This is a genomic window from Cryobacterium sp. N21 (assembly GCF_002929575.1).
Lineage (GTDB): Bacteria > Actinomycetota > Actinomycetes > Actinomycetales > Microbacteriaceae > Cryobacterium > Cryobacterium flavum.
Window position 1 is genome coordinate 57,195 of sequence record NZ_PJJQ01000036.1, and the last position, 227,691, is coordinate 284,885.

General features: G+C 65.7%; 212 protein-coding genes and 1 pseudogene (2 of these 213 running past the window's edge). 121 read left to right on the top strand and 92 right to left on the bottom strand.

Annotated elements, in window-relative coordinates:
• A protein-coding gene (locus CXY77_RS16920; RefSeq protein WP_104130774.1) for an NYN domain-containing protein crosses the window boundary here: on the bottom strand, nucleotides 1-714 show its 5' portion. The gene continues 294 nt to the left of window position 1, outside the view; the window shows 714 of its 1,008 coding nt (coding positions 1-714); it begins with the start codon at nucleotides 712-714; its stop codon lies off the left edge, out of view.
• Between the two features lie 198 nt (nucleotides 715-912).
• Between CXY77_RS16920 and CXY77_RS16925 the strand changes: the two genes are divergently transcribed.
• Entirely contained in the window at nucleotides 913-1,602 is a 690-nt protein-coding gene (locus tag CXY77_RS16925) for a bifunctional 2-polyprenyl-6-hydroxyphenol methylase/3-demethylubiquinol 3-O-methyltransferase UbiG (RefSeq protein ID WP_104130560.1), read from the top strand.
• A 96-nt stretch (nucleotides 1,603-1,698) separates the two neighbouring features.
• Nucleotides 1,699-2,466 carry an MOSC domain-containing protein gene (locus tag CXY77_RS16930; protein WP_140425567.1) on the top strand — a complete coding sequence of 256 codons (768 nt, stop codon included), beginning with the start codon at nucleotides 1,699-1,701 and terminating at the stop codon, nucleotides 2,464-2,466.
• A 68-nt stretch (nucleotides 2,467-2,534) separates the two neighbouring features.
• On the opposite strand, the gene CXY77_RS16935 is transcribed toward CXY77_RS16930, so the two are convergent.
• On the bottom strand, nucleotides 2,535-3,266 hold the full coding sequence (locus CXY77_RS16935) for an SDR family oxidoreductase (RefSeq protein ID WP_104130561.1): 732 nt from the start codon (nucleotides 3,264-3,266) through the stop codon (nucleotides 2,535-2,537).
• Between the two features lie 260 nt (nucleotides 3,267-3,526).
• Between CXY77_RS16935 and CXY77_RS16940 the strand changes: the two genes are divergently transcribed.
• Nucleotides 3,527-4,405 (top strand): helix-turn-helix transcriptional regulator, encoded by an 879-nt coding sequence (locus CXY77_RS16940; protein WP_092339556.1) that lies wholly within the window; start codon nucleotides 3,527-3,529, stop codon nucleotides 4,403-4,405.
• Between the two features lie 252 nt (nucleotides 4,406-4,657).
• Here the strand turns inward: CXY77_RS16940 and CXY77_RS16945 are convergent, their stop codons facing one another.
• A complete protein-coding gene (locus CXY77_RS16945) occupies nucleotides 4,658-5,725 on the bottom strand; it encodes an NAD(P)-dependent alcohol dehydrogenase (RefSeq protein WP_092339557.1) in 1,068 nt (355 codons plus the stop codon).
• A 312-nt stretch (nucleotides 5,726-6,037) separates the two neighbouring features.
• Between CXY77_RS16945 and CXY77_RS16950 the strand changes: the two genes are divergently transcribed.
• The 7 genes from CXY77_RS16950 to arfB all read left to right on the top strand — a co-directional run bounded on the left by CXY77_RS16950 (nucleotide 6,038) and on the right by arfB (nucleotide 12,468).
• Entirely contained in the window at nucleotides 6,038-7,066 is a 1,029-nt protein-coding gene (locus CXY77_RS16950) for a LacI family DNA-binding transcriptional regulator (RefSeq protein ID WP_104130775.1), read from the top strand.
• Between the two features lies 1 nt (nucleotide 7,067).
• Nucleotides 7,068-8,582, top strand: coding sequence for a sugar ABC transporter ATP-binding protein (locus tag CXY77_RS16955; protein ID WP_104130562.1), 1,515 nt, complete (start codon nucleotides 7,068-7,070; stop codon nucleotides 8,580-8,582).
• 10 nt (nucleotides 8,583-8,592) lie between these two features.
• Nucleotides 8,593-9,564 carry an ABC transporter permease gene (locus tag CXY77_RS16960; RefSeq protein ID WP_104090951.1) on the top strand — a complete coding sequence of 324 codons (972 nt, stop codon included), beginning with the start codon at nucleotides 8,593-8,595 and terminating at the stop codon, nucleotides 9,562-9,564.
• A gap of 55 nt (nucleotides 9,565-9,619) precedes the next feature.
• Nucleotides 9,620-10,561, top strand: a complete 942-nt coding sequence (locus CXY77_RS16965; protein ID WP_104130563.1) for a substrate-binding domain-containing protein — start codon at nucleotides 9,620-9,622, stop codon at nucleotides 10,559-10,561.
• The gene (locus CXY77_RS16970; protein ID WP_104090954.1) at nucleotides 10,558-11,502 is read left to right on the top strand and encodes a ribokinase; all 945 of its coding nucleotides are present in this window, start codon (nucleotides 10,558-10,560) and stop codon (nucleotides 11,500-11,502) included. Before CXY77_RS16965 ends, CXY77_RS16970 begins: the two co-directional genes overlap by 4 nt.
• Nucleotides 11,499-11,882 carry a D-ribose pyranase gene (rbsD, locus tag CXY77_RS16975; RefSeq protein WP_104130564.1) on the top strand — a complete coding sequence of 128 codons (384 nt, stop codon included), beginning with the start codon at nucleotides 11,499-11,501 and terminating at the stop codon, nucleotides 11,880-11,882. The genes CXY77_RS16970 and rbsD overlap by 4 nt, the downstream gene beginning before the upstream one ends.
• A gap of 163 nt (nucleotides 11,883-12,045) precedes the next feature.
• A complete protein-coding gene (gene arfB / locus CXY77_RS16980) occupies nucleotides 12,046-12,468 on the top strand; it encodes an alternative ribosome rescue aminoacyl-tRNA hydrolase ArfB (RefSeq protein ID WP_104130565.1) in 423 nt (140 codons plus the stop codon).
• Nucleotides 12,469-12,500: 32 nt separating this feature from the next.
• Here arfB and CXY77_RS16985 read toward each other — a convergent pair whose 3' ends face one another.
• The gene (locus CXY77_RS16985) at nucleotides 12,501-14,387 is read right to left on the bottom strand and encodes an FAD-binding monooxygenase (RefSeq protein WP_104130566.1); all 1,887 of its coding nucleotides are present in this window, start codon (nucleotides 14,385-14,387) and stop codon (nucleotides 12,501-12,503) included.
• A 147-nt stretch (nucleotides 14,388-14,534) separates the two neighbouring features.
• On the opposite strand from CXY77_RS16985, the gene CXY77_RS16990 reads away from it, so the two are divergent.
• Complete coding sequence (locus CXY77_RS16990) at nucleotides 14,535-14,774, top strand: hypothetical protein (protein WP_369831311.1); 240 nt, start codon at nucleotides 14,535-14,537, stop codon at nucleotides 14,772-14,774.
• On the opposite strand, the gene CXY77_RS16995 is transcribed toward CXY77_RS16990, so the two are convergent.
• From CXY77_RS16995 to CXY77_RS17020, 6 genes are read right to left on the bottom strand one after another with little or no spacing between them, the layout of a single operon-like run.
• Nucleotides 14,748-15,677: a cytochrome b/b6 domain-containing protein gene (locus tag CXY77_RS16995; RefSeq protein WP_104130567.1), complete on the bottom strand. Its 930-nt coding sequence runs from the start codon at nucleotides 15,675-15,677 to the stop codon at nucleotides 14,748-14,750. The two genes, CXY77_RS16990 and CXY77_RS16995, sit on opposite strands and share 27 nt — an antisense overlap.
• Nucleotides 15,674-16,651 (bottom strand): electron transfer flavoprotein subunit alpha/FixB family protein, encoded by a 978-nt coding sequence (locus tag CXY77_RS17000; RefSeq protein ID WP_104130568.1) that lies wholly within the window; start codon nucleotides 16,649-16,651, stop codon nucleotides 15,674-15,676. Before CXY77_RS17000 ends, CXY77_RS16995 begins: the two co-directional genes overlap by 4 nt.
• A gap of 11 nt (nucleotides 16,652-16,662) precedes the next feature.
• The gene (locus tag CXY77_RS17005; protein ID WP_092339565.1) at nucleotides 16,663-17,433 is read right to left on the bottom strand and encodes an electron transfer flavoprotein subunit beta/FixA family protein; all 771 of its coding nucleotides are present in this window, start codon (nucleotides 17,431-17,433) and stop codon (nucleotides 16,663-16,665) included.
• A 43-nt stretch (nucleotides 17,434-17,476) separates the two neighbouring features.
• On the bottom strand, nucleotides 17,477-18,364 hold the full coding sequence (locus tag CXY77_RS17010; protein ID WP_092339566.1) for a 1,4-dihydroxy-2-naphthoyl-CoA synthase: 888 nt from the start codon (nucleotides 18,362-18,364) through the stop codon (nucleotides 17,477-17,479).
• A gap of 9 nt (nucleotides 18,365-18,373) precedes the next feature.
• On the bottom strand, nucleotides 18,374-19,285 hold the full coding sequence (gene mmsB, locus CXY77_RS17015) for a 3-hydroxyisobutyrate dehydrogenase (RefSeq protein WP_092339567.1): 912 nt from the start codon (nucleotides 19,283-19,285) through the stop codon (nucleotides 18,374-18,376).
• Between the two features lie 60 nt (nucleotides 19,286-19,345).
• A complete protein-coding gene (locus CXY77_RS17020) occupies nucleotides 19,346-20,485 on the bottom strand; it encodes an acyl-CoA dehydrogenase family protein (protein WP_092339568.1) in 1,140 nt (379 codons plus the stop codon).
• A gap of 200 nt (nucleotides 20,486-20,685) precedes the next feature.
• On the opposite strand from CXY77_RS17020, the gene CXY77_RS17025 reads away from it, so the two are divergent.
• The 4 genes and pseudogenes from CXY77_RS17025 (at nucleotide 20,686) to CXY77_RS17040 (ending at nucleotide 22,503) form a co-directional block, all read left to right on the top strand.
• Nucleotides 20,686-21,225: a MarR family winged helix-turn-helix transcriptional regulator gene (locus CXY77_RS17025; protein ID WP_092339569.1), complete on the top strand. Its 540-nt coding sequence runs from the start codon at nucleotides 20,686-20,688 to the stop codon at nucleotides 21,223-21,225.
• A gap of 89 nt (nucleotides 21,226-21,314) precedes the next feature.
• A complete protein-coding gene (locus CXY77_RS17030) occupies nucleotides 21,315-21,602 on the top strand; it encodes a hypothetical protein (RefSeq protein WP_199181943.1) in 288 nt (95 codons plus the stop codon).
• Nucleotides 21,603-21,814: 212 nt separating this feature from the next.
• Nucleotides 21,815-22,126, top strand: a pseudogene (locus tag CXY77_RS17035) (MFS transporter); the annotation flags it as partial.
• 98 nt (nucleotides 22,127-22,224) lie between these two features.
• On the top strand, nucleotides 22,225-22,503 hold the full coding sequence (locus tag CXY77_RS17040) for a cupin domain-containing protein (protein WP_104130569.1): 279 nt from the start codon (nucleotides 22,225-22,227) through the stop codon (nucleotides 22,501-22,503).
• Between the two features lie 8 nt (nucleotides 22,504-22,511).
• On the opposite strand, the gene CXY77_RS17045 is transcribed toward CXY77_RS17040, so the two are convergent.
• Nucleotides 22,512-24,092, bottom strand: coding sequence for a helix-turn-helix domain-containing protein (locus CXY77_RS17045; protein WP_233197490.1), 1,581 nt, complete (start codon nucleotides 24,090-24,092; stop codon nucleotides 22,512-22,514).
• A gap of 187 nt (nucleotides 24,093-24,279) precedes the next feature.
• Here CXY77_RS17045 and CXY77_RS17050 point away from each other — a divergent pair, with 187 nt between their 5' ends.
• From CXY77_RS17050 to CXY77_RS17060, 3 genes are all read left to right on the top strand, one after another.
• Nucleotides 24,280-26,316 (top strand): hydantoinase/oxoprolinase family protein, encoded by a 2,037-nt coding sequence (locus tag CXY77_RS17050; protein WP_104090970.1) that lies wholly within the window; start codon nucleotides 24,280-24,282, stop codon nucleotides 26,314-26,316.
• Nucleotides 26,317-28,311 carry a hydantoinase B/oxoprolinase family protein gene (locus CXY77_RS17055; protein WP_104130570.1) on the top strand — a complete coding sequence of 665 codons (1,995 nt, stop codon included), beginning with the start codon at nucleotides 26,317-26,319 and terminating at the stop codon, nucleotides 28,309-28,311.
• Nucleotides 28,312-28,566: 255 nt separating this feature from the next.
• A complete protein-coding gene (locus CXY77_RS17060; RefSeq protein ID WP_104090974.1) occupies nucleotides 28,567-29,955 on the top strand; it encodes a cytosine permease in 1,389 nt (462 codons plus the stop codon).
• 65 nt (nucleotides 29,956-30,020) lie between these two features.
• On the opposite strand, the gene CXY77_RS17065 is transcribed toward CXY77_RS17060, so the two are convergent.
• Nucleotides 30,021-31,487, bottom strand: coding sequence for a PucR family transcriptional regulator (locus CXY77_RS17065; RefSeq protein ID WP_158252866.1), 1,467 nt, complete (start codon nucleotides 31,485-31,487; stop codon nucleotides 30,021-30,023).
• Between the two features lie 98 nt (nucleotides 31,488-31,585).
• Here CXY77_RS17065 and pxpA point away from each other — a divergent pair, with 98 nt between their 5' ends.
• The 6 genes from pxpA (at nucleotide 31,586) to CXY77_RS17095 (ending at nucleotide 37,025) form a co-directional block, all read left to right on the top strand.
• Complete coding sequence (gene pxpA / locus CXY77_RS17070) at nucleotides 31,586-32,323, top strand: 5-oxoprolinase subunit PxpA (protein WP_092339576.1); 738 nt, start codon at nucleotides 31,586-31,588, stop codon at nucleotides 32,321-32,323.
• 43 nt (nucleotides 32,324-32,366) lie between these two features.
• Nucleotides 32,367-32,603, top strand: a complete 237-nt coding sequence (locus CXY77_RS17075; RefSeq protein ID WP_092339577.1) for an acetyl-CoA carboxylase — start codon at nucleotides 32,367-32,369, stop codon at nucleotides 32,601-32,603.
• Nucleotides 32,506-34,044, top strand: coding sequence for an acetyl/propionyl/methylcrotonyl-CoA carboxylase subunit alpha (locus tag CXY77_RS17080; RefSeq protein ID WP_233197491.1), 1,539 nt, complete (start codon nucleotides 32,506-32,508; stop codon nucleotides 34,042-34,044). Before CXY77_RS17075 ends, CXY77_RS17080 begins: the two co-directional genes overlap by 98 nt.
• The gene (locus tag CXY77_RS17085; RefSeq protein WP_104130572.1) at nucleotides 34,041-34,934 is read left to right on the top strand and encodes an allophanate hydrolase subunit 1; all 894 of its coding nucleotides are present in this window, start codon (nucleotides 34,041-34,043) and stop codon (nucleotides 34,932-34,934) included. The genes CXY77_RS17080 and CXY77_RS17085 overlap by 4 nt, the downstream gene beginning before the upstream one ends.
• Nucleotides 34,924-35,889 carry a biotin-dependent carboxyltransferase family protein gene (locus CXY77_RS17090; protein ID WP_092339580.1) on the top strand — a complete coding sequence of 322 codons (966 nt, stop codon included), beginning with the start codon at nucleotides 34,924-34,926 and terminating at the stop codon, nucleotides 35,887-35,889. The genes CXY77_RS17085 and CXY77_RS17090 overlap by 11 nt, the downstream gene beginning before the upstream one ends.
• Before the next feature lie 131 nt (nucleotides 35,890-36,020).
• Nucleotides 36,021-37,025 carry a pirin family protein gene (locus CXY77_RS17095; protein WP_092339581.1) on the top strand — a complete coding sequence of 335 codons (1,005 nt, stop codon included), beginning with the start codon at nucleotides 36,021-36,023 and terminating at the stop codon, nucleotides 37,023-37,025.
• 159 nt (nucleotides 37,026-37,184) lie between these two features.
• On the opposite strand, the gene CXY77_RS17100 is transcribed toward CXY77_RS17095, so the two are convergent.
• The 5 genes from CXY77_RS17100 to CXY77_RS17115 all read right to left on the bottom strand — a co-directional run bounded on the left by CXY77_RS17100 (nucleotide 37,185) and on the right by CXY77_RS17115 (nucleotide 41,066).
• Entirely contained in the window at nucleotides 37,185-38,306 is a 1,122-nt protein-coding gene (locus tag CXY77_RS17100; protein WP_369831321.1) for a DUF222 domain-containing protein, read from the bottom strand.
• Nucleotides 38,303-39,265, bottom strand: coding sequence for a hypothetical protein (locus tag CXY77_RS20750; protein WP_233197492.1), 963 nt, complete (start codon nucleotides 39,263-39,265; stop codon nucleotides 38,303-38,305). Before CXY77_RS20750 ends, CXY77_RS17100 begins: the two co-directional genes overlap by 4 nt.
• Nucleotides 39,266-39,698: 433 nt before the next feature.
• On the bottom strand, nucleotides 39,699-40,187 hold the full coding sequence (locus tag CXY77_RS17105) for an FBP domain-containing protein (RefSeq protein WP_104130574.1): 489 nt from the start codon (nucleotides 40,185-40,187) through the stop codon (nucleotides 39,699-39,701).
• Nucleotides 40,188-40,271: 84 nt separating this feature from the next.
• Nucleotides 40,272-40,562 carry a hypothetical protein gene (locus CXY77_RS17110; protein WP_104090978.1) on the bottom strand — a complete coding sequence of 97 codons (291 nt, stop codon included), beginning with the start codon at nucleotides 40,560-40,562 and terminating at the stop codon, nucleotides 40,272-40,274.
• An 18-nt stretch (nucleotides 40,563-40,580) separates the two neighbouring features.
• Entirely contained in the window at nucleotides 40,581-41,066 is a 486-nt protein-coding gene (locus CXY77_RS17115; RefSeq protein ID WP_104090980.1) for a hypothetical protein, read from the bottom strand.
• A gap of 384 nt (nucleotides 41,067-41,450) precedes the next feature.
• Here CXY77_RS17115 and CXY77_RS17120 point away from each other — a divergent pair, with 384 nt between their 5' ends.
• The gene (locus CXY77_RS17120) at nucleotides 41,451-42,419 is read left to right on the top strand and encodes an NAD(P)-dependent alcohol dehydrogenase (protein ID WP_104130776.1); all 969 of its coding nucleotides are present in this window, start codon (nucleotides 41,451-41,453) and stop codon (nucleotides 42,417-42,419) included.
• Here the strand turns inward: CXY77_RS17120 and CXY77_RS17125 are convergent.
• Nucleotides 42,397-42,981, bottom strand: a complete 585-nt coding sequence (locus CXY77_RS17125) for a CGNR zinc finger domain-containing protein (RefSeq protein ID WP_092339585.1) — start codon at nucleotides 42,979-42,981, stop codon at nucleotides 42,397-42,399. The genes CXY77_RS17120 and CXY77_RS17125 overlap by 23 nt on opposite strands.
• An 85-nt stretch (nucleotides 42,982-43,066) precedes the next feature.
• Between CXY77_RS17125 and CXY77_RS17130 the strand changes: the two genes are divergently transcribed.
• Nucleotides 43,067-44,086, top strand: coding sequence for a DMT family transporter (locus CXY77_RS17130; RefSeq protein ID WP_104130575.1), 1,020 nt, complete (start codon nucleotides 43,067-43,069; stop codon nucleotides 44,084-44,086).
• Here CXY77_RS17130 and CXY77_RS17135 read toward each other — a convergent pair.
• From CXY77_RS17135 to CXY77_RS17145, 3 genes are read right to left on the bottom strand one after another with little or no spacing between them, the layout of a single operon-like run.
• The gene (locus CXY77_RS17135; protein WP_092339587.1) at nucleotides 44,083-44,721 is read right to left on the bottom strand and encodes a hypothetical protein; all 639 of its coding nucleotides are present in this window, start codon (nucleotides 44,719-44,721) and stop codon (nucleotides 44,083-44,085) included. The genes CXY77_RS17130 and CXY77_RS17135 overlap by 4 nt on opposite strands.
• A 44-nt stretch (nucleotides 44,722-44,765) precedes the next feature.
• Entirely contained in the window at nucleotides 44,766-45,431 is a 666-nt protein-coding gene (locus CXY77_RS17140; protein WP_198412851.1) for a response regulator transcription factor, read from the bottom strand.
• On the bottom strand, nucleotides 45,413-46,672 hold the full coding sequence (locus CXY77_RS17145; RefSeq protein WP_104130576.1) for a sensor histidine kinase: 1,260 nt from the start codon (nucleotides 46,670-46,672) through the stop codon (nucleotides 45,413-45,415). Before CXY77_RS17145 ends, CXY77_RS17140 begins: the two co-directional genes overlap by 19 nt.
• A gap of 129 nt (nucleotides 46,673-46,801) precedes the next feature.
• Here CXY77_RS17145 and CXY77_RS17150 point away from each other — a divergent pair, with 129 nt between their 5' ends.
• Nucleotides 46,802-47,698, top strand: a complete 897-nt coding sequence (locus tag CXY77_RS17150; protein ID WP_104130577.1) for an ABC transporter ATP-binding protein — start codon at nucleotides 46,802-46,804, stop codon at nucleotides 47,696-47,698.
• Nucleotides 47,695-48,498 carry an ABC transporter permease gene (locus tag CXY77_RS17155; protein WP_104090989.1) on the top strand — a complete coding sequence of 268 codons (804 nt, stop codon included), beginning with the start codon at nucleotides 47,695-47,697 and terminating at the stop codon, nucleotides 48,496-48,498. Before CXY77_RS17150 ends, CXY77_RS17155 begins: the two co-directional genes overlap by 4 nt.
• Before the next feature lie 168 nt (nucleotides 48,499-48,666).
• Here CXY77_RS17155 and CXY77_RS17160 read toward each other — a convergent pair whose 3' ends face one another.
• Complete coding sequence (locus CXY77_RS17160) at nucleotides 48,667-50,190, bottom strand: hypothetical protein (RefSeq protein ID WP_140425568.1); 1,524 nt, start codon at nucleotides 50,188-50,190, stop codon at nucleotides 48,667-48,669.
• Nucleotides 50,191-50,203: 13 nt separating this feature from the next.
• Complete coding sequence (locus tag CXY77_RS17165; RefSeq protein WP_104130578.1) at nucleotides 50,204-50,836, bottom strand: ABC transporter ATP-binding protein; 633 nt, start codon at nucleotides 50,834-50,836, stop codon at nucleotides 50,204-50,206.
• Between the two features lie 245 nt (nucleotides 50,837-51,081).
• Between CXY77_RS17165 and CXY77_RS17170 the strand changes: the two genes are divergently transcribed.
• Genes CXY77_RS17170 through CXY77_RS17180 form a run of 3 tightly spaced genes read left to right on the top strand, consistent with a single transcriptional unit; the run spans nucleotide 51,082 to nucleotide 53,022 of the window.
• Nucleotides 51,082-51,711 (top strand): DUF1992 domain-containing protein, encoded by a 630-nt coding sequence (locus tag CXY77_RS17170; RefSeq protein WP_233197493.1) that lies wholly within the window; start codon nucleotides 51,082-51,084, stop codon nucleotides 51,709-51,711.
• Between the two features lie 5 nt (nucleotides 51,712-51,716).
• Nucleotides 51,717-51,956 carry a hypothetical protein gene (locus tag CXY77_RS17175; protein WP_174775009.1) on the top strand — a complete coding sequence of 80 codons (240 nt, stop codon included), beginning with the start codon at nucleotides 51,717-51,719 and terminating at the stop codon, nucleotides 51,954-51,956.
• 34 nt (nucleotides 51,957-51,990) lie between these two features.
• Nucleotides 51,991-53,022 carry an NADPH:quinone reductase gene (locus tag CXY77_RS17180; RefSeq protein ID WP_104130579.1) on the top strand — a complete coding sequence of 344 codons (1,032 nt, stop codon included), beginning with the start codon at nucleotides 51,991-51,993 and terminating at the stop codon, nucleotides 53,020-53,022.
• A gap of 176 nt (nucleotides 53,023-53,198) precedes the next feature.
• Here CXY77_RS17180 and CXY77_RS17185 read toward each other — a convergent pair whose 3' ends face one another.
• Nucleotides 53,199-55,067 carry a DEAD/DEAH box helicase gene (locus tag CXY77_RS17185; protein ID WP_104130580.1) on the bottom strand — a complete coding sequence of 623 codons (1,869 nt, stop codon included), beginning with the start codon at nucleotides 55,065-55,067 and terminating at the stop codon, nucleotides 53,199-53,201.
• A 244-nt stretch (nucleotides 55,068-55,311) separates the two neighbouring features.
• On the opposite strand from CXY77_RS17185, the gene CXY77_RS17190 reads away from it, so the two are divergent.
• Nucleotides 55,312-55,743 carry a VOC family protein gene (locus tag CXY77_RS17190; RefSeq protein WP_104130581.1) on the top strand — a complete coding sequence of 144 codons (432 nt, stop codon included), beginning with the start codon at nucleotides 55,312-55,314 and terminating at the stop codon, nucleotides 55,741-55,743.
• Nucleotides 55,744-55,769: 26 nt separating this feature from the next.
• Here CXY77_RS17190 and CXY77_RS17195 read toward each other — a convergent pair whose 3' ends face one another.
• Nucleotides 55,770-56,546 (bottom strand): alpha/beta fold hydrolase, encoded by a 777-nt coding sequence (locus CXY77_RS17195; RefSeq protein WP_104130582.1) that lies wholly within the window; start codon nucleotides 56,544-56,546, stop codon nucleotides 55,770-55,772.
• Nucleotides 56,547-56,651: 105 nt separating this feature from the next.
• Between CXY77_RS17195 and CXY77_RS17200 the strand changes: the two genes are divergently transcribed.
• Nucleotides 56,652-57,053, top strand: coding sequence for an ankyrin repeat domain-containing protein (locus tag CXY77_RS17200; RefSeq protein WP_198412850.1), 402 nt, complete (start codon nucleotides 56,652-56,654; stop codon nucleotides 57,051-57,053).
• A 73-nt stretch (nucleotides 57,054-57,126) separates the two neighbouring features.
• On the opposite strand, the gene CXY77_RS17205 is transcribed toward CXY77_RS17200, so the two are convergent.
• From CXY77_RS17205 to CXY77_RS17215, 3 genes are all read right to left on the bottom strand, one after another.
• Entirely contained in the window at nucleotides 57,127-57,690 is a 564-nt protein-coding gene (locus tag CXY77_RS17205) for a hypothetical protein (RefSeq protein WP_104130583.1), read from the bottom strand.
• A 234-nt stretch (nucleotides 57,691-57,924) separates the two neighbouring features.
• Nucleotides 57,925-58,791 (bottom strand): 3-methyladenine DNA glycosylase, encoded by an 867-nt coding sequence (locus CXY77_RS17210; protein WP_104130584.1) that lies wholly within the window; start codon nucleotides 58,789-58,791, stop codon nucleotides 57,925-57,927.
• Nucleotides 58,788-59,462, bottom strand: coding sequence for a TetR/AcrR family transcriptional regulator (locus CXY77_RS17215; protein ID WP_104130585.1), 675 nt, complete (start codon nucleotides 59,460-59,462; stop codon nucleotides 58,788-58,790). The genes CXY77_RS17210 and CXY77_RS17215 overlap by 4 nt, the downstream gene beginning before the upstream one ends.
• A gap of 118 nt (nucleotides 59,463-59,580) precedes the next feature.
• On the opposite strand from CXY77_RS17215, the gene CXY77_RS17220 reads away from it, so the two are divergent.
• Entirely contained in the window at nucleotides 59,581-61,056 is a 1,476-nt protein-coding gene (locus tag CXY77_RS17220; protein WP_104130586.1) for an MFS transporter, read from the top strand.
• Nucleotides 61,057-61,153: 97 nt separating this feature from the next.
• Here CXY77_RS17220 and CXY77_RS17225 read toward each other — a convergent pair whose 3' ends face one another.
• The 3 genes from CXY77_RS17225 to CXY77_RS17235 form a co-directional block, all read right to left on the bottom strand.
• Nucleotides 61,154-62,143 (bottom strand): dihydrodipicolinate synthase family protein, encoded by a 990-nt coding sequence (locus CXY77_RS17225; protein WP_369831312.1) that lies wholly within the window; start codon nucleotides 62,141-62,143, stop codon nucleotides 61,154-61,156.
• A 178-nt stretch (nucleotides 62,144-62,321) separates the two neighbouring features.
• Nucleotides 62,322-64,265, bottom strand: a complete 1,944-nt coding sequence (locus tag CXY77_RS17230; protein ID WP_158252867.1) for an HNH endonuclease signature motif containing protein — start codon at nucleotides 64,263-64,265, stop codon at nucleotides 62,322-62,324.
• A 466-nt stretch (nucleotides 64,266-64,731) separates the two neighbouring features.
• Nucleotides 64,732-64,926, bottom strand: a complete 195-nt coding sequence (locus CXY77_RS17235; protein WP_104130588.1) for a hypothetical protein — start codon at nucleotides 64,924-64,926, stop codon at nucleotides 64,732-64,734.
• A gap of 285 nt (nucleotides 64,927-65,211) precedes the next feature.
• On the opposite strand from CXY77_RS17235, the gene CXY77_RS17240 reads away from it, so the two are divergent.
• From CXY77_RS17240 to CXY77_RS17250, 3 genes are all read left to right on the top strand, one after another.
• Complete coding sequence (locus tag CXY77_RS17240) at nucleotides 65,212-65,682, top strand: isoprenylcysteine carboxylmethyltransferase family protein (RefSeq protein WP_158252868.1); 471 nt, start codon at nucleotides 65,212-65,214, stop codon at nucleotides 65,680-65,682.
• A gap of 63 nt (nucleotides 65,683-65,745) precedes the next feature.
• Complete coding sequence (locus CXY77_RS17245; protein WP_104130590.1) at nucleotides 65,746-66,744, top strand: LLM class flavin-dependent oxidoreductase; 999 nt, start codon at nucleotides 65,746-65,748, stop codon at nucleotides 66,742-66,744.
• 9 nt (nucleotides 66,745-66,753) lie between these two features.
• Nucleotides 66,754-67,125, top strand: a complete 372-nt coding sequence (locus CXY77_RS17250; protein WP_104090556.1) for an MmcQ/YjbR family DNA-binding protein — start codon at nucleotides 66,754-66,756, stop codon at nucleotides 67,123-67,125.
• On the opposite strand, the gene CXY77_RS17255 is transcribed toward CXY77_RS17250, so the two are convergent.
• Nucleotides 67,082-67,744 carry a histidine phosphatase family protein gene (locus tag CXY77_RS17255; RefSeq protein WP_104090558.1) on the bottom strand — a complete coding sequence of 221 codons (663 nt, stop codon included), beginning with the start codon at nucleotides 67,742-67,744 and terminating at the stop codon, nucleotides 67,082-67,084. The genes CXY77_RS17250 and CXY77_RS17255 overlap by 44 nt on opposite strands.
• A 145-nt stretch (nucleotides 67,745-67,889) precedes the next feature.
• Here CXY77_RS17255 and CXY77_RS17260 point away from each other — a divergent pair, with 145 nt between their 5' ends.
• A complete protein-coding gene (locus tag CXY77_RS17260; protein WP_092339607.1) occupies nucleotides 67,890-68,216 on the top strand; it encodes an antibiotic biosynthesis monooxygenase in 327 nt (108 codons plus the stop codon).
• A gap of 43 nt (nucleotides 68,217-68,259) precedes the next feature.
• Here the strand turns inward: CXY77_RS17260 and CXY77_RS17265 are convergent, their stop codons facing one another.
• From CXY77_RS17265 to CXY77_RS17275, 3 genes are read right to left on the bottom strand one after another with little or no spacing between them, the layout of a single operon-like run.
• On the bottom strand, nucleotides 68,260-68,676 hold the full coding sequence (locus tag CXY77_RS17265) for a hypothetical protein (RefSeq protein WP_233197494.1): 417 nt from the start codon (nucleotides 68,674-68,676) through the stop codon (nucleotides 68,260-68,262).
• Between the two features lie 23 nt (nucleotides 68,677-68,699).
• The gene (locus CXY77_RS17270) at nucleotides 68,700-69,716 is read right to left on the bottom strand and encodes a DUF6545 domain-containing protein (RefSeq protein ID WP_104090560.1); all 1,017 of its coding nucleotides are present in this window, start codon (nucleotides 69,714-69,716) and stop codon (nucleotides 68,700-68,702) included.
• Nucleotides 69,716-70,117 carry a hypothetical protein gene (locus CXY77_RS17275; RefSeq protein ID WP_233197495.1) on the bottom strand — a complete coding sequence of 134 codons (402 nt, stop codon included), beginning with the start codon at nucleotides 70,115-70,117 and terminating at the stop codon, nucleotides 69,716-69,718. The genes CXY77_RS17270 and CXY77_RS17275 overlap by 1 nt, the downstream gene beginning before the upstream one ends.
• A gap of 219 nt (nucleotides 70,118-70,336) precedes the next feature.
• Between CXY77_RS17275 and CXY77_RS19995 the strand changes: the two genes are divergently transcribed.
• From CXY77_RS19995 to CXY77_RS20220, 3 genes are all read left to right on the top strand, one after another.
• On the top strand, nucleotides 70,337-70,999 hold the full coding sequence (locus CXY77_RS19995) for a hypothetical protein (protein ID WP_140425570.1): 663 nt from the start codon (nucleotides 70,337-70,339) through the stop codon (nucleotides 70,997-70,999).
• 53 nt (nucleotides 71,000-71,052) lie between these two features.
• Complete coding sequence (gene metH / locus CXY77_RS17285; RefSeq protein ID WP_104130591.1) at nucleotides 71,053-74,682, top strand: methionine synthase; 3,630 nt, start codon at nucleotides 71,053-71,055, stop codon at nucleotides 74,680-74,682.
• A 111-nt stretch (nucleotides 74,683-74,793) separates the two neighbouring features.
• The gene (locus CXY77_RS20220) at nucleotides 74,794-74,970 is read left to right on the top strand and encodes a hypothetical protein (protein ID WP_158252869.1); all 177 of its coding nucleotides are present in this window, start codon (nucleotides 74,794-74,796) and stop codon (nucleotides 74,968-74,970) included.
• A gap of 237 nt (nucleotides 74,971-75,207) precedes the next feature.
• On the opposite strand, the gene CXY77_RS17295 is transcribed toward CXY77_RS20220, so the two are convergent.
• The 11 genes from CXY77_RS17295 to CXY77_RS17355 form a co-directional block, all read right to left on the bottom strand.
• The gene (locus tag CXY77_RS17295; protein ID WP_104130592.1) at nucleotides 75,208-76,035 is read right to left on the bottom strand and encodes an ECF transporter S component; all 828 of its coding nucleotides are present in this window, start codon (nucleotides 76,033-76,035) and stop codon (nucleotides 75,208-75,210) included.
• Nucleotides 76,032-77,984: an ATP-binding cassette domain-containing protein gene (locus tag CXY77_RS17300; protein ID WP_104130593.1), complete on the bottom strand. Its 1,953-nt coding sequence runs from the start codon at nucleotides 77,982-77,984 to the stop codon at nucleotides 76,032-76,034. The genes CXY77_RS17295 and CXY77_RS17300 overlap by 4 nt, the downstream gene beginning before the upstream one ends.
• Nucleotides 77,984-78,565, bottom strand: coding sequence for a hypothetical protein (locus tag CXY77_RS17305; RefSeq protein ID WP_104130594.1), 582 nt, complete (start codon nucleotides 78,563-78,565; stop codon nucleotides 77,984-77,986). The genes CXY77_RS17300 and CXY77_RS17305 overlap by 1 nt, the downstream gene beginning before the upstream one ends.
• A gap of 20 nt (nucleotides 78,566-78,585) precedes the next feature.
• The gene (locus tag CXY77_RS17310) at nucleotides 78,586-79,953 is read right to left on the bottom strand and encodes an O-acetylhomoserine aminocarboxypropyltransferase/cysteine synthase family protein (protein ID WP_092339617.1); all 1,368 of its coding nucleotides are present in this window, start codon (nucleotides 79,951-79,953) and stop codon (nucleotides 78,586-78,588) included.
• 56 nt (nucleotides 79,954-80,009) lie between these two features.
• Entirely contained in the window at nucleotides 80,010-81,191 is a 1,182-nt protein-coding gene (locus CXY77_RS17315; RefSeq protein WP_104130595.1) for a MalY/PatB family protein, read from the bottom strand.
• A gap of 130 nt (nucleotides 81,192-81,321) precedes the next feature.
• Nucleotides 81,322-81,579 carry a hypothetical protein gene (locus CXY77_RS17320; protein ID WP_369827352.1) on the bottom strand — a complete coding sequence of 86 codons (258 nt, stop codon included), beginning with the start codon at nucleotides 81,577-81,579 and terminating at the stop codon, nucleotides 81,322-81,324.
• Between the two features lie 299 nt (nucleotides 81,580-81,878).
• Nucleotides 81,879-82,142, bottom strand: a complete 264-nt coding sequence (locus CXY77_RS17325) for a type II toxin-antitoxin system RelE/ParE family toxin (RefSeq protein ID WP_092339619.1) — start codon at nucleotides 82,140-82,142, stop codon at nucleotides 81,879-81,881.
• Nucleotides 82,139-82,426, bottom strand: a complete 288-nt coding sequence (locus tag CXY77_RS17330; RefSeq protein ID WP_158252870.1) for a ribbon-helix-helix protein, CopG family — start codon at nucleotides 82,424-82,426, stop codon at nucleotides 82,139-82,141. The genes CXY77_RS17325 and CXY77_RS17330 overlap by 4 nt, the downstream gene beginning before the upstream one ends.
• Nucleotides 82,427-83,389: 963 nt before the next feature.
• Nucleotides 83,390-83,650 carry a Txe/YoeB family addiction module toxin gene (locus tag CXY77_RS17345; RefSeq protein ID WP_092339621.1) on the bottom strand — a complete coding sequence of 87 codons (261 nt, stop codon included), beginning with the start codon at nucleotides 83,648-83,650 and terminating at the stop codon, nucleotides 83,390-83,392.
• Nucleotides 83,647-83,898, bottom strand: a complete 252-nt coding sequence (locus CXY77_RS17350) for a type II toxin-antitoxin system Phd/YefM family antitoxin (RefSeq protein ID WP_092339622.1) — start codon at nucleotides 83,896-83,898, stop codon at nucleotides 83,647-83,649. Before CXY77_RS17350 ends, CXY77_RS17345 begins: the two co-directional genes overlap by 4 nt.
• Before the next feature lie 512 nt (nucleotides 83,899-84,410).
• Nucleotides 84,411-85,145 (bottom strand): phosphotransferase, encoded by a 735-nt coding sequence (locus tag CXY77_RS17355; protein WP_104130596.1) that lies wholly within the window; start codon nucleotides 85,143-85,145, stop codon nucleotides 84,411-84,413.
• Between the two features lie 210 nt (nucleotides 85,146-85,355).
• On the opposite strand from CXY77_RS17355, the gene CXY77_RS17360 reads away from it, so the two are divergent.
• On the top strand, nucleotides 85,356-85,979 hold the full coding sequence (locus CXY77_RS17360) for a Pr6Pr family membrane protein (protein ID WP_104090569.1): 624 nt from the start codon (nucleotides 85,356-85,358) through the stop codon (nucleotides 85,977-85,979).
• Between the two features lie 159 nt (nucleotides 85,980-86,138).
• Here the strand turns inward: CXY77_RS17360 and CXY77_RS17365 are convergent, their stop codons facing one another.
• Both CXY77_RS17365 and CXY77_RS17370 read right to left on the bottom strand, forming a co-directional pair.
• Nucleotides 86,139-87,797: an MFS transporter gene (locus CXY77_RS17365; protein ID WP_104130597.1), complete on the bottom strand. Its 1,659-nt coding sequence runs from the start codon at nucleotides 87,795-87,797 to the stop codon at nucleotides 86,139-86,141.
• Nucleotides 87,794-88,603 (bottom strand): tryptophan-rich sensory protein, encoded by an 810-nt coding sequence (locus CXY77_RS17370; RefSeq protein ID WP_092339626.1) that lies wholly within the window; start codon nucleotides 88,601-88,603, stop codon nucleotides 87,794-87,796. Before CXY77_RS17370 ends, CXY77_RS17365 begins: the two co-directional genes overlap by 4 nt.
• Nucleotides 88,604-88,661: 58 nt before the next feature.
• Here CXY77_RS17370 and CXY77_RS17375 point away from each other — a divergent pair, with 58 nt between their 5' ends.
• The 8 genes from CXY77_RS17375 (at nucleotide 88,662) to CXY77_RS17420 (ending at nucleotide 101,526) form a co-directional block, all read left to right on the top strand.
• On the top strand, nucleotides 88,662-89,135 hold the full coding sequence (locus tag CXY77_RS17375; protein ID WP_233197496.1) for a MarR family winged helix-turn-helix transcriptional regulator: 474 nt from the start codon (nucleotides 88,662-88,664) through the stop codon (nucleotides 89,133-89,135).
• Nucleotides 89,136-89,958: 823 nt separating this feature from the next.
• Nucleotides 89,959-92,202, top strand: a complete 2,244-nt coding sequence (locus CXY77_RS17390; protein ID WP_199181944.1) for a UvrD-helicase domain-containing protein — start codon at nucleotides 89,959-89,961, stop codon at nucleotides 92,200-92,202.
• A 138-nt stretch (nucleotides 92,203-92,340) separates the two neighbouring features.
• Nucleotides 92,341-94,449, top strand: a complete 2,109-nt coding sequence (locus CXY77_RS17395; RefSeq protein ID WP_104130599.1) for a prolyl oligopeptidase family serine peptidase — start codon at nucleotides 92,341-92,343, stop codon at nucleotides 94,447-94,449.
• A 57-nt stretch (nucleotides 94,450-94,506) separates the two neighbouring features.
• Nucleotides 94,507-96,042: a DUF3375 family protein gene (locus tag CXY77_RS17400; RefSeq protein ID WP_158252871.1), complete on the top strand. Its 1,536-nt coding sequence runs from the start codon at nucleotides 94,507-94,509 to the stop codon at nucleotides 96,040-96,042.
• Nucleotides 96,035-96,742, top strand: coding sequence for a DUF4194 domain-containing protein (locus CXY77_RS17405; protein WP_092339632.1), 708 nt, complete (start codon nucleotides 96,035-96,037; stop codon nucleotides 96,740-96,742). Before CXY77_RS17400 ends, CXY77_RS17405 begins: the two co-directional genes overlap by 8 nt.
• On the top strand, nucleotides 96,739-100,107 hold the full coding sequence (locus CXY77_RS20935) for an ATP-binding protein (RefSeq protein WP_104130601.1): 3,369 nt from the start codon (nucleotides 96,739-96,741) through the stop codon (nucleotides 100,105-100,107). The genes CXY77_RS17405 and CXY77_RS20935 overlap by 4 nt, the downstream gene beginning before the upstream one ends.
• A 173-nt stretch (nucleotides 100,108-100,280) precedes the next feature.
• Entirely contained in the window at nucleotides 100,281-100,757 is a 477-nt protein-coding gene (locus CXY77_RS17415; RefSeq protein ID WP_104130602.1) for a DUF2231 domain-containing protein, read from the top strand.
• A gap of 151 nt (nucleotides 100,758-100,908) precedes the next feature.
• Complete coding sequence (locus CXY77_RS17420) at nucleotides 100,909-101,526, top strand: hypothetical protein (protein WP_104130603.1); 618 nt, start codon at nucleotides 100,909-100,911, stop codon at nucleotides 101,524-101,526.
• Here CXY77_RS17420 and CXY77_RS17425 read toward each other — a convergent pair.
• A complete protein-coding gene (locus CXY77_RS17425; protein WP_092339636.1) occupies nucleotides 101,513-101,980 on the bottom strand; it encodes a hypothetical protein in 468 nt (155 codons plus the stop codon). The two genes, CXY77_RS17420 and CXY77_RS17425, sit on opposite strands and share 14 nt — an antisense overlap.
• A 190-nt stretch (nucleotides 101,981-102,170) precedes the next feature.
• Nucleotides 102,171-102,335 (bottom strand): hypothetical protein, encoded by a 165-nt coding sequence (locus CXY77_RS20370; protein WP_092339637.1) that lies wholly within the window; start codon nucleotides 102,333-102,335, stop codon nucleotides 102,171-102,173.
• Between the two features lie 153 nt (nucleotides 102,336-102,488).
• On the opposite strand from CXY77_RS20370, the gene CXY77_RS17430 reads away from it, so the two are divergent.
• Nucleotides 102,489-104,786 carry an FdhF/YdeP family oxidoreductase gene (locus CXY77_RS17430; protein WP_104130604.1) on the top strand — a complete coding sequence of 766 codons (2,298 nt, stop codon included), beginning with the start codon at nucleotides 102,489-102,491 and terminating at the stop codon, nucleotides 104,784-104,786.
• 18 nt (nucleotides 104,787-104,804) lie between these two features.
• On the opposite strand, the gene CXY77_RS17435 is transcribed toward CXY77_RS17430, so the two are convergent.
• From CXY77_RS17435 to CXY77_RS17445, 3 genes are all read right to left on the bottom strand, one after another.
• Nucleotides 104,805-105,122, bottom strand: a complete 318-nt coding sequence (locus CXY77_RS17435) for a DUF6457 domain-containing protein (protein WP_092339639.1) — start codon at nucleotides 105,120-105,122, stop codon at nucleotides 104,805-104,807.
• A gap of 111 nt (nucleotides 105,123-105,233) precedes the next feature.
• Nucleotides 105,234-105,722, bottom strand: coding sequence for a DUF427 domain-containing protein (locus CXY77_RS17440; protein ID WP_092339640.1), 489 nt, complete (start codon nucleotides 105,720-105,722; stop codon nucleotides 105,234-105,236).
• Between the two features lie 30 nt (nucleotides 105,723-105,752).
• Entirely contained in the window at nucleotides 105,753-107,012 is a 1,260-nt protein-coding gene (locus tag CXY77_RS17445; RefSeq protein ID WP_104130605.1) for an MFS transporter, read from the bottom strand.
• A gap of 85 nt (nucleotides 107,013-107,097) precedes the next feature.
• On the opposite strand from CXY77_RS17445, the gene ligD reads away from it, so the two are divergent.
• Nucleotides 107,098-108,120, top strand: a complete 1,023-nt coding sequence (gene ligD, locus CXY77_RS17450; protein WP_104130606.1) for a non-homologous end-joining DNA ligase — start codon at nucleotides 107,098-107,100, stop codon at nucleotides 108,118-108,120.
• A 20-nt stretch (nucleotides 108,121-108,140) separates the two neighbouring features.
• Here ligD and CXY77_RS17455 read toward each other — a convergent pair whose 3' ends face one another.
• Both CXY77_RS17455 and CXY77_RS17460 read right to left on the bottom strand, forming a co-directional pair.
• Nucleotides 108,141-109,142, bottom strand: a complete 1,002-nt coding sequence (locus tag CXY77_RS17455; RefSeq protein ID WP_092339643.1) for a glutathione S-transferase family protein — start codon at nucleotides 109,140-109,142, stop codon at nucleotides 108,141-108,143.
• A gap of 9 nt (nucleotides 109,143-109,151) precedes the next feature.
• On the bottom strand, nucleotides 109,152-109,487 hold the full coding sequence (locus CXY77_RS17460) for a hypothetical protein (RefSeq protein WP_104090587.1): 336 nt from the start codon (nucleotides 109,485-109,487) through the stop codon (nucleotides 109,152-109,154).
• Nucleotides 109,488-109,631: 144 nt separating this feature from the next.
• Between CXY77_RS17460 and CXY77_RS17465 the strand changes: the two genes are divergently transcribed.
• Nucleotides 109,632-110,099 (top strand): VOC family protein, encoded by a 468-nt coding sequence (locus tag CXY77_RS17465; RefSeq protein ID WP_104130607.1) that lies wholly within the window; start codon nucleotides 109,632-109,634, stop codon nucleotides 110,097-110,099.
• On the opposite strand, the gene CXY77_RS17470 is transcribed toward CXY77_RS17465, so the two are convergent.
• Complete coding sequence (locus CXY77_RS17470) at nucleotides 110,073-112,547, bottom strand: ATP-dependent DNA ligase (protein WP_104130608.1); 2,475 nt, start codon at nucleotides 112,545-112,547, stop codon at nucleotides 110,073-110,075. The two genes, CXY77_RS17465 and CXY77_RS17470, sit on opposite strands and share 27 nt — an antisense overlap.
• A gap of 71 nt (nucleotides 112,548-112,618) precedes the next feature.
• Between CXY77_RS17470 and CXY77_RS17475 the strand changes: the two genes are divergently transcribed.
• A complete protein-coding gene (locus tag CXY77_RS17475) occupies nucleotides 112,619-113,458 on the top strand; it encodes a Ku protein (protein WP_092339647.1) in 840 nt (279 codons plus the stop codon).
• 33 nt (nucleotides 113,459-113,491) lie between these two features.
• Here CXY77_RS17475 and CXY77_RS20375 read toward each other — a convergent pair whose 3' ends face one another.
• On the bottom strand, nucleotides 113,492-113,635 hold the full coding sequence (locus CXY77_RS20375; RefSeq protein ID WP_166792444.1) for a hypothetical protein: 144 nt from the start codon (nucleotides 113,633-113,635) through the stop codon (nucleotides 113,492-113,494).
• A 101-nt stretch (nucleotides 113,636-113,736) separates the two neighbouring features.
• On the opposite strand from CXY77_RS20375, the gene CXY77_RS20765 reads away from it, so the two are divergent.
• The 3 genes from CXY77_RS20765 to CXY77_RS17485 are packed head-to-tail and all read left to right on the top strand — an operon-like array spanning nucleotide 113,737 to nucleotide 114,498.
• Nucleotides 113,737-113,907 (top strand): hypothetical protein, encoded by a 171-nt coding sequence (locus CXY77_RS20765; RefSeq protein ID WP_233197497.1) that lies wholly within the window; start codon nucleotides 113,737-113,739, stop codon nucleotides 113,905-113,907.
• The gene (locus CXY77_RS20770; protein ID WP_233197498.1) at nucleotides 113,901-114,050 is read left to right on the top strand and encodes a hypothetical protein; all 150 of its coding nucleotides are present in this window, start codon (nucleotides 113,901-113,903) and stop codon (nucleotides 114,048-114,050) included. Before CXY77_RS20765 ends, CXY77_RS20770 begins: the two co-directional genes overlap by 7 nt.
• 25 nt (nucleotides 114,051-114,075) lie before the next feature.
• Nucleotides 114,076-114,498, top strand: coding sequence for a YbaY family lipoprotein (locus tag CXY77_RS17485; RefSeq protein WP_092339648.1), 423 nt, complete (start codon nucleotides 114,076-114,078; stop codon nucleotides 114,496-114,498).
• A 22-nt stretch (nucleotides 114,499-114,520) separates the two neighbouring features.
• Here CXY77_RS17485 and CXY77_RS20380 read toward each other — a convergent pair whose 3' ends face one another.
• Both CXY77_RS20380 and CXY77_RS17495 read right to left on the bottom strand, forming a co-directional pair.
• Nucleotides 114,521-116,242: a M12 family metallopeptidase gene (locus CXY77_RS20380; protein WP_199181945.1), complete on the bottom strand. Its 1,722-nt coding sequence runs from the start codon at nucleotides 116,240-116,242 to the stop codon at nucleotides 114,521-114,523.
• 132 nt (nucleotides 116,243-116,374) lie between these two features.
• Complete coding sequence (locus tag CXY77_RS17495; RefSeq protein WP_104090595.1) at nucleotides 116,375-117,865, bottom strand: phosphotransferase; 1,491 nt, start codon at nucleotides 117,863-117,865, stop codon at nucleotides 116,375-116,377.
• Nucleotides 117,866-118,133: 268 nt separating this feature from the next.
• Between CXY77_RS17495 and CXY77_RS17500 the strand changes: the two genes are divergently transcribed.
• Complete coding sequence (locus tag CXY77_RS17500) at nucleotides 118,134-118,814, top strand: GntR family transcriptional regulator (RefSeq protein WP_104090597.1); 681 nt, start codon at nucleotides 118,134-118,136, stop codon at nucleotides 118,812-118,814.
• A gap of 17 nt (nucleotides 118,815-118,831) precedes the next feature.
• On the opposite strand, the gene CXY77_RS17505 is transcribed toward CXY77_RS17500, so the two are convergent.
• The 6 genes from CXY77_RS17505 to CXY77_RS17530 all read right to left on the bottom strand — a co-directional run bounded on the left by CXY77_RS17505 (nucleotide 118,832) and on the right by CXY77_RS17530 (nucleotide 128,349).
• Complete coding sequence (locus tag CXY77_RS17505; RefSeq protein ID WP_233197499.1) at nucleotides 118,832-120,067, bottom strand: M20 family metallopeptidase; 1,236 nt, start codon at nucleotides 120,065-120,067, stop codon at nucleotides 118,832-118,834.
• 6 nt (nucleotides 120,068-120,073) lie between these two features.
• Complete coding sequence (locus CXY77_RS17510; RefSeq protein ID WP_233197500.1) at nucleotides 120,074-121,285, bottom strand: PLP-dependent aminotransferase family protein; 1,212 nt, start codon at nucleotides 121,283-121,285, stop codon at nucleotides 120,074-120,076.
• A 58-nt stretch (nucleotides 121,286-121,343) separates the two neighbouring features.
• Nucleotides 121,344-122,516: a M24 family metallopeptidase gene (locus tag CXY77_RS17515; protein ID WP_092339651.1), complete on the bottom strand. Its 1,173-nt coding sequence runs from the start codon at nucleotides 122,514-122,516 to the stop codon at nucleotides 121,344-121,346.
• 79 nt (nucleotides 122,517-122,595) lie between these two features.
• Nucleotides 122,596-124,080 carry an NAD-dependent succinate-semialdehyde dehydrogenase gene (locus tag CXY77_RS17520; protein ID WP_104130609.1) on the bottom strand — a complete coding sequence of 495 codons (1,485 nt, stop codon included), beginning with the start codon at nucleotides 124,078-124,080 and terminating at the stop codon, nucleotides 122,596-122,598.
• Complete coding sequence (locus CXY77_RS17525) at nucleotides 124,077-127,028, bottom strand: FAD-binding and (Fe-S)-binding domain-containing protein (protein ID WP_199181946.1); 2,952 nt, start codon at nucleotides 127,026-127,028, stop codon at nucleotides 124,077-124,079. Before CXY77_RS17525 ends, CXY77_RS17520 begins: the two co-directional genes overlap by 4 nt.
• A gap of 34 nt (nucleotides 127,029-127,062) precedes the next feature.
• A complete protein-coding gene (locus tag CXY77_RS17530; protein ID WP_092339653.1) occupies nucleotides 127,063-128,349 on the bottom strand; it encodes an aspartate aminotransferase family protein in 1,287 nt (428 codons plus the stop codon).
• A gap of 132 nt (nucleotides 128,350-128,481) precedes the next feature.
• Between CXY77_RS17530 and CXY77_RS17535 the strand changes: the two genes are divergently transcribed.
• The 6 genes from CXY77_RS17535 to CXY77_RS17560 all read left to right on the top strand — a co-directional run bounded on the left by CXY77_RS17535 (nucleotide 128,482) and on the right by CXY77_RS17560 (nucleotide 133,670).
• Nucleotides 128,482-129,474, top strand: a complete 993-nt coding sequence (locus tag CXY77_RS17535) for a D-2-hydroxyacid dehydrogenase (protein WP_104130610.1) — start codon at nucleotides 128,482-128,484, stop codon at nucleotides 129,472-129,474.
• A gap of 165 nt (nucleotides 129,475-129,639) precedes the next feature.
• Nucleotides 129,640-130,533 carry an ectoine/hydroxyectoine ABC transporter substrate-binding protein EhuB gene (gene ehuB, locus CXY77_RS17540; protein ID WP_104130780.1) on the top strand — a complete coding sequence of 298 codons (894 nt, stop codon included), beginning with the start codon at nucleotides 129,640-129,642 and terminating at the stop codon, nucleotides 130,531-130,533.
• Nucleotides 130,534-130,632: 99 nt separating this feature from the next.
• Nucleotides 130,633-131,343: an ectoine/hydroxyectoine ABC transporter permease subunit EhuC gene (gene ehuC / locus CXY77_RS17545; RefSeq protein ID WP_104130611.1), complete on the top strand. Its 711-nt coding sequence runs from the start codon at nucleotides 130,633-130,635 to the stop codon at nucleotides 131,341-131,343.
• A complete protein-coding gene (gene ehuD / locus CXY77_RS17550) occupies nucleotides 131,340-131,996 on the top strand; it encodes an ectoine/hydroxyectoine ABC transporter permease subunit EhuD (protein ID WP_092339656.1) in 657 nt (218 codons plus the stop codon). Before ehuC ends, ehuD begins: the two co-directional genes overlap by 4 nt.
• Nucleotides 131,980-132,864 carry an ectoine/hydroxyectoine ABC transporter ATP-binding protein EhuA gene (gene ehuA / locus CXY77_RS17555; protein ID WP_104130612.1) on the top strand — a complete coding sequence of 295 codons (885 nt, stop codon included), beginning with the start codon at nucleotides 131,980-131,982 and terminating at the stop codon, nucleotides 132,862-132,864. Before ehuD ends, ehuA begins: the two co-directional genes overlap by 17 nt.
• Complete coding sequence (locus CXY77_RS17560; RefSeq protein ID WP_158252872.1) at nucleotides 132,864-133,670, top strand: hypothetical protein; 807 nt, start codon at nucleotides 132,864-132,866, stop codon at nucleotides 133,668-133,670. The genes ehuA and CXY77_RS17560 overlap by 1 nt, the downstream gene beginning before the upstream one ends.
• Nucleotides 133,671-133,761: 91 nt before the next feature.
• Here the strand turns inward: CXY77_RS17560 and CXY77_RS17565 are convergent, their stop codons facing one another.
• Entirely contained in the window at nucleotides 133,762-134,496 is a 735-nt protein-coding gene (locus CXY77_RS17565) for a maleate cis-trans isomerase (protein WP_104130613.1), read from the bottom strand.
• 144 nt (nucleotides 134,497-134,640) lie between these two features.
• On the opposite strand from CXY77_RS17565, the gene CXY77_RS17570 reads away from it, so the two are divergent.
• Nucleotides 134,641-136,044, top strand: a complete 1,404-nt coding sequence (locus CXY77_RS17570) for an amidase (RefSeq protein ID WP_104090610.1) — start codon at nucleotides 134,641-134,643, stop codon at nucleotides 136,042-136,044.
• A gap of 8 nt (nucleotides 136,045-136,052) precedes the next feature.
• A complete protein-coding gene (locus CXY77_RS17575; protein ID WP_092339660.1) occupies nucleotides 136,053-136,556 on the top strand; it encodes a DUF3830 family protein in 504 nt (167 codons plus the stop codon).
• Here the strand turns inward: CXY77_RS17575 and CXY77_RS21145 are convergent.
• On the bottom strand, nucleotides 136,553-137,173 hold the full coding sequence (locus tag CXY77_RS21145; RefSeq protein ID WP_369831313.1) for a helix-turn-helix domain-containing protein: 621 nt from the start codon (nucleotides 137,171-137,173) through the stop codon (nucleotides 136,553-136,555). The genes CXY77_RS17575 and CXY77_RS21145 overlap by 4 nt on opposite strands.
• Complete coding sequence (locus CXY77_RS17585) at nucleotides 137,110-138,810, bottom strand: HNH endonuclease signature motif containing protein (protein WP_158252873.1); 1,701 nt, start codon at nucleotides 138,808-138,810, stop codon at nucleotides 137,110-137,112. Before CXY77_RS17585 ends, CXY77_RS21145 begins: the two co-directional genes overlap by 64 nt.
• 898 nt (nucleotides 138,811-139,708) lie before the next feature.
• Between CXY77_RS17585 and CXY77_RS17590 the strand changes: the two genes are divergently transcribed.
• Nucleotides 139,709-140,257, top strand: a complete 549-nt coding sequence (locus CXY77_RS17590) for a DUF1003 domain-containing protein (protein ID WP_369831314.1) — start codon at nucleotides 139,709-139,711, stop codon at nucleotides 140,255-140,257.
• A gap of 11 nt (nucleotides 140,258-140,268) precedes the next feature.
• On the opposite strand, the gene CXY77_RS17595 is transcribed toward CXY77_RS17590, so the two are convergent.
• Complete coding sequence (locus tag CXY77_RS17595) at nucleotides 140,269-140,769, bottom strand: GNAT family N-acetyltransferase (RefSeq protein WP_092339662.1); 501 nt, start codon at nucleotides 140,767-140,769, stop codon at nucleotides 140,269-140,271.
• Between the two features lie 26 nt (nucleotides 140,770-140,795).
• Nucleotides 140,796-141,740: an ornithine cyclodeaminase family protein gene (locus CXY77_RS17600; RefSeq protein WP_199181947.1), complete on the bottom strand. Its 945-nt coding sequence runs from the start codon at nucleotides 141,738-141,740 to the stop codon at nucleotides 140,796-140,798.
• A 100-nt stretch (nucleotides 141,741-141,840) separates the two neighbouring features.
• On the opposite strand from CXY77_RS17600, the gene CXY77_RS17605 reads away from it, so the two are divergent.
• From CXY77_RS17605 to pflA, 3 genes are all read left to right on the top strand, one after another.
• Nucleotides 141,841-143,562 (top strand): AMP-binding protein, encoded by a 1,722-nt coding sequence (locus CXY77_RS17605; RefSeq protein ID WP_104090633.1) that lies wholly within the window; start codon nucleotides 141,841-141,843, stop codon nucleotides 143,560-143,562.
• A 70-nt stretch (nucleotides 143,563-143,632) separates the two neighbouring features.
• Nucleotides 143,633-145,900 carry a formate C-acetyltransferase gene (gene pflB / locus CXY77_RS17610; RefSeq protein WP_104130616.1) on the top strand — a complete coding sequence of 756 codons (2,268 nt, stop codon included), beginning with the start codon at nucleotides 143,633-143,635 and terminating at the stop codon, nucleotides 145,898-145,900.
• A gap of 151 nt (nucleotides 145,901-146,051) precedes the next feature.
• A complete protein-coding gene (pflA, locus tag CXY77_RS17615) occupies nucleotides 146,052-146,864 on the top strand; it encodes a pyruvate formate-lyase-activating protein (RefSeq protein ID WP_233197544.1) in 813 nt (270 codons plus the stop codon).
• Nucleotides 146,865-146,873: 9 nt separating this feature from the next.
• Here the strand turns inward: pflA and CXY77_RS17620 are convergent, their stop codons facing one another.
• Nucleotides 146,874-147,725, bottom strand: coding sequence for a TIGR00645 family protein (locus tag CXY77_RS17620; RefSeq protein ID WP_139165809.1), 852 nt, complete (start codon nucleotides 147,723-147,725; stop codon nucleotides 146,874-146,876).
• A gap of 43 nt (nucleotides 147,726-147,768) precedes the next feature.
• Complete coding sequence (locus tag CXY77_RS17625; RefSeq protein ID WP_092339667.1) at nucleotides 147,769-148,482, bottom strand: bacterial transcriptional activator domain-containing protein; 714 nt, start codon at nucleotides 148,480-148,482, stop codon at nucleotides 147,769-147,771.
• Nucleotides 148,483-148,768: 286 nt separating this feature from the next.
• Here CXY77_RS17625 and CXY77_RS17630 point away from each other — a divergent pair, with 286 nt between their 5' ends.
• Nucleotides 148,769-149,389 carry a caspase family protein gene (locus CXY77_RS17630; RefSeq protein ID WP_104130617.1) on the top strand — a complete coding sequence of 207 codons (621 nt, stop codon included), beginning with the start codon at nucleotides 148,769-148,771 and terminating at the stop codon, nucleotides 149,387-149,389.
• A 3-nt stretch (nucleotides 149,390-149,392) separates the two neighbouring features.
• Here CXY77_RS17630 and CXY77_RS20225 read toward each other — a convergent pair whose 3' ends face one another.
• Nucleotides 149,393-149,857: a hypothetical protein gene (locus tag CXY77_RS20225; RefSeq protein ID WP_158252874.1), complete on the bottom strand. Its 465-nt coding sequence runs from the start codon at nucleotides 149,855-149,857 to the stop codon at nucleotides 149,393-149,395.
• Between CXY77_RS20225 and CXY77_RS17640 the strand changes: the two genes are divergently transcribed.
• Together CXY77_RS17640 and CXY77_RS17645 are read left to right on the top strand one after the other, a co-directional pair.
• Nucleotides 149,832-152,192 (top strand): caspase family protein, encoded by a 2,361-nt coding sequence (locus tag CXY77_RS17640; protein WP_158252875.1) that lies wholly within the window; start codon nucleotides 149,832-149,834, stop codon nucleotides 152,190-152,192. The genes CXY77_RS20225 and CXY77_RS17640 overlap by 26 nt on opposite strands.
• Nucleotides 152,193-152,379: 187 nt before the next feature.
• Nucleotides 152,380-154,053, top strand: a complete 1,674-nt coding sequence (locus CXY77_RS17645) for a flotillin family protein (protein ID WP_158252876.1) — start codon at nucleotides 152,380-152,382, stop codon at nucleotides 154,051-154,053.
• A gap of 55 nt (nucleotides 154,054-154,108) precedes the next feature.
• Here CXY77_RS17645 and CXY77_RS17650 read toward each other — a convergent pair whose 3' ends face one another.
• The 3 genes from CXY77_RS17650 to CXY77_RS20230 all read right to left on the bottom strand — a co-directional run bounded on the left by CXY77_RS17650 (nucleotide 154,109) and on the right by CXY77_RS20230 (nucleotide 156,395).
• Nucleotides 154,109-154,750 carry a PKD domain-containing protein gene (locus CXY77_RS17650; RefSeq protein ID WP_104130621.1) on the bottom strand — a complete coding sequence of 214 codons (642 nt, stop codon included), beginning with the start codon at nucleotides 154,748-154,750 and terminating at the stop codon, nucleotides 154,109-154,111.
• 215 nt (nucleotides 154,751-154,965) lie between these two features.
• The gene (locus CXY77_RS17655; RefSeq protein WP_140425574.1) at nucleotides 154,966-155,562 is read right to left on the bottom strand and encodes a hypothetical protein; all 597 of its coding nucleotides are present in this window, start codon (nucleotides 155,560-155,562) and stop codon (nucleotides 154,966-154,968) included.
• Between the two features lie 80 nt (nucleotides 155,563-155,642).
• On the bottom strand, nucleotides 155,643-156,395 hold the full coding sequence (locus CXY77_RS20230; protein ID WP_233197501.1) for a TetR/AcrR family transcriptional regulator: 753 nt from the start codon (nucleotides 156,393-156,395) through the stop codon (nucleotides 155,643-155,645).
• 117 nt (nucleotides 156,396-156,512) lie between these two features.
• Between CXY77_RS20230 and CXY77_RS20235 the strand changes: the two genes are divergently transcribed.
• On the top strand, nucleotides 156,513-157,367 hold the full coding sequence (locus CXY77_RS20235; protein WP_158252878.1) for a hypothetical protein: 855 nt from the start codon (nucleotides 156,513-156,515) through the stop codon (nucleotides 157,365-157,367).
• Nucleotides 157,368-157,379: 12 nt separating this feature from the next.
• On the top strand, nucleotides 157,380-159,473 hold the full coding sequence (locus tag CXY77_RS17670; RefSeq protein ID WP_233197545.1) for a YhgE/Pip domain-containing protein: 2,094 nt from the start codon (nucleotides 157,380-157,382) through the stop codon (nucleotides 159,471-159,473).
• On the opposite strand, the gene CXY77_RS17675 is transcribed toward CXY77_RS17670, so the two are convergent.
• Nucleotides 159,470-160,033, bottom strand: coding sequence for a glutamate-cysteine ligase family protein (locus CXY77_RS17675; RefSeq protein WP_104130626.1), 564 nt, complete (start codon nucleotides 160,031-160,033; stop codon nucleotides 159,470-159,472). The genes CXY77_RS17670 and CXY77_RS17675 overlap by 4 nt on opposite strands.
• 166 nt (nucleotides 160,034-160,199) lie before the next feature.
• Between CXY77_RS17675 and CXY77_RS17680 the strand changes: the two genes are divergently transcribed.
• Entirely contained in the window at nucleotides 160,200-162,461 is a 2,262-nt protein-coding gene (locus tag CXY77_RS17680; protein ID WP_140425577.1) for a transglycosylase domain-containing protein, read from the top strand.
• 31 nt (nucleotides 162,462-162,492) lie between these two features.
• On the opposite strand, the gene dnaE is transcribed toward CXY77_RS17680, so the two are convergent.
• Both dnaE and CXY77_RS17690 read right to left on the bottom strand, forming a co-directional pair.
• Entirely contained in the window at nucleotides 162,493-165,987 is a 3,495-nt protein-coding gene (gene dnaE, locus CXY77_RS17685; RefSeq protein WP_104090651.1) for a DNA polymerase III subunit alpha, read from the bottom strand.
• A complete protein-coding gene (locus tag CXY77_RS17690; protein WP_092339679.1) occupies nucleotides 165,984-166,256 on the bottom strand; it encodes a hypothetical protein in 273 nt (90 codons plus the stop codon). Before CXY77_RS17690 ends, dnaE begins: the two co-directional genes overlap by 4 nt.
• 223 nt (nucleotides 166,257-166,479) lie before the next feature.
• Here CXY77_RS17690 and CXY77_RS17695 point away from each other — a divergent pair, with 223 nt between their 5' ends.
• From CXY77_RS17695 to fdhD, 7 genes are all read left to right on the top strand, one after another.
• Nucleotides 166,480-167,619 carry a sugar diacid recognition domain-containing protein gene (locus CXY77_RS17695; RefSeq protein ID WP_158252879.1) on the top strand — a complete coding sequence of 380 codons (1,140 nt, stop codon included), beginning with the start codon at nucleotides 166,480-166,482 and terminating at the stop codon, nucleotides 167,617-167,619.
• Between the two features lie 75 nt (nucleotides 167,620-167,694).
• Complete coding sequence (locus CXY77_RS17700) at nucleotides 167,695-168,867, top strand: glycerate kinase (RefSeq protein WP_104130628.1); 1,173 nt, start codon at nucleotides 167,695-167,697, stop codon at nucleotides 168,865-168,867.
• A gap of 29 nt (nucleotides 168,868-168,896) precedes the next feature.
• Nucleotides 168,897-170,255 carry a GntP family permease gene (locus tag CXY77_RS17705; protein ID WP_104090652.1) on the top strand — a complete coding sequence of 453 codons (1,359 nt, stop codon included), beginning with the start codon at nucleotides 168,897-168,899 and terminating at the stop codon, nucleotides 170,253-170,255.
• A 184-nt stretch (nucleotides 170,256-170,439) separates the two neighbouring features.
• Nucleotides 170,440-172,461 (top strand): PhoX family phosphatase, encoded by a 2,022-nt coding sequence (locus CXY77_RS17710; protein WP_233197546.1) that lies wholly within the window; start codon nucleotides 170,440-170,442, stop codon nucleotides 172,459-172,461.
• Nucleotides 172,462-172,642: 181 nt separating this feature from the next.
• On the top strand, nucleotides 172,643-173,860 hold the full coding sequence (gene fdhA, locus CXY77_RS17715) for a formaldehyde dehydrogenase, glutathione-independent (RefSeq protein ID WP_092339684.1): 1,218 nt from the start codon (nucleotides 172,643-172,645) through the stop codon (nucleotides 173,858-173,860).
• Between the two features lie 144 nt (nucleotides 173,861-174,004).
• Entirely contained in the window at nucleotides 174,005-175,123 is a 1,119-nt protein-coding gene (gene moaA / locus CXY77_RS17720) for a GTP 3',8-cyclase MoaA (protein WP_104130630.1), read from the top strand.
• Nucleotides 175,124-175,173: 50 nt separating this feature from the next.
• Nucleotides 175,174-176,025: a formate dehydrogenase accessory sulfurtransferase FdhD gene (gene fdhD, locus CXY77_RS17725; protein ID WP_092339686.1), complete on the top strand. Its 852-nt coding sequence runs from the start codon at nucleotides 175,174-175,176 to the stop codon at nucleotides 176,023-176,025.
• Between the two features lie 6 nt (nucleotides 176,026-176,031).
• Here fdhD and CXY77_RS17730 read toward each other — a convergent pair whose 3' ends face one another.
• Complete coding sequence (locus CXY77_RS17730; RefSeq protein ID WP_104130631.1) at nucleotides 176,032-178,332, bottom strand: FdhF/YdeP family oxidoreductase; 2,301 nt, start codon at nucleotides 178,330-178,332, stop codon at nucleotides 176,032-176,034.
• 207 nt (nucleotides 178,333-178,539) lie between these two features.
• Here CXY77_RS17730 and CXY77_RS17735 point away from each other — a divergent pair, with 207 nt between their 5' ends.
• The 3 genes from CXY77_RS17735 (at nucleotide 178,540) to CXY77_RS17745 (ending at nucleotide 183,995) form a co-directional block, all read left to right on the top strand.
• The gene (locus CXY77_RS17735; RefSeq protein ID WP_104090659.1) at nucleotides 178,540-179,934 is read left to right on the top strand and encodes an OFA family MFS transporter; all 1,395 of its coding nucleotides are present in this window, start codon (nucleotides 178,540-178,542) and stop codon (nucleotides 179,932-179,934) included.
• Nucleotides 179,935-180,366: 432 nt separating this feature from the next.
• A complete protein-coding gene (locus tag CXY77_RS17740) occupies nucleotides 180,367-182,685 on the top strand; it encodes a glycosyltransferase (protein WP_104130782.1) in 2,319 nt (772 codons plus the stop codon).
• Entirely contained in the window at nucleotides 182,682-183,995 is a 1,314-nt protein-coding gene (locus CXY77_RS17745) for a glycosyltransferase (protein ID WP_104130632.1), read from the top strand. Before CXY77_RS17740 ends, CXY77_RS17745 begins: the two co-directional genes overlap by 4 nt.
• An 80-nt stretch (nucleotides 183,996-184,075) precedes the next feature.
• Here CXY77_RS17745 and CXY77_RS17750 read toward each other — a convergent pair whose 3' ends face one another.
• Complete coding sequence (locus CXY77_RS17750) at nucleotides 184,076-184,672, bottom strand: NTP transferase domain-containing protein (RefSeq protein WP_104130783.1); 597 nt, start codon at nucleotides 184,670-184,672, stop codon at nucleotides 184,076-184,078.
• A gap of 220 nt (nucleotides 184,673-184,892) precedes the next feature.
• Between CXY77_RS17750 and CXY77_RS17755 the strand changes: the two genes are divergently transcribed.
• The 7 genes from CXY77_RS17755 to uraH all read left to right on the top strand — a co-directional run bounded on the left by CXY77_RS17755 (nucleotide 184,893) and on the right by uraH (nucleotide 190,581).
• Entirely contained in the window at nucleotides 184,893-185,975 is a 1,083-nt protein-coding gene (locus CXY77_RS17755) for an acetamidase/formamidase family protein (RefSeq protein ID WP_092339689.1), read from the top strand.
• A 4-nt stretch (nucleotides 185,976-185,979) separates the two neighbouring features.
• Complete coding sequence (locus tag CXY77_RS17760; RefSeq protein ID WP_140425578.1) at nucleotides 185,980-187,122, top strand: amidase family protein; 1,143 nt, start codon at nucleotides 185,980-185,982, stop codon at nucleotides 187,120-187,122.
• Between the two features lie 112 nt (nucleotides 187,123-187,234).
• Nucleotides 187,235-187,873, top strand: a complete 639-nt coding sequence (locus CXY77_RS17765; protein WP_104130784.1) for an alanine--glyoxylate aminotransferase family protein — start codon at nucleotides 187,235-187,237, stop codon at nucleotides 187,871-187,873.
• Complete coding sequence (locus CXY77_RS17770; protein WP_104130634.1) at nucleotides 187,870-189,147, top strand: allantoate amidohydrolase; 1,278 nt, start codon at nucleotides 187,870-187,872, stop codon at nucleotides 189,145-189,147. Before CXY77_RS17765 ends, CXY77_RS17770 begins: the two co-directional genes overlap by 4 nt.
• Nucleotides 189,144-189,995 carry a MurR/RpiR family transcriptional regulator gene (locus CXY77_RS17775; RefSeq protein WP_233197503.1) on the top strand — a complete coding sequence of 284 codons (852 nt, stop codon included), beginning with the start codon at nucleotides 189,144-189,146 and terminating at the stop codon, nucleotides 189,993-189,995. The genes CXY77_RS17770 and CXY77_RS17775 overlap by 4 nt, the downstream gene beginning before the upstream one ends.
• 14 nt (nucleotides 189,996-190,009) lie before the next feature.
• Nucleotides 190,010-190,183 (top strand): hypothetical protein, encoded by a 174-nt coding sequence (locus CXY77_RS20240; protein ID WP_158252880.1) that lies wholly within the window; start codon nucleotides 190,010-190,012, stop codon nucleotides 190,181-190,183.
• On the top strand, nucleotides 190,180-190,581 hold the full coding sequence (uraH, locus tag CXY77_RS17785; protein ID WP_104090670.1) for a hydroxyisourate hydrolase: 402 nt from the start codon (nucleotides 190,180-190,182) through the stop codon (nucleotides 190,579-190,581). The genes CXY77_RS20240 and uraH overlap by 4 nt, the downstream gene beginning before the upstream one ends.
• 64 nt (nucleotides 190,582-190,645) lie before the next feature.
• Here the strand turns inward: uraH and CXY77_RS17790 are convergent, their stop codons facing one another.
• The 5 genes from CXY77_RS17790 to CXY77_RS17810 form a co-directional block, all read right to left on the bottom strand.
• Nucleotides 190,646-192,058: an amidohydrolase family protein gene (locus CXY77_RS17790; RefSeq protein WP_104130635.1), complete on the bottom strand. Its 1,413-nt coding sequence runs from the start codon at nucleotides 192,056-192,058 to the stop codon at nucleotides 190,646-190,648.
• Between the two features lie 176 nt (nucleotides 192,059-192,234).
• A complete protein-coding gene (pucL, locus tag CXY77_RS17795) occupies nucleotides 192,235-193,140 on the bottom strand; it encodes a factor-independent urate hydroxylase (protein ID WP_092339694.1) in 906 nt (301 codons plus the stop codon).
• 31 nt (nucleotides 193,141-193,171) lie between these two features.
• A complete protein-coding gene (locus CXY77_RS17800; RefSeq protein ID WP_104130636.1) occupies nucleotides 193,172-193,765 on the bottom strand; it encodes an amidohydrolase family protein in 594 nt (197 codons plus the stop codon).
• A 354-nt stretch (nucleotides 193,766-194,119) separates the two neighbouring features.
• Nucleotides 194,120-196,969 (bottom strand): molybdopterin-dependent oxidoreductase, encoded by a 2,850-nt coding sequence (locus CXY77_RS17805; protein WP_233197504.1) that lies wholly within the window; start codon nucleotides 196,967-196,969, stop codon nucleotides 194,120-194,122.
• Nucleotides 196,966-197,796 (bottom strand): FAD binding domain-containing protein, encoded by an 831-nt coding sequence (locus tag CXY77_RS17810; RefSeq protein WP_233197505.1) that lies wholly within the window; start codon nucleotides 197,794-197,796, stop codon nucleotides 196,966-196,968. The genes CXY77_RS17805 and CXY77_RS17810 overlap by 4 nt, the downstream gene beginning before the upstream one ends.
• Before the next feature lie 237 nt (nucleotides 197,797-198,033).
• Between CXY77_RS17810 and CXY77_RS17815 the strand changes: the two genes are divergently transcribed.
• Nucleotides 198,034-199,527, top strand: coding sequence for an NAD(P)/FAD-dependent oxidoreductase (locus tag CXY77_RS17815; protein WP_233197506.1), 1,494 nt, complete (start codon nucleotides 198,034-198,036; stop codon nucleotides 199,525-199,527).
• Here the strand turns inward: CXY77_RS17815 and CXY77_RS17820 are convergent.
• Entirely contained in the window at nucleotides 199,509-200,054 is a 546-nt protein-coding gene (locus CXY77_RS17820; protein WP_092339697.1) for a DUF2017 family protein, read from the bottom strand. The genes CXY77_RS17815 and CXY77_RS17820 overlap by 19 nt on opposite strands.
• Nucleotides 200,051-200,335: an ATP-dependent Clp protease adapter ClpS gene (gene clpS, locus CXY77_RS20775; protein WP_092339698.1), complete on the bottom strand. Its 285-nt coding sequence runs from the start codon at nucleotides 200,333-200,335 to the stop codon at nucleotides 200,051-200,053. The genes CXY77_RS17820 and clpS overlap by 4 nt, the downstream gene beginning before the upstream one ends.
• A gap of 95 nt (nucleotides 200,336-200,430) precedes the next feature.
• Between clpS and CXY77_RS17830 the strand changes: the two genes are divergently transcribed.
• Together CXY77_RS17830 and sufU are read left to right on the top strand one after the other, a co-directional pair.
• On the top strand, nucleotides 200,431-201,771 hold the full coding sequence (locus CXY77_RS17830; RefSeq protein WP_092339699.1) for an aminotransferase class V-fold PLP-dependent enzyme: 1,341 nt from the start codon (nucleotides 200,431-200,433) through the stop codon (nucleotides 201,769-201,771).
• The gene (gene sufU / locus CXY77_RS17835; RefSeq protein WP_104130639.1) at nucleotides 201,768-202,262 is read left to right on the top strand and encodes a Fe-S cluster assembly sulfur transfer protein SufU; all 495 of its coding nucleotides are present in this window, start codon (nucleotides 201,768-201,770) and stop codon (nucleotides 202,260-202,262) included. The genes CXY77_RS17830 and sufU overlap by 4 nt, the downstream gene beginning before the upstream one ends.
• A gap of 62 nt (nucleotides 202,263-202,324) precedes the next feature.
• Here sufU and CXY77_RS17840 read toward each other — a convergent pair whose 3' ends face one another.
• The 4 genes from CXY77_RS17840 to CXY77_RS17855 are packed head-to-tail and all read right to left on the bottom strand — an operon-like array spanning nucleotide 202,325 to nucleotide 205,636.
• On the bottom strand, nucleotides 202,325-202,723 hold the full coding sequence (locus CXY77_RS17840) for a flagellar assembly protein FliW (RefSeq protein ID WP_092339701.1): 399 nt from the start codon (nucleotides 202,721-202,723) through the stop codon (nucleotides 202,325-202,327).
• On the bottom strand, nucleotides 202,720-203,661 hold the full coding sequence (flgL, locus tag CXY77_RS17845) for a flagellar hook-associated protein FlgL (RefSeq protein ID WP_104130640.1): 942 nt from the start codon (nucleotides 203,659-203,661) through the stop codon (nucleotides 202,720-202,722). Before flgL ends, CXY77_RS17840 begins: the two co-directional genes overlap by 4 nt.
• A 3-nt stretch (nucleotides 203,662-203,664) precedes the next feature.
• Entirely contained in the window at nucleotides 203,665-205,116 is a 1,452-nt protein-coding gene (gene flgK / locus CXY77_RS17850) for a flagellar hook-associated protein FlgK (protein ID WP_104130641.1), read from the bottom strand.
• Between the two features lie 34 nt (nucleotides 205,117-205,150).
• Nucleotides 205,151-205,636 (bottom strand): flagellar protein FlgN, encoded by a 486-nt coding sequence (locus CXY77_RS17855; protein WP_092339704.1) that lies wholly within the window; start codon nucleotides 205,634-205,636, stop codon nucleotides 205,151-205,153.
• A 309-nt stretch (nucleotides 205,637-205,945) separates the two neighbouring features.
• Between CXY77_RS17855 and CXY77_RS17860 the strand changes: the two genes are divergently transcribed.
• The 25 genes from CXY77_RS17860 to CXY77_RS17980 all read left to right on the top strand — a co-directional run.
• Nucleotides 205,946-206,779 (top strand): sigma-70 family RNA polymerase sigma factor, encoded by an 834-nt coding sequence (locus CXY77_RS17860; protein ID WP_104130642.1) that lies wholly within the window; start codon nucleotides 205,946-205,948, stop codon nucleotides 206,777-206,779.
• A 74-nt stretch (nucleotides 206,780-206,853) separates the two neighbouring features.
• Nucleotides 206,854-207,189: a hypothetical protein gene (locus tag CXY77_RS17865; protein WP_140425579.1), complete on the top strand. Its 336-nt coding sequence runs from the start codon at nucleotides 206,854-206,856 to the stop codon at nucleotides 207,187-207,189.
• 182 nt (nucleotides 207,190-207,371) lie between these two features.
• A complete protein-coding gene (locus CXY77_RS17870) occupies nucleotides 207,372-208,508 on the top strand; it encodes a flagellin (protein ID WP_104130644.1) in 1,137 nt (378 codons plus the stop codon).
• Nucleotides 208,509-208,705: 197 nt separating this feature from the next.
• A complete protein-coding gene (locus CXY77_RS21150) occupies nucleotides 208,706-209,995 on the top strand; it encodes a flagellin (RefSeq protein ID WP_369831315.1) in 1,290 nt (429 codons plus the stop codon).
• A gap of 127 nt (nucleotides 209,996-210,122) precedes the next feature.
• Nucleotides 210,123-211,325: a flagellin gene (locus CXY77_RS17880; protein WP_304466269.1), complete on the top strand. Its 1,203-nt coding sequence runs from the start codon at nucleotides 210,123-210,125 to the stop codon at nucleotides 211,323-211,325.
• A gap of 113 nt (nucleotides 211,326-211,438) precedes the next feature.
• Nucleotides 211,439-212,812 (top strand): flagellar filament capping protein FliD, encoded by a 1,374-nt coding sequence (fliD, locus tag CXY77_RS17885; RefSeq protein WP_104130647.1) that lies wholly within the window; start codon nucleotides 211,439-211,441, stop codon nucleotides 212,810-212,812.
• Nucleotides 212,813-212,817: 5 nt separating this feature from the next.
• The gene (fliS, locus tag CXY77_RS17890) at nucleotides 212,818-213,246 is read left to right on the top strand and encodes a flagellar export chaperone FliS (RefSeq protein ID WP_104130648.1); all 429 of its coding nucleotides are present in this window, start codon (nucleotides 212,818-212,820) and stop codon (nucleotides 213,244-213,246) included.
• Nucleotides 213,239-213,550 carry a hypothetical protein gene (locus tag CXY77_RS17895; RefSeq protein ID WP_104130649.1) on the top strand — a complete coding sequence of 104 codons (312 nt, stop codon included), beginning with the start codon at nucleotides 213,239-213,241 and terminating at the stop codon, nucleotides 213,548-213,550. The genes fliS and CXY77_RS17895 overlap by 8 nt, the downstream gene beginning before the upstream one ends.
• A 179-nt stretch (nucleotides 213,551-213,729) precedes the next feature.
• Nucleotides 213,730-214,071 carry a flagellar basal body protein gene (locus CXY77_RS17900; RefSeq protein WP_092110173.1) on the top strand — a complete coding sequence of 114 codons (342 nt, stop codon included), beginning with the start codon at nucleotides 213,730-213,732 and terminating at the stop codon, nucleotides 214,069-214,071.
• Nucleotides 214,068-214,457: a flagellar basal body rod protein FlgC gene (locus CXY77_RS17905; RefSeq protein ID WP_092339712.1), complete on the top strand. Its 390-nt coding sequence runs from the start codon at nucleotides 214,068-214,070 to the stop codon at nucleotides 214,455-214,457. Before CXY77_RS17900 ends, CXY77_RS17905 begins: the two co-directional genes overlap by 4 nt.
• Nucleotides 214,457-214,762 (top strand): flagellar hook-basal body complex protein FliE, encoded by a 306-nt coding sequence (gene fliE / locus CXY77_RS17910; RefSeq protein WP_092339713.1) that lies wholly within the window; start codon nucleotides 214,457-214,459, stop codon nucleotides 214,760-214,762. Before CXY77_RS17905 ends, fliE begins: the two co-directional genes overlap by 1 nt.
• Entirely contained in the window at nucleotides 214,762-216,378 is a 1,617-nt protein-coding gene (gene fliF / locus CXY77_RS17915) for a flagellar basal-body MS-ring/collar protein FliF (protein WP_092339714.1), read from the top strand. The genes fliE and fliF overlap by 1 nt, the downstream gene beginning before the upstream one ends.
• Nucleotides 216,375-217,391, top strand: coding sequence for a flagellar motor switch protein FliG (fliG, locus tag CXY77_RS17920; protein WP_092339715.1), 1,017 nt, complete (start codon nucleotides 216,375-216,377; stop codon nucleotides 217,389-217,391). Before fliF ends, fliG begins: the two co-directional genes overlap by 4 nt.
• Nucleotides 217,381-217,998, top strand: a complete 618-nt coding sequence (locus CXY77_RS17925) for a FliH/SctL family protein (RefSeq protein ID WP_104130650.1) — start codon at nucleotides 217,381-217,383, stop codon at nucleotides 217,996-217,998. The genes fliG and CXY77_RS17925 overlap by 11 nt, the downstream gene beginning before the upstream one ends.
• Nucleotides 217,995-219,332: a FliI/YscN family ATPase gene (locus CXY77_RS17930; protein WP_104130651.1), complete on the top strand. Its 1,338-nt coding sequence runs from the start codon at nucleotides 217,995-217,997 to the stop codon at nucleotides 219,330-219,332. The genes CXY77_RS17925 and CXY77_RS17930 overlap by 4 nt, the downstream gene beginning before the upstream one ends.
• Entirely contained in the window at nucleotides 219,329-219,778 is a 450-nt protein-coding gene (locus CXY77_RS17935; protein ID WP_092339718.1) for a flagellar export protein FliJ, read from the top strand. The genes CXY77_RS17930 and CXY77_RS17935 overlap by 4 nt, the downstream gene beginning before the upstream one ends.
• The gene (locus CXY77_RS17940; RefSeq protein ID WP_104130652.1) at nucleotides 219,775-220,431 is read left to right on the top strand and encodes a C40 family peptidase; all 657 of its coding nucleotides are present in this window, start codon (nucleotides 219,775-219,777) and stop codon (nucleotides 220,429-220,431) included. The genes CXY77_RS17935 and CXY77_RS17940 overlap by 4 nt, the downstream gene beginning before the upstream one ends.
• The gene (locus CXY77_RS17945; protein WP_104130653.1) at nucleotides 220,428-221,894 is read left to right on the top strand and encodes a flagellar hook-length control protein FliK; all 1,467 of its coding nucleotides are present in this window, start codon (nucleotides 220,428-220,430) and stop codon (nucleotides 221,892-221,894) included. The genes CXY77_RS17940 and CXY77_RS17945 overlap by 4 nt, the downstream gene beginning before the upstream one ends.
• A gap of 10 nt (nucleotides 221,895-221,904) precedes the next feature.
• Nucleotides 221,905-222,390 (top strand): flagellar hook capping FlgD N-terminal domain-containing protein, encoded by a 486-nt coding sequence (locus CXY77_RS17950; protein ID WP_369831316.1) that lies wholly within the window; start codon nucleotides 221,905-221,907, stop codon nucleotides 222,388-222,390.
• A 64-nt stretch (nucleotides 222,391-222,454) separates the two neighbouring features.
• On the top strand, nucleotides 222,455-223,663 hold the full coding sequence (locus tag CXY77_RS17955; RefSeq protein WP_104130654.1) for a flagellar hook protein FlgE: 1,209 nt from the start codon (nucleotides 222,455-222,457) through the stop codon (nucleotides 223,661-223,663).
• 115 nt (nucleotides 223,664-223,778) lie between these two features.
• Nucleotides 223,779-224,702, top strand: coding sequence for a hypothetical protein (locus CXY77_RS17960; RefSeq protein WP_104090702.1), 924 nt, complete (start codon nucleotides 223,779-223,781; stop codon nucleotides 224,700-224,702).
• Nucleotides 224,703-224,836: 134 nt separating this feature from the next.
• Nucleotides 224,837-225,070, top strand: coding sequence for a flagellar FlbD family protein (locus tag CXY77_RS17965; protein ID WP_104090704.1), 234 nt, complete (start codon nucleotides 224,837-224,839; stop codon nucleotides 225,068-225,070).
• Complete coding sequence (locus CXY77_RS17970) at nucleotides 225,070-225,936, top strand: motility protein A (RefSeq protein ID WP_092339724.1); 867 nt, start codon at nucleotides 225,070-225,072, stop codon at nucleotides 225,934-225,936. Before CXY77_RS17965 ends, CXY77_RS17970 begins: the two co-directional genes overlap by 1 nt.
• Nucleotides 225,933-226,790, top strand: a complete 858-nt coding sequence (locus CXY77_RS17975; RefSeq protein ID WP_174775006.1) for a flagellar motor protein MotB — start codon at nucleotides 225,933-225,935, stop codon at nucleotides 226,788-226,790. The genes CXY77_RS17970 and CXY77_RS17975 overlap by 4 nt, the downstream gene beginning before the upstream one ends.
• Before the next feature lie 72 nt (nucleotides 226,791-226,862).
• Nucleotides 226,863-227,691 carry the 5' portion of a flagellar motor switch protein FliM gene (locus CXY77_RS17980; RefSeq protein ID WP_174775005.1) on the top strand. It continues 83 nt past the right edge of the window, so the window shows 829 of its 912 coding nt (coding positions 1-829); the start codon lies at nucleotides 226,863-226,865; its stop codon lies off the right edge, out of view.

The following is a 227,691-nucleotide window of genomic DNA, read 5'->3' on the forward strand; positions in this document are numbered from 1 at the left end:
GTCTTCGGTGTGCGAGAACATGGGATTAGTGGCGAAAAGTCGGGCCTGGATGGGCGCCGGGTCGGGTGTAATCTCAACAGTTTCCGGGGTCTTCCTGCTTGACTTGGGCCTCTCCTCAATGGTGGTGACGGTCGTTTTGCCGATTCCGGGCAGCGAGTCGTAGTCCTCAAACTCGTCGCACGCAGCGGCGAGTGAGGTGCTCGTCGAGCCCGCGACCCCGATACCAACGACGAAACGACCCAGCCGCTTTGATTTCTGGGCTAGGGCGATGTAGTCGGAGTCGCCGGCGATGATGATCACGTGGGTGAGGTCGGGCAGGCGAAAGAGGTCTTCGACCACGTCGACGGCCAAACGGATGTCCGCGCCATTTTTGGTTCCGCGGGTGGTGGTGGTGAACAGCTGGGTCAGGTCCACCGCACGAGACATGAGCTGGCGCTGGTAGCTCGCATTGACGGGCACGGACCAGTCGGCGTAGGCGCGGTTGACGACCAGGGTGCCAAAGGACGCGGCAAAGTCGATGATGGCGTTGAAATCCACCGTCGCGGAAGCGAGGCGTGCGGCGATCTCGGGGTCGGCATCCGGGCTCTTCTTATTGAAATCGCGGATGCCGTCGCGCTGGAAGGCGTTGCGCCCGTGCAGCTGCTGATAGCGCGAGATGACGATGTTGTCGAAGTCGATATAGAGGCCGACGCGCGCATCGTTCGGTTCAGTCATGGTGAGCTCCTTAGCCACAGGCGGAAGACTCAGGCGCGATCCGGTATCTCCAGTCTGCGCCGAGCGGCGGGGAGAGAGCAACTCGGCTTCCTCCTTGCACCAGTAATCGACTCCAGCGGGCGCTCTCTGCACCGGGTCATGAAGCGCCGTGGGCCACCAAAATTTGTCGCACACCCGTGAAAGACGGATGCTTGATTCATGGAGCACACGAACGAAACCTCACCCGGCGACACCGACCACGAAGCGGAGGTTGCATCCGCTGTTCCCGCCCCGCGCGATCCCGGCGCGGTCGAAGAATTCTGGGATGAGCGCTACGCCGACACGGCACAGCTGTGGAGCGGGCAGCCGAACGCGACACTCCTGACCGAGATACAAGGATTACCGGCCGGGCGCGTACTTGACGTCGGCTGCGGCGAAGGAGCGGATGCCCTCTGGCTGGCGGAACACGGGTGGCGCGTCACCGCGCTGGACGTGTCGCGGGTAGCACTCGACCGGGCAGTCGCCCAAGCCGCCGTTCGCGGAGTGCAGGTGAACTGGCTACACGCCGGCCTGGTCGAGGCGGCGCTGCCGCCGGCATCCTTCGATCTGGTTTCTGCGCAGTACCCCGCGTTGCTGCGTACCGACGAGAACGTTGCCGAGCACGCGCTGCTTGCCGCTGTCGCGCTCAATGGTGTGCTGCTCTTTGTGCATCACCCCGCTCCGACGGAAGAGGCGGCCGTCGCCCATGGTTTTAATGCCGAGGACTATGTGGGCCCGGCCCAGGTCGCTGCACTGCTGGACGACAGCTGGCGGGTCGAGATCGATGAGACCCGGCCTCGCCACGTAGCCACCGGCGCCGGGTCGCATCACACTCACGACGTTGTCCTGTGGGCTCGACGACTGCGCTGATCGGCCACATTGAGATTGCGGCCGGTGCTCCGCGGCCGCAGCGAGATTTCGCAAGTACTTCGGGCTGCCCCGGCCCGCGAGTAGTCTGCCGATAGGGTGATTATTATTATGCAGATTCGGGACATTGGCCTGTCGGAGCTCAAGGGCGGCCGACACACGACGCGGGAAAACCTGCTGCTCGAAGCGTACGGTCCGGCGGGGGACCGACTCTTCGCGGTCGTTGACCTCGCTAACGGGCGCGTGTTGAAGACCGTTGAGCATCCGTTATTGATCACCTGCCGAGCCCAGTGGCAAGACGGGGTCCTGTCGGTCGACATCGGTGGGCAGCATATTTCCGCGACACCCGAGGTCAACGATCAAAATGTCACACTGGACTACTGGGGTCGCGCCGTTGGTATGCACGTGGTTGCGGGGCCGTGGGCCCGAGCATTCTCTCGTTTGCTCGGCAAGGATGTCGCTCTGGCACAGATCAACGCCCCGGGCGGCGTGGTCTACGGCGACTCCGTCACCATCGTGACAACGAGTTCGCTTCGCCGGCTCGCCGATGAGGCGGCCACGACCGTTGATGCTCGCCGGTTTCGGGCGACGTTCACAATTGACACGGGCGACGCGGCTGCACAGGTGGAAGATTCCTGGGCTGGTCGTGAACTCGACGTGGGGAGCGCACGCCTGCTCGTGGGCGCCGGTATCCCTCGCTGCGCCGTCATCGATCAGGAGCCCGACACCGGCGCTCGCGGAACAAACCTACTGAAGACCCTCGTCCGATTGAACGGGAGTGACATGCCATTCGGCGTCTACGCCCGGGTCATTCACCCGGGAAGGGTCGGCTGCGGCGACCAGGTGCGATTACTCCCCGGTAGCTGATGGGAAGCCGGGCTTACAGCGATTCTGTCCGTGGTTCGTATCGGTGCCGGCCGCAAAGCGGCAGCAGGTCAGGGAGCGATCTGCTTGACCGGGCGCATGAGAATCTCCTGGATGAGTACATTGGCCGGCTGCGCAAAGGCGAAGACCAGCGCCTGGGCTACGTCTTCGGGCTGCATCGCTTCCAGCTGTGTGCGGCGGGTTAGGAGAACATCGCTGACGTTTTCGCCGAACTCGGTCCAGACTGCGCCCGGTTCGAGAACCGAGACGCGGATACCCTCCTCGCCAAGTTCTTTGCGCAGGGCATCGTGAAAACCGACGACGGCATACTTCGTCGCGCTGTACACCGACCAGGTGGCTGCGCCGTAGCGGCCTCCGACGCTCGAAACGGAACAGATCATTGCGCCGGCCCGGCCGCGCATGAGGGGGATGGCCGCCTGGGTGCAGTTCAGCACGCCGTACAAGTTTGCATCGATCATTGACTTCCAGTCAGCGGGGTCGCTGCTCTCAAATGGCGAGCTGATGCCCAGGCCAGCGTTGTTGAAGAGCAGATCCACCCCACCGAAACGGCTCTCGATCGTGGCGAACATGGATGTGACTGCGGCGGCATCCGCGACATCGAGCTGCATAATCGTGGCGGAGTCTCCGAGTTCGGCGGCCAGCTCCTGCAACCGTTCCACGCGCCGGGCGACCAGGATGACGTGGGCTCCCTCTTCGACCAGAAGACGCGCCGCGGCGGCTCCAATTCCGCTCGACGCTCCCGTGATGACAGCGATTTTTGCGGTCAGATCCTGCATTTTCATGTGTGTGGCTCTCTTGCTCGGATGAGGATAGAAGGGCGACCCGGCGCTGATCCATCAGGTTGAGAACACAAAAGGCATGGTGCAGCTTTACACCGGACAGACGCTGGAGAACCCAGACTTGCACGAATTCTCAATTGTACAGTTGATGACACCGGCGAACAGCTGCCCAATCGCAAAAGTGCATATCTGGTGAGCCCCTGGTCGACGACGGGCGGGCCGCACCACAAGTTCGACGCGCACCGGCAAGGGATACTGGAGGCATGGACGACAAAGATACCCTCGCTGATTTTCTGCGCTCAGCCCGGGCACGACTGACGCCAGCTGATGTCGGCCTGCCGGTGAACCCCCACGCGGCCGCACGGCGGGTACCCGGGCTGCGCCGTGACGAAGTAGCCGGGCTGGCCGGCGTGAGCGTGGATTACTACGCGCGCATGGAGCAGGGCCGGGTGACCCAGGCATCCGATGCCGTTGTCAATGCGCTCGCCGGAGTGTTGCACCTGAATGAGGCGGAACGCAGCTACCTGTTCTCACTGTTATCCGCGTCGACCGGCGGCCGCAGCCAGCAGCGGCGGCGCACACACGCGGTTCGACCCTCGGTGCGCACCATAATGGATTCCTTTACCGCACAGCCGGCCTTCGTGCTCGGTGTCGGCATGGATGTGCTGGCCATGAACGACCTCGCCAAGCTGCTGCTGAAAGACTTCACGAAGAGCTCGGGACTCGGGCGCAGCATGGCCCGGTGGACATTCCTCGACCCGTCAGCGCGCACACTCTACTTGGACTGGGAGATTGTGGCGTGCGATGTGGCGGCTATGCTCCGTCACGACGCTCGGTCCCACCCCAACGACTCGGCTCTCAACGAACTGATCGGTGAGTTGACCGTCAAGAGCGACGAATTTCGTGCGTGGTGGAGTCAGCACCGGGTGTGGGAGTGCACCTTCGGCGTGAAGCGCTTCATGCACCCGATCGTGGGCCGGGTCGACGTGGATTACGAGACCTTTCCGGTGCCGGGCGAACCAGACCAGCAACTCTTCGTCTACAGTACCCAGCCGGCGTCCTCCTCAAACGACGCGCTGCGCATCCTGGCCTCCTGGCGCGCAGATCAGACGGATGCCGCGGCGCTCGAGTCTTCTCTCTGACGCAACAAATCCTTCGGGTAAAGATACGGCGCCCCGAGGCGGGCGCGCTTCTCGGCGCTGGGCACGAGATCGAGCAATCCCGAGCGCACCACGCAGCGCAATCCAAGCGTCGCTGTAAGGGGAATGAAGTGGTCGAAGCGGTGCCCGATTAACGACGGATGCCCCGGGCCGCGTTGACAACTGCGGCCCGGGGCGGTTCGTGCCTGGGTTTATTATCGACCTGGGCGGTGTCTATAGCGCCGGTCGGGGAGCCTACGCGTCGGCGCGGGTCTCGTTGGCAAACGTGGCCACGTCGATAACGAAACGGTAGCGCACGTCGCTGCGGATAACACGCTCGTACGCTTCGTTCACCTGATCGACCGAGATGATCTCAATGTCGGCGCCGATTCCGTGAGCGGCACAGAAGTCGAGCATTTCCTGGGTCTGGCGGATGCCACCGATCTTGGAGGCGGCGATGGCGCGACGCTGGGCGGCGAGCCAGACCATCTTCACGCTGTCCGGTTCGGTGGGGATTCCAACGTGCACGAGCGTGCCGTTGAGGGCGAGCAGCTTGAGGTAGCCCTCCAGCTCGAGGTTTGCGGCCACGGTGTTCACGATGAGGTCGAAGTGGTTCTCGAGCTCGGTGAAGGTGGTCGGGTCGCTGGTGGCGTAGTAGTGATCTGCGCCGAAACGCAGCCCGTCTTCCTTCTTGCTGAGGGTCTGGCTGAGCACGGTGACCTCGGCGCCGAGTGCGTGGGCGATCTTCACACCCATGTGTCCGAGGCCGCCCATGCCCAGGATGGCAACCTTCTTGCCGGGGCCGGCTTTCCAGTTCACGAGAGGGGAGTAGAGCGTGATGCCGGCGCAGAGCAGGGGAGCGGCCTCGGAGAGCTCGATGCCGTCGGGGATGCCGAGCACGTAGTTCTCGTCAACAACGATCGCGGTGCTGTAGCCGCCGTTGGTGGGGGTGCCGTCGTGGTTGCGGTCGTTGTAGGTGCCGACCTCGCCTTTCAGGCAGTACTGCTCTTCGCCGGCGAGGCAGTTGGCGCACTCGCGGCAAGAGTCGACGAAGCAGCCGACGCCGACGCGGTCGCCCACCTGGTAGCGGGTGACGTCGCTGCCGACGGCGGAGACGATGCCGGCAATCTCGTGGCCGGGAACCATCGGGAACAGTCCCACGCCCCACTCGTCGCGAGCCTGGTGGATGTCGGAGTGGCAGATGCCGGCGAACTTGATGTCGATCGCCACGTCGTGGGCGCCGGGAGTGCGCAACTCGATTGTGGTGCGAACGAGGGGCTGGTTGGCCGCGGGGGCGGCGAGGGCAGGAATGGTGGTCGTCATAGAAAAATCTTTCTGTGCCGGTGGTGGAATGCGAGGGAACCCCGTGCCGTGGCACGTGTCGACGGTGACATCCGCTCAGCTAACGTTACGCGGTGCCACCGATCTGGTCGAGGCTGGAACGTGGCACTGTCTGACCTACCCACGGCATCCGCTGATCGCGCGGCCAGGAACCGGGCGGGTGCAGGTACGATCCGAAGCCCGGTGCAGGCGTGAGTCCCCGTTACCGGGGCGCATTGACACACGTTCACTTCACGACCTAGTATGGAATCGATTCCATGGAATCGATTCCATAACCACAATGAGGTGAAGAAGATGGCGGACATCACAATCAAGGACGTAGCCGCACTGGCTGGCGTTTCGGCGGCCACCGCTTCCCGCGTTCTCTCTGGCAACCCGGCCACCTCCCCCCAGTCGCGGGACAAGGTCGCCGCGGCAGTCATCGAGCTTGACTATCGGCCCAACGCCCAAGCCAGGGCCCTGCGCTCGACCCGCAGTGATTCCATCGGCCTGCTGGTACCCGACGTACGTAACCCGTTCTTCGCCGATCTCGCCCATACTGTCGAGCAAGCAGCCCTGTCCGAGGGCTATGTCACCCTGCTCGGCAACGCCAACGAGCAGAAGGAACAGCAGGACCGGTACCTGGATACGCTGATCTCTCGGCGGGTAGACGGCATCATCGTGGCGCCACTTGGCGACGGTGGCGGCAGCATCCGTTCCCTGATCGAGCGCGAGATTCCAACGGTCTTCGTGGACCGCACCATCGACGGCATCGACGTGCCGAGCGTGACCACCGATAGTGAGGTCGGCATCCGTCAGACTGTCCAACACCTCGCCGCCCTCGGGCACACCCGGATCGGCTACATCTCCGGCCCGCAGGCGACCTCAACCGGCCGCGACCGGTTTGCAGCCTTCACGGCGGCCGTGGCCGACGCCGGTCTGAGCCAGGACCCCGACCTGGTGTACTTCGGAGACTTCCAGGCGGCGAGTGGCTCGGCCGGCCTGCACGCCTTGCTCGAGTTGCACGACCCGCCGACAGCCTTGCTCGCCGCGGACAGCCTGATGGCCGTCGGCGCGATTGCCATCCTGCACAAGTTAGGTCTGCGCATCGGAACGGACCTCGCGCTGGTCGCCTTCGACGACATCGAATGGTTTGCCCTGCTCGACCCGGCCCTCAGCGTCATCTCCCACAGTGTTGAGGACATGGGCCGGATTGCCGTCGAAATGCTGCTTGAGGTCATCGCTGGCAACTCACCCCAATCGGTGGTGCTGCCCAGCGAACTCGTCATCCGTGGCTCATCGTCGTTGCCCATCCTGCCCGCATCCAGCCGAAGGAAGAACTGACATGACTCAACAACCACTGCTGACCCTGCAGAATGTGGGGAAGGTCTTTGGACCCGTCACGGTCATCCACGACGTCACGGTCAGTGTCTACCCCGGCCAGGTTCAGGTATTGCTCGGGGAGAACGGTGCCGGAAAGTCCACGCTGATCAAGATGATGGCGGGTGTCTACCAGCCGGACTCGGGCCACATCGTCGTTGATGGCAGAACGGTCACCCTGCCAAACACCCGCGCGGCTGAGACGCTGGGTATCGCCACGATCCACCAGGAACTGAACCTGGTGGCCACCATGAGCATTGCCGAGAACGTCATGCTCGGGCGGATGCCGACCAGGCACGGTCTCGTAGACCGTCGCGCCCTGCGCCAGCACGCCCGAGCCGCGCTGGCCTTGATCGGCCTGGATATCGACGTCGACATTCTGGTGGGTGAGCTGGGCATCGCCCGGCAGCAGCTGGTCGAGATCGCCAAGGCGCTGAGCATCAACGCCCGCATTCTCATCCTCGACGAGTCCACCGCTGCACTGACCCGCCACGAAACCGAAAACCTGTTCGCCGTCATGGCCGACCTGCGCCAGCGTGGCGTCGGCATGCTCTTCATCAGCCACCACCTCGACGAGATCGCCGAGGTCGGTGACACAGTCACCGTGCTGCGCGACGGCGAATTCATCGGGGAAGTTCCGGCCTCCACCTCCGAAGACGAACTCGTGAAGCTGATGGTCGGCCGCGGCATTGAGGACCAGTTTCCGCGGGTGCCTGAAAACCTGAGTCAGGCCGCGGAGGTGCTCATCGTGGAGAATCTCACGTCGACCGGGCTGTTCAGTGACATCAGCTTCACCGTCAAGGCGGGCGAAGTGCTCGGCATCGCGGGCCTGGTTGGCGCGGGGCGCACAGAACTCATCCGGGCCATCGCTGGCGCCGACGGATACGCCTCCGGCACGGTCGCCGTGCGCGGCCAGCATCTGCCGAAGGGCAGCATCAAGGCCGCGATCGCGGCGGGTATCGGGCACGTGCCGGAGGACCGCAAGGGACAGGGGCTGGTGCTCGACGCATCCGTCAATAATAATCTCGGCTACGCCACCCTTGCGTCCACCGCGAAGCTGGGACTGGTCGACTTTGCCGGCCAGCGCAGCCGGGCATCCGCGGTCGCGAAGAGACTGCGCATCCGCATGCACACCATCGACCAGCCGATCGGCGCACTCTCCGGCGGCAACCAGCAGAAGGCCGTCTTCGGCCGCTGGATCATCGCCGCTTCGACGATCTTGCTGCTCGACGAGCCAACGCGCGGTGTGGACGTGGGTGCCAAAGTCGAGATCTACGAACTGATGAACACGATTACGGCGGCCGGGGGAGCGATTCTCATGGTGTCCAGCGAACTGCCCGAGATCCTCGGCATGAGCGACCGCATCCTGGTGATGCGCGACGGCCGCATCGCCGGCGAGCTCAGCGCCGCCGAGGCAACCCAAGACGCAGTCATGACACTCGCTGCCCGCGATGTCGACGAGACGCACGAACAGAGATAGGGAAACCATCATGTCCACCACCACCCTGCCGACGCCGCGCCGCGGTATCGACTACAAGAAGTTTCTCGCCAACAACGGCGCCCTGGTCGGTCTCGTCGTTCTCTGCCTCGCCCTCTTCATCGCAACCCCGGACTTTCTGACCGGGCCGAACCTGCTCAACATCGGTATCCAGGTATCCACCGTGGCCGTGCTGGCCTTCGGGATGACCTTCGTCATCGTGGCCGGCGGCATCGACCTGTCGGTGGGCAGCGTGGCGGCACTGTCGGCCATGTCCTCCGGCTGGATGTTCGCCAGTGCCGGCCTCCCCGGCTGGCTCGCCCTCGTGGGCGGTCTGGTAGTCGGAGCGCTCGCCGGAGTTATCAACGGTTTGGCGAATGCCTACGGAAAGCTGCCGTCCTTCATCGCCACCCTCGCCATGCTCAGCGTGGCCCGCGGACTGACCCTGGTGATCTCCGACGGCCGGCCGATCAAGACCGCACCCGAGGTCTCCTTTCTCGGCGGCAGCCTCGGACCGGTGCCGATGCCGATCGTCATTCTCGTGATCGCCGCCCTGGCCGCCTCGTTCCTGCTCAACCGCACCGTGATTGGCCGTTCGATGTATGCCGTCGGCGGCAACGCAGAAGCCGCCCGGCTCTCGGGTCTGCCGGTCAAGCGCATCCTCGTCACCGTCTTCGCCCTGGCCGGCCTGTTCGCCGCCCTCGCCGGGCTGCTGCTCGCCGGGCGTCTCGATTCAGCGCAGCCCCAGGCCGCGGCCGGCTACGAACTCGACGCCATTGCGGCCGTGGTGATCGGCGGCGCCTCGCTCTCTGGTGGCCTCGGCAGAATCTCGGGCACCCTCGTGGGAGCCCTGGTTTTGGTCGTCATTCGCAACGGCCTGAACCTGCTCAACGTCACCTCGTTCTGGCAGCAGGTCGTGATCGGCCTCGTGATCGCCCTGGCCGTTGGCATCGACGTGCTGCGCCGCAAGTCCCGCAACAGCTGACCCACCAGCTTTCAGCAAACTTTCCCCTCCAACCGCCTCATCCAAAGGAAAACCAATGAAGTCATCCTCGTTCCTCAAAATCGCGGCAGTGACCGCAACAGCAGCCCTAATTCTGGTGGGAACCACGGCCTGTGGCCGCGGCGGCGCTGAGGCCTCCGGCGACAAAATCGTCATGGCCATTTCCACCCTGAACAACCCGTTCTTCGTGGAACTGCGCGACGGCGCGGAGGCTGCAGCCAAGGAGGCCGGAGTGCAGCTGAGCATCGTTGATGCCCAGAACGACTCGGCTACGCAGGCCAACCAGCTCGCCACTGCTGCCTCGAGCGGTGCCAAGGCCGTCATCGTGAATCCGGTGGACTCGGATGCCGCCGCCTCGGCAGTGGATGCCTTGATCACCGCCGGAATTCCGGTCATCGGAGTCGACCGCACCGTCACCGACGTTGACCTCGCGTCGCTCGTCGCGAGCGACAACGTCGCCGGCGGTCGTCAGGCAGCCGACGAACTGGCCAAGTCCATGGGCGAAACGGGCACCGTCATCCACTTGCAAGGCGTAGCGGGAACGTCAGCCAGCCGGGAGCGCGGCGCCGGCTTCGACGAGGGCCTGAAGGCCTACCCCGACATCACCGTTGTCGCCACGCAGACGGCCAACTTCGACCGCGCCGCCGCGCTGGATGTCACGACCAACCTGCTGCAGGCCAACCCGGGCGTCACTGGTCTCTTCGCCGAAAACGATGAAATGGCCCTCGGCGCCATCCAGGCGCTGGGCGACAAGGCCGGCTCCGAGGTCTTCGTTGTCGGCTTCGACGGCACGACCGACGGACTCGACGCCATCAAGGCGGGCACCATGGTCGCGACCATCGCGCAGCAGCCGGCCGAACTCGGCAAGCTTGCCGTCGAATTCGCCATCAAGGCCATCAAGGGCGAGACGATCGCGAAGACCGTTCCGGTCGAGGTCGTCTCCGTCACCAAGACGAATGTCGGCGACTTCGCCAAGTGAGTCACCTCGTCAATACGGCCCTCACCACGCCCGGTTCGGTCGTTGTCGTGGGATCCATCAACGTCGATCAGCTGATCCGCGTGCAACGCCACCCGAAGCCGGGCGAGACCCTCATCGGAACATCGATGGAGTTCTTGCCCGGCGGCAAGGGGGCCAACCAGGCCGTGGCGGCCGCCCAGCTCGGTGCCAGCGTGCGCCTGGTCGGTGCGGTCGGTCGGGATTCGCAGGCCACCGTCGCCAGTGCGATCCTGACCAGCGCCGGTGTCGACCAGTCGGCCGTGCGAACGGTCGACGAACCCACTGGGCTGGCCCTGGTCAGCGTGGATGATCACGGTGAGAACACGATCGTGGTCATCCCCGGTGCCAATGCACTCATGGGCGCCGAGGCCGTTCAGGCCAGCGCGGGCATCATCGCCGCCGCTGCTGTAGTGGTTTTGCAGGGTGAGATTCCGGCCGACGGAATCGCCGAGGCTGCGCGGCGGGCCACGGGACGGGTGGTATTGAATCTGGCTCCGGTGATCGAACTGGATGCTGACACGATCCGGCGGGCCGACCCGCTGGTCGTCAACGAGCACGAGGCTGCCCTCGTGCTCGCACAACTGGCACCCCACCGCGGTGTCCCCACCGAGGATGCCGAGTTGGTGAGCCGGCTGCTGGAGGTGGGCGTCGCATCCGTTGTTCTGACGCGCGGCGCCAAGGGTGCTATCTGCGCCGACCGGGACGGCACCAACAGCGTGGCCTCGCCGACGGTCGTCGCGGTGGACAGCGCGGGGGCGGGCGATGCATTCGTGGGAGCGCTGAGCGCGCAGTTGGCCGCGGGCGTGAGCCTTCTTCAGGCCGTTCGCCTGGCTGTGCGGGTCGGGGCGTTCGCGGTGCAGAGCCGCGGAACGCAAACCTCGTATCCGACAGTGGCGAACGTGCTGCCGACGGTGAACGCATGAAGAAGCGGGGCATTCTGAATGCCGAGCTGTCGGGGGCCCTGGCCCGGCTCGGCCATACGGATGTCGTTCTGCTTGCGGATTGTGGCCTGCCGATCCCGCGCGGAGTTGCCGTGGTCGACCTGGCTCTGGTGCACGGTATTCCGCGGTTCGAACAGGTTCTCGACGCCCTGCTCGATGAGATGGTGTTCCAGGGGTGCGTCGCGGCGGAGGAAGCCAAAACCGCCCTCGCTGGAGCCTGGCTGGCCGAACGATTCAACGAAATCGAGTACATCAGCCACGCGGATTTGAAGGCGTTCTCCGCTACCGCGAAGCTGTTCATTCGCACCGGGGAGGCCACACCGTTCGCCAATGCGGCGCTCGTCTGCGGAGTGTCGTTCTGAGAGCGGCCATCTCCTTCGTCCCGGATTCGAATGGCACATTCTCGGGCTACTGCAGGCGATCGTCTGGCCGCTGTTCTGAGATCGCCCTGTTCTGAGAGCCGCAGGGAAAGGTCTGTGATACTTTTCGTGCGCGGGGGATCTTCGGGTGTGTAACGCTAGGGGCATGGATCTTGAGGTGTCGCCGGCGCTGACGATTCCAGAGCGCGAACTCGGCTGGCGGTTCTCCCGGTCGTCGGGCCCGGGCGGCCAGCACGTGAATACCTCTGACAGCCGCGTCGAGCTGTCCTGGAACGTCGCCGAGTCGAGCGTGCTCTCCGACGACGAGCGGATGCTGCTGCTCACCCGGTTCGGGCACCGTCTCGTTTCCGGCGTGGTCACCATCGCAGCCAGCGAGCAGCGCTCCCAGCTGCGCAATCGCGAGATCGCCCTGCGCAAGCTGGCCGACCTGGTGACCGCCGGGCTGGCCGCGGAACCGGCCGAGCGCCGCGCGACCAAACCCACGCGGGGTTCGGCCCGGCGGCACCTTGCGGTCAAGCAGCAGCGCTCAGCGACGAAACGCAACCGGCAGCGGCCCGCGGCCGACTAGGGATGGGGCGCAGTATCCCTTCTCGGTGAGACCTACCGAACCAGCAGCATCTGCCGAAAGTATGCGGCCAGGTCAGCGGTAGCGGTCAGCGGCAGCACGTGCGCGACGTACTGGTCGGGGCGCACGATCACGACGGCGCCGCTCCTGTTGATGCCGCGCTGCTCGAAGATGTCGTGCGTCGGGTCGGCGGCGTAGACCTTCTCGTAGTCGATCAACCCGAACGGGCCGGTTTTCGGCAGGAACGCCGGGTCGACCTGGCCGAGGTTCACCTCGGTGTGCGCCTCCTGGTAGATCACCTTCACGTCGAAGACGCTGTCGATGTCGGTGCCGGCCGGAGTGTGGGCGAGCAGGGGGGAATCGTCAGCGGTGCGCATCCACTCGGCCCAGGCGGTGAGCGCGGAGCTGTTGGCGGCGTCAGCGAACGCGTAGAGGCGCCAGCGGCCGTCGGCGCGGTGGTGGTGGCCGAGCTCGACCGGGTTGGCGTCGGCGACGCGCACCACCGAAGCTGACTTGAAACGCTTTCCGATGGGAAAACCGGTGGCGAGCGCCTGATGGGTTGCTTCGCCAATCAGCATCGACGGCGGGTATTGGGTCATGAACCCGGCCGGAAATTCCGCCGTCTGGGTGTAGAAGTCCTCGAGCGGCACCTTGAGGTCTTCGGGCTTGGCGGCCATCAGTGAAGACCACTCCTTGTCGAAGTCGATCAGGTTCTTGGCGATGACCTGGCGCTCCGCGGAATACGTGCTGAGAAGTGTCTCGGGGCTGCGACCGTCGAGCACGTAGCCGAGCTTCCAACCGAGGTTGAAACCGTCCTGCATGGAGACGTTCATGCCTTGGCCCGCCTTGGCGCTGTGCGTGTGGCAGGCGTCACCCATGATGAAGACGCGCGGCGAGCGGATGCCGATCTCCTCGGGCAGTACGTCGTCGAAGCGGTCGGTGAGGCGGTGGGCGACCTCGTAGACGCTGTGCCAGGCCACGTTTTTCACGTCGAGTGTGTACGGGTGCAGAATCTCGTTCGCCTTCAGGATGATCTCGTCGATCGTCGTCGTGCGCACGGCGCCGTTGTCATCGGGGGCGACTTCGCCGAGGTCGACGTACATGCGGAACAGATAGCCGCCCTCGCGCGGAATGTGCAGGATGCTTCCGTTAGCCCCCTGGATGGCGCACTTGGTGCGAATGTCGGGAAAGTCGGTGACGGCCAGCACGTCCATGACTCCCCAGGCGTGGAAGGCCTGGTCGCCGGCGAGGGTGCAGCCGATCGAATCGCGCACGCCGCTGCGGGCACCGTCGGCGCCGACCACGTACTTGGCGTGAACGATGCGCTCCTGGCCCTTCTTGGGGCCGGTGGTGTGTACGAGCGTCACCGCGACGGGGTAGTCGCCCACGCTGTTGGTTTCACGCGTGGTGTTGGTCAGGCTGACAAACTCGTAGCCGAAGTCCGGCACCATGCGGGTAGGCGAATTCGCCATGACCTCGGCGAAGTAGTCGAGCACGCGCGCCTGGTTGACAATGAGGTGCGGAAACTCGCTGATGCCGGTGGGATCATCGATGGCGCGGGCGGTGCGAATGATGTTGGCCGGGTTGGTGGCGTCTGGCTTCCAGAACGCCATCTCGGTGATGCGGTACGCCTCGGCGATGATGCGCTCGGCAAAGCCGAACGCCTGAAAAGTCTCGACGCTGCGGGCCTGGATACCGTCGGCCTGCCCGATCGCGAGACGCTCACCGCGGCGCTCCACGATGCGGGTGGTGATACCGGGAAATTGAGAGAGCTGGGCGGCGGTGATCATGCCGGCCGGGCCCGTTCCCACAATGAGAACGTCGACGGTGTCGGGGAGTTCGTCGGGGCGATCGATGCCGACTCCGGCCGCATCCTGGGTGCGCGGATCGGTGGACACGTATCCGTGGTGGTGAAACTGCACGGCTTCCTCACTTCTCTGTGTGGTTAAAACGAGTGTGGCCACTTACGACCCTGTTCGATAATAGAACGCGGTGTTCTATTATTGTTTCTCAAATCATATACGTTCTAGGCGGCTGCGCAATGCGAAAATGCGGGTAACGTGCTGACAATGACGACCGACCCGAAACTTCTCGAGTGGATGCTTGACTCCGACCCGGCCCTGCGCTGGCGGTTTGATCGGCACCTCTTCGGTGCACCGCCCGAAGTCTGGCAGGCCACCAGGGCACGGGTGAACACGGAGGGATGCGGGGCGCGACTGCTGGCGCTGCACGACGCCGATGGCGGATGGGCGGGCGGCGCGAAGCGTCAGATTATGGCCGGCTCAGCGCGACACGGTGCCGGTGAGTGAGGCGATCGCTCGCAACACGAACGGCTGGGCGGCGAACCAGGCCGCGATCATCAGGGCGAGGGCGCCGGCGAAAATCCAGAACCCGAGCCATCCGTCAGCGTTTTGCGCGGCATACATGTGGTTCAGGTTGCGCAGCGCACCGGTTGCGAACACGAGAATCACGTGCACCGCGATGAAGGCCACGAAGAAGATCATCACCGGAAAGTGCACTGCACGGGCCACTGCAATGGGGTAGAGCTTGCTCAGTCGCTTCGAGGTCCACGAGGGCGACATGCGCAGCCCGGTGGCCAGGGCCAGGGGTGCCGCGACGAATACGACGAGAAAATAGCTGATGGTTTGCAGGGCGTTGTAGTTGACCCAGCCGTCTTCGACCGGCCAATTCAGCGACGCGTATTGAAGGCCTGCGGAGAGGGCGTTCGGAAAGATTTCCCAGGTCACCGGGATCAGCCGAAGCCACTGCCCGGTCGCAACGAGCAGAACGTAGAACAGTGCCCCGTTCACGACCCACAGGGTGTCAAAGGTGATGTGCAGCCAGAGATTCAGGCTGATCTTGATCGGCGGGGTCTTGGTGCGGATGAGCCCGGTGTTGTTACGTTTCCAGAACATCGTGGGACGCTTGGTGGTGCGGATCTGCCAGCCCGAGCGGATGATGAACAGAATGAAGAAGGCATTCAGACCGTGTTGCCAGGCGAGCCAGGCCGGAATCCCCATCGGGGCGGAGTCGGGCAGGGTCGTCGTTCCTGGATACTCGGTGAGGAAGGACTGCACGTCGGGCAGCGAACGGATGCCCCTGGCTGCGAGTACGATCACGGCCAGCACCACGATGCCCGCCGGAATGATCCAGACCAGCTTGAACCACCGGTTTTCGGTGAGGGTGGCGAGGCGGCTGCCCGAGGAGGTCACTGCGCGCTGCTTCGTTTGCCGATCGCGTCGATGAGCTGGGGAACGACGGTGAAGACGTCGCCGACGATTCCGAAGTCGGCAATGTCGAAGATGGGGGCGTCAGCGTCGGTGTTGATCGCGACGATGGTCTTGGCGGTCTGCATGCCGGCCCGGTGCTGGATGGCGCCGGAGATTCCCAGCGCGATGTAGAGCTGCGGGGAGACGGTCACACCGGTCTGGCCGACCTGCGAGGTCTGAGCTACGAACCCGGCATCGACGGCCGCGCGGGAGGCGCCGACCGCGGCGCCGAGGGCATCCGCGAGCTGCTCCACCAGCACGAATTTCTCCTGCGACTGCAAACCGCGACCGCCAGACACCACGGTTTTGGCGCCGCGCAGGTCGGGCCGGTCCGCGGCCACCGGGGTGGCCTCGGCGCTGTCGATCAGGGTCGATCGGGAGGTGTCGAGGTCGAGCGTGACGCGCGTGACGGTCGCCGTTTTCGCCTCGGCACGATCGTCGATTGCGCCCTGCCGCACAGTGATGACGGCGGGGCCACCCTGCACCGTCGAATCGACGGTGTACGCGCCGCCGAAGACGGAGTGCGAGGCGACGATCGCGTCGCCGTCCCGGTGCAGGTCCACGGCATCCGTCAGCAGGGCACCCTGGGTGCGGAGCGCGACATGGGCGGCAATCTCGCGGCCATCGATGGAGTGAGCCACGAGAACGGCGGCCGGTTCGAGCGCGGTGAAGGCGGCGACGAGGGCTTCAACCTGCGGGGTGAGCAGCACGGCCGTGGTCTGGTCGGTTTCGCCGACGTAGACCTGTTCGGCTCCGAGAGCACCGAGCTGTTCGGCGAGGATGGCCGAGATGCCGGGCGCCGCAGCGACGACGGCGACCGGTGTACCCAGACGAGCTGCGGCGGCGAGCAGCATCGCTGCGGTGTTGGCGATGGCGCCGTCGGGCGAGACTTCAATGAGGGTGAGAACATTCGACATTGTGTGCCTTCCTAGATCAGACGGCCGGCGGCGAGAAACTCCGCGAGTTCAACGCCCGCGTTGCCGTGGTCGACGATCTTGGTGCCGGCCACCCGGGCCGGACGGGGGCTGGTCTGGGTTATCACGGAATGAGCGGATGCCGAGGTCGCTTCCAGCCCGAGGTCGGCCAGGGACCAGACCGTGACGGGCTTTTTCTTGGCGCGCATGATGCCCTTGAAGTTGGGGAACCGGGGTTCGGCGGACTGCTCGGTCACCGATACGACGGCGGGAAGCTGGGCGTGCACGGTCATCGACCCGTTTTCGGTGGCGCGGTGGCCGCTGACGGCATCCGTTGTGATGACGACGGAGTCGAGGTAGGTGGCCTGCGCCACGCCCAGCCGACCGGCGATGAGCGAGGGGAGCGTGCCGCCGCGGCCGTCGGTGGATTCGTTGCCGGCGATGATCAGATCGAACCCGGCCTTGGTGGCTGCGGCGGCAATGACCTCGGAGGTGCGCAGCAGGTCGGCTCCGGCCAGGCCGCCGTCGAGCAGGTGGATGGCTGAGTCGGCTCCCATCGCTAGTGCCTTGCGCAGCATGTCTTTGGCCGAGTCGGGCCCCATGGTGAGCGCGACGACCTCAGCGTCATTGCTGTCCTGATAGCTCAGCGCCACCTCGAGGGCACGCTCATTGATCTCGTCAATGACGCAGTCGCTCGAGACTCGATCGAGCCACCCCGTCCTGAGGTCGAGGGTGCGGTCGCCCCAGGTATCGGGTACCTGCTTGACCAGAACAATGATTTTCATGATCTACTTCCTGCGAGCCTGTTGGTCTAGCCTGTTGTGCCGGCTAGAACTGCCAGGGAAACGGAGACCAGTCGGGTTCGCGGTGTTCGAGGAACGCTTCTTTGCCTTCGACGGCTTCGTCGGTGCCGTAGGCGAGGCGGGTGGCTTCACCGGCGAAGAGCTGCTGGCCGACCAGTCCGTCATCGATGGCGTTGAAGGAGTACTTGAGCATGCGGATCGCGGTTGGCGACTTCGTGAGGATGGTGTTGGCCCAGTCCAACGCGGTCGTCTCCAGTTCCGCGTGCGGCACCACCGCGTTGACGGCGCCCATTTCGTAGGCGCGCTGCGCGTCGTACGGGCGGGCGAGAAAGAACACTTCCCTGGCGAACTTCTGCCCAACGTGCTGGGCAAAGTAGGCGCTGCCGTAGCCGCCGTCGAACGACCCGACGTCGGCATCCGTTTGTTTGAACATGCCGTGTTCCTTGCTGGCGATCGACAGGTCGCAGACCGAGTGCAGGGAGTGGCCGCCGCCGGCCGCCCAGCCGGGAATGACGGCTATGACGACCTTCGGCATGAAGCGGATGAGTCGCTGCACCTCGAGAATATGCAACCGGCCGGTGCTCACGGTTCCGTCGCGGTACTGGTAGCCGTCGCGGCCGCGGATTCTCTGGTCGCCACCGGAGCAGAATGCCCAGCCGCCGTCTTTGGGGCTTGGTCCGTTGCCGGTGAGGAGCACGACGCCGATTTTGGTGTTCTGCATGGCGTCGTCGAGCACCCGGTAGAGCTCATCGACCGACTGCGGGCGGAAGGCGTTGCGCACCTCCGGCCGGTTGAAGGCGACGCGGGCGACCCGGCCGGCGTTGTCGTGGTGGTACGTGATGTCGGCCAGCGCGGAGAAGCCGTCAACCGGCTTCCACAGGGACGGATCGAAAATTTCGGAAACCTGAGTCATGGTTTCAGCTTAGGTGTGCTCGGAGTTGGCACGGATCTCGGTGATGATGCCGGAGAAGTCCCGGCCACCGCCATCCGCGTCGGCGAAGCGGCGGTAGATCTGGGCGGCGAGCGGGGCGAGTTCGGCCGCGACGCCGGTGGCTTCGAGGGCGTTCACGGCCAGGCCGAGGTCTTTCGCCATGAGCGCTCCGGCAAAGCCCGGCTGGTAGTCCCGGTTGGCCGGGCTGGTCGGAACCGGTCCGGGCACCGGGCAGTTGGTGGTGAGGGCCCAGCACTGGCCGGAGGCTGCGGAGGCCACGTCGAACAGAGCCTGGTGGCTGAGGCCGAGCTTCTCACCGAGCACGAATGCCTCGCTCACGGCGATCATGGAGATTCCGAGGATCATGTTGTTGCAGACCTTGGCCGCCTGCCCGGCACCGGACTCGCCGCAGTGCACGATCTTGCCGCCCATAACCTGCAGCACCGGCAGTGCCGACTCGAAGTCCGCGGCGTCGGCCCCGACCATGAAGGTGAGCGTGCCGGCCGTGGCGCCGCCCACTCCGCCGGAGACCGGGGCGTCCAGGCCGCGGTGCCCGGCAGCCACGAGGAGGTCGCGCGCCGCGCGGGCATCGCTCACGTCGATCGTGGAGCATTCGAGAAAGAGCGTGTTCGGCCCAGCGGATGCGATAAGTCCGGCAGCAGACCCGTCGCCCTGGTAGGCGCCGAGCACGTGCCGGCCGCTGGGGAGCATGGTGATCACAATCTCGGCGGCGGCGACCGCGGCCGCCGCCGACTCAGCGACGGTGACCCCGTTCGCGGTCGCCTCCAGAAGAGCGGCGGGCACCAGGTCGTAGCCGATGACGGTGTGACCGGCCGCGACCAAGTTGGCGGCCATCGGGCCGCCCATGTGGCCCAGGCCGATGAAGGCGATTCGGTTGCTCATCTGTTTTCCTTCTTCAGTGTGTGGTGGTCAGGACCATCGTCAAACGGTGCGTCGGGCAGGTCAGTGGGCATCCGCCAGGGTACGCCCGATGATGAGGCGCATGATCTCGTTGCTGCCCTCGAGGATCTGGTGCACGCGCAGGTCGCGCACGACCTTTTCGACGCCGTATTCGCTCAGGTAGCCGTAGCCGCCGTGCAGCTGGATGGCGCGGTTCGCCACCGAGAATCCGGCGTCGGTGGCGACGCGTTTGGCCATCGCGCAGAGTTTCACGCGGTCGGGGGCGCCGCGGTCCAGGGCATCCGCTGCCCGCCAGATCATGGTGCGCGCCGTTTCGAGCTCGGTGTCCATGTCGGCGAGTTCGAACAGGAGGGCTTGCTGGTCGATCAGCGGTTTGCCGAAGGCTTTGCGTTCTTTGAGGTAGGCCACGGTCTGGTCGAGCGCCCACTGGGCGCCGCCGAGGGAGCAGGCGCCCATGTTGATGCGGCCCCCGTTGAGTCCCTTCATGGCGATGCCGAAGCCGTCGCCCTCGGCGCCGAGCAGGTTGCCCACCGGCACGCGCACGTTGTCGAAGATCACCTGGGCGGTGGGCATGGCGTTCCAGCCCATCTTCTTCTCGTTCGGGCCGAAGGAGAGCCCGGGTGTTTCGGCCGGTACCACGATCGCGGAGATGCCCTGGTTGCCGGTGTCGCTCGTTCGCGCCATGACGACATAGACGCTCGAGGATCCGGCTCCGGAGATGAACTGTTTCACGCCGTTGAGCACGTAGTCATCGCCGTCGCGCACGGCCTTGGTGCGGAGCGCACCCGCGTCGGAGCCGGCATCCGGTTCGGTGAGGCAATAACTGCCGAGCGACGTCATGGCGGCCAGGCTGGGAACCCATTTTTTGCGCTGGTCCGTGTTGCCGAAACTGTCGATCATCCAGGCGACCATGTTGTGAATGGAGATGTAAGCGGCGATGGTGGGGTCGCCCTTGGCGAGTTCCTCGAAGATGTGCGCGGCATCGCTGCGGGTGAGGCCCGATCCGCCCACATCTTCTTTCACGTAGATGCCGCCCATGCCCAGGCGGCCGGCCTCCTCGAGCACGTCGATCGGAAAATGTTTGGTCTGGTCCCACTCCACGGCGTGCGGGGCGAGCGCGGAGGTCGCGAAATCGCGCACCATCGCCACCAGGTCGCGTTGGTCATCACTCAGCTGGAACATGCTCTGAACCTGCTTCCCTTGCGACGCTCTCTGTTGGCGACGCGGTAGTTGATCGACGCTGTAGTCGTCTCCGGCCAAGATACTAGGAAGCCCTAGTAATTGCTAGGGCTTCCTAGTATTTTTTGTTGCGGGCCATTTCGGCGCCGCGCTGGCGCGTGAGAACATAGCCGTGGGCATCCGCTCGCCAGTCAGGAGGACCGATGTCGTCAATACCCCCGTTGCAGACCGATCCCATCATCGAGGCGCGGCGCCACTGGGTCGAGCACGGCTGGGAAGACGCAGCCGACGGGATGGCCGCGGTTACCTCGATCATGCGCACCCAGCAGATCATGCTCGCCCGCATCGATACGGTTCTCAAGCCGCTCAGCCTCACCTTTGCCCGCTATGAATTGCTCGCGCTGCTGAGTTTCACCCGCAGCAAGGCGCTGCCGATGGCCAAGGCCAGCGCGAGACTGCAAGTGCACCCCACCAGCGTGACCAACACGGTCGACCGGCTTGAAACGGCCGGACTCGTGCGCCGGGTGGCGCACCCGACCGATGGGCGAGCCACGCTGATCGAACTCACGCCGCTGGGCCAGACCAGCGTGCTCGCCGCCACCGACGAGCTCAACGCTCGAGTGTTCACGCAGCCGGGCCTGGGTGCCGGTGAGGTTCAGAACCTGATCAGCGTGCTGACCGGTTTTCGCCGAGACGCCGGCGATTTCGTGGACCCCGACGTGGATGGTCACCTGCGGGACTGAACTTGTCACTTGACAGCCTGCGTGTTTGAACAACGATGTTGGCAGGACCGTAGGTCGACGGATCGCCTTCGACCGACATAGGAGCCAGCGTGGTTACCAGCATCTTCGTCAACCTCTCCACGAGTGACCTGGACCGGTCGAAGACTTTTTTCGAGGCCCTCGGCTGGCACATCAACCCGGTGTTCACCGATGAGAATGCCGCCTGCATCGTGATCGAGGAGAACCTCTACCTCATGGTGCTCAGCCGGGACTTCTTCGCCACTTTCACCGACAAGCCCATCGCCGATCCTCGTACGTCTGTGATGACGCAGACCGCGCGCACCGAAACGGCCGGACCCAATGTGGGCCCGGCCGCTACCTTCGCCGTTCAGGTTTAGAGTGAGGCGTCCGAGATGCGCGTGGTGGCAGCATCCGTCATACCGGCCGTGATGGGGGGAGGGCTTGAAGCCCTTCACGACCAGGTAGACACCCAGCGAGAACTCCCACAGGGCGATCGGAATGACGGTGAGGCCGGACCAGGTCGACTGTGAATCGTTGATGCCGCACATGGTTCCGATGAGCGCCGAGAGCAGCAGCGGCGCTCCGATGAAGCCTCGAGGCCGTGTTCGGCCGTGGCCTCGTGGTGACCGGAATCGCCATGTTCACCGGCTCGGTGCTCGGCGGGGTGATCGCCCAGGCTACCAACCTCGGCGTGCCGTTCCCGTTGCGTGCGCGGGTGCTCTTGGTGATGTTCCTATTCGCCTACGGCGTGTTGAAGGACCTCGGCTTCACCCCTGACCGCTCGGCTGGCCCGCTGAAAGCCACCCGCAACGTGCTCACCCAGTCGATCGAGCACGGCCTTCGCAAGCGGTCGATACGCTACGTCATCTTCTCCGCACCGTTCGCCGGTGGGGTCGGCGTCACGAGCGGATGCCGCCGCTGGCGCCGCGTAGACCGCGTCGTTCCCGTCTTACCCTGAGTAGGATCGTCGTACTGTCCGCTACACGAGCAAGGGAACTCATGGCCACCGGTGAGACGCAAATCGACAACGGTATTTTTCGCGTGACCAAGTGGACGATTGAACCCGGCGATGCCATTCCCATGCACGTGCACGAATATGAATATGTGGTCGTGCCCCTCGTGAGCGAAACCATGCACGTGATCAACGCCGACGGCTCAGAGATCGTCGCGGAAATTCGCAGCGGCCAGAGCTACACTCGGCCATCCGGTGCCGAACACACCGTCGAGAACCGCGGCGCGCGCACCATCGAATTCGTCGAATGTGAAAAACTCGCCTGACACAACAGCTACTCGGCCTGGTATTCAATCTGGTCCTGCAAAGCCAGTACATCATCCTGGAACGCCAGGTAGAGGTTGGCAATGGTGGCGGTGCTGCTGATCGACGTGCCGAGCGACTCCTCGCATTTGCGTAGCCGATACCGAACCGTGTTGGCGTGCACGTACAGGTGCCGAGCGCTTCGTCCGACATCCTGATCCAAGGCCAGATAGACGATCAGGGTTTCAACCAGGTCGCTGTCCAGGTTGAGGGTCGCGACAAACTTGCGCAGTTTGTCCTCCAGCTGAGGTGCTTCGCGCCGTGCCAGCAGCCAACTGGCCAGGTCGACTTCGTCTAGTCGCACCACGGTGCGCTGCGCGCCGGGGTGACGGCCCGCCTGGGTGGCGCGGCGTCGCGCTATCTCCAGCGCCGTCTCGGCCTCGCGGAACGCCATCGGGGTGCTGGCCAGTTCGCTGAACGGCTCCGAGGTGCCGACGACGAGTTCGGTTCCGGCCAGGGTCAGCCAATTCACCAGCACGGCAGAGTCAGCGACCAGGGCATGAATGCTCGCCATCGTGCGGGAACCCCCGCCATTCTCATCCAGGAGCAGGCCCAGGCCGCCTAGGGCAGCTTCTTGCAGCAGTCCCTCGATCAGGTGCTTACCGGCAGGATCTCCGGACAGCGTGGAGATGGCGACAGCGCGCAGCGGCTCGTAAGCGGTGAAGCGGAACGGATTCATGCGATTCCAGTAGCGATGTTCGCGAGAGGGCGAGATTCCGTCTTGCAGGGTAACCAGCAGTTGTGCGTTTTCGTACAGCTCGCGGGAGAGCCCAATCTGGGTGATCCCGTTGATGGCGCCGAGGAGGCGCTGAGTTGTTTGCAGCAGCACATCGCCGAGGTCATTCAGCATCGTGGAATTCCGACTGGCGAGCACGAGCCGGTAGGTCTTTCCGCGCAGGACGAGGGACTTTCCGATCGCGTCCCACCTCCCAACGGTAAACCGTTCCTGAGCACCCCCGGATCGCTGCATTTCGGTCCACATGAGGCGGATGGGTCCTTCGCCGGACGAAGCGACAACGCGACCGGAGTCCTCGTAGAGCACCGCCGATCCGCGGCAGGAGGAGGCCAGCTTGGCGATGAGCGCATCGATCGGCTGGTCGGCTGACATGCTCTGCAGAAGTTCATTCATGAACCAGGCCGCGCGTTTGAGCAGGTAGGCGTCAGCCGACAGTTTGGACTGGTTGACGAAGTTTTCGATGGCATAAAACGGAACGTCGGCGGCCACGGTGTACAGCGGAAATTTCTCCGATCGTGCCGCCGCAACCAGCGCCGTCGGAACCTCCTCGAAGTGCACGCCGACACCGAAGAACATCGCGGTGGTCTGCGCGGCTCGCATGTCCGTGATCAACGCCAGCGCCTGAGCGTCATCTCTTTCGTGGCCGATGAACAGGAGCCCGGTCGTCAGCATGATCGTCCTCGGCTCGACCCAGCGCCCCGGGTCGCCGAGTTCGCTCGTTCGTGCGGCCAGGACGATGCCGTGCGGATCGCCAGCGACCACCGATGTCAGACCCAAGGCCTTCTCGTTGACGACATCCCCGAGTGTTAAAGACAAGGAAACTCCCGATTTCAGGCGGCTCATCGTGTAAACATCCTGTTTCCTGGCGGCGGAAACGGGCGAAAGTCGCGCGTGTTTTGGAGTTTATCCAAAAAACGACGATCAGCGTTGCACACTATCCAGTGACAGGGTCGGAGACCGTACGCATACTTGACCACAACCTGAACAGTCCGGAGGACACCCCATGTCGCAAGTCCGAGTCGCCGTTGATGTCGGCGGTACTTTTACCGACGTTTGTATTTTTGACGAGGAATCGCACAAAATCCGGGTCACCAAAGTTCCGTCGACGCCGCACGACCCACTCGTCGCGGTCATGAACGGTGTGGCCCGCGCGAATATCGACCTCGAAGATGTCACGCTCTTCTCGCACGGCACGACCGTGGCCACGAATGCGTTGATCACCCGTAACTTTCCGCCGGCAGCGATGGTGACGACCCGAGGGTTTCGGGACGTCATTGAAATTCGTGACGGAACCAAGGACGACCTGTGGGACGCGTACAAGGATGTCTCCGGACCGTACATTCGCCGACGCGATCGCTTTGAAGTCACTGAGCGCATCGACTACGCGGGCAACACGGTCATGCCCCTCGACGAAGCGGATGCCCGCCGGGTCGCGCAGCTCCTGCGCAAGCGCAACGTCAACACCGTCGCCGTGTGCTTCATGAATTCCTACGCGAATCCGCAGAACGAAATTCGCATGCGGGAAATCCTGGAGGAAGAACTGCCCAACGCGACGGTATCAACCTCGGCCGAAATTCTTCCCGAAATTTTCGAACACGACCGGTTCAACACGACCGTCGCCAACGCCGTTCTCGCTCCGCTGGTCTCTGGGTACGTCAACCGTCTTTCCGACCAGCTCAAGGCCGGCGGCTACAAGGGAGACCTGCTGGTGCTGCACTCGGGCGGAGGGTCGATGACGCCCCGAATGGTCGAGCGCTATCCGGTTCGCCTGGCAGCGTCGGGGATCGCGGCTGGCGCGATCGCAGCCAAGCATGTCGCCCAGCAGTGCGGTTACGAAAACGCGGTGGGCCTCGACATGGGCGGAACCTCCACGGACATCGCGTTGGTCAGCGGAGGCGAACTGCGCATCACCAAGGAATGGCAGGTTGAATACGGGCACCCGATCATCTTTCCCAGCATTGATGTGCTGACGATTGGGGCCGGTGGTGGCTCGCTCGCCTATATTGACATTGCCGGATCCCTGCGGAACGGTCCCCAGTCCGCTGGCGCCGATCCCGGCCCGGCGTGCTACGACACCGGCGGCGACCAGCCGACGAACTCCGACGCCAACGTGGTGCTGAACCGTCTGGGCACGTCGCTCGCGGGAGGCGCGAAGAATCTGAACAAGGCACTCGCGACCGAGGCGATCAAGAAGGTCATCGCAGACCCGCTCAACATGCCGATCGCTGAAGCCGCCCATGCGGTAATCCAGGTTGCCAACGCCAACATGGCCGATGCTGTGCGCTTGGTTTCCATCCGCCGAGGGCACGACCCCCGCGACTTCGCGCTCGTCGCCTTTGGCGGAGCAGGCGCCCTGCACGGGGCAGAGGTGGCTCGTGAATTGAACATACCAACGGTCATCATTCCGCCGAACCCGGGCGTCGCATCCGCTCTGGGCTGTCTGCTCGTGGATATTCGTCACGACCTGTCCAGCATGTTCACCGGAATTGCAGCGGATGCCGACACCGAAGCGCTCGAGGGTATGTACGTCTCGCTCGAGTCCGAAGCGATGGCCCGCTTGCGTCAGGAACGCGTTGCGGACGAGAACGCCCTGCTGCAGCGGCAGATCTCCATGCGCTACCTGGGCCAGTGGCGTTCGCTTTCGGTCAGCATCGGCTCGGGGCTGGGCGCCCTCGCCGAGGCGGTCGAAACGTTCCACGAACAGCACGAGCGTGAGTTCGCTTTCAGCCAGAAAGATCAGCCGGTCGAGGTCTACCAGCTGCACCTGACGGCCATAGGAAAAACTCCAAAGCCGTCCTTCAAGCCGGCCGTGGAACTTAACGCAGATCCCGGAACTCCGCGCGAAATTCGCCCCGTGTACTTCGGAGAACTGGGCTGGGTGGACACCCCGGTGTTCGATCGAGACGACATGCCGGCCGGCGCCATGTTCAGCGGCCCCGCCGTCATCGACCAGTTCGACTCCACCACCGTCATTCCGCCGAATACGACCGCAGTTATAGACGAGTGGATGAATATTCTCATCCACCTGGAGGAGATCTAAATGTCTGGAACGATCGCGGTACCGCTCGCGCCCACCACCGCGCTGGATCCGGTGACCTTTGAGGTGCTCAAGAACGCCTTCGCCACCAGCGTCGACCTGATGAGCGAGCAGATTCTGCGTACCTGCTACTCCTTCGTGATCTACTCCCGGGATTTCTCATCGGCACTGTGTGATGCCGCTGGGAACACGGTGATGCAGGGCAGCGGGGATATCGCCGTGCACGTGGGTACCCTGCATTTTCAGTGCAAGGCCGTGCTTGAGGAGTTCGGGACCGATATCAATCCCGGTGACGTCTTCGCGATCAACGATCCGTATCGAGGCGGAACCCACTTCAACGACGTGAGCTTTATCCGCCCGATCTTCTCGGGTGGTGAGGTCATCGCTTTCGCCCAGAACAAGGGCCACTGGGCCGATATCGGCGGCAACGTGCCCGGTTCGTTCGATGTGAACGCCAAGGAGCACTTCGGTGAGGGGCTGCGAATCACTCCCGTACGCATCTGGAGCCGTGGTGTGTTCCTGCACGACGTCGCCCAGCTGCTCGTCTCAAACACCCGTGCACCGCGCCAGGCGATGGGCGACCTACACGCCCAGTCCGAAGCGACGGCCGTGTGCGAACGAGAGATCCTGCGTCTCGTCGACCGGTATTCCAAGGCCACAGTGCTGCACGCCATGCAGGAAACCCAGGACTACGTGGAACGCACCGTTCGACGCCGCCTGGAGGGCCTGCCGCACGGGGTCTGGGAAACCACGGACTACATGGACAACGACCCGGGCAAGGAGGAAGGGCTGGTGCCGATCAAAATCAAGCTGACCATCGATGCCAACGGCATTCACTACGACCTGGCCGGATCGGCCCCGGTCGTGGCGACGTTTTTGAACTCCGGTTACGGCACGACATTCTCGGCAATTTACGCCGGAACGAAAACATTCTTTCCGGATGTCCCGCTGAACTCTGGCTTCTATGCGGCCGTCACCGCCGACATCGGCCCGGAAGGCACGGTCGTCAACGCCGGCTGGCCGAACGCCGTGACCGGCTTCTGCTCCGGACCGTACGAGAAACTCATGAACGGCATCTTCGAGATCTGGTCCAAGATCATGCCGGAGCGGGCCATGGCCTGCGCGTTCAACCTGGAGTATCTGCTCGTCGGCGGAAAGGACGGCCGAACCGAGGACAGCCCCTACTTCATGTGGTACGACTGGATGGCCGGCGGTTGGGGCGGCCGGGCCAGCAAGGACGGCAGCGGCGCAACGGCGCCGGTCTTCGGAGCCGGCCTCGCCGTTCAGCCGGTCGAGGGTCAGGAACGCCTCTCGCCGGTGCTGACCTCGATGCACCAGATCGGCATGGATTCGGGCGGCCCAGGACGCTTTCGCGGCGGTGTCGGCATTGAGAAGGGTGGCATGCTCACCGACGCTCAGAATGCGGTCATGAGCTATTGCTGCGACCGGGCACGCTCCATCACCTGGGGGATCGAGGGCGGGCTCCCATCGATTCCGCACGGGGTCTGGCTGAACAAGGGCACCGAGGGCGAACGCTTCCTCGGCTCCAACTTTTCCTCCGTTCCGGTGCAATCCGGCGACTCGTTCGTGCGGCCGTCGGCCGGCGGAGGCGGCTACGGTGACCCACTCGAGCGCACCTATCTGGAGGTGCTCGACGATGTCATCGACGGCTACGTATCCGTCGGGCGAGCAGCCAAAGACTACGGCGTGGTTATTACGGCCATCGATCCCGACTTGGACGCCTACGAGGTCGACGAAGCGGCGAGCGTGGAGCTTCGACACGATATCGCTGCGCACCGTCTCGGGTGGCTGGCTGAAGACCCCGCTACGGTCTCGGCCAGGTACATCAGCGGCGACATCGACATGCTCGACGTCATCCGTCGCTACGGCGTCATTCTCGACTGGGGTACCGGCGAGCTCTTCGCTACGACGACTCGGGAACATCGCGCACTGATGGAACGACGTTCCTCATCGCACTGGCCGGTCGTGCCAGCCTGATCCAGCTGGATTTTCGTTCAGCCTCAGTGTGAACTCTTGTGCATCTGCACGGACATTGGCTGATCTTTCTTGCACTTGCCTACTGGTTTGGATCCACAGGTCGTTCACATACTTGCTGGAGGGCCATGAGTCGTGGGCCCGTCGGCAGAGACGACGGCGGTGTTCACTACTTTTGCTGCACCTGGAATTTCGAATTTTGTAGGACCAATCACGAAACATTTTGCCGGCCGTCACCGGCCCTAATGGAGGTACCTAGTGAACGTGAATTTGACCGGCAGTAACAGTACTGTTGAGGCGACGGATGCCCTCTATCGCGAGGGCAACGACGACGATCAGATGACTAAAGGGTCACTGTCAATGGCATGGTACGGCGTCGCCAGTGCTATGTTTTTCGTCTATATCGGGGCCGCCCTGGCCGTGGCCTACGGCACCAAAGACGCACTGATTGGACTGGTGCTCACCATCGTGGCGTACGGCCTGATCAACCGCGTCCTTGCGAAGTACGCCATCAATAACCGCACCACGGTCGCGCTCTTCTCCCGCACAATCCTCGGCACTGCGGGGTCAGCGATCGCGACCATCATCTTCGCTCTCGTCGCCATTTACTACGCCGTGTTCGAAGGCTCGATCGTCGCCTACGCCTTCCAGGTGGCATTCGGCGGTGAGATGTGGATGTGGTACCTGATTGTCGTGGCGTACTCCACACCGCTGATTCTCGGTGGTGCCCGCCGATTCCTCGACAAGCTCAACGGATGGCTCTTGCCGATCTACGTCGGCGGGCTCATCGCAGCCGTCGTATGGGCCGGTGTGCAGTACGGCTTCAGCAGCACCTGGCTTACCCAGCAGCCTGAATCGGGACTGGCCGTGACGATGGGTGGGCCGGGCTGGCTCGCCACCTTTGCCGCCTACATGGGTGTGTGGATCATGATGATGTTCACCATTGATTACGCCGCTCTCGGCAAGCGCCAGGATACGAAATTTCACCAGCGCTGGAGCTTCGGTTGGGCGTTCTACATTCTCGCCTACGGTTTCAGCGCCTGCGTCGGCATCTTTCTCACCTTCACCATCCCCGGACTTGAGGCGTCGGAGACGGGAATCGCCGGCGGCATCGTTTCAATGATGGGGATTCTGGGACTCATCGTCGTTTTCGTCTCCCAGACCCGCATCAACACCGCCAACTACTACCTGGGCGCTGCCAACCTCAAGTCCTTTGGCGAACGGGTCTTTCGGATCAAGCTGCCCAACCTAGTCTGGGTGCTGACCTCCTCGGTGATCATCTTTCTCCTGATGCTCCTGCCCATCGTGAAGTACATCCTGCTGGCGTTGGCCTGGCAGGGCGTGCTGGTCACAGCCTGGGTCGCGATCGCCGTGACCCACATTCTGATCACCCGCGGACTCAGCCAGGAACACGGAATGCTCGACGACGTGCACTACCGCAAGTTCAACAACTCGGGACTCATCGCCTGGGTTATCGCGACAGTGACCGGCATCATCATGCTGCAGTTGGGCCTGCTCAACCCCGACCTGGCCGGTGTCGGCGCGACGTGGGGCCCCATATTGACGGCCGTTGTGGCATCCGCTGTCTATGCCTTGCTGTGGAACGCCACGACGGCCAAGACCGCGCTGGTGACGACGGTCGCCTAGCAGCAGCACCGTCTGCTTGCGCTGCCGACCGGCGTGGGAACGCCCTTGGGCGTTCCCACGCCGGTTTATTTTTCGCCCAGATCAACCAACCGAAGAGCGATGAGGCACGTCGCCTGGCCCTCGACGGAGCCCAGGTTCAAGCGCAGCAGGGTCTCGATCTTTCGCAGTCGGTAGTTCAGCGAGTTGCGGTGAATGAACAGGGCGCTGCAGGTCTTGGACGGCTGCGCGTCATTGTCGAGATAAGCGCGCAGAGTCTCGACCAACGGGCCGGCACGTTTCAGATCGTGTTCCCAGAGCGGTGCCAGAAACTTGCGTGCCGCTTCTTTCGCTCCGCGCCCAGCGGTGGCGGTGACGACGGCGCTGAGGCCCAGCGCCGGGGCGAGCTGGGGGCGGTCGATCCCCTGCACGAGCTGGAGTGCGTGCACGACAGACAGCCGAAGCTCAAACAGACTCAGTGTCGGCCCCTTCACAACCAGCGGTTGCCGGTCGTGAATGTGCAACAGCCGCTCGACGGCCTCGTCGAAGTCCATGCGTGGGTTCTGCGCAAAGGCGACCAATCGGTCGCTGAACTCGGTAACCCGAAGGGTCTGAAACTTCTCGTGCAGGGCAACTCGCAACTGCCAGGATGTCGACGCCAACTCCCCACTCATATCCGCGACCAGAACGGATGTTGCCACTCGCGCATCCAGGCCGATGTCGGCAAACGCTCGCCTCACGTCAAGGTGGGTAGCTTCCTCCCAGGACTCGCACGCGATCACAAAGTTCTTGATTTCGTGCTGACGGCTGGCATCGACGATCACGGACCTGTTGAGCTGCAGCGCGATGATGGAGGCGACCGGACCCAGGAGGGAGGCGAGCTGACTCTCGCTGTCCTTCTCTCTAATGGCCAGACGGCAGGGATTATTGAGACCCATCGGCAGGGGAATGCTCAGCACCCCCACTTGAGGCTTCGTCCTGATTCCGGTCGTCCAGGTTGCGAGCGCCGGATACTGGGCGATGACCGTGCCGTAGGCGTCGTACACGGCCAGGGGCGACTGGATCACGTTGAAGACGGTGGCCAGCAGGGTGACAACCTCGGCATCCTGGTTAGCCAGACGGGCGCACTCGTCGGCGAGGGTCCAGCCCCGATTGACCACGGCCAGACGCTCCGCTTGCATGACGCTCTCGATGAAGCGATTCACCTGCAGCGGAGGAACCGCCGCTGGAACCTCCAGCAGCGGGACATCATGCTTGGTGCAGGCGGCGATGAGGCCGGGCGGCAGGGCACGATGGGCCATCCCGGTAGCGAAGACGATGGCCGAGACGGGCACCTCGGCGAGGCGTTCCACGAAAGCATCCCAGGTGCGTTCGTCGGAAAAGTTCATACCGATTCCGCTGGTGAGCAGGAGTGAGTGTGGATCCAGGAACGGTGTGGGATCCATGAGTTCGGTCGGTGCGCATCCGCTGAGCTCGGTGGCCAGGTGCAGTTCCGACGACGGCGTCTGCAACAAGAGCTGCAGGGATCGCTCCAGGAGCAGGTCGACCACGCGCATCTCGAGTTCCATTCTCTAGGCGGTTTGCACAAAGTTTTTCGCAAGCTTAGTGCAGATGCCTACTGGGCCGTGCCGTCTCGGGCCCGTAGCGTGGAGTTATGGACGACGTGAACAGCAACTCGAACATCACCCTGAATTCCGATATGGGGGAATCCCTCGGCATTCACAGCTTTGGCAATGACGAAGCTCTTATGCGGCTGGTCGACGTGGCGAACGTTGCGTGCGGCTTTCATTCCGGAGACCCCGACGCGATGGAGGCCACCGTTCGGCTCGCCAAGGAGCACGGCGTGCGCGTCGGAGCGCACCCTGGGCTGCCCGACCTGGTCGGCTTCGGACGTCGTGAGATGAAGCTCATGCCCTCCGAAGTGGAATCCATGATTCGATACCAGGTTGGCGCGCTCGTCGGTTTTCTGCACAAGTACGACCTGCCCCTCAACCACATCAAGCCGCACGGTTCCCTGTACGGAATGCTCGCCCGTGACGAAGCGCTCATGCAGGGAGCGGTCGCTGTCGCCCAGTCATACGGCGTGCCCATCTTCGGTTTGGCCGGAAGTGCCCATCAGACGGTAGCCGAGCGGGAGGGCGTCGAATTCGTCGCCGAACTCTACGTGGACCTTGACTACAACGCCGAGGGAGGGCTGATCATTCAGCGGCGCCCCGAGAATACCGATCCACAGAAGGCAGCGGCCCGCGTGCGCCGGGTACTCGAGGACGGCAAGGTGCTCGCTAACGATGAAACGATCCTCGAAATCCCCTTCGGCTCCATTTGTATTCATTCGGACACATCAAATTCACCGGCTGTTGCCCAGGCCGTGCGCGAGGCGCTCGGCCGGTAAATCCGCGCACCCCACCCCACCCCAGCCCGACGAAAGTGAACCCATGAGCCACCAGATCATCTCCCCCCTCCCCGGCATCTTCTACCGAAAGCCGGGCCCTGGCAAGGAACCCTACGTCAATGAAGGCGACACGGTTTCGGCCGGCCAGACCATTGGCCTCGTCGAGATCATGAAGCAATTCAGTGAGGTTCGCGCCGAATTCGACGGTGTCCTCGAAAAATTCGAAATTGAAGACTTCGGGGTCGTCAACCCCGGTGACGTTATCGCCATTACGTCTTGACTGCCTCCGGGGTGGCGCTGCGGCACCCTCCTTACCTTTGAACGTTTCCCTCGACTCACTGGAAGAGCCAATGAAGAAACTCCTCATCGCCAATCGCGGCGAAATTGCCGTTCGAATCATTCGCACCGCTCAAGAAATGGGCATCGTGACCGTTGCCGTCGTGAGCGAAGCTGACAAGACATCCCTAGCCGCTGATCTCGCGGATGAGGCGATCGTGGTCGGGCCGGCTCCCGCCGGCCTCAGCTATCTCAACCACGACGCCGTGCTCAAAGCAGCCCTCGACAGCGGCGCTGATGCCGTCCATCCCGGCTACGGCTTTCTATCGGAAAATGCTGAATTCGCTCGCAAGGTGATTGCTGCCGGGCTGACGTGGGTTGGCCCATCTCCGGAGTCGATCGAACTGATGGGTGACAAGTCTCGCGCACGCCGAGCCGCAATCGACGCCGGTGTGCCGACCCTTCCAGGCACGGAAACGGCGCTTCGCGACGATGACGACCTTGAAGCGATCGCGGCACGAATCGGTTACCCCCTCGTGGTCAAGGCCTCCGCTGGCGGCGGGGGGCGCGGCATCCGCTTGGTTGAAGACCCAGCACAGTTGCGCGGGACCGTCGAGATCGCGCAGGCCGAGGCGCTGGGCGCTTTCAACTCGGCTGACGTCTACTTCGAAAAATTTGTCACCAGGGCACGCCACGTCGAAGTGCAGATATTGGGGGACGGTGAGACCTTCGTGCATCTTGGAGACCGAGACTGCTCGATGCAGCGCCGGCAGCAGAAAATTCTTGAGGAAGCACCCGCGCCCGGGCTACCAGACGAGGTTCGCGAACGGATGCGAGACTCCTCGGTTGAGCTGGCGCGCAAGGCGAATTACGTCGGCGTGGGTACGGTGGAATTTCTTTATGATCCGTTCAGCCATGAGGTCGCCTTCATCGAGATGAACACCCGTATCCAGGTTGAGCACACCATCACAGAGGCCATTACGGGCATGGACCTGGTTCGTGAACAACTGCGAATTGCCGCGGGGGAGAAGCTCGATATTACCCAAAGTGACGTGACGTTCTCTGGCCACGCGTTCGAATTCCGCATCAATGCGGAGGACCCAGACAACAACTTCATGCCCAGCCCCGGCCTCATCAAGACCATGAACCTGCCCGGGGGAGCCGGCGTGAGGGCCGATTTCGGCTTTATCTCCGGCAAGACCGTGGCTCCGTTCTATGACTCCCTCCTGGGCAAGATCATTGTCTGGGCGCCAACTCGTGAACTGGCCATCGCTCGGTCGGCGCGCGCCTTGGACGAAGCACACATTGACGGAGTCAAATCGACGATTGGGCTGCTCAGTTCCCTCGTGGGGCTGCCCGATTTCGCGAACGTCAAACACCACACCAAGTACATCGAATCGTTTCTGGACTCAACGATTCCGGACTCAACGGGAGATGCCGAATGACGCAGCAGACCACAGCCCGATACACATGGGGCGGCGATGAGTTTCTCTTCATTGAAATCACTGAGGGCATGTCGCTCGAAGCAAACTTCATCTCAAACAGCATCGCCAATGCTTTGGAAGCGCGCGAGCTCGCGGGGATCGTGGATATCTGCCCGGCCAACGCCTCGCTACTGGTGCGGTTCGACCCGGATATTCTGCCCTGGCAGGAGCTCGAAAACGTGGTGCACACGCTCGAGGACGAGGTGCGGGCCTCGACCGACAAGGTACTCGAAACACGCATCATCGAGATTCCGGTCTGGTATAACGACCCGTACACGAATGAAACCGGGGCCCGATTCCGTGAGGGTTATCACCAGCGGCCCGAGGGCAACGACCTCGACTATGCCGCCGAGGTCAATGGACTGGCCAATGCCGAGGAGTTCATCAAGCGGCATCACGAATCACCCTGGTTGGTTTCCATGGTGGGTTTTGTCGCCGGTCTCCCTTTTCTCTTCCAGCTAGCCCCGCGCGAGCAACAACTCGAGGTGCCCAAATATCTGAGCCCCCGTACGGACACGCCGGCGCTGACCGTGGGCTATGGCGGCTGCTTCAGCTGCATCTACTCGGTGCGCGGCGCCGGCGGCTACCAAATGTTCGGGATAGCGGCCGCTCCGATCTTTGACCCGTCCCAAACGTTGGGCGATTTCTCCGACTTTATGATCTTCTTCAAACCGGGGGACATCGTGAAATTCAAGCCAATCGACGAAACGGAGTATCGGCGCATCCGCGCCGAGGTCGACGCCGGAACCTTCCGGTATCGCCAGGCACCAATCGCGTTCGACCTGGGTGAGGCCTTGACCGACCCCGACGGTTACAAGTTGTCACTCTTGGAGGCACTCAATGGCATTTGACATTCTCGAACCCGGTCTCTCCACCACCGTCCAAGACCAGGGACGAATCGGTTACTACCGGTTTGGCATCCCGCAGGGTGGTTCGATGGATCAGTATTCGGCCACCTTGGCCAACCGGCTCGTCGGCAATACGGCGCGCGAGGCAGTGCTTGAGTGCACCTATATCGGCCCCAAACTGATTTCCACGACCGATGCCATCATTGCCGTGACCGGTGCGCCGGTGGACGTCTTCGTCAATGGGGAACTCGTACCCGAATACGAACGACTCGAGCTTCTCGCCGGTAATGAACTGAAGTTCGGTGTGATCAAGGGCGGCACGAAGTATTTCATCGCCGTGCACGGCGGAATCGATGTTCCCGAAGTGCTCGGTTCGCGGTCGACCTATCCGATCGGAGCGATCGGTGGGGTTGACGGGCGTGCGCTCGCCGCGGGTGATCTCGTTCCGGTCGGCGCAGCGATCGACAACGGCTTGCCTGCGCTGCAGTTCATTGAAATCGAGGACCGTCCGGCCTTCTCCAAGGACGTGACTGTGCGGGTTATGCTCGGACTGTACGACCACCTGCTCTCTCACACGGGACTGGACAGCTTGCTAAATAGCGAATGGGTGCTCACTCCGGTGGCCGACCGCATGGGTCTTCGCTACAGCGGACCCGGTGTGGAATGGAAGGACCGCGAACAACCGTTTGGTGCCGGTCAGGACCCGTCCAACATCGTTGACGCCGGGTACGCCGTCGGCTCCATCCAGATTCCCGGAGGCACCCAGCCCATCATTCTGCATCGGGACGCCGTCTCCGGCGGGGGCTACGCCATGGTCGCCACGGTTATCTCCGCGGACATGGACCTGGTGGCCCGCTGTTCTCCAGGCACGAAGACCCACTTTGTGGCCGTGACGATGGAGCAGGCGCTCGCTGCACGGGCGGCAAACACTGTCCGGGCTGCCAGGATCTGGTCGTAGCGGCCCACCGTGAGCTGGGCGCAGGCTGGGTAGCTGGGGGCATGCTCGATCGTGCGCCCGGTTGCGGAACCGGCGCCCGCCCAGGTTTGGCGCGACTTCTGAGGCGATGCCTGCTCGATTAGGCTGACCTCGTGAGCAATCCAGAGGCCGATCCCGACGAGATGCTGTGCGAGTCCGCCGCCCCCAGTGGCAGCGTCGAGATCCTGGCACCACGCGACGTTCCCCTCGGCGGGCTGCGCGCCATGAACGTGCGGCGCACCCTTCCCCAGCGCCAACGTTCCCTGATCGGCGCGTGGTGTTTTCTCGACCATTACGGTCCCGACCGGGTCAGCGAGATGGGTGGAATGCGCGTGCCGCGGCATCCGCATACCGGCTTGCAGACCGTCAGCTGGTTGTTCACCGGAGAAATCGAGCATCGCGATTCGGCCGGCTTTCACGCAATCGTTCGCCCCGGAGAACTCAATCTGATGACGGCCGGGCGCGGGATCAGCCACTCCGAGTTCTCCACCCCCGACACCACCGTTCTGCACGGTGCCCAATTGTGGGTGGCGCTGCCCAAGGGCGCCCGCCAGATGGAGCCCACCCTCGAGCATTTTCGCCCCGAACCCGCGCACGGCGAGGGCTGGACCATGCGGGTATTCCTCGGCTCGCTGGGTGGCAGCACCTCGCCGGTCGTCACGCACACTCCGCTGCTCGGGGCCGAGATCCTGCTGCAAGCGGATGCCCGCCTCACCCTGCAGACCGACCCGACATTCGAACACGGTGTACTCGTTGATGAGGGAGAGCTCACCGTCGACGGCATCCCGGTAGCGAAGGACCACCTCGCGTACGCCGGCGTCGGTCGGTCGACACTGACGCTGGTCGCTGGCGCCGAGCCCGTGCGCGTTCTGCTCATTGGCGGCGCGCCCCTGGGCGAACAGATTCTGATGTGGTGGAACTTCGTGGGTCGCAGCCACGAGGAGATCGTCGCCTACCGCGCCCAATGGCAGACGGAGATCAGGGCTGCCGACTCTGCGGTCGCCGGTGCTGATTGTGGTGGGGCCGCCGAGCCGCGCTTTGGCAGTTTTCCCGCCGGACAACCCGACCCGATTCCTGCCCCGCCTCTTCCCACGGTGCGCCTGCGCCCGCGCGGCTAGCCGGATCGGCCCCCAATACCACCATGCTAGAAGCGGATGCCGCAGCCCGGGCCCTGTGAGTGGACGCACGGTCCTGCGGAGGGGAAACCTCGCATGCCTGCATTGATCTGGTTGCGCTGATCTGGTTGCGCTCATCCGGGTGCGGTCTCGACGCCGGCGTTACTTGTTCCAGTTGGGTTTCTCGGCGGGGATGGCGGCGCGGTTTTGGCCGGCGGGGCGCCAGGTGTGGGTGGGGTCGAACAGGAGCGGTCCGCGTACCCAGGGGCGGCCGTCTCGCATGTCGATGTCCCAGCCGGAGGTGTCGATGCTGGAGTGGCTGGCGTTGCAAAGAAGGACTGCGTTATCGATATCGGTCAGGCCGCCTTTCTGCCAGGGGACGACGTGATGAGCTTGTGCCAGGTGGGGTGGCACGGTGCAGCCGGGGATGGCGCAGCCGCCATCTCGGGCGGCTAATGCTCGGCGTTGACTGGCGCTGAAGCACCGGTTGCTGGTGCCGAGGTGCAGGATCGTGCCGGTGTGGCCGAACAGCACGGGTTGGTAGCCGCCGGCGCAGATGAGTTCGTCGACCTGGCCGGGGGTGAGGGGGCCGTCGATGCCGTCGATCCAGCCGGCGCCGCGGCCGTCGAGGAGGTCGTTGATGTTGATGTGTACGAGCACGGTGGGGGCGGCGCCGCCCATGGTCGGGGTGTCGGGGTGCCGGGCTGCGGCTTCGAATACGGCGCGGAGGATGCTGGCTTGTTTTTCGTTGCGGGAGCGGGTGTCGTCGGGTTGCTGCGGGCACGGACTGAGTAGGTCGGGACTGATCCTGTCGGGGCTGTGCGGGTCGGGTGGGTCGGCGCCGAGCGTGTTGCTGGCCTCTATTTTCGCACCCGCGTCGCCCGCCTGGCCAATTTCGGTGGCTTGGCCCGCCGCGGTGGCGTCCCGCGCCTTGCTGGTCGCTTCTTGTGCCGCTTCGTTGTCGCAGTTCTGGTTGTTCTGGTTGTTCTGGCCGTCGATACCCATCTGCGCGCCGTCGACCCCAGCTTCGACCCCAGGTCCGACCTCAGGTTCGACCTCGGATTCGGCCTCGTCGTTCTCGTCGTTGACTTCTGTGTCGTCGCTCTCGGTCTCACGGAACGCGACCCGGGCACGCGGGGTGGTGTCGGCGACCCGAGTCGTACTGGAGGTCGTACCGGTCGCCGTGCCGGTCGCCGTGCCGGTCACCCGGGTCGCGGCGCCGTCGGCGCCGGGAACCGGGTTGGCCGCGGCGGCGGACAGGTACGCATCGAAAACGTTGCTCATGATGGCGCGGTCGAGGGTGGTGAACCAGCCGTTGAGGCTGTAGCCGCCGTTATTGAGGGTGCCGAAGGTGAGCCAGCTGCGCCGTTCGGTCGGGGCCTCGCCGGGCGCGCTGCCGTCGGGGCGAGGCGTGCTTTCCACTGGATGCCCTGTTGCCGCAGCAACTCCGGCGCAAACGCGATGCCGGCACCGGGGAGCCCCTCGGTTTCGGGGATGATCGCCCCGGAGCCGCTGGCCACCAGAGAGCGTTCGACCCGGTCGAGGTCTTCCACCAGCACGGAGGAGCGCAGGCCGTCGAGCACCTGCACGATCACCCGGGACTGTTCCAGGCCGAGCTCCCCGCCCTGCAGGGCCTCCCCGAGCACCGGGTAGGTGGGGGCCAGCGGGCGGCCGAGCAGCATCCGCTGCCCAGCCTTCTCACCGAGCACGGCCCGCTGACGTACTTCGGAGCGAGAGAGGCGGGCGAGGGTGCAGACCAGCTCGACGCCGCTGCGGCAGCCGAGCCGCCGGGCCAGCGTCGGCGCAGCCAGAGACGCCGCCGCACGCGCCACGCTCGGAGTGGCCGCAGCACCCTCCGGTGCCACGGAGTCCGGTGCCACGGAGTCCGGTGCCACGGCCTGCGCTTCAGCATCGCTCTCAGCTGCACTCCGGTCGGCACTCCGGTCGGCACTCTGGGCAGACGACGCCTGGGCAACCGCAGTCTCGGCGGCGCTTTTTGCAGCGGCGGCATCGAAGTATTCGGAGCGGCGCAGCACATCGGACGTGGAGAGCACCCGGGCACCGTCGACGACCCCGCCCACGCTCTCGATCGCGAGCAGCATGCTCAGCGATTCTTCATCACCGAGCAGCCCGAAGGACACCCCGCTCAACGCCGCCAGCAACGCATCCCGAGCCTGCTCCACCGCGGCAATGACGGGGTTCGAACTGGCCTCGCTCGGGTTTTCCATGAACATGGGCGCCATTGCCTCCTTGACACCCATTCTACCGCAAATCGAACACAAAAGCGAGGGAATCTCAGATAAACTCCCAGCACTAAATTTGACCGCCTGATCCGAATTTATCGACACTGGTACCAGTGCTAAGGCACAAGACTTGATAGCAGCTCGTATTTCATCGCCGCAGCGATTTAGTTCCGACGTGGTGGTGTAGAAGTAATGAGCGATTTATCGTCACAAATACGTACCGAAAAGTTCGCGCATGTCGCACGTCACCGCCCATCAGCATTGCTGCCGTTCCGCGTCGCCGATGCCCGAGTGCGATGTTCGACCGCGGCGATCGACTTTGCTGAGTTGACTCGTGTCCAACCCGCCGGAACTCCGACGACTCGGCTCAGCCTGCACTCATACCCGGCCAGTACGACAAGCTCAATGTCAGCTCGGAGGACTCCGCACCTCACTAGCCGTCGCGCACGTCCTGCAGAAAGTTGCGTACGTGCTCGCCCAGCGCTTCGATGCGCTGCCGGCGTGCCGCCTCAATGTCGAAGCCGATGTAGGCGACCGAGGGAAGCTTGCGAACGTTCACCGAACACTCGAAATTGGCGCAGGCGAGAATGCCGATGGTGTCGCCGTTTCGCCCGGCCTGCCCCGCGCGTTTGGTACTGAAGAACGCGACGTCGTTGGGCAGCTGCACGTCATTGCACCACGAGCACTGCGGTCGCGTAGTCATCTTTCCCTTGCGCTCGCGCAGCAGTAGCCCGACCGGGTCGTCATCGAGCAGGGCGATGATGTAGCCGATGCCGGGAGCCTTGGGGTCACGCCAGCCGAGATAGTCGAGCTTGTCCCAGGCGAGCGTTGCCAGGTTCGACGGCAGGGTCACCGCCTTGCGCTCACTCAAGGAAGCGTTGATGAACGCGGCCCGGATATCCGTTTCGGTGAGCGGGAGCATGTGAAGCCTTGTCTGTCGGGTGCGCGTTTGGGCAGTTTGTCCAGACTACGCTTGCGGTCGCCACGCGTGCAGCGGTGACGCGAGTCAAGGGCCGCTGACCAGCGTGGCGACGAGGATCAGGCATTGGATCAGGGCGAAACCCCAGACGGCGGAAACGATGGCCCACCAGAAGTGACGGTTGCGTACCGCGAACACCGCACCGCCCAGGCCCAAAATGATGGGAACCACAAAAAGCCAGAGGGGTCTGTTGGCTCCCGATTCGGTCCAGTCCGGTATGAGTGCCACGACGATGAGCGCCAAAACCATGAGCGACCAGGTGACAACGGGCCGGTTGGTCTCATTCGAATTGCGGCCGGATGTTTGGGCGGTGGACATAATGCGGATTCTCCCGTCTTAAGCGAACGGATTACACAGACAATAGGTGAAGTAGGTGCTGACGGCAGCGGCCATAACACGCTCTCCGGACGTCATACGATAAATGTTATTGCGAATGTCGAGAACAATTTGGCGGTCACACGAGCAAGCGAAATAGCCGCGTGCAGCGTAGCAATAGTCATGGGTCTGGCAGATGGAGTCGAGCACGTCGACAGCGTTACCGCCACCGTGGCCCGGACCGCACCAATTGCCCCAGATCGGAACGCTCAGCATGGTGGTCATTTGGTTCTCGCCCGCTCCGCGTTGCGAGACCGCGAGCTGATTGATCAGGCTACCGATCTCACGAGTGGCAGCGGATGCCCCGGCTTCTTCTGCAGCAGCCATGTCGAAGTACGTGGACTCGTCTGCGGCCGTGCGCATGTACTGCAGGGTCAGATTGAGCTGCTCGTCGAATTGGCTCCCGAGCGCGTCGTTGTGTGCCGTTCCATCCCCGGGGGGAGGCAAAGTGTGCGACGGTGGCCCCGGCGGTAAAGCTTGTGCTGCGGGAGACGACGTAAAGCCCAGTATTGCTACCAGGGCCAGTGCCAGTGCCAGCCATGCCCAGACTGGTCGGACAGCGCGCCCTTTAGCTAATCCAATCACGATTGAACCCCCCAATGTTTCACGTACCCTATTCACCTAGCTATGTATTCGCATATCACGTTAGGCCTAACCCGCGAATGGGTCAAGGATTGGCACGGGAATTCGCTATTGGTTATCGGCGAGATTCGCGTAATTCCTTCTGAAAGCAATTAAAAGACTAACGGAATCTTGTCCTTAATGGATGTGCCGGCGTCGCTCCCGCGGTCGATCGAGAGCGATTTGTCGTTCGAGAGTACGCTGTGCCGCATGAAAGCCGCCGTGTACCGCCATTACGGACCCCCGAGCTTCGTGCACGTCGAGGAGGCGTCGCCTCCGGTGCCGAATGCAGGAGACCTGCTCGTGCGGGTCTTTGCCAGCACGGTCAATCGCACGGACTGCGGGTTTCTCAGCGGCAAGCCCCTCGTGGTGCGGCTGTTCAGTGGACTGCGAGCGCCCAGGGCGGCGATTCTGGGCTGCGAATTCGCCGGCGAGATCATGGGCGTCGGTACCGGCGTCAGCGCATTCGCAGTCGGCCAGCGGGTGTTCGGCTACAACGGCGTGAAATTCGGCGGCCATGCCGAGTATCTGACCATCGCCGAGACCGGGCTCGTTGCCGAGATCCCGGCCGGGACATCGTATGAGCAGGCAGCGCCGATCATCGAGGGCGCCCACTACGCGCTCAACATGATTCGCGCGGCACGGGTCGCGGCCGGACAGAATGTGCTGGTTAACGGCGGTACGGGAGGTATCGGGTCGGCCGCCGTGCAACTTCTGGTGCAACTCGGCGCCCGTGTCACCGCGATCTGTGCCACCGCCCATCTGGCCCTCGTGGAATCGCTCGGCGCCGAACGAGTCGTGGATTACCGCAGAGAGGACTTCACCGGCCTCGACAATGAATTCAACGTTGTGCTCGATGCTGTCGGCAAGAGCTCCTTCGGACGGTGCCGGAGCCTTCTCGTTCCGGGCGGAATCTATGTTTCGTCGGAGCTCGGCACCCTGTGGCAGAACCCGGTTCTGGCGCTCACAACGCCCCTGCTGCGCCGGAAGCGAGTGCTGTTTCCCATTCCCCGGGACACGCGCGAGGACGCCCTATTTCTGCAGGGGCTGGTCGCCTCGGGTGAATTTCGGCCGGTGATCGATCGAAGCTACCCGCTCGAGCAGATTCGTGAAGCCTACGAGTACGTGGCGGCCGGCCAAAAGATCGGTAACGTCGTCATTCGCATGCGCGAGGAGTGACCGCAGCAGTAGTTCCGACGGCTTGACGCTCGCGGAACGCGATCATGTTCATGCGGTTACCGCAGCGCACGCTGCAGAAACGTTTGGACCCGTTGCGGGAGAGGTCGAGAACCAGGCCGGTGCAGTCATCCGCTTCGCAGATTCGCAGGCGCCGCATTTCGTCGCTGCGAATCACGTCGATCAATGCCAGGGCAGCCTCCACGCGCATCCGCTCGCCGAGGGGTGCCTCGGGCACCGTGGCGTGCAGGTGCCAGTCCGACACGTCGTGGCGGGCGAGCTGGGGGAGGGCCCTGGCCTCGCGCAGGATGCGGTTGACCTCGGTGACTGCATCATCGCGGTCGAGGGTCCAGACCCGGCGAAGCAGCGCGCGGGTCTGCCGCACGTCGAGCAGTTCGGCATCGTTGCCGTCGATGCGGCCGGTGAACGGAATCGGCGCGAGCAGCGCGGCGAGGTCGGCGACCGTTTCGAGTTCGTCACGGCCACTGCGCGAAGCGCCCGGATCGGTGTCGCCCAGAAGCACCACGAATTCGAGAGCCTCCTCAGTGTCAGGGGCAAAATGCAAGTTGACTCCTTAACAAATCGGTTCTACTGTCAGTGGCGTAGGCCAGTTTAGACCATGACGGGCCCGTGTCGTCCGAAGGAGAAGCATGAAGATCTCGTCCCTGCCGGGAGGCCTGATCGTCGCCGCCCTTGCCGCCATCTCGTTTGGAACATCAGGCGCTCTGGTCAAGCCGATGCTCGAGGCCGGCTGGTCACCGACGGCGGCCGTGACAGCCCGCGCGTTGACCGCCGGGCTCGCGCTGCTGCCGCTCGCGCTGTATTCGCTGCGCGGGCGTTGGGCTGCCCTCTGGCTGGGTCGCTGGCGGGTGCTCGGAATGGGCATCGTCGGTGTCGCGTGCACGCAACTGGCCTATTTTGCCGCGCTGCAGACCATTCCGGTCACGACCGCGCTGCTCATTGAATTTCTCGCACCGCTAATTCTGGTCGGCTTTGTCTGGGTGACGACCAAACGGATGCCGCGCCGCACGGTTTTGCTCGGCTCGACTCTCGCCGTAGGCGGGCTGCTCCTCGTGATCGGGCCCGGCGCCATTCGGGCCGTCGATCCGGTGGGAGTGCTGTTCGCCTTCGGCGCGGCCATCGCCTGCGCCGTGTTCTTCGTGGTGGCCGCCCGCCCTGCCCAAGGCTTGCCGCCGCTCGCGCTGGCGGCGTTCGGGCTGCTGGTCGGGGGTGGTGTGCTGGGTTTGCTCGGCCTGACCGGCCTGCTCCCGTTCACCGCATCGTTTCGTGACCTGTCCCTGCTCGGCACGGTCGTGCCGTGGTGGGTGCCGCTGCTCGCCCTGGCGACTATCAGTACCGCGATCGCCTATGCGGCCGGCATCACGGCGGCGGGAATTCTCGGGTCGAGGCTCGCCTCGTTCGTGGGCCTGCTCGAGGTTATCTTCGCGTCGCTCTTCGCCTGGCTGCTGCTGGGCGAAGTGCTGACGCCGCTGCAACTGCTCGGTGGGGTCCTGATTCTGGGAGGCATCGCAGCCGTGGGGGAGGAGCGCGTCGAACTGGCCGCCGAGGCGCTGCCGCCCGACGAGCCGGAACTGCCGCACGCGCACGGGGACGCGCAGCGCGACGAGGCCACCGCCTCCGATGCGGCGAAAGCCGACGCATCCGCTTAGGCGATCAGCACCGGGGCCGGATCGTCGATGGTCGGTGGGTTCAGCACGACCTCGAGGGCGTCAGCACGGCCGAGCGAACCGGGATAGTTGTAGCGGGCAAAGCGCCCGGTGGGGTCATTGGGGGTCTGCGGAACGGCAATCGACGACCGGCGGATGATCTCCGCAACGATGTCGGTCACCGCGGTCGGCAGCGTCTGTGCGGTGCGACCGCGCAGGCGAACGGATGCCCGTGGCCCGCTCTCCGCGCCGAACCGCAGCGTGAGCATGCGGGTGTGGGCGCGCTTTCGGTCGAACATTTCGAGTCGGGCCCACACGATGTCAGCCAGCGGCACGACTCGGCGGCCGGCCCGCAGTTCGTTCCTGTCGAAGCTCACCCAGGCCTGCGGGTAGCGCAGTCGCTGCACCAGGTAGAGCACCAGGAACACCGGCACGATGGCTCCGAGGGCCATCAGGAAACCCCACCAGATCGAGATATCGAAACTTCGAGCGGTCGTGGTTCCGAGATTGATCGGCACGATGCCGAGCATGATGCCGTTCAGCGGGGTTACCGCGAAGGTGCCCCACCAACCGGCCCGGTCCAGTCGCAGCCAGCCTGCAGGCAGCGGCTCTGGAGTCGGCGCGGTGGATTCGCTCATGCCTGCAACGTACCAGGCACCGCCCTGTGCTCGGGCGGCGAGCGTCAGACCAGGCCGGCATCGTGAACGCAACGGGCGATGTGCACCCGGTTGGCGGCGTCGAGTTTCGTGAACAGGTGCCCGACATGCGTCTTGACCGTGGCGACGCCCATGAACAGTTCGGCGGCGATCTCCGCATTCGAAAGCCCGCGCCCGATCGCGATCGCCACCTCGGTTTCGCGTTCGGTCAGTTGGCCGAGCACGGTCTGAGCACGCTGCTGCCGGTCATCCGGGGCACGGATCACGGTCGCGATGAGCTGAGCGGTGACGCTCGGCGACAGCATCGGCTCTCCGTGGACGACCCGGCGCACCGCTGCGACGAGCTCGGCCGGCGGGGTGTCCTTGAGGAGAAAACCTGCGGCACCGTGCCGCAGGGCGGTGAGCACCATTTCGTCGGTGTCGAAGGTGGTCAGCACGATCACCCTGGCGGGGTCGCCGCGTTTCTGCAGCGCGCGGGTGGCCGCCAGTCCGTCCAGAAGCGGCATGCGGATGTCCATGAGGACGACATCGGGGGTCTCCCGGCCGATCAGTTCGAGCGCGGCGTGGCCGTCGCTGGCCTCCCCGACGATCTCGATCGCCGGGTCTCCGCCCAGAATGAGGCGCAGACCGGTGCGCACCAGGGCGTCGTCGTCAACGAGCACTACTCGCACGCTCAGGTCCATGGCAGCCATGCTTGCAGAAGAAAGGTGCCATTGGGTTCGATGCCGTGGCGGATGCGGCCACCGACGAGGTCGGCGCGCTCCTGCAGGCCAATCAGGCCGACGCCGCTTCCGGGCGGGCTGGCGGCGCGTGCTCGGGGATCGATCGGATTGCGCACGTCGAGGTGGAGCAGGTCGCCGGAGTGCTCGATCCAGAGGGTGACCGGCTGGCCGGTCGCGTGCTTGCGGGCGTTGGTGAGCGCTTCCTGCACGATGCGATAGGCGGTGCGGGAGACTGTCTTCGACGGCCCGGCGGCGGCGTCTGACCAGGCCGCGACGGAGGTATCCGTCGTCTGGAGAGTGATCGCGGTGCCGGCCTCACGCGCCTCGGCTATGAGCTTGGGCAAGTCGGCGAGTGTGGGCTGCGCGGGTTCGGCCGTGCCGTCGCCAGTCTGCCCGCCGCGCAGCACGCCGAGTACCTGTCGCAGCTCGGTCAGGGCGAGGTGGGCGTTGTCCTGGATAATGCCGGCGGCCTGCGCCGTCTCGTCCCGGGTGAGATCGGTGCGATAGGTGAGTGCGCCGGCGTGCAGGGCGACGAGGGAGATGCGGTGGGCCAGTACGTCGTGCATTTCGCGGGCGATGCGAGTGCGCTCGGTGCCCCGGGCCGACTCGTCGCGCAGGGCCTGCTCGCGTTCGGCGTTCTCGGCACGCTCGCGCAGACTGATTAGCAGGTCCCGGCGCGCTCCGATGTAGAAGCCGGTGGCGACGCAGACGGCGTAGATCGCGATCGCGATCAGACCGGATGCCCAGGGCACCGGGTAGACCGCAAGATCGGCGACCCGCGCTCGCACGATCACCTCGTAGATTCCGGTGGCGAGGCACCAGATCGCGCCGACCACCACAGTCCCGCCCCAGCGACGCCGGGTGCTCATTGAGATGGCAGCCCAGATGGCCGCTGCGAGCGCTGACGCCGACAGGGCCGAGAGCGCGGCTGTCACGGAGGCGATCACGAACGGGTGGCGACGACGCAGCGGCAGCAGGGTGAGGGCGACGACGCCGAGCAGAAGGTCGAGGAAGATGAGACCGCCAAGGACCGATTCTGACGCTGCGCTATCCGAGAACTCACCGGTGTAATCGGCGAAGACCAAGAGTAGAAACAGCAGGGCCGTTATAGCCGTCACGAGGTACCGCCAGATACGCGACCAGGGTCGCAAACCGGACGGGTGCCCGCGGTCGATCGATTCCACAACGGTGGGAGCAGGCCAGGGGATCATTGTCCCAGCGTATGGGGGGAGCGTTCCCACCCGCCTCCACCCCGCGTCTCGTCCGCCTGCGACTAAAGGGGGAGACGATCGAGACCCCGGGTCGATCCGCCCGGCTGTCCGCGCCGCAACCATGGAGGCATGATCAACGCAGAACACCTCACCAAGCGCTACGGCTCCCGGCTGGCCGTCGACGACGTCTCCTTCAACTGCCGCCCCGGCCGGGTCACCGGTTTCCTCGGCCCGAACGGGGCCGGTAAATCCACCGTGATGCGCATGCTGTGTGCGCTCACCGCCCCCAGCACGGGGCGAAGTCTCGTGCTCGGGCATCCGTTTCGAGAGTTACGTAACCCCGGCCACCAGGTGGGCGTGCTGCTCGACGCGAGTGCCCAGCACGGCGGACGCACCGGCCGGGAAATGCTCTCGGTCTCGGCACAGCTCATGGGATTGTCGGCCGGCCGCGTACGGCAGATCGTCGACCACGTCGGGCTGACCGCGCGTGAAGCGGATGCCCGCACCCGCACCTACTCCCTCGGCATGCGCCAGCGGCTCGGGCTCGCGCACGCCCTGCTCGGCGACCCGCAGGTGCTGATTCTGGACGAGCCGGCCAACGGACTGGATCCGGCCGGCATCCGCTGGATGCGCGGCCTGCTGCGTTCCTTTGCGGATGCCGGTGGCACGGTTTTGCTGTCGTCTCACCTGCTGCACGAGGTCGAGGCAATGGCCGACGACCTCGTGATCATCGGTAACGGGCGCATTTTGGCCCAGGGCAGCGCGGACCAGCTGCTGGCGGTGCCCGGAACCCGGGTGCAGAGCCTCGACAACGACGGACTGCTGGCTGAGCTGATCGCGGCCGGCCATGCGGCGGACGCGACGAGCGACGGGGTGTCGACCGGGGCATCCGTCGTGGACGTCGGGCGGATCGCGCTGGCCGGCGGCATCGTGCTGATCGACCTGCGGCCCGCCGAAGCCTTCGGGCTGGAAGAACTGTTCTTTGACATGACCGCCCAGCATGGGCGAGACGAAGTCGCAGCATGAGTACCCTGACCGCACCCGCCCAGCGCCTGGAGCCCGCCGTTCGACAAAGCGTCGAGGAGCACGGCATCCCGTTCGCCCGACTCTGCCTGGTGGAATTGCGTAAGCAGATTGACACCCGGGCCGGGCTCTGGCTGCTGATCGTGATCGGGCTGGTCAACACCGGCCTCATCGTCCTGACCCTGACCACGGCCCCGCCCGCGGAACTCACCTGGGCGAACCTGACGAACGCGGCGTCCATGGGGCAACTCGTGCTGTTGCCGCTCATCGGCGTGATGGCGGCGACGAGCGAATGGTCTCAGCGCACTGCTCTCACGTCCTTCGCGCTCGAGCCGCGGCGAACGCGGGTGAACCTCGCAAAGCTGGCATCCGCTGGTGTGCTCGGGCTGATCGTGATGTCACTGACCCTCGTGGCCGGTGCGCTGATGAACGTCATCGGTATCGTCTTCCGCGGGGGCGACGGCTCGTGGGCGATGGACTGGCCAGTGCTCGGCGGTGCCGCGCTGGCCCTGCTGATCCTGGTCGCACAGGGAGTCGCGTTCGGCCTGGCACTGTTGAGCACGCCCATTGCCATCGTGGCTTATCTCGCGCTGCCGACGGTGTGGACCATTCTCACCCTGTTCATTTCCGGTCTGGCGGAGCCGGCCCGCTGGCTCGACCTGAACGTCACGCTTCTGCCGATCATGTTGGGGGCAGAAGTGAGCGCGACGGGATGGGCGCAGCTGGCTACTTCGGTCGCGGTCTGGGTGGGACTGCCGCTTCTCGTGGGGCTCTGGCGCACGGCGCGCCGCGACGTGGCCTAGCGCACGTCGCTGCTACCGCCGGCGGGGTGGGAGGCAGGACATGGGGCGTTTGTTGGCATCTCGCGCGCGAGACGACAACAACGGCCCCATGGGAGTCGCGCTGCATCTGCGAGACGACGACAACCGCCCCATGGGTGAAAGACCGGGACTGAAAGACCGGGAGTGCGCTCACCGCCCGAGGGCGCGGATGCGCCGCAGCGCGAGCGCTGCCACGAGCGCCCCGGCGACGGCCAGCCAGAGGGCAGCTCCCAGCCCGGTAGCTTCGAGCCCGGCCGCCCCGGGCCCGGCCGCACCGACCTGCACAGTCAGACCGCCGGCGACGATGAGAACGATGAGCAGAGCATCCGCTTGCCACGCGATCGCGTTGAGAATCGACACGTCGCCCACCGGGGTCGGGATGGGCAGGAGCAGACCGATCGGCATCGGACCTTTGGCGCAGTCCAGAACGCGCACGAGCACGATGAAGGCGGCCAGCAGCATCCACCAGGCAACATTATTGTTATCGCCCATTGCCCCCAGTGAGCCGAAGGTGATGGCGGCGAGAACGGGGACAACCGCGTGAGAACCGATCATGCTGAGGGCGCTGCGCCCATACAGCGACCCCGGAGTCGCGTTGTCGGCGGCGTTTCGCAGGCCGTCGCACCAGACGCCCACTCCCAGGTAGGCCAGCGATACCCCGGCGAGCGCCGTGATCCAGGCGATGCCCTCTGGCATCGTCGACGTTACGGCGGTGAGCCAGCCGGCACCGACGAGAGCCATCGAACCGAGAGCGATGCGCACCGGGAACCGCCCGGCAGCAATGAGATCGCGCTGCACGATCGCCACCAGCAACGGTCCGGTCAGGGGCATCCGCCGGCGTCGACCGCGAGTCGGTGGGTCGCGCAGCGCTCCAGAGGCCCCGGCGACGTCGCCGGTCTGCACCAATGCTGAGATGGACTGCCAGCGCCGCGATTGCGCCATCATCTCGTCTGCGCGCAGGTTGCCCAGCAGCGCGGGCACGCCCAGGAGCGCGAGCGACGACAGGGCGAGGGCTAGCGCCGGCCACCAGACGGTCGGCTCCCCAAGGCCCTGCCAGAGCAGGGCGATCCAGCCCCACGGCGTGAACGGAAGTGTGCCGTCAACAGTCACCGTTGCGCCGGTCACCGTGACGACGAAGGCGAGGCCGACCGTGAAACGCCGCGGCAGGCTTTGCCCTACCAGCCAGAGCCCGGCGAGCAGGCCGGAGAATCCGAGACAGCCCAGCACGACCAGCACCGCCGAAACGGATGCCGCCGCGCCGCCGACCACCCGCGCCGCGACCACGAGACCCACCGCTGCAACGACCGAACACGCGAGCACGGCCCCGCTCGCCAGAAAAGGGCGGAGCACAGTAGCACTGCGGGGGAGGTCGCTGCCGACCAGAAACTCCGTGAGGAACGGACTCGGCACCACGGGACCGCGGGTGCGACCGAGCAGCAGCGCACCCGCGGCGAGCAGCGCCGCAATCATTCCCACGATCCGGGCGCTGCCCGGAGAGCTGAGCGCCGCCACAACCTGGGGCTGGGCCAGGCCGCGCACGATCGCCACCACGGCCGGAGCCGCGATGAGGGCGGTGACGAGCGCCGAGACGTAAATCAGGTAAACGGTGTCGCTGGGCGTAGCGGCCCGGCGTTCGGCCAGCACCGATCGCGCCGACCTGAGCGTCGGCTTCACGGTTGCCCGAGCGTCACGGTTGCCCCAGCGTCACGGTCGCGTCAGCGATGGAGGCCACCAGCTCTGCGCTGTGACTGGCGATCACAACGGATGCGCCACGGTCGATTTCTCGGCGCACCGCCGCCGCAACGAGATCCCGGCGGTGCGCATCCAGGCGTTGCTCCGGTTCGTCGAGGATGAGCACGTCGAAGGGCCGAACGAGGGCCGTGGCCACCGCCAGCAACTGGGTCTGCCCGGAGGAGAGCTCGTTCACGAACCGGTTGCGCAGTTCGAAGATGCCGAGAGCTCGCATGGTAGCGTCCGCGGCATCCGTTGCGGTGGAGCCGGTGCGGCCCCAGGTAGTGGCGATGAAGCGCAGCTGTTCGTGCATGGTCAGCTCGCGTGCGAAGGCCGGGAGGCCGATGCGGGCCGAGATCCCGCGCCGAGCGGTGCGGCTGCGTTCATCGACGGGACGGCCATCGAGTAGCGCCGTGCCGGTCGTTGGTCGCAGATGCCCGCTGAGGAGGCGCAGCAGTGTGGTCTTGCCCGAACCGTTCGCCCCCCGAACGGCAAACGCCGTGCCCGGCGGCACAGCGAACGACACCGGCGCGAGCAGCATCTCCGAGTCGATCGAAACGGAAACGGCATGGGCTTCGAGGTGGGACACAGCTCTTATCCTCTCGCACCCGCTGGCGGCCGCGCGCGTTCGGAACGCCGCGGCATCCGCTGGAGCCAGTCATGGGGCGTTTCCTGACTTGTCGCGGGTGAGATGCCAACAACGGCCCCTTGAACGCTGCGCGGCGAATTCGAGATGTCAACAATGGCCCCCTGAGCGATCTGAGGCAGCCGGATTGGCCTCTGCAACAGCGTTCCGGGTCGACTCGGAGACCACCTCGATCTAGGCTGGCAGCCATGACCGGCAAGAAGGAGCGTAACGACGGGGCACCCACCGACGCCCGACTGAGCGTGGCTCGATACCAACTCAAGCGGATGCTTCCGCCCGATCCGGCAGACACGCCCGCGCCGACCGACAATGACCCCGAGCCGAACACTGCCGGGCAATCCATGATGGAAGCTCGCGCACAGTACGTGGAAATGGCTATTCAGCAGGCCATTCGTCGCGGTGAGTTCGACAACCTGCCGGGTGCGGGCAAGCCGCTCGCGAACCTCGAGCGTGGGTATGACCCGGACTGGTGGATTCGGCAGAAGATCGAGAGCGAGAAGATCACCGGGCTCGGGCCGCCGGCCCTCACCCTGCGCACCGAGAACGCCGAGCTCGACGCGCGGCTGGACAGTGCGCAGTCTGAGGCTGCGGTCACCGAGATTCTCAGGGATTTCAACAGCCGGGTGGTGTCGGCACGCCGGCAGCTGCAGGGTGGGCCGCCCGTGGTCACGCCCACCCGGGACGTGGCCGAACACGTCGCGCTGTGGCGGGAGCGCCGGGCCGCCCGGAGCGACGCGGCCCGGCAGCAGCGGGAGAGTGAGGCCGCATTGCTCGCCGCCCTGACCTGGCGGGAACGCCGCCGCGCTCGCCGCCGCTGAACGAAATGGCCATCGGCTACACCAATGACGTCGGCTACGTCGGCCGGTTGCTGCTCGTCCACGACGGAACCTGGCCGATCGACGGAGACGCGACCGCTGAACTCAAGCACAAGCTCGCTGAATCACTCTGGTGGACCTTCGTACTAGCCGACAAGCTCGACATTGATATCGACCAGGCATTCACCGGCACCATGACGACCATTCGCACTAATCTCGAGGCCACGAGCGAACGCACGAAACCGTAGGGAACAAATTGGCGCAGCAGGCGTTGGGTTTGCCATGAAGACAATTGTGTACAGCGAAACCGGTGACCCGTCCGTGCTCCACCTTGTCGATCGAATGGTGACCGAACCCGGAGCCAGCGAAGTGCGCGTGCGCATCATGGTGAGTGGTGTGAACCCGACCGACTGGAAGTCGCGGCGCGGCTCACAACCGGGAGAATCTCTGGCTTTTCCCGACGTGGTGCCGAATCAGGACGGCTCGGGACTCGTCGACGCCGTCGGAACCGGAGTCTCGAACGTGGCCGTCGGTGATCGCGTCTGGCTCGCGCTCGCCGCCTACCAGCGGGCCAACAGCGGCACCGCCCAGGAATACGCGGTAGTCCCCGCAGAACGTGTGTTTCTGCTGCCCGCCGCGGCCAGTTTCGACCAGGGCGCCAGCCTCGGAGTGCCGGCCGTCACCGCCTACCGCGCCCTTACCGTGGCCGAGGACGGGCCGCGGCGCCTGCATCCGGGCGCGCTCGACGGCAAGATCGTGCTCGTCGCGGGCGGCGCCGGTGCCGTCGGTCACGCCGCCATCCAACTCGCTCGCTGGGCCGGAGCGACGGTGATCACGACGGTGAGCGGGCCGGTCAAAGCGGCCCTCGCGAAAGCCGCCGGCGTCCACCACGTCGTCACGTACACCGACTCCGATGTCGCCGCTGAAATTCGAGCCATCGCACCCGATGGAGTCGACCTCATCGTCGAGGTAGCCCCCGCCCAGAACTCCGACCTCAACCTTAAGGTTATTCGCAACCGCGGCTCCATCGCCGTCTACGCCAACAACGGCGGCGATCTGATGACCCTCGACGTGCGCAAACACTTCAGCCTCAACGTGCGCTACCAGTTTCTGCTGCTTTACACGGTCGGCATCGAAGTCGTGCAGCAGGCCGCAGCGGCCATCCATGAAGCACTCGTCGACGGCGCGCTGCCCATTGGAGCGGATGCCGGACTCCCACTGCACCGCTTCGACCTGGCGCAGACAGCCGATGCCCACGCCCTCGTCGAGAGCGGCGCCACTGGCAAGGTACTCATCGACGTTTCGGCGAGCTGACCCGCGGTGGCCAAATCAGGAGATCCTGCCGGGTGTCGAACGGGCGCCGCGTGTTTTTGGTCACCAAGGATGCCCGAGGTGCGTTCTTCCTCAATTAGCCCCCGAGATGGCCGAGACATAACTGAAACGCACCCTCGTCGCGAACGACGAGGGTGCGTTTCAGGCGATCGAGGGTTCTAGTACTCGCGGCGCGGGGCGCGCGGCGGGCGATCATTCTGCTCGGCGGAGCGTGAAGCGCCGCCCTTGTCGGCCCGCAGCTCGATGAGCTTGCCGCTGATGCGGGTGTTCTCCAGCTTGGAGAACACGTCGCCCGACAGGTCAGCGGGCAGCTCGACCAGCGAGAACTCCGGCAGAATCTTGATGTGCCCGAAGTCGTCGCGGCTCAGGCCACCCTCGTTGGCGAGGGCGCCGACGATCTGACGCGGCTCCACCTTGTGACGCTTGCCGACCTCGATGCGATACTGCGCCATCGGCTTGCCACTGGAGCGCACCGGGCGTTCGCTGCGAACCGGACGGTCGTCGCGGGTGCCGTAGCTACCGCGGTCGTCGCGGCTGCCGCCACGGTCATCGCGATTGAAACGATCGGGGCGGTCGGATCGGCCGCCACGCTCCGGGCGGTCGCCGCGCTGCTCCGAGCGCTCAACGCGCTCGTCGCGTTCGATGCGCTGCTGGGCGCGAACATCCTCGGCGGACAGCAGCAGGGGAGTCTCGCCCTGCGACACCACGGCCAGAGCAGCGGCCACGTCGACCTCTGGCACATCGTGGTGGGAGACATAGTGCGCGATAATATCGCGGAACTTGCTGATGCGATCGGTCTCATCCAATGCCGCGGTGATGGCATCGTCGAAACGGGTCAGGCGCGTCACGTTGACGTCCTCGACGCTCGGCAGCTGCATTTGGGTGAGCGGCTGCCGGGTGGCCTTCTCGATCGCGGTGAGCAGGCGACGCTCGCGCGGGGTGACGAAGCTGATCGCGGCTCCCGAGCGGCCGGCCCGGCCGGTGCGGCCGATGCGGTGCACGTACGACTCGGTGTCGATCGGGATGTCGTAGTTGACGACGTGGCTGATGCGCTCCACGTCGAGGCCGCGAGCAGCGACATCCGTTGCGACGAGAATGTCGAGCTTGCCGCTCTTGAGCTGGTTGATGGTGCGTTCGCGCTGCACCTGCTGCACGTCGCCGTTGATCGCCATGGCCGAATAGCCGCGGGCGCGCAGCTTCTCGGCGAGAAGCTCGGTCTCGTTCTTGGTGCGGGCGAAGATGATCATGCCCTCGAAGTTCTCGACTTCGAGAATGCGGGTGAGCGCGTCGAGCTTCTGCGGGTACGACACCATCAGGTAGCGCTGGGTGGTGTTGGCGCTGGTCGTGGTCTTGTTCTTGACCGTGATCTCTTCGGGATCGTGCAGGTACTTCTTGGAGATGCGGCGAATCTGCGCCGGCATCGTGGCCGAGAAGAGGGCGACCTGCTTGTCGTCCGGGGTGTCGGCCAGAATCGTCTCGATGTCCTCGACGAAGCCCATGTTCAGCATCTCGTCGGCCTCATCGAGCACCAAAAACTTCAGCTCCGTGAGGTCAAGGGTGCCCTTGGCCAGGTGATCCATGATGCGGCCGGGAGTACCGACGACGATGTGCACGCCGCGACGCAGGGCCGACAGCTGCTGACCGTAACCCTGTCCGCCGTAGACCGGCAGCACGTGCACGCCGCGCATGTGGGCAGCGTACTTCTCGAAGGCCTCACAAACCTGCAGGGCGAGCTCGCGGGTGGGCGCGAGTACGAGGGCCTGCGGGTTCTTCTGCGACAGGTCGAGACGGTTCAGAATCGGCAGCGCGAACGCGGCCGTCTTTCCGGTACCGGTCTGGGCGAGTCCGACGACGTCGCGGCCCTCCAGCAGCGGGGGAATAGTGGCGGCCTGAATGGCCGAGGGGGTTTCGTAGCCGACGACTTTAAGCGCCTTGAGCATGGCGTCATTGAGTCCGAGATCGGCAAATGTCTTGGTTGCAGTGGCAGTTTCTGCCTCGTTCTGCGCTGCGGTGTCTGGTGCGGTCATAGTACAACGGTAGTCGAAGAGTTCGCCCGCGGCGTAAAGGCTCGTCCGGCGACCGGGAAAGCGGATGCAAGCAGCCGCGGCATCCGCTTACTCAGTGCGCTGGTCGACCTGCGCCCGAGCCCGCTCGCGGCACGTGTTTGAGAGGTTCGCCCCTGTTTGAACCAGTGCCAAACTCTCAAACCAGTGCCACGAGCGCCATGCAGACAATTGACCCACGCTCAGGCCGGGCTGTAAGACTTGATGCATGGAACAACGCGTAAATTTCATCACCCTGACCACCAGCGACCTCGAGGCGGTTCGCACGTTTTATCGTGACGGCCTCGGCTGGACACCGCTTGTGGATGTTCCCGGTGAGATCGTCTTCTTCCAGGTTGGTCCCGGCCTCATGCTCGGCCTGTTCAACGCTTGGAAGTTCGACGAAGACTTACAACGCGAACACACAACCACCGGTGCGACCGGCATCACCCTCTCGCACAACCTCAAAAGCCGGGACGACGTCACTGCAACGATTGCCGCCATGAAAGCCGCCGGCGGAACCGTGCTGAAGCCCGCCCAGGACGGCGCCTTCGGCGGCATCTTTCACGGCCACGTCGCCGACCCGAACGGCGTCATCTGGGAGATTGCGCACAACCCCGGCTGGCACGTCGACGATGACGGAACCGTGTCGCTCGGCTAATCCTTCAGAAGCTAAGCCTTCAGAAGCTAAGCCTTCAGAAACTCGATCGCAGCCTCGCGGAACGGCCGTGACGTGGGCGCGTTGAAGTGGTTGCGGCCGGGAATCTCGAAGAAGCCACCGTTCGGTGTGGCCTCGGCCAACGCCCTGGATGCATCGAGAATGCTGTCCTCACTTCCGGTCGCGAACAACACCGGTTGGTTCGGCGCGTTGGTCGGTCCGGGCTGCGGCCCGCCACGCATTCCTTCGACCAAGGCAACCAGCGCCGCGAGGTCATTGCCCGGCTGGGCCTTTGCCATCTCGAGGAAGATGCCGGTGAGGCGATCGGTTACTTCGGTGCCGTGCTCGAGGTGGGCGCGGGCATCCGCTATCTGAAAACGTTTCAGCGGATCGCCGTCGGGAATGCCGCCGAGCACCGCCTGCGTGATGCGGCCACCCATTTCGCGGGCGGCCTGCCAGCCGACGCGGGCGCCGAGGGAGTAGCCGACGTAGCGCACCTCGGTGAGCAGGTAGGCGTCGAGTACGGCCTCGACGTCGCCGACCAGCAGCTCCATCGTGTATGCGTCGGGGGAGTGCGGCTTGTCGCTTGCGCCATGGCCACGCTGGTCGATGCCGATCACGTGAAAGCCGGCGCGGGTGAGGTCGCGAGTCCAGCCGGTGGCGTGCCAGTTCGCGATCGCGCTCGACGCGAAGCCGTGCACGACGAAAACGGTCGGATTCTCGGGATCTCCGAGCTCATAGGTGGCCAGCTGCACGCCGTCCAGGGACGGAACAAAACGGTGCTCGGGCGCGGTTCGGTGCAACATCTCCCTATCTCACCACGGATGCTGCGGTCGCTGTCTACCACAATCGCTCACCACCGCCCCGCGCCGGTTACGCTGGGCCAACGGTAATCGAGCGAGAGCAGTGCAGTGAACGAGAACACATCCGGGCTCAGCCCCGAGGTCATCGAGGGCGTTTTCAACCTCGCCCGCGACGGCCAGACCGGTCCGCTGAGCGAAATGATCGACGCCGGAGTCGGCCTCAACGTTCTCAACCCGCGGGGCGACACCCTGCTCATCGTCGCGGCCTACCAGCAGCACCCCGAGACCGTCGGTGAGCTGCTTCGGCGCGGGGCGGACGCATCCGTTGTGAACGCCATGGGTCAGACCGCGATCTCGTGTGCGGTCTTTCGGGGTAACGAAGCCATTCTGCGGCTGTTGCTCGAAGCGGATGCCGACCCCCGCCTCGGCACGCACAGTGGGGTGGCCATCGCCGACCAGTTCGGCCTGCCCCGCATGCGCGAGATCATCGAGTCGTACCCGCGCGACTGACTGCCCGCGCGACCGACCGCACACAAAAAGGGCGCCTCCCGAGGGGGAGACGCCCTGGCTGCTGGTGGGTTGGTTAGCGGCCGAGTCCGAGGCCGAGGCCACCGAGAACATCGTTGACGATCGAGTCGACCGAGCTGTTGATGTCGCCGCTGTTGACATCTTCGACGTCGACTCCGTCGACATCGGTGCCGTTGCCGGCGTCAATCGGTGCGGCGATGGGGGCTTCGATCGGTGCGACCACGTCGTTGCCGTTGCCGACGGACGCGCCGTTGCCGACCTCGTTGCCCGAGGCGACGTCACCGTTGAGCGAGTCTGAAACGAGCGGGCCGTTGACGACTCCGCCGTTCACCAGACCGCCGTTGGCCACGCCACCGAGCGAGGTATCGTTGCCGAGCACGCCGTTGCCGGTCGAGTCGTTGCCGGAGAGGTTGAACAGGTCGCCGATGAGGTCGAGGCGGTTCTGCTTCGAAGAGCTGTCCGTGGAGGTGCTGGTACTCGTCGTGGTGCTCGTGCTGTCGCCGTCGAACGCCTGGGCTGGGGCGACGAAGCCACCAATGATAAGAGCGGATGCCGCGGCGCCGGTGATGCCCAGCGCGGTGATCTTGCGAATGTTCGTGTGCTTCGTGATCGCGTTCATGAGAGCTCCAATTCGTTGTTCTGTTCCGGCCTCGAGGTCTTTTCGGGCCGCACAGATGGTCCGGAGCCCCGGCCAATGTGGTTTGGTCGGCATGCCCCAAATGGGTGCCGCCGACCGCTCTGAGCTGGGCGCGCAACCGCCGTGACCCGCCAGGATCGCCGCGGCGAGGGGCATCCGCTCGTCGCGGAGGCAAAACCTGAAAAGAAGCTGGCAACCGAGCAATCGCGAGCAATTTTAGGCGAGAAGGCTCACGACCCGGTCGCGCAGCAGATTGCTGCGCTCGGTGAAACCGCGCTGGCGGCGCACGTACTCGGCTTTGCCCTCGGGGGTCTCGACTTCGACCGGCGCATAGCCCCAGTCGCTCAGGTCGTAGGGGGAGGCCTCCATATCGAGCCGGCGAATGTCGCGCGCGAGTTCGAAGGAGTCAAGCAAAACTTCACCGGGAACCAGGGGCCCGAGCTTGATTACCCACTTATAGATGTCCATTCCGGCGTGCAGGCAGCCGGGCTGCTCCATCGCCGGCTGGTTCTCCCGGGTCGGCTGCAGCCGATTGAGCGGCAGGGCTGCGGGAGTGAAGAATCGAAAAGCGTCAAAATGGCTGCACGCTATGCGGCTTTCGGCGACGACGGCATCGGTGTCGCTCTGGCCGAGGCGCAGCGGCGCGACGTGCCGGTGTTCGCCCTGGCGGTAGACCATCGCCCACTCGTGCAGGCCGAAACAGCCGAAGTGGGCCGGTTGTTGCCGGGTGGCCGTGAGGAGATTTCCGATGAAACGGATGACGCGCTCGTTCTTTTCGGAGAAGGCCGCAGCATCCACCTGGCTGGCGGTGCCTATCGTGCGATACCACTTCCAGCTGGCGCGGGGGTCGTCAGCGGCGTCCTGCAGCAGCACGCCGGCACCGGGATGCCAACGGCGCAGCAGGCCGGGACGAAACGGGTAGTAGGTGAACAGAAAATCGTCGACCGGATGCGTCTGACCGGTCGCCGCGCGCTCGCGCCTGGCCCGAGTGAGCGCGTCCGCGCGGTGTTCGTGGTCCTGCTCGAGGCTTCGCCACTTGGTGGCGCCGAGCACGCGAGTCTCCGTGTTCACTGTCACTGTCACGTGTCAGTTGCACCCGCCCCGCCGTCAACCGTGGCGAGTGGGCGGCCCAGGCCGACCGCGGGCAGCACAACGCCGTCGATCAGCTGAATGAAGAAGTCGCGATTGACCGGTTTCTGCAGCACCAGCACGCGGTAGATGGCCATGGACTGGCTGAGCATGGCGAGGTTATCGATGTCGGAGTGCTCCGAAATTTCGCCACGGTCAATGGCGCGCTGCAGCAGAATGCGATTAGCGGATGCCCGCGGCTCCACGATCGCCGCCCGCGCCACCTCGGCGAGCTCGGGGTTGCGGGAGATCATCGACATGAGTCCGGCCATGATGCGCATCTTGCGGGCGCCATCTTCGATGGCGTGCGGCTTGATCATGGCCACGAGGTCGCCGCGTAGAGTGCCGGTGTCTGGCAGGTGGTCGCGGTCGAAGTCGCCGCGTTTCATGCAGGCGACGGCGTCGATGACGAGTTCGCCCTTGGATGGCCAGCGACGGTAGAGCGTGGCTTTGCCCGCCCTGGCCCGGGCGGCCACCATTTCCATGGTCATTCCGTCGTAGCCGGTTTCGGCGAGTACTTCGAGGGCGGCGTCGAGAATGTCGGGGTCGCGGGTGTGGTCGCGTTTGCGCCCCAGTTTCGGGGCCTCCTCGACGGTCTCCTCGAGCGGGCTCGCATCGAGCGTCATCGCTGTCCCCCTTCACTATGCTTGGTGTTTCGTGCCCGGTGTTTCGTTCTCGTAAATTATCGCATATTCAGAAACTGTTAAGATCCGGAACTACTCAGTTTCGTATAGAGTGTCCGACATGTCACAGACTGCCTCCGTCGCGTCGCTCGAAATCGTCGCCGCACCACCCACCTCCCGCCGCTGGTGGACCCTGTGCGTGGTCGGGCTCGCCCAGCTCATGGTCGTACTCGATTCCACCGTCGTCAACATCGCCCTACCGTCGGCCCAGGCCGACCTCGGCTTCTCCAACGGCGACCGCCAATGGATCGTCACTGCCTACTCCCTCGCCTTCGGTAGTCTGCTGCTGCTCGGCGGTCGCCTCTCCGACCTGATCGGCCGCAAACGCACCTTCATCATCGGTCTGATCGGATTCGCCGTCGCGTCGGCGCTGGGCGGAGCGGCCGATAGCTTCGGCATGCTGGTCGGAGCCCGCGCCCTGCAGGGAGCATTCGGCGCACTGCTCGCCCCGACCGCCCTCGCGGTGCTCACCACGACCTTCACGATTCCCAAGGAACGCGCCCGTGCCTTCGGTGTGTTCGGCGCGATCGCCGGCGCCGGCGGTGCCGTGGGCCTGCTCCTCGGCGGGTACCTCACCGAAAACTTCGACTGGCGCTGGAACCTCTACATCAACGTCGTCATCGCCGTGATCGCCATCGTCGGCGCGGCCATCTTCGTCAGCCACGCCATGCGCACAGGGCCTCGCCCCAAGCTCGACATCCCCGGCACGTTGCTCGTCTCCGGTGCTCTGTTCGGACTGGTCTACGGATTCTCCAACGCGGAGACCGACGGCTGGGATTCGATCCTTACCTGGGGAACCCTGTCAGCGGCGGGGATTCTGCTGGTCGCTTTCGTGCTCTGGCAACGCAAGGCGGCGCATCCGCTTCTGCCGTTGGCTATCGTGCTGGATCGCAACCGTGCTGCCGCGTACATCTCGATCCTTATTGCCGGAGCGGGCATGTTCGGCATCTTCCTGTTCGTGACCTACTACCTGCAGACCTCGCTGCACTACTCACCGATGCAGACCGGCCTGTCCTTTTTGCCGATGATCGCCATGCTCGTGCTCGCCGCGCAGCTGTCGACCAACATTTTCGTGCCGCGATTTGGCCCCAAAGTTTTGGTTCCGCTCGGCATGAGCCTCGGCGCGATCGGCATGATCTATCTCACTCACCTCGACCTGAACAGTGTCTATGTGCTCGACGTGCTGCCGCCGCTGATGATTCTCGGACTCGCGATGGGAACGATCATGCCCGCCTCAATGCAGACCGCCACCCTCGGGGTCGACGGCCAGTTCGCCGGCGTCGCCTCGGCCATGGTCAACACCAGCCAGCAGGTCGGTGGATCCATCGGCACCGCGCTGCTCAACACCCTCGCGGCCACCGCGGCCACCAACTATGTCGCCGCCCACCTGCCCGCGACGGCAGCGGTCGCCGCCCAGGCCGCCGTGCAGAGCTACGCGGTCGCCTACTGGTGGGGTGCGTCGTTCTTCATCGTCGGCGCCATCGTGGCTGCCTTGCTGTTTCGCCGCATCGGGCACGGCATCTCGCTGCGCCACTGAGAATGCGCCACTGAAATGCCCAGCCTCGAAGCTGCCCGCTACCCGCGTCGAGAGCGGATGCCCGGCCTCGGCCGTGCAGACCTCGCCTGGGTCTGCGCTAATTCAGGCCAAGCACGACCAGCGCCGCCTCGAGTTCGCGCCGGGCGGCATGGTCGAGTCCGAGCAGGGGCAGCGGCAGGTTGGGCGAATTCACGAGACCTAGCGATTCCGCCGCTGCCGACACGACCCGCAGGCTGCCGTAGCGTTGAAAAAGCGCCCACAGCGGTTCGAGTCGGTCGGAGGCAGCGACGGCCGCCGCACTGCTTCCAGTTTGCGCGGCACGCGTGATGGCGAGTGCGGTCTCGGGAAACAGGCCGGCGAGCACGCTGTACCAGGCATCGGCACCGCCGAGCAGTCCGCCGGCCGCGAGCCAGTCCCCGGAGACGCCGATCGTGACATGCGCGGGAATCACGGCGCGGAGCACGGCGATTCTCCCAGGGGCCTCTTCGACGGCGATCCCCGGAATCTTGATCGAGCCGATTTTGGGAAGCGCGGCAATACGACCGTGCAACTCGTCACTGAACGTGACGTGGGTGGTGCCGGGGTTGTCGTAGACGACGAGCGGAACGGATATTTCTGCTGTGACGGCCTCGTAGAGTCCGAACACCTCATCGTCGGTCAACGGCTGATAGGTCATCGGCGCCAGCAGTACCGCGGCGGCGCCGGCGCTCTGGGCATCCGCTGCGAGGTTGAGCACGTCGCGGGTGCGGAGTGCGCCGATTCCAACGATGACCGGGGTCGTCCCGGCCGCCTCGACGGCAGTGCGTGCGGCCCAGGCCCGCTGTTCACGGCTGAGGTAGGCGTACCCGCCGGTGGAGCCGAGCGCACCGATCGAGTCGACGCCGGCATCTGCCAGCCGGGTAACCAAACCGACGAACGCCCGCTTATCGATGCCCTTTTCGTCGATCGGGGTGAGGGGAAATGCGCTGAGTCCAGTGAACAGAGTGTGCCCCTTCGTCGGTGTGCGCGCCTTGCGGCGCTCTGACCATCCTCCCGTACGTTGCGAGATCGGATTGGCCGCTCGTTCCGCAATGTAGGGCCAATCCACTGATGGAGGCCGCGCTGAGTGGGGCGTGATCAGTCTTCCGGTCGCGACGGCGCCGCTGGTCGAGCCTGTCGAGCCTGTCGAGCCCGCCATAGTCCTTGCGGTGGCTGTCTGCGCCGCCCAGCCATTCCGGGTGCCGGGTGCCGAGCTCCGGGTGCTGGGTGCCTTGGGCCGTTCGGGCTTATTTGTTCCAGTTGGGTTTCTCGGCGGGGATGGCGGCGCGGTTTTGGCCGGCGGGGCGCCAGGTTTGGGTGGGGTCGAACAGGAGGGGTCCGCGTACCCAGGGTCGGCCGTCTCGCATGTCGATGTCCCAGCCGGAGGTGTCGATGCTGGAGTGGCTGGCGTTGCAGAGAAGGACTGCGTTGTCGATATCGGTGAGGCCGCCTTTCTGCCAGGGGACGACGTGATGAGCCTGTGCCAGGTGGGGTGGCACGGTGCAGCCGGGGATGGCGCAGCCGCCATCTCGGGCGGCCAATGCTCGGCGTTGACTGGCGCTGAAGCACCGGTTGCTGGTGCCGAGGTGCAGGATCGTGCCGGTGTGGCCGAACAGCACGGGTTGGTAGCCGCCGGCGCAGATGAGTTCGTCGACCTGGCCGGGGGTGAGGGGGCCGTCGATGCCGTCGATCCAGCCGGCGCCGCGGCCGTCGAGGAGGTCGTTGATGTTGATGTGTACGAGCACGGTGGGGGCGGCGGCGCCCATGGTAGGGGTGCCGGGGTGCCGGGCTGCGGCTTCGAACACGGCGCGGAGGATCCCGGCCTGCTTCTCACTGCGGGAGCGGGTGTCGTCGGGTTGCTGCGGACACGGACCGTGCGGGTCGGGGCTGTGCGGGTCGGGATTGAGCGAATCGGGTGGGTCGTTATTATCGACCTCGACCTCGGTTTCGGATCCCGCTCCCGCCTCATTGCCGGTGCGGTCGCTCTCGATGTGGCTGGTGCCGGTACTGGTACTGGTGCTGGAGTCTGCGGGTTCGGTCTCGTGGAAGGCGACTCGGGCGCGCGGAGTGGCAGCGGGGGTAGCGCCGGTCACCCGGGTGGTGTCGGCGACCCGAGTCGTACTGGAGGTCGTACCGGTCGCCGTGCCGGTCGCCGTGCCGGACGCCCGGGTCACGGCGCCGTCGGCGCCGGGAACCGGGTTGGCCGCGGCGGCGGACAGGTACGCATCGAAAACGTTGCCGATGATGGCGCGGTCGAGGGTGGTGAACCAGCCGTTGAGGCTGTAGCCGCCATTGCTGAGGGTGCCGAAGGTGAGCCAGCTGCGCCGTTCGGTCGGGGCCTCGCCGGGCGCGCTGCCGTCGGGGGCGAGGCGTGCTTTCCACTGGATGCCCTGTTGCCGCAGCAACTCCGGCGCAAACGCTATGCCGGCACCGGGGAGCCCCTCGGTTTCGGGGATGATCGCACCGGAGCCGCTGGCCACCAGAGAGCGTTCGACCCGGTCGAGGTCCTCCACCAGCACGGAGGAGCGCAGGCCGTCGAGCACCTGCACGATCACCCGGGACTGTTCCAGGCCGAGCTCCCCGCCCTGCAGGGCCTCCCCGAGCACCGGGTAGGTGGGGGCCAGCGGGCGGCCGAGCAGCATCCGCTGGCCAGCTTTCTCACCGAGCACGGCCCGCTGACGTACTTCGTTGCGAGAGAGGCGGGCGAGGGTGCAGACCAGTTCGACGCCGCTGCGGCAGCCGAGCCGCCGGGCCAGCGTCGGCGCAGCCAGAGACGCCGCCGCACGCGCCACGCTCGGAGAAGCCGCATCAGCCGCAGCACCCTCCGGGATCACGGATTCCGCAGCAGCCTTGCCCGAACCAGCCTTGCCCGAACCAGCATTCTCCCGGGCGGCATTCTGCGCGGCGGCGGCGCTCTGATCAACAGCAGCCTGGGCGGCGGCTTTCGCTGCGGCAGCATCAAAGTATTCGGAGCGGCGCAGCACATCCGACGTGGAGAGCACCCGGGCCCCGTCGACCACCCGGCCCACGCTCTCCACCGCCAGCAGCAGGGTCAGTGATTCTTCATCACCCAGCAGCCCGAACGACACCCCGCCCAGTGCCGCCAACAGAATCTCCCGGGCCTGCTCCACCGCCACAATGACCGGGTTCGAACTGGCCTCGTTCGGGTTTTCCATGAACATGGGCGCCATTGCCTCCTTGACACCCATTCTACCGCAAATCGAACACAAAAACGATATAATCTCAGAAACATTTCTGAAAGCAATTTGGAAGGTCGACGCGGATAGCTTTAGCCTCGGTACCCCAGAATGCTTGTTTGCAAGCCGTTCGGGGTGTACTAGTCGCGTGACGGTTTGCCTTTACGACGGGATAATATCGAATTCAACAGCGGATTCCTGTCACGAAACGTACACGTCAGGGCTCCTTTTGATCGATGCACGCGGCGATCTGTGATGCTGAACCCATCTTCGCTGGGCGCAGCATCCAAATCTTGCCCTCGTTCCGGGCCTAGGCCTCGACTGCAGGCACGGTGGCCCCCGGCGAGACGCAGGCGCAGCGTCTGCCCCTGGCGAGCCGTCGACACAGCCACGCACACAATGACCATCCCAGCGAGGCGGCATCCACCGCGCCGTCCGGGGGTGAGCGCACCACGGTGAGCTACGCGGCCAGGGGAGCGGCTCCTGCCTGCCAGCGGATGGCGCGTACGCCGGACCGGGTGCCGTGCATGTTGTCATCGTGGCCGCGCCGGCGACGGCACTCGACCAGGTCCTCGGTCGGCATGATGTGCGGGTCGCGGCACGAGTTGTCGTAGCCGGTGTAGTCGATTTCAAGGAGGAGTTCGTCGTCAGTCATGGTTGAAGTTCCAGTTCAGCGGAGGCACCCCGAGGTGAGGTGTCCCGGCGAATGCAGATGCCGGATCACAGCGCTTGCCTCGAACCGATCGTGCAGTACACGACCCGATCTGAGGCCCGATGTCACTCTCCGGCAGCATCGGCGGAGCCGGTCTCTGCGTTCGAGGGTAAGTCGCCGCGGTGCGGATTGTCTGCAAGAAAGCGAAAATGTTTCATTTCGTTACACGGTGGTGATCTGGAGTTGACGTCGATCGGCCGGCTCGCCGCCCGGGCGTACCCTCGAATTATGAAACGTGCGCTCGCGCTGAGCCTGGTCACCGTGCAATTTCTGCTGCTGGGGGCTCTGGCCTTTCTGCCCCATGGCTCGCTGTGGTCGCCCGCCATCGGCATCATCGTGGCGGCCATCACGTTCGGTCTGGTCGGCGCCGCCCTCGCGGTGCTCGGCGTCGTCAGCCTGGGGCCAGCGTTGACCGCGAGTCCGATTCCGCGGGAGGACGCCCCGCTGGTCACCGGAGGTGTCTATGGGCTCATGCGCAGCCCGATTTACGCGGGACTCATGACCGGCGGTGTCGCACTCGTGCTGGTGGGGGCATCCGCTTGGCACGTCGTGGCGTGGCTCGCCCTGGTCGGCCTGCTTTCAGCGAAGACGCGGTGGGAAGAGCGGATGCTCGTGGCCGAGCACCCCGATTACCTCTCCTACGGCGCGCGGGTCGGGCGATTCTTTCCGGGCATCGGTCGGCTGGCCGAGCGCGGCTGATGCCCTTTCATGCTGGTTTCGGGTGTCGGGTAACGATTTTGCCGCCCGAGTGTTGGCCCCAGTATGACTATTCCGCTCTCCATTCTTGATCTCGCTCCGATTGCCCCCGGGCAGACCGCTCGGGAGAGCTTCGCGGCGAGTGTCGCGCTCGCCCAGACGGCCGAAAAACACGGGTACGAGCGCGTCTGGTATGCCGAGCACCACAACATGCCCACCATCGGATCGTCGGCGACGAGCATCCTGATCGGGCACGTCGCCGGGCAGACCAGCACCATTCGGCTGGGATCCGGCGGCGTCATGCTGCCCAACCACTCCCCGCTCGTGATCGCCGAGCAGTACGGCACGCTCGCCGAGCTCTACCCTGACCGCATCGACCTCGGCCTCGGCCGGGCCCCCGGCAGCGATCAGAACACCGCCAGAGCGATGCGCCGCGACCCGCGCGCCTCCGACCAGTTTCCGCAGGACGTCATGGAACTGCAGGCCTACCTGCGCGGCCAATCGATCGTGCCCGGCGTGCAGGCGGTTCCCGGTGCCGGCACCAACGTGCCGCTGTACATTCTCGGATCCTCACTGTTCGGCGCAGGTCTGGCCGCCGCCCTCGGTTTGCCCTACGCCTTCGCGTCACACTTCGCACCCGATGCGCTGCACGACGCCATCGCGCTCTACCGCCGCGATTTCACGCCGTCGGAGCAGCTTGCCACGCCGCACCTCATCGTTGCCGCCAACGTGATCGCGGCCGACGATAAAGCGGATGCCGTGGCCCAGTTCGAGACGACCCGCCGCACCAGGGTGCGCGGCATGCTCTCCCGCGGGCCGGCGACGCCTGAGTACAGCGACGACCAGATCGACCTGTTCCTGACCACGCCGGAGGGCCGCAATATCGCCAACATGATGCGGTATTCAGCGGTCGGCACCGCCGACGAGGTACGCGCCTATCTCGAGGAATTCGCCGAGGGAACCGGAGCTGACGAGCTCATTCTCGCGCACCAGTCGCCGCTCATCGAGGGCCGCCTGCGTTCGGTCGAATTGACCGCCGATGCCATGAATCTCGTATCGGCGTAGGTTTCTAGCATGACTCCGGACACGCTCGTCGATCTCTGCCTGAGCCTGCCCCAGGCGATCGAGACCTTTCCGTTCGGCGAGGAGACGAGCGTGTTCAAGACCAGCGGCAACGGCAAGATCTTCGCGCTCTCCGCCCTCGGTGGCGAGCCGTTCACGGTCTCGCTCAAAGTTGATCCGGAGGAGAGCCGGGCGCTCCGTGAAGAGTTTCCGCAGTGGATCACCCCGGGATACCACCTCAACAAGAAGCACTGGATCACGATCGTGCTGGACGGCCACGTGCCCGCCGAGCTCGTGGAGCAGCTGCTGCGCGACAGCCACGCGCTCGTGCGGCGCCGCCTCACGCCTCAGACAGCGGCTCGCCCAGGGGATCGGCAGCGCTGAGGTCGGCCAGTGCCATGCCGCCCACGGGCAGGCCAGCCCAGGACAGCAGGGTCCAGCCTTCTTCGGGCGAGCCGGTCAGCTCGACAACACCGGTGTTGTCGAGCTCGTTTTCGCCCGCGAACGTCGCGGGCACGTTCTGCGCGCGGGCTGCGGTCCACACGCGAATGGCGGCGCCGTGGCTGAACACCGCGGCGACCTCAGAACCGGCAGCGGCCCGCGCGATGTCGGTGTCGAACCGACGGAAGAAGTCGTGACCGTCGTGAGCGCCCGGCATCCGCTTGTCGAGGTCGCCGGAGCCCCAGGCCACCGCGGTTTCCAGATAGGTGCGAACGGATGCCCGATCGCGCAGCCCCTCGAGCGACCCGGCTTCGATCTCGTGTAGTCCGGACGCGACCTGCAGCTCGAGGCCGCGATCGGCGGCGAGCGGATGCGCGGTCAGATGCGTGCGCAGCAGCGTCGACACAAAAATGGCGTCGATCGGGTCGGAGCGCAGGGCATCGGGTATCGCGGCGGCCTGGCGCAGGCCGAGATCGGTCAAACCCGGGCCGGGACGCTCGGTATCGAGGCGTCCGAGAACGTTGCCGGGAGTCTGGCCGTGGCGGATCAGGAGTAGTCGCATGTCTGTTCCAGCATAGGGAACCTTGCTGGGCGGTGGGAGACGGATGCGCCGACGGCTGCGGCACGGCGCGATACGGCGCGGTCTCGCAGCGGAGAGTGGCAGCATGGAGGAAATACCTTCGAGCGTTCGAATAGGAAGCAGTTTTATGACGATCATCAAGATCAATGCCATCACCGTACCGAGCGACGGCGGCGACGAACTCGCCCAACGCTTCGCGGCCCGCGCCGGGGCCGTCGACGACCGCCCCGGTTTCGAGGGTTTCGAGCTGCTCAAGCCGACCGACGACCGCCTGACCTGGCTCGTCGTCACGCGCTGGGCCGACGAGGAGTCGTTCCAGGCCTGGCTGACCTCCCCGTCCTTTGCCCACGGCCACCGCAGCGAAACCCCGAAGGAGGGCGAGCCGAAAGCGCGCCCCGTCGGTGTGAGCAGTGAGCTGTGGTCCTATGCGATCGCCGGCGGGACCGCCAGCTAAAGCATCCGGGCTGCCGGCTTCCCGCGAAGGCGGTCCTGCCGCCCTACGCGGGCGGGCCTGCCTCGGCGCCGTCCTCTTGAAGCAGTTTGGTGATCGACCGCAGGGTTTCGGGGGAAACGTCGCCGAGCATCCGCGCCGCAAAGCTCACGACTCGGGCAACGCGCAGGCTCTTGACAAATTCGAGCTGGGCGTCGACCCGGTCGGGCAGGTCGCCGGCGGCGCCGAGCATGTATTCCGGAGGGATGCGGAAGAACTCGGCGATGCCGGTTAGGAGCGCCGGATCGGTGACGAGGGGGCCGTCGCCGGTGATCATGTAGGCCCAGCGTGCCCGGGAGAGCGTGAGTCCGCGTTCCTTCAGTCCCGCCTCGATTTGGCGGAAGGTGTACGGGGTATTGCCCTCGGCCACGACGACATCGAGCAGCAGGTTGAGTTTGCGCGCCAGCTCCAGCTGCGGGCTCACGTCCCCACAATTCTGCGGCGCGCTCATCGTGTCGGCCCGACGAGGGCGGCGGGGGTCGCTGGCAGACCCACCTGGGTTCGCTGTTCGGCCAGTTCGATAATGGCCAGCTCGGCCGGGGTGACGGCCTGCTCGGGGCGAAGCAGCAGGCTGTCGCGAATCTCGACGTGTCGTCGATACAGGTGCGCACCGGGTCCACTGACCGTGAGCAGCTGCCGCGGTGAGAGCTGCCGCTCGATGCTGAGGTGCGGAGTGTCGCTCAAAAGCCGCCGCCACAGCGGTGTGATGCGCCAGAGCAGCACGCGGTCGCGGTAGTTCTCTCGGCCGGCGGCCAGCGCATCGACGGCCGCCGTCAACCCGAGGCCGATGACGAGACTGATGGGGGAAAGCAGCAGGGTCAGCGTGTAGGCAGTACGCGCCCAGCCGACCAGGAGATAGTCCGCGTAAAAAACGGCAAGCACGGCACTGGTCAGGCTGATGACCGCGTAGGTGAGAACGCCCAGGCAGGCGAGTAGCACCAAGCTCAGTGAGATCAGCGTGACCGGGCGGCGTTGCCGCCGCAGGTCAGCCAGGCAGGCTATAGCGAAGGACACCGCAAAGATTCCCATCGCGATCCAGGTCGTGGCCGCGTACGCGGTGAAATCCCAGCGAGGAATGAACGAGGCGGCGATATCGTCGGTCACCCGCCAATCGCTTCCGAAGAACAAGATGGCCTGCGCGACGATGATCCCGCTGGTGACCAGGGAGGTCGCACGCTTGCGCGCCCGGGTGAGGCCGCGCGGCGACATGGCTTCCTGCACGATGACGTCGAGCAGAGCAATGGCAACGATCGTCAGAGCGTGGAAGATGAAATAGGTCACATTGCCGTTCCCGAGCAGCGCATCGACCGGACGGTACACCGGCTGGGGCATAAGCGTCATGGTCAGAGCGAAGACCGCGAGAAACAGCAGGAGTGGCCGTCGGCGTCCCCGAATGGCCGACGGCACGCACACCGCCGCGGCGACCCAAAAGACGGCTGACAGGATGAAGAGAACTGTTTGCATCAGAGAACTCGTCCGAATCCGGTTAAGGTGCCGTGGGCGGCCAACGGCCCATCGTGCAGCATGATGAGCGCCAGCCGATCGCCGATGGCCTCCGCCAGTGCCTCCTGCTCATCGGTGAATCGGCTGCGGGCCAGTGCGTGGACGATTGCGTCAAGGGGAATGAGCGGCGCCAGCAGGGCGATTCGGTCTGCGGACAGCAACTCCTGTTCCTGGTTCAGAATCATATGGCCGAATTCGTGATTGATGAACTGCTGCCGGTGCACCATAGAGGAGGTCGGCGCGTGGTAGATCCGTTCAAAATTCTCGCCCGATACGGCAATCCATAGCCCGCAGAGACCGGCCTCGAGCATGCGCGGAGTCGCCCTCTGCACCACGATTTTTTTTCCGCGCACTGTTTCCATGTGCCGGTGCAACAATTCGGCCGTGAGCGGCCGGGGCAAACCAAGGTCGGACACCATCGTGTGCGCCCGCTTCTGTCGCGACTCGTAGTTCATCGGATGCCCCCTGTTTGCCCAACCAGCCTACCCTTCGCCGGGTGCGGCCAGCCTCGGCGCGCGCCGCGGCCCTCCAATGGGTTACGATAGACATGTCTAACGTGGGTCTGTGGGGGAGGATCAGCAATGGCATCGCTCGACAATGGCGGCAATGCGGGGGCTCTGATATCGGTGTCTAACACGTGGTATAGGCGGCCAACGGTCGAGCGGGCACTGCGCTCCACGTGGAATTTGCGCGATCGGCGCCCTCTTATTGGGGGCGCCGAGCGGCAGATTTCCCAAGCCAAGCCGTTCCGTCATGGGGGAACCGGCGTGTTCGACCTCTGGCTACGTTCCCAAAGATCTCACTCTGGAGCCCGATCCGACCGTCTCGTGCAGTCGTGGTTGCTTGGCTTGGTTCCAGCGGGGGTCAGCCCGCGCGTCATCCTCACCTTCGACAGCTGGCACAACGCACGAACGAGCACGGAAATATCCAGGGACGCCCTCGGAACCGTGACCATCGCGAACCTGGCTACTGTGCGTGCGGCACTGAAAATCATTGATGCCGGAAACAGCGTGGTGGTGCAGGTCTGTTCTATTCCTGACCCATCGGAAGAAACCCTCCCCACGATTCGGGTATGGGTGTGCAATCGAAACGAGGCCAAAGCCATCGACGCAGCTACCCTCGAGCAGAACCGGCGGGGCTTGCTCCCCGTGCAAGCTCCGCGTGCGGCAGCACGATTCGAGACCGGGTGGATCGTGACCGGGGAACCCGGCGGGGCGCACCGTACTCGTGGGCGCGCACGCTAAGAAACGTTACTTCGGGGCCGCGCACCGTTCGGGGCCGCCGTTAGGCTGATCCAATGAACACCGACCGAGAGCCCGAGCGAACGACTGACACCGAAACTTCCGTCGCCCAGGCGCGCCCAGCCCGATCGCAGGCCCTGTTGAACGCCGTCAGGTCAAGTGTCGTTATCGCCGACGGCGCCATGGGCACCATGCTGCAGGAGCACAACCCCACCCTCGACGACTACCAGCAGCTCGAGGGCTGCAACGAGATCCTCAATGTGAGCCGCCCCGACATCATCGCGGCCATCCACGACGTCTATCTCGAGACCGGCATCGACGCCATCGAGACCAACACCTTCGGCGCCAACTGGTCGAACCTCTCCGACTACGGCATCGAAGACCGCATCGAGGAACTCGCCCGGCTCGGCGCCGAGATCGCCCGCACCAGTGCCGAGATGTTCGAAGCCCGCGACGGCCGCGTGCGCTGGGTGCTCGGCTCGATGGGCCCCGGAACCAAGCTGCCCAGCCTCGGCCACACCACTTACTCAAACCTCAAGGCCACCTTCGCCGAGCAGGCGCTCGGCCTTATTCGCGGCGGCGCTGACGCCTTCCTGATCGAGACCTCGCAGGACCTGCTGCAGACAAAAAGCGCGGTGAACGGATGCAAGCAGGCCGTAAGCGAGACCGGCATCCGCTTGCCGATTTTCGTCGAGGTGACGGTGGAAACCACGGGAACCATGCTGATGGGCAGCGAGATCGGCGCGGCGCTGACCGCGCTCGAACCGCTCGGTATAGACGCGATCGGCCTGAACTGTGCCACCGGGCCCACCGAGATGAGCGAGCACCTGCGCCACCTCTCGAAGTTCTCGCGCGTACCCGTGATCTGTATGCCGAACGCCGGTCTGCCCCAGCTCACCAAGACCGGCGCGAGCTACCCGCTGACCCCCGACCAGCTCGCCACGGCGCACGAACAGTTCGTGAAGGAGTTCGGGCTGGGGCTGGTCGGCGGATGCTGCGGCACGACTCCCGCACACATGCGCAAGGTGGTTGAGCGGTTGCGCGGCGTCACAGTGAAGCCGCGCACGCTCGAAGCGGATCCCGGCGTCGCCAGCCTGTACCAGCACGTCAGTTTTGACCAGGACAGTGCCTTTCTGGCCATCGGGGAGCGCACCAACGCCAACGGCTCCCGAGCCTTTCGGGATGCGATGCTCGCCGAGAACTGGGACGACTGCGTCGACATCGCCCGCAGCCAGGTGCGGGACGGCGCCCACCTGCTCGACGTCTGCATCGACTACGTCGGCCGTGACGGCGTCGCCGACATGAAGCAGGTCGTCTCCCGGCTCGCGAGCGCGTCGACCCTGCCGCTCGTCGTGGACTCCACCGAGCCGGCCGTGCTGCAGGCCGGCATGGAGCTCATCGGTGGCCGCCCGGTGGTGAACTCGGTCAACTTCGAAGACGGCGAGGGGCCGACCTCGCGGTTCGGCCGCATCATGCCGCTCGTGAAGGAGCACGGCGCCGCCGTGATCGCCCTCACCATCGACGAAGAGGGCCAGGCCCGCACCGCCGAGCACAAGGTGCGCATCGCCACCCGGCTGGTCGAGACGCTCGTCAACGTGTGGGGCATGCGGGTCGAGGACATCATCGTCGACGCCCTCACCTTTCCGATCGCGACCGGCCAGGAGGAAACCCGTCGCGACGGCATCGAAACCATCGAGGCGATCCGCCAGATCAAGGCGAAGTACCCCGGCATCCACACCACCCTCGGCGTCTCGAACGTGTCGTTCGGGCTCAACCCGGCGGCTCGCTCGGTGCTCAACTCGGTGTTCCTGCACGAGGCGACCGCGGCCGGCCTCGACTCCGCCATTGTCAACTCGGCCAAGATCGTGCCGCTCGCCTCGGTGCCCGATGACCGCCGCAAGGTGGCCCTCGACCTGGTCTGGGACCGCCGCGAATACGACGCCGAAGGCACCCTCACCTATGACCCTCTGGTGGCCCTGCTCGACCTGTTCGCCGGCGTCGACTCCGCCGCATTGAAGGACGAACGTGCCGCCGAACTGGCCGCCCTGCCGGTGGGCGAACGGCTCGAGCGCCGCATCATCGACGGCGAGGCCAAGGGCCTCGAAGCCGACCTCGACCTCGCCCGGGCCGGGGGCCTGAGCGCCCTCGACATCGTCAACGTGCACCTGCTGGTGGGCATGCAGGTCGTCGGCGCCCGCTTCGGCAGCGGCGACATGCAGCTGCCGTTCGTCCTGCAGTCCGCCGAGGTCATGAAGGCCGCGGTCGCGCTGCTGGAGCCGCACATGGAGAAATCCGAAGCGGCCGGCAAGGGCACGATCGTGCTCGGCACAGTTCGCGGCGACGTGCACGATATCGGTAAGAACCTGGTCGACATCATCCTCACCAACAACGGCTACGACGTGATCAACATTGGCATCAAACAATCGATCGCTGAATTTATTCGCGTCGCCGAAGAGAACAATGCTGACGTCATCGGTATGAGCGGCCTCCTCGTGAAATCCACGGTCGTGATGAAGGAGAACCTGCTCGAACTCGAGTCCCGCGGGCTCGCCGATAAGTGGCCGATTTTGCTCGGCGGCGCCGCCCTCACCCGCTCCTACGTGGAGGACGATCTCGACAGCGTCTTCGCCGGACAGGTGCGCTACGCCCGCGATGCCTTCGAGGGCCTCGCCCTGATGGAACCGCTCGTGGCCATCTCCCGAGGCGCCGACCCCTTGTCCGTCGGGCTGCCGCCGCTCAAGAAGCGCATCCACAAGAAGAGCCTGCTCACCCTGACCGAGCCGGAGGAGATGCCCGCCCGCTCCGAGGTCGCTGCCGACAACCCCATTCCGGTGCCGCCGTTCTGGGGTACCCGCATCGTCAAGGGCGTCGCTCTCGCCGATTTCTCGGCCTTTCTCGATGAACGCGCCACCTTCATGGGCCAGTGGGGGCTCAAACCGAGCCGCGCCGAAGACGGCGCCAGCTACCAGGAACTGGTCGACACCGTCGGCCGGCCGCGCCTGCGCTACTGGCTCGATCGCATCCTGAGCGAGGGCATGCTCGACGCTTCCGTGGCCTACGGCTACTTTCCGGTCGTCGCCGAGGGTGACGACATGGTCGTGCTGCACCACGGCGACGACCCCACCGGGCTGGTGGGCCAGGCCGGACTTCTCGCGCCTGACGGCGGTTCCGGCGGCGTGCTCGGCACCGACCGCCTGCGCTTCAATTTCCCGAGGCAGCGCCGTGACAAGCACCTGTGCCTGGCCGACTTCGTGCGCTCCAGGGACACCGGCCAAACGGATGTCGTGGCCCTCCAGCTGGTCACGGCCGGCTCGAACGTGGACTCGGTGACGGCCAAGATGTTCGCTGCGAACCAGTACCGCGACTACATGGAACTCAATGGGCTGACCATGCAGCTGACCGAGGCGCTGGCCGAGTACTGGCACTCGCGCATCCGCTCGGAATTCGGTGTGGGCGGCGAAGACCCGACCGATATCGCCGGCATGTTCAAGCTGGAGTATCGCGGCGCCCGCTTCTCGCTCGGCTACCCGGCCTGCCCCGAGATGGAGGACCGCCGCAAGGTTGTTGAGCTGCTGAAACCGGAGCGCATGGGCGTCGTCTTGTCGGAGGAGCTGCAGCTGCACCCGGAGCAGTCGACCGACGCGTTCGTGTTCCACCACCCGGAAGCGAAGTACTTCTCGGTGTAACGGGTCGTTCCTCCCGAATCACCCCGCGTGGCGCTCGAAGTACTCCGAGAGGGCGTCCCGCATGATGTCGCTTTGCGGTCGCTGCGCCGCCGTGACAAAGGTCGCGAGCTGATGGTCGAGTTCTTCCGTCAGGCGAAAGGTTCGTTTGGGCGACTGGTACCCACGAGCTTTCTGTTCACTCGCCAAACTTGGGCGCCCGCGAAAGGCCTTCTCGACGCCCTCAGCGCCGCCCAGCGCCGCCTCGAGAGCTGCCCGGCCGTGGGCCGCGGCCGCGTCGCCCTCGCGTAGGCGCGCGTCGGGCCGCGCAGCTCCCGTACGTCGCGCGGGAGCTGCGCCGGTGCGCGGGAGTTACGGCGGCGGGGTGGCCTCGAAGGCATACGTTACGCGGGACTTGCGCCAGTACGCGGGAGATAGGTTCTGGCCGGAGCTCCAGCGTAACTCGTCGCGCGGGAGCTGCGCTCGTGCGCGCGAGTTGCGCCTCCCGCGCAGCTGCGCAAGTCCCGCGAAGCGTGAAAACGGGTGCGGTCAGCGGCGGGGGTTCAGACGGGCACGACGCAGGGCCGCGAGTACGGCAGGGCCGACGAGGGCGATGCCGACGACCGTGGTGATGGCGCGCACGGTGTCCCAGGTGAGGGTCGACGTGACGAGCGAGTAGAGCGCGAACGAGGCAAGGTTCTGGCCGGGGTCGGCGGCGGCTTCATAGGAGATTCCGGTGCCGCTGCCCACGGCGAACGGCCAGAACCAGAGGTTCATCAGAAGCCCGAAGAGGTACGAGGCGACCACGCCGTAGGCGGCCAGCAGGGCGATTTCGAGGCTCGCACGCCAGCGCTGCGCGGTTGCACGCCGCGCGGGTTCGGTCGGCGGAGTCGCTTTCGGCCAGCGCTGCAGCAGCCCAGCACCCGCTCCGACCCAGCCGCAGGCAAACATTTGGAACGGAGTCCACGGCCCGAAACCACCCCAGAGCAGGGAGGACACCGCGATGGTGAGCAGTCCGAGCAGAAAACCGAACCGGGCGCCGTAGACCCGTCCGGCCAGAATCAGCAGCACGAACACCGCCTCGACCCCGCCGACACCGGCACCCGCGATGCGCACCGCGGCACCGACTGCCGAGAGCACACCGAGCAGCGCCACTGTTTTCGCCGTGTACATCTCCCGGTCGAGGGTGAGCGCGAGGGCCACGATGAGCGCCGGTATGAGCGCGAACGCCACGATCGGCACCGCCATTTGCGCGTCGGCCGGCACCGCCCCGACGAAGAACGGCCAGGCGAAAGCGGCTGCCGCGAGAGTGCTACCGCCACCGAGAATCCACGACTTCCAGCGGATGCTGCGGCGCGCGCTGACAATAACCGTCACGTGAGCACCTCGATCGGCGCGGATAGCCGGCCCGCCGCCATGCGTAGGGTTCGCGTGGCGAGACCCCGCGCAAAGTTATTGTCGTGGGTGGCGAAGATGACCGCGGCGCTGTGACCGGCGGCCGTGAGGAGCGCCGCGCTGACCAGGGCACGCGCCGCCTGGTCGAGTCCGCGGGTGGGTTCGTCGACGAGCAGTAGGGCCGGCCGGGCCGCGAGCTGAATTGCGATCACGAGGCAGAGTCGTTCGCCGGCGGAGAGGTCGCGCGGGTGACGCTCGAGCAGGTGCGCGGCATCCGTTGTGGCGTCGAAGCCGAGCAGCTGCGCGAACAGCGTTGCGGTGCCTGCGAACTTTGGGAGCTGAAGACCACGGTCGGCCCGCCGGCATTCCTCTGCCACCGTGATCGCGAACAACAGGTCGTCGAAGTTCTCGGGCACGAGCGCCACAGCCCGACGCCGCCCGCGCCGTTTGAGGGTCTGGACATCGTGCCCGGCGACAATCACGGTGTCGGCAGCCGTCGGCAGCGCGATCGCGCGCAGCAGGCTGCTCTTGCCGGCACCGTTGCTGCCGCGCAGCGCGATGAGTTCGCCAGCTCGCACCTCGAACGATACGTCGTCGACGGCCAGATCGGCGGCGTGCCGAACGCTGAGACGACGGATGCTCGCCAACGGCACTGCAGGTAGGGTCGCGATCGGCTTCAGTGCAGGAATCTCGAGGACGTCCGCGAACTGGAACTCGGCGGGGGAGAGCTGGTGCAGGCGGCTGCCTCGAATCTGCAGCCAGGAATCCGCTGTTCCGGCGAATTCGTGGGTGTTGTGTTCGGCGAGAACGACGCACACACCAGCCTCGTGGGCGAGCTGGCCGAGTACCGTGCAGACGCGCGCGCGCGCGGACTGGTCGAGGTCGGCGAGCGGCTCATCGACGAGCAGCAAGATGGGGTGGTTCACCAGGGCGGCGGCAATGGCGACGAGGCTGGCCTCTCCGGCCGAGAGCTGCTCGATCGGGCGAGATATGAGGTGCTCGATTTTCAGCCGGGCGGCGACCTCGAGCACGCGGGCGTGCACGATGGGCGGGGCCACGCCTCGCACCGCGAGGGTGAACCCGATCTCGTCGTGCACCGTTTCGGCCGCGAACCCGAGCCGCACATTCTGGGCGACGAGTCCGACGAATCCGGCGGTGTCGCGTGGGGGAGTCGAGGCGCGGTCGGCTCCGGCAATGTCGATGCGCCCGGTCTGGACTCCGTCGTAGAAATGCTGGAACAGCCCGCTGAGGCTGTGAAGCAGGCTGGTTTTGCCGGACCCGGTCGCGCCGACGATCACGGTCAGGGTGCCGGGTTCCAGGGTCACGTTGAGGTCGTCGAGGTGCCAGCCGGCTCCGAAACTCAAACCGGCACCGGTGAGCACCACGGGTGCCTCGCACACGCCGGGGACAGCGCGGGTCGCCGCGAAACCGCGCGTCTCCATCGACGCGGCCAGTGCGAGGGCCCGCTCGATGGTCTGCTCGAACACGGGCACGAGCAGCGACGCGATCGACCGTTCACCGCGCAGGGCACGGGCCACCCGAACCCGCCGCACCGACTCCAGGAGCGCTGGAAAGGTGGCCCAAGCGATCACGAGGGAGCGCGAAATAGCGCGCAGCGGCCCTCGGCCCGCACCGCGCGCGAACAGGGACTGCACGTTGATGACGGCGTTGAGCAGGCCGAAGAACACGATGACGGCCGCGACCGGCAGCGCGCTGAGCGCGGCGTTACCGAGTCCGAGCAGGGTGATCGGGCCGAACAGCGTCATGTGGCTGAACGGTCCGTCGAGCCGCAGCCGCGGAAGATCCAGAAGCACCGGGTCGAGGCCAACGCCGGCGCCGCCGAACACCACCCGGTAGACGACTCGCAGCAGCACGAAGCCGACAGCGAGCACGACTGCCGCGCGGAGCGGGGCGAGGCGCCGGCGAAACACTAGCTGCCGGGCGTGGGCGTCTCGGTGCCAGTGGTGTACACGAGGCCGAGGGACTGGCCGGGCTCGACCTCGAGCGTGCCGAGACCCTCCATGGCGTAGTCCCAGTCGGCGTCGGGGGTGGCTTTCACCCAGAGAGCCCAGTAGGCGTAGGCGGGCGGCATCGACGCGCAGGTCTCGGTGAACGACTCCTGCCCGTCGACCACGACGGTTTCGTCCGCGGCCGGGCGGTCATTGACGCGGCAGACGATGGCGTCGCCGTATTCCACACTGCCCTCGGTAGTGATGCCGGTCGTCGTGAGTGCCGCGCTGGCGGCGATAGCCGCTGTCGCGTCGACACAATCCGTGACCGTGTCGGCGTCGAGCGTGCCGAAATCGACGACGACGTTGACCCCGGCACACTCGGAGGCAGAGACATCCGCTTCGGCCGGTGCGGTGGCGGTGGCGGCAGCGGATGCGCCCGAGCCCGAGCCGGAGCCGGAATCGATGGTGGCGCATCCGCTCAGGGCGGCGAGCAGAACGAGCGCGCCCAGCGCGGCAAAGGTGCGAGTGGGCGCGGTGACAGGCGGTGCGGTGAGGATCATTACTTCAGAATACCTAGCGTTTAGAGGATGCCGGCGACTCGGTCGAGCCCGCCGCGGAGGTCGAGCAGAAGGTCATCGAGTGCTTCGATGCCCACCGACAGGCGCAACATTCCGGCGGTGATGCCGAGGCGGGCGTTGAGGTCGGGGGCGAACGAGGCGTGGGTGGTGGTGAGCGGGTGCAGCACCATCGAGCGGGTGTCGCCGATTCCGGTCATGCGGCTGAACACGCGCAGGCCGTTGGTGAAGGCTCGGGCACCCTCGATGCCGCCCTTGACGGTGACGGCGAAGACAGACCCGGTGCGGCCGTTGTAATACTTCTGCGCAATTTCGTGCAGTGGGCTGCTCGACAGGCCGGCGTAGTCGACGACCTCCACCTCGGGCTGTTCCTCTAGCCAGTGCGCGATGGCGATGGAGTTGTCGACGTGGCGTTCCATGCGCAGCGACAGGGTTTCGATGCCCTGGTGCAGCAAAAATCCGTTGAACGGCGAGAGCGACGGCCCGACATCGTTCACGACGGCCTCGCGCACATACTGGGCGAAGGCGGCCGGACCGAACCGGTCGAGCAGGGAGGGCAGGCCGGGGCGCAGAGAGTCGGTCAGCAGCGGGTAGCGACGCGAGCTCGCCGCCCAGTCGAAGGTGCCGCCGTCGACGATCGCGCCCGACACCCCGGCGCCGTGGCCGCTGAGGAACTTGGTGGTCGAGTGCACGACGATGTCGGCGCCGTGCTCGAACGGACGAATCAGGTACGGCGTGGCCACGGTGTTGTCGACGACGAGCGGAATGCCGTGGCGGCGGGCGACGGCGGCGATGCGAGCGATGTCGACGACGTCGTTGCGCGGGTTCGGGATGGTCTCGGTGAAGATGGCCTTGGTTTCCGGGCGAATCACGGCGTCCCAGGCGGCGTCGGAATCGGTGTCCCAGACGTAGTCGACCTCGATGCCCATGCGGCGAAAGCTGCGGCCGAGCAGAATGCGGGTGCCGCCGTAGATGCTCGCGGTCGAGACGATGTGCTCGCCCGCTTCAGCGAGGGCGAACAGGGCCGAACTGATCGCGGCCTGCCCGCTCGACACGGCGACACAGGCAGTGCCGCCCTCGAGCGACGCAAGGCGCTGCTCGGCGACCGCGTTGGTGGGGTTGCCCTGCCGAGAGTAGATAGGCTCCCGCGAACCCCCGTTGAACCGGGCGGCCCCGTCGTCGAAGCTGTCGAAGACGTACCCGGCGCTCAGGGTGAGCGGCGGAATGCGGGCACCACAGTTCGCGTCGGCGTATTCGCCGACGTGCACCTGGCGGGTGTCGAAGCTGAAGCCATCCCAGTCGGTGATCGGCTCCACGACCTCGGTGGCGTCGGAGTTCAGTAGCGAAGCGGATGCGGGTGCTGGCGTGGCCATGGAACTTCCTGTTGCGTCGGGGTGGAACTGGAGCGGGGCATCCGTTGTCGGCGCCATCAGGCGGCCGTGACCGTGGGGGCGGCGGCCACCCGCGCCACGAGTGCCGCGATGCGGGCGACGGCCTCGCGCAGGGTGTCGGGCGAGCAAGCCAGGTTGAGCCGCGCGAAGCCCTGGCCGCCGAGCCCGAAGGACTCACCGCTATTGAGAGCGACGCGGGCATCGTCGAGAATGCGCTGGTACGGGTTGTCGCCGAGACCGACATGGCGAAGATCCATCCAGGCAAGATAGCTGGCGCGCGGCCGGTGATAGATCACGGCGGGCAGGTGTTCGCGGAGCAGTTCAGACAGCAGCAGATCGTTGGCGACAATTTGATCGATGGCATTGTCGAGCCAGTCGGTACAACCGAACGCGGCGATGTTCGCGTGCAGGCCGAGGATGCTGGTGCGACAGGCGACCTCTTCGGGCAGGCGGCCGAGCAGCTCGTTGGTCGCGTCATCGGCCGCGACCACGATGGCGCACTTGAGCCCGGCGATGTTCCAGCCTTTGCTCGCGCTGGTCACGGTGACCGCGCGGGCGCCGGCGGCGAGGGCGACCGGCGCGAACGGAGTGAAGGTAGCGCCGGGGTAGGTGAGCGGCGCGTGGATCTCATCGGAGATCACGAAGACGTCGTAGCGGGCCGCGAGTTGGGCGAGTTCGTCGAGGGTGCCCGGGGCCCAGACGATCCCGTGTGGGTTGTGCGGGTTGCAGAGCAGGAAGGCATCGATGCCGAACGCGAAACTGCGCTCCAGGGCGGCGAAGTCGAACAGCCAGGTGTCACCGTGCTCGATCAGCGGGGTCTCGATGACGGTAGCCAGGGCCTCTTCGACGAGTTCGTAGAACGGCGGATAGACCGGCGGCGTGATCGCCACCCGCCCACCGGGTGGTACGGCCAGGCGCAGCGCTTCGACGATGCCGACGCTCACATCGGTAGCGAGGTGCACGTGGCTCGGGTCGACGACCCAGCCCCACCGGTCACGGGCGAACGTGGCGAAGGCCGGGGCGAGCGGGCCGGGGCCGTCCAGGTAGCCGGTATCCGACGCCTGCACCCGCTCGACCAGGGTCGCGATGATCTCCGGCGCCAGGGGGTAATCCATCTCGGCAACAAACAAGGGAAGTACGTCGGCGGGAAACCGAGTCCACTTGATGCTGCTGCGCTCGCGCCGGATATGCTCCAGCGGTGCGACCTTGATGACTGACATGACCACAGCTTGTGGCCGCGAGCGCGAATAAGCGAACAGGCACGTAAACATTCGACACATGAGCGGATGTCGCCGGCTTGCCGGTCGCAGCGGTCACGGGTGTTGTTTACATGAGTTCGCGCACCCGGCGTTAGCCGCGGGCCGGCGGGATCGTCTTGCGCATCACGGTCTTGCTCTTGCCGATGTGACGCTCGAACGTGAATCCCGCTTTCTCGAACATGGCCCTTGTGCCCTTGCGGTGGTAGATGCGCGGCAGTTCAACTGGGCTGCCAAACTCGCACCACGCGATCGCCGCGTCGCCGTCGAAGACGAGAGCGGCGTGGGCGAGGCCTCCGCCACGAGTCTCTGCTTGAACATCGGCCCGTCGTACTCGCTCTTGACGGTGCACTCCGTGTCGCCGTGGAAATACGTGCAGTAGCACCCGCCCCAGACCCCGTTGTGCTTCTGCGCGAGCGCCAGCCACGCCGAAAAGGTCTCGGGAGTCAGCGGTTTGACCACGTGCGAAGTCATCACGTCCACCTCCGGGGTTGACTCGGGAATTCATCCGCAGCGCGCGAGCGCGGAACCGGGTATCAGCCCCGGTCACGGGCGTTATCACCCCCTGACGGACGCCTTCAGGCTCCCGAAATACTGCCATGGCGGGCGGCGCGACGCACCCGAGAGCGCCCGCAAGCCAGCGATCTTCGGTCATTCATAGATGCTGTTGCGGTGATCAATGTCGATCACCAAAACGATCAGGCGTGCGTCTTGGAGGTCGCATACAACGCGATAGTCTCCGACGCGATACCGCCACAGACCTGAGAGAATTCCGGTGAGGGCTTTGCCTTGATCCCGGGGATGATCGAGTGTCGCGATTGCTCGAAGTGCGGCGCTTATACGGTGAGCGGTCTGTGGATCAGCTTTCCGAAGCCACTTCGCCGCGTCGGGTGACAGGTCAACTTCCAAACTCACTCGATCTTATCCAGGATGCTGGCATCGACCGGGGCATCGCTGAGCCCCAGCTCGCGCTCGACGACGGCTAGCGGCACGGCCTGCACCCGACCCGAGCGAAGATCCGCAGCGCGGGCGATGATGCCGTGCTCCCATTCCAACTCCGCCAGGTCGCGCTCCAATACTTCGCGCACAACATCGCCCTGGCTTCGCCGGGTCGCTTTGGCGAGCGCTTCGACGCGCGCGCGCAGGTCGTCAGGAAGCCGTACTGACATGGGGCGTCCCAGTGGCGCTGAATCACTCATGTACTCATTGTAAACGATGTTTACATGCATGTGCGATATTCGCGTACTTCGCCCGTTTAATGCGGAATCGCTGCTGGGCGGCCCATCCGGAGCACCTTGCCGCTGTTGGCTCGCTTCGAACCCTAAACGGGCAGCGAAGTCTGTGCCGATGGACGGCTATAGGACGCGAAGTGCTGAACGTTCATCTCGTTCTCGGCGGCTGAGTGCATGGAGGACCTCCCTGTCTCCATGACGCTCACGCGCGGCCGCCACGAGCACGTCGACGGCGCGGGTAATAGCAGCTAGAGGCGCCTCCGCCGTCGAACCCGCACTCAAACTGAGGTCCTCACTGTGCACAGGCAACTCAACGAAGCGAGTCGCCAGATATTCGTCCAGCAGCAGTTTCTCACCGGGGCGGTGCGCAGCCAATACGCCGACGCTCATCCCCTCAAGAACGGATGGCAGATTCTACGCTTTCGTCGTCGGCTCTTCCGCGAGTAGTTCGACGGCAGCGCGAGCGGCCAACAGAAATGACGACCGAATTTCATTCACACGCATCACTACGTCAGCAAGAGGCACGAAGACTTCCAGTAATCACTGGATAGATCCTTAGCGCAGTGCAGATGAAGGACGACCGGATTCTTCCCATCGCGGGGCGCTCTGCGGGGATCAGTCGACGACTCTGAACCGCTCAAGCACCACGAGCGTGTTGTCATCCACGACGAAATTCGGGGTCCCTCAGAAAGGCTCGCAATTGTTCGCCCTCCCAGAATCGCTCGTGCGCGAGACGCCACTCAGCTCGCCCGCGCTGTGCTTGCTTTCGCTGCGGGGCTTGCCTCCCAGCTTCTTTACGACCCCATGGACGAAGAATCGGCACGAACGCTCGTGACGTCGACGATCGGCGCGCTAACTCTGACGCCTGGAGGACCTAAAGATTCCAAGCGTCCGTAGCAGGAACCCTATGCGGGCAGTGCGGATCTCGGGTCAGTAGTGTTCTCGGGCTTGCAGGATGACGATGTGGTCGTCCGTGACGTAGTAGACGAGGCGGTTCGTGTCGTCGATGCGGCGGGACCACGCGCCGGAGAGGATGTGCCTGAGGGGCTCGGGTTTGCCGATACCAGCGAACGGATCGCGCAGCGCGTTGGTGATCAGCTGGTTGATGCGTTTGAGAGTCTTGCGGTCCTGGGTCTGCCAGTAGACGTAATCCTCCCACCCATTGGGGTCGAAGGCGATCGTCCGCGTCACGCGTCCAGGAGGTCGTGCTGCTCGAACTCGCCGCGCCGGGCCCGCTCTATCGCCGCGAGCAACCGCTCGGCGTTCGCGGGGTTCCGCAGCAGGTAGGCCGTCTCGGTCATCGCGTCGTAGTCCTCCTTCGACAGGATGACCGCGTTTCCGTGCCGGGATACGACCTCGATAGCGGTGTGGTCGTCGTTGACCTGTTGGATGAGCCCGAACAGACTCTTGCGTGCTTCGCTCGCGGTGATCGCCGACATGATCGCCTCCTGTGAGTTGTACTTGATAGCGTACCACTAAAGGTGTGGTGGAGGGCGCGCTTTGCAAGGCGTGACCGGGAAAGCGCCTCGTGCACTGCGCACGCATAGTCTTCCTGCCGACTGCATCGTGAGCGCGGCCGGCCGCGTCGCAAGCGGGACTCCCTACGGGACGGACAGTCGCACTACCTATTCTCAAGACCTTCGGCGGTGCAGCCCGGGCCGACAATCAGAAAATCTGCTTTGGTTGACCATCGGGCGTATGACCAAATCGGGCTAAGAGCAAGAGCAAGAGCAAGAGCAAGAGCAAGAGCAAGAGCAAGAGCAAGAGCAAGAGCAAGAGCACATGCGCGGTGCCTGATAACACCCCGTCTAAGAGTCCGGCGGGAAGCAGGATGAACCGTCCCTGATTTCCTGCCGCTTTCTTTCTGGTGAAAGGATTCGGATATGCCCAAGAAACACCCAACAGAGGTTCGCGAACGAGCGGTCCGTATGACTCTTGATCGTTTGAAGGATTACCCGTCAATGTGGGCCGCGTGCCGCGACCTAGCCCCAAGCTCAACATCGGCGCCGAGACGCTCCCAAAGTGGGTCATCCCAGGCACAGGCCAACGCCGGCGAACGCACCGGGCCCACGAGCGAGGAGCTCGAGGAAATCAAACGCCTCAAGCGCGAAAACCGTGACCTGCGCGAGACGAACGACATCCTCAAAGCAGCGGCGTCTTTCTTAGCGAGGGAGCTCGACCCTCGCAACCGTCCATAGTCGCTTTCATCGTCCAGATGAAGGCGAACGGCCATGGAGTCGAGTTGACGTGTGGCGTCCTGCGCGAGCAGGGCGTCACGGTCCTGGTCGAAGTCATAGCCGTAGGAGCGAATTAGGGCATCGAGCCGACCGGGGCGAGCATCCTCTCCCGGAACGTCACGGTCTGCGTACTCGCCGAGCGGTACGAGCCGATAAGCGAGGTACGCAAGATCCCAAATCCGAGGCCCAGGGGAAGCCATGTCGACATCGATAAGACCCGTGAGGTGCCCGTCTTGGAAGACCATATTGTAGGGAGCGACGTCGTTCAGGCACGCCGCCTCGATTGGCTCGTGCGCCGGAAGCTGCCACGTGGCGGCCAGGTGCGCGAGTGGCACGTCGGCGCCATGAATCCGTCGGAGCAAAGATCCAGCCTCGTGCAGGATCGTCGGCGACCACATCCAGCCTGGCAATGGGTAGTTGCCGACGGTTCCCGGGAGGTAGGACAGCATTTCCCTGCCCTAAGTGGGAGCAAACGCTGGCCGTTTTCCCGGTATCGGGGGTGTCAGATTCCATGGCGTGGAATCTTCCACATAAAAACAGGTTGGGCCCATAAAATTTGTGCGGGTGACGCATTACCCGAGACTGGCACCACTAATCAAAGGCGGACCGTGAAATATTTCGTAGCTGCAGTCCGACTATCTGTCGCGATACTGGGCACTGTGGCGATTCTGTCGACATTTTTCGACACGGCCACGCGGGCGACGATTAACCCGTTCAACTTCTTCGGGTTTTTCACCATGCAAAGCAACATTATTCTGGTTGTTGTGCTGCTGGTGGCCGCGGTCGTGTCCCTCTCCGGACGACGCCAGTCGCGGTCGTTGATGTTGGCGCGAGGATGTGCAACAACTTACATTGTCATCACTGGCGTCGTGTACAACGTGTTGTTGGCCGGACTTGAAGGTGGCGTGTCCCTCGCGTGGGCTAACTCCGTGTTACACATAGTCCTGCCCCTCTATGCCGCGCTTGATTGGGTGATCTTCAGCGACCGCAGTGCCCTGCCGCTGAACAAGATATGGGTCGCGCTTGTCTACCCAATCGTGTGGATCATCGTCGTCACTATCCGTGGGGCGACCGACGGATGGGTACCCTACCCATTCCTAGATCCGGCACAGGGCTACGGCGTCGTCGGGCTCTACGCTCTGGCCATTGCTGTCGCAACGGTCGTTTTCGCTTCGATTATCTGGCTCACCAGTCGATTGCATGTCGTGCGCAATTTAACACCTGGGGATGGGCCCGAAACCCGTTTCTCGGAATTTGGGCTGCACCCAGTCATTCAAAAATAAGAGCCCAGATAGACGGTAAAAACTAGGTTGCACTTCCTTCGCGGGTTTACGTGCCACTTCAGCGCGAGTCAATCCGAGACCACTCAGAGTCAGACAGCACGGCAATCGAGGCAGGTGCAAATTCTGCTTAAACCCTCACCAGGCCTTAGGAGGTACGCCTTAGATCGGCTCTCCCGACGTCTGGGCCGCGGTGACGCTCTCGCCGGCAGCTTCCTCTTCGCTCTGCTCATGGTGCGGCGCCGTTCCCGAGAGCCGCAGCGTCGCCAGGAAGCCGAGCACGAGGAACCCGGCAGCGGCGAAGGCCGAGTACCGGGTGCCGTCGCTGAAGGCCTCCCGCGCGGCATCCGCTACAGCCGGGCTCTGCGCCTCGAGAGCCGGGATCGCGGAGCCGGCACTGTTCACGACCGCGTCGACGATTTGCGTCTGGGTCTGGGTCGGCAGGCCCGGCACGGAGGACAACTTCGCGTCGAGCGATGCGCCGACCGCGGTGAACAGCACAGTGCCGAGAACCGCGATTCCGAGCGCGGACCCGATCTGCCGGGCGGTGCTGGAGGTGCCGGAGCCCTGGCCGCTCTGCGCCACAGGGACGTCCTTGAGCACCACGCCGGTCAGCTGCGCGGTGGCCAGGCCGACGCCGATCCCGTAGACGAACAGGAACGGCACGACCACCAGCCAGGTGGCTTCCGCGGTAATGACAATCCCGAGCCCGGTGACACCGATGATCTCCGCGACGATGCCCATGCGCACGATCGTCTCCGGCGAGGTCTTGTTTCCGAACGCGCCCGACAGCCCGCTGGCCACGAACGAGCCCAGCGCGAGGGCGAGCAGCACGAAACCGGTCTGCAGGGCGTCATAGCCGAGCACGTTCTGCAACCAGAGCGGCAGCGAGAGGATGATGCCGAATTCGCCGAGCGACACGATCATGGCGGCGATATTGCCGTTGCGGAACGAGGGGATCGCGAACAGGGAGAAGGCGAGCAGGGTGGTCTGCCCGGCCCGCTGCCGGTAGCGCCCCCAGGCGACGAAGGCGATCCCGGAAACGATGGTGAGCAGGAAGACGAACGGGATGATCGACCAGGAGTACGGCCAGGTCCAGTCGCCGAAAGTCGGGGCGTTGTTGGTGAGCCACCAGCCGTAGGTACGGCCCTCGATCAACCCGAAGACGAGCGAGGCGCTGGTGATGACCGAGAGGATGGCACCGACCACGTCGACGCGGCGGGGCTCCCCGGCATCCCGGGATTCGACCACGAAGACCAGCACGCCGATGATGATGACGATGCCGAGGGGCACGTTGATGCCGAACGCCCAGCGCCAGGAGAAGTAGGTGGTGAGCCAGCCGCCGAGCAGCGGGCCGACGGCCACCATGCCGCCGATGGTCGAGCCCCAGATCGCGAACGCGATGCCGCGGTCCCGGCCACGGAACGTGGCGTTGATGATCGACAGGGTGGTCGGCAGCACCATCGCGCCGCCGACACCCTGGATCAGCCGGGACAGGATCAGCAGGTCACCCGACTGGGAGAACGCGGCGAAGACGGATGCCGTGGCGAAGACGATCACGCCGAGCACCAGGATGCGGCGGCGCCCGAAGCGGTCAGCGAGCGTGCCGAACACAAGCAGGAGCGCGGCGAAGACGAGCGTGTAGCTCTCCTGCACCCACTGCACCTGGGTCGACGTGATGCCCAGGTCTTCCACGATCGAGGGAATGGCAACGTTGATGATCGTGGAGTCGACGATGATCAGGGCGACCGCGATGCTGATGAAGACGAGGCCGGCCCAGCGACGGCGGGCCGAGGGTGCGGTGGGGGCGGTGCTGGTCATGCGGGTACCAATCCTCGCGTTGACGTGGAAGAGGAGCTTCGGATGCGAATGGTGACGGTGACCGTGAGAATGACGACCACCGCGACGAGGGCCGCGATCGCGGCCGGGGTGGAAAGAAGAGTGCCAGTGAGGCGGGCGACGGCGATCCAGGCGAGTCCCCAGCAGAGGGATGCGGAGGGGGCGAGCCGGCCACGTCCGGAGAGGGCGATCAGCACGCCGACCAGACCGGCCACCGCGATCACCGCGACTGCCCAGACGTCCGGGCTGATACCGAAGCCGCCGAAGCCGGCGGCGACGAGCACGGCCGTCACGTTCGCCGCGGTAGCGATGCTGACCCAGCCCAGGTACAGGCCGATCGTGCCGTCGGCGACGATCGTCTCGACCAGGTTCTTCGGCCGCGAGGCGAGGGTGAGCAGGAACGCCCGGATAAGCACGGCCAGAAGCAGCACGATCACGGGGACGCTGAGTGCGAGCAGGTCGAACTGGATGCTGAGGATCCAAGCCGCGTTCAGGACCAGCGACGCGGCGACCGGGTAGCCGAGGGTGCGCTGCCGGGCATCCGTTGTCTGCGCAGGCAGGAACTGCCAGATAGCGTAGGCGATCAGGCCGAGGTAGATCGGCGTCCAGATGCCGAATGCCGGGCCGTCGGGGGCGATCGGGGTCGCGTCGGCGGCCAGGGCCCCGCCCGACGCGTTCTGGATCGGGGTTCCGCCGGCGGCGCCCGAACCGATGAACGATCCCACGATGGCCAGGATCGCACTGACCAGCACCACGGTCTGGCGCAGACGATCGTTGCTCAGTTTCATCTCAGTCTCCTAGTAATCAGCTAGCTGATTAGTTGACGCTAGCACTAGATTAGGGGGCATGACCACACCTGATCCGAAACCCCCGGCGGACCAGAAGCCGAGACCGGCGCCAGTGCAGGAGTCCATGGCCTGCTGGCCGACCGGACGCCTGCTTTCGACCGCCGCGCGGCTGGTCGAACACGCCTGGGTGGAGGCGCTGGACCAGCTGGGACTTACCCACGCCGGCATGGTCGCACTGCACCTGCTCGGCTCGGGGCCGCTCAGCCAGACCGAACTCGCTCATGCCGCCCGCGTGCAGACGCAGACCATGTCCCGCACCCTCGAACGACTCGAGCGCGAGGGCTACGTGGTGCGAACCCGGGACGAGCACGACGCCCGGCGACACTCCGTGGTCAGAACGGATGCCGGCACCGCCGTCTGGGAGCAGTCCCGCACGCTCGAGGCCGACCTCTTTCCCGAGCTCGAGAACGCGGACGCGATGCGTGACGCACTGCTCACGATCATCTCTGCCTCCTCAGCCCGCCGCTGGTAACCCGGCCGTACGACACCTGGCAAGCGGGGCACCCCGCGGGCGTGTCTCCTAACGGCTTCAATCAGATCGTGATGGCCCGGATGAGGACTCCGCCGCGGTGGATGACGGCGCGCTTGTCCTACCGGGTCGCGATGCCGCACATCGCTGCTCACTGCCTGGGCTGATCTTGCCCAATACCCATGCATTTGCCGGCCAGCCGCGCGACTGTCGCACTCGTCTGGTGCCTGGTGGTCGCGTACACGGTGGTTATGGTGGTCTACCAGCGCAAGATTGCCGAAGCGTCGGTTTTTCGCGTTCATTGCGAACCCCTTAGCCGCAATACCGTTCAGTTAAGCACCTGAATGGTGATTTCTGGCTCGTGAATGGGTTGTGGCCAGTGGGCGTGGTGGAAGCGTTTGGCGGGCCATTTCGAGACCTTGCGTTTGATGACGCGAGTGTTTGATCGTCGTCGGCGGGCGGGGTTCAGCCTCCGGACAAGGGCGCGAACCGCATGACGCCAGACCGCTGTGGCGTGGTCAGGTTGCGGAGGGGGAAAAAACGCCCTGTGCCACGGAGCGGCGGGCGATTCGGAGTGCGGCAACGAACGACACCCGGTCGGGGTCGCGGTGAGCGTGGCGCCCGTGACAAGAAGATGACGGCTGCCTCGTGCACGCAAATGCGCGGGAGCCGAAAGCAACCCGCACGAGGTCCCGTCCCCCGAGCTGACTTTCCTTTTGCGCAAGTGTGAAGCGTGGCCGTCCCGGCCTTGCCGAGCGGCTCGATATACACAGCAAGGCCCACACTGACCGCGACTAAACTAAACACTTCGGTTTAAGGGGTGTTCGTGATCGACCAGGAGCTTGTTCGGGAACAGAACTTTGTCCAGGGCCTGTATGCGCGGCTGGACGCGCTGGCGAAAGAGGCCGAAGGTCAGCTGAAAGCGGTGCGCCGCCTCGATGTCGGTGGCAACCACCAATCGCGCAGCGAACGCGACACCTTTGCCCGCCTCTACGAGGACCGCATCGTGCAACTGCGCGAGGTCGACGACCGGCTCGCCTTCGGCCGACTCGAAACCATGCCCGACGACTCCGGCGAGTCGGTCTACCGCTACATCGGCCGGGTCGGCCTGCGCGATGAAGACCACAAACCTTTGTTGCTGGACTGGCGGGTGCCGCAGGCGAGCGCGTTCTACCAAGCCACCGCCGCCACACCGCTCGGCACCCGGGCTCGCCGCCACCTGCTGTCCAAGGGGCGCAGCATCATCCGCATCGAAGATGAGATCCTCGATGCCGCCCTGCTCGCTGATCCTTCGGCGAGCGCGCACCAGGGCGAAGGCGCCCTGCTCGCCGCCCTCACCGCGCAGCGCACCGGGCACATGTCCGACATCGTCTCGACCATTCAGGCGGAGCAGGACCGCATCATCCGCTCTGAGCTGGCCGGTGTTCTGGTCGTGCAGGGTGGCCCGGGCACCGGCAAGACCGCCGTGGCACTGCACCGCGCCGCCTACCTGCTTTACACGCACCGGGATCGCCTGCGGGACAGCGGTGTGCTCATCATCGGCCCGACACCGTCGTTCCTGCAGTACATCGAGGCCGTGCTGCCCTCGCTCGGCGAGACCGGCGTCGTGCTCAACACCGTCGGCCAGCTTTTCCCCGGCATCGAAGCGACCAAAACGGATGCCCCCGCCGTCGCGGCCCTCAAAGGCCAGACCTTCATGGCCGACCTCATCGCGCGGGCTGTGCATTCCCGGCAACGCACCCCTGCCGCACCGCAGGTGCTGGTCGTGAACGGTGATCGCATCGTGCTGCAGCCCGAACTCGTGGCCCACGCGATCGCGCGTGCCCGCGGCACCAATAAGACTCACAACGAGGCCCGCGTGACGTTCGTGAAGACCGCCATTAACGCGCTCTCTCGGGTCTGGCTCGAGCAGCTGCAGAAGCAGGGCCGGTCGATGGACGACACCGACCTGCCGATGCTGCGCGATGACCTGCGCCTGGCCGACGATGTGCGGGTCGCACTGAACACCGCCTGGCTGCCGCTGACCCCGGAGAAACTGCTGCAGGATCTCTATGCGCGGCCGCAATGGCTGGAGGAACTCACCCCCCGCTGGCGTTTCGCCCAGCGCAAGCTGCTGGCACGCCCGCGCGACGCCGAGTTCACGATCGCCGACATTCCGCTGCTCGACGAAGCCGCCGAACTGCTCGGTGAGTACAACGCGGTGGACCAGGCCAAGAAGCGCGCGCTCAAGGAACAACGGGGGCGCGATGTGGAGAACGCCGAGACGGCCATCGAGAACATGCAGGTGAAGGGCTTGGTCAACGCAAAAGACCTCGCCGCCCGAGCCGGTGAACTCGATGAGCGCTCGACGACGAGTGAGCGCGCCGCCCGGGATCGCAGCTGGACCTACGGCCACGTCGTCATCGACGAGGCTCAGGAATTGTCGCCGATGCAGTGGCGCCTGGTGCTGCGGCGTGGTCCGCGCCGGTCGTTCACGATCGTGGGTGACATTGCGCAGGCGGCCAGCGCCGCGGCATCCGCTACCTGGAAAGAAGCGTTGCAGCCGGTGCTCGACGGCTCGCCCGAAGCGGACCGTTGGCGACTCGAAGAGCTCACCGTGAACTACCGCACCCCCAGCCAGATCGCCACGGCGGCCGAAACGGTGGCGCTCTCACACGGTCTGTCGATCACGCCGTCGCGCACGGTGCGGTCGAGTGAGTGGCCGGTCGAAACGGTAGCGGATGCCGCGGTGGCGGTCCGCAGCGACCGCGCGCTCGGCGCAGGTGGCACCCTCGCCGTGATCGTCGTCGACGCCGGGATCGATGAGCTCGAAGCCACCCTGCGCGCCGAATTCGGCGATCTGCTCGGCGTCGGAGCACTCGGCCTGAGCCGGGAGATTGCGCTGCTCACGCCGCGAGACGCGAAGGGGCTGGAGTTCGACGCGGTGATCGTCGTCGACCCGGCGGCCATTCTCGCGGCCTCCGAGCGTGGCGCCGGCGCACTCTACGTAGCGATGACCCGGGCCACGCAGCGGCTGTACCTCGTGGGGGACGCGCCGCTGGGCGATACACAGACTTCCTCCGTGGCTTAATCAGGAAATCCGTGGGGCGTAGCGCTTCTTGCCCGCGGAGCAGTGCGGGACCGGGCCACCGGCCGCACGGATTTCCTGAATTAGCCACGGGTAACGCGGGAGCCGTGGGCCGCCTACCCAGTCGGCTACCGTGGAAGCATGACATTGGAGTCTCAGCCCACACCCTTTTCCAGCCTCGACGACTACATCGCGCTGCCCCGCGTGGAGGGTCTCGCGCTCTCGCCCGACGGACAACGCGTCGTGCTCACCGTCGCCACCCTCACCCGCGATCAGACGAGCTATGAGCGCGCACTCTGGTCGGTGGCCGCCGACGGCAGTGGTGTTCCCACCCGTCTGACCCGGTCGGCGAAGGGCGAATCGCAGGCGGCGTTCACGGCCGCCGGTGATGTGCTGTTCGTCTCCGGCCGGCCCGACGCGGCCGTTGCAGAGAAGGACACCGAGGCCGCCCAGCTCTGGCTGCTGCCCGCCGCCGGCGGCGAGGCCCGCGCGATCACCCGGCTCACCGGGGGAGTGTCCGGCATCGCAGCGGTGGCGACTGCCGCGCGGTCCCTCGTGATCGCGGCCGACCTGCTACCGAGCGCCGCCGACCTCGAAGCTGAGGGCGCCGCCCGCAAGGAACGCACCGAGAAAAAGGTCGCGGCCATTCTGCACGAGAGCTATCCGGTGCGCTTCTGGGACCACGACCTCGGCCCCGCAGAACCCCACCTGCTCGCGGTCAGCCTCGCCGACCTGCACGACACGATCGCGGCCCCCACAATCAACGGCGAAGCGGATGCCCCTGCCCCGTACCCCGCCGACCTCCCACGTCCCCGAGACCTCACGCCCACCCCCGGCCGCACCATGGATACCGCCGGCCAGGCCCTGACCCCCGACGGATCCACGCTCATCGTGGCGCTGCGGGTGGCCGAGCAGCGCTCCGGCCGGTACGTTCTGGTGTCCATCGACGTCGCGACCGGCACCCAGACCACCCTGTTCGACGAGCCGAAGGTCGACTTCGAATCGCCAACCGTGAGCATCGACGGCCGTCAGGTCGCCTTCGTACGTTCCGCCGTCAGTACGCCGGACGGCCCGGCCGACCAGGAGATCTGGGTCGCCGACCTCGACGGCGGCCACCCGCGCCGCCTCGCCGCCGAGTGGGACCGTTGGCCGTCGAGCTTGGTCTTCGACTCGCCGGCAGAATCGCCGGCCGACTCGAGCCAGGCCCTCATCGTCACCGCCGACCACGACGGCCGCGGACCGATCTTTCGGGTGCCGCTCGATGGCGGCACGCCCGAACAGCTCACGACCGACGACTTCAGCTATACCAATGTCTCTGTCGACGCCCAGACCGGCGCCATAGTCGCGTTGCGTTCCTCGTGGATCACGCCGGCGCATCCGGTGCGGATCAGCCGGTCCGGTGTCATCACCACGCTCGCTACCCCGGCCGCGCTGCCTGTGGTTCCGGGCACGATCACGGAGGTGGAGACCGTGGCGGGGGACGGAGTGCGAGTGCGCGCGTGGCTGCTGCTGCCTGCGGGAGCCTCGATACAGCATCCGGCACCGCTGTTGCTCTGGATTCACGGCGGCCCGCTGAACAGCTGGAACGCGTGGAGCTGGCGGTGGAGCCCGCTGCTCGCCGTGGCTCGCGGCTACGCGGTGCTGCTGCCCGACCCGGCGCTCTCGACCGGCTATGGCCTGGATTTCATCGCGCGTGGCTGGAACTCCTGGGGTGCCAAGCCGTACACCGACCTGCTCGCGATTACGGATGCCGCCGAAGCGCTCCCCGAGATCGATGAGTCTCTGACCGCGGCGATGGGCGGATCATTCGGCGGCTACATGGCCAACTGGGTGGCCGGCCACACCGAGCGGTTCCGCGCCATCGTGAGCCACGCGAGCCTGTGGTCGCTCGACCAGTTCAACGGTACGACTGATAACTCCGAGTACTGGCAGAGCATCTTCTCGGCACAGGGCATGATCGACAACTCGCCGCACCAGGCGGTGCGCGACATTGTCACGCCGATGCTCGTCATTCACGGCGACCACGACTACCGGGTGCCGATCGGCGAGAGCCTGCGGCTGTGGTCGGAACTGGCCGAGCACCACGCCACTGCCGACGGCAGTACCCAGCACAAGTTCCTCTTCTTTCCCGATGAGAACCACTGGGTGTTGAAGCCGCAGCACGCGGTGATCTGGTACGAGACCGTGTTCGCGTTTCTCGACCAGCACGTGCACGGCGCCAACTGGAAGCGGCCGCGCCTGCTCGGCTGAGCGTACGACCCGGCCGGGAGTTTCGGTTAAAGTGGAGAGCTGGAGAGGAACCGGCTATTGAGTGATATTGCGAGCGAATTGGCGCGGGTGCGCGAAGCCTTCGACAAACCCACCCTGCGCCTGCTCGACCGCAAGTGGGCGCCATTCGTGCTCGCCGTGTTCAAGAGCTCGTTCAGCCGGGACCGACGCAGCGTGCCGTGCGAACTGCTGCACACCCAGGTGGATGCCTACCTCGCCGACCTCCGCAGCATCGGCATCGACGCCCCAGAGAAAACCGGCCGGGCCCTGTGCGTGCAGTGGATGAACGACCTCTGGCTGTACCGCGAAGTGCGCGACACTGCTGACGGCAACCAGGAGCACTACTCGCTCACCAGCCACGCCCTCGAAGCCCTGCTGCTCGTTGACGGTCTCGCCCGGGATCGGGCGCTGATCAGCGAATCCCGACTCAGCACTATCGTCGACACGGTGCGCCACCGGGCCACGGAGGCCAACCCCGATCGTGAAGAGCGGGTGCGCCGCCTCGACCAGCAGATCGACGAGCTGACCAGCGAGCGCGATCGCCTGGCCGGAGGCGGCGACATTGCAGCCGCCTCGAACGAGCAGATGCACGAGGGCTACGCCGACCTCATCGACCTCATTCAGCAGCTGCCGAGCGACTTCAAACGGGTCGAAGAATCCGTCGCGGCCATGCACCGGCAGATCGTCAGCGACTTTCGCGGCGAGGAACGCCCGATCAGCGAGGTCCTCGACGGCTACCTCGCCAAAACGGATGCCCTCATGTCGTCAACCGCGGAGGGTCGGGCCTTCGAGGGCGCCTTTACCCTGCTGCGCAACGACACTCTCATGCAGGGGCTGAAAGCCGACCTCGAAACGATTCTGCTGCATCCGTTCGCCCTCGAACTGAGTTCTGCCGAACGTCGCAGCTTCATGAGCACGGTGACGCTGCTGCGCAAGGGCATCGACGACGTGCTCACCCAGCGCAAGGGACTCACCACCACCCTGCGCGAGCACATCGTCAACCACGACGTCGTGAAAGACCGCGAGCTCGAACGAGTGCTGCGGGACATCAACCGTGAACTCGCGACCTGGATGCAGACCGCAGGTCCCCGCTCTACCGTCACCGCCGAGCTCATGCCCGGCAGCCTCGACGTCGAACATCTGCGGGAGCGGTTCTACGATCCGGTCGCCCATCGGGCCCCGCCGGCGCTGATCGACGTGTCCGCCGCGGCGCCCGCAGCCCCGAGCCTCGGTGACCTGCGCCAGCAGGGCGGTCCGCTGCTCGAAGAACTGCGTGACGCTCTCGTGGCGGCTTTCGGCGCGGGTTCCGGCGCGGGTTCCGGTGCGGGGGAGGCGGCATCCGTTGGTGGCTTGTTCAACGGATTCGACGTGAGTCTGCGCCGGCCGGTGGAGATTCTCGGCCTGCTGCAGCTCGCCGCCCAGCTCAGCCAGACAACCGATTCGACCGGCCTGGAAAGCTTCGAAACGGTGCGACCGGATGGCTCGGTGCGGCTCTTCGACGTGCCCCGCCGTATTCTGACCGACGACGACACGGCGGCCCTGGCCGCTCAGAATTTGGGATACCAGCATGAATGACGAATTGTCGGACGACCTGGCGCGCGACCTGGAAAACACCGGGATCGACAGCGACCCGCGGAGCCTGTCGCTGTTCGAGGGCGATGAGGGCGGACTCAGCGTGGAGCAGCGCCGCACCCTTGTGTTGCTGCTGAAGCACCGCTACATCTCGGCGGCCCTGCAGCCGGTCGAATGGCAGACGCTGCTCGCCTCGCAGAGCCTGCTCAAGTCGCGCCTCAACGACGTTTTCCTAGACCTGCACGTCGACCTGCACTACGAGGTCGCGTTCAAGCGGCAGGCGGTTGCCGAGGGCGGCGAACGGTTTCCCACGCTGCTGCACGACGTCGCGTACACCCGCGAAGAGACCATTCTGCTCGTGCTGCTGCGCCAGCGGTTTCGCAGCGAACGGGCAGGCGGCCAGGAGATCGTGCTCGTCGACCGGGAGAACCTGGTCGAGAACGTCGCGCACTTTCGCCCGGACTACGCCACCGACCTCTCCGGCGACGCCCGCAAGGCGTCGGCCGCGGTCGACAGCCTCGCCAAGGCGCGGGTGCTGCTGAAGACCAGCGACCCTGACCGGTTTCGCGTTTCGGCGGTGATCGAGGTGCTTTTGTCGGTGGAACGCCTCGGCGAACTGCTCGACTGGTTGCGCGAAGAGAACGGCGACGCCACCAACGACGACCCATCGCTCACCGCCTCGCACCAGGAGCTGCTCGTATGAACGATTCCCCGCTGTTCTACATTGACGGTGCCACCGAGGGCACCACCCAGTGGCGGGCCGAATCGATGCAACTGGTGAACTGGGGCGGTTTTCACGGCCATCACGAGATAGATTTCGCGGTGCAGTCCACGCTCGTCTCCGGTGCGTCGGGAACCGGAAAGAGCAGCCTGCTCGACGCCTATCTGGCACTGATGATGCCCTCGGACACCCCGTTCAACGGTGCCTCGAACGACGCCGGTTCCGGCCGCGCGCGCAGCGTTGACCAGCGCAACCTGATGACCTACCTGCGCGGCAAGACCGACGCCAACCGGGAAGTCACCACCGGGGAGCTCACCGACCAGGTGCTGCGCGGCGCACACGAGGCCACCTGGGGCGCCATCGCACTGACCCTGATCGACGACAACCAGCGCCGATTCACCGTGCTGCGGGCCTACTTCGTGCCGCGCGGCGCCCACAAATTCGCCGACGTCACCATGAAAATGGCCACCACAGACGGATCCCTCGACCTGCGCGACCTCGCCTCCTGCGCCGAAAGTCGGTTCGACAAGCGCGTGCTCAAGGCCCGCTTCGAGGGCTTCGACGTGTTCGACACCTATGCGGCGTTCGCCCAGACCCTTTACACCCGGCTCGGAATCGGCGCGAACGGCGAGGGTGGCAAAGCACTGCGCCTGCTCGCCCGCATCCAGGCCGGCCAGCAGGTGAAAACGGTCGACGGACTCTACAAGTCGATGGTGCTCGAAGAGCCGGCGACCTTTGCCGCCGCCGACAAAGCGGTCGACCACTTCGAAGACCTCGAACGCTCCTACGGCGCCATGGTCACCGAGGCCCAGAAAGCCCAGGTGCTCGAACGCCTGCCCGACCTGCACCAGGCCTACGAAACGGCCACCGCTAAGGCCGACCTGGTCGACACCTTTGGCGTGCACCGCGCCGGGGACACCCCGTTCGTGCTCTGGCAGCTGCTCACCGAGCAGACCCTGCTCGAGGCCGCCGCCGATACCAACCGGGCCGCCCGCCGTGACAACCAGTCCGCCCAGATTCAGGCCCGCGACGCGGAGACCGCGCTCAAGACCCGCTTAGCCGAGCTGCAACAGCAGCAGCGCGACAACGGCGGCGACGTGCTCGAACGCCTGCAGACCGAACTCGTGCACCTCGGCAACCAGCACGACGACGTGGCTCGTGAGCGCGCCGGCTTCGACGACCGGGTCAAGGTTTTGGCCGTGCCGATCGATTCCGCCGCCGGCTTCGCGGCCGCCCAGCAGGGCGCTGACCGGTTTGCCGCTGGTTTCGCCGACGCCGAGGCCGCCCTGGAGGCGACCCGCTCGGCACTACAACGCGAGTCGTACCCGGTGGAGGAGGGCATCCGCTCACTCAAGCAGGAGCGGGCGTTTTTGACCGGGCGCGAAAGCCTCGTGCCCCAGTCGCTAGACAAGGCTCGGCTGCTGATCGCCGAGGCTGCCGGCATTGGCGCCGAGGAGTTGCCGTTTGTGGCCGAACTCATCGACCTCGCCGCCGGTGAAGAAGCGTGGCGGCAGGCCGCCGAGGTGATTCTATCGTCGGTCGTGCGCGTGCTGCTCGTTGACGAGACGCGGCTGGCGCACCTGAGCGCGGCGATCGACCCGTTGCAGCTGCCGCTGCGCATCCACTTTGAGGGGGTGGCGCTGAAGCCGCACGAGGCCGTGGCCGGCGACGCCCGGTACATGTCGGGCAAGCTCGACGTGAAGGATTGCCCGTTCAGCAGCTGGGTTCAGACGCGCCTTCGCTCGTCGAACCTCGACGCTCTGTGCGTGGCCGACCCGTCCGAGCTGGGTGGCGGGGGTGCACGGGTGACCCCGAGCGGGCAGACCCGCAACGGTTCCCGCGGAGCCTATGGCGCGAACAGCGGCCAGAAATCGATCATCGGGTTTTCCAGCCGAGCCCGGCTGGACGACATTGCGGTGGAGCTGGCCGCGCAGGGGCTGGCGGCCGACGCTGTCGCGGGGCGGGCATCCGCTGTGTCGGGGCAACTGGGTGAGCTGCGGGAACAGCAGGCCGCTCACCAGCACATTCTCGACACGGACTGGTCGTCGATCGACGTCGCTGCGGCCACCGCGCGCATTGCCGATAAGAAGTCCGAATACGAGCGGATGCGCTCCGGCAGCGATATCCTGCGCGCCCTGAGCGACGAAGAGGGCCGGCTCACCCTCGAACTCGACGCTGCCCAGAAACTCAAGCACACCACCGACGGGGTCGGTTCGGTGCTGGGCGAGGAGCAGGGCAGCATCGTCGACGCGCAGGACACGGTGAACGACCGACTCGAGCAGATCGAACGGGGCGAGGCCCTGACCCTGTCAGAGGAGCACGCCGCACACCTGAACGAACAGTTCGCGCTGGTTACCGACCGGAACGACCTCGCCGGTTTCCCTGGCGGCCTGAAGCGCCTGCGCGAGCGGTTGATCGACCAGTCGGCGCAGGATCGTGACCGCGCAGCCCGTGACCGGGCCACCATGATCGGCATCTTCTCGACCTACCAGGCCCGCTGGCCCGACCCGAATATCGGTGTCGCGCTCGAATCGGTCACGAGCTACACCGACATCCTCGACGCCATCCGCACCCTCGGCCTCTCCGAGCGTCGTCAGGAATGGAAGCGGCGGCTGTCGGCGTGGAGCGGCCAGGACCTCGTGCCGCTCACCGGCGCCTTCAACACCGCGATCGAAGAAATCGAAGACCGGCTGCGGCCGATCAACGAGATTCTCGCGACCCTGCCGTTCGGTGCGACCCGCGACCGGTTGCAGATCGCGCTGCGGCGGCTGCACCGGGACGATGCGACGGCCTTTCGCAAGGAGCTCAAGGTGCTTTCCTCGGGTGCGACCGAGCAATTCACCGATGACGAGACCGAAGACCGATTCACCCGGCTGCAGCAGTTCATGAGCCTGATCCGCCCTGGTACCGCTGAGACGCCTTCGCAGCGGGACCTGCTGCTCGACGTTCGGCAGCACGTGGAGATCACCGCCGTGCGCGTCACACCGGAGGGAGCCCGGGTCAGTACCTACTCGTCGCTCGGCGGCAAGAGCGGCGGCGAGTCGCAGGAACTCGTGGCCTTCGTCGTCGGCGCCGCCCTGCGCTTTCAGCTCGGCGACGAGAGCCGTACCCGGCCGCGCTTCGCCCCGGTATTCCTCGACGAGGGATTTGTCAAATCCGACGCCGAATTCGCAGGCCGGGCCGTGGCCGCGTGGAAGGGCCTCGGCTTTCAGCTCATCATCGGAGCCCCGCTCGACAAGGTCACCGCCCTGGAACCGCACATGCAGCTGGTGCTGTCGATCACCAAGAACACGGCCACCGGCTACTCCTACATCACGCCGCTGGCGTCGCCGCAAGCCGCGGCCTAGCTGGAATAGCGGGAATAGACGGTGGCGTGTTTCGCCCTCGGCCGGACCGCCGCATCCACTTAGCGCAGGCTGTCCTTCGTGGCGGTGGCAGAAGGCCGTCCCTAGCATCGACGTAGAGACGCACGTTCAATCGGAAGAACCTGCGCCGAGACGATTTACCTGTGGGGATAATCATGTTTGACACCTTTTTCGGACTGCCCATGCATCCGCTCATCGTGCACGCGACCGAGGTCGTGGTTCCGATCGCAGCGCTGGTCCTGCTTCTGGCAGCAGTCTGGCCGCGTTTTTGCCGCTGGGCCAAGCTGCTGCCGCTCGGGCTGACCCTGGCCGCGCTCGTACTCGTGCCGTTGTCGACTGAATCGGGGGAAGCCCTGGAGGAGCGGGTTTCCGAGAGCGCCCTCATCGATACTCACGCAGACCTGGCCGAGGGCTTGCTGCCCTGGGTGATCGGAATGGTCCTCATCGCCGCCGTGCTGTTCTGGTGGAACCTCAAGAAGGCACCCACGACCCGCGCGCCGAAGTGGGTCGCCATCGCCATCGCCGTTGCTGCGCTTGGGGCTTCGTCGGGCACAGTGGTGCAGGCCATTTTGATCGGTCACAGCGGGGCGACTGCCGTGTGGTCCGAAGACATGGGCACTCCGGCCCAATAGCGCAGTTCCGGCTCCAGTTACCTTGGCGACCTCTGGTGAGCCTTCCGGCTGTCAGGGTGCACCGGTCGAGGCGTAACATGTCTGCGTGTCGGTCATGCGTTCTTCTGACTGGAGCACACCCATCGACCGGCGCTTAGGACTGGAGGCAATCGTGACCAGCACGCGGCGGCTCCGTCGGAATCCCAGCTTTCGTAACCCCACCTTTTTCTCCACCTGGCTGATCTGGCTGGTCGGGTTCCTGGCTTTTCCGATCGCGGGTCTGGCGGGCACGGCGGTGGGCGGTCGGGTCAGCAATCCCGTCGCGGCCCTGATCGGCGGCGCGGTCTGTGGGGTTGTCATCGGAGTCGGTCAGGTGTTGGTCAGTCGGCGTCGCCTCGATCCGTTGATCTGGATTCCCTTGACTGGGATCGGCATGGGCGTCGGGCTGCTGCTCGGCTCGACCGTCGTCAACTATCGCACAACGTTGGCCGAGCTGGCCCTGATGGGAGCGATCACCGGGATCGTGCTCGGCGCGGCGCAGGCCGTGGGGTTGCCGCCACGCACGCGTGGACGCTGGCTGTGGGCCCTCGGTATGGCCGCGCTGTGGGCGCTTGGCTGGACCGTGACGACGCTGGTCGGCGGCAACGTCGAGGCGCAGTTCACGAATTTCGGCGCCATTGGAGCGGTCACCGTCACGGCATTGTCCGGGCTCCTCCTGCACCTGCTGCTGCCGTTTCACCCCGCCTCGGGTGTGTGGTTGCGTTCACACCCCATCACTAGCTCGACCTAGGTGGCGCACCCGAGTCACGGTGCCGACTGTCGCGCCAGGCACCGGTGGCCCACAGTGCCCACAGTACGAGCAGGGGTTGAAAGGCGAGGCGGATGCCCCGCGACAGATCCGAATTCAGCCCGAACGAGTCCGTGGCCGTGACGAATTGCGAGATGTTGCCGGGAAAGATGGCCACAAAGAACGCGGCCACGGTCCAGCCGACAGCCACGCGCCAACGGTGCAGCGCGAGTAGTGCGAGTCCCAAGGCGATTTCGACGATTCCGGAGAGTACAACGACGAGGTCGGGGCCGAGGGGAACCCAGGAGGGAACCTGCGCCTGAAAAGCGTCACGATTGAAGGTGAGATGGCTGACTCCGGCCAGCAGGAGTAGGGTGCCGAGGGCCAGCTGGCCCAACAGTCGTGGCCACGAACGACGCGAGCGCGGGCCTGCTTCAAGAAGCTGAGAAGGGGTCATTGCATTGAGTGTAATTGTTCGACCGTCAACCGGCCCACGGCGACGCAGGTAAAGTTGGTCAGTCACGTCATGCGGGAACCAACCCGCGCGTCCACGAGTTGCGCTTCGATCGGGTCGACCGTGCCCGAGGCATCTGGCAATCGTGGAGACAGCATGTGCACCGATATCACCCTCAGCAGTTAGCCGGTGGCTACCGACCTATCAGGCGAGCGAAGAAGCCGCCGGTGGACTTCACCTTCACGTGTCCCTCGCAGCGCTGGTTGCGGGGCACGCCCTTCATAACCTGGTCGACGTGCTGGCCGCAGCCGGCCCAGGTGGTCTTCTGACAGGTCTTGCAGGTGACTGCTCTGCACATGGTGGGTGCCTTTCGTTGGGGAAGTATCTCTACACTATACCCTTGGGGGTATACAGAGAATTCACACCTGACGAACGGATGCTCCCGCCCCGGTCGGTGTATCGTTCGAGCATCGACCACGTGGCCGGCTGAACAGATCGAGAGCGGCGCAGCATGAGTAGTGAACCTCCTATCAACGACGTCACCGACGACGACATCGAGGTCACACACTCCAAATCCTGGGCCGCTGGCGTACCCGGCGTGCTGCACTCGATGGAGCCGGCGATCACCCAGATGGGCGCTGTGCGGGGCATGCGGGCGCTGCTGTCGATGAACCAGAAAGACGGGTTCGACTGCATGAGTTGTGCTTGGCCAGACCCTGACCATCGTAAGGCCTTCGAATTCTGCGAGAACGGCGCCAAAGCGGTCACCTGGGAGGCGACGCCGATCACCATCCCGACCAGCTTCTGGGCAGAGCACTCGCTCGCCGACCTGCGTGAGAAGAGCGAATACTGGCTCGGAATGCAGGGCCGGCTGGTCGAACCGGTCTACAAACCGGCCGGCAGCGACCACTACCGCCCGGTCAGCTGGCCCGAAGCCTTTCGGGTGATCTCCGCCAAGCTCAATGCCCTGGACTCACCCGACCAGGCCGCGTTCTATACCAGCGGCCGCGCCTCCAACGAGGCCGCGTTCGCCTACCAACTGTTCGCTCGCGCGTACGGCACCAACAATCTGCCCGACTGTTCCAACATGTGTCACGAGTCCACCGGCTGGGCCATGGGTCAGACCGTCGGTATCGGCAAGAGCACGATCAGCTATGACGACTTCGCCAAGTCCGACCTGATCATCATCATGGGGCAGAACCCCGGCACCAACCACCCGCGCATGCTCACCGCGCTCGAAGAGGCGAAGGACGCTGGCGCCCAGATCGTCGCGGTCAACCCGCTGCCCGAGGCGGGCCTTCGCCGCTACAAGAACCCACAACGAGTGCGCGGGGTCATCGGCCACGGCACCGACATCGCCGACCAGTTTCTGCAGATCCGCATCGGCGGTGACATGGCGCTGCTGCAGGCCGTCTCCAAACGGGTGCTCGACGCCGAAGATGCCAGCCCCGGAACCGTGCTCGACCAGGCCTTCCTCGATGAACACTGTCACGGACTGGCCGAATTGCGCGAGCATCTCGCCCAGCTGGACGAGCGGATGGTGCTGGCCTCGACGGGCCTGCGCGCGGCCCAAATCGATGAACTGGCGAAGCGGTATATCAGCGCCGATCGGGTGATCATCACCTGGGCGATGGGGCTCACCCAGCAGAAAAAGGGCGTCGTGACCATCAAGGAGATCATCAACCTGCTGCTGTTGCGTGGCAACATCGGCAAGCCCGGTGCCGGCGCCTCGCCGATTCGCGGCCACAGCAACGTGCAGGGCGACCGCACCATGGGCATCTGGGAGCAGATGCCGCCGGCCTTCCTCGACGCACTGGAAAAAGAGTTCGGCTTCAATCCGCCGCGCAAGCACGGTGTGGACTCCGTCGACGGGGTTCGCGCCATGCGGGACGGAAAGATGAAGGTGTGGATGGGCCTTGGCGGCAATTTCGTCGCAGCCATGAGCGACACCGGCATTGCCGAGGCTGCCATGGCGCGCACGGAGCTGAGCGTGCAGATTTCCACCAAGCTCAACCGGTCGCACGCCGTGACCGGCGAGGAGGCTCTGATTTTGCCGACCATGGGCCGCACCGAGATTGACGAGCAGGCCACTGGGGAGCAGTTCGTCTCGGTCGAAGATTCGGTCTGCGCGGTGCATCCGTCCTGGGGCAAGCTCAAGCCGGTCTCGACGAACCTGCTCTCCGAGGTCGCGATCATCTCGCGCCTGGCCCGGGCGGTACTCAGCGACAAGGTGGCGGTGGACTGGGCCGGTTTCGAGGCCGACTACGACCTGATTCGCGAGCATATCTCGCACGTCGTGGGCGGCTGCGAAAACTACAACGAGCGCATCCGTCAGGAGGGCGGTTTCGTGCTGCCGAACGGCCCGCGCGACTCCCGCACCTTCAACACTCCCACCGGCAAGGCCATGCTGACCACGAACACGCTGGAGCACCTCGAGGTGCCGCCCGGGCGTCTCGTGCTGCAGACGCTGCGCAGCCACGACCAGTTCAACACCACCATCTACGGCCTGGACGATCGCTACCGTGGCATCAAGAAGGGTCGGCACGTGGTCTTCATCAACAAGAAAGACCTGATCAATCTCGGCTTCAGTGACGGCGACCTGGTCGACGTGCACAGCGAGTTCAGCGACAACGTCGACCGGGTGCTGCGCGGCTACCGGCTGGTCGCCTACCCGACGCCGCGCGGCTGCGCTGCCGCGTACTATCCGGAGGCGAACGTGCTGGTGCCGCTCGACAGCGTTGCCGACGGCAGTAACACGCCGGTGTCGAAGGCCGTCATCATTCGATTGGAGCCTGCTGCCCAGTCGTGAAAGCTAGTGTGCCCATGGTTACTGAGCAGTATTGACCCAGCCGGCCTCGTCGGGGTTCTCCTCCGCGGGCTGCCGGCAGACGTCGAGCACGATCTCCGCTGCCCGGGCGATCGCTAACTGCGAGGCTATCGTCGAGTTGGCTGCGGCGAGGCCTGCGGCGTAGCCGACGACGAAGGTGGTGATCGGGGCGGCCATGGGGCTGACAGCGTGAGCAGCCTCATCGGCGACGTTGAGAATGAGGTGGTTGTCCAGTTCCAGGTCCAGAATCTGCAGGGCCTGGCTGAGCCGGCGGGTCCACTGCTGGAGGATCTTTTCGTCTACGGCGTTATGCGTCACAGCAGCTCCTTGAGTTGTCGGGTCTCACGTGTCGGATGCATCGGATGCTTAGCTGATCTGAGGGTACCCTCGCCGGAGAATTCTGTGCAACGAAATAGTGCCGACCGCGCGTTACCAACCCATCGTGCCCGCGGCCCCCTTGAACGGTCCGGCGATTTTTGCCGTGATCCAGCCGCCGTAGTAGTCACCCTCCTGCGCGCGCACGGTTTCACCGTCAACGGTGCAGCGCGCCATGGCTCCCGGGTAGATAGCCACCCGGTCCGCCAGCGTTTCGAAGCCTGCGGTCGGCGTGGGATAGAACCAGGCGGCCCGGGCGCTTGAACCGACGGTGAGGTAGCCGGCGACGCCCTTGTATTCGCAGTAGCTGTGGCCCGGTGCGGGTTGCAGCAGGCCAGGGTCGAACGCCGTGCGCGGCAGGTAGTACACCGGGGGATGGCTGGTTTCCAGCACCCGCACCACGTCGGTTGTGTCGGCGATCGTCACGCCGTCGAGTTCGATCGTGACGTGCTCACCGGTGTGTTCGACGCGCGGCGGTCGCGGGTAGTCCCAGACGGATTCCTGGCCCGGGCGGAGGGGATCGCGTTTCACTCGCTCATTCATGACCCGATGCTAGAACGGTAACCTGCGAAGTCAGCTGTCAGTTCTGTGGGGGCGCAGGTTTCGGGGACGCAGGGCGACCACGGTCAGCGCGGCGGCCAGCACCGCGAGACCGGCGACCATGCCGACCGTGCCGCCCCAGCCCCACTGCACGAAGAACACGCCGCCCAGCCAGCCGAACAGGCTCGATCCGGCGTAGTAGGACAGGTTGTACAGCGATGATGCCTGAGCGCGACCGACCATGGCCTCGGCGCCGGTCCACCCGGAGGCCACGGCGTGCGCGGCAAAGAAGCCGGCCGTGGCCAGCACGAGGCCGAGCAGAACGACCACGAGCACGCTCGACAGGGTTAGAAGTACGCCCACTGTCATGCAGGCGAGCGAGCCGAGCAGAATCGACCAGCGTCCGAATCGGGCAGCCAGGATGCCGGCCTGGGCCGACGACCAGGTGCCGGCGAGGTAGGCCACGAAGACGAGACTGATCAGGGCTTGTGGAAGGTTGAAAGGGTCGTGGGCTAGGCGAAAACCGAGGTAGTTGTAGAGGGCAACGAACCCGCCCATCAGCAGAAACCCCTGGGCATAGAGCGCGAGCAGGCGCGGTGACTTGAGGTTGGCGCCGAGTAGCCTGACCAGGCTGAGATCCGTGCCGCGTTCGCGTGCCCGGCGCGGCACAAAACCGCGAGGCGCCGGAATCAGACTGATGAACAGCATGGCCGACACCGCGCAGAGCACGCCGACGGTGAAAACGCCGACTCGCCAGTTGGTCAGTTCGGTGACCGGCCCGGCCACGAGACGCCCGAGCAGTCCACCGATCGAGGTGCCGGCCACGTAGGTGCCCGCCGCACGGGCGGCGTGCCTTGGTTCGATCTCCTCGCTCAGGTAGGCGATCGCGATCGCCGGCACCCCGCCGAGCATCAACCCTTCGACGAAACGGCCGGTGAGCAACAGCGAGAAGGTGGGCGCGAACGGCACCAGCAGCCCGAACACCGTGGCGGCGATCACCGCGATCGACATGGCCCGCACCCGGCCGAGCCGGTCGGCTACGAGCGACCAGGGAATCACGCCGATGGCCAGGCCGAGTGTCGATGCGGAGATGACGAGGGCGGCATCCGCTGCGCTGACCCCCACGTCGCCGGCGATCTGGGCGAGCACAGCCTGGGGCGAGTAGAGCTGGGCGAACGTGGCGATGCCGGCGAAGAACAGTCCGGCGAGCAGTTTGCGGTAGTCGGAGCTGCCGTGCGAGTGCCCGTTCCAGCTCGCGGATGACGCCGCCCGGCCCGGGTGCGCCGGCGTCATCTGCGGGTGGTCAGGACTGGGGGCACTCGTTCAGAGTACCCGGCTGCGCCGCACCCACCGTGACGAATCTGGCTACAGTGTGCGCATGAGTTCTGATGCGGTAAATCTGACGGTTGACGGCCCGCACGGTGCGCGCGAGGTGCGCCTGTCGAGCCCGGCCCGGGTGCTCTGGCCCGAGCCGGGAATCACCAAACTCGACCTCGCCCAGTACTTCATCGACGTGGGGGAGGCGTTTGTTGGGGCCAACGGTGACCGTCCGGTGTCGCTGCAGCGCTTCAGTGGCGGCATCGACGGGGAGCAGTTCTTCTCCAAGAACCCGCCGAAGGGCGCACCGGACTATGTGCGGGCCGTACCCGTGGTCTACCCGAGCGGGCGCACGCATCCGCAGCTCGTGCTCGACGAACCGGCCGCCGTGGTGTGGGCGGTGCAGATGAACACGATCGTGTTCCACCCGTGGCCGTCCCGGGCCGAACTCCCCGATAATCCCGACGAACTCCGCATCGACCTGGATCCGCAGCCGGGAACCGATTTCGCCGATACCATTCCCGTCGCCGTGGAACTGAAGAACCTGCTCGCCGAAGCCGGCCTGACGGCGTTTGTGAAGACATCCGGTAATCGCGGGCTGCACGTCTTCGCGCCGATCGAACCCACCCGCGAATTTCTCGACGTGCGGCACGCGGTCATTGCGGCCGCGCGCGAGCTGGAACGACGGATGCCCGAGACGGTCACCACGAACTGGTGGAAGGAAGAGCGGGGCGAGCGCATCTTCATCGACTACAACCAGGCCAACCGCGATCGCACCATGGCCGGCGCCTATAGCCCCCGGCCGCTGCCGCACGCACCGGTCTCCTGCCCGCTGGAGTGGAGCGAACTCGCCGGGGCCGACCCGCGTGCATTCACGATTCTGACGGTTCCGGATCGACTGCGGAGCCAGGGCGACCCGTGGGCGACGATGCATGGGCACCCCGGCACCATCGACACCCTGTATTCGTGGTGGGAACGCGATCTGTCCAACGGGCTCGGCGAACTGCCCTTTCCGCCGGACTTTCCGAAGATGCCGGGGGAGCCGCCGCGCGTGCAGCCCAGTCGCGCCAGGAAGCCCGGCTAGCCCGCCGCCCGAGCCCGCGGTCAGTTCGCTATGCGCTCGAATGGCAGCGGCGGCTCCGGCGGGGTGCCAGTGCCGAACGGGTGCCCGCCGAGGTCGGCGCGAGCGTGCGGGGCCAGCCAGGCCGCGGCATCCGGTCCCTTAGGCACGATGCCGCTCGGGTTGATGTCCACGTGGGTCACGTAATAGTGTTTTTTGATCTGGTCGAAGTCGATGGTGTCGCCGAACCCGGGGGTCTGGAACAGGTCGCGGGCGTAGGCCCACAGCACCGGCATCTCGCTGAGCTTGTTGCGATTGCACTTGAAATGCCCGTGATAGACCGAGTCGAACCGGGCCAGGGTGGTGAACAAACGGATGTCCGCCTCGGTTATCGTGTCGCCCACGAGATACCGCTGCCCGGCCAGGCGCTGTTCGAGCCAGTCGAGCCGCGCGAACAGGGCGTCGTAAGCCCGCTCGTAGGACTTCTGGCTGCCGGCGAAACCGCACTTGTAGACGCCGTTGTTCACGTCGTGAAAGATCAGGTTGGCGACCTCGTCGATCTCGGCCCGCAGCACCTCGGGGTAGAGGTCGGGGGCGCCGGGACGGTGGTACTGCGTCCACTGCGTCTCGAAATCGAGGGTGATCTGCGGGTAGTTGTTGGTGACGACCTTACCGCTTGGCACATCGACGATCGCCGGCACGGTGATGCCGCGGGGATAGTCGGGAAAGCGGGCGAAGAAGGCCTGCTGCAGGCGTTCGATGCCGAGCACCGGGTCGAGGCCGCCGGGGTCGAGGTCGAAGGTCCAGCTGTTCTTGTCGTGCGTGGGGCCGGGCAGACCGAGCGAGATCACACCCTCAAGGCCGAGCAGGCGGCGCACGATGGTGGTGCGGTTCGCCCAGGGACAGGCGCGGGCCGCGACCAGGCGGTACCGGCCCGGTTCGACCGGCCAGCCGTCCCGGCCGTCCTGGGTGATGCGGTCTTCGATGTAATTGGTGTCGCGGTTGAAATCCAGGCCGGGCGTGATGTAACTGGGGTCGAGGCTCATGCGTCCACGCTACGCGCTGCCGGGCTCCGCTGTAAGTTCGGCCGTGAGTTCGGCCGTGATCTCCGCGTCGGTGCGTGCGTCGATGATGCCCCACATCATGTGGGTGGGGCCGCTGCTATCGCTCGGTTCCACCCGCGGCCGGCTGGCCCAGCCGCGGGAGACGGCGGCAGCACCGAGTTGCGCGAGCGAAGCCGCGACGCGGTTCTTGCGAATCTTGCCGGCCAGCACGCTGCCGTCGGGCGACTGACGCCAGCCTCGCTTGGCGGCGATCACCCGTCCGATCTCTTCGTCGGTCAGCCAGCGCGAAAAACTGCGGGTGGGCGGGTCGATGGCAATCAGCTTCATGCCCACACTGTACCCGCCTCCGCACCGTGAGCACGCCGAGCAATACGGCGACGCTGTCGGAAAAATCTGTGCCCCGAGCTGCGTGCGATCGACTGATCCGGGCGATGATCACAGCATCACCCCGACAACATAAGGAGAACGACCATGAGCAGTCGACTCAACCCGTATCTCGGTTTTCGCGACACCGCGCGCGAAGCCATGGACTTCTACCAGAGTGTCTTCGGCGGAGAGATTACGCGCAGCACCTTCGGTGAATTCAACGCGAGCGACGATCCGGCCGAGAAGGACAAGATCATGCACTCGGAACTGACCATTACGAGCGGTTTCTCGCTCATGGCTTCTGACACCCCCAGCAGTATGGAACTCCCCACCAGCAGCAGCGTCACCGTGTCCCTCAGCGGCGACGACGAAGCCGAACTGACCGGGTACTGGGAGAAATTGCTCGAAGGCGGCACCGCGACCAGGTCGCTCAGCAAGGCACCGTGGGGTGACAGCTTCGGCATGCTGGTCGACAAGTTCGGCACCAGCTGGATGGTCAACATCGCGGGGACCACGGCGGATGCGGCCTCCTCGAGCGGCACGAAGTCAGTCCGCGACGACGTCACCCGGTGACTTGTCGGGGCGCCAGCCCCGCCACGAGGGCTGGCGCAGCCGACCGGTCGCTGTCCATTCGGCGAACTCCACCTCGGCGACGAGGGTGGGGCGCACCCAGACGGCGCTCTGGGCATCCGTTGGCGGAATGTCACTGAACGGTGTGGTTTTTCGCACCAGCCGGGTCAGTCGAGAACGGATGTCGGTGAGGTCGCGTTCCCCAAACCCCGTGCCGACGCGCCCGACGTAGCGGAGGCCCGCATCGGCCGGCACCCCGAGCAGCAGCGACCCGATCGCGCCGGTGCGGTTGCCGCGGCCGGGCCGCCAGCCGCCCACGACGACCTCCTGGGTACGAAAGTGTTTGATTTTCACCCAGTCGTGGGAGCGGCGCCCGCCCGTGTACCGGCCGTCGAGCCGCTTGGCCATAACCCCTTCGAGCCCGAGCTGACGGCTGGTCTGAAACGCCTCGGAGAAATCACCGTCGAACCGTGGCGGCACCTGCGTGGAGCCGGTCGCGGTGACCGCGTTCTCCAGCCGGTCCCGGCGCGCGCTGTAGGTGAGCCCGGTCAGGGAGCGGCCGTTTTGTTCGAGCAGGTCGAAGAGCATGAACTGCACCGGGGCACGTTTCGAGGCAGCGGCCACTTCCCGTTCCTCGGTGAGTTTCATGCGGGTCTGCAATAGCCCGAAGTTCGGTCGGCCGCGTTTGTCGACGGCCACGATCTCGCCGTCGAGCACCGCGGCATCCGTTTCTGGTTGGGTCGCCAGTGCGGCGAGCAGATCGGCGACGAGATCGGGATAGGACGCCGTCACGTCGTGCCCGTTGCGGGTGACCAGGCGCACGCTTTGCTCGGCCAGCGACACGTAGGCGAGCGCACGCATGCCGTCCCACTTCATTTCGAAGGCCCAGCCGTCGCCGCCGAGGTCGGTTTCGGAACCGGCAGCGGCCAACATGGGGGAGTAGGTGTGCTTCGTCGGTGCGGGTGCGATGCTCGCCGCCGATGCGCTGTGCGGGCGGGCATTCGTGCGGGAGCCGGCGCCACCGGTGAGTGGCTTCATGCGGTGGATCAGCCAGTTGTTCGCTGGTTTGCTGCCGTGGCCGTCGCTCGTGCGAATCAGGGCAAACCGGGCTGAGCCGCCGAGCCCGGCGTCGGGTTCACCGTGCAGGGTCACGATCACCTCGTCGTCGCGCCATTTTTCGAGTTCGTAGTCGCCGCGGTCCCAGATGGATACATCGCCGGCGCCATATTCTCCGACTGGAATATTTCCCTCGAAACTGCCGTATTCGAGCGGATGATCCTCCACGTGCACCGCAAGCCGGTTCTGGGCGGTCGACACCGGCACGCCACGCGGCAACGCCCAGGACACCAGTACGCCGTCGTGTTCCAGCCGAAAATCCCAGTGCAGGCTGCGGGCGTGGTGTTCCTGAATGACGAAAGATTGGCCAGTGGAGGCCAGGGCCGGTGCCTCGGGAACCGGCTCGGGGGTCTTCGACGCATCGCGCTTGTCGCGGTACACCGTGAGGCGGTCCGGTGTGACCAGGGCGGACGCCGAATCGACCTCGGCGGCGGCGTGCTCGAACGACCCGGCCGACAGCTGTGCGAGCGGATCCTCCCGCCGTTTTAGACGAGCGAGCACCTGCTTGTAGTCGAACTGTTCGAGGTCGGCCGAGGCCAGTTCCTTCCAGGTGCGCGGGGTCGCGACCATCGGGTGGCTCCGCCCCCGCAGCGAATACGGGGTGATGGTGGTTTTCGCGGCGTTGTTCTGGCTCCAGTCCACCAGCACCTTGCCGGGCCGCAGGCTCTTCTTCATGTCGCTCACGACGAGGTCGCGGTGGTCGGCTTCGAGGGCTCGTGCCAGTTCGTGCGCCACCGCCGACACCTGATCGGAGGTGTACGACAGGTCGAGGGCCGCATACAAGTGGATGCCCTTGCTTCCGCTGGTCACGGGCATCGGTTCCAGCCCCATGTCCTGCAGAATCGTGCGGGCCATCCGCGCCACCTCCGCGCATTCGGCGAGTCCGATGCCCTCACCCGTGTCGAGGTCGAGCACGAGCCGGTCGGGATTGCGCTGGGTGCCGGTGCGGCCGAACTGCCACTGCGGCACGTGAATTTCAAGGGCGCTCATCTGCCCGAGCCAGGTGAGGGTGGCGAGGTCGTTCACCAGCGGGTAGATGTTCACGTGGTCCTTGTGCTGAATCTCACGCCGTTTCACCCAGCTCGGCGCCCCGGGTTCCAGATTCTTCTGGAAGAACATCGGGCCGGGGCTCTCATTCGTGCCGACGCCGTGCACCCAGCGTTTTCGGGTGGCCGGTCGGTTCGCCGCGTGGCCAATGAGCACGTCGGCGACGGCCGCGTAGTAGGCCAGCACGTCAGCCTTGGTGGTGCCGGTCTCCGGGTACAGCACCTTGTCGAGGTGGGTGAGCGAAATGCGGTGCCCCTCAACGGAAACCACCTGACTGCTGGCGTTCATGCATCAACTGTGCCGCAGAAACCGCGGGTCTACTAGGCGAAAAATGTCTCATTCGGGTGTGTACTGGTCGAATGAGAAGCATCTGGACCGGTGCGATCACCTTCGGGCTCGTCAATGTGCCCGTCAAGGTGTATAGCGCAACTGAAGACCACGACGTGTCGCTGCACCAGGTGCACGATGCCGATGGGGGGCGCATCCGCTATCAACGCCGGTGCGAGATCTGCGCCAAGGTCGTTCCATACGACCACATCGACAAGGCTTTCGAGGACGGTGAGCAGGCCGTGGTGCTCACGGCGGACGATTTCGCCACGCTCCCCTCCGAGCGCAGCAAGGAGATCGACGTGGTCGAATTCGTGCCGAGCGACCAGATCGACCCGATCATGCTCGACAAGAGCTACTTTCTCGAACCCGACGGCAAGTCGTCGAAGGCCTATGTGCTGCTGCGTCGCACGCTTGAAGCCACCGATCGGACGGCCATCGTGCACTTCGCGCTGCGGCAGAAGACCCGGCTCGGAGCGCTGCGTGTGCACGGCGACGTGCTCATGCTGCAATCCCTGCTGTGGGACGACGAGGTGCGCGAGGCCAAGTTCGCGTCCCTCGACGAGCTGGTGAACATCAGCGCCAAGGAACTGGACATGTCGGCCGCGCTGGTCGAGTCGTTCGCGGCCGACTTCGCACCGGATGCCTTCACCGACGACTACCAGGACGAGTTGCGGGCGCTGATCGAGGCCAAACTGAAAAGCGGCGAGGCTGTGTCGACCGAGGTCACCTTCGGTGAAACCGAGGATGAGGGCGAGGGCGGCGAGGTACTCGACCTAATGGAGGCCCTGCGGCGCAGCGTCGAGGCCAGCCGCGATCGGGCCAAGCCCAAGCCGCACGAGAAGGCGAAGCGGGCCCGTTCCGCCTCCTGATCGGGCAGCTTCACGGTTCGCGCGAGGCGAACCTCAGTGGTGGCGCTTGGCGAGCAGGTACATCTTTACGTTGAGCTGCAGAAAGCGCACGAGCTGAACCAGCACGTTGCTGCGTCGTCTCAGTTCGCGGGCGCTCGGCAGCGGCGCGACGTCGATGTGGGCTTGGGCGGTGTCCATGGTGTTCTTCCTTCTAACTCGGTGGCAAAGTGGATGCGTGCGACTCACTCCGGAATGAGATACCAGAACGGGTACGCCTTGGCTTTGTACACGAACATCGTGTGCAGCACGCCAAGAGCGGCGAGGGCAGCCTGAGCGTGCGCAGCGGCACCCAGCACGGCCACGAATACCGCGTGCTCGGCTCGCTCAAGGGGCTCACGGACGCCATCGAGCCCACCCTCGTCACGCTCACCTGTTCCAGCACGCCGGCACGGAGTTTCTCTACATGCTGACCGGCAAAATGGTCTACGGCCACGGCCCCTACAAATACACCATGGTGCCCGGCGACTCGCTGCTGCTCGACGGCGAGGGCCCGCACGGCCCGCTGCAACTGCTCGAGCTGCCCATCACCTTTCTCGCCATCACCGCCAAATAGCTCGGCTCCGGGTATCCTGTGCGGCATGGCCGAATCGGCAAGCGCCCGGGGTGAGAGCGCGACCCTGCACGGCGTCGTCGAGTTCGCACCCGAGCAACGACCGCAATCGCCGTGCACGGTCACGGTGCTGGTGGAAGACGTGTCGAAAGCGGATGCCCCCAGCACGATCGTGGGCCGCTCCCGGTTTCAGATTCCCGCGCCGCCCCGCAGCGAACTGTCCGATCGCGACGTGAACTTTGCCATGACCGTACCCGCCGATGCGCTCGACTCCGTGCGGCGGCTGAACGTGCGGGTGCACGTGAGCGCGCGGATGCGGCGGGAACCGGACGTGACCGAACGGCCGGACATCACCGAGGGGGACTTCGTCTCAACGCAGTCCCACCCGGTGCTGCCTGACCCGGTACTGCCCGGCCTCGCGTCAGTTCGTGTCCCGGTTCTGCGAGTCTGAACCCTCGGCAACGGCACGCGCCTCAGCCTCGTCGAACGACGTGATCACGCCGCCGAGACTCTCGTAGCCGGTGAGCGACGGACCCCACGCTGCTCCGTTGAACCACTTGTGGAACAGCGCGCTGTTGGTTCCGGTCAGGAACACGTCGAGCCGCCCGGGTGCCCAGGACACCACGCGCGGCTGTGAGGTCGGCGATGCCGCCCATGTTCTCGTAGCCGAGCACCGACGGCCCCCACCCGTTGCCGTCGAACCACTTTTGGTGTAGCGCGCCATCCGTGCCCGTGACGAAGACGTCGAGCCGGTTCGGGCCCCAGGAGACTACCCGCGGCGCCGAGGTGCAGACTCCGCCGAGACGTTCATACCCGGTGAGCGACGGGCCCCAGGCTGAGCCGTTCCACCACTTATGGTAGAGCGCCCGGTCGGTGCCGATCACGAACAGGTCCAGCCGGTTCGGACCCCAGGAGACGACTTCGGGCTGGCCGACGACGATGCCGCCCATGTTCTCGTAGCCGGTCACCGACGGGCCCCACGCCCCGTTGAACCACTTGTGATAGAGCGCATGGTCGCTTCCAACGACGAACACGTCGAGCCGGTTCGGACCCCAGGAGACCACCCGTGGGTCACCGAGGATGACGCCGCCCATGTTCTCGTAACCCGTCACCGACGGGCCCCACGCGCTGCCATTCCACCACTTGTGGTACAGCGCACTGTCGGTTCCGGTGACGAACAGGTCGAGCCGGTTCGGGCCCCACGCCACGGCTTGCGGAACACTCTCGGCGATGCCGCCCATGTTCTCGTAGCCGGTGACCGACGGCCCCCAGGCTCCGCTGAACCACTTGTGGAACACCGCACGATTGGTGCCGAGCACGAAGGCGTCGAGCCGGTTCGGTCCCCACGACACGACCGGGCTCGAACTTGCCCTGGGCGTTTGTGGGTACATGAAGTTGACCGCCGCGATGTCACCGGCCGACAGGGCCGTGCGCTGGCCGATCTGGGCTTCGGCCTGCACCGGGGTGATGGTCTCTAGCCCATTCTTTGAAAACGCGGTGCGCGGGTAATGCATGATCGAGCCGTAGTCATAGCCGCCGACGTCATCACCGTCGACGATGTGCTGGTCGAACTGGCTCTCCATACCTGGTGAGATGTTGGCCGCGTTGATGGTCACGAAGGTGTTGCGGTCTTCGCGGCTCTGTTCGTGCCAGAGACCGACCGCGTGGCCGATCTCGTGGATGGCGTTGCCGTTCGTGCAGCCGGTACCCAAACTGATGGTCTGCAGGCCGTTACCCTGCATACCGAGCATCGACCAGCATCCGCCGGCATCGCTGAACTCGACGAAGTTGGGAAATTGAGCGGCATTGGCCGGGGTGCGTTCCGAAAAACGGATGGGCGTGCGCGCCTCCCAGTGCGTGATCGCGTCCCGCACCCGCTGCTGGTAGGGGAGGGCGGCGTTGATCTGAAACGGAACCTGCGCGTTCGGCCAGCGAAACCGCGCGCCGGTGATGATGACGGCCCGGGCGGGACCGTCGTCCTGGTTCGCCTGATCCTTGCTCTGCTCCAGTTCGGCGACGGTGCCCAGCACAATGTCACCCTCGAAGACCGCCAGGCTGTTGACCTTGTAGTAGACCACTTCCGTCGGTCCGAAGGTGACGCCGGAGATGATACCGGAGGCCGACTCTCCTGCCTGAAATTCACCCTCACTGACGAATTTCTGGTCCCCGCCAGGGCCGGAATTGTTTACTGCCATGGAACTGCTCCTTGTGTCCTCTGTTCCCTCCTGGCACGGGCCGGAATTGGCGGTGCCGGAATGAGCGCTGTGCCGCAAGTGGTACCAGTGCCCACTGGCGGTCAAGCTACGCCGGCAGGCGTTATCGGAGCGTTACTCGATGTGCGACGGCGCGACCAGCCGTTCGATCGCGGCGAGGGGGATGGGCAGCCAGGTGGGGCGATTGCGAATCTCGTACACTGCTTCGTAGAGTGCTTTGTCGAGTTCGAACGCATCGAGGAGTGCGCTCTGTTCGGCCAGCTTGATGCCGGACCGTTCGGAGTAACCGTCGAGGAAGGCGTTGCGGCAGGCCGTGGCCCACTCAAAAAAAGTGGGCAGGGCATCCGTTGTTTCGGCCATCGCCCCCGCCACATACGAGAACGAACGCAGCATGCCCGCAACGTCGCGCAGCGGAATGTCGGGTTGCGTGCGCTCGCGCAGGGTACGCAGCGGCTCCCCCTCAAAGTCCAGGAGCACCCAGCCACGGCCGTTGACATCGAGCACCTGGCCGAGATGGAAATCACCGTGAATGCGTTGCAGCCGCGGCCAAGCTGCCGCCTCGGCCCGGACGAACACCGCCTCGATGGCATCGCGGTAGGCGGCCAGAACCGGCACTTCGTCCAAGGTCTGGCTGCAGCGCAGGCGCATCTTCGCCATTTCGTCCGCGATCACGGTGGGGGTGGCATCCAGGGTCGGAAGGGTTCGGGCGAGGTCGGCGTGCACATCAGCGGTGGCCTGCCCCAGTCGAAAAGATGGGCCCGTGAAGTCGGTGCCGGCGGCAGCGGCGACCAGGGCGGTGCGCCAGGCATCCGGAGCATCGGGTAAAAACTCCTGGGCGAAGGCCAGGTGTCCGACGGCACGGCCGCCCGGTTCGGCGGGGTCATCCCACTGGCCGAGGATGGCGCCGAACGGCAGCGGGATCCGCGCTGATCCGGCGCTCGCCAAGGCAGCCTGCACCGTCACGTCCGGATTCTCGCCGGCATGAATGATACGAAACACCTTGCAGATGATCGGCATCGTCGGCGCTCCGGCAGCGTCCGTGCGCTCCACGATGATCGAGGTATTGGATTGCTCACCGCGGAGTACGCGGCTGGAGGTCACCACGGTCTGCGACGGGGCCGCTGAACCCGATCGCAGATCGTCGCCGCGCGCACTGGCGGCGGCACGATCGGTTGAGGGCAGGCTGGAGACCGACACGCCCTGCAGCTCCATGAATGTGAGTACGGCGGCAGCGAAGGCCGGATCGTAGGCCGCGTCGTAGATGAAGCGTGCGTGATCAGAACCGGGCTGGCGCACGGTGATCAGGGCATTGGCCGCACCGGGCAGTTCAGAGACGCGCTCAGTTGTGGGCAGTTGGTACAGAGTGATTCCCAGGCTCGCGGTATCCAACATGAGGTCAACGCGGATGCTCACTCCGGCCTCGAGCGAGTCCAGCGAGAAATGGCCGATGCTGCGCAGGGCCGGTACCTGCCCTTTATTGCCGAACCAGCGCTGCCCCGCGACCCATGCGTTCACATAGTCGGGCAGCGGAGTACCCCGATGGTTCGGGGCGAGGTCGGGATTGCTGGAGCCGTGTGCATTCTGGGCGCGCTCTCCATCGATCATGCCGCCAGCGTAGCCTCCTCTCCCGGATTACGCCCGAGGATGCGTGTGGGTCGTCACGCCGACGCCCCAGCGGATTCTCGGCCGGCGATATTCGATGGACGACCGTTCGTCAAGCCCCCCAAACGGGATTTCTCGAATCCGACGACATTTTCGAGAGCTTGCGCTAGAATTGTAAACAATTGACAGACCGCTGAACTGCGTCATATCGTCAATGAAATTCTCATTCCATGCAATTCAGACATTCACCCAAGGAAGAACTGTGAAGGGTATGCCCCAGCGATATTCATTGGAACCCGTCATCCAGGAATCCACCCCGTCGATCATCGCCCGCAAGCTTCGGTACGCGATCGCACACGGCGAGGTGGCTCCCGGGGCTCAACTGGGCGAGGCCGAACTCGCCCGCGAGCTCGGCGTCAGCCGGGGTCCGCTGCGCGAAGCGATGCAACGGCTGACCCAGGAGGGCCTGCTGGTCAGTATTCGCAACCGGGGCTTGTTTGTCATCGAAATGACGGATGCTGAGATTCGCGACATGTACGTGCTGCGCACCGCCATCGAATCGGCCGCCTGCAAGCTGCTCGTGCGCGCCGACCACGTCGCCGCCGGTGAAGACCTGCTGGCCAAGGTATCCGAGATGGAGAATGCGGCCGCCTCCGGCGACCGCGCCGCCATGAGCGACGCCGACATGGCCTTCCACGAACACCTCGTCGCGTTGAGCGGCAGCCGCAGCCTCGCACGTATCCACAGCACGCTCATGACCGAGACGCGCATGTGCCTGACCGTGCTGCAGGACTCGTACCGGGTCACCGAGGAGTGGATCGCTGAGCATCGCGGCATCGCCGAGGCTGTGCTGGGCGGGGATGGTCCGTTGGCCGAAAGCCGGTTGAGTGACCACGAAGACGACGCGCTGGCGCGACTGACTACCGCACCGGCATCTGTTTCGGTCGGTTGAGTCCGAAACCGGCGCTGCTACGGGGTGACCTCGCCGACCAGCCGCAGGCAGAGCAGAGCATAGGCGCGGGCGGCGCAGACCAGTTCGGTGACGCTCACCGATTCATCGATCTGGTGGGCCTGGTGGTTGAGGTCGCCAGGCCCGAACACGATCGTCGGAATGCCGAACTCGCGGTCGATGAAGCCGCCGTCGCAGGCGGCGCTCCACCCGCCGATCGGGCTTTCCCCGCCTCCCGCGTCTGCCGCTGCAGCGACGGTCTGGATTACGATCGGACTCTGGGCGCTGGTGCGAAAGCCGGGCATCTCCATGGTCACCTCGAAGGTCACGGTGATGCCAGCACGGTCGATGCCGGCCGCCGTGACCTGGGCGGCGAGGGCCGCCACGATCTGCTGCGGGTCTTCGCCCGGCATGAGACGCCGATCGAGCCAGACCCGGCAGTCGGCCGCGACCATCGAGGTGCCGTCACCACCCTCGATGCGGCCGACGTTCCAACTGCCCGCGCCGAGCAGGTCATCCTGGTTCGCCTGCAGCCGTGCGTGATCGGCCAGAATGAGCGCAATGATCTTCGAGGCGGCGCTGATGGCATTGCGCCCATCGGCCGGGCGACCGGAGTGCGCGGACTTACCCTGCACGGTCAGCTCAATGTAGGCGTCGCCGCGGCAGGCGATGACGGTGTGCAGGTCGGTCGGTTCGGCGACCACGCAGGCCCTGTAGTGGCCGATACCACCGGCGGCTGACGCGGCCGCAGTCAGGGAGCGGATGCCGAGCCCCAGATCTTCCTCATCGACCGTGCAGAACAGGGCGGCCGGGCCGGCCAGGGTCACGTCGGCGCGCTTGATGGCGGCCAGGGCCAGCACGATGGCGGCCAGGCCGCCCTTCATGTCGGTGGACCCACGCCCGATCAGCCGGTCGCCGTGTCGCATCGGCACGAAGGGGTCGCGGCTCCAGCCCTCGCCGGCCGGGACGACGTCGGAGTGGCCGAGAAACATGAGGCCGGGCGCTGTTCCTCCCGTCAGGGTGGCCACGAGGTTGGGGCGCCCGGGGGCGACCTCGGTCACCCTCGTGCTGAGACCGTGCGCCGCGCAGGCGGCGCGCAGCACGCTCACCGTGTCGTTCTCGGTGCCGCCTGGGTTCTCCCCGGCCGCAGCGATGAGCGCGGAGGCGAGATCGACAATGCTCTGCTCGGTGATGAGGTCGAGTACACGGGACTCGGTGTCGCTGAGCACGCCTTCAGTGGTCGTTGTGGTCATCATCGGTTCTCAGAGTAGATCGGTCTCGCGCGCGGCGCTGGCACGGTCGAGGGCCCGGGTGAGGCGAATGACGCCTTCCTCGGTGCGCTCGGGGCTGGTCGACGCGAAGCACAGGCGCAGGGCGTCATCGAACCGGCCGCTCGGCGACAGGGCCGGCCCCGGAATGAAGGCGACGCCCTCGGCCAGGGCCGTTTTGAACAGCGCCTGGGTGGAGGTGGCGGCATCCGCTCCCTGCAGGGTGAGCCAGAGAAAGAAGCCGCCCTCGGGGTCGGTCATCGTGACGCGATCGCCGAGGTGGCGGCGCAGGCTGGCCTGCATCGCCTCCTTACGGGCGCGGTATTCGATGCGCAGAAAATCGAGGTGGGCATCGAGGCTGCCGCGGCGGATGAACTCGGTGAGAATGTGCTGGCCGGGAATGTTGGTGCAGGTATCCATGGTCTGCTTGGCGTTGATGACCAGCTGGCGCACGGCGGGGTCGGTGTCGACCCAGCCCACCCGCAGACCGGGCGCGAGAATCTTGGAGAAGGTGCGCACCGAGAACAGCAGCGGGTCGTTCGGGCTGAGCGTCTGAAAGTTAGGAATGTCGGTGCCAGCAAAGCGGAGCAGGCCGTAGGGGTCGTCGTCGATGATGACGGCATTCCACTGGTGCGCGAGCTCGATCAAGAGTTCACGGCGGGCCAGCGACAGGGTGGTGCCAGACGGGTTTTGAAAGTTGGGGATGACGTAGATGGCCTTGGGCGTGCCACCGGCCCGGGCGACCAGCTCGGGCAGCGCCTCGACGATAAGACCGTTCTCGTCGATCGGCGCTTCGAGCAGTTCGGCGCCGTAGCTCAGCGCGGTCGCCGACCCGTTGGTATAGGTGGGGGACTCGACGATCACGAGGTCACCCGGGTCGACGAAAATCTTGCAGGCCAGGTCGAGGCCCTGCATTCCGCCGGTGGTGATGGTGATGCGCTCGGCGCTGGTCGGGTCAGGCGTGGTCGACAGGTAGTCGACGAGGTTCGACAGCAGACCGGGCTCACCCTCGGTGGCGCCATAGGTGAAGGAACTGTGATCGAAGCGGCTCGCGGCGATCTCACGGAACGCCTCAAGGGGTACTGCATCGTCGGCGGGGGAGCCCATGGCAAAGCGCACGATGTCGTGTTCCTGGGCGGCGAGCAGCGAGGTGCTGGAGTCGATCACCGACCCGATCAGGTTTTCGGCACGGCGGGCGAGGGGCATGGTGGAACTTTTCATCGGATATCGCAGTTCATCGAGCGTCGGTGTTGCGTGTTCGGGGTTAGGAATGGGAAGTGAGAAGGCGCCGGGGAAAGCTGGTGAAGGTCTCCACGCCGGTCGCGGTGACCCGAATGGATTCGCTGAGCTCGCAGCCGAAGTTCTCCATCCACATGCCGCCGATCAGATGGAAGGTCATGTTCTCCTGCAGCACGGTGTCGTCTTCGCCGCGCAGGCTCACGGTGCGTTCGCCCCAGTCCGGCGGGTAGGCCAGGCCGATGGAATAGCCGATCCGGGAGGGTTTCTCGAGTCCATACCGAGCGAGCGTCACATTCCACGCCTCGGCAAGGTCGCGGGTACCGACGCCGGGGCGTACGAGGTCGAGCACGGAGCTGAGTCCGTCGTTGATGGCGTCGGCGAGCCGGGCGAGTTGGTCACTCGGCTGCCCAAGAACGATCGTGCGCGCCATCGGCACGTGGTAGCGGTGATGGGCACCGGCCAGCTCAACGATCACGGCCTGGCCGTCCTCAAACGGCTGGTCGTTCCAGGTGAGGTGGGGCGTGTCGGCCTCCACCCCGGTGGGGAGCATCGGCACGATCGCGGTGTAGTCCCCGCCGATTTCGGGGGTGCCCGCGATCTGAGCCTGGGAGATGGCGGCGGCGGCATCGCACTGGCGCACGCCGACTCTTACGTGTTCCACCGCGGCGGTCATGGCCGACTCGGCGACTCTCGCGGCGAGCCTCATCTGCGCGATCTCGGCATCCGTTTTGATGACGCGCACCCAATTGACCAACTCGACCGCATCGACGAAGGTCCATTCGGGCAGACCGGTTTCGAGGGCGCGATACGCCTTGGGAGAGAAGAACTGCGAGTCCATCTCGAGGCCGACCCGGTTCGGTTCGACCAGGCCGCGCGCGCGCAGGGCGTCCGCGACCCAGTCGAAGGGGTGTAGGTGCGGGCGGTGCACGAAACTTTCGGGGTAGCCGATCATGTTGTCCGGCGGCAGCCAGGCGGTGCGAAAGGCGCCCTGGGCATCCATCGCCCGCAGAAAGAACAACAGGTCGCCGGTCAGCGGAACAAATAGTACCTGCGGGGTGTAAAACGACCAGGCGTTGTAGCCGGTGAGATAGTTCAGGTTGGCCGGGTCGGTGACCAACAGGCTGGAGAGCCCCTGGGCCTCCATTCGGCGGCGCACATTGGCTAGTCGTTCGGCATACTCGCTGCTGGTGAAGAGCACGGGATCCCTTACATCGGTATTGCCTATTGTTTACAATCTACAGCCTGGGAGTGCTGGGGGCAAGGCCCAGGGAGGCCGGTCAGCGCGGGATCGCGAGGTACTTGTACTCGAGGTACTCGTCGATGCCAAGCTTGCCGCCCTCGCGGCCCAGGCCGGATTGCTTGACCCCGCCGAACGGGGCGAACGGGTTGGACACCATGCCGGTGTTGAGCCCGAGCATTCCCACCTCGAGGTCTTCGCCGAGGCGAAAGGCCCGGTCGATGTCCTGAGTATAGAGGTAGCCCACCAGGCCCCAGGGCGTGCTGTTGGCGAGTTCTACCGCCTCATCTTCGGTGTCGAACGGCACCACCGGGGCAACCGGGCCGAAGATCTCGGTGTTCATGAGGAGCGAGTCGGGGCTGACGTTTCCGAGCACGGTGGGCTGGTAGAAATAGCCGGCGCCGCCCTCACGCGAGCCGCCGACCACAACGGATGCCCCGCGCGCCACCGCGTCATCGACCAGGCCCTGCACCTTCAGCAGTGCCTTCTCCTCGATCAGTGGGCCGACGTTCACGCCGTCGGCAGCGCCATCACCGACGCTGAGCTCGCTCATGCGCTGGGCCAGTTTCGCGGCGAACTCGGTCGCCACGGACCGGTGCACGAACATGCGGTTCGCGGCGGTGCAGGCCTCACCCATGTTGCGCATCTTGGCGACCATCGCTCCATCGACGGCCCGGTCGAGGTCGGCGTCGGCGCAGACGATAAACGGGGCGTTTCCGCCGAGCTCCATCGAGGAGCGCATGACGTTGCGGCTGGCCTGCTCCAGCAGCAGCTTGCCGACGGCGGTGGAGCCGGTGAAGCTCACCTTGCGGGCGATGCCGCTGTCCATCCACGGTTCGACGACGCTGCCGGCCTTCGACGTGGTGACGACGTTCAGTACCCCGGCCGGAAGGCCGGCCTCCACCAGAATGTCAACGAGAGCGAGCGAGGTGAGCGGTGTGAGTTCGGCCGGCTTGAACACGATCGTGCAGCCGGCGGCGATGGCCGGGCCGATCTTGCGGGTGCCCATGGCGAGCGGAAAGTTCCACGGGGTCACGAGTACGCAGGGCCCGACCGGTTCGCGGGTCACCAGGATGCGGTGCTTGCCGTCGCCGGTGATCGTGTGGTCGCCGCCGACGCGCACGGCTTCCTCGGAGAACCAGCGAAAGAACTCCGCGGCGTAGGCGACCTCGCCGCGTGCATCGGCGAGCGGCTTGCCCATCTCGGAGGTGATGACCAGGGCGAGCTCTTCCTGCCGGCTCATCAGCAGGTCGTAGGCGCGGCGCAGAATCTCGCTGCGCGAACGCGGCGAGGTCTTGCCCCAGGCCTTCTGGGCGCGACCGGCCGCCTGGATGGCGAGATCAGCATCCGCTGGGCCGCCGTCAGCGACGTGGGCGAGCACGACGCTGGTGGCAGGGTTTTCGACGGCGAAGGTCGCCCCGGACAGAGCGGGCCTCCAGACACCGTCGATGAACAACCCGGTGTTGATCGTGGCGATGATCGTGGCCGCGTCGAGAGCGACCGGGAGTGTTGCGGTGGGGGTCATGGGGTGTCCTTTGGTTGAGTGCTAGCGGTGCGTGCGGGGTCAAGGAGTTGGGCGAGATGGTGGGTCTGACGATTCGGGTCGAGCTGCTGCACCTGCATGTGGCAGCTGAACCCGTCGGTCAGCACGGCCTGTTGCGGCGGCAGTGCGCCGAGCGCTGGCGCCAGGGCCTGCTCGGCGACGGTCATGCTGAGCTCGTAGTGATCTTTCTCGAAGCCGAAGTTGCCGGCCACGCCGCAGCATCCGGTCGCCTCCAGCACGTCACGAATACCGACCGCGGTCAGGGCCGCTTTCTGAGCGTTCGCGCCGAAGACCGAGTACTCGTGGCAGTGTGCCTGCACGGTGACGCTGTTCGGAGCCTGGCCGCCAGCCCAGGTGGGCTGCCAGCCGCCGGCGGCCAGTTCGGTCACGGCGCCGGCGAAACTGCGGATGCGCTTCGACACCCGGCGGGCGGCGGCGGTGGGCACGAGTTCGGGCAGGTCCTTGCGCAGGGCGGCCGCGCAGCTGGGCTCGAGCACGACGATCGGCCGGTCGGTGCCATCGTCGAGCGCGGCGGCGACGTTGGTGAGCAGGCGGCGGGCGGTGGACAACTGGCCGGTGGAGATCCAGGTGAGGCCGCAGCAGGCCTCGGCCGAGCACTCAACGGTTTTGCCGGCCGATTGCAGCACCCGCTGGGCTGAGCCGGCGACGTCGGGGCGAAAACCGCGGGTGAAGGTGTCGACGAACAGCACGACGTCGGCCGGGCCCGTGCTGGCCTGCCGTGACAGGGACGGTGAAAGCGTGCGGCGCCAGGCGGATGCCGCGTGGAACCGCGGCAGGCGCCGCTTGGTCGTGACGCCGCCGAGTCGGGCAATGAGCGTGCCGAGCGGACTGCCCAGCACGAGGTTCACCAGCGGTGCCATCAGCCCGGTCAGTTTCAGCCAACGCGGCAGCCAGCCGAGCGAGTAGTGCGAGATGGGCCGCAGCCGTCCCTCGTAGTAGTGGTCGAAGAACTCGGATTTGTAGGTGGCCATGTCGACGCCGGCCGGGCAGTCGCTCGAGCAGGCCTTGCACGACAGGCAGAGGTCGAGAGCCTCGCGCACGTCCTCGGAACGCCAGCCCGCCTGCACGGTGTCGGCGCCGCGAATCATATCCTGGAGCACGCGGGCCCGGCCGCGGGTGGAATCCTTCTCGTCGCCGGTGGCCCGGTAGCTCGGGCACATGACTCCGCCGGCGTCGCTCCGGCAGCGACCGATGCCGACGCAGCTCTGCACGGCGTGACTGAACGGGTCGAGCCCAGAGCCGGCCTCAGATCCGTGCTGACCGACCGGGGTGAGATCGAAGCTCGTACGCCAGGCCCGGTTCGGCACGTCCGTGAGGGCCAGGTGCTCAACCGGTGGTTCCGGGGCGACGATTGAGCCGGGGTTGAGCAGCTGGTTCGGGTCCCAGAGTGCCTTGAATTGGGCAAACGCGCCCATCATGGCCGGGGAGTACATCAGTGGCAGCAGAGCCGAGCGGGAACGCCCGTCGCCGTGCTCGCCCGAGATGGAGCCGCCGTGCCGCACCACGAGTTCGGCGGCGGCGCGGGTGAAGTCGTCCATGATCTGGCGACCTTCGGCGCTGCGCAGGTCGAAGGTGAGGCGCACGTGCATGCAGCCGGCGCCGAAGTGCCCGTAGATGACGCCGGTCAGGTCGAACTGCGCCATCAGGTTGCGAAAGTCTTCCAGGTATGCGGCGAGATTCTCCGGGGCGACGGCGGAGTCTTCCCAGCCGGGCCAGGATTCCCCGCCGCTCGCGAGCCGGGCCGACAGGCCGGCGCCGTCTTCACGTACCCGCCAGAGGGAGGCACGTTCGGCGAGGTCCGGCACGGCGCGGCCGGCCCGCATCCGCCCATTTTCCCGCAGTCGTGCCAGCAACTTCTCGCCCTCGGCCGCGACGGCGACCGGGTCGTCGCCGTCGATATCGATGTAGAGCCAGGCCTTGCCAGCCGGCAGTCCCTGCACCGAGTCCAGGCCCCGACGGGCCTGCATGGTCTGCACGATCGCCTCGTCGATGCCCTCGATGGCGGCGGGGGAGAACGCGAGAATGGTGGGCACGTCGCGGGCGGCGTCGACGACATCGTCGTAGCCGAGGCTCAGCAGCAGGGCGGCCTGCGGTTGGGGTACGAGCTGCACGGTCGCTGCGACGACGATGGCGCAGGTTCCCTCGCTGCCGACGAGGGAGCGGGCCACGTCGAAGCCGTGCTCGGGCAGCAGATGCGAGAGGTGATAGCCCGACACCTGCCGGGCGATCTGGCCGAGTTCGAGCCGAAATTCCGTCAGATGGTCGGCGGCCAACTGCCGCAGCCCAGCGGTGAGGGTCGAGGCGAGCGTGACGGCGGCGGCATCCGCTTGATCGGTGGCCTGCAGGCCGGTGCGCGTGGCGGTCAAGCGGATGCCGGCTGTCGTCACCAAGTCGAGCGCGAGCACGTGGTCGGAGGTGCGCCCGTGCCGTACCGAGTGATTGCCGCAGGCGTCGTTGCCGATCGCTCCGCCGATCGTGGCGCGGGTGCGACTGGACGGGTCGGGCGCGAAAGTCAGCGTGCCGTTGGATGAGGCCGCGACCTCGCGTTGCAGGGTGGAAAGGATGACTCCGGCGTCGACCACGGCCGTCCGCGCAGCCAGGTCGATGGAGTGAATGCTGTTGAGGTAGCGGGAGAAGTCGAGCACGATTCCCGCCCCGACGGCATTTCCGGCCATCGAGGTGCCGCCGCCGCGGCTGACCAGCGGAATGCCCTGCTCACTTGCGAACCGGGCGACCGCCACCACGTCAGCCACACTGCGCGGAAAGATCACGGCGACCGGCGCGACCCGATAGTTGCTGGCGTCGTAGCTGTACTCGCTCAGGCGGCGGGGCGCCGTGTCCACCTCGATTCCGCCGTCCCGCAGCGAGCGGAATCGATCGGAAGTCAGCGTGAGTGGCATCTGGGGCATTGGGCGAGGCTATCGGGTGGGTTTGTGCGGGCGTTCAGGCGGTTGCGCCGGTGGGCTCGAGCACGGGAACGGCGCCGGAATCGTTCAGGGCAGCTTCGAACGCGCTGAGTCCCTGCTCGATTTCGGCATCGCTCACGATGAGAGCGGGAATGACGCGCACGACGTTGCCGCGCGTTCCGCAGGTCAGCAGCAGCAAATTTTGCTTGATGGCGGCCTGCTGCACGGCGGCAGCCGCCTCGGGGTTCGGCTCCCCGTCGCCGTCGACGAACTCGAGGCCCTGCATGAGGCCGAGGCCGCGCACATCGCCGATCACCGGTCGGGTGGCGGCGAGACGCTTCAGGCCGGCCTGCAGTTGCAGACCGCGCACCCGGGCGTTCTCCACCAGGCCTTCCTCGCGCACCACGTCGAGTGTGGCCACGGCGGCGGCGCAGGACACCGCGTTACCGCCGTAGGTGCCGCCCTGCGAACCTGCCCAAGCCTTCTTCATAAGATCGAGTGGTGCCGCGATGGCCGAGAGCGGAAACCCGCTGGCCAAGCCCTTGGCGGTGATGAGGATGTCTGGGGTGATGCTTGAGTACTGGTGACCCCAGAACTTGCCGGTACGGCCGACGCCGGCCTGCACCTCGTCGAGAATCAAAATGATTCCGTGGTGGGTGGCGCGTTCGCGCAGTCCTTCGAGGAACGCGGGCGGGGTGGGCAGGTAGCCGCCGTCGCCGAGGGCCGGTTCAATGATGAAGGCAGCGGTGTCGGCCGGGCTCGAGATGGTGGCCAGCAGGGAGTCGAGCTCCTTGAGCGCGAAGGTGACGGCGGTCTGTTCGTCCCAGCCATAGCGAAAGGCGTAGGGGAACGGGGAGATGTGCACTCCGCCCATGATCGGCGAGAATCCGGAGCGAAACTTGGTGCCGGCGGTGGTGAGGCTCGCAGCGGCCACGGTGCGCCCGTGGAACCCACCGTGGAAGGCGATGATGTTGGGCCGGCCGGTGGCCATGCGAGCCTGGCGAATGGCGGCTTCGACCGCTTCGGAGCCCGAGTTGAGGTAGAAGACGCTGTCCATGCCCTCCGGCAATACCTCACCGAGCTTGTCGGTGAGCTCCAGCAGCGGAGTGTGCATTACCGTGGTGAACTGGGCATGGATGATCTTGCCGGCCTGTTCGCGGGCGGCGGCGACGACGCGCGGGTGGCAATGACCGGTGCTCGTGACGCCGATGCCGCTCGTGAAGTCGAGGTACTTCTCGCCGTCCGTGCCGAAGATGTAGGAACCGATCGCGTGGTCGACAACGACGGGTGTGGCTTGTTTGAGGGCGGGGCTGAGAATCGTCATGTGTCCATCATGCGAGTGGATGCTCGGATTGTCAACAATCCTTTCAGGGTGAACGGATGTCGCGAGCCGACTGCCGAGGCTGCCAGCAGAGCCATTGTTGACAATCATCCGTTTCTGCACTGTGCTGGCAGAATGCAAACGACAACTCCAAACCGCCCGATCCTCGTCGTGCTGTGCGAACCGCTGGACGCGGCGCGGCCCGCTGGGATGGACGCTATCGAGCGCGTCGCTGACGTCAGGTACAGCGATGCGGCCGGCCTGCCCGACGCCATCGAGCACGCCGAGATTCTGCTGCTCTGGGACTTCTTCTCGACCGCGCTTAGGGACGCCTGGCCCCGGGCTCGGGCGCTGAAGTGGGTGCACGTGGCCGCGGCTGGAGTGGACACCGTGCTGTTCGATGAACTCCGCGCCTCCGACGTCGTGCTCACCAACGCCCACGGCTTCTTCGACGGTCCGATCGCGGAATTCGTGCTGGCGAACATTCTCGCCCACGACAAACAACTGCACGAGAACCGCGCTTTGCAGCAGGCTCACGAGTGGAAGCACCGGGAGACCCGGCGCACCGCCGGGAGTACGGTCCTGGTGGTCGGCACCGGCGGCATCGGTCGGCAGATCGCGCGGCTGCTGCGTGCCGTCGGCCTCGAGGTGCGGGGCGCCGGTCGACGAGCGAGCGAGAACGACCCGGACTTTGGCGCCATAGTCTCGTCGGCGGCGCTCGCCGAACACGTCGGCTGGGCCGACAACGTGGTCGTGGTCGCGCCGCTGACGAATGAGACCCGCGGCCTGATCGATGCCGACGTCTTCGACGCGATGAAGGCATCCGCTCATCTGGTGAGCGTCGGCCGCGGCCCACTGATCGACGAGGCGGCCCTGCTGCAGGCGCTTGAAACCGGCTCGATCGCGGCGGCGTCGCTCGACGTCTTCGTGACGGAACCGCTGCCGGTCCACAGCTCGCTCTGGGACGCCCCGGGGGTTACCGTCTCGGCCCACATGTCGGGCGATGTTGTGGGGTGGCGCGACGGCCTGGCCGCTCAATTCACCGGCAACGTGACCCGTTGGCTGGCCGGGGAGCCCCTGGTCAATGTCGTCGACAAGCAGCTCGGTTACGTGGCCCGCGCACAGTGATCGCCGACTCGCTGATGATCACGAAACAAGAACTTTACAATCAGATTGTTGACAATCATTGGGATGACTGCGTAGCTTCGACTTACACGTAGAACTCATTCACCTGGCCGTTCCCGAAGCGCTCCACGCGGCGTTCTCGGCCAGGTGACCCAGATCGGAGTAATCATGATTGCCAATCTCACTCGGCGTAATGTTCTGCAGGGGGCCGGCGTTGCCGCGCTCGGCGCCGTCTTCGCGGTCGTCGCCACCGGCTGCGCCACCGTCACCCCGGCCGGCGAGGCCGTCGACGGCGGCACCGACCTGCTCGCCCTGGCCAAAAAGCAGGGCTACCTGCGCGTGGGCATCGCCAACGAGCCGCCGTACACGCAGGTCAACAGCGACGGAACCGTCACCGGCTGTGAGCCCGACGTGCTCAAGGCGGTTTGCAAGCGCCTCGGCATTGACGACGTGCAGGGCATCATCACCCCCTACGAATCCATGATCCCCGGCCTGCAGGCCAATCGCTGGGACGCCGTTGCGGCCGGCCTGTTTATGAAGCAGTCGCGCTGCGCCGAGGTGCTCTACTCCGAGCCGGTCATCGTTTCGACCGAGTCGTTCGGCGTGCCAGCCGGCAATCCGAAGAACATCCTCACCGTCGCCGACGTGCTCGCCGACTCCAGCCTGCGCATCGCCGTGCTGCCCGGCGGCTTCGAAGAGGGAATCCTGAACACGGCCAAGGTTCCGGCCTCCCAGCAGATCAAGGTCAACGACGGCCGCAGCGGCATCGAAGCCCTCGCCGCCGACCGGGCCGACGCCTTCTTCCTGCCGACCCTGTCGCTGCGGGCCCTTGCCGAGACAGACACGAGCTTCGAAGTGACCGAGCAGGTTCCGGATGCCCCGCGCACCGGCTCCGGCGCGGCCTTCCGCACCACAGACACCGCGTTCCACACGGCCTACAACGTGGAGCTCGAAGCCTTCAAGAAGACCCCTGAGTTCAAGGAAATTCTGGACCTCTGGGGCTTCGACGCCGCGGCCGTCGAGGGTGCCACCGCCGACGAACTCTGCCAGACCGAGGGCTAAGCGCTTCTGCCGCCGCGGGTCTGGTGCCCGCGGCGGGCGCACGATCCGGACCAGTCGTATCGGACCATACGTCTCGACCTCGTTGAATTGGAATGAGTGATGTCCGCCATAATCGAGTACACGCCACTGCTGTGGCAGGGACTGATGACGACGATTCTGGTCGCCGTCCTCAGCGGCGCCTTGTGTTTATTGGTCGCCTTCAGCATGGGCCTGGCCCGGTTGTCGCCGAACTGGATCATCCGCTGGCCGGCGGGAGTGTTCGTTGAAGTGTTTCGCGGCACCTCGCTCATCGTGCAGATGTTCTGGTTCTTCTACGCGCTGCCCTTCTTCGGTATCCAACTGCATCCGCTGACCGCTGCGGTGCTCGCCCTCGGCCTCAACGAAGGTGCCTACGCCGCCGAGGTCGTGCGCGGCGCGATCAGTTCCCGGGCGAAGGGCCAGACCGAGGCCGGCATCGCCCTCGGCATGTCGCCAGCGCTGCGCCTACGCCGCATCCTGATTCCGCAGTCGATCCCGGCGATGCTGCCGCCGTTCGGCAACGTCATGGTCGACCTGCTCAAGAATACCTCGCTGGTGTCGCTCGTCACGGTCACCGACCTCACCTTTCGTGCGCAGATGATTCGCAGCACCACCGGCGAGACCACCGCGGTGTTCCTGACCATTCTGGTGATCTACTTTCTGCTCTCGGTGCTGCTGACCATGGCCACGAAGTGGCTGGAGAAACGCTACGCCCTCGACCGCCGGGCCCTCGCTGTGCAGCGCAAGGCGCTGCGCCAAACGTCACTCAAAGACAAGGTGGGTGCACTGTGATCTGGGACAACGCGTTCGCGATCTCCATCATCCCGATGCTGCTCAAGGGACTCTGGGTGACTATCCAGCTCACCCTGCTCGGCACGCTCATCGCCGCCGTACTCGGACTCGTGGCCGCGGTCATCCGTCGCCTGAATATTCCGGTGCTGTCGCCGCTCGTCTCGTTCATGGTCATTTTTATTCGGGGCACACCGCTGCTGATTCAGGCCTACGTGGCGTTCTTCGTGCTGCCGATCTACGGCATCAGCTTCAACGCCTTCACGACCGGTGTCGTGATCATCGGCATCAATTACAGCGCCTACATGGCGGAGGTCTACCGCAGTGGAATCCAGGGCGTGCCGGCCGGCCAGTGGGAGGCCGCGACAGCACTGAGTCTGCCGCCTGTGCGCACCTGGTGCCGGGTCATTCTGCCGCAGGCCGTGCGCACCGTCATCCCCATGCTCGGCAACTATCTCATTCAGATGTTCAAGGACTCGGCCGTGCTCTCGGCCATCACCGTGGTCGAACTCATGGCGACCGCGCAGTCCATCGGCACGTCCACCTACCGCTACCTCGAGCCGCTCACCATGGCCGGCGCCCTCTTCCTCCTGGTCAGCTACCCGGCCTCACGGCTCGTCAACAAAATGGAGCGACGCTATGCACCCAAGCAATGATTCACATTCAGCGGATGCCGCCCGGCCCGATGCTGCCTTTCCCGGCGGGCCGCGCACCGACCGCATCACCGGACTGCCCACCGGATCGGCACCGATCGTGGCCGGCGGGCCGATCGTGGCGTTCGACAACGTCAGCAAGAACTGGGGCGAGAACCAGGTACTCAAGGCCCTGAACTTCAACGTGAACCCGGGGGAGAAGGTGTCGATCATCGGCCCGTCCGGGTCGGGCAAGACCACCATCCTGCGCATTCTCATGACGCTCGAGTCGCCCACCGATGGCCAGGTTCACGTTGACGGGGATGTGCTCTGGAATGTGAAGCACGGCGACAAGATTCGGGAGACCAAGGTGATGCGCGCCACCCGCCGCAAAATCGGCATGGTCTTTCAGGGCTTCAACCTGTTTCCGCACATGACGGCCCTCGAGAACATCATCGAGGCGCCGGTGCACGTGCTCGGCATGAATAAGGCCGAGGCGCGCGATCGGGCCGCCGAACTGCTGCAGCTCGTGGGCCTCGGCGCGCATATGAACCACACCCCGCCGCAACTGAGCGGTGGCCAACAGCAGCGCGTCGCCATCGCCCGCGCCCTGGCCATGCGCCCCAAGGTGCTCCTGTTCGACGAACCGACCTCTGCCCTCGACCCGGAGCTGATCGGCGAGGTGCTCAACGTCATTCGCAATCTCGCCAACAGCACCGACATGACCATGCTCATGGTCACCCACGAGATGCGCTTCGCCGAGGAGATCAGCGACCGGGTCGTCATGTTCGACCACGGCTCGGCGGTGGAAAGCGGACCGCCCGAGCAGATCTTCAAGAACCCGCAGGAAGAGCGCACCCGCGCCTTCCTCCAGGCCGTCCTCAAGCACTGATGGACTTCCCTCGCGCCGACGCCGGCGAGATCTACCGACCGCCGACCCCCGTGTCGCTGTCACCGGCGGTGGCCCCGGGCGACCGCCCGCCCACCGTCGGTCCGTTGCGCCAACGCGGAATCGGCGTCATCTGCCCGTTCGACATGGCCCTGGACCGTGAGCTGTGGCGGTGGATGCCGCCCGAAGTCTCACTGTTTTTCACCCGCACGGTTTTCGTCGACGAGCCGGTCAGCGTCGAGCTCGCCCTCGAGGTCAGCGACACGGCCGATATCCTGGCGGCGGCCCGCAACCTCAGCGGTGTTAGCCCCGAAGTCATGGCGTATGCCTGCACTTCGGGCAGCTTCGTCAACGGGGTGGCCGGCTCCGACCGAATCTCGGCCGCGATGGAACGCGGGGGAGCGCCCCGCGGAATCACCACGTCGGGGGCCCTCGTTGACGCCCTCGACTATCTGGCCGTGCATCGCCTCGTGGTCGTCACGCCGTATGTCGCCGACCTGGCCTCGCTGCTCGACGTGTACCTGGCCGAGAGCGGCCGCCTGGTGGTCGCGCAGTCCTCGCTCGGCCTCGGCGAGAACATCTGGCAGGTGCCCTACGCCACGACGATCGAGCTCATCCGCAATGTCGATGTGCCCGAGGCAGAAGCGATTTTCGTGAGCTGCACCAACCTGCCCACCTACGACATTCTGGCGCCGCTCGAACTCGAGCTCGGCAAACCCATCATCTCGGCCAACCAGGTCACCGCGTGGGCCGCGCTGCGAGCACTGGGACTGGCTGCGGTCGGGCCCGGGCAGCGCCTGCTCGCGTAGGGCGGCGCATCCGCCTATTTGCGTTCCGGGTGCAAGTTTGCTGGCCAGGCGCAGTCTTGATCGTGCGCCCATCCAACGAAGGTGTGCTCCGCTAGGCCGGGAGGACCGCCGCGTCGCGAAACAGCGTGCCAAGGTCGTCGGTCGGGTGGATTTCGCCGGCCAGACGCAGTCCCTGCCACACCGTGACCTGGTTGGCGGTGAGTACGGGCTTGCCGAGCGCGGCTTCGAGTTCGTTGATCCAGCGGGCGGAGTGCAGGGCGGTATCCGGAATGAGAATGGCCTGCGCCGCCGGGCTGTCGTTGCTGCGGGCGAGCGCCAGCACGCCGTCGTGGTCGAGCTCGCCGGCCAGGGCGGCCGTCTTGATGTCGTGGCTGACCAGTTCAAGCACCGTGATTCCGGCGTCACCGAGCAGGCGGGCAAAGTGTTGCGCCACATCGTGGGGGTAGGTCGCGGCGACGGCAACCGTGCTGAGGCCGAGGGCGCGCACCGCCTCGACGAAGGCGAGCGAGGTCGACGACACGGGCACGCCGAGCGCCGCCTTGACCTCGGCGACCTGCTGGTGGGCGCCCTCCCAGCCGAACACGAAGCTGCCGGAGGTGCAGGCCCACATCACGGCGTCGGGAGCGGATGCCCGCAGCGCGGCAGCCCCCTCGAGCAAGCGTTCGCTCTTGCCGAGGTCGAGCAGGGCGTCAACCTCGTGGGCATCGACGCCGACCGAGGTATGCACGAGCGGAAGCCGGGCGTACCCGCCGAGCACCTGCTCCAGAAAGGGGTAGTCATCTTCGGCTCCGAAGCCGGGGTAAAGCATGCCGACGGTGACGCTCATCTGGATCTCCCTGCGTAAATCATCATTAGAATGTAGACAATACTACAAGAATCGACCCCACTGTGATAGTTTGAGGATTGTCGACAATCTCGCGCACGGGTCGTTTTCAGGTTCGATCCGCGCTTCCAGAAGGAGCAGCCACTCATGGATTCACTCGAATGGGCCACCGCGACCGAGCTGGTCGCCGCCTACCGTGCCCGCGAGGTCTCGCCGGTGGAGGTGACGCAGGCTGCCCTTGACGCGATCGAGACGTGCAACGCGGCGATCAATGCCTGGTGTCTGGTCGACGCCGAATCCGCACTCAGCGACGCGCGGGCATCCGAAGCGCGCTGGCAGGCGGGAACACCCCGCGGGCTCGCCGACGGCGTGCCCACCTCGATCAAGGACCTCATGCTCACCCGTGGCTGGCCCACCCTGCGTGGCTCCCGGCTGATCACACCGGGCAGCAACGAATGGACCGAAGACGCGCCCGCCGTCGCCAGACTGCGGGAGAACGGTGCGGTGCTGCTCGGCAAGGTGACGACCCCGGAATTCGGCTGGAAGGGCGTCACCCACAGCCCGCTCACCGACGTGACACGCAATCCCTGGGACACGTCCAAAACCTCCGGCGGATCGAGCGGCGGCAGCGCGGCTGCGGTCGCCGCCGGCATGGGTGCGTGGTCGGTGGGGACGGATGGCGGCGGCTCGGTACGCATCCCGGCCAGCTTCACCGGCGTGGTCGGCCTCAAACCCACCTACGGGGTCATTCCGCTGTACCCGGCCAGCCCGTTCGGAACCCTCGCCCACGCCGGCCCGCTCGCCCGCTCGGTCGCGGACGCCGCCCTCATGCTGGACGTGCTCGCCGGCCCCGACCCGCGCGACTGGTCGTCGCTCGCGGCTCCGCGCGACTCGTTCAGCGCGGGCCTTGATGGCGGAGTACAGGGAATGCGCATCGCGTTCAGCTCCAACCTCGGCTACGGCAGCAACGATCCCGAGGTTGAGGCTGCCGTGCGCACCGCCGTTGCCGTGCTGCAGGGCCTTGGCGCAGAGGTGACCGAGCTCGACCTCGGCTGGAGCGACCCCGTTGACGCCTACCACGTGCTCTGGTTCGCCGGCGCGGCCAAGGTGCTCGAGCCGTTCGGGCCCCAAGCACGCGAGAGCATCGATCCCGGCCTGCTCGCCGCGCTCGAACGCCACCACGATTTCTCGGCGAGCGACTTTCTCGATGCGACCGCGGTGCGCATGAAACTCGGTCACGACATGGGCTTGCTGCACGAACAGTACGACGTGCTGCTCACCCCGACCCTGCCGATCACCGCGTTCGAAGCCGGTGTGGATGTTCCGGCCGGTTCATCCTCGCCGGACTGGACCTCGTGGACCCCGTACTCTTACCCGTTCAACCTCACCCAGCAGCCCGCGATCACGGTGCCCTGCGGCGTGACCGGCGAGAACCTGCCGGTGGGCCTGCAGATCGTCGGGCCACGCCACGCGGATGCGCGCATCCTGCGGGTCGCCGCCGCCTACGAACAGGCCGCGCAGTGGCCGGCCGGTATCAACCCCAACAGATAAGGACCCCCATGGCTCGCTACATCACCATCACCCTGGAACAGCGCGGCGTCAGCTGCAAGGCCATTCTCCTCGACGACGAGGCGCCCCGCACGAGCAATGCTGTCTGGGACGCCCTGCCCCTCTCCGGCCAGGTCTTTCACGGCAAGTACGCCCGCAACGAGATCTACAACCTGGTGCCGGCCTTCGCTCCCGCCGAACCCGGGCCTGAGAACACCACGATCACTCCGATCCCCGGCGACGTCTGCTATTTCACCTTCTCGGCGAACGACCTGCAGACCCCCTCGCACGGCTACGAGGTGGGCGGCGGTCCCAAGGAGCTCAGCACCATCGTCGACCTCGCCGTGTTCTACGACCGCAACAACCTGCTCATCAACGGCGACAGCGGCTGGGTTCCCGGCAACGTGTTCGCGACCATCATCGAGGGCCTGCCCGAAATGAAGGCCGCCTGCCAGGACGTCTGGATGGGCGGCGCCCGCGGCGAGACCCTCACCTACGCCCGGTTCGAGGACTAGTCGACAACGAAATAAGCGGATGCGCCGGTCCCGGCGCATCCGCTTATCCGTTGTCGCGTTAGCGGATGACTTTGATCGGCACAGTGTGAAGCGCCACCGCACCGAGTTGATCGGTCGGTACCCGGTATGTTTCCCGGGCGGTGAATGCCGAGCCGCACCTCGCCGGTGTCGGCACGTTCAAGCAGTCGCTGCTCGACCAGCTGTGCAACGAGCCGGTGCGTGGTCGCCAACGGAATTTCGACCCGCCGGGCCAGGGTCGAAACTGTCATCGCGGTGCGTGTGGCGTCGAAGGCGCCGAGATGCTCACGAGTCGCGTCAGCATTGAATCGCCCGATGGAGAGTTGGCCATGAGACTCAGTATGCCGGTAGCCCGGTTGGGCTGACCGGGACGCATTAAACGGATGCCCGTCGCAACCGCCATAGTAATCGCCGCACCCAGTCTCCGAAAACGCCACCACCCGTTGGTCGAGCCTGCCGAGACCGCCACGGTCTTGCGGTGGCGGTCTGCGCCGCCCAGCCATTCCGTCGGTCAAGTGCTTCGGGCAGTTCGGGCCTACTTGTCCCAGTTGGGTTTCTCGGCGGGGGTGGCGGCGCGGTTTTGGCCGGCGGGGCGCCATGTTTGGGTGGGGTCGAACACGAGCGGGCCGCGGATCCAGGGGCGGCCGTCTCGCATGTCGATGTCCCAGCCGGACGTGTCGATGCTGGCATGGCCGGCGTTGCAGAGCAGCACGGCGTTATCTATATCGGTCGGGCCGCCCTGGCGCCAGGGGACGACGTGGTGAACCTGGGTGAGATGGGGTGGCACGGTGCAGCCGGGGATGACACAGCCACCATCGCGGGCGGCGAGGACTCGGCGCTGTTGGGCGCTGAAGAATCGGTTGCTGGTGCCCAAGTGCAGGATCGTGCCGGTGTGGCCGAACAGCACAGGTTGGTAGCCGCCGGCGCAGATCAGTTCGTCGACTTGGCTGGGGGTGAGCGGGCCGTCGATGCCGTCGATCCACCCGGCGCCGCGCCCGTCGAGGAGGTCGTTGATGTTGATGTGCACGAGCACGGTCGGGGCGGCACCGCCCATGGTCGGGGTGCCCGGCTGCCGGGCGGCGGCTTCGAACACGGCGCGGAGAATGCCGGCTTGCTTCTCACCGCGGGAGCGGGTGTCGTCGGGTTGCTGCGGGCACGGACCGTGCGGGCCAGGTGGGGGGTTAGCCTCGACCTCGACTTCGACCCCGGTTTCTGCTTGGGTTTCGGCCTCGTTGCTGGTGCCGTTGGTGCTGGCGTCGGAGGGTTTGGTCCCCCGGAACTCAACCGTGGTGCGGGGTATGACATCGGTGGCAGGGGTGGCCGTGGGGGTATCGTTCCCGGGGACCGGGTTGGCCGCCGCGGCGGACAGATACGCGTCGAAAACGTTGCCGATGATGGCACGGTCGAGGGTGGTGAACCAGCCGTTGAGGCTGTAGCCGCCGTTATTGAGGGTGCCGAAGGTGAGCCAGCTGCGCCGCTCCGGCGCAGTCTCACCGGGCGCAGTGCCATCGGGGGCGAGGCGTGCCTTCCACTGGATGCCCTGCTGCCGCAGCCACTCCGGCGCGAACGCGATGCCCGCACCGGGCAGCCCCTCAGTCTCCGGGGTGATCGCCCCGGAGCCGCTGGCGACCAGGGAGCGCTCGACCCGGTCGAGGTCCTCCACCAGCACGGAGGAGCGCAGACCGTCAAGCACCTGCACGATCACCCGGGCCTGCTCCAGCCCGAGCTCCCCGCTCTGCAGGGCGCCGCCGAGCACGGGGTAGGTGGGAGCGAGCGGGCGGCCGAGGAGCATCCGCTGGCCGGCTTTCTCGCCGAGCGCTGACCGCTGACGCACTTCGCTGCGGGATAGCCGGGCGAGGGCGCAGACCAGCTCGACGCCGCTGCGACAGCCGAGCCGACGGGCCAGCGTCGGCGCAGCCAGAGCCGCGGCCGCACCCGCCACGCTTGGAGCGGCCGCACTCTGATCAATAGCAGCTTGGGCGGCGGCTTTCGCTGCGTCAGCATCGAAGTATTCGGAGCGACGCAGCACGTCCGACGTGGAGAGCACCCGGGCTCCGTCGACGACCCGGCCCACGCTCTCTAACGCTAGCAACATGGTCAACGATTCTTCATCACCCAGCAGCCCGAACGACACCCCACCCAACGCCGCCAACAGAATCTCCCGAGCTTGCTCTACCGCCGCAACGACGGGGTTCGAACTGGACTCACTCGGGTTTTCCATGAACATGGGCGCCATTGCCTCCTTCACGCCAATTCTACCAAGAATCGAACGCAAAAGCGATAGAATCTCACAAATGCTCCAGGCACCAAAGTTGCCCGACCGATCCAATTTCGTCAACATTACTGCGACCGCCATCAGGCAGCACAAGGACGATCATTCGTGTTTCACCGCAGTACCGTCTTGGCGTCAGTCGTGCAATGTCGAAGTAATGAGCGATTCTCCTTCGCGAATGCGCCCCAAGCATTCGCACTTACCCATTGCCCGACGCAACACTGTTGCGCCAGTTCCGCGCCGCCCGTGCCCGACAGCGGTGCCCGACAGCGATAGTCGACCCCGCTGAGTTGGCTCGTAGACAACCGGGGCACCCACGACGACGTGACACCGCCGGCAACCTTTGCCGGCATCCCAGGCTCAACCTGAACCCTGGACGAAGAAATCGCCTACCAGCGAGCAGTTAGGCCGAGGCGAGGGTGTGCGCCCGACGCACGGGTTCAACGCGAATGCTGGTGCGTTCGCAACCGGTGCACTTGAGAACGTAAAGGGGAAGGGTAATGCGCAGGGCCTGCGCGGGGTTGGGTTTCAGGTCGGCCTGAGACTTGCAAAACGGGCAGGTAATTCGCATCGAGGGTTGTCCCTTGGCTTGGTTCTGCGCAAGCGATAACTCGCGTCAGATTGACCATAGGGGGCGATAGCATTTTTCCGCTCCCCCTTGAACTTCTAGACAAAGTATGTATACAGAGCAGTTCGTCTGTCCCCGTTTCGACGGACTCTATCGCAGAAGACTCAAGGCGAGCCCGAATGGTGTTCTCAACGAGAAGGATTTGTGTATACAGAGATTTGTTGCGGGCTGTGCATTCGCTGCCGTGTCAGCCCCCACGAGAGCGCTTGAAGCCCGCAGACATACACTGTGCCCATGAATACTGTGTCAACAAATGCCGCGCCCGGCACCCCCGGGCCGGCCGCGGCCGAGCCGAGTCCTGCCTCGGCGCCGCCCCTTGCACCGAAGACCGCGAGTGCCCGCCGCGGACTCACCGTCACCTGGCACCAGCAGCACAAGAAATCCCTGACCACGGGGGAGCGGGCCGCCGACACCATGCGCAACTCCATGGGCAGCTGGCGGTTCGTCGGCGGCTTCGTGCTGTTCATGATCCTCTGGGCCGTGGCGAATTCGTTCGCGTCCGGCTGGGATCCGTACCCGTTCATTCTGCTCAATCTGTTCCTGAGCATGCTCGCCGGTCTGCAGGGCGCGATTCTGCTCATCTCGGCCAAGCGGCAGGATGCGATCGCCGCGGCGCTGGCCCAGCACGACTTCGATACGAACATCGCGGCCAAGACCGACATCGAAGCGCTGCTGGAGATCAACAATCGTCAGCTCGCCATGATCGGCGATCTGCAGGCTATTCTCGAACGCCTCGACCTGCCGACCCGATCGGCCGGGCCGACGCCCGCGACGAACGACTAGCCGTCTTCAGCCTAAACGGACGCCGCCAGCAGGCTCACGACAACGGTGTCGCCCTTTGTCGACAGCTGGCCGACCTCCACAAAGCCGAGCCGGTCGTGGAAGGCGAGGGAGCCCGGGTTCCGCGGCTCCAGGTTGACCTCGCAGAGCACTTCGGCGAGCTCCAAACGGCGGGCAGCGCGGAAGATGGCGTCGTAAAGCACCTGGCCGAGGCCCTGCCCGCGATACCCGTCGGCCACGACGATGCGGTCGACGTAGAGAAAATCACTGGACCGGGCGGAGAACCAGCGGTAGTTCTCGCTCTGGTACTCCGCTCCGGCGACGAACAGAATGGCGAAGCCGAGCACCGTGCCGACATTATCGTCGTCGACAACGGCGACCGCGAGGTGGCTGTGCAGCGCCAGCGAAGCCAGCGCCTCGGCATCCAGCTCGTTGACCGCGGGAACGGCCTCATTGTTGAGCGCGAGCAGGCGCGGCAGATCGGCGGGCACGAAGGAACGAATGGAGAAGGTCACCCCTAACGATAAGCCGTGTCTCTACTTCACAGCTCGCCGGCCCGATGCACCGCCGTCGCGATGACCAGGTCTTCCCAAGACATTCCCGTGCTCTTGAAGATGCGTGGCCGACCCAGATCTACGGCGATCGCACCGATCACCAGTTCACGCAGCGGCACGAGGTCTCCCGGCCGGACCACACCCTCGGCCAGGGCCATGATCACATCACCGGCCTCGCGCAGCGCCGTCGCCGGGTCTTCGACCACAACCTGGGCGCGGGAGAGGAGCGCGGAGTCGAGCTCGCGGGCATCCGCTTCGTGCGAACCGACCGCGACAACGCAGCAGTCGTCGGGCACCAGCGACCCATCGAACAGGGGAGTGCGGGCGGTCGTGGCGCACACGATGAGCTGCGCCGTCGCGACGTCGGCCGCGATGCCGACCCGGGCCGGCAGCCCGGTCGCGCTCACCCGAGCTGCGAACAGCTCGGCACGGGCCTGGTCGCGGGCCACGATAGTGACTCGATTGATCGAGCGGATGGCCCACATCGCCTCGATGTGGCCCCAGGCCTGCGGCCCCGATCCGAACACGACCAGGTGTTCCACGGTAGCCGGAGCCAGGTAATCGCCGGCGGCGGCCGACACGGCCGGGGTGCGCAGGGTCGTGATCGCGGCGCCATCGAGCAGGCAGACCGGGGTCAGCGTCGCCGCATCGAGCAGCAGGTAGACGCCCTGGATGCGCTCGACGCCGAGCGCCGGGTTACCCGGAGCGACCGAGGCCACCTTGATACCGACGAAATCCGGCGCCTCGGTGGGCATGAGCAGCAGCTGGCCGCTTGCGACCGGCAGCACCTGCCGGGCGAAATCCTGTGCCGGGTCGAGCTCGCCGAGGAGCGCGTTCTGCACCGCCCGAACAGCGGCGCGGTAGTCGACCCGAGCGAATATCTCGTTGGCCGTTATCATGGCGGGCAGGACGGGCGCGTTTTCAGATGTCATCCCTCGCAGACTATCGGCCCGGTGCGGTCCGACCTCGAGCACTGCCAGAATGGACTGTCGCCGTTTCACTCTGGCGACTCGTTCGAGGAGACAACGGCGTATGACTCACCAGGTGGGCACGAACACCAACACGAGCACCGGCAACTACCGCGCGGCCCGCGACCAGCTTCTGGCCCTGCGCGACGATCACGCCCGCGCCGCGCAGGAATTTGAATGGCCCGACGTGGGAGACCACTTCAACTGGGCCACCGACTGGTTCGATGTGCTCGCCCGCGGCAACGACAAGATAGCGCTGTGGATCGTCGAAGAAGACGGTAGCGAGCAGAAGTTCACGTTCGACGAGATGGCTCACCGGTCAGACCAGGTTGCCACGTGGCTCAGCCATCAGGGCGTGCGGCGCGGCGACCACGTCATGCTCATGCTTGGCAACCAGCGCGAAATCTGGGAGGCCATGCTCGCCATCATGAAGGTCGGCGCCGTCATCATGCCCACGAGCGCCGTGCTCGCCTCGCACGACCTGAGCGACCGGGTGCAGCGCGGCGGCGTCACTCACGTCATCGCCAACTCGTCCGACACGGCCAAATTCGACGACGTTCCCGGCGACTACGGACGCATCGGCGTCGGTGCCCCGCAACCCGGCTGGGCCGATTTCGCCGATGCCTACAGTGTCACGCCCGAGCCCATCGAGACGGTCGTGGCATCCGCTGACCCCTCGCTGATCTACTTCACCTCCGGCACGACCAGCAAACCCAAGATGGTGCTGCACTCGCAGACCTCCTACCCGGTCGGCCACCTGTCCACCATGTACTGGCTGGGCCTCCGCCCCGGCGACGTGCACCTCGCCATCAGCTCGCCCGGCTGGGGCAAACACGCCTGGAGCTGCTTCTTCGCCCCGTGGATCGCCGAAGCCACCGTGTTCGTCTACAACTACTCCAAGTTCGATCCCAACGCCCTCATTGCGCAGCTGCATCGCGCCAGGGTCAGCACCTTCTGTGCGCCGCCCACGGTCTGGCGCATGCTCATCCAAACGGATGTTGGCGCCCGCCCCGCCGCCCTCCGGGAACTGCTCTCGGCCGGTGAACCACTGAACCCCGAGGTCATCCGGCAGATTGACAACGGCTGGAAACTGACGATCCGCGACGGATTCGGCCAGACCGAGACCACCGCCATCGTCGGAAACGGGCCCGGATCCGTGCTGAAAGCCGGGTCGATGGGGCTGCCCCTGCCCGGCGTCTCGATCAAACTGCTCGACCCCATCACCGAGCTGCCCGCCGACGAGGGCGAGATCTGCCTCGACCTCTCGCAGAGCCCGGTCAACCTCATGAGCGGCTACCACGGCGAACCCGACCTCACCGCGCACGCCATTCGCGGCGGCTTCTTTCACACCGGCGATGTCGCCAACGTGGATGCCGACGGCTACCTCACCTTCATCGGCCGCACCGACGACGTGTTCAAATCGAGCGACTACAAGGTGTCACCGTTCGAGGTGGAGAGCGTGCTGCTCGAACACCCCGCAGTTGCCGAAGCCGCCGTCGTTCCCGCGCCCGACTCCACCCGGCTGAACATTCCCAAGGCCTACATCCACCTCGCCCCGGGCTGGGAACCGAACGCCGAGACCGCCGAAGCCGTACTTCGACACGCCCGCACCGGCCTGCCCGCCTACATGCGGGTGCGCCGGGTGGAATTCTTCGAGCTGCCCAAGACCATCTCTGGCAAGATTCGCCGGGTCGAGCTGCGCGAGCGCGAAGACGATGCGGCCGCCGCCGGCACCCGGCTGCCCGACGAATGGCGCGACGACCAGTTTCCGGGGCTGAAACGGTAAGCATCCGCTGACGGAAAAGTCGGGACTTACGGCCCGAGACAGCCGCCGGCCCCGTCGCTAGCGTGGAGGTATGACCCTCCTTGACAGCCCGCGTTCCGCCGCTCCCAGCATCGATGATGGTTGGGCCGGTTTCACCGCCGGACCCTGGCAGCACGGAATTGACGTGCGCGATTTCATTCAGCGTAACTACACGCCGTTCACCGAAGACGCGAGCTTTCTGACCGGGGCGACCGAGCGCACCCTGGGCCTGTGGGCTCGCCTGTCGGCGATGTTTCCCCGGGAGCGGGCGCTCGGCGTCTACGACGTCGACCCGACGACCCCGGCATCGATCACCGCGCACGCACCCGGCTACATCGACCGACCGAACGAGATCATTGTCGGATTACAAACGGATGCCCCGCTCAAGCGCGCCATCATGCCGTTTGGCGGCTGGCGCATGGTCGCGACGAGCCTCGAGACCTACGGCTACCCGGTCTCGCCCGAGCTGGAAACGATCTTCACCAAGTACCGCAAGACCCACAACGACGGCGTGTTCGACGTGTATCCGCCGGCCGTCAAGCGGGCCAGGCACAGTCACCTCATCACGGGGCTGCCGGACGCCTACGGTCGCGGCCGCATTATCGGAGACTACCGCCGCGTCGCGCTCTACGGCGTGACCGCGCTGATCGCGGCGAAGAAGATCGAACGCGCGACGCTGGACGAGCAGCCGAGCACGGAAGAGATCATCCGCGCAAGGGAGGAGAACGCCGAGCAGGTGCGGGCCCTGAAAGAACTCGTTCAGATGGCCGCCAGTTACGGGTTCGACATTGCCCGGCCGGCACGAACGGCGACCGAAGCGGTGCAGTGGCTGTACTTCGCCTACCTCGGCGCGGTCAAGGAGCAGAACGGTGCCGCCATGTCGTTCGGCCGCAACAGCGCCTTCCTCGACGCCTACCTCGAGCGTGACCTTCAGGCCGGAGTGTTGACCGAGAGCCAGGCGCAGGAACTCATTGACGACCTCGTGATCAAGCTGCGTATCGTGCGATTTCTGCGCACCCCGGAATACGACCAGCTGTTCTCCGGCGACCCCACCTGGGTCACCGAGTCGCTCGGTGGCATCGGCCTCGACGGGCGCACCCTCGTGGTGAAGACCGCGTTCCGGTTTCTGCAGACCCTGTACAACCTGGGCCCGGCGCCGGAGCCGAACCTCACGGTGCTGTGGAGCGACGCTCTGCCCGAGGGATTCAAGCGCTTCTGCGCGCAGGTCTCCATCGACACCTCGGCCATTCAGTACGAGTCGGACGACATTATTCGTGAGGCCTGGGGCGACGACGCCGCCATCGCCTGCTGTGTCTCGCCGATGGGGGTCGGCAAGCAAATGCAATTCTTCGGCGCCAGGGTCAACGTCGTCAAGGCGCTGCTCTACGCCATCAACGGCGGTCGCGACGAACTGACCGGCGAGCAGATCGCGCCGGTCACCGCCCCGCTGGCCGGGGACGTGCTCGACTGTGACACCGTCTGGGCCGCCTACCTCGCGAGCCTCGAATGGCTCGCCGAGACCTACGTCGACGCGCTCAACTGCATCCACTACATGCACGACAAGTATGCCTATGAACGGCTCGAGATGGCCCTGCACGACGGCACCATTCTGCGCACGATGGCCTGCGGCATCGCCGGCCTCAGCGTCGCCGCCGACTCCCTCGCCGCGATCAAGTACGCCACCGTGCGTCCGGTGCGCGACGACACCGGCCTCGTCGTGGACTACACGATCGACGGCGAGTACCCCTCGTTCGGCAACGATGACGACCGGGTCGACGAGATCGCGGTCACCATCGTCGAGACTTTTATGGCCATGATTCGCAAGCACCCCACCTACCGGAACGCCGTACATACCCAGTCGGTGCTCACCATCACCTCGAACGTGGTCTACGGCAAGAAGACCGGAAACACGCCCGACGGACGCCGCGGCGGAGCGCCCTTCGCTCCCGGAGCCAACCCGATGAACGGCCGCGACACACACGGCATGCTCGCCTCGGCCCTGAGCGTGGCAAAACTGCCCTATTCCGAAGCGCAAGACGGCATCTCCCTGACCAACACGGTCGTGCCGACCGGTCTCGGCCACACGCCCGAGGAGCAGATCACCAACCTCGTCGGCCTGATCGACGCCTACACGCTCGCGAGCGGGTATCACCTCAACATCAATGTGCTCAACCGCGAAACCCTTGAAGACGCCATGCTGCATCCCGAAAACTACCCGCAGCTGACCATCAGGGTGTCGGGCTACGCCGTGAACTTCGTGCGCCTCACCCGCGAGCAGCAGCTCGACGTGATCAGCCGCACCTTCCACACGAGCGTCTGACGTCGTGGGTGCCGCGGTCAATGTCGGTCCACACCGCCTGGGTGTGCCGGTAAAGAGAACCTCAGACGGGCCGTCGCGAGCGGATGCCGTGAGCCGGGCCGTGCGCGCAGCATCCGTGGCCCGCGCCTCCACCACTGCTGACCTGCACCAGTTGGACCTCGCCCACACCGCCACCCGCGCGACGGGCGCTCCGGCGACCAAGAAGCACCACGAGAATCTGGCCGCGATCCGCGACGGTCGGGTGGCGAGCGTGCACTCCTGGGAACTCGTCACGGCCGTCGACGGGCCGGGCACCCGGCTGACCTACTTTCTCTCCGGCTGCCTGCTGCGCTGCCAGTACTGCCACAACCCGGACACCTGGAAGAAGCACGACGGCGTGATCACGCCGATTGAGGATGTGCTCACCCGTATCCGTCGCTACCTCGGTGTGTTCGCGGCGACCGGAGGCGGTCTGACGCTGTCCGGCGGGGAGCCGCTCATGCAACCGGCATTCGTCGCACGGGTGTTCGCCGAGTGCCATGAGCTCGGCGTGCACACGACCCTCGACACCTCGGGGTATCTCGGCACAAGCGCGTCGGACGAGTTGCTCGATCACACCGACCTCGTACTGCTCGACGTGAAGTCCGGCCTGCCCGACACCTACCGTGAAGTGACCGGGCGAGAGTTGGCACCGACCATCGCGTTCGGCGACCGGCTGAGCGCGCGCGGCACCAATGTCTGGGTTCGGTTCGTGCTCGTTCCCGGGCTGACCGACGCGATCGACAACGTTGACGCCGTCGCCGAGATCGTGGCCCGCTGGCCCAACGTCTCCAGGGTCGAGGTGCTGCCATTCCACCAGATGGGCGAGGACAAGTGGAACCGCCTGGCCATCCCGTATCCGCTGCACGGCGTGCAACCGCCGGACGCCGCCCTGCAGGAGCGGGTGCGCGGCCAGTTTCGCGCCCACGGCCTCATGACCTTCTGAATCAGCCTCCTAGTAGCGGGCGAGCAACTCCGTCTTTTTGGCGAGGAATTCGGCATCCGTTACAACGCCGGCGTCGCGGAGCTGACCCAGCTGGGTCAGGTGCAGGGCGATTCCGGTGGATGCCGCGGGCGCGAGTTCGCGCCGGATGGGTGCGGCAGTCAGAGCCGTGATCGGCCCGGGGGCGACGGTGGGCCCGTGCACCGGTGACGGCGCAAACGCCGGAGCAGCATGCCCGGCCTGCGACATTCGGTCGATCCAAGCCAGGGCGATGGCGGAGAGAATGAACACCATGTGGATGATGACCTGCCAGAGCACGCCGTCCCAGGTGTAGACGTTGCCGGTGATGGTCTCGGTGGGGTTCGAATCCACCGGCGTGCCGCGCGCGGCCAGATCGCCGACCTCGATGAACGTCTTGAGCAGATGAATCGACGAGATCCCCACGATGGCCATAGCGAGTTTCACCTTGAGCACGTTCGCGTTGACGTGCGACAGCCATTCCGGCTGGTCGGGGTGACCCTCTAAGCGGATGCGCGAGACGAACGTTTCGTAGCCGCCGATGATGACCATGATCAGCAGGTTCGCGATCATCACGACGTCGATCAGGCCGAGCACGGAGAGCATGATCGCGGCTTCTTCAACGTGGATGCCGCCGTCGTTACTCGGAACGGTCAGTGACGTCCAGACGTCACCACCGAGGTTGATGAGCTCAACCATGAACACGATCACGTAAATGATCTGCGCGATGATCAGGCCGATATAGAGGGGTGCCTGCAGCCAGCGGCTGAAGAAGATCATGAGCCCGACGCTGCGTACCCAGCGGGACTGGGGGCGGAAGGGGCGGGGGAGGGCTGTTTCAGTCACCGGTCGATCATAAGTTGGCCCCGAGTGAGAACCTCCTGTGAGCTCAGCTGGTTTTCATCGCCCGCACCAGCAGGCGGGAGTCGGCGATCGCAGGTTCCAGCCCGAGCAGCTCGGCGAAATGGGCCGACGGTTCGACCCCGAGTTCCCGCCCCAGGTGGGCCCGAAAACTGCGGTACACCCACACCGCCGAGGCGTAGTTGTCTTCGGCGATGTGGCAGCGTACGAGCAGGTGCTGGGCGCTTTCCCGCAGCGGGGCGACAAGCGCCGCTGCCCGTGCCGCTCCCAGGGCGCGGTTGAAACTGCTGGCGACCAGGTAACAGCGGGCCAGGGCTTCCAGCGCATCGACCCGCTGGTTCAGCAGGTGATCCTGCTGGTCGATCACCCATTCCTCGTACCAGCCCGGCAGCAGGTTGGCTTCCTGCAGCAAATCGATCGATTCGGGCGTCACCGATCGTGCGCCGTTCAGGGTGACCTCGGTGATCAATTCCCGTACCTCGCGCAGGTCAACGCGCACCGCGGCGTCGAGTTGCGGAGGATCAGTCGCGCTCAAGAGTCGGGGCAGTTCATGCGAGATGCGAAAGACGCTCGCCCGCAGGTTTCCGGCCGACTGACGCTCGGGGCTGTCGGGCCAGAGCAAGGCGGCCAGCACGGGTCGCGGTTGGGGGTGCAGCAGGGCGAGGGCAGCGAGCAGCCGCTTCTGACGTGCACCGACCTCGACCGGAAGGCCGTTGTAGCGCAACTGCCAGTGGCCCAGCACGTGAAGATCCTAGCCGGGTGTCGCCGAAAATCCCATGAGTGCTCGATCCGCGAAAGAATACACAGCGGACCCGCAACGAGACAGCGGGTGCTGCTACCGCCCAGAATGGCCAGCACCGGCTCGGTTGTCAATGCCGATACCCCCAAAACGGATGCTTTCGCACCCGCGAGCGCGGCGCCCGAGTAACTCGCCGGTAACGCCCCTGCGGCTACCCTCGGTTCGCGCGGAGTGTGCAGCTGGCACCCGCGGCATCCGCTTGTGTTGGCTCTGTCAGATTTGGACCATCATGACTCAATTCGCTCTCTGCGTGGGAATCAACAAGTTCGAGAATCTGCCGATGGCGAGCTGGCTGAACGGCTGCGTGAACGACGCCAACGATGTCAGGGAGCTGCTCGCCTCGGGTTTCGGATTCGCCGACGCGAGCATCACCGTGCTGACCGACCAGGCAGCGACCAAGGACGCTGCGTTCGGCGCGATGACCGAGGCGCTGGACCGGGCGAACGCGCCGGGGGAGCACCTCGATCACATCGTTTTCACCATGTCGAGCCACGGCACGCAGCTGCCCGACACGAGCGGCGACGAAGCCGACCAGGTCGACGAAGCCTTCGCCACCTACGACCTGCGGCAGAACGGTGCCGCGTGGGACCCGGGCTCTCTCATCGTCGACGATGAACTGCACGACCTGTTTGCCCGGCTGCCAAAGGGGGTGCTGGTCGATGTGATCCTCGACACCTGTCACAGCGGCGCGTTCACGCACTTTCTGCTGGACGCGCTGCAGTCCGGTTCGAGCCGTGGTGAGGTGATCAAACAGGTCAACGCGAAGTTGCGGGCGCGCAAGTTCGCGCAGCGTGCGCAGCTGGAGGCATCCGCTTTGGGAAAGTCGACGGCGTGGGGCACGGCGTTCTGAACCTCAGGGATGAAAGGTCGGCCGACGGTCGGCCGAGACCTCGGGGGGCGGCGCGGCGATTTTTCGCGGGCTGGGCTGCGGCGGTACAGGCGGGGCGGCGGCCGGCCGGGTGACGGGAGCGGCGGCATTCGCTGGGCGAGTGGCGAGCTGCGCGGCGGCGAGCTTGGCGCGCTGGCGGTCGGGATCGAGAATCGGTTTGAGGGCGGCGAAGCTGAGGCGCCCGCCCTCGTCGAACCGCAGTTGCCCGCCGCCGCGAATGAACACCGGTGCCCGGGTAGCGAGCCCCAGGCTGCGGGCTTCAGCGGCGCTCAGCCGAAACTCCTGGGTGAAGGTGGCGCCGATCTCCGACACGACGAAACCGTCGGGGCCGACGCGCAGGGTGGGGCGCACCCGTTCGACCGCGATCGGCCGGGTCGGATCGATTCTCGCCGCCGCGAGCAGGGTGGGGTTCTCCCAGAGAAACCGCACGATCTCCTCCGGATCGGAAGCCAGCGCGACCAGCCGAAAACTACGGCCGCACGTCGTCAACCTCAGCGGCGGCACTTTCTCGTCGACCGGGGCGTTCACAACGACCAAGAAAGACGTCGACGCCATCTTCGCCACCCACCTGCCGGCCTTTGTGGCCGAGCATGGCAGCGTCGTTCCCGTGGTGTTCTACGCGCACGGCGGGCTCGTCGATGAGCAATCCGGGCTGCGCATCGCGGCCACCCAGGTGGACTGGTGGAAATCGAACGGCGTCTACCCGATTCACTTCGTCTGGGAGACCAGCCTCGCCGGGGCCATCACGAGCGCGGTCGGAGACTGGGCGCAGGGTCGCCGCGGCTGGCTCGACGATGCAAAGGACCGGGTACTCGAACTGGCGGCCCGATTCGGGCAGGGCCAGGCGATCTGGGGGCAGATGAAGCGTTCGGCCGAGGCGGCCCCGGCCGGTGACGGCGGCGCCCGCTACGTGGCCGAAGCGCTTGGCGCCTACTGCGCAGCGCATCCCGACACGATCACCGTGCACGCCGTCGGGCACAGCGCCGGGTCGATCTTTCACTCCTTCTTTCTGCCGACGGCGTTGAAAGCCGGGGTGCCGGCCATCGAAACGCTCAGCCTGCTCGCGCCGGCCGTGCGCACCGACGTCTTCGAGAAGCAGATCGTGCCCCTGGTCGGCCACGGCGTGGAATCCCTCGCCATGTTCACCATGACCGAGAAACTCGAACGCGACGACACCTGCCTCGGCGCCCACGGAAAGTCCCTGCTCTACCTCGTGCGGGCGTCGTTCGAACCCGAGGAGTTTTCGCCCATCCTCGGACTCGAGGAATGCCTGCGCGCCGACCCCGTGCTGGCTGGGCTGTTCGGGCTGTCCGGCGCGAGCGGGTCGCCCGGGGTCGGTGGGGCGGCCGATATCATCTGGTCGAAGACGCCAAGCGGCCCGCTCACCAGCCGCAGCACCTCGACCAGTCACGGCGGTTTCGACAACGACATTCCCACTATGGACAGCGTCGCCCGCCGGGTCACCGGCAGCTCGCGCATCCAGTCGTTCCCAGCCACTCGGCATCTCGGCGACGAACTTTGGCCTATGGCAGGCCCGGCAGCGCCACGACCGGTCGGCACTCACCAGGCGCTCTGTGTGGGCATCAACGCCTATCCGGGCGGCGATGCCCTCTACGGCTGCGTAGCCGATGCCGAGGCCTGGGCTGCGCAATTCAGCATCGCCGGGTTCGCGGTGCGCACCCTGCTCGACGCGGAGGCGACCCGGCAGAACATTCTGCTCGGGCTGCTCGACCTGGTCGCCAGTAGCGTCGCCGGCGATGTGCTGGTCTTTCAATACGCCGGCCACGGCACCTACGTCGACGATCTCGACGGCGACGAATCCGAGGCCGGCAACGAGGAGACGAAGTACGACGAAGCGCTCTGCCCGATCGACTTTCGCGACGGCAACCTGATCATCGATGACGACCTGGGCGAGATCTTCGACCAGCTGCCCGACGGCGTCAGCCTCACGGCCTTCTTCGATTCCTGCCACTCCGGTGATGGTCAGCGCCGGTTGCAGCTGCAGCCGGCCGATGTGGCCGACCTGAGTGCGGCATCCGCTCCCCACGGGCGGCGGGCGCGGTTCATCATCCCCGATGAGCAGACGAGCAGGAACTATCGGGCCAAGCGCGGCGCGCCCGCTCGGGCCGGCAAGCGGGCGCTGACCCGGGAAGTGCTGTTCAGTGCGTGCAAGCCCACCGAGGTCGCGTATGAAACTGGCGGGCACGGGAACTTCACCGTTGCGGCCAGCCTGCTCGTGGTTCTGAGCGCGAATCGCCTGACCAACGCCGAATTCCTGGCCAAGGTGCGGGAAGCATTCTCCAGCCAGCCGAGGCAGAACCCCGATTTCAATGGTCCGCGGGCGGCGAAGTCGCGGGTGTTTTTGGGGGCTCTGGTTGGCGGTGCTGGTTCGGTATCTGTTGCCGGTGCTAACAGTGCTGGTTCGGCGCGGGCGGGGTCGCCGCCGGTGCGGGCTCGGGTTCGGGCTTTGGGTCCGGCTCCGCAACGATTCCGGGCGCTATTTCGGCTCTGCTTGACGCGGCCGCCGGCGTGGGAGCCGGGGTCGGCGCGGGCGGGGTCGGCGCGGGCGGGATCGACCCGCTCGCGGCATCCGCTGGCCCGGCAGGAATGGCGGGCAGCGCCGGCTCGCGCGAAACGGATGCCGCCGCTCGCGCCCTCGCGGCTGCCGCGTTCCTGCGCGCTGCTGCGGACTTCATCGACGGGTAGGCCAGGGGGATTCGGGGGCGTCGCCGGGGGTCGTGGCGCAGCTCCCGCGGCGCCGTGAACTGGGCGCGCGCGGGCGCCGTGAAACGGCGATTGGCCGGCCGAAATGGGCACAACGGCAGACTCGGATTGTCGACATCTTTCGCATCCGGTGCCGTGGCCTGCGAGACTGGATGCACAGCTCGGCGCCGAGGTCGCTCGACCGGATCGCCGAAACGATGTATGCGCTTGCGCCTCGGAAGGACTCCATGCTCGATTTTCTGTTCAGCCCGATCCCCGGGATCATTTTCACGATCATTGTGGTTCTGCTCATCGGCCTGATCTACGCCAAGACCATCTACAAGAATGCCGGGCCCGACGAAGCCCTCATTATCACCGGCAAGAAGAGCCGCAAGACCATCGTCGATGGTGCCACGCTCGAGGAATCCGGCCAGCGCGTCGTGCACGGACAGGGTGTGTTCATCACCCCGTTCTTCCAGAAGGCGTTCAAGATCAGCCTGCGCAGCCGGGCGATTGAGATCACTGCCGTGGCGCAGGATCGCAACGGCATCACGCTCTCGGTTGAAGCCGTCGCCATCGTCAAGGTCGGCGACGACCCGGCAGCGATCCGCGCCGCCGCCCAGCGGTTTCTCGGGCAGGACAAGAACATCGACGGCTTCGCGCAGGAGGTACTGAGCGGTTCGCTGCGATCCTCGATCGGCGCGACCGACGTGATGACCGTCATTCAGAAGCGCGACGAGCTCGGCACGTCCGTGCTTGCCACCGCGCGTGAGTCGCTCGCCAACCAGGGCCTCGACGTTGACTCCTTCGAGATCAAGGGTATTACCGACGAGAACGACTACATTCGCGACATCGGTCGTGCAGAGCAGGCCAAGGTTCGCCGCCAGGCCGAGGTTGCCGAGCACGTCGCCAACCGAGAGTCGCAGGAAGCCCTGATCACCGCCGAGCAGGCCATCGCAGAAGCGCAGAACACGCTCGCCCTGCGCAAGGCCGCCCTGCAGCTCGACACCGATAAGGCCTCCGCTGAGGCCGCCGCATCCAAGCCTCTCGCCGAGGCCAAGGCACAGCAGGCCATCGTGCAAGAGCAGGAGCTCACCGCTCAACGTCGCGCCAGCCTGCGCAAGGCCGAGCTGGAATCCGAGGTCAACGCCATTGCCGACGCTGACGCCTACCGAATTCGGGTGACCGCGATCGCGGCCGCCGAGGCATCCGTCGCCAAGGCCACCGCCGATCGCGACAGCCGTGTCGCCAACGCCGACGCCACCCGCGCGGAGGGCCAGGCCGAGGCCGACGCCATCCTCGCCCGGGGTACCGCAGAGGCAACGGCCACCCGGCTCTCCGCCGAGGCCGTCGCCCAGCAGTCCGAGGCGCTCATCCAGCTGCGTCTGGTCGAAATGCTCCCGCAGATCGCACACGAGCTCGCCGCTCCGATGGGGAACATCGACCAGCTCACCGTCATTTCAACGGATGGTGCCAGCCAACTCTCCAAGAACGTCGCGTCGGGCTTCAGCGAGGTCGACGCCGTGCTCGGCTCCACCATGGGAATCGGCATCAAGGACCTCCTCGGTGGGCTGCTCGGCGGAACGGCGGGAGCCGCTTTGCGGAACGCTGCGCCCGCGCACAGTGGCGCATCCGCTTCGCCTGCTGCTGCTACGTCGGTGCGTTCCACAGGGGCCGGCGCCGCGTCGCCCTCGGGGGCAACCTCGCCTTCAACAGCAGCGCCTTCAGCAGAGTCGTCACCGTCGGTTGGTGCCTCGGCGGCGACCGGCGCCGCAGCTGCACGGTCGGCAGCGGAAGCATCCGTTTCTGATTCGATCAACAGCGTCGACTTCGACGCAGTCGCCGACGAAGCCGCGGCAGCAATCGCCCGCGCTGCGGCAGCCCGGCTTCCGAAAAAGGCCGGGGACCGCCTGCTGCCGTAGCAATGTAGCCCCGCGGCCCGGTTTCTAGTCCGGGCCGTGGGGTAGTGCGGCCAGGTCAGCAGCCGGGGCCGTGGGGGTTGGCGTTGCAGTCCTCGGCGACAAGCACGGTGGATTCTTTCGCTGCGACGACGGTGAACGGAGCTGACGGCACGGAGACGATTCCCTCGACGCGGCGCCAGCCCTGGTCGCCGAAGCTGTAGTCGGCTCGGTAGCTAACGGTGAGAGTGACGGTGTAGGTGCCTTTGGCGGTGTATTTGTGGCTGGTGGGCGTGGTGGAGAATTCGGCCAGGCCAAGGTCTTCCCAGCTGGCTCCGCCGGTTGGGCTCGATGCGGCGCTGCCGTCGCCGTAATTCCAGCGGTACCCGATCGGTGTGAATAGAACCTGGGCTGGCTGGCCGAGCAGGAGTCCGTCGCCGATCTGAGCGGAGGCTGTCGCCCAGAAATTCGCGGCCAGCCCAACGATCGCCCAGCCGTTGGGTTCCATACCGGTTGGGGCAGCGGGCGCGGGGAAGTTCTGCAGGTCGGTGACCGTGACGATGGTGGCGGCGGAGCAGATGGCGCAGGGCGTTGTCGGGGCGGCGAGGGTGATGGGCCACTCGGGGTGCCGTGAGACAACGGGGAAGTCGCCGGAGCCACAGAGCGTCCACTCCTGCTCGGACGTCAGTTGCCCTGTGGGATGTGCGCAGATCTCGACCACCGTTGAGCCTGTCCCGGAGCGGCCGGCGGAGCCGCCCGCTCCGTCACCCGAACTTCCTCCGTACCCGGCTGATAGGTCAACGCCTGGACCCGTGACGTCCGCCTTTGGTGGACAAGTAGCGAGCACGCTCTCAAGTGACGTGCATGCGGCAGTGCGCAGGCTGGCAACGGCGCCTGGTATCGGAAGAAACATGGTGGTTAGACCGACCAGGAGAATTAGCAGAAGTTTTTGCCGGACCATAAGTCTGATTTCTCGACGAGGAGTCGGTTGGAGGTGGCAGCGTGAGTTAAGGAAACTTGCAATGGGTAGCTATCAGGACGACCAGGGGCAATGACAGTTGTGCCCCCCAGATCGACCACATCCGTTTCTCTTACGTCTTGGCATACATAGGCGGTCACTGCGCCTGAAAACAGATCCGCACTCTGGATGGAGAACGAGTCGAATGCAAGATCGCCAACCATACGGAGTCCTCCAGCCCGGAACTCGGCATAGGTCTCCAGATCTGACTCGAGAACTTTCCCGACTGCAAAATCGGAAATTCTCTCGGGATCTGCTCCGCCTTCGTGGGCGATCGTGTTGGACATCGACTGATATTCGCCGAAGGCGGCGGTCGCGGCCGCCAGCGCCTCGTCGTTCGACGCGAAGACCGGGGGAGTCACGGTGGGCTCGGGACTAGCCACGGCGACCGGCGTTGCCGGGACGGGCGGGGCGGGAGCGGCCATGCATCCGCTTAGGAAAACAACGGAGACAGACAGCACGAGAGCGTTGAGCACAGCAGTGTGCATCGGGCGGCGGCGCGACGGATTTCGCATGGGGCCACAGTAGACCGGATTGCTACAATCCCGTTTAAGTTCTCCACAGGCTGGTGGCGGGGCTCAAATTGCGCTAAAAACTATCGCAGAGTCCCCACCAGAAGCCCCTCAATCATGCGGGACTGCACCTCGTTCGTGAAGTAGTCCGGGTCGAGAATGCGCTCGAGCGCCAAGATATTGGTGGCCGACATAACGAGGGGAGCGAGCACGTCCACCCGGTGGGCAGCCGGGTCGATGCCGAATTGGTCGGCGCGTTCCAGGATCACCGCGCCGAGGGCGAGGCGCACGCTCCGCCGACTCTGGCGATAGAGATCCGCGGCCTGGGGGTTGCGGGCCGCATGAACGGCCAGTTCCATGAGCAGCAGGTGCCAGGGGCCGTCTTCGACCAGGGTCTCGGCCAGACGGCGGGCGATGCGGGCGAGCGCCGCGTCGTCGAGCCGTATCTCGTCGCCGAGAAGGGTCGCGAGCCGACCGCTGAGCAGGGTAGCCAGGCGCTCATTCAGGATCGATCCGAATAGGGCTTGCTTGGAGCCGAAATTGGAGTACACGGCGCCCTTGGTGTACCCGGCCCGCGTCGCCACGTCGTCGAGTTTGGTTCCGAGGTAGCCGGATTCGAAGAATTGCTCGGTCGCCGCCCGCAGAATATCCGCACGTACGTCGGTGCGCAGGGGTCGTTTGCGAGCCGGTGGCGGGGCGTCGCGCGCGAGGGCTGGTGCGAGATTGGGCGACGTTTCGGGTGCCAACGCGGAGTCGGCCGCGAGAACGCGCGAGGTGCCACGAGCGTGAGCCGTTCCTGATGCCATCTCGGGTGTCGTGCCTGGCGTCTCGTCCATGAGTGTCTTTCGGATTGCTGTTGACAAGCGGATACTTTGGGTATTGGATACTCTCGGTATTGAAAATACTACGGCGGCATTGCGCCCCGCACAACCCAACGTTGGATGGAACTCTGCATGACCCTCGACTCCGCTTCGACCCCCGCTATCGACTCGACTGAAATCGCCCTCGCCATCCGAGCGAGCAACTTCACGATTCGAAACGGTGGCCAGACCGTGATCGGCGCCACTAACCTCGCTATTCCGGTCGGTGCACTCTTCGTCGTGTCGGGCCGGTTCGCCTCGGGCAAGACAGCGCTGCTGCTCGCTCTGGCCGGCCGCCTGCGTGGGTTCGCCGGAACGGCGACCGTGTTCGGACATCCGCTGCGCCAGAGCGGCGGGCAGGTGCGGCACCTGTCGGCCCTCGCCGAGACGCCGATCGTAAACCGCCTCGACGACGATCTCACGGTTGAGCGCCAGATCGCGGCTGCCCTCGTGCTCCGTCAACCGTGGTGGAAACCGCTGGTCAGCCAGAAAACGGTAACACTCTGCTTGGTTCGGGTGAACGCGCTGCTGCGTCAGGTCGATTCGCGGGCCGGCGAAATCCTTGAGCAACGACATGCCGGCCTGCCGCGACTGACCGGCACCGATCGCATCGTCGACCTGCAACCGCTCGATCGTGCGGTGCTCGGCGTCGTCCTGGCCCTGATCGGCCGGCCACGCCTGCTGATCGTCGATGACGTCGACACCCTGCGCGACACGGATGACCGCACCCGCGCCTGGGCCGCACTGCTCGTTCTGCGCATGGCGGGCTGGCACGATCTCACGATCGCGGCGAGCGGGCAGGACCCCAAGGAGCTCGTCGAGATCCTCGAACGCGTCGGCGCCGACGTCCACCCCGCGCCAGCCCGCCCGGTGTACCTGCTCGACCTGGATTCCGCCGACCGCACCCTCACAGCCCGCACCCTGACCGCGTCCACCCGGAAGGCCTGAACCGTGGCCAAGATGTTTTCACTGCCCAGCATCGAGCTGTCCCGGTTTCGGTCTTCCCGCTTGGCCATCGTGGCGCTGCTCATGATCGCCGCCGTTCCCGCCATCTATGGCGGCGTCTATCTCTCGGCCAACTGGAACACGAGCGGCAACATCGGCGAACTACACGCCGTCATCGTCAACAACGACATGGCCGCGAACGTCACCGGCACGGACGGCCGCGAGCAGACCATTGACGCCGGCGCCGGCCTGGTCGACTCCCTCGTGGGCAGCGACAGTGCTGGCTTCACCTGGAGCAGTGCCACCAGCGAAGCGGATGCCCGCAGCTCGCGCGCCGATAACCAGAATTTCGCCGTGCTCGTCGTTCCCGCCGATTTCTCGAGCACCCTGGCCTCGACCGCTGCAAACCCCGGCGCTGTGAACCCCGCCGCCACGACGACCGGCACCGCAGCATCCGTTTTCGCCCCCGAGCAGGCCCGCCTGCGCGTGTACACCGACGACGCTTCGAACTTCATCGTGGGGCAGGTCACGAAATCGGTCACCGCCGCGATACGCACCGAGCTGTCGACGTCCATCTCGGCGACCTACCTGGACAACGTCTACCTGGGGTTCACGAGTGTGCACGACAGCCTCGCTCAGGCCGCCAACGGCGCACTCACCCTCAGCGACGGCGCCACGAGCGCGAGCGACGGGTCGGCGCAACTCGTGATCGGCCTCGGCACCCTCTCCGACGGCGCAGCCACGCTCGCGAGCGGGGTGTCCCAAGTGGACGCCGGCACCCACACCCTCGCCACCGGCGCGAGCACCCTGGCCACCGGGTCGTCGAGTGTGGCGAACGGTGCGGCGGAGGTCGCGAGCGGATCGGCAGCGCTCGCGACGGGCGCGGCCACCCTCGACGCGAGCGTGAGCACACTGCCGACCGCCACGGCCCGGCTGGCGGCGGGTACCCAAACCGTTTCCACGACTCTCGGCACGATCGCCGCGCTCACGGCTGCGCACCCTGACTGGACCCTGACCCAGCTGAACGCGGCCCTCGCCACCGGCGGCGGATCGATCGCGGATCTCGCGGCGGGCGCCGCGACCGTCGTAGCCGGGGCCAACATTCTGAACCAGAGCGCGACACCACTCGTCGCCGGCATCGGCACGCTCGCCGACGGCGCCGCGACCCTCGCCACGGGAGCGTCGAGCGTCTCGGCCGGAGCCCAATCCGTCTCAACCGGCGCGGCATCGCTCTCCGCGGGTGCTGCCTCGCTCGCCACCGGTGCCGACAGCGCTGCGGCCGGCGCCAGCACGCTGGCCGCCGGCGCGACGACCGCCAGCACCGGCGCGAGCACCCTCGCCGACGGCCTCGGCCAGCTCGCGACCGGTGCCGACAGTCTGAGCACCTCGCTGCAGTCGGGCGTGACGCAGGTGCCGAGCTACACGTCCGCGCAGGCCAGCGAACTCGCCGCGGTGACTTCCGAACCAGTTGCCGCGGAGCATGTGCGCGAGAATGCCGTCGGATTCTATGGCGAGGGCATCGCGGCGTACTTCATTCCGCTCGCGCTCTGGGTCGGCGGAATCGGCATGTACTTTCTGTTCCGTCCGCTGTCGCCGCAGGCCGTCGCATCCACTGCCCGGCCGGTGCGGGTGGCGCTGACCGGCCTCGCCCCTGGGCTGCTGTTTGGATTGCTGCAGGCCGGACTTCTGCTCGCCGTGCTGCACTTTCTGGTGGGGCTGGAAGCCGCCAATTTCGCGGCCCTCGCCGCCTTCACGGTGATTGTCGCGCTCGTGTTCACGGCCATTCACCACAGCCTGATCGCCCTGCTTGGCGGGCGCGGTCGGCTGGTGGCCTTGTTACTGCTGATTCTGCAGTTGGCCTCGGCCGGAGGCACCTACCCGGTTCAGACGTCGCCCGGCTTCTTCCAGTGGATCAGCCCGGCCTTGCCGATGACCTACGCGGTCGACGGCGTGCGGCGACTCATCGCCGAGGGCTTCACGAGCGCGATTCTGGTTGACCTTCTCGCCCTGATCGCTTTCGGAATCGGAGCGTTCGCCGTTTCGGTCTTCGCCAGTCGTTCGATGAAGATCTGGTCGATCGCCAAGCTGCACCCGTCGCTGAAGATCTAGTCGTGCGCGGTCAGCGCCTGCCTGAGCAGGGCGGCCAGCGCCGGCTGCCCGCCGCTTCTCATGGCGGCCCGCTGGCGTTCGGCTCCGGTCCCGAGTCGCCGCGCCCGCGCCAGCAGCCCCACAATTCGCTCGCGATTGCCCACCTCGTCAATCGCATCGCCGGCATAGCGCAGCAGCTCGTCCGTCACGATCAGCGCACTCTCCAGGGTTCCGATCGTGGACCACCGGCGCATGTGCACGCTCCGCCAGCTGGAGAAGTCGGTATCGGCTCCGTGCCAGAACGGCGAATTCACGGCCAGCGCGAGCAGCGTCGGCAGCCAAACGCGCACCCGGTTGAGCGCCTGCACCCCGGCATCACGGCTGGGAATGCCCACGTGCACGTGAAGCCCGTTGATGAGGTGATCCGGCACCAACCCCCGAAATTCGGTCTCGACGGTGTGGTAGCGCTCCACATCGGTCACCTCAGGCCAGCCCTCGGTCTGGAACGGCGCGCCCACGCCGGCCGCGAGCACCCCGCGGGCCACGGCAGCGCGCGCCAGCCGTGATCGAAAGGCGAGCAGGTCAGCGGATACTACTCACAAACCGGTATCAAGCCGATACATTCTCAGATCGGCCAGCCGGTCACATTCGAGCCCACAGGTGACTAACATGACAATTAATTGGCAACCGATGTGCAGGCGTTGGCTCTCGCACTGATCGACTCAGTTGGGGGTAAACGTGGTGCAAGTGACCGAGGTTCCAGCCGGCGCGGCCCAATCGTGGCGGCGTTCTCTGCACGGCGTTCTCGGCGGGATGCTCGGGTTCGTCGCGATGAGCGCGGTGGCCGGCATTCTGGTCACCGTGTCGGTAACCCCTGTCGTTGCGCTCTCGGGTATGGCTGCCACCAATACCATTTCGGTGTTCGAGAATCTGCCCGGCTACATCAACATCGAGCCCCTCTCGCAGAAGAGCGACATTTTTGCGACCCGCAGTGACGGAACCTTCGAACTGCTCGCCTCGTTCTACGATCAGAATCGCATCGAGGTGGGGTGGGATGCGATCAGCCAGTTTGCGAAGGATGCCGCGGTGTCGGGAGAAGACCCACGGTTCTACGAGCACGGCGGGGTCGATTTGCAGGGCACCCTGCGAGCCACGGCAACGACGGTGGCAGGGGGAGACACCCAGGGCGGGTCATCCATTTCTCAGCAGTACGTTAAGAACGTGCTGGTACAGAAGTGCGAGGTGATCACCGACAAGCGCGCGCACGATGCCTGCTACACCGCGGCGACCGAGACCACGCCCGACCGCAAGCTCAAAGAGATGCGGCTCGCCATCGGGGTCGAGAAGAAGTACAGCAAGCACGACATCCTGCAGCAGTATTTCAATATCACCGGCTTCGGCGGCACCGTCTATGGCATCGAAGCCGCCGCCAACTATTACTTCAACAGCACCGCGGCCAACCTCACCCTGCCGCAGGCGGCCAGCCTGGTGGCGATCGTGAACAACCCGGTCAAGTTCCAGCTCGACAAGCCGGCCAGCGAGACCAATGGGGCCGCCAACGGTTACGCCGCGAACAAGCAGCGCCGCGACTACATTCTGCGTGAGATGCTGCGCTACAAAAAGATCGCCGAGGCCGACTACGAAGCGGCCCTGGCGGCACCGGTCGAACCCGTGATCACCGAACCCAGCACCGGCTGCCAGACCGCCGCAGCCAACGCGTTCTTCTGCGACTATGTGACCAAGATTCTGCAGACCGATCCCACCTTCGGCGCCGACGCTGCCACCCGCATGCTCAACTTTCGCCGAGGCGGCTATGACGTCTACACGACCCTCGACCTCGACGTGCAGGGCGCGGCCGTGACCACCATGAATCAGCAGGTTCCCAAGGTCTACGCCGGCGGGGACGTGGGCGCGGTGATCACGAGCGTGCAGGTCGGCACCGGCCGGGTGCTGGCCATGACCCAGAACAAGGACTACAGCCAGGACCCCACGGTGCAGGCGACCGGTGCCAACTACACCGGAATCAACTACGCCACGGACTTCGCCGAGGGCGGTTCGAGCGGTTTCCAGCCGGGGTCGACCTATAAGGTCTTCACCCTGGCCGAATGGCTCAAAGAAGGGCACTCGCTCAACGAACGCGTGGACTCCCGGCGCAAGTCCAACTGGGGCACCTTTCAAGACAGCTGCCTCGGGACCCAGAATTACGACAAGGAGAAACCACCCTTCAACCCGCGCAACGACGCCAACGAATCCGGTGCCAACTACAGTGCGCTGCAAGCCACCGTCGGCTCAATCAACACCGGCTTCATCGGCATGGCGAAGCGGCTGGACCTCTGCGGTATCCGCAAAACTGCGGAGGCGTTCGGTGTGCACCGGGCCGACGGTAACCCGCTGTCGCAGTCCGCAGCGACCGTGATCGGAACCAATGAGGTTGCGCCGCTGACCATGGCCGTCGCCTTCGCCGGCATCGCCAATAAGGGCGTCACCTGTTCGCCGATCGCCATCGACCGTATCGTCGACCGCGGCGGCGTGGAGGTCGCGGTGCCGCCGTCGGTCTGCACGCAATCGGTGGATTCGACGGTCGCCGCCGGCATGGCCTACGCCATGCACCGGGTGATGACGAGCGGCACCGGACAACAATCCAACTCGAATACGAAACCGAATGTACCGATGATCGGCAAGACCGGAACAACGGATGGTGCCAAAGACACCTGGATGAGCGGCGCAAGCACCAAGGTGGCCACGGTAGTCGCCGTGGTGAGTGTGACGGGATCACTCAGTCAGCGGCGGCAGTTCTTTGGGCGTGACCAGATCGCGACGGCGCGGCACCGCATGTGGCCGGTCGTGATGTCGGTCGTCAACGCCAAGTACGGCGGTGATGCCTTCGACGAACTCGCCCCCAAGTACATTCCACCGCCCGTGGTCGTGGCGCCACCGGTCGTGGCGCCGGTGGCTCCGCCGGCCGCACCCGCCCCGCCGGAGACGGCTCCGGCGCCGCCCGGCCAGTAGCGCCCGGCCAGCGGTGCCGGCCGCTTGTTGGCTAGGCACTCTGCGCCGCAGTGAGCTGGTGCAGGGTGCCGCCGCCCGAAGACTGCTGCGCCGGGGTGCGCAGCAACGGATGCGCCGCAAGTTCGGCGGCGTAGGCGGCAGCAATGGCTGCTTCCTCCGCGGCGGCGCGTTCAACGGCGTGGCGTTCCTTCACCTGGCGGGCCACATCGAACAGGTTCCACAGATTCTCCCCGGTCACCGACACTCCCTTGGCGCCGGAGCGCCGTGTTCGACCGCGCACGAGCATGTAATTGGTCTGGAACACCTGCCCGCCCACTCGTTCCTGTGCGTCGTGAAAGAACACGACGTTCGCGACCGGGCCGGTGCCGTCGTCGAGGCTGATGAACACCACGCGGCGGCCGCCGCGCATCGGCGGCGTGTTCGTAGCCCGCCGCACCCCGGCGAGCAGAACCTCGGTGCCGCCGGGCAGGTTGCCGAGCTCGCTCGCCGGCGTCACCCCCAACTCCTTGAACAGTGAGTGAAAGCGTTTCATCTGGTGTGATCCGACGGCCAGGTTCAGATCGAGCAGCTCCAGGTCGGTCTGGGTTCGACCGCGCAGCTCGAGCGAGGTGATGGCACCCGCACGGTCGCCGGAGTAGCGCGGCACCGGCAGCTCCACCTCGAACGCGAGCTGGTCGGCACGAATGACCACGGCCGTGCCGCGCAACGACTGAATGTGCGCGAGTAGCTCGTGCCGCCGGGCCCGGTCGTAGCCGATGAACGTGTCGAGGGCGCCGACCCGGGCCAGCGCTTCGAACGTGCGCCTGCGGGGGTGCACCCGGTCACGAAAGTCCTGCAGCGACCCAAACGGCTGGTGCTGGGCAATGCGCGCCCGCTCGGCTTCGGTGCTGCCGACCAGCTCAGGCAGCGCCAAACGGATGCCCTGGCTCCCGTCGGCGAGATCTTCCACGCGGTAATCCAGCGCGCTCGACTGCACGTCGAGGGGGAGCACCGGCACCCCGAGTACCCGGGCTTCGGCCACGATGAGGTCTTTGGGCCACATGCCGGGGTCGTGGGTGAGCAGCCCGGCCAGGAAGGCGGCCGGATGGTGGGTTTTCAGCCAGGCCGACTGGTAGGTGGGCAGGGCGAAGGCGGCGCCGTGCGCCTTGGCGAAGCCGAAGCTACCGAACCCCGCAAGCACCGTCCAGATCTGGTCGATCACCTTCACGCTGAAGCCGCGGGCGAGCGCTTTCTCGCGCAGATACTCCTCGATCTGGGGGAGTTGCTCCGGCTTCCCCAGGTGGCGGCGAAAGACATCCGCTTTGCCGAGGCCGCAGCCGGTGAGTTCGTCGAACAACCGCATGACCTGTTCGTGAAAGATCACGACGCCCTTGGTTTCGCGCAAAATAGGCTCGAACCGGGGGTGAATGTAATCGGGCGCGACCTCGCCGTGCCTGGCCTGCAAATATTTGAGCGGCATGTTGTTTTTCATCGGGCCGGGTCGAAACAGCGAGATCTCCACGGTGAGGTCGTTGAACACCTCGGGTTGCAGCTTGCCGACCAGCTCCATCTGGCCGGGGGATTCGATTTGAAAGATGCCGAGGGTGCGGGTGGAACGAATCAGCTCGAACGTTTTCGCATCGTCGAGCGGCACCCGGTCGAGGTCGATACTCTCGCCGGTGAGCCGGTGGTGCTCTTCAACAGCGTGCGCCATGGCCGACTGCATGCGCACGCCGAGAATGTCGAGCTTGATCAGGCCCATCGGGTCCATGTCGTGCTTGTCGTACTGCGACATGGGCAGGCCCATGCCGCTCGCCTGCACCGGGGTGCGGTCGAGCAGGCTCGCGTCGGAGAGGATCACGCCGCACGGGTGCACCGAGATATGCCGGGGGAGCCGGTCGAGTTTCGCGGTGAGGTCCACCAGCAGATCGAGTTGCTGCGATTCGCGCACCTCGGTGGCGAGGGCCTCGAGTTCGGGTTTCTCCTCGAGGGCGCGGCGAAAGTCGCGGGCGTTGAACCGCCACATCTGCTTGGCGATCACGTTGATCTGGGCGTCGGGCAGGCCGAGCGCGAGGCCGGCGTCACGCACGGCGCCGCGGCCCCGGTAGGCGTTGGTCATCGACATGAGCGAGACCCGGTCGCTGCCGAAAGCGCGAAAGACCTCGCGGTAGATATCGTGCCGCCTCGCTGACTCGACGTCGATGTCGATATCGGGCAGGGTCTGGCGCTCGGGGGAGAGAAAACGCTCCCAGAGCAGGCCGTTCGCGATCGGTTCGACCGAGGAGGTGTGCAGCGCATAGTTGAGCACCGACCCGACCCCTGAACCGCGGGCCTGAATGCGAATGCCCATTCCGCGAATAATGTCGGCCACCCGCGACACGGTGAGAAAGTAGCTGGCAAAGCCTAAGTGTTCGACCGTTTTCATCTCGTGGGCGAGCTGATGGTGGGCCGCTTCGACCGCGCGTGAGCCGCTCGCCGAGTACAGCTCGGCGATGCCGCTTCGGGCGCGGCGCCACAGCTCGGTGACCGGGTCGCCGGTGACGCCGATGATGCGCGCCTCCGGCATGCGCGGGCGGCCGAGGCCGATGTCGCTCACGGGGTCGAGGCTGCAGCGGTCGCCGAGCTGCTCGGTGTCGCCCAGCAGTCGTTCGAGCGCCCCGTTGTCGTGCAGGCCGGCGTCGACGACCATGCGGGCCACCTGGCGCATCGCGCCGGCCGGTTTGAGCCAGGCCTGACCATTGGTTTGGGGGGTTTCGAGCTCGGCGAGCGGCAGCAGAAAGCGGGCGGCATCGGCGAGGTCGGCGGTGACCGCTTCGTCGGGGGTGCCGTAGCGCACGGCATTGCTGAGCACCGCCGGCAGTCCGGCGTTCTCGGCCAGGGCGAGCATGCGCGTGGCCGGAGTGACACTGCCGACGGTGCCGCTTTCGGCGAGGTGGCAGACGATTTCGAGCACGACGGTGCCTGCGGGCAGGGCGCGCTGCCAGTGGGCCAGCCGCGCCGCGGCATCTGAATTGTCGCGGCGGCCGATGGCCAGGCCTACGTCGGAATCGGGGCCGAGCAGCACGGTGAGGGAGGCCAGGCCGGCCAGGTCGGCCAGGCGGGCGCGCGAAATGCTCGGGCCGGCAGCTGCGCCGTGGGCGGTGCTGTGCTGGGCTGTGCTGTTCTGGGGTGCGTCGTGGCCGGCGGCGCCGTGCTGAAGTGCGTCTCGATCGGTGCTGTGGGCGGCACTGACCGCGCGGCAAAGTGCGGCGTAGCCTCTACCCGCCGTCTGGCCGTGGGCGAGCACGACCACCCGACCGAGCGGGCGATACTGGTCGTCGTGCACGGCGAGTTCGGCGCCGAGCCCGGGGCGGATGCCGGCGGCCACGCAGGCGCGCACGTGTTTGACTGCGCCGTAGAGTCCGTCACGGTCGGTGACGGCCAGAAAATTCGCGCCCTGCGCGGCCGCCTGCTCGGCCAGGGCTTCGGGAAGCGTCACCCCGTAGTGGGTCGAGTAGGCGCTCGCGACGTGCAGGTGACTGAAAGTCGTCCCCGGTGCGGTGCTCATCCCCAGTCCAATGCTAAAGTCCAGGACCCGTCGGTGCTGCGGCGCAGGTCGTAGCGGTGCTGCTCTTCGCCGCCACGGCAGGCATCGAGCCGCCACAGTTCGGTGTCGATGCGGGTGGGGGTTCCCTCGTTTTCCCACCATCGGGTGCGTTTGAATACGGCCTGCGGCTGACCGATGACGGTGTGTTCGAACCGATTCCAGATGAACGCGCGCGGGTCGCCGTCGGGGGACAGCTCAACGTCGACTGGTGCGTCAATAATGTGGGGCAAGGTGGGCTCCCTAGGCTCGTGACGGGTGGCTCGGGGTGGGCGATAATGGTAAAAACCTGATGAGCGATGGTTAAAAAAATCCCACAATGAGTTCGAGCAAAATCTCGTCGAAATCAACTGCTATCGAATATGTCTTCTAGGTAAAAGTGTATGTCACTCCACCGACATGCGCCATGGGCGGATGCTCGTGAGACAGCCGGAGCCTGCGATCTACGATGGTCAAATGACCGACGCAATACCGAACGGCACCGCACCGACCGGCAGTGCACCCGGCACCGCACAGATCACCCGTGAGCTCGCCCAGCGCCTGGTGGAGCAGGTCGCGCCGAGCCTCGTGCACAACGTCAACATCATGGATGCGGGCGGGGTGATCATCGGCTCACTGGATGCTGCCCGCATCGGCACCCTGCATGACGGTGCCCGGGATGCCGCTGTTCGCGGGGAAGCGGTGCACATCGCTCCCGGCGACGAGCATCAGGGAACCCGGCCGGGAGTGAATATTCCGTTGATCGTCGACGGACAGGTCGTGGCCGTCGTCGGGGTCACCGGAATCCCCGCCGAGGTGCTGCCGGTCGCGCAGGTGCTCGTGCTGACCGTTCAGATGCTGCTCAGCCAGGAGCGGCAGCGCGATAACGCGTCGTGGCGAGAATCCGCGATTCGGGACATCCTCGGGGCCCTTGCGCGGGGTAATCTCACCGAGAGTCGCCTGATGGCGGGCTTGCGGGGCATCGACGCGCCACTGCAGCCACCGTGGAACCTCACTGGAATCGTGGCCGAGAACCAGTCGGTGGCGCTGCTTCGTGGGTTGCGCGAGTTCACGGGAGTGGTGGCCGCCGACATTAACGGTGCCGTCTGGGTGCTCAGCGGATCGTCGTCTGCGCTGGGCCACGAGCTGCTTCGACAGCGTCTGCAGCGCTCCGGCGAGCCGCCCCTGCGTTTTCTGATCGGACGCGTCGGAGCCACCATGCAACAACTCGCGAGCGACGCTGAACGGCTGGGCGCGCTGCTGGCCCGGCCCGGGCTGCTCGAGCTGGTAGACGTCGGGTCCGAGACTCGCCTCGACGCCCTGGGTCTGGAGCTCGCGATCGCCGGCCTGCCCACCGCCATGATCGAGGATCTCGCTGAATCGGTGCTCGCGCCGCTCAGCGCGGCCCTGAACGAGACGGCACGGGTGTTCCTGCAGGCCGAACTGTCGATTGCCGGCGCGGCGCGGGAACTCGGCGTGCACCGCAATACCCTCGTGCAGCGACTCGACCGCATCGAGCTGCTGACCGGCCTCAACCTCCGACAGTTTCACGCCGCCGTGCGGATGCGGGTCGCACTGGCGGCCGATGCCGCTCGCTATGTGCACGATGCACAGTAAATAGCCCATGATTTGCCGAGAAATGTGGTGTGATTCCACCTGAATATGTGTCTGGTTGTGTTCTAGCCTGAACCAATGCACGATCGCACGGCGCTGAAGCCGCTCACCATAGTCATCGCGCCGGACTCGTTCAAAGGAAGCCTCAGCGCGGCCGAAGCCGCCGCCGCCATGGCCGAGGGTGCCCGCGACGCCGGCCTCGCGCTCGGCCGGCCCGACCCGCAGCTGATCCTCTGCCCGATGGCCGACGGCGGCGAGGGAACGCTCGATGCCATCGCCGCCGTCTGGGGCGTCCTGCCCCGCACCATGCTCACCGTCGACGCGCTCGGGCGCAGCCGCCGGGCTCGCTACGCCACCTCGTCCGACGGCCGCACGGGCCTCATCGAAGCGGCCGAATCCAACGGCCTTCCCCTGACAGCGGATGCCCAGCCCCAGCCCCAGCGCGCTGACAGCTTCGGCGTCGGGCTGCTCGCCCGGGAACTACTCGATCAGCAGGTCGACGAGATTCTGCTCTGTGTCGGCGGCTCCGCCAGCACCGACGGCGGAACCGGTCTGCTCGCCGGGCTCGGCGCGCGCTTTCTCGACGCCGCCGGCAAACCGGTCGCGCCCGGCGGCGCGGGCCTGGCCGAGATTGCGTCCATCGATCTGACCAGCCTGCACCCGCGCTCCCGCGAGGTCAGCTGGCGCGTCGCGGTCGATGTGAACAACCCGCTCTGCGGCACGAACGGCGCAGCCGCTGTGTTTGGCCCGCAAAAGGGCGCCCAGCCCAACGATGTCGTGGAGCTCGACGCGGGCCTGGCCCACCTCGCCGCCATCGTGCTCGCTGAAACCGGCGAGAACATGCAGGGCCGGCCAGGCGCCGGAGCGGCCGGCGGTATGCCGGCCACCCTCGTGCCGCTGCTCCACGCCGAGCTGGTACCCGGTTCCACCCTGATAGCGGATGCCGTGGGCCTGGCCGACAAGATGGCCCGCGCCGACCTCGTACTCACCGGTGAAGGCAGCTTCGATTCCCAATCGCTCGGCGGCAAGGTGGCCGTGGCAGTCGCACGTCTGGCGCCGACCGGATGCCCGGTCGTCGTCATCGCCGGGCGGGTGGCGCTGTCGCCAGCCGACACCGCGGCATCCGGTGTCAGCGCCGCATTCTCGATCGCCGGCGGACCGGCGACCCTCGACGACCTGCAGGAGCACGCGGCCCAACGCCTACGCGAGACCACGGCGCAGGTCGTTTCCTTCTTTCTCCAGACCCACTAGTTCCACCCTGAAATAGAAAGGCCGTCTCAATGCTGAGCATCGCCATCCTGGTGGCTCTCGTCGCCGCCATCGTCTTCGCCACCGCGAAGCTGAAAATCAATCCCTTCCTGGCGCTGCTCGCTGCGGCGCTGGTCGGTGGTTTTGCGTTCGGTCTGCCGGTTGACACGATCGCCCCGACCATGACGACGGCCTTTGGGGCCACGCTCGGAAATATCGGCCTGATCATCCTGTTCGGCACCATCATCGGCGTGATCCTGGAGCGTACCGGCGCCGCGATTGCCATGGCCGAAGCGTTGATTCGCGTGTTAGGCACCCGGTTTCCGACGCTGACCATGAGCGTTATCGGCTTCATCGTGTCGATCCCGGTGTTCTGCGACTCCGGCTTCGTCATTCTGAACTCCCTCAAGAAGTCGCTCGCCGCCCGGGCCAAGGTATCGCTCGTAGCCATGACCATCGCCCTGATGACCGGCCTGTACGCCACCCACGTTTTCGTACCGCCGACTCCCGGCCCACTCGCCGCCGCCGGCAACCTGAACATCATCGACCAGCTGGGCCTCATCATCGGCTTCGGCCTGATCGCCGCCGTGGTCTCGGCACTGGCCGGGCTGCTCTGGGCGAACCGGTTCCTGAAGAAAAACATCGAGCTCATGCCCGAGCCGAGCGGCGAGGAGAGCGAGCAGGACTACGAGAAGATTCGCGCCGCCTACGGCAAGCTGCCCAACGCCTTTCTGGCTTTCCTGCCGATTCTCGCCCCGATCCTGCTGATCTGCCTTGCGTCGATCGCCAAACTGCCGGCCGCGCCCTTCGGTGACTCCGGCTTGTATATCGCCATCGTCTTCGTCGGCACCCCGGTGATCGCCCTGGCCGTCGGCCTGATCGCCTCGCTGTTCCTGCTACGCGGTAAGGGCAAGCTCGACGCGTTCGGCGATCGGGTGACCGAGGGCATCCGCATCTCGGCGCCCATCCTGCTGATCACCGCCTCGGGCGCCGCCTTCGGAGCCGTGCTTGCGGCCTCCGACCTTACCGACTTTCTCGGCAGCACCCTCTCGACGCTCGGGCTCGGACTGGCCGTACCGTTCCTCATCTCGGCCGCGCTCAAGACCGCGCAGGGTTCATCCACGGTCGCCATGGTGACCACGTCGGTGCTGCTCCTGCCGCTGCTGCCGGCCCTCGGCCTCGACTCCGACCTCGGCAAAGTGCTCTCGGTGCTCGCGATCGGCGCCGGAGCCATGGTCGTCTCGCACGCCAACGACAGCTTCTTCTGGGTGGTGTCGCAGCTCAGCCGTATCCCGGTCGCGACGGCCTACCGCACGCTCACCCCGGCCACGGCCATCCAGGGCGTCGCCGGTTTCGCCGCCGTCTGGGTGATCGGTCTCATCGTCCTGTAACACTGATCGGCACCGAACGTTCATATTCGGTTCACCGTGGAGTCACCGGGTGGCGGGAGGGTGGTTCTGCCCCCAGTTCGGGGTTCACCAAACCATCAGGAGTGCCCGCATGTTGAATCGTGAAGCCAAAGATCTCCGTCAGAGCGTCACCGATCGTGACCGGCCGCTGATCCCTCTGCTGCCGATGGATGGCCATACGCTCGGTAAGCGCAGTGCGGTCACCTGTCACCTCAAGTGTGCAGACGCCTGCTTTCACCCGGTGCCCAATGAGAGCACGAATGACTACTTTCGCGACATCGTCGGAGCGGCCCTGAGCCGCCGTTCCCTGCTCGTGGGCGTTGGCGTCGGCGCTGCGGCGATCGTACTGGGGGCTGGCCAGACGACTCCCGCGTTGGCGGCACCGGGCGGTCCGGCGGGCGGCGGCCTCGCGTTCACGCCGATCGCGCCGGTTCCGGCGGCCGTCGATGCCTTCTCGGTACCGGCGGGGTATTCCTGGAACCCGATCATCCGCTGGGGCGACCCGCTGTTCGCCGCCACCGACGTGTTCGACCCTGATCACCAGACCGCCGCGTCGCAGGCCTTGCAGTTCGGCTACAACAACGACTACCTCGCCATTCTCGAGACCAAGGGCCGTTCCAGCACCCTCGTCACCAACCACGAGTACACCAACGAAGGCATCATGTTCGCCCCGGCCACGACACCGGCCGAAGCAGATGAGCAGCGTCGCGTCGCGATGATGGCCCACGGCATGTCCGTGGTCGCCCTCGAACGAAAGCGTGCCGGTCAGCCCTGGACCTACCGGGTCGGTGACCGCCTCAACCGTCGCATTACCGCGAGCACCCCGTTCACCGTCACCGGTCCGTCCGCCGGCAGCGACCTGCTGAAGACCAGGGCAGACCCGGCCGGCCGCACCGTGCTCGGCACCCTCGGCAACTGCGCCGGCGGCACCACACCCTGGGGCACGGTGCTCTCCGGCGAGGAGAACTTCAACGGGTACTTCCGCACGCCGGGCACCAGCGCAGCGGATGCCCGCTACGGCCTCGCCAACCGCCCTACCGGCCGGCTGTGGGAGCAGGTCGACAACCGGTTCGACGCCACCATCGCGGGCAACGAGAACGAGCCGAACCGGTTCGGCTGGATAGTGGAGATCGACCCGGAGGCGCCGAACGAGCCGCCGGTCAAGCACACGGCCCTCGGCCGGTTCAAGCACGAGGGCGCCAACGTTATCGTCGGAAAGACCGGCCACGTCGCCGCCTACATGGGCGACGATGAACGCTTCGACTACCTCTACAAGTTCGTCTCCTTCGATCGGTTCGATAAGAAGAAGGGCCCGAAAGCCCGCACCCACAACAAGACCCTGCTCACCCGTGGCTCCCTCTATGTGGCCCGGTTCACCGGCAACTCGCCGGCCGGCGAGATCACCGGCACCGGCCAGCTGCCCGCCGACGAAAAGTTCGACGGCACCGGCCAGTGGGTCGCGCTCGTCATCGACGGCGTTTGCCAGGTGCCCGGCTTCAGCACCGACGACGCCCTCGTGAACACCCGGCTGGTAGCGGATGCCGTCGGCGCCACCAAAATGGACCGCTGCGAAGACGTCGAGCCGAGCCCGGTGACCGGCAAGATCTACGTCGCCTGCACCAACAACACCGACCGTGGCCTGCCGGGCAAGGAGGGCGCCACCGAGCCCAACCCCCGCGCGATCAACCGGGATGGCCACATCGTGGAGATCACCGAAACCGGCTCCGACGCCACCGCGGTGACCTTCGACTGGAACCTGCTGCTCGTCTGCGGCGATCCGAAGACGAACACGAGCACCTACTTCGCCGGTTTCCCGAGCGAGAAGGTCTCACCCATCTCCTGCCCGGACAACGTTGCCTTCGACGCCGAGGGCAACCTGTGGATCTCCACCGACGGTGCCCCGAGCACGATCGGATTCTGCGACGGCCTGTTCAAGGTGCCGCTCACCGGCCCCGAGCGCGGGCGGGTGCAGCAGTTCCTTTCGGTGCCGCGGCAGGCGGAGACGTGCGGGCCGGTCATCCGCTCTGAGCAATCGATGGTGTACGTGGCCGTGCAGCATCCGGGGGAGAACGGCAGCTGGGCCGCCCAGTCCAGTCGATTCCCGGACTACGTTGCGCTGGGTGCTGCGGTGCCGGCCGGTGCGTGGGCGGGGCCCCGGCCATCCGTCGTGCAGGTCTGGAAGTCCTGAGTCGTTCCCCGATCTGGTCGTCGCATAGGCCAGAACGGGGGGCACGAACTGGGAGTTGGCTGATTGTAATTTCTGAAAACCGTGGTGAAGTAAAAGGGCTGCAGTCAGAATCGGCAGCGCTCATTCAATGTGGAGAAGGTCGTCTGACTTGCTCCGCGAAGAAAAACGAGGAAGGTAGTTCATGACGGGGAACAGAGCAGTTGCCTACAAGAGCGCGGGAGTCGTCGAGGTCATCGACATCGATTACCCTACGTTTGAACTCAAAGACGGACCGGGTGTCAACCCGGCCAACGTCGGCCGCAAGGTGCCGCACGGTGTGATTCTCAAGACCGTGACCACCAACATCTGCGGCTCGGACCAGCACATGGTGCGTGGGCGTACCACCGCACCGAGCAACCTGGTGCTGGGGCACGAAATCACCGGCGAAGTGGTCGAAGCCGGCCCCGACGTGGAATTCATCAAGGTCGGCGACATCGTGTCGGTACCGTTCAACATCAGCTGCGGTCGCTGCCGCAACTGTAAGGAACGTAAGACCGGCATCTGCCTCAACGTCAACCCGGACCGTCCGGGTAGTGCCTACGGCTACGTCGACATGGGCGGTTGGGTGGGAGGCCAGGCCGAGTACGTGCTGGTTCCCTATGCCGACTGGAACCTGCTGAAGTTTCCCGACCGGGACCAGGCGCTCGAGAAGATCATGGATCTCACCATGCTGTCCGACATCTTCCCGACCGGCTTCCACGGGGCCTATACGGCCGGTGCCGGCGTCGGAACGACCGTGTACGTGGCCGGAGCCGGCCCGGTGGGCCTTGCGGCCGCCGTCTCGGCGCAGCTGCTCGGTGCGGCCGTCGTCATTGTCGGTGACATGAACGCGGATCGTCTCGCGCAGGCCCGCAGTTTCGGCTGCGAGACCATCGACCTCACCAAGGGTGAGCCGGGGGAGCAGATCGAGCAGATCCTCGGCGTGCCAGAGGTCGACGCCGGTGTTGACGCCGTGGGCTTCGAGGCGCGCGGCCACGGCAAGGACGCCGATCACGAGGCTCCGGCCACCGTGCTCAACTCGCTCATGACGGTCACGGCAGCTGGCGGTGCCCTCGGCATTCCGGGCCTCTATGTCACGGGCGACCCGGGCGCCAAGGAGAAGGCCGCGCAGGTGGGCTCGCTGTCGATTCGGCTCGGCCTCGGCTGGGCCAAGTCGCTGTCCTTCACGACCGGCCAGTGCCCGGTGATGAAGTACAACCGCCAGTTGATGATGGCGATCCTGCACGACAAGGTGCAGATTGCCAAGGCCGTCAACGCCAAAGCCATCAGCCTCGAAGACGCCCCGCGTGGCTACGCCGAATTCGACGCCGGTGCGGCGACGAAGTACGTGCTGAACCCCAACGGTTACGTCAAGGGCTAACAGCACTGCCGGACGGCACAGGTGAAGCGGATGGCCCGGCCGGGAAATCTCCCGGCCAGGCCATCTCCTGTACCGGCCCTGGGCATCCGCTTATTACCGGTGTTCTGGGTATCTCCGGGCGGAGCGCGGGGTTAGGGTGGAAACATGACCGGCGCCGACCTTGCAGAACCAGCTCCGCGCTTCTATCGAGAGCGCTCGGACATTCCGGTGCACCTTGAAACGCCCACCGGCACCGTGACCGACCGGCTGAACCGGCCGTTGCACGATCTGCGCCTCAGCGTCACCGACCGCTGCAACTTTCGCTGCGTCTACTGCATGCCGAAGGAAATCTTCGGCCGGGACTTCGCGTTCATGGAACACGACGAACTGCTCAGCTTCGAGGAACTCACCCGGCTCGCGCGCGTGGCCGTCGCCCATGGCGTTGAGAAGATTCGGCTGACCGGCGGTGAACCACTGCTGCGTAGGGGGCTTGAAGACCTCATTGCCCTGCTGGCCGAGCTGCGCACCCCCGACGGCCGTGAGATCGACATTGCCCTGACCACGAACGGGTCGGCGCTGGCCCTGAAGGCGCAGGCGCTCACGGATGCCGGCCTGAAGCGCGTAACGGTGTCGCTCGACTCGCTCGACGACACCACGTTTCGCACCATGAACGACGTGAAGTTTCCCGTCGCCAAGGTGCTGCACGGCATCGATGTGGCCGAAGCCGTCGGCCTCGGCCCGATCAAGGTCAACATGGTCGTGCAGCGCGGCAAGAACGACCAGGACATCGTGGCCATGGCCCGTCATTTCAAGGACACCCCGTACATTCTGCGCTTCATCGAGTTCATGGACGTGGGCACCAGCAACGGCTGGGAGATGGGCGCCGTCGTGCCGTCGAAAGATGTCATCGCGCGCATCCACGCCGAGCTGCCGCTTGAAGAGATCGCCCCGAACTACAGCGGCGAGACCTCCCGCCGCTGGCGCTACCAGGACGGCGGCGGCGAGATCGGTGTCATCTCCAGTGTCACCCAGAATTTCTGCCAGACCTGCTCGCGCGCCCGCGTGTCGACCGATGGCAAGCTGTTCACCTGCCTGTTCGCCACCGAGGGCCACGACCTGCGGGCGCTCATGCGCGGCGGATGCTCCGACGCGGAACTCTCCACCGTTATGGCGCACCTATGGCGGGAGCGCACCGACCGCTATTCGCAGCTGCGGAGCGCGAAGACCAGTGAGCTGCGGGCGTCTGGTGCCAAGAAAATCGAAATGTCCTACATCGGCGGCTAATCGGCAAGGCTGGAGTGCGGTAACGGCACCAGCGTTTTGGAGACTTTAGAATGAACAGAATTACCGCGCGACGCAAAATTACCCGAATCACCGTCGGTGCCCAGCCTCTGGCTGGCGAGGACCTGCTTGCGGTCGAAGAACCGCTGGAAATTCGAGTGAACGGCCGCCGCCTTGCCGTCACGATGCGTACCCCGGGTAACGACATCGACCTTGCGGCGGGGTTTCTGGTCTCGGAGGGCGTCATCACGCAGGGCGACGATTTTAATTCGGCCCGCTACTGCGCTGGGGCGATCGACGGGGTCAACACCTATAACGTGCTGGACGTCACCCTCGGTGCCGGCGTCGCGCCACCGGCACCGAGCTTGGAGCGCTCTCTCATCACCAACAGCTCCTGTGGCCTGTGCGGCAAGGAGAGCATCGATGCCGTGCGCACCAAATCAGTCTTTGAGATAGCGGATGACGCGGTGCGAGTGACTGCCGAATTGCTCACGACTTTTCCCGACAAGCTGCGCGCGGGGCAGAACGTGTTCGAGAAGACCGGCGGCATTCACGCGGCCGGCCTGTTCGATGCCGCTTCCGGCGAAATGCTCGTGCTGCGCGAAGACGTCGGCCGGCACAACGCCGTCGACAAGGTCATCGGCTGGGCGGTCAAGGAGAACCGGCTGCCGCTGACCGGCACGGTGCTCATGGTATCGAGTAGGGCGAGTTTCGAACTCACCCAGAAGGCCCTGATGGCGGGCATTCCCGTGCTCGCGGCGGTCTCGGCGCCCTCGTCACTCGCCGCGGAGTTCGCCGTCGAGGTTGGCATGACCCTGGTCGGCTTTCTCCGCGGCAACTCCATGGTCGTCTATGCCGGCGGCGACCGGATCATCGACGCACACAGTGACGAGCAGGCCGCCTGACTCAGGCTAGGCAATGGCGCCGGCCGGAACGAAGCGCACGGTCATGGCCTTGTAACCGGGAGTGTTCGATTCGCGGGCAACGAGCTCGCGGTGCATGAGTGCGTTCGCCTCCGGAAAGTACGCAGCCGCGCAGCCGCGCGGTGTCGGATAGACCACGAGGCGGAACGTGTCGGCTCGGCGCTCGACGCCCTGGTACGTGCTGATCACGTCGACCATATCGCGGTCGGCGAAGCCCAGCTCGGTGACATCGTCTTCGTGGATGAGGATGACGCGACGACCGTTCTTGATGCCGCGGTAGCGGTCATCAAGACCGTAGAACGTGGTGTTGTACTGGTCATGGCTGCGGATGGTCTGCAGAATCAAGTGACCCTCTGGCGCCGACAGGTACTCGATCGGGCTCACCGTGAACCGGGCCAGACCAATATCGGTGGCAAAGCTGCGCGTATCGCGCGGCGGGTTGGGCAGCACGAACCCATTCTTGGTCTTGAGCCGAACGTTGAAGTCGACGAAGCCGGGTACGACGCGGGAGATGTGGTCACGAACGACGTCGTAGTCTTCCGCCATCGCCTTCCAATCGACCGGGTGGTCTTCTCCGAGCGTGGCGTTGGCCATGCGGGCAATGATCACCGGTTCGGCGAGGAGGTGCTCAGACACCGGCTCGAGGCGTCCCTGAGTGGTACGAACGACCGACATCGAGTCTTCCACTGAGAGCACCTGGCGGCCCGACGGATGCTTGTCATCGGTGTCCGTTCGGCCGAGCGTCGGCAGGATGAGCGAGGTCAAACCGTGCATAACGTGCGAGCGATTGGGTTTGGTCGACACATGCACGGTGAGACCGACGCGCTGCATGGCTTTCTCCAGCAGGTCGGTATCGGAGCAAGCCAGGGCGAAGTTGCCGCCCATGGAGACGAACACGTCGACGCGGTCGTGCACGAAGGCATCCACCGTGTCGACGGAGTCGAGGCCATGCTCCCGCGGGGATACGATGCCGAACTCGGCGTCGAGGGCGGCGAGCATGGGCTCCTTCGGCTTTTCCCACACGCCCATGGTGCGGTCGCCCTGCACGTTGGAGTGGCCGCGCACCGGGCAGGCGCCTGCGCCGGGCTTGCCGAAGTTGCCCTGCAGGAGCAATAGGTTGATGATCTCCTTGAGGGTGTTCACCGAGTGCGGCTGCTGGGTCAGTCCGAGCGCCCAGCAGATGATGGTGGCCTTGCTCGCGATGAGCAGTTGCGCCACCGTCTCGATCGCGGCACGGTCCAGGCCGGTGGCCTTTTTCGTTTCGGCCCAGTCAATCACCGATCGGGCGGCCCGATAGGCCTCGATTCCGTCGGTGTTCGCGGCGACGAACTCGTGGTCGATGACCGACCCTGGTATGCGGGCCTCCTCCTCGAGCAACAGATGACCGAGCGCCTGGAACAGGGCCAGGTCACCGCCGACCTTGATCTGCAGAAACTCATCAGCCAGGTTGGTGCCCTTGCCGACGACGCCCTTCGGAGTCTGCGGGTCCATGAAGTTGAACAGTCCCGCTTCGGGCAGAGGGTTGACGGCCACAATCTTGCCGCCGTTGTCCTTGCATTCGGCCAAGGCCGACAGCATGCGCGGGTGGTTGGTGCCCGGGTTCTGGCCGACCACCATAATGAGTTCGGCCTGGTGGATGTCTTCGAGCGAGACCGTGCCCTTGCCGATGCCGATCGTGGGGTTCAGTGCTGAGCCGGAGGACTCGTGGCACATATTGGAGCAGTCGGGCAGGTTATTGGTGCCGATCGACCTGGCGAACAGCTGGTACATGAACGCCGACTCGTTGGCGGTGCGGCCAGACGTGTAGAAGACGGTGCGGTCGGGCACCGTGGCGCGAATCTGCTCACCGATGAGTTCGAAAGCATCATCCCAGGAGATCTGCGAGTAGTGCGTGTCGCCCGGGCGAATGACGACGGGGTGCGTAATGCGGCCCTGGTTTCCGAGCCAATACTCGGTCTTGGTGGCGAGCTCGGCGATGGAATGCTCTGCCCAGAACGCGGGCGTCACCGTGCGTAGCGTGCTCTCTTCAGCGACGGCTTTCGCGCCGTTTTCGCAGAATTCTGCGGTCTTGCGATGTCCCTGGGATTCCGGCCACGCGCATCCGGGGCAGTCGGTGCCGTCGCGCTGGTTGAGGCGCAGCAGCGACCGTGCGGTGCGAACGATACCAGCCTGGGCAATACCCCGATCGAGCGCCACCGCTACGGCTTGGATGCCCGCCGCATGGGTCTTGGGCGCGGTGACGACAAGATTTTTTTCGTTGATGTCGTCGATAGGTGCTGAACGTGTCATATATCTATCCTGCCTTGCCGCCAAGGGGAATTCCCCCGAATTACCAAATGGGCGAGATTTTGGAACGAAATGTGCTCGATGAATCGTCTAGGATTGCCTCCGCAGACTATTCAGTCAATCCGTTTGCGGAGTACGTCCACGGCCATCGTGGACAGCCGAAACGCACAGCAGAGTCGCTATCGCCATACCGGCAGCAAGGATATCTCCATGAGCTGGCTCGACCGAGACCGCACCATCGCCCCACCCGGATTCAACCGCTGGCTGATTCCGCCGGCCGCACTCGCCGTGCACCTCTGCATTGGCCAAGCCTACGCCACGAGTGTTTACAAGACCGCGCTTGTGGCGCACTTCGACGCCAGCCTGGTGCAGATCGGGGTGATCTTCTCAATCGCCATCGTGATGCTCGGCCTGTCGGCGGCCATCATGGGTACCTGGGTCGACACCAACGGGCCGCGCAAGGCCATGTTCGTCGCGGCACTGTTCTGGTCGGGCGGATTCCTCATCGGTTCGCTCGGAATCTTTACGAACCAGCTGTGGCTGGTCTACGTCGGCTACGGCTTCATCGGCGGTATCGGCCTCGGCATCGGCTACATATCGCCCGTCTCGACGCTCATCAAGTGGTTTCCGGACCGCCCGGGCCTCGCTACCGGCATGGCCATCATGGGCTTTGGCGGCGGCGCCCTCATCGCCAGCCCAGTGTCGACGGCGCTCCTCAGCTTCTATGACCCCAACTCCGGGGCAGCGAACTGGGTGGCAAGCGGCGACTCCGTGGGCAAGCTTTTTCTCACCCTCGCCGTGATCTATCTCGCGTACATGATGTTCGGGGCTTTCACGATCAAGGTTCCGGCTGCTGATTGGGTGCCGGCCGGTTTCGATCCGTCGAAGGTGCGGGTCAAGGCCCTCGTCACGAGCAACCACGTTTCAGCCAGGAACGCCATTCGCACGCGTCAGTTCTGGCTGCTCTGGGTCGTCCTGTTCTGCAACGTCACAGCCGGTATCGGCATTCTCGAGCAGGCCGCACCGATGATCCAGGACTTCTTCCGGCAGAGCGACGGCAACTCGCTGGTCTCGGCGGCCGTTGCCGGAGGCTTTGTGGGCTTGTTGTCGCTCGCTAACATGGGCGGACGATTCGCCTGGTCGGCCACGTCGGACAAGACCGGACGCAAGAACATCTACATGGTGTACCTCGGCGTTGGCACGGTGTTGTACGTGCTGCTGGCGCTCTTCGGATCGAGTACGACGGCGCTCTACGTTGTACTGGCCTTCGTTATCATTTCTTTTTACGGTGGCGGTTTCGCTACAGCTCCGGCCTACCTGCGGGATTTGTTCGGAACCTTTCAGGTGGGGGCCATCCATGGTCGCCTGCTGACGGCCTGGTCGGCGGCCGGCATTGCCGGTCCGCTCATTGTCAACTCGTTCCTCGATGCTCAGGGCGCTCCGGGTGAGTTGACGGCCGCGGCCTATCAGCCGGCCCTGCTCACCATGGTTGGGCTGCTCGTTGTTGGTTTTGTGGCGAACCTTTTCGTGCGACCGGTTCACACCGACTTTCACGAACCCGAAAAGCCGCTCGTCGGTGCAACAGCTAGGAAGGCGCACGCATGAAGGTTCTAAAAGTCATCGTGGCTTGGGCGCTGGTAGGGATCCCGCTGGCCTTTGGCATTTCTCAGACACTCGCGAAGGTGACGGCCCTGTTCGGCTAAACCCGGGCCGGTCAACGCGCGTCACCAGCATAGAGTCACGCTCCATTCATTGGGGCGTGACTCTATTCGTATTCCGGCAAAGGATCGAGAATTTCGCTACAAATCCGGCGCTTTCAGGCGATGTGAGAAGTCTCCCAGCTTTGAGGCCCTAATTCATGCCATGATGGCGAATGGGGAATTAGCTAACTCAGCTAGCTAAATCTGGTCCGGCCACATCAGTGCTCGGATTCCTGAGTTTCTCGGCGTGGACTGGCCGAGGGAAGCCCCGTTCACTCGCGGCGTGCCCGAATCGCCGCGATCGATCCGTGGAGAAGTCCGCGGGGAGGAGAAGCTCGTGGCCACCCACACTGCCCTGGACGAGCAGCGCTCTGCCGCCACCATTCTCGACGGCATCCGTCGGGCTGACGATCTCACGGTGGCGGCTGCACGCGACGGCGGTGTTCGCGCCGTGCGGCTGCTGGCCCAGGCGGCGACCGACCCCGCCGATCAGCTCACCGCCATTGCAGCGGTGCACGCCCTCGCCCAGGTCTTCGACGACTCGGCCGACGAGGTTCTCGTGGCCCTGTTGCACCACGACTCGGCGTTCCTGCGCGAGCACGCTGCCTGGGCGCTCGGCACCCGGCTGCCCCGCTACGACGCCATTGCTGGGCTGGTCACACTCGTGCGGCAGGGCGGTTTCACCGGCATGCTCGCCCAGCGCACCCTCGAGCAGTGGGGCTCCTCCGCTGCAGATCAGGTAGGCCTGTTCCTCGAGGGCATCCTGCTCGGCACGAGCGAAGCGGATGCCCGAGCCCGCTTGGTCGAGACCATCGGCCTTATCCCTGGCCGGATACCGGAGCGCCTGCTGCGCCGCGTCGCCGTCGATCGCACCGAGAAACTGCACGCTCGCGTCGTCGCCATCGCGGCACTCGGCGACCGGGCCCCGACACCGGCCGTCATGTCGTTGCTCTCCACGCTATCCCAAGCTGATGCCCTCACGCCCGGTGCCGAGGCTCCCGACGAGGCCCCCGATGACAAAGCCCATGACGACAACGCCCCGGACGACAGCCTCGAACTCGCCGCGGTCGCCCGCCTGGCCCTGTTCGACCTCACGGCCACGGCGGCCCCGCGCGGATCGTGGCAGCACGGCAGCCAGAGCGCCACGATCGCCCAGTTGTTTTTGCACGCCGACATCGACGGTGAGCTCTCTCAGGTAGGCGTCGGCGACAATGGCGGCATCGCCACACTGCTGGTGCGCCTCGGCGACGCCCTCGTCGCCGGTCCGGCCGGGGGGCCGAACTCTGCGGCAGCCGGGGTCGACCGGGTCATCACCATCTCCCGCGGCACCCACGAGTACGCGCTCGACGCTCTCTCCGACGTCGGATCGACCCAGCCCGGGCACTCGTTTGCGGCCGTTCCGTTCGTCGGTAGTCCGGTGCCGTCGATCGACGCGTGGCCGCGCCGGGTAGCCGCGCAGCGCGGCATCCGTCGTATTCTGCGCTCGGCCGGCACGGTCGACGCCATTCACCTGCGCATGGCCGACGTCGGCAGCCTCGCCGCGGCCACGGTCGCCCGCGACCTCGACATTCCGGTGGTGTTCACCGTGGCACCCGACCCGCACGGCGTGATCGACTCTCTCGAATCGAGCGGCGCGCTCACCCGGGCCAATTTCGGCACCGTCGACGCGGCCGAACACTTCTGGTTTCGCGCCCGCCTGGTGCAGCGCCTCGCCGCGGATGCCGCCCACACCGTGCTGTTTCCGCGCCCGCAACTGCAGCAGGACATCGAACGACTGATCGGCATCGACATCGACGCGCACCCCGAACGTCACTCCGTCATTCCCGAAGGTATCGACCTGGCAGTGATCGACCGTTCGCGAACGGATGCCCTCGGCTCGCTCGGCCTCACCGGCGGCAGCCTGCTGGTCTCCCGCGCCGCCCACGCGCGGGCCGCCGTCGAACCGGCCGCCGTGGCCTTCGACCAGCTCGACGCCCTGCTCGGTACGCTCCCGCCCGACCGGCGCGGACTGCCGCTGCTGATCAGCGTCGGCCGACTGCACCGGGTCAAGGGTATGGCCGCCCTGGTCGAGGCGTGGAGCGGCGACCCGAAACTGCAGGCTCGCTGCAACCTGCTGATTGTGGGTGGCGACCTGGAGCATCCGTCGCGGGATGAAGGCATCGAGCTGCAACGGATGCAGGCAGCAGTGGCGGGCGCCGAAGCATCAACTCGAGGCCTGCTGCTGGCTGGGCACCGCGCCAACGACACCGTCGCGCGCTGGCTTGCCGCCGCCCGCTATGGACGTCCCGGCCTCGCGGCTCCGTTCGGCGTCTATGTCTGCGCGAGCATGAAAGAGGAGTTCGGCATCGCACTGCTCGAGGCGATGGCCACCGGACTCACAGTGGTTGCCCCCAACGGCGGCGGACCGGCGACCTACGTTGAGCACGGCGTGACCGGGTTGCTCGTCGACACCGGTGACTGCGACGCCTTGGCCCACTCCATCACTGACGCGCTGACCCTGGCGGCGGGAGCGCATGGTGGCGCCAACGCGGCACGGGCTCGCAGCATGGTCGCGAACAGGTTTACCATCGAGGCAATGGCGTCGACCCTGACGGAGGTCTACCGTGACGTTGCTCTGGCCAGCGAGCCGATCGCCTGGGAATTGAGCGTGTCGTGACCCTTCTGATCATCAGCCCGGACTATGCCTCGCACCTGTACCCGCTCGCCACGCTCGGTACCGCCTGGGCGCAGGCCGGCGAGCGCGTCGTGGTGGCGACCGGTCCGGCGACGGCCGACATCGTGACCGCGTTCGGGTTCGAACGGGAGAATCTGCAGCTGGGCCGCGGCTCCAACCCCGGCACGATTCGGGCCGAACAGCAGCCCGTCGGTGAAGACGATGCCCTGCGCGGCTTCTTCGACGCCACCCGCCGCGGCATGGTTGATACCCTGCGTTTTCAAGCCAAGGCGCGCAGCAGCGACCTGCTCTACAATCCGGTAGAGATCGCCCGCGAGGTGCAGCGCATCGTCGCCAAGGTGCGGCCAGACCAGATCATCGTTGACCACCTCGCCTTCAGTGCCCGGCTCGGCCTGCTCAGCGCCGGAGTGCCGCACGCCGACGTCGTGCTCGGGCATCCGTCGGCCTTGCCCGTTGAAACCGAGGTCTATGGCTACCCGCCTTCTTGGCCTGCCGTGTTCGCGCCCGATGCGACTGAACTCACCCTGCTCGAATTGCAGTGTGAGGCCGTGCGGGATTCGTTCACCCGCCAGTGGAATGACGCCCTGCATAAGCTTGACCCCCAGGCGACGCCGAGCCGCGACGCCTTCCAGGAGTGCGGCGACGTGCTGCTTCTCAATTACCCGGCCGAACTGCACGCCCCCGAGCGCACCAAGGCGCTGCCGCCGCACGTCTTTCTCGGCTCCGCCGTGCGCACCGAAGCTGTCGATCCCGAGGTCGAGGCGTGGCTGGCCGCAGATTCGCTGCCCGTGGTCTACGTCAGTTTTGGAAGTTTTCTCTCGGTACGTGGTGATGTGCTCACGCGCGTTGCCGCCGCCCTGAGAGGCCTGCCGGTGCGGGTCGCTCTCGCTGTCGGGGCGACTGATCCCACAGTGCTCGGGCCCATCCCCGACTCCTGGCTGGTGCGCGGGTTCCTGCCGCAGGTGCGCCTGCTGCAGGATGCCGCCCTCGCCGTGACGCACGGCGGCAATAATTCGGTTACCGAGGCGATGCGCGAGGGGGTGCCGCTCGTCGTGCTCCCGTTCTCAACCGACCAGTTTGCCGGGGCGGCCGCCCTCGACGACGCCGGCTTCGGCACGTCTCTGCCACCCAACACCGCGACCGTTCTCGACCTGCGGGAGGCTTGTGAGCGGATGCTGCGCCTCACCGGCTCCGCGCGCACCCACCTCGACTTACTCGCGGTGTCATTGACCCTGCAGTCCGGAGCGTCGCGCGCCTACGCGGCAGTCACCCAAGTGCCCGCCCGAGGTTAGCCCCTTCTCTCCGGGCCCGGGCCCGGACACTGGGCCCAGGATAGATCATGGTCCCGGCTTCCTAAGCTGGGCCCGGCCCTCTACACAACCGGCCAGTTCGGCCGGTCGACATCAACTCCGGTGCCTAGATCGCCGCACTCGACGGCCTCGGCCGCGTGCGAGCGCAGATAGGGACCGGCGCCGGAGTCACCGGTCGCACCAGCAATGAGGGGCTCCCAGTGTGCGCGGCCGATCACGACCGGGTGACCGGGTTGCCCGGCGAACCGTGCCTGGCGCAGGGTGGTCTCGGTGCTGGTGCCGATCATCCGCTCGATCGTCGCCTGATTCAGGTCGGGCACATCCACCGGAACCACGGCGACGCTGGTCAGACCGGGCTGATCGAGAGCGCAGAGCAGCCCGGCACGCAGCGAGGCAGAGAGCCCGTCGGCCCAATCGGTGGCCTGCACGACTAGAACGGATGCCGCAGGCGTAAGCAGCGCCGCGGCCTCGGCCCCGCGGGCCCCCAGTACCACGATCACGGGGGAGCAGCCGGACGCTGTCAGGACATCGATGGTGTGCCGAAGCCAGGAGTGCCCGGCGGCGTCGTGCACGAGCGCCTTCGGCTGACCGTAGCGTGAACCGGCCCCGGCGGCGAGCACCAGCCCCGCGGCGTGGCTGGCGGGCTGCGGCGTCTGCATGCCTGCCATCGTACGGGCCAATCCTGCGACGGTCACGATCCCCCCACCACGGGGGTGAATGGGCGTTTCGCTGGCCGCGGCGCTATACGCTCGCAGGAAGAGCCCGATATTTTCAGCCCTGCCGCGTGAAATTCACTCCGATTCGGCCTGGCCCTCGCCGGATCAACAACGATGCGTCGCTCGGCGCATTGTTTGGTACCTGCTTGTCTGGAAGGCTACGATGAACGCTTTGATCCTTCAGCCGCAGCGCTGCAGCATCCGCTCGGGGCAATATCTTCCCGCGACTATCAATACTGTGCTCTGGGGGCGTCTGCCGTGCGCGCGGGACGTGGGTGTGATCACTGTCGACTCGGGCGAGGAGCTGACCATCGACACGATCAGCCACGAGGGGGTGCTCGAAGATCAGGGCCGCGACCCGGCCGCGTTCTTCGGCCGAAACGGTGTGCCGCGCGAATTCGTACTCGACGACGCCGTCGCGCTGGCCGCCTCGGACATCGACCGCGACCCGGGCAGCGACGGCCCGCACGTTGTCACCGGCCCCATCCACGTGCGCGGGGCGATGCCCGGCGACCTGCTCAAAATGACCGTCCTCGAGGCGACACCGCGGGTGCCCTACGGAATCATCTCCAACCGGCACGGTCGCGGCACCCTGCCGGGCGAGTATCCGCTCGGTAACGAAAATGTGAGCGTGTTCGCGGCCGTCGAGGAGTACGAGGGCCGTCAAGTGGGCACACTGCCGCTCCAGCCCGGCGGCGACCGGGTGGTGCGGTTTCCCCTGAACCCGTTCCTCGGCATCATGGGCGTCGCCGTCGCGGGCGACGTTCGGGCGCATTCCGTGCCGCCGGGCGCGCACGGCGGCAACCTTGATATCAACCTGCTCACCGTTGGATCGTCGTTGTACCTGCCGGTGCAGGTCCCGGGCGCGCTCGCCTACGTCGGCGACCCGCACTTCGCTCAGGGCGATGGCGCGGTCGCCCTCACGGCCATGGAGGCGTCGCTGCGCGTCAGGGTACGCTTCGACGTGATCAGCCAAGCGGATGCCCTCACACAGTTTGGCGCGCTCGTCGGCCCACTCGCCGAGACGAGCGATTTTCTCGTGCCGACCGGCCTGAACGTCGACCTCGACGAGGCTGTGCGCGAGTGCGTGCGGGCGGCAATCAACCTGCTCGCCGCCCGCTACGGCATGGATCGCACCCTCGCCTACGCCTATCTCAGCGCCGCAACCGACTTCAACATCTCGCAGGTGGTTGACCGTGTCACCGGCGTGCACGCCCGCATTCGAGTGGCCGACTTTCGTGGTTGATTCGATGCGTTCGGCAGCGGTGCCGGCCTTTGACACCAGCATTTGGCGGGTCCTGGGCAACCCCCTCGTGGGCAGCGAATCCGGCAGTGAAACCGGCGCTCCGCTGCACGGTTTGACCGTCGCCGTCAAAGATCTCTACGACGTGGCCGGTTTCGCTGTCGGCGCCGGTAGTCCGGAATACCTGCGCGAGCAGTCCGTCGCGACGGAAAGCGCCCCGGCCCTGCGGTCACTGCTCGGTGCGGGCGCCAGTGTGCGCGGTATCGCGCAGACCGATGAGTTCGCCTACAGTATCGCCGGAGCCAACGTGCATTACGGCACCCCGCCGAACCCGCGGGTTCCCGATGGGCTCCCCGGCGGGTCGTCGAGCGGCCCGGCTGCAGCGGTCGCGCTCGGCCACGCCGACATCGGGCTCGGCACCGACACCGCGGGATCCATTCGCGTGCCCGCGTCGTACCAGGGTTTGTGGGGCCTTCGGAGCACCCAGGACGCCGTGAATCGCAGTGGACTGCTGCCACTCGCGCCGCGGTTCGATGCGGTCGGCTGGCTCACCCGCACCCCCGACGTGCTGCGTGCGGCCGTGGTCGCGTCGATGGAACCGCACCTGCAACGTATTGCGCCGCAGCGCTACGCGGTGGCGGCATCCGTTGTTTTCGGTCTGGAGGACGACGTGCAGGCGGAGTTTCTCGGTGCTGCCAGCCGACTGCCGGTCGATCTCGTCGATGTCGGCGATGTCACCGCCCTGTTCCAGGCCTTTCGCACCGTGCAGGCGGCTGAGGCCTGGCAGATCCACGGCGGCTGGGTGCGCGCCCACCCCGGAGCGCTCGGCCCCGATGTGGCCGCACGTTTCGCCGGGGCGTCTCAGGTCACCGGCAGCGCCGACCGCGCGGCGCGGGGCGTTCTCGCGGTAGCGCGCGAGCGACTGGACCACATTCTGAACGACCGGGTATTGCTGCTTCCGAGCACCGCGTCGACGGCGCCCCGCCGCGACAGCGACCCGGCGACGCTCGATCGCAGCCGCAGCGCGACCCTCGCGTTGACCTGCCTGGCCGCGATCGGTTCAGCGACCTGGCGCTCGTGGATGCCGCAGTGGAACTGGCCACCGCGCTCGGGTGAGCCACCGGGTTTCAACACTGCGACATCCCCGTAACGTGCAGGAAACGTCTGCTGCCTAAACTGGGCACCTGAAACACCTGTTTCACCATGCCGAGGGAGTGAAACACATTTCCAGTCTTCCGATCAACCCGCCCGCGCGACTTCTCATGGGTCCCGGCCCGATCAACGCCGATCCTCGGGTGCTGCGCGCCATGGCGGCACAACTGGTGGGCCAGTACGACCCCGCCATGACCGGCTACATGACCGAGACGCAAGCGTTCTACCGCACCGTCTTCGGCACCACGAACGAGCACACGCTGCTCGTGGACGGTACCGCCCGGGCCGGCATCGAGGCCGCCCTGGTTTCGCTGATCGACGGTGCCCGCGAATGCGCCCGGCTGCTCGTGGAGGAAGGGCTGCCGGAGGCCGTTGAGCGGCACCGTCGGCACGGCGCCGCGATGCTGGCCGGGGTACAGGCTCTTGGCCTCGATACGTTTGGTGACCTCGGGCACAAGATGAATAACGTCGTCGCGGTCGTGATCCCCGACGGGGTGAACGGCGACAGCGTGCGCGGGGCCCTGCTGAACGACTTCGGCATCGAGATCGGAACCTCGTTCGGCCCACTGCACGGCAAAGTTTGGCGCATCGGAACCATGGGCTACAACGCCCGCCAAGACACCGTGCTGACCACCTTCGCCGCGCTCGAGCAGGTGCTGCGCCGCGCCGGGGCATCCGTTGTGGGTGGCAGCGGTGTGGGCGCCGCCTACGATGTGTACGCCGATAACGCGCGACAGGATGCCCTGTGACGACCGCGGCCGACATCCTCGACCGGTGCGACGAGCTCGCCCGGCACAGCTCTCTGCCGAACGGCCTGATCGAGCGGGTCTACCTCTCGCCCGAACACGCCGCCGTGAACGCCCTCGCCGCCGAGTGGATGACCGCGGCCGGCCTGGCCACCTGGCAGGATGCCGCGGGAAACCAGTGCGGTCGGCTCGAAGGAGCCACCCCCGGGCTACCCGCACTGCTGCTCGGTTCGCACCTCGACACGGTTCCTGCGGCGGGGCGGTACGACGGAATCCTCGGGGTGCTGCTCGCCATCGCGGTGGCCGAACGCCTCGCGCAGTCGGGTCGCCCCCTACCGTTCGCCCTTGAGGTGGCCGCCTTCGGTGACGAAGAGGGCACCCGATTCGGCACCACCCTGCTCGGCAGCCGCGCCCTGGCCGGAACCTGGCAGAACGAGTGGTGGGGCCTGCTCGATGCGAACGGTGTGAGCCTCGACGCGGCCTATCGTGCGTTCGGCCTCGACCCGGCGTTGATCGGCGAGGCCGCGCGCACCCCGGTCGAACTGATCGGCTACCTCGAAGCGCACATCGAACAGGGCGCGGTGCTCGATGACGCCGGCCTCGCGCTCGGCGTCGTGTCGTCGATCGCGGGAGCCCGACGGTTCCAGGTCGTGATCGAGGGGGCTGCAAGGCACTCCGGAACGCCGTGGGCGCTGCGCCGAGACGCCCTGGCCGGGGCGAGCGAGGTCATTCTCGCGATCGAACGCATCGCCCGCGAGGCGGACCTGATCGGCACGGTCGGTCACCTCGCCCTCTTTCCCGACGCGGTGAATGTCATTCCGGGGCGGGTCGAGTTCAGTCTCGACCTGCGCGGCGAGTTTGATCTGCAACGAGACCGGGCGTGGGCCCTGATCGAGCAGACGGCGGAGCAAATTTGCGAACGCCGAGGGCTGACGCTGACGAGCGTTCAAACTCACGGCGCACCGGCCGCGCACTGCAGCCCGCACCTGCGGGCGGCCGTGGCGACCGGCATCCGCTTGGCTGGTGGTGAGTCGTCGCCGACGACGCTGTTCTCTATGGCTGGCCACGACGCCATGGCGATCGCGGCGCTCACCGACATCGGCATGTTGTTCGTGCGCTGCCTCGGCGGCGTCAGTCACCACCCCGACGAATCGGTCACCGAGGCCGACGTGGCCGTCGCGCTCGATGCGTTCGAAGCAGCGGTGCTGGCCCTGGCCGACCAGTACGACGCCGACGAGATGGACTCCGAGTACGACGCACGTGCGGCTCTGAGGTGACCGACACGATGAACATCGGGCAGCGCATCGACGGTCGCTACGGCGAGCTGTCGCCGCAGGAGCAGCGGGTGGCCGATTTCATCCTCGATCACCTGAGCGACCTCGTGGTGTACAACGCGTCGGAGCTGGCCCGACTCGGCGGTGTTTCCAAGGCCACGGTGTCGCGACTGTTTCGCCGGCTGGGCTTTCAGGATTCCGCCGACGTACGCGAGCACGCGCGCACCCTGCGCAGTCACGGCGCCCCGGTGGGTGGGCCGGGAGCCTCCGCCGGTACGCCGTCGCGCCTGGCCGCGCACCTGGAGGGTGAGCAGGAGAACCTGCGGCGACTGCTGCAAAACCTCGAAGACGGTCGACTGGATGCCGCGGCGCGGCTGATCGCGCACGCCGGCAACGTCGTCGTGATCGGGCTGCGCAACAGCTACCCGCTGGCCCTGCACCTGCGCCAGCAACTCGCCCAGGCCTGCCAGAGCGTACGGCTTGCGCCGCTGCCCGGGCAGTCGATCGGCGAGGATCTGGCCGGACTCGGCCCGCACGACGTGGTCGTTCTGCTCGGTTTTCGGCGCCGCACCGCGGGCTTCGGGCAGCTGGTCGCGGCGATCCAGCGGCGGGGGATCCCGCTCGTGCTGATCGCCGACCCGTCGGCCCGCAAGCATGCCGACGGCGCGGCGGTCTGGCTGGAATGCCCGATCGATAGCGTTTCGGCCTTCGACAGCTATGCCACGGCGATGAGCCTGATCAACCTGCTCGCGACCGGCGCGATGGGGGCGCACGTGCGCGAAACCCGCACCCGCATCGCCGCCATCACGCAGGTGTACGAAGACCTCGACGAACTCGAGGCGCCCTGGTGAGTAGATTGGGCACCATGTTGACTCTCTCGGTCTCTGCGCTGCGCGATCGCCTGCACACCTGCCTGGCCGTCGACCGCTGGGCCGAGGAGGTCGCGGCGGGCGCCCCCTACGTCGAGGCCGGTGCGCTGCTCCTGCGCGACATCGCCCTGTTGCGCCTCGCCGCCCTGCTCGACGCTGGCGCGGTATGAGCGCGGACGGCGCCGAGCGGGCGGCGCGCACGCCGGGACTGGAGCTCGCGGATGTCGCGGCACGCAGCCACGTCACGACGCACGTGCTCGACTCCGTCACCGGCCGGCCCGCGGCGGGCGTGGCGGTCACGCTGGAGCAGCGCGTCGGCACCGCGTGGGTGTTGGTCGCGACCGGCGAAACGGATGCTGACGGGCGCCTCACCGCGCTCGGCCCGGCGGCGCTGCCGGCCGGCCGGTACCGCATCAGCTTCGATACCGGAGCCTGGTTCGCGCAGGCCGGGCGGGACACCTTCTACCCGGAGGTGACGATCACGTTCGACCTCGCCGACGTTGCGGAGCACTATCACGTACCCCTGCTGCTCGCCCCGTTCGCCTATTCAACCTATCGAGGCAGCTGACCGCGCCGAGCCGTGAGTTTCGAACGCCGAGGCGTGAGTCTTGGGCGGATGCACCACCCCGCGACTACTCCACGCTCACCCGGCGACCGCGCACATACACCCCGGTGATCGCGGGCTCCCGTAAAGCTAGCAGCAGCGCGAACAGGGTCTGCTCAGCGGCCAGCGCGGCGTCGTCGGCCCGCACGGCGTTTGCGAGCACGAGCGCGAGCGATTCCCAGCGATCGGGGTCGATGAGCAGAAAGTCCGCGTCCTTGCCGAGATCGAAGTTGCCGAACCGGTCCTCCATGTCGAGGGCTCGCGCGCCGGCAAGGGTTCCGGTGAACAGCAGCGCGGCCGGGTCGATCGCCACGCCGGCCTCGCCGGGTTCCGACAAATGTGCTTTGTAGCAGTCGTTGAGCACCCGCGCGACGAGCCATTCGTCGCCGCCGCCAACATCCGTTCCGATCGCTACATTCACGCCGAAACCCGTTGTGCGACGCCACGGCATGGTGCCGGAGCCGAGGAACCCCTGCGAGGTCGGGCAGTGTGCGATCGACGTGCCGGTGTCGGCCAGGCGGGCGAGCTCCGAGTCCTGGCAGTGCACGGCGTGCGCCAGGATGCTGCGCCGCCCGAGCAGCGAGGTGCCGCCGCGGGCTGAGCCCGGCAGGAAGCATCCGTCGTAGGTGTCGAGGTACGTTTTTGTGCCGTACACCGATCGCACGGCGGCGATCTCGCCGGTATCGGGCCGGTCGTTCTCGTTGAGGTGGCTGTGAAAGTAGACGCCGCGCCCGCGCACCGAGTCGTAGAGTTCGCCGAGCCCGGCCAGGGTTGTCGGCGTCACCGAAAGGCTGAATCGCGGCACGATCGCGACCTGCAGCAGCGCGGTCTGGGCCGTACCGGTGTCGACGGCGTGCCAGCGGTCGATCTCGGCGGCCGCGAGCTCAAGAGCCTGCTCCTCGCTAGTCAGGAGCGTGGCGGCCGAGTCGGTGCCCACGGTCTGGATGCCGCGCCCGCTCACCAGCCGCAGGCCGGCCGCCTGGGTTTCTTCAAACAGCGCGTCCTGCGCCGGCGCAAACGCCGACCCGAACACGAGGGCGCTGGTCGTGCCGACGGATGCCCGCCTTCTCGTGAAATCCCGCGCCACCTGTCGCGCAAACCCCGGGTCTTCCAGCAGGGACTCCGCCGGAAACACGCACTCGTCGAGCCATTCCAGTAGCTGGCCGCCGCCGTAGGCATCCGTCGTGTAGGTCTGCGGAAAATGAATGTGGGTGTCGACGAACCCCGGCAGGATGTACCCGGTCCTGGTCACCGGCAGCGCGGCGAACGCCGTCGGCAGCTCGGCGAAGGGACCGACCCAGGCGATCGTGCCGCCCGCCGTCGTGACCAGGGCGCCGTCGGGCACCGAAACGAGGTGCGAACGGGCCTGATCCACGGTCGGCGCGTCGGCAATGTGAAAGATGTGGCCGCCAAAGACCGCGCTACCCGATGCTTCGTACATATCTACGGAGATTATCGCCTCGAACCTGGGAGATCGGCGATTTCGGCACCATCTCGTGAAACTCTCCGCAGATTTGCACGGTGCCCACCGGAACCGGGCCCGACGTCGCCGAGCCGCCCGGCAAAACCGAGCCCCACTCGTTCGGGCGGCCCGTCACGCCGCGCCGCCCACAGCACCTAAACCAGCCCGGCATACGAATCCCAGGCGGGACCGGCGTCGGACGCATCATCGTGCGTGATGGTCGCCTGAATGAGTCCGTAGGGCCGGTCGGCGGCGTGGTACACCTCGTCGTTGTTCGCCACGTTGAACGGCGACAGGTCGTATAGAAAGTGATGCTTGTTCGGCGCCGACAGCCGAATCTCGGCGATGAGCGGATACGCCTCCAGTACGGCCTCGCCCATGCGGTACAGCGTCTGCTGCAGCGCGAGAGAGTGTACGAGCGCGAACTGGGTCATCAGAATCTGCTTGATGCCGGCATAGATCGCCTCCCAATCCACGTCGGTGGTCATGAACCGCCAGCCCGCCGTCAAAGACGTGGCCATCACCCGGTCGTTGGTCGGTTGCAACAGCGTGTACGGATCCTGCATGAATCCGGCGAACTCCGACCCTGTCGACTTGAGAATCACCTGGTCCTTCAGCCCGCCGACCACCCACACCTGCTGCGCCGGCCCGGTTCCCTCGACCGAAATCGCCGCCGTGCGTGTTTTCTGGCCGCGCCGCATCCAGGTGTGGTTGTGCTCGGCGCCGTCCACGACCACGCGTTCCCAGGCGAATTCCTCGATCTCGATGCGCGCCCCCGCGACGGGTTCGATGTGGTCGACGAAGTGCGTGGCGAGGTCGATGCCGTAGCTCTCGATCGACAGCAGCCCCTTCTCCTTCGCGAACGAGTAGGCGGTCTGCTTTTGCGTGTTGGTCGGCAGTACGTGCAGTTGGTCGCCCACGAGGTGCGCCGCCGCGAAATCGCCGTGCAGCGCCGTCGACACGCTCACATCGTGGATCTCATGCCGCGGCGTATCCCGGTAGATGCGCACGATGCGGTTCTCCGCCTTGCCATAACGGTTGGATCCGAGAACGATCGACATCTGGTGCTCCCTGCTGGTTGTTCGAATAGATCTAGAAACGGATGCCGCCCTCGGGCATGAGCAACGCTCCGGTCGGCCGCCCGGCCACGTCGTCGTACACCGAGAACACCTCGCGTCCGGCGAGCCAGGTCGTATGCACCCGGCCGACCAGAAGTGCGCCGTCGAAGGCGCTGACCTTGTTCTTGTGCCGCAAGGATTCGGCGTCGACGAGAAACTCCTCGGCCGGGGCGAACGCGACGAGGTCGGCATCCGCTCCGACCGCGATGGCACCCTTGCCGGCCAGGCCGTCGTGACCGGCGAGGCCAACGAAGCGGGCCGGGGCCGCGCTCATCCACTCGACGACCTGCTCCAGGCCGAGGCCGCGGGCGAGGCCGGCCGACCACACCGCGGCGAGGCTGACATGCAGGCCGGAGATTCCGCCCCAGGCGAGGCGCACCTTACGCAGGGCGGTGGCGGTCGGCGCTTGGTCGGGGGTGGCGACATCCGTTTTTGACGGGGCGTCGATGACCGCATCGATCGGGAGAATCGCGGTGATGACCCCGTTCGTGACGCAGACGGCGGCCGGAATGAAGCCCTGCGCGGTCAGTACCCGTTCGGAGCGGATGACGAGATCGGGGTCGGTCATAGGGTCCTCCCGGGTGTGAATACCGGCGGTTGCTGTGCCTGTTTTCACCCTACTGAAATCAGATTCAGCCCATTTGGGGATTTGGAAACGTGCCCGACCTGCCCCGTGATCCGGCCGGAATATTGCGCGGCTGGGGCCATCAACTGCCGCGCGCCGCGAAGTGGGGGCGACAGGCCCGCGCCGGCTCGGGGAACTCCGCCATTCTGCCGCCGGATCAGGCCGCTTTTGCTCCCGAGACAGCCATCGCCCGACGCAGCCTGCCCACGCGACCTGCCACACCCGTTGGTCGAGCCTGTCGAGGCCACCATCGCCCAACGCGAGCCGGCCTAAGCGACCCGGGCCCGCAGCATCCGTTCAACCGTGCAGCAACCGCCAGATGCGGTCTCGCGACATCGGCAACTCGGTGGGACGGATGCCGATCGCGTCACGCACCGCATTGGCCAGCGCCGGCGCGACCGGGTTGTAGGTCGATTCGCTCATGGACTTGGCTCCGTAAGGCCCGAGCACGTCGTGACTCTGCGCAAAGTAGACCTCGGTGACCGGCAGATCGACCAGCTGGGGAACGTGGTAGTTGCGCAGCACTCGGGTCGTCACCGCGCCGGCGCCGTCGAGCAGCACCTCCTCGAACAGGGCGGTACCGAGCGCCTGTGCGACGCCGCCCTCGATCTGCCCGCGACACTGCTCGGGATTCATGACGAAGCCGGCGTCGGCGGTCTGGATCGACTGCAGAATGCGCACTTCACCGGTGTCGGTGTTCACGGCCACGCGAAAGGCGTGCACGTTGAAGGCCAGGGAGCGCAGCGCTCCGTCTTCGCGCCGCGTGGCGGTCAGATCGATGTCGTTGGCGGTCGCCCAGGAGGCAAGCTCGTCGAGCGAGACGACCGTGCCCGCCGCGCGCAGCCCATCCCGTTCGAGCTGCCACGTCACGTCGGCCGACCCACTGCGCGACGCCGCGGCTGAACCGAGCGTCTCGGCCAGCGCGGTCGCCGCGGCGAGCACGGCTTTGCCGGCTACCACCACCCCGGCCGAGCCGAACGCGCCGGAATCGTAGCCGGCGGCATCCGTGTCGGAGTGCACCAAATCGATGCGGTCCACCGTCGTGTGCAGGGCCGTCGCGGCGATCTGGGCGTGCACGGTCGTGGTGCCGTTGCCGAATTCGGTCGTGCCAACCCGCACCAGATAGCGGCCGCCCGCGAGCAGCTGAACGGATGCCTGCGACCGGTGGCCGCGCGGCGGCGTCGTCGCGATCATCGACGACGCCATGCCGGTACCGACCCGCCACGGGGGCCCGGCCGGAACGACGGTCCCATTGCCACGCTTCAGCGCCGCTTCGGCCAGGTCGAGGCACTGGTCGAGGCCGTAGCTTCCGAAGATCAGGTCGGGGCCTTCCTCGTGCGTGACCACGAGCGGGTCGCCGGGCCGCACCGAGTTCAGTCGGCGCAGTTCGAACGGGTCCACGTGGAGTTTGCGGGCCAGTTCGTCGAGCGCGCACTCGATGGCGAAGATGATCTGGCCGAGGCCGTAGCCGCGGAAGGCGCCCGACGGGGGGTTGTTTGTGTAGACGCTCTGGGCATTTACTTGTTTGTTGGGCACGTTGTACAGCGCGACGGACTCGCTCGTGCCGTGGAACATCACACCGGGCGCGTGGTTGCCGTAGGCGCCGGTGTCGGCGAGCACGCCGAGTTTCAGGGCGGTCAGGCGGCCGTCGGCCGTGGCTCCGAGGGTGACGTCCAGCGTCATGGGATGCCGCACCGGGGCGATGGTGAGCTCGTCGGTGCGGGTGAATTCGTACTGCACCGGCCGCCCGGTTTTCAGCACGGCGAGGGTGACGAGGTCTTCGGTGAGCAGCTCCTGCTTGCCCCCGAAGCCGCCGCCGACCCGGGCGGTGAAGACGCGCACATCGGCCGGTTCGAGGTCGAACAGACGGCAGATCTCCTTCTGCACCAGGAACGGCACCTGCGAGCTCGTGCGCAAGTTCAGCCGGCCCTGCTCGAGCCAGCCGATTGTGGCGTGGGTTTCGAGGTGGGTGTGCGAGATGCGCTGGGTTTGCCAGCTGCCGGAGACGATGGTGGTGGCCTCGGCGAGGCCGGCCTCGACGTTGCCGTATTCGCCGTGCAGTTCGGCGGCCAGATTGCGCCGAGGGTCGGCCAGGCGCGACACGACCGGGTCCTTGTCGCCGTGCACGAGCGGCGCACCGGGAGCGCCGGCCAGCTGCGGGTCGAACACGGCATCGAGTAGCTCGTATTCAACCTCGAGCAGCCGGCAGGCGGCCTCGGCGATGGCGACCGAGTCGGCCACGACCGCCGCAACCCGCTGTCCGCGAAAGCGCAGCGTCGCATCGAAGACCAGGGTGTCGTCGGGGTCGTCGAATCGGCTTTCATGCCGTGCCGTGGAGAACAGCGTCGCGGGGGAGTCGGCGTGGGTGAGCACGCGGTGCACGCCGGGCAGTGCGGCCGCCCTGGTGGAATCTAGAGAGCGGATGCGTGCATGCGCGTGCGGACTGCCCAGCACAGCAAGGTGCAGTAGCCCGGGAATAGCCACATCGAGGGTGTACGGCTCGAGCCCGCAGACCACGCGTTCTCCGGCGATCGCCCCGGAGGAGGTGCCGACCGGGCCGACGGCCTGGCCGGCTCGGCCGGTCGCACGCACCCGGCCGAGCATTGATGCGTCCGACTGTTCGCGCCCGGGCACCACGTGGCAAGAGCCTTCCGGCGGGGTGTGCTGGCCGGTAATTGCGTCGGTGATCGAGCGGTAGCCGGTGCACCGGCAGAGGTTGCCCTTGAGTAGTCGGGGCAGGTCGTGCAGTCGCGGCAACGCGCCCGGTTCGGTGTCGGCATCGGCTTCGATGGCGGCGGCGGTCACGACCATGCCGGGCGTGCAGAAGCCGCATTGAAAGCCCGCGGAATCGACGAAACGCTGCTGCACGGGCGCGAGATTGCCGGGCTGGCCGAGGCCGGCCGCGGTCGTGATCTGCTTTCCGGCCGCCCGGTACGCCGGGTAGATGCAGGAGTGCACTGGTGTGCCGTCGACCTGCACCGTGCAGGTGCCGCAGTCGCCGGTGTCGCAGCCCTTCTTCACCTCGAAGTGTTCCTGCTCCCGTAACAGCGTGCGCAGGCACTGGCCGGCAGCGGGCGTCGCCTCGACCCGGGTGCCGTTGACCTCGAAGGTGACGGTGGCGACCATCGCGGCCTGCTCCAGCGTCATGACTGACTTGCGACGTCGGTCGAGGCGGCGAGTTCGGCGCGAATCTCTTCGCCGAGCAGCAGTCCCATCGCGCGTCGCCAGTCGGCGGCGCCGTGGGCATCCGTGAACCAGCAGTCGATCGCGGCAATATCGCCGGCGAGAACGTCGGCGGCGGGCAGTTCCGAATACCGCAGCTGCACGGGGCGCAGCGTCGCCGCCGTGACCGTGAGCACGAAGTCGCCGTCGGCGTCGACCCGCCCGGCCAACACCGCGCCCGAGCGTCCGAGCGGTGACAGGGCAATCTTGCGATACGCCGTCGTGGCCTGCAGCGAGGTCAGCGGCACTCGAATGGAACGCAACACATCATTGGCCGCAAGCGCATTGGTCATATTGCCGGTGACGAACTGTCGGGCCGGTACGACCTCGTCACTGCCGTCGCCGCGCCAGACCAGCAGCTCGGCATCGAGCGCGACGGCGAGGGTGATCATGGGCCCGGCTGGAAGCGAGGTGGCCAGGTTGCCGCCGACCGTCGCCACATTCCACACCTTGAATGAGCCGAACAGGGCCGTGCAGCACTGGTAAAAAAGCGGATGCGCCGCCCACCCGGCCTGCATGGGCAGCCGGGAGAGCTCGGCCAGAGTGCATGTTGCCGCGATCTCGAGGCCATCCTCGGTAATCGTGAGCGCCGGCCACCCCAGGGTCTGCAAATCGACGAGTGCCCTGAGGTGGGCGCGCGGGTCGGCAAACAGCTCGGATCCCCCGGCCAACGGTACGACGGTCGGCCCGAGCGCGATGAGGTCGCTGCGCGTTCGAGCCGGGATGATACGGGTCACGGTACTGAGGTCCATTGTTGTCTCCGTTGGATGCTGTGAATCCCACTCACTATGCGGTGGCGCATCCATGCGAGCGGCGCTGGCACACGGTTTGAGTTCACGAGGGCGAAGCGAGCACGGGAGTAGGCGCCCCGCCTGGTCGGGACCAGACTACCTTTGGCGGCCCGGGATTAGCAGACACGAGAGCACCCGCAGGTTGATTCCCAGCCGACGCTGTCATTATTTGGTCGATTACGACGGTGGGAGACCGAGATGACCGCTGGCCCAACCTCCGAACACACGATGCCGTTCGAACAACGGGATGCCGATTCGAACCGGCCGGATCCTGATCATTTCGATGTGGTCGTGATCGGTGCCGGCCCGGCTGGAACCGCTGCAGCCCTGCGCGCGGCGAAACTGGGCGCATCCGTCGCCGTCTGCGAATCTGACCGTCTCGGCGGCACGTGCGTGAACACCGGATGCGTACCCACCCGCGTACTGGCGAAAACGGCTCGGCTCATGCGGGAGATCCGCACCGCCAACGCGTACGGCATCTCCGTGTCCGAGCGCCCCCTGGACTGGCCCGCCACCGTCGTCCGCGTCCGGCAAACCGTTGACCGGGTGCGTTTGATGAAAAATGAGGCGACGCGATTCGCTGACGCCGGTGTGGAACTCATTCTTGAGGGGCGCGCCTGCTTTCTGGATGCCTCCACGCTCAGACTGGAATCTGGGCGTCGGGTGACCGCCGGTGCCGTACTGGTGTGCGTCGGCGGTCATTCCCGGCGGCTGCCGGTTCCAGGAGCTGAGCTCGCGACGGTACCGGAGCACGTGCTCGACCTTCCGAGTGTTCCCAGTCGCCTGGCCGTGATCGGCGGGGGAAACACCGGTGCCCAACTGGTCACTGTGTTTCGTTCCTTCGGCTCGGCTGTGACCCTGCTCGATGTGGCCGACCGCGTGCTCGCCACGTCTGACGAGTCCGTCTCGCACGCCGTCGCCCAGGCTTTCGTCGAGCAAGGTGTCATACTCCGCCTGGGCATCGACGGAATTGACGGACTTCAACGCGCCGCTGACGGCTCGATCACACTGACCTGGCGGGAGAACGGGCTCGAGAGTGCGAGCAGCTTCGACGCTGTGATCATGGCCACTGGCTGGCCTGCGGATATCGGTGACCTCGGACTGGAAAATGCCGGTGTCCTCACGAGTCGTTCGTCCGTTTCCGTCGATGCGTATTTTCGAAGTTCGGTACCGCACATTTTCGCTGTTGGCGACGCCAACGGCCGAGATATGCTCGTGCAGGCCGCACAATTCGAAGGAGAGGCCGCGGCCGAGAACGCCGTGTTGGATGCCAATCGACGAACCCCGCACCACCTGCTTCCCGCGGGTGGGTTCACCGATCCGGACTACGCAGGTGTCGGTCTGACCGAGGCCGATGCCCGGCGGCGCGACGAGCTGTGCGTCGTAACGGTGGTGCCCTATTCGCTGCTGGATCGGGCGGTGATCGATGATCGCCAGCGGGGATTCCTCAAGCTCATCGCCGACCGCCGGCGGGAGCTCATTCTCGGCGCCCACGCGGTCGGTGAAAACGCCGTGGAGGTCATTCAGTCCGTGACGACGGCGATGGCTGCCGGGATCGACGTGGCCACGCTGGCAAACGTGCGATTCGCCTACCCCACCTACAGCGCCGTGATCGGACTCGCTGCACGAGCCCTGCTGGCCGAGCACGCCGATCGCTCGGCCACGCGGGATGGTCAGACGTCGATCGTGTAGACGAGTTCTTCCTGCAGCATACCGAGCCATTCGTAGAGTTCGCGCAGAAACGGGGTGTTGTCACCAAGGAGGTGCACGACCCCGTCCGGGGTGATCTGCAGCCGGTCGGCGAGGGTCAGCCGCAGGTCGGTGAGGCTTCGCAGCCAGGCCTGCACGGCATCGGGATCGAGACTGATCGTGAGCGGCTGGAGGTCGTCGCTGTCGTCGTCGGGGGAGGAATCGGGAGTGTCGGTATCCGCTTCACTGGAACCCAGCGAATTCAGCACGACCTGGGCGTTCTGCGCCTTGCGATCGAGCAGGTCGGTCGCCGTGAACCGGCGAAACTCGGCGGCCGCGTCGTCGTCGTCGCGGTAGGCGTCGGGCAGCAGGCGCCCGAAGATTCCGTCGCTCGCGGCGAGAGAGGGGTCATCGGCACCCGAGTCGAGCATCTCGAGAAGCTGGGTGGTAGCGAGGCGCAGCAGGTCGGCTTCGATCGGTTCGAAGCGGCCGTGCAGGGTGCCATCCGGCTGAGTGGTGAATCGACTCACTCGTCGGCCTTCGCCAGCGTCGCCATCAGGCCGTAGCCGTGCATGGCTTCGACGTGACGTTCCATGGATTCGCGATTGCCAGTGGCCACGACGGCGCGGCCGTTATTGTGCACCTGCAGCATGAGCCGTTCGGCCTGCTTGGGCGAGACGCCGAAGTAGCTGCGAAAGACGTAGGCCACGTAGGACATGAGGTTCACCGGGTCGTCCCAGACCAGGGTCACCCACGGTCGGTCGAGTGACACGTCCTCGCGAAGGTCGGTCTGTTCGGTAGTCTGCGTCACCTCATAAGCCTCACACGCTCCCGCCGGGTTTTCCACCGCCGCGTCATACTTGCCCGCGCGGCGTGCGGGTTCGGGGCGAGGGAATATCCTTGAGTATGACGTCTTTTGCACCATCGTCCGCTTTGTCCCCAGCCCACGGCGCTCAGCACCCTGAGCTGGCCCCGCTGACCAACATCGATGTTGAGCGCATTCGCAACGACTTTCCGGTGCTGCACCAAACGGTGAACGGGCATCCGCTTGTCTATCTGGACTCTGGAGCCACCTCGCAGAATCCGATCAGCGTGATGGAAGCCGAGCAGGAATACTACGAGCAGCGCAACGCGGCCGTGCACCGCGGCGCCCACACGCTCGCCGTCGAAGCGACCGAGGGGTTCGAAGCCGCCCGCGAAAAGGTTGCCGCGTTCGTCGGCGCCCAGACCGACGAGATCGTCTGGACCTCCAACGCCACCGAGGGCATCAACCTGCTGGCCTACAGCTTCTCCAACGCCTCACTCGGCCTCGGCGGCCCGGCCGCCCGCCGCTTCAGCCTCGGCGCCGGTGACGAGATCGTGGTCACCGAGATGGAACACCACGCCAACCTCATTCCCTGGCAGCAACTCGCCCTGCGCACCGGTGCCACGCTGCGCTTCATTCCCGTACTCGACGACGGCACACTCGACCTGCTGGCCGCAGCGGATGTTGTCGGCCCCCACACGAGACTGCTCGCCTTCACCCACGGCTCCAACGTCACCGGCACCATCAACCCGGTGGCCGAACTCGTGGCCCTGGCCCGCCGCGTCGGTGCGCTGGTCGTGCTCGACGCCTGCCAGACCGTGCCGCACCTTCCCGTGGACGTCAAGGCGCTCGACGTGGACTTCGCCGTCTTCTCGGGCCACAAGATGCTCGGCCCCACGGGCATCGGCGCGCTCTACGGTAAAGCCGAACTGCTCGCCGACATGCCGCCGTTCCTCACCGGCGGGTCGATGATCACGACCGTCGACATGACTCAAGCTGAGTTTCTCGCTCCGCCGCAGCGCTTCGAGGCCGGCACCCAGCGCATCTCGCAGGCCATCGCCCTGGCCGCGGCCGTCGATTACCTGAGCGAAACCGGCATGGATCGAGTGCACGCCTGGGAGGCCCAGCTCGGCCAGCGCCTGGTTGCCGGCCTGGCTGAAATCCCCGGTGTACGGCTGCTCGGCCCCGGTCTCGGCGTGGAACGCCTGGGACTTGCCGCCGTCGACGTCGCCGGAGTGCACGCGCACGACGTCGGTCAGTTTCTCGACGACGCCGGCATCGCCGTGCGGGTCGGCCATCACTGTGCGCAGCCCCTGCATCGCCGACTCGGCGTGACCGCGTCCACCCGCGCGAGCACCTATCTCTACAACACGACCGATGAGGTCGACCTGTTTCTGGCCACCCTCGCCGAGGTCGCCCCCTTCTTCGGAGTCAAGCAATGAGTGACTTGCAGCAGCTGTATCAGACGATCATTCTCGAGCACGCCAAAGCCCGGCACGGGGCGGTCGAACTCACGCCACTCGCCGAGGCCGTGGCTCTCGGCGCGGCCGGTGGCCTGCGGGTAGCCGAATCGCACCAGATCAACACGACCTGTGGTGACGAGGTCACCCTGCGCGTCTCGCTCGGCGTCGGCGCTGAAACGGATTCTGCCGTGACCGACCTGGTCTGGACCGGCGAGGGCTGCTCGATCTCGCAGGCATCCGCTTCGATTCTGACCGACACCCTGCGCGGTCTCAGCGTAACCTCGGCACGCGCGTTGCTCGACAACTTTCGGGAGATGCTGCGCTCCCGCGGAAAGATCGAGCCCGACGAGGAGATTCTCGGCGACGCCGCCGCCTTCGGGGGAGTCTCGCGTTACCCGGCCCGAGTCAAGTGCGCCATGCTGCCCTGGGTCGCCTTCGAGGCTGCCCTGATCGACGCTGAGTCGCACTAGTTTGCTCGTGCCTGCGGCCCGCTCAGATCGACCGGGCCCGGGCCCGGAAAGTGGGCCAGGCCTCAGTTTTCGCCGGTGCCGAGCTCGGCGTGCAGCGGCCAGTCCTGGTCGTCCAGAATGAGCTGCGCGCAGGCGCCCGTGCGGGCGTTGACCACGATGGGCGCCATCAGGTTCACCGTCGTGGTGCTCTCGCCGGGGTTGACGACCACGAGCACGAGAGCATCGTCGGGCGTCGTCAGCGACAACGCGATCGACTGCTCGCTCGAGATCGCCGGGGTGTAGTTGGGCAGAAAGATGGCCGCGTCGAGAACGAACAGGCGCGTGGTCGGGTGAGCGGATGCCTGCAGCGAGTAGAGTCCAGCGGCCCCCTCGATCTCGTTGAGCACGAAGTCGGTGAGTGGCGCCAGCCCGGGCGGGGGAGAGACGAAGCTGAGGGTGGGGCTGGTGAGGGTAGTCGTCATGAGAGAAAGTCCATCAGGGTTGGTTGAAGTACACGGGCGGTAACAGCGAGTGCGGCCTGATAGGTCACTTCCTGCAGTTTCAAATCAATGATGACCTGGCCCAGGTCGGCGTCTTCGATGCCGGACCGTTGGGCATCCAGTGTGCCGGTCTTTTCGAGCAGGGTCGACTGGGCGCGTTCCATCTGCACCTGGCGGGCACCCATTTCACTGCGTTGACCGGTCATGATGGCCATCCTTGTGTCGAGTTCCTCAAGGCGAGAGCCCACGTTGACCGCGCTGTTGGTCGAGCGCAGGTCAGCGACAATATTGTCGAGCAATGCGAAAACCGATGACGAGCCGGTGTTTTCGTCATCCTTGCCGAAGATCGTCGCGCCTGCTGCGTCGACCCGCACGGTGCTCGTCGCACTGATGCGCCGTTCGACGCTGCTTGCGCCCGCCGTGTCGCCCGAGTATGCGTAGATCGTCGCTCCGGTGCTGTCGGTGCCCGCTGCGGCAAACGCCATAGCATCATCCGAGTTGCCGGCGAAGACGCTGCGCCCGAGAAACTTCGTGTTGGCCTGCGAGAGGAGATCGGTTTTGAGTCCGTCGATCTCAATCGCAATGGCCTCTTTGGCCGTCGCTGACAGCGAGCCGGAATTGGCGCCCTGCACGGTGAGGTCCCGTACGCGGTTCATGATGTCCGACACTGACCCGAGCGAGGATTCGATGGTGGTCAGCCAGTCGTTGCCGTTGTCGGCATTGGCGCTGTACTGATCGACTGCACGCATCTCGGCGCGCACCGCCATAGCCGCGGCGGCCGCGGTCGGATCGTCCGAGGAACGGTTGATGGATTTGAGCGTGCTGGCCTGCTCCTGCAACCGCGCGAGGTGCGTCATGTTCTCCTGCAGGTTGCGCTGGGCAGCGCGCATCTGCGTCTGGGTGGTTACCCGATCGACCATGAGTTACCTCCCGACCAATCCGGTGCGGTTGATGAGCGTGTCGAGCATCTCGTCGACGGCCGTCATCATGCGGGCCGCTCCCTGATAGGCGTGCTGGAACATCAGCAGGTTGACGTTCTCCTCGTCGAGGTCGACCGAGGAGTTGGCGAGCTGCTGGTTGGCAGCGCCCGATGCCGTCGAGCTGGCCAGCGCCGCCGACTGCAGCTCGGTCTGAGTGAGCACGCCGGTCTTCGTGACAAAGTCCGACCAGGTGGTGCTCGGCGAGACGATCGCGCCGTCGACGTCGGTCGCGAATCCGGCGCCGAGCTGGGCGATGGCATCCGCTATGGTGCCGTCGTAGGCGCCAGAGTCAGCGGATGCGCGTACGGCCATGTCAGCGGATGATTTCGGCACAATACTGAGAGCCTGTGCGGCGGGTGCGCCATCTATAGACGAGAAGAACTCGAAGCCATCGTCGCCGTCTTGGTTGAAGCCGGTCTTGTAGATGTCGTTGACCGTGGCCTTCAGTTCGGTCGCAAACGTGTTGTACGACGCGGCAGCCTCAGCCAGCGCGCCACCGGACCCGCTGACGTTGGCCTCGCCGAGCAGAGACAGTGCGCCGGCCATTTCGCCCAGGTCCATGGTCACGGCGGTGTCGGCGTTGTCGGCCCACACCAGGGTTACGTCACGGCTATCCTGCATCACTCGCGGAGAGTCGGCGGTGACCTGCACCTGATGCGCGGTGCCGCCGGAGACGAGTGCGTTGCCGCCCACGAGCACGGTGACGGTGCCGTCGGCCTGCTCGGTGACGCTCGCCCCGGTCAGGGCGGCGATCGTGGTTGTGAGGGCGCTGCGCTGGTCGAGCAGTTCGTTGGCCGTACCGCCCGTGGCGAGGCTCTGGCGAATCTGCACGTTGAGCGCTGCGACCTGGGTGGCCGCGCCGTTGAGTTCCGAGACCATATTGTTCAGGTCGCTGCGCACGTTCGACCACTCGTCGGAAACGGCCTGGTAGCCCTCGGAGATCTGGGTGAGCAGTTCGCCGGCCGTGCCGAGCAGCAGCGCTGCGGGGGCTGCGGTGTCGGTGCCGTTCGATAGGGTCTGCCAGCCGGCCCAGAATTCGTCGAGCTTGGCTGAGATGCCGTTTTTGCCGGGTTCATTGAGCGAATCTTCGACCGAGGCGAGAGCGTTGGCCCGCACCGCCGTATAGCCGGCGGTTGCGGCGGTTGCTCGCACGCGGGCATCCAGTTGGGCGCTGGCCAGGCGAGCGATGCCGTCCATGGCAACGCCTTCACCGACCCTGGCGCCCTGGGTGAAGATTCCGGTCGGGGCCGTGGCGCCGAGAGCGGAGGTCGATATGCGCTGGCGGGTGTAGCCCTCCGTATTGGCATTGGCAATGTTCTGCCCGACCACGTCGAGGCCCTGGCGCGCGGCAACGAGGCCGGTGTACGCGGTGTTCAAGCCACCAAATGTGCTCACCGTGTTCTCCGTTCTTCTCGTTGGTCGTGCAAAGTTACAGGTTGCGGTCGAAAATGCGGGCGGCGGTCACCGGGGCGTCGGTCACTCCGCTGGCGTCGTAGGTTTTGGGGTTGGCGCTGACCGTGGTCATCGTCTCCTGGGTAGAGCGGGCCGCGGCACGAATAAAACGTTCGTTGGTGTCGCGGAGTTCTTTGATCTGGCTGGTGAGATCGCCCATGGCTTTGAGGTGTGCGGCGAAGATTTCTCCCCACGGCCCCGCGGGAGCATTGGCGGCGAGTTCACGCAGGGTGGCGTCTTCTGCTGTTCCCCATTGGGTAGCCAGTGCGGCTACCTCAACGGAGCGCCCAAGTCCGGCTTCACGCACGAGGTTCAAAACCTGTTCAACCTCGCGAGTGGCGTGTTGCAGCCAGCGGGACTTGCCGCCCTGCAGCAGAAGCTGTTCCTCTTCGAGTTTGAACACGAGCAACTCGAGAAGTTCACGTTCTCGCCACAGCAACGCAGACAATTCGTTGGCGCCCATGACTCCTCCAGCCCACAATTTCACTCGCGCTCAGGGCTACACGGGTGCGTGTGCTCTGGTTCATTCGTTGCCACTATCGGCCGAGAAAACATCGCGGTTAGGCAAAATAGCCTGATTTCTTGCCGAATTGCCCAACCGTGTCCTCTAAAGAGAGGACGAATTAATGTACCAAATGGGCGTTGTAGCGCTACCCATTTGCCTCCTAGTGGGGGTAGCTTTGATTTCGCAGGCATTGGGGCCTCTCGCGGGAGGTACGTAAGCCCTTCCGTGCAGATTCGAAAATTGGCATGAGAAGCTCGGGGGACGCACGTGAATCGCACTGACCGTAATGCCCTCGTCGTCGAGAATCTGCCCCTGGTCGGCTACCTCGTTTCGGAGGTCTGGGCCAAGGCTCGCCACCTCTCCCGTGACGACCTCGCCTCGGCCGGCGCTGTTGCCCTCATTACCTCAGCGGATGCTTTCAACCCCACCCTCGGGGTTCCCTTCGGAGCCTTCGCCCGGCGCCGTATCATCGGTGCTTTCGCCGACGAGATGCGCTCGAGCGACTGGGCCACCCGCTCCGCTCGCCGCCGTATCAAAGAAACTCTTGCCGTACAGGACACCCTCGCGGCCGCCCTCGGGCGAACCCCGAACGTGAACGAGATCGCCGATGCTCTCGGTGTTGACCGCGACACCGCCGCGGCCGGCCTGGCCGACGCGGCCCGCACCCTCTCAGCCCTCGACGACACGACCGCCGAGTTTCTCGTGGCCGACACCGCCATGCCCGAAGAGTCACTGCTCTCCACCGAACGTCTCGTCTACCTGCGGGCGGCCATCGCAGCCCTGCCGGAAAAGATGCGCGCCATCGTAGAGCAGATCTACTTCGATGACCGCCCGGTCAAAGACATCGCTGTCGAATTGGGCACCACGCACTCCGCCGTCTCCCAAATGCGCGCCGAGGCGATTCGCCTGCTGCGCGACGGACTCAGCACGCACTACGCCGACGAAATCGAAACCGCGGCTGCGTATCAGCCGGAGTCGCGCATTGCTCCGGCTCGCCGCAGCGCCTACCTCGCCCGACTCGCCGACCTCGCCACGGTCGGCATGACCCGCACCGCGCACGAACACCTGCAGCTCGACACGGTCGAACGCGCAGCATCCTGACTTTTCAGTAATCTCACCGCTAGCCCATGGATGGGCCGGCTTCATAACACCTCACGGAAGAAACCCTCATGGTCATGCAGATCAACACCAATACCTCAGCATCCGACGCCTACCGCAAACTGGCCGCCGCGCAGAGCGCACTCACCCAGCCCACCGTTGCGATTTCGAGCGGACTCACGTCATCCGAGCCGGCCGTCACCGCGGACAGCGTGGACTTCGAGGGGAAGACCCGGGCGGTCTCGGCTGAGAACAGCCTTGCGGCGGCGTCGCGCCTGAGCAACAACGCCATGGCCGAGCAGATGGTGGACCTTACCCGCGTGAGCATTCTCGCCCAACCGGTCACCGCGGTCTCCGCCCAGGCCAACCAGTCGAACTCCGACGTTCTGCAGCTGCTGCGCCCCGCCGCGTAACCGCTGCTTGCTTTTTCTTGAAGACGCTGTCCCTTCGTGGGGCAGCGTCTTCTTTGCGTATGGGGCCCGCTAGCGGGCGATCTGGCCTCGGAATCTAACCCCCACGGCAAAACGGTCGATAGCAAGAGTTGCCAGACCATGGATGGGCTGGTGTAACACGACCCACTCACGGAGGATTCACCATGGGCATGCAAGTCAACACCAACGTCGCGGCCAACAACGCGTACCGTAACCTGGCCACCACGCAGAATGATCTTTCCAAGTCGCTCGAGAAGCTGTCGAGTGGTCTTCGTATCAACCGGGCAGCGGATGACGCGGCCGGGCTTGCAGTTTCTGAGGGTTTGAAGTCTCAGGTTGGTGGCCTCACCGTCGCCAGCCGTAACGCTCAGGACGCCGTCTCGGTCATCCAGACCGCTGAAGGTTCGCTTAACGAGGTGCAGTCGATTCTGCAGCGTGTGCGTGACCTGGCCGTTCAGGCCGGTAACGACTCGAACAACGAAGAGTCCCGCGCTGCGATCAAGACCGAAGTAACGGCTTTGACCGCCGAGCTCGACCGCATCAGCGATTCCACGAACTTCAACGGCACCAACCTGCTCGACGGAAGCAAGCCCGAACTGAGCTTCCAGGTTGGCGCAAACGGTGACTCAAGCAGCCAGATCAAGGTCAAGCTCGATGGTGCGAACGTCGCCGACATCACGAAGGCAATCGGCGCAGACAACGTCGGTACGTCCTACGCATACGCCGCCGCGGATACAGCCAAGTACAAGGACCTGAGCTTCAAAATCGATGGTGGCACCGCCATCGTCGTGACGGGCAGTACCAAGCTTGCTGCACTTACGACCTCTTCAACCGCAGAAGACGTAGTCGACGCGCTGAACAGCAACGATAACTTCAAGGCACAGATGATTGCCACCGTTGACGAGAGCGGTAACGTCAATGCAAAGGCGATTGATGGTGGCTCCGTCGTCCAATCTGTGGCGGGTGGACCGGGTACGGCTACGGCTAGCACGATTGGTGGTTTGGACTTCTCAAGCGCTAAAGGCGCGGCTGCAGCAATTACTGCTCTCGACAACCAGATAACCGAGGTCTCCACGGCTCGTGCCTCGCTTGGTGCGGACCAGAACCGTTTTGAGAGTGTCATCAAGAACCTGGCCGTCTCGAAAGAGAACCTCACCGCCGCCGGTTCGCGTATACGCGACACCGACATGGCTGAAGAGATGGTCAAGTACACCCGTGCGAACATCCTGTCGCAGGCCGGTACCGCCATGCTCGCGCAGGCCAACCAGTCCAACTCGGGCGTTCTGCAGCTGCTTCAGTAGTTCGACGACTCATTGGATTGATTCTGATCCGAGCGCCAATCAGCGTTGAGTACAAAACTCACGTTTCTGGCGCACCCCGCCCCAATCGGGGGTACCGAGTCATCTGACTCCCTACCCTCGGCGGTCGATAGTAGTTTGTGCTGGCCCATGGATGGGCCGGCTTAGCACGACCCACTCATGGAGGAACTCAAATGGGCATGCAAGTAAATACCAACGTTGCGGCGAATAACGCCTACCGCAACCTGGCTACGACACAGAACGATCTCTCGAAGTCGCTGGAGAAGCTCTCCAGTGGTCTACGCATCAACCGGGCAGCGGATGACGCTGCCGGACTCGCGGTTTCTGAGGGATTGAAGTCCCAAGTCGGTGGCCTCACGGTCGCCAGCCGTAACGCTCAGGACGCGGTCAGTGTTATTCAGACCGCTGAAGGTTCCTTGAACGAGGTGCAGTCGATCCTGCAGCGTGTTCGCGACCTGGCCGTTCAGGCCGGTAACGACTCGAACAACACCGAGTCGCGCGCTGCGATCCAGACCGAGGTAACGGCCCTCACCGCCGAGCTCACGCGAATCAGTGAGTCCACGAACTTCAACGGAACTCAACTGCTGGACGGCACCAAGCCGACCCTGAGCTTTCAGGTAGGGGCGAACGGAGACGGCAGTAGCCAGATCGAGGTGGACCTCTCCAAGGCAGACGTGGGTTCAGTGGTCAGTAAACTGGCCAATGGTATTCCGTCAGAAGTCACGACTGCGGCCAAAGCCGCGACAGTGAAGGATGCAGCCGTGGCAGGGTTTGACAGTTCGGTAGTCAGCCTCAAAGCGGGAGAGGCGAGCGGAAATTACACCGTGACGCAGGCAGGTGTGGGTAAGAACGTATTTCTCGGTACGACGAACGCATCCATGAACCAAGCGGCAATATCGAGCGCTCTGAGCACGGCCTTCGGAGGCGACTATACGATCGAGGAAGGGGCTGACGGCCTCTACACCTTCAAGAAGTCGTTTGTTGGGGATGCCGCAGCAACTCAGAAGGCCATCACATTCGCTCTCAACACGACCCAGAACGCTGCTGATGCCACTGCTTCCACGGACGGAAAAGCACTTGTCAATGCCACTCCGGTTTTCCAAGCTGGAAGCGTTGCGACATACAACGACAACGAAGTGCTAGAGGTTAAATCGGAATTGCTCACTGCGCTCAAGTTCTCGAGCGCCGGTGAGGCAGCTAACGCAATAAAGCTACTTGACTCGCAGATCACGGCCATCTCCACGGCTCGTGCCTCGCTCGGAGCGGACCAGAACCGGTTCGAGAGCGTTATCAAGAACCTGGCCGTCTCTAAGGAGAACCTCACCGCTGCCGGTTCGCGTATTCGCGACACCGACATGGCTGAGGAAATGGTCAAGTACACCCGTGCAAACATTCTGTCGCAGGCTGGTACCGCCATGCTCGCGCAGGCCAACCAGTCCAACTCGGGCGTTCTGCAGCTGCTCCAGTAGTAAGAGTGCCTGACCGGCGGCATCCACTCGCTCACAACGCTAGGGATGCCGCCAGTCGATCAAGGTCCTGATCGCTCGGGAAACTAACCCCCGAGCGATCGCGGCCGATAAGTATTAGTGCTGGCCCATGGATGGGCCGGCGAATTTAGCCCCACATCACGGAGGATCCATTATGGGCATGCAAGTAAACACCAACGTCGCGGCCAACAACGCGTACCGCAACCTGGCCACGACACAGAACGATCTCTCAAAGTCGCTCGAGAAGCTGTCGAGTGGTCTTCGCATCAACCGGGCATCGGATGACGCGGCCGGGCTTGCAGTTTCTGAGGGTTTGAAGTCTCAGGTTGGTGGCCTCACGGTTGCCAGCCGTAACGCTCAGGACGCGGTCAGCGTCATCCAGACTGCTGAAGGTTCGTTGAACGAGGTGCAGTCGATTCTGCAGCGTGTTCGTGACTTGGCCGTGCAGGCCGGTAACGACTCGAACAACACCGAGTCGCGCGAAGCAATCCAGACAGAGGTAACCGCGCTCACCAAGGAACTGACGCGTATTAGCGATTCCACCAACTTCAACGGTACGGACCTGCTGAAGGGTGGTGCAGATCTGAGTTTCCAGGTCGGCGCGAACGGCGATTCGAGCAGCCAGATCAAGGTTAAGCTCGATGGCGCAAACGTCGCGACGATCAAGAATGCCCTAGCCGGTTTTGCCGCCGATGGCACTACGGCGCTGACCGGTAAGACTGCTAGTGGTGTCGCAATCACTGCAGCCGATGTAACTGGAACCGTGGTAATCGGTCAGGCTTCAGGAAAGTCAGTCACAGTAGATTTTGGTGCCAAGGATGCTTCTCGCACCAATGAGGATGTCCTTGCGACTCTCAAGAGCCAGCTGGGCTCGGATTTCAAGACCACAGGGGCTTCGGGCGTGTACACCATTGCCTCAACTGACTCGGACGCGGCCGGTGCGGTTACTGTGGCGGCTGGAACCACGGGCATCACAGGCGTCGGTACGGCTGGTACGGCAAACATCGGCGCACTCGACTTCACGAGCGCTGAAGGCGCAGCACGCGCCATCAACACCCTCGACAAGGAGATCACGAACGTCTCCACTGCTCGTGCTTCGCTTGGTGCTGACCAGAACCGGTTCGAGAGCGTCATCAAGAACCTGGCCGTGTCGAAGGAGAACCTCACCGCTGCTGGTTCGCGTATTCGCGACACCGACATGGCTGAAGAGATGGTCAAGTACACCCGTGCGAATATTCTGTCGCAGGCTGGTACCGCCATGCTCGCACAGGCGAACCAGAGCAACTCTGGCGTTCTGCAGCTGCTCCAGTAATACCAGCACAACCCAGATCGCACATTAATCTGGCTGGGCGGCAGATGCGGGACAAAACCCGCATCTGCCGCCCACCTACCACCCCAGGTTCGACAACCAGAAAGGGAACCCCCGTGTCACTCGCTGTCGATGGGCTCATCAGTGGTCTGGACACCACCTCGCTGATCAACTCCCTCATGGAACTCGAGGCCGGGCCGCAAACGCTGCTCAAGGCCAAGGTCACCACCTCCAACACGTTTGTCACGGCGCTGCAGGGGCTGAACGCCTCCATCGCCAGCCTCGCCACACTCGCGACCAAGAACACCGTCGCCAATGCGCTCAACCTCTACTCCGCCACGAGCAGCAACTCGAGCATCACCACCACCGTCTCCACCGGCGCCAACACCGGGTCGCTCGACGTTGTCGTGGGCGCTCTCGCGCAGGCAAAGTCCGGCGTAACTGCCGCCATGACGGAGTTCAGCGGCACCTCGTTCACCGTCGTGGGTAGCGACGGCGTGGCCATCGACATTGAAGCCGACTCGAACTCGCTCGACGACGTCGCGAGTGCCATCAATGCCTCGAGCGCTGGTATCACGGCCACCAAGGTGGCCTCGGGCACCAACGCCGCCGGCGACAAGCAGTATCGCCTGCAGTTGGTCGCTGATGACACCGGCCTCATCGGTGCCTTCGAGTTGTATCAGGGCACGAGTGGTGACCTGGCCAATGCCACCAACGTGCTCGAGGCCACCGGCGCCGCCGTGATCACCGCAGCGCAGGACGCGCAGGTCGCCCTCTGGGCTGGAACCGCCGCCGCGCAGAACATCACATCCTCGACCAACACCTTCGCGGACCTGCTTCCCGGCGTGGCTGTGACGGTATCGAAGGTCTCCACCGATCCGGTCACCATCACCGTCGCCCGCGACAACGCGGCGGTCAGCGACATCGCAGAGAAGCTGGTGAGCTCGCTCAACACGGTGTTCGCGCTGATTTCAACCAAGTCGGCCGTGGTCAACAGCACCGACACGAGCGGCAACGCCGTGGTCTCGGCCGGGGTGTTCAGCGGCGACAGCACTGTGCGCGATGTGAAACAGCTGATCCTCGACGCCGCGTCGTACCCGGTTGACGGCCGCTCGCCGAGCGAGATCGGCATTAGCATCACCAAGAGCGGCACCATGGAATTCGACGCCGACAAGTTCGCCGCCGCCATGAAAGACGACCCGGAGCACGTCGAAAAGGTGCTGGCCGAGATCTCTTCCCGTGTCGCCGCCGCGGCCACGAGCGCTTCCGACAAGTACGACGGCATGATCACCGGCAAGATCACCGGCCAGGAGAGTCTGGTCAAGAGCCTCGGCACGCAGATCGACAACTGGGATCTGCGCCTGACATCGCGCCGATCGACCCTGGAACGCACCTACGCCTCGCTCGAGGTGCAGCTCAGCAACATGAACGCCCAATCCGCCTGGCTCACCGCCCAGGTTGACGGTCTCAACAGCGCGAACGGAAAATGATGACTATGACAATGGGAACCAACGCCCAGCGTTCGCGTTACAACCGCGACGCGGTTCTCTCGGCAACACCGGTTCGTCTTCTCACCATGCTCTACGACCGCCTGCTGCTCGACCTGAACCGCGCCGAAGCGGCCCAGCAACGCCAGGACTGGCAGATCGCGTCAGACAACCTGATTCACGCCCAGGCCATCGTATCGGAGCTGAGTACCTCGCTCAACGTCGACGCCTGGGACGGCGGCGAGGGGCTGTTCTCGCTCTATACCTATGTCTCGACCGCCATGGTCAGTGCGAATACGCACCGCGACTCAGCTCGCACTCGCGAGTGCATCTCCCTGCTCGAACCGCTGCGGCTCACCTGGCACGAAGCTGCCGAGCTGCTGCCGGCGGCGCCAGCACCGATCGCGCGTTTGGGCGGTGAGCTCGGCATTGGCTAGTCTGGCCATCTGGGAGGCCGCGCTCGACGACCTCGAGAATCGGCTGGATGCTGCGGCGCGGTCTATAGGAGGCTCGACCAGCGATGGTGTCGCGGCCGTAGGGGAGTGGACGGTGCCGACGGGGCTCGGAAATATTCCGCCGGAGCTGGCCGCACGAGTGCAGGACCTGCTGCGCAACCAGCAGAAGCTCATCGGTGAACTCGAGCAGGCGCGCACCCTCACCCTCCGGCACCTCACGGCGGTACGGTCGGTGCCTCCGGAGCGCGACGTGCGGGCATCCGTTTATCTGGATGTGGCCGGCTGACCCCCGTTCGAGGGTAGTGAAACACCGGCGACACGCCGTAGCGCAACAAACTTGGGGAATGTTCTTACGAACTCCTTACCCATCTGTCGGGGCGACCGATAGCAAGGAGTGAGCACGGATTGCTCACCACCGGGCCACGGATTGGCCGTCTTGTCTTTTTGTCGACGAAGCGGGTAATCATGCTTGATTCCGTGACCTCCCTGGCCCTCACGAGTGCCCTGGACGGCCTCGCGCTACGCCAGCGCACCATCGCGAACAACATCGCCAATATCAACACCCCCGATTACCACGCCAAGGTCGTCTCGTTCGAGAACGCACTGGCCAAATCGGTCGCTGACGGCAACGGCGTTTCGGCCGCAACGACGGAGCGTTCGCTCGACCCGACGCTGCTCAACGGCAACAACGTGAACCTCGACACCGAGACCCTCGCCAACATCGACGCGCTGCTGCGTTACCAGTTCGCCGCCAAGGCCGTCGAAGGCCCGGTCTCGTCGATTCGCGCCGCGATGAAGACCGCCTGATGGTCGACGCCATCGGCATCGCCGGCAGCGGCATGACGCTGCACCGCAAGTGGCTCGACGCCATCGCCGACAACCTCGCCAACGCCAACACCGTGACCGCCACAACGGATGCTGCCTTTCAGGAACGCTATATCCTCGCGCAGGAAGGCCCCGGCAACGTGGGCGCCAGTACCACGGCCGCCTTCGGCGGTGCCGAGGGAACCCTGGTGTACGAGCCGGAGCATCCGCTCGCCGATGCCGATGGTTACGTGCGTTACCCCGATATCGACATGGCCGAGCAGATGGGCCACCTCATCATGGCCCAGCGCGGCTACCAGGCCAACGCCGCCGTCGTCGACCGGGCCAAGACCGCCTATGAAGCCGCACTACAGATCGGACGTGGCTGATGCCACTTGGCGCCATCAACGCAACCACCGCCCTCTCGGGTGTCATGGGCAGCTCAGCCACGACCGCCACCCAGCGCACCGACGGCTCGGGCTTCGGCACCGCCCTCTCCGGTGCCGTCGACAACCTGCAGCAGCTGCAAGGCACCTCCAACACCCTCGCCATCCAGGCTGTCACTGGTGACCTGGGTGACATTCACACCGCCACCATCGCGGCCACCCGCGCCCAGGTGACCATGGAACTCGTAGCCGCCGTGCGTAACAAAGGCGTCGACGCGTTCAACGAGATCATGAGGATGCAAGCCTGATGCCCCGGCAAGTCACCAGCGTCTTCAAGCGCTTCGGAAACGCGATTCGCGAGTTCACCATTGCCCAGCGCACTGTCGCCATCATCGGCGTCGCCGTGCTCGTGCTCGGCATCGCCGCACTCAGCATGTGGGTCACCAAGCCGGCTTTCACGCCCCTCTTCTCCGGCCTCAGCGGCGAAGACGCCAACAGCATCGTCGAGCAGTTGCGCACCGACGGCGTCGAATATGAGCTTGCCGACGGCGGCGCCACGATTCTGGTGCCCGAAGCGAGCGTCTACGACGAACGTATCAAGTCGGCCTCGGCCGGCCTGCCCACCTCGAGCACCGGCGGCTACTCCCTGCTCGACACCATGGGCGTGACCTCGAGCGAGTTCCAGCAGTCGGTCACCTACAAGCGAGCGCTCGAGGGTGAACTGGCCAAGACCATCGGTGCCCTCGACGGTGTCAAGATGGCCTCCGTGCAGCTTGCCATCCCCGAAGACAGCGTGTTCGTGTCGCAGAAGAACGACCCGACGGCATCCGTTTTCGTTGAAACCCAGAACGGCGTCACCCTCTCCAACGACCAGGTGCAGGCGATCGTGCACCTGACCAGCGCCTCGATCGACGGCATGACCGCCGCCGACGTTGCCGTCGTCGACTCCACCGGAACCGTGCTCTCCGCCGTCGGCGTCGGCGCCACCGGGGGAGCCGATCAGCAGGCCTCGGACTATGAGACCCGCGTGCGCAGCGCCGTGCAGGCCATGCTCGACAAGGTCGTCGGTGCTGGCAACGCCACCGTCGTCGTCGCCGCCGACATGAGTTACGAATCGGCCGAACGGGTCGAAGAGTCCTTCACGAGCCCGACCGAAGCACTGGCTCTCAATGAATCCGTCGACACCGAGACCTACTCGGGAACCGGCGGCAGCGCCGCTGGCGTGCTCGGATCCGACACGGCCGCCGTGGCCGATGGCGCCACCGATGGCACCTTCTCAAGCGAGTCGACGACCCGCAACAACGCCGTGAACAAGGTCACCGAGAACCGCACCATTCCAGCCGGAGCGATCACCCGGCAGACGGTCTCCGTGGCCGTCGATGCCGATGCCGCCGCTAACCTCAACGTTGCCGACATCACCTCCCTTGTGACTTCGGCCGCCGGCATCGACGCCGTGCGCGGCGACGCCGTGACCGTCGAAGTCATGGCCTTCGACACCACGGGCGCCGCCGCAGCAGCTGCAGCGCTCAAAGCAGCAGCGGATGCCGCGGCCGCCGCACGGTTCGCCGAGATTCTGCGGGTGTCGGTGATCACCGCCGGCATCGTCATCACCCTCGTGGTCAGCCTCATTCTCTACGCACGCCGGTCACGTCGCCAGAGCCGTGAATCGGTGGAGATCGGTGATCTCACCGCAATGCAGAACGCCCTCGGAGAGGCCACCGTCCCGCTCTCGGTGACGTCATCCGCCGGCTCCCTATTCCTCGACAATCCGACCGACACCCCCACGAAAATCATCCCGACCGTCAAATTCGTACCGACCGACACCGACCTGCGCCGCGCCGAGATCGATTCCCTGGCGCAGTCCGACCCGCGCAGCACGGCCGAGTTCCTGCGTGGCCTGATGGATGACCGGCAGCGCGCATGAACGAGCCAGGCACAGCACTGACCGGCACCCAGAAAGTTGCCGTCGTACTCATGAACATGGATCGTCAGCGCGCAACGGAGGTGATGAAGCAGTTTAGCGACATCGAAGCTGAAGTCATCGCCGGCGAAATCGTGCAGCTGCGCAACGTGGACCCGGCCGTCGCCGAGTCCACGCTCAACGAATTTCACGAAATCACCTTGAAGGGTCGTCGGCTGTCCCGCGGCGGGCACGAGTTCGCCGTCGGCCTGCTTGAGGCTTCCTTCGGTGCCGAACGCGCGGCCGGTGTCATGAACCGCGTCGCCACCTCCATGGCCGGCAAGGCTTTTGAATTTCTGGATCCCTCCGAGCCCGGCGATGTGCTCAACCTGCTCGACGGCGAGATGCCCCAGACCATTGCACTGGTGTTGGCGCACCTGCGACGCGACCAGGCATCCGCTATTTTGGCCAGCATGGAACCGGGCCTTCGCACCGACGTCGCCCAGTGCATCGCCACTATGTCGAGTGCGACGCCCGAAGCCATTCGGGTCGTGACGGACACGCTCAAACTTCGCACCGGTAAAATTGTCGCGCGCGAGAGCATCGAAGTGGTCGGCGGAATTCAGCCGCTCGTCGACATTATCAACCGAGCGGATGCCGCCACCGAGCGTGCACTTCTGGAAGGCCTCGAGGAACGTGACCCGGCCCTGGCCGAAGAGATTCGTTCTCGCATGCTCACCTTTGCCGACATCGTCAAACTGGAGAGCCGGGACGTGCAGCAGGTACTGCGCGGCATCGACACGACCGTGCTGGCCATGGCCATGAAGGGCACGTCCGATGCCGTCACCGAGGTCATCCGCGCCAACCTCTCCGAGCGCAACCGCGACGTACTCGACGACGAAACCAAAAGCCTCGGACCGGTGCGGATGCGTCAGGTCGAAGACGCCCGTGCCGAAATCGTGCGCGCTATTCGCGACATGGAAGCGCAGGGCAGCATCACCGTGCAACGCGGTGCCGAGGACGAATATGTCAACTGACACCGGGTTTGGCCGCATGGCGTTTCCGAGACTGCGCGACGAGGAGCAGGACCGCGTCGACGAGCAGTCGCGTGCCGAGGGTCACGCCGCCGGGTACACCGAGGGGCTACGGCTGGCGGCCGCAGACGTCGCCAGGCGCGCCGACGAGATCAACGCCCAGCAAGCCGAGAACGAACGCTACGGTGAAGCGCAGGTCGACAGCGCGGTGCGTTTGCTCGCTGCCGCCGCCCGCGCCCTCAATGAACGAAGCATTCCTCTCATTCAGCAGGCGGAAGCCACGCTCGTCAACACGTCCCTGCAACTGGCCGAAGCCATTCTCGGCTGTGAACTCAGCCATACCGAACCGTCGGCCCGCCGCGCTCTGGAACGTGCGCTGCACCAGCCAGACCAGCTCGACCGCAGCGAGGTGCACAGCATTCGCATGCACCCGGATGACCTCGTGGTGCTGGGCGCGCAGACGCGCGCGCTGGAGAGCATCCGTTTTGTTGGGGATTCCCGACTCAAGCGCGGTGACGCCATCACCGAGTTCAGCGACGGCTTTCTCGACGCGCGTATCAGCACGGCCTTTGCCCGCGCAAAGGCCGCTCTCGCCGAGGTCGAAGTATGATCACCACCTGGCGCCCACGCGCCACGCAGCTCGTGCAGGCAATCGAAGCCGGTCGCCCGGAGCGGGTCGGTGTCGTGTCGTCCATTGTCGGTCTGGGCGTCGAGGTGCGCGGCCTGCGCTCGGCGATTGGTGACATCGTCACGCTCGGCGCCCGACCGGGCCAGGCGGGTATCGACGCTGAAGTCGTCGCCACCACCCAGACCGGAATCCGATGCATGCCGCTTGGCCGCATCACCGGTTTGCAGGCCGGTGCCCGCGTGCGATCGGCTGGCTCGCCGCTGCTCGTGCCCACCGGCCGTGGCCTGTTCGGGCGCGTCATCGACGGCCTGGGCCGCCCCCTTGACGGCAAGGGCCCGCTCGATTCAGACGGCTTCGTCTCCCTGGAACATGACAGCCCCTCGGCCATGCACCGGGCGCGCATCACAACCCCGCTGCACCTGGGCGTGCGCGTTCTCGACACTCTCACGACGGTTGGCCGCGGTCAGCGTATGGGCCTGTTTGCCGGCTCCGGCGTTGGAAAGTCGTCCCTGCTGTCGATGATCGCCCGCGGAACGGATGCCCAGGTCTCGGTCATCGCACTGGTGGGGGAGCGCGGGCGTGAGGTTCGCGAGTTTCTTGAGGACGACTTGGGCCCAGAAGGCTTGGCCCGCTCCATCGTCGTCGTGTCGACCTCCGACGAACCCGCGATGATGCGGCTGCGCGCCGCATTCACCGCCACCCGCATCGCCGAATCGTTTCGCGACCAGGGCGCCGACGTCATGCTCATGATGGACTCGCTCACCCGCGTGGCCATGGCCCAGCGCGAAATCGGGCTCTCGGTCGGCGAACCGCCAGCCACTCGCGGCTACCCGCCGTCGACGTTCTCGGTGCTGGCCCGGCTGCTGGAACGTGCCGGTACCGGTGAGACAGGCTCTATCACCGGAATGTACACGGTGCTCGTCGACGGCGACGACCACAATGAACCCATCGCCGACGCGGCGCGCTCTATCCTCGACGGCCACGTCGTTCTCGACCGCAAGCTCGCTATCATCGGCCATTTTCCCTCGGTCGACGTGCTGGCCTCCATTTCGCGGGTTGCCTCCCGGGTCAACAGCCCCGAACGCAACCAGATCGCGACGACGCTGCGCAAGGTCATGGCGGCCCGCCAGGGCGCGCAGGATCTGCTCGACGTCGGCGCCTACCGCGCTGGCACGAACCCGCTGGTCGATGCGGCCGTTGAGAACGGCCCGGCCATCAACGCTTTTCTCCAGCAGCGGATGGACGACCAGACTCCCAGCGAGCAGGCCTGGTCCCAGCTCACGCGGCTGACCCGCGCGTTCGGGGCTGTCGCATGAGCCGCCTCTTTCCGTTGGCCGGGCTGCTGCGTCTGCGCAAGTTGCAGCAGAACCAGGCCGCCCTCGACCTCGCCGAGGCGAATGCCCGCGTGGCCGCGCTCCAGGCCCGCCGAGGTCGCGCCCGCTCGGCCCTAGGCGCTCTCGGGAACACTCCGCAGACCATCGCCGCGCTCAACGCCATGGCCGCGGCCCGGTCGTCGTCGCGCAGCATGCTCGCTGAGCTCGACGCCATGGGGCGTAACCACCAGGAGACCCTCGATTCCGCCCAGTCCAACTACAACGCCGCCCGGGCCGAGTCGGTCGCGCTCGAGAAACTGCATGACCGGCACGCGGCCGCAGTGCTGGCCGAAGACCTGCACGCCGAGCAGACCGTGCTCGACGAGATCGCCGGAGCTCGCTGGCACCGCAGCCGCTCGGCAAGCCTGAACAAGGGGGAGACACCATGACGATGATCGCGGCCATGGGCAGAATCAGCCAGATTCAGGCGACGCTGCAGCAGCTCTCCAGCGTGTCGACCGAACGGGTCACGACCACGGCCGCAGCGACGACCGCAGCGGCATCCGCTTCGGCTGATAGTTTCGCGGCAACCCTCGCTGCGGCGCTCGGAACGAGTGCAACCAGTGCGACCAGATCGGCCAACGGCGCGACCGGCACCGACGTCGTGGCGTCCGCTGAGAAATATCTTGGCGTGCCCTACGTGTTCGGCGGAGAAGATTCCAGCGGAATGGACTGCTCCGGACTCGTTCAAACCGTATATGCCGATATCGGAATAGAACTGCCACGCCTCGTTTCTGGTCAGATGAAGATGGGCACCGAAGTCGCCTCCCTCGCCGAAGCCCAGCCGGGCGACCTCATCGTCACCGGCGGTGGCGACCACATTCTCATCTACGCCGGCGACAACAAGGTCATCCACGCCCCGTATCCGGGCCGCACCGTGTGCCTGCGCGAGGCCTACATGACGGATGCCGATATCACCACTATCCGCCGCATCATCCCCATCACCACCCAGGCCGCCGGCACCGGCTCCACCGACATGCTCAGTGCCGCCTTCGCCGCTTTCGCCCAGCAGAATTCAACCGCCACGGGAAGCACACTATGACCCTCACCCTCGGCCAATTTCGGCCGGCTGCCGCTCCGGCCACCGCGCCGGCCCAGCGCGAGACCAGTCAGGGCTCGGCTTCGTCGGGCGCTGAAGCGTTCGGCTCTATTCTGCAAGACACCCTCACCGATCGCAGCGCCGCCTCGTCGACATCGGGCCCTAAGACGGCGATGTCGTCAACGGAGCAGAAGACGGACCCCGCGCAGGATTCCGCGGCCGAGGCCACTGCGGCCGGTTCCCCGGCGGATGCAACCGCCCCGGTGGCGTTTTCCCCAGCTCTGACCTGGGCTGCCGCTTCCGCTGCCGCTGCCGCAGCCGCGTCCCCGGCGGCGGACAGTACCGTAGCCGACAGTACCGCGGGCAACACTGCTGCTCCCGGCCCGTCGGTTGACGCCGTGGGGAGCACCAATGTCGACCTGACCGCGTCGGTTGCCGCGCCGGCGACGGCGGGCGGTTCGGGTGTAGCTTCCGCCCCCGTCGCTGGAGCAGTCACGGCTGTGCCGAACGCCGCAGCGAACGCCGCCGCTGCGGTGCCCGCTGCTGATACCGCCACCGTCCCGCCTGCGGCGGCGGTCGTCGCAGTAGCCGCCGCCGTTCCGGTCGCTGCCGGGCGGGCCGCTCAGGGTCGCACCGCCGACGCCGGTGCAGCCGCTTCCAGTGCCGCACCGACAACGTCCCCCGAAGCGGATGCCGCGGCGCTGCCGGCCCAGGCCCCTTCGACAACCGCAGATTCAACGACGCCCGCGAGCGCACTCAGTCCGGCCGCCGCGCCGCCCGTGCCCGGCACGACACAGAACCCCGCCGCGCCGACCGGTGGGGCACAAAGCCTTGCAGGTGGGGCACAAAGCCTCGCCGGTGCGGCACAAATCCTCGCCGCGGCCACCGACGGGTCGGCGCGCTCCGCGCTGCCCGACTCCGTGCGGCTGCACGCCACGAGCACGGAGGCCGTCGCGCCGACGGCATCCGCTCTGCCCAGCGTTGCACCGACCCCGCTGGCGACCAGCACAGCCACGCCGGTTGCAGCGCCCGCGCCGGCTACCGCCGTGCCGCTCACTGCGCAGATCATGAAGCCGCTGTTCTCGCTGACCAATGCTGCGCCGGGTGAGCACGTGCTCACCATCAGCGTCACGCCCGACAACCTCGGGCCGGTCACCGTGCGGGCGCACGTGACGGGGGAGGGCATTCGGGTGGAGCTGTTCGCTCCCACTGATCTGGCCCGTGATGCGCTGCGCGTGATTTTGCCTGACCTACGCCGGGACCTCGCCGGTTCCGGGCTGAGCGCCCAGCTCGACCTGTCGAGCGACAGCCAGGCCGGCGATCCCGGCGCCACCCGCCAGCCCCGCTCGGAGGCCGACGGGCGCAATCCCAACGCTCGGAGTCCCGCCGAGCGAGCACCGGACACTCCGCTGGAGAACCGCGCGTCCCGATTCGGGTCCACCCACACTATCGACGTACTGGCTTAGGAGAACAACCGTGACAATCGATGCCCTGGCAGGCAATGCCGCAGCTCCGACCGGAATGTACACGTCCACGACCACGACGCGTACGCCCAACCAGTCCATGGACTCGGAGGTGTTCATGTCGCTGCTGGTGACCCAGTTGCAAAACCAGGATCCCAGCTCGCCGATGGATACCAACGAGATGATCGCCCAGACCACCCAGCTCGCCATGATGGAGAAGCTCACCGAAATGGCCACCGCGAGCCAGGAGGGCTTCTCCCTGCAGATGCGCACCTCGGCGGCCGCGCTGGTGGGGGAGACGGTCACCTATACCAATGCCGATGGCGACGAAATCACCGGGCTCGCCTCGTCCGTCTCGTTCGCCGGCCCGGTGCCCATGGTCACGGTCAACGGGGAACCCATCGCCCTCGATGTCATCTCCGGCGTGACGCGCGTCACCGCCGCCGTTGACGACACCGACGACTCCGAAGATTCAGCGGGGGCGACCACCGCGGCCTGATCCGCGGCTTGTCCTCGACCCCACCTACTTCACCGCATAGTTCTTTTCTGAAAGGCAGCACCCCATGCTTCGTTCTCTCTACTCCGGCATCTCCGGCCTTCGTTCACACCAGACCATGCTCGACGTGACCGGCAACAACATCGCCAACGTCAACACGACAGCGTTCAAGGCGTCCGCGGCCCAGTTTCAGGACACCCTGTCACAGCTGACCCAGGCCGCCGGCGGCGCCACGGCCACCACCGGTGGCACCAACCCCGCCCAGGTCGGCCTCGGCGTACAGGTCGCTGGAATCTCCACCAACTTCGCCCAGGGATCGTCACAGTCCACCGGCAAAACCACCGACCTCATGATCTCCGGTGACGGCTTCTTCGTCACCTCGCTCGGCGGCGAAACCCTCTACACCCGCGCTGGGTCATTCAACTTCGATTCGGCCGGCCGACTGGTCTCGCCCGACGGCGCGATCGTGCAGGGCTGGGGCGCCGTCAACGGCGTCGTCAACGCTGGCGGGGCGACCAGCAATATCACCCTGCCCGTCGGCGCAATCGTGCCGGCTAAGGCCTCTACCGCCGCAATATTCACCGGCAACCTGCCGTCGGATTCTGCGGTCGATAGCACGCTCACACGCACCGTCGACGTCTTCGACGACCTCGGCAACTCTCGCACGATCTCGCTGACCTTCACTCGCACGGGTGCACCGGATGACGATGGCTGGACTGTTGGGCAATCCAAGCTGGCGGACGGCACGACGCCGACCCCCGTGCAGCTCACCGCTGAGACCGACGCCGACGGCCCCACGGGTAACTTCACCGCCTCCGGCGCCCTGAGAGTTGACGGCATCGATATGGACCTAGCCCAACTCAAGGGCTTCTCCGGCCTCGCCACGGTCGCCGGCAAGACCGACGACGGCAACGAGGCTGGCACGCTCAACAGCTACACGCTCGGCGCCGACGGCACCCTCGTCGGCCTGTTCAGCAACGGCCAGCAGCAGGCCATCGGTCGCATCGCCCTCGCTAACTTCGTCAACCCGGGCGGCCTGGAGAAGGCCGGCTCCTCGGCCTACCGCGCCACGTTCAACTCGGGTGCGGCCGAACTCGGCACCCCCGGCGCGGCCGGCATGGGCTCCCTCACGAGCGGTGCCCTCGAAATGTCCAACGTCGACCTGTCGCAGGAATTCACCAACCTCATCGTCGCCCAGCGCGGTTTCCAGGCCAACGCCCGCATCATCACGACCTCGGACGAGGTCCTGCAAGAGCTGACCAACCTCAAGCGCTAGTTCAGTAGACACGTTTGTGGGGTGCGGAACCGTCCGCACCCCACAATTGTGTCGAGTGAACGCCGCCCTGTGCATAACCATCAGACCTCGGGGCAGAATGCGGCATCCTCATGGCATGACCACGCGCCGAATGCTCCCGCCCCACCTCCTTGCCGGCCCATTCGCCGTGTCCCAGGGCGCTGCGCACGGCTTGTCACCCGGTCGCCTGCGGGCCAGCGACCTCGCCCGCCCGTTCTGGGGCGTGCGCGCACCCGCATCAGCTCACGCCAGCACGCGAGACCTGTGCAACGCCTTCGCACAGCGGATGCCCGTGGGCGCGTTCTTCAGCCACCACACGGCCGCGCTCCTGTTCGGAGCGCCGCTGCCGCCCCAGCTCGCCACCATGAACACCCTGCACGTCACCGTTCCGCTGCCGGGGCGTGCCCTGCGTGTGAACGGCGTCGCCGGCCATGCCATGGCGGTTGATGACGACGAGCTGTTCGACTGGTTCGGATTCAGCGTCACATGCCCGGCGCGCACCTGGTGCGATCTCGCGGAGAGCCTTACCCTGCGGCAGCTCGTAGCGGTCGGGGACTACCTCATCCGCTGGAGTTCACCGCTGGTCACCATCAACGAACTGGTCCAGGCCGTTGAACGCCACCGGCGCGGCAAGCTGCTCCTGGGCCGTGCCCTCTCATTGCTGGACGAGCGCAGCGAGTCGTCGCCCGAATCCGAGCTGCGTGTGATCGTGGTGACGAACGGGCTCCCTCAACCCCTCGTCAACGAAAACATCTTTGCCGCATCGGGTCGGTTCCTGTGTCGTGCCGACCTGTACTTCAAACAATTCGGCGAGCTCCTCGAATACGAGGGAGATCAGCATCGCACCGACCAACGACAGTGGCGCCGCGACCTCACCCGTACAGCCGACGTCGAGTCGGAAGGGCTGCACGTCACCCGCGTCAACGCCGACGATCTGCGTCAGGAGTCCCAACTCGTGGCTCGAATCGCGCGCAATCTGAGCCGTCGTGGATGGTGTGGCACACCCCGCCGCGCTCAGTAGACGATTTTCGTGGGTGGGCAGGGCCGCGCACCCGTCAAAATTGTCCACTGAGCGGATGCCTTACGCCGGTCCACAAACAGCCGACAGTACTGATTGACACCCCGCTTGCGGTGTTCTGACCCAGGGATGAGCACATGATCGTACTAACGCGGCTGAACGACAGTCACTTTGCGATTAACCCCGACCTGATCGAACGCATCCATGCGAACCCGGACACCACCCTGGTCATGGTGGACGGTGCCAACTTCATCGTCACCGAGTCCATGGAAGAAGTGATCGAGAAGATCGCCAGCTACCGGGCGCACGTGATCGCGCTCGCGTACGACCCGAGCGCCGGGGACCTGCCGCGAGGCCCCAGGAAGCTCTAGTGGATCCCGCAACTCTGATCGGTCTGGTGCTCGCCTTTGGCGCGCTCCTGGCCATGATCACCCTCGAGCATTCGTCGGTCATGTCAATCCTGCTGCCGGCTCCCATGATCCTCGTCTTCGGTGCCACCATCGCGGTCGGGCTCGCTGGCGGCACAATAAAGGATTTCATTTCTGCCTTCAAGGCGCTGCCGGGTGCGTTCCGCGGGAAGACCACGCCGCCGCAGTCAGTCATCGACCAGGTCGTCGGCCTGGCCGAAACCGCTCGAAGTTCCGGCTTGCTCGCCCTCGACCAGGAAGCGGACACCGTCAAGGATCCGTTTCTGCGGGGGGCCCTGCAGAACATCGCCGACGGCACCGACGGTGACGAACTGCGCATGTTGCTCGAAGACGAGATCGCAACCAAGGCACGCTCCAACCGCAACGCGGCCAAATTCTTTACCGGCCTCGGCGGCTACGCCCCGACTGTCGGCATCATTGGCACGGTCGTTTCTCTGACCCACGTCCTCGAAAACCTCGACACGCCCGCTACCCTCGGCCCGATGATCGCGGCCGCGTTCGTCGCGACACTGTGGGGCCTGCTGTCCGCCAACTTCATCTGGCTGCCGATCGGCTCCAGGCTGCGCCGTCTTGCCGACCTCGACGTCGACCGCATGACCCTGGTCATGGAAGGCGCCCTGGCCGTGCAGGCCGGAAGCCAGCCGCGGCTGCTCGGTGAACGACTGCGGGCCATGGTTCCGGCCGAGCTGTTGCCCAAGGTCGGCGCCAAGGGCAAGGACGTTCAGGCGGATGCTGCCTCACCCGCCGGCAAGATCAAAGCCAAGGGTAAGGGAAAGGGTAAAGACAAAGACCTTCCCGAAGCAGCATGAGTGTGCGCGCCAAGCGGCGCAAAATGGTCGAAGAAGAGGACGTCCACCCCGACGAGCGGTGGATGGCCTCCTACATGGACATGGTCACGGTGCTGATGTGCATGTTCATCGTTCTGTTTGCCATGTCGACTGTCGACCAAGACAAGTACGAGCAACTGGCCAACTCCCTTGCCACCGGCTTCGGTGCCGTCGATGCTGGCAAGGTGGATACCGCCGAGGGAGTCGTCGTTCCGGCCGACCTCATCGACAACCAGGGCGAATCACCCACGGAAGTCACCCACTCGTCCGAGGCAATCGACCCGGCAGAGGCCACGGCCGTGGCCACCGCGAACGCCGAAGCGGCCGAGAAGGAGGTGGCGAAGCTCGATCAGCTGGAGGCTGCTGTGACCGCCAATCTGACCGCAGCCGGTGTGGCCCAACTGGTCGAATTTCACATCACCGACCGTGGCCTGACCCTGGGCCTGGTTGGCAGCGAGACGTTCTTCGCACCGGACAGCGCCCAACTCACCGCGGCGGCGACTGCGGTGCTCGATGCTGCCGCTCCGGCGATGGTGGCCAGCGGGCAGAAGATATCGGTCGAGGGGCACGCCGACAAACACGGCCAGTCCGCGACGTTTGCCACGGACTGGGAACTGTCCGCGAGCCGGGCGACGCAGGTATTGCGTCGTCTGGTGGAGCAGGGTGGGATTGGCGGAGAGATGATATCCGCTGTCGCCTTCGGCTCGGCTCAGCCGGTGAACACCGGATCAACCCTCGACGACATGGCCCAGAACCGCCGGGTGGATGTCGTGCTGCTGTCGGACCAGCCGGACAGCGTGCGGGCGCTCATCCCCGGTGTGGCCGGGAAGGATTGACCCGGAACAGACGCGCTGCATCCGCGGGCTGAGACTCCTTACCATTCGACTGACCCCGCCGATAGTCCCAACGTGACAGTCCAGGATCAGGTCGACAGCAGTGCGCCCGCGAAAGCGGCGAAGAGCGTTGAGCTGTACGACTTTCGGCGTCCCACCACCCTGGCTCGGGAACACGCTCGTGTTCTGGAACTGGCCTTTGAGACGTTCGCCCGGCAGTGGGGCACCCAGCTGACCGCACGTGTGCGCGTGCTCTGCATGGTCACCTGCGAGCAGGTACTCATGGCCACCTACGACGAGTACGCGGGCTCTCTGCCGCCGAAAACGGCCATGGTGCTGTGCACTGTCGCCGGTCTCGAAGCCCGAGCCGTCATCCAGTTTCCGACCACGTCGGCACTCACCTGGGTGAACCACATGCTTGGCGGCAACAGCAGCATCCCCGTGATCGCCGAACGCAATTTCACCCAGATCGAGCTCGCCCTGATTCGCAAGCTCATCGCCGAAAGCCTCGAAGACCTGCGTTATTCCTTCGGACCGCTGCTCGTCGACGAGATGGGGGTCGAGGCGATCCAGTACAACTCCCAGTTTGCCCAGGCGGCCGCAACCGGCGACCTGATGGTGGTCGCGACCTTTGCCATTCGGGTGGAGAAGGTGACCGCGACGGCGACGGTGGCCATTCCTGCTGCGGCGCTGATGCCGCAACTCGGCGAAGCGAACCCCACCAGCACCACGTCGAATGCCGCCGAATTTTTGCAGGCCCAGATCGCGGCCGTACCGGTCGACGTGTCGCTCCGGCTGGAGACGGCCCACGTACTGCCCAGTCGCATTCTGACGCTGGCCGTCGGCGATGTTCTGCACGTTCCGCATCCCCAGCATCGTCCGCTCAATTTGACCGTCGACGGCC

Coding starts and splice junctions, on each gene's coding strand:
- CXY77_RS16925 (WP_104130560.1), top strand. CDS start 913: ATGGAGCACACGAACGAAACCTCACCCGGCGACACCGACCACGAAGCG.
- CXY77_RS16935 (WP_104130561.1), bottom strand. CDS start 3,266: ATGAAAATGCAGGATCTGACCGCAAAAATCGCTGTCATCACGGGAGCG.
- CXY77_RS16940 (WP_092339556.1), top strand. CDS start 3,527: ATGGACGACAAAGATACCCTCGCTGATTTTCTGCGCTCAGCCCGGGCA.
- CXY77_RS16945 (WP_092339557.1), bottom strand. CDS start 5,725: ATGACGACCACCATTCCTGCCCTCGCCGCCCCCGCGGCCAACCAGCCC.
- CXY77_RS16950 (WP_104130775.1), top strand. CDS start 6,038: ATGGCGGACATCACAATCAAGGACGTAGCCGCACTGGCTGGCGTTTCG.
- CXY77_RS16955 (WP_104130562.1), top strand. CDS start 7,068: ATGACTCAACAACCACTGCTGACCCTGCAGAATGTGGGGAAGGTCTTT.
- CXY77_RS16960 (WP_104090951.1), top strand. CDS start 8,593: ATGTCCACCACCACCCTGCCGACGCCGCGCCGCGGTATCGACTACAAG.
- CXY77_RS16965 (WP_104130563.1), top strand. CDS start 9,620: ATGAAGTCATCCTCGTTCCTCAAAATCGCGGCAGTGACCGCAACAGCA.
- rbsD (WP_104130564.1), top strand. CDS start 11,499: ATGAAGAAGCGGGGCATTCTGAATGCCGAGCTGTCGGGGGCCCTGGCC.
- arfB (WP_104130565.1), top strand. CDS start 12,046: ATGGATCTTGAGGTGTCGCCGGCGCTGACGATTCCAGAGCGCGAACTC.
- CXY77_RS16990 (WP_369831311.1), top strand. CDS start 14,535: ATGACGACCGACCCGAAACTTCTCGAGTGGATGCTTGACTCCGACCCG.
- CXY77_RS17000 (WP_104130568.1), bottom strand. CDS start 16,651: ATGTCGAATGTTCTCACCCTCATTGAAGTCTCGCCCGACGGCGCCATC.
- CXY77_RS17005 (WP_092339565.1), bottom strand. CDS start 17,433: ATGAAAATCATTGTTCTGGTCAAGCAGGTACCCGATACCTGGGGCGAC.
- CXY77_RS17010 (WP_092339566.1), bottom strand. CDS start 18,364: ATGACTCAGGTTTCCGAAATTTTCGATCCGTCCCTGTGGAAGCCGGTT.
- mmsB (WP_092339567.1), bottom strand. CDS start 19,285: ATGAGCAACCGAATCGCCTTCATCGGCCTGGGCCACATGGGCGGCCCG.
- CXY77_RS17020 (WP_092339568.1), bottom strand. CDS start 20,485: ATGTTCCAGCTGAGTGATGACCAACGCGACCTGGTGGCGATGGTGCGC.
- CXY77_RS17025 (WP_092339569.1), top strand. CDS start 20,686: ATGTCGTCAATACCCCCGTTGCAGACCGATCCCATCATCGAGGCGCGG.
- CXY77_RS17040 (WP_104130569.1), top strand. CDS start 22,225: ATGGCCACCGGTGAGACGCAAATCGACAACGGTATTTTTCGCGTGACC.
- CXY77_RS17050 (WP_104090970.1), top strand. CDS start 24,280: ATGTCGCAAGTCCGAGTCGCCGTTGATGTCGGCGGTACTTTTACCGAC.
- CXY77_RS17055 (WP_104130570.1), top strand. CDS start 26,317: ATGTCTGGAACGATCGCGGTACCGCTCGCGCCCACCACCGCGCTGGAT.
- CXY77_RS17065 (WP_158252866.1), bottom strand. CDS start 31,487: ATGCGCGTGGTCGACCTGCTCCTGGAGCGATCCCTGCAGCTCTTGTTG.
- pxpA (WP_092339576.1), top strand. CDS start 31,586: ATGGACGACGTGAACAGCAACTCGAACATCACCCTGAATTCCGATATG.
- CXY77_RS17075 (WP_092339577.1), top strand. CDS start 32,367: ATGAGCCACCAGATCATCTCCCCCCTCCCCGGCATCTTCTACCGAAAG.
- CXY77_RS17085 (WP_104130572.1), top strand. CDS start 34,041: ATGACGCAGCAGACCACAGCCCGATACACATGGGGCGGCGATGAGTTT.
- CXY77_RS17090 (WP_092339580.1), top strand. CDS start 34,924: ATGGCATTTGACATTCTCGAACCCGGTCTCTCCACCACCGTCCAAGAC.
- CXY77_RS17100 (WP_369831321.1), bottom strand. CDS start 38,306: ATGAGCAACGTTTTCGATGCGTACCTGTCCGCCGCCGCGGCCAACCCG.
- CXY77_RS20750 (WP_233197492.1), bottom strand. CDS start 39,265: ATGGCGCCCATGTTCATGGAAAACCCGAGCGAGGCCAGTTCGAACCCC.
- CXY77_RS17105 (WP_104130574.1), bottom strand. CDS start 40,187: ATGCTCCCGCTCACCGAAACGGATATCCGGGCCGCGTTCATCAACGCT.
- CXY77_RS17110 (WP_104090978.1), bottom strand. CDS start 40,562: ATGTCCACCGCCCAAACATCCGGCCGCAATTCGAATGAGACCAACCGG.
- CXY77_RS17120 (WP_104130776.1), top strand. CDS start 41,451: ATGAAAGCCGCCGTGTACCGCCATTACGGACCCCCGAGCTTCGTGCAC.
- CXY77_RS17130 (WP_104130575.1), top strand. CDS start 43,067: ATGAAGATCTCGTCCCTGCCGGGAGGCCTGATCGTCGCCGCCCTTGCC.
- CXY77_RS17135 (WP_092339587.1), bottom strand. CDS start 44,721: ATGAGCGAATCCACCGCGCCGACTCCAGAGCCGCTGCCTGCAGGCTGG.
- CXY77_RS17140 (WP_198412851.1), bottom strand. CDS start 45,431: ATGGCTGCCATGGACCTGAGCGTGCGAGTAGTGCTCGTTGACGACGAC.
- CXY77_RS17145 (WP_104130576.1), bottom strand. CDS start 46,672: ATGATCCCCTGGCCTGCTCCCACCGTTGTGGAATCGATCGACCGCGGG.
- CXY77_RS17150 (WP_104130577.1), top strand. CDS start 46,802: ATGATCAACGCAGAACACCTCACCAAGCGCTACGGCTCCCGGCTGGCC.
- CXY77_RS17155 (WP_104090989.1), top strand. CDS start 47,695: ATGAGTACCCTGACCGCACCCGCCCAGCGCCTGGAGCCCGCCGTTCGA.
- CXY77_RS17170 (WP_233197493.1), top strand. CDS start 51,082: ATGACCGGCAAGAAGGAGCGTAACGACGGGGCACCCACCGACGCCCGA.
- CXY77_RS17175 (WP_174775009.1), top strand. CDS start 51,717: ATGGCCATCGGCTACACCAATGACGTCGGCTACGTCGGCCGGTTGCTG.
- CXY77_RS17180 (WP_104130579.1), top strand. CDS start 51,991: ATGAAGACAATTGTGTACAGCGAAACCGGTGACCCGTCCGTGCTCCAC.
- CXY77_RS17185 (WP_104130580.1), bottom strand. CDS start 55,067: ATGACCGCACCAGACACCGCAGCGCAGAACGAGGCAGAAACTGCCACT.
- CXY77_RS17190 (WP_104130581.1), top strand. CDS start 55,312: ATGGAACAACGCGTAAATTTCATCACCCTGACCACCAGCGACCTCGAG.
- CXY77_RS17195 (WP_104130582.1), bottom strand. CDS start 56,546: ATGTTGCACCGAACCGCGCCCGAGCACCGTTTTGTTCCGTCCCTGGAC.
- CXY77_RS17205 (WP_104130583.1), bottom strand. CDS start 57,690: ATGAACGCGATCACGAAGCACACGAACATTCGCAAGATCACCGCGCTG.
- CXY77_RS17215 (WP_104130585.1), bottom strand. CDS start 59,462: ATGACGCTCGATGCGAGCCCGCTCGAGGAGACCGTCGAGGAGGCCCCG.
- CXY77_RS17220 (WP_104130586.1), top strand. CDS start 59,581: ATGTCACAGACTGCCTCCGTCGCGTCGCTCGAAATCGTCGCCGCACCA.
- CXY77_RS17230 (WP_158252867.1), bottom strand. CDS start 64,265: ATGGCGCCCATGTTCATGGAAAACCCGAACGAGGCCAGTTCGAACCCG.
- CXY77_RS17235 (WP_104130588.1), bottom strand. CDS start 64,926: ATGACTGACGACGAACTCCTCCTTGAAATCGACTACACCGGCTACGAC.
- CXY77_RS17240 (WP_158252868.1), top strand. CDS start 65,212: ATGAAACGTGCGCTCGCGCTGAGCCTGGTCACCGTGCAATTTCTGCTG.
- CXY77_RS17245 (WP_104130590.1), top strand. CDS start 65,746: ATGACTATTCCGCTCTCCATTCTTGATCTCGCTCCGATTGCCCCCGGG.
- CXY77_RS17250 (WP_104090556.1), top strand. CDS start 66,754: ATGACTCCGGACACGCTCGTCGATCTCTGCCTGAGCCTGCCCCAGGCG.
- CXY77_RS17255 (WP_104090558.1), bottom strand. CDS start 67,744: ATGCGACTACTCCTGATCCGCCACGGCCAGACTCCCGGCAACGTTCTC.
- CXY77_RS17260 (WP_092339607.1), top strand. CDS start 67,890: ATGACGATCATCAAGATCAATGCCATCACCGTACCGAGCGACGGCGGC.
- CXY77_RS17270 (WP_104090560.1), bottom strand. CDS start 69,716: ATGCAAACAGTTCTCTTCATCCTGTCAGCCGTCTTTTGGGTCGCCGCG.
- CXY77_RS17275 (WP_233197495.1), bottom strand. CDS start 70,117: ATGGAAACAGTGCGCGGAAAAAAAATCGTGGTGCAGAGGGCGACTCCG.
- CXY77_RS19995 (WP_140425570.1), top strand. CDS start 70,337: ATGGCATCGCTCGACAATGGCGGCAATGCGGGGGCTCTGATATCGGTG.
- metH (WP_104130591.1), top strand. CDS start 71,053: ATGAACACCGACCGAGAGCCCGAGCGAACGACTGACACCGAAACTTCC.
- CXY77_RS20220 (WP_158252869.1), top strand. CDS start 74,794: ATGGTCGAGTTCTTCCGTCAGGCGAAAGGTTCGTTTGGGCGACTGGTA.
- CXY77_RS17305 (WP_104130594.1), bottom strand. CDS start 78,565: ATGATCCTCACCGCACCGCCTGTCACCGCGCCCACTCGCACCTTTGCC.
- CXY77_RS17310 (WP_092339617.1), bottom strand. CDS start 79,953: ATGGCCACGCCAGCACCCGCATCCGCTTCGCTACTGAACTCCGACGCC.
- CXY77_RS17315 (WP_104130595.1), bottom strand. CDS start 81,191: ATGTCAGTCATCAAGGTCGCACCGCTGGAGCATATCCGGCGCGAGCGC.
- CXY77_RS17330 (WP_158252870.1), bottom strand. CDS start 82,426: ATGAGTGATTCAGCGCCACTGGGACGCCCCATGTCAGTACGGCTTCCT.
- CXY77_RS17350 (WP_092339622.1), bottom strand. CDS start 83,898: ATGTCGGCGATCACCGCGAGCGAAGCACGCAAGAGTCTGTTCGGGCTC.
- CXY77_RS17355 (WP_104130596.1), bottom strand. CDS start 85,145: ATGCTGTCCTACCTCCCGGGAACCGTCGGCAACTACCCATTGCCAGGC.
- CXY77_RS17365 (WP_104130597.1), bottom strand. CDS start 87,797: ATGACCAGCACCGCCCCCACCGCACCCTCGGCCCGCCGTCGCTGGGCC.
- CXY77_RS17370 (WP_092339626.1), bottom strand. CDS start 88,603: ATGAAACTGAGCAACGATCGTCTGCGCCAGACCGTGGTGCTGGTCAGT.
- CXY77_RS17375 (WP_233197496.1), top strand. CDS start 88,662: ATGACCACACCTGATCCGAAACCCCCGGCGGACCAGAAGCCGAGACCG.
- CXY77_RS17395 (WP_104130599.1), top strand. CDS start 92,341: ATGACATTGGAGTCTCAGCCCACACCCTTTTCCAGCCTCGACGACTAC.
- CXY77_RS17405 (WP_092339632.1), top strand. CDS start 96,035: ATGAATGACGAATTGTCGGACGACCTGGCGCGCGACCTGGAAAACACC.
- CXY77_RS20935 (WP_104130601.1), top strand. CDS start 96,739: ATGAACGATTCCCCGCTGTTCTACATTGACGGTGCCACCGAGGGCACC.
- CXY77_RS17415 (WP_104130602.1), top strand. CDS start 100,281: ATGTTTGACACCTTTTTCGGACTGCCCATGCATCCGCTCATCGTGCAC.
- CXY77_RS17425 (WP_092339636.1), bottom strand. CDS start 101,980: ATGACCCCTTCTCAGCTTCTTGAAGCAGGCCCGCGCTCGCGTCGTTCG.
- CXY77_RS20370 (WP_092339637.1), bottom strand. CDS start 102,335: ATGTGCAGAGCAGTCACCTGCAAGACCTGTCAGAAGACCACCTGGGCC.
- CXY77_RS17430 (WP_104130604.1), top strand. CDS start 102,489: ATGAGTAGTGAACCTCCTATCAACGACGTCACCGACGACGACATCGAG.
- CXY77_RS17440 (WP_092339640.1), bottom strand. CDS start 105,722: ATGAATGAGCGAGTGAAACGCGATCCCCTCCGCCCGGGCCAGGAATCC.
- CXY77_RS17445 (WP_104130605.1), bottom strand. CDS start 107,012: ATGACGCCGGCGCACCCGGGCCGGGCGGCGTCATCCGCGAGCTGGAAC.
- ligD (WP_104130606.1), top strand. CDS start 107,098: ATGAGTTCTGATGCGGTAAATCTGACGGTTGACGGCCCGCACGGTGCG.
- CXY77_RS17455 (WP_092339643.1), bottom strand. CDS start 109,142: ATGAGCCTCGACCCCAGTTACATCACGCCCGGCCTGGATTTCAACCGC.
- CXY77_RS17460 (WP_104090587.1), bottom strand. CDS start 109,487: ATGAAGCTGATTGCCATCGACCCGCCCACCCGCAGTTTTTCGCGCTGG.
- CXY77_RS17465 (WP_104130607.1), top strand. CDS start 109,632: ATGAGCAGTCGACTCAACCCGTATCTCGGTTTTCGCGACACCGCGCGC.
- CXY77_RS17470 (WP_104130608.1), bottom strand. CDS start 112,547: ATGAACGCCAGCAGTCAGGTGGTTTCCGTTGAGGGGCACCGCATTTCG.
- CXY77_RS17475 (WP_092339647.1), top strand. CDS start 112,619: ATGAGAAGCATCTGGACCGGTGCGATCACCTTCGGGCTCGTCAATGTG.
- CXY77_RS20375 (WP_166792444.1), bottom strand. CDS start 113,635: ATGGACACCGCCCAAGCCCACATCGACGTCGCGCCGCTGCCGAGCGCC.
- CXY77_RS20770 (WP_233197498.1), top strand. CDS start 113,901: ATGCTGACCGGCAAAATGGTCTACGGCCACGGCCCCTACAAATACACC.
- CXY77_RS17485 (WP_092339648.1), top strand. CDS start 114,076: ATGGCCGAATCGGCAAGCGCCCGGGGTGAGAGCGCGACCCTGCACGGC.
- CXY77_RS20380 (WP_199181945.1), bottom strand. CDS start 116,242: ATGGCAGTAAACAATTCCGGCCCTGGCGGGGACCAGAAATTCGTCAGT.
- CXY77_RS17495 (WP_104090595.1), bottom strand. CDS start 117,865: ATGATCGATGGAGAGCGCGCCCAGAATGCACACGGCTCCAGCAATCCC.
- CXY77_RS17500 (WP_104090597.1), top strand. CDS start 118,134: ATGCCCCAGCGATATTCATTGGAACCCGTCATCCAGGAATCCACCCCG.
- CXY77_RS17505 (WP_233197499.1), bottom strand. CDS start 120,067: ATGATGACCACAACGACCACTGAAGGCGTGCTCAGCGACACCGAGTCC.
- CXY77_RS17510 (WP_233197500.1), bottom strand. CDS start 121,285: ATGCCCCTCGCCCGCCGTGCCGAAAACCTGATCGGGTCGGTGATCGAC.
- CXY77_RS17520 (WP_104130609.1), bottom strand. CDS start 124,080: ATGACCCCCACCGCAACACTCCCGGTCGCTCTCGACGCGGCCACGATC.
- CXY77_RS17525 (WP_199181946.1), bottom strand. CDS start 127,028: ATGCCCCAGATGCCACTCACGCTGACTTCCGATCGATTCCGCTCGCTG.
- CXY77_RS17530 (WP_092339653.1), bottom strand. CDS start 128,349: ATGACGATTCTCAGCCCCGCCCTCAAACAAGCCACACCCGTCGTTGTC.
- CXY77_RS17535 (WP_104130610.1), top strand. CDS start 128,482: ATGCAAACGACAACTCCAAACCGCCCGATCCTCGTCGTGCTGTGCGAA.
- ehuB (WP_104130780.1), top strand. CDS start 129,640: ATGATTGCCAATCTCACTCGGCGTAATGTTCTGCAGGGGGCCGGCGTT.
- ehuC (WP_104130611.1), top strand. CDS start 130,633: ATGTCCGCCATAATCGAGTACACGCCACTGCTGTGGCAGGGACTGATG.
- ehuA (WP_104130612.1), top strand. CDS start 131,980: ATGCACCCAAGCAATGATTCACATTCAGCGGATGCCGCCCGGCCCGAT.
- CXY77_RS17560 (WP_158252872.1), top strand. CDS start 132,864: ATGGACTTCCCTCGCGCCGACGCCGGCGAGATCTACCGACCGCCGACC.
- CXY77_RS17565 (WP_104130613.1), bottom strand. CDS start 134,496: ATGAGCGTCACCGTCGGCATGCTTTACCCCGGCTTCGGAGCCGAAGAT.
- CXY77_RS17570 (WP_104090610.1), top strand. CDS start 134,641: ATGGATTCACTCGAATGGGCCACCGCGACCGAGCTGGTCGCCGCCTAC.
- CXY77_RS17575 (WP_092339660.1), top strand. CDS start 136,053: ATGGCTCGCTACATCACCATCACCCTGGAACAGCGCGGCGTCAGCTGC.
- CXY77_RS21145 (WP_369831313.1), bottom strand. CDS start 137,173: ATGGCGCCCCGCCGGCCAAAACCGCGCCGCCACCCCCGCCGAGAAACC.
- CXY77_RS17585 (WP_158252873.1), bottom strand. CDS start 138,810: ATGGCGCCCATGTTCATGGAAAACCCGAGTGAGTCCAGTTCGAACCCC.
- CXY77_RS17590 (WP_369831314.1), top strand. CDS start 139,709: ATGAATACTGTGTCAACAAATGCCGCGCCCGGCACCCCCGGGCCGGCC.
- CXY77_RS17600 (WP_199181947.1), bottom strand. CDS start 141,740: ATGACATCTGAAAACGCGCCCGTCCTGCCCGCCATGATAACGGCCAAC.
- CXY77_RS17605 (WP_104090633.1), top strand. CDS start 141,841: ATGACTCACCAGGTGGGCACGAACACCAACACGAGCACCGGCAACTAC.
- pflB (WP_104130616.1), top strand. CDS start 143,633: ATGACCCTCCTTGACAGCCCGCGTTCCGCCGCTCCCAGCATCGATGAT.
- CXY77_RS17630 (WP_104130617.1), top strand. CDS start 148,769: ATGACTCAATTCGCTCTCTGCGTGGGAATCAACAAGTTCGAGAATCTG.
- CXY77_RS17645 (WP_158252876.1), top strand. CDS start 152,380: ATGCTCGATTTTCTGTTCAGCCCGATCCCCGGGATCATTTTCACGATC.
- CXY77_RS17655 (WP_140425574.1), bottom strand. CDS start 155,562: ATGCGAAATCCGTCGCGCCGCCGCCCGATGCACACTGCTGTGCTCAAC.
- CXY77_RS20230 (WP_233197501.1), bottom strand. CDS start 156,395: ATGGACGAGACGCCAGGCACGACACCCGAGATGGCATCAGGAACGGCT.
- CXY77_RS20235 (WP_158252878.1), top strand. CDS start 156,513: ATGACCCTCGACTCCGCTTCGACCCCCGCTATCGACTCGACTGAAATC.
- CXY77_RS17670 (WP_233197545.1), top strand. CDS start 157,380: ATGTTTTCACTGCCCAGCATCGAGCTGTCCCGGTTTCGGTCTTCCCGC.
- dnaE (WP_104090651.1), bottom strand. CDS start 165,987: ATGAGCACCGCACCGGGGACGACTTTCAGTCACCTGCACGTCGCGAGC.
- CXY77_RS17695 (WP_158252879.1), top strand. CDS start 166,480: ATGACCGACGCAATACCGAACGGCACCGCACCGACCGGCAGTGCACCC.
- CXY77_RS17700 (WP_104130628.1), top strand. CDS start 167,695: ATGCACGATCGCACGGCGCTGAAGCCGCTCACCATAGTCATCGCGCCG.
- CXY77_RS17705 (WP_104090652.1), top strand. CDS start 168,897: ATGCTGAGCATCGCCATCCTGGTGGCTCTCGTCGCCGCCATCGTCTTC.
- CXY77_RS17710 (WP_233197546.1), top strand. CDS start 170,440: ATGGATGGCCATACGCTCGGTAAGCGCAGTGCGGTCACCTGTCACCTC.
- fdhA (WP_092339684.1), top strand. CDS start 172,643: ATGACGGGGAACAGAGCAGTTGCCTACAAGAGCGCGGGAGTCGTCGAG.
- moaA (WP_104130630.1), top strand. CDS start 174,005: ATGACCGGCGCCGACCTTGCAGAACCAGCTCCGCGCTTCTATCGAGAG.
- fdhD (WP_092339686.1), top strand. CDS start 175,174: ATGAACAGAATTACCGCGCGACGCAAAATTACCCGAATCACCGTCGGT.
- CXY77_RS17730 (WP_104130631.1), bottom strand. CDS start 178,332: ATGACACGTTCAGCACCTATCGACGACATCAACGAAAAAAATCTTGTC.
- CXY77_RS17735 (WP_104090659.1), top strand. CDS start 178,540: ATGAGCTGGCTCGACCGAGACCGCACCATCGCCCCACCCGGATTCAAC.
- CXY77_RS17750 (WP_104130783.1), bottom strand. CDS start 184,672: ATGCAGACGCCGCAGCCCGCCAGCCACGCCGCGGGGCTGGTGCTCGCC.
- CXY77_RS17755 (WP_092339689.1), top strand. CDS start 184,893: ATGAACGCTTTGATCCTTCAGCCGCAGCGCTGCAGCATCCGCTCGGGG.
- CXY77_RS17760 (WP_140425578.1), top strand. CDS start 185,980: ATGCGTTCGGCAGCGGTGCCGGCCTTTGACACCAGCATTTGGCGGGTC.
- CXY77_RS17765 (WP_104130784.1), top strand. CDS start 187,235: ATGGGTCCCGGCCCGATCAACGCCGATCCTCGGGTGCTGCGCGCCATG.
- CXY77_RS20240 (WP_158252880.1), top strand. CDS start 190,010: ATGTTGACTCTCTCGGTCTCTGCGCTGCGCGATCGCCTGCACACCTGC.
- uraH (WP_104090670.1), top strand. CDS start 190,180: ATGAGCGCGGACGGCGCCGAGCGGGCGGCGCGCACGCCGGGACTGGAG.
- CXY77_RS17790 (WP_104130635.1), bottom strand. CDS start 192,058: ATGTACGAAGCATCGGGTAGCGCGGTCTTTGGCGGCCACATCTTTCAC.
- pucL (WP_092339694.1), bottom strand. CDS start 193,140: ATGTCGATCGTTCTCGGATCCAACCGTTATGGCAAGGCGGAGAACCGC.
- CXY77_RS17800 (WP_104130636.1), bottom strand. CDS start 193,765: ATGACCGACCCCGATCTCGTCATCCGCTCCGAACGGGTACTGACCGCG.
- CXY77_RS17805 (WP_233197504.1), bottom strand. CDS start 196,969: ATGACGCTGGAGCAGGCCGCGATGGTCGCCACCGTCACCTTCGAGGTC.
- CXY77_RS17810 (WP_233197505.1), bottom strand. CDS start 197,796: ATGGACCTCAGTACCGTGACCCGTATCATCCCGGCTCGAACGCGCAGC.
- CXY77_RS17815 (WP_233197506.1), top strand. CDS start 198,034: ATGACCGCTGGCCCAACCTCCGAACACACGATGCCGTTCGAACAACGG.
- CXY77_RS17830 (WP_092339699.1), top strand. CDS start 200,431: ATGACGTCTTTTGCACCATCGTCCGCTTTGTCCCCAGCCCACGGCGCT.
- sufU (WP_104130639.1), top strand. CDS start 201,768: ATGAGTGACTTGCAGCAGCTGTATCAGACGATCATTCTCGAGCACGCC.
- CXY77_RS17840 (WP_092339701.1), bottom strand. CDS start 202,723: ATGACGACTACCCTCACCAGCCCCACCCTCAGCTTCGTCTCTCCCCCG.
- flgL (WP_104130640.1), bottom strand. CDS start 203,661: ATGGTCGATCGGGTAACCACCCAGACGCAGATGCGCGCTGCCCAGCGC.
- CXY77_RS17855 (WP_092339704.1), bottom strand. CDS start 205,636: ATGGGCGCCAACGAATTGTCTGCGTTGCTGTGGCGAGAACGTGAACTT.
- CXY77_RS17865 (WP_140425579.1), top strand. CDS start 206,854: ATGCAGATCAACACCAATACCTCAGCATCCGACGCCTACCGCAAACTG.
- CXY77_RS17870 (WP_104130644.1), top strand. CDS start 207,372: ATGGGCATGCAAGTCAACACCAACGTCGCGGCCAACAACGCGTACCGT.
- CXY77_RS21150 (WP_369831315.1), top strand. CDS start 208,706: ATGCAAGTAAATACCAACGTTGCGGCGAATAACGCCTACCGCAACCTG.
- CXY77_RS17880 (WP_304466269.1), top strand. CDS start 210,123: ATGGATGGGCCGGCGAATTTAGCCCCACATCACGGAGGATCCATTATG.
- fliS (WP_104130648.1), top strand. CDS start 212,818: ATGACAATGGGAACCAACGCCCAGCGTTCGCGTTACAACCGCGACGCG.
- CXY77_RS17900 (WP_092110173.1), top strand. CDS start 213,730: ATGCTTGATTCCGTGACCTCCCTGGCCCTCACGAGTGCCCTGGACGGC.
- fliE (WP_092339713.1), top strand. CDS start 214,457: ATGCCACTTGGCGCCATCAACGCAACCACCGCCCTCTCGGGTGTCATG.
- fliF (WP_092339714.1), top strand. CDS start 214,762: ATGCCCCGGCAAGTCACCAGCGTCTTCAAGCGCTTCGGAAACGCGATT.
- fliG (WP_092339715.1), top strand. CDS start 216,375: ATGAACGAGCCAGGCACAGCACTGACCGGCACCCAGAAAGTTGCCGTC.
- CXY77_RS17925 (WP_104130650.1), top strand. CDS start 217,381: ATGTCAACTGACACCGGGTTTGGCCGCATGGCGTTTCCGAGACTGCGC.
- CXY77_RS17930 (WP_104130651.1), top strand. CDS start 217,995: ATGATCACCACCTGGCGCCCACGCGCCACGCAGCTCGTGCAGGCAATC.
- CXY77_RS17935 (WP_092339718.1), top strand. CDS start 219,329: ATGAGCCGCCTCTTTCCGTTGGCCGGGCTGCTGCGTCTGCGCAAGTTG.
- CXY77_RS17940 (WP_104130652.1), top strand. CDS start 219,775: ATGACGATGATCGCGGCCATGGGCAGAATCAGCCAGATTCAGGCGACG.
- CXY77_RS17945 (WP_104130653.1), top strand. CDS start 220,428: ATGACCCTCACCCTCGGCCAATTTCGGCCGGCTGCCGCTCCGGCCACC.
- CXY77_RS17955 (WP_104130654.1), top strand. CDS start 222,455: ATGCTTCGTTCTCTCTACTCCGGCATCTCCGGCCTTCGTTCACACCAG.
- CXY77_RS17960 (WP_104090702.1), top strand. CDS start 223,779: ATGACCACGCGCCGAATGCTCCCGCCCCACCTCCTTGCCGGCCCATTC.
- CXY77_RS17965 (WP_104090704.1), top strand. CDS start 224,837: ATGATCGTACTAACGCGGCTGAACGACAGTCACTTTGCGATTAACCCC.
- CXY77_RS17975 (WP_174775006.1), top strand. CDS start 225,933: ATGAGTGTGCGCGCCAAGCGGCGCAAAATGGTCGAAGAAGAGGACGTC.